This window comes from Streptomyces sp. NPDC091271 (genome assembly GCF_044757505.1).
Classification (GTDB): Bacteria; Actinomycetota; Actinomycetes; order Streptomycetales; family Streptomycetaceae; genus Streptomyces.
In genome coordinates this window covers 445,932-666,631 of the sequence record NZ_JBIVVD010000001.1, presented here as the reverse complement: position 1 = coordinate 666,631, position 220,700 = coordinate 445,932, and the positions used below count along the sequence as shown (strand labels likewise).

Genomic DNA, 220,700 nt, shown 5'->3' with positions numbered 1-220,700 from the left:
ACGAGGACTCCATGGACCGCTGGGAGGGTGTCGGCCTCGACATCTACCGCCGCATGCGGGTGCGCGTGCACACGCTGGACGGCGAGGAGCCGGCGTGGATGTACGTCCTCAACGGCTACGAGGGCGGACTGCCCTCCGCGCGCTATCTGGGCGAGGTGGCGGACGCCGCCGAGTCCGCGGGCGCGCCGCACGACTACGTGATGAACCTGCGCAAACGGCCCTGCTGAGCCGGGTCCTCCGCGCGCGTTCTGTATGAAAATACGAATGTGACCGGCCAGACTCTCCACCGTCACATCTACGCGCGTAGGGAATCAGCGGTTACCCTCATCCGCGTGAACGCATCTGTTATTCCGGACCACATCCAGGGCGACCCCCGCGCCGCCGCTGCCGACGCCGCCGCCCGCCTGCGCGAGCTGACCGGCGCCGATACCCACGACGTCGCTCTCGTGATGGGCTCCGGCTGGGCCCCCGCCGGCGATGCGCTCGGCATCCCCGAGGCCGAGTTCCCGGTCACCGCACTGCCCGGATTCCCGGCCCCGGCCGTGGAGGGCCACGGCGGCACCGTCCGCTCGTACCGCATCGGGGAGAAGCGCGCCCTGGTCTTCCTGGGCCGTACCCACTACTACGAGGGCCGGGGAGTCGCGGCGGTCGCGCACGGCGTCCGTACGGCGGTCTCCGCGGGCTGCGGGACCGTCATCCTCACGAACGGGTGCGGCGGCCTGCGCGAGGGCATGCGCCCCGGCCAGCCGGTCCTCATCAGCGACCACATCAACCTCACGGCGGCGTCGCCGATCATCGGCGCCAACTTCGTCGACCTGACGGACCTGTACTCGCCGCGGCTGCGCGCGCTGTGCAAGGAGATCGACGAGTCGCTCGAAGAGGGCGTGTACGTGCAGTTCCCCGGCCCGCACTACGAGACCCCCGCCGAGATCGGCATGGTCCGGGCCATGGGCGGAGACCTGGTCGGCATGTCCACCGTCCTGGAGGCCATCGCGGCACGTGAGGCGGGTGCGGAGGTGCTGGGCATCTCCCTGGTCACGAACCTCGCCGCGGGCCTCAGCGGCGAACCCCTCAACCACGAGGAGGTCCTCCAGGCCGGCCGCGACTCGGCGACCCGGATGGGCGCGCTGCTGGCACGGGTGCTGGACCGGATCTAGCAGGGGCTCCGCCCCCGCACCCCCGCTCCTCAAACGCCGGAGGGGCTCGATTTGCCCGGCTCGGCTTGCATCTCGCCCCCCGCACTTCCAGCCCCGGCCGGCGATTGAGGCACTGGGCGACCAATTCCAGCCCCGCCGGCGTTTGAGGCGCGGGGGCCCGGGGGCACAGCCCCCGACAGCCCCACGCCGCGGACCCACCCCCGCACCCGCACCCGCACCCGCAGAAAGGCGGACACCGTGCAGCAGGACCTCATCACGCAGGCCAGGACCTGGCTCGCCGAGGACCCGGACCCCGAGACCCGCGCGGAGCTCGCCGGACTGATCGACGCCGGTGACCTGGCCGCGCTGGCGGACCGCTTCGCGGGCACGCTCCAGTTCGGCACGGCCGGCCTGCGCGGAGAGATCGGCGCCGGCCCGATGCGGATGAACCGCTCCGTCGTGATCCGCGCCGCCGCCGGACTCGCGGCGTACCTGAAGGCCCAGGGGCAGTCAGGCGGACTCGTCGTCGTCGGCTACGACGCCCGCTACAAGTCGGCCGACTTCGCCCGCGACACCGCGGCGGTGATGACCGGCGCCGGCCTGCGCGCCGCCGTGCTCCCCCGCCCGCTGCCCACCCCCGTCCTCGCGTACGCCATACGGCACCTGGGGGCCGTCGCGGGCGTGGAGGTCACGGCCAGCCACAACCCGCCGCGCGACAACGGCTACAAGGTCTACCTCGGCGACGGCTCGCAGATCGTGCCCCCGGCCGACGCGGAGATCGCCGCCGCGATCGCGGCGGTCGGCCCGCTCGACGGCGTACCGCGCCCGGAGTCGGGCTGGGAGACCCTCGGCGACGAGGTTCTGGCCGCATATCTCGAACGTACGGACGCCGTCCTCAGCCCGGGTTCGCCCCGTACCGCCCGGACCGTCTACACCGCCATGCACGGCGTCGGCACCTCCGTCCTCACGGCCGCCTTCGCCCGGGCCGGCTTCCCCGAACCCGTGCTCGTGACCGAGCAGGCGGACCCGGACCCGGCGTTCCCCACCGTCGCCTTCCCCAACCCGGAAGAGCCCGGCGCCATGGATCTCGCCTTCGCGACCGCGCGCCGGGCGCAGCCGGACATCGTCATCGCCAACGACCCGGACGCCGACCGCTGTGCCGTCGCCGTGCCCGACCCTTCGGCCGGGGCCGGCTGGCGGATGCTGCGCGGCGACGAGGTGGGCGCGCTGCTGGCCGCCCATCTGGTGGACCGCGGGGTGACCGGAGTCTTCGCCGAGTCGATCGTGTCCTCGTCCCTGCTGGGCCGGATCGCCGAGAAGGCGGGCCTCGGCTACGAGGAGACGCTGACGGGCTTCAAGTGGATCGCCCGCGTCGAGGGCCTGCGCTACGGGTACGAGGAGGCGCTCGGCTACTGCGTGGACCCGGAGGGCGTCCGCGACAAGGACGGCATCACGGCCGCGCTGCTGATCGCCGAACTCGCCTCCGGGCTCAAGGAGAAGGGCCGCACCCTCCTCGACCTCCTCGACGACCTGGCACTCGCACACGGCCTGCACGCCACGGACCAGCTCTCGGTCCGGGTCGAGGACCTGACCGTCATCGCGAACGCCATGCGGCGCCTGCGCGAGACTCCCCCGGCCGCCCTGGCGGGCCTCCCCGTCACCTCGGCCGAGGACCTCTCGCAGGGCACGGACGCCCTGCCGCCGACCGACGGCCTGCGCTACCACCTGACGGGGGCCAGGGTCATCGTCCGCCCGAGCGGCACCGAGCCGAAGCTCAAGTGCTACCTGGAGGTCGTGGTCCCGGTCGGCGGCGCGGACGAGCTACCGGCGGCCGGGGTGAAGGCGGCGGAGCTGCTCGCCGCCATCAAGCGGGACCTGGCGGAGGCCGCGGGTATCTGACGCCCCTCCATCAGCGGCCCACACGGGGTGGCCGCGAGGGTCATTGGGAAGTCGGGGACACAAACGTGTCCGTTTCGACGGCATTTCAACGTCCCCAACTTCCCACCGAGGCAGGTCAGGCGGTCCGCGCAGTGCCGAAGGCCGTGGCGAGATCTCGGGCGTGGTCGTGGGCGGCCTTCATGGACGCCTCGTGCAGAGGGAGGAGCGAGGCGAGGGCCGGTGCGTGGGGGGCCATGGTCAGCTCGGGAGTCACGGTGGTGACGTCCAGGCCGAGGAGGTCCTCGTGGCCCAGGACGGTTTCGAGCGTGGGCACCAGGTAGTCCAGGCCCTCTCTGGGAGCGCCGGGGGCGTAGCTGCCGCCACGGGCGGATATCAGCAGGGCGGGGCGGCCCGCGGCCGGGGAGGCGCCGGCGTGGGTGAAGGTGCGGTCCGTGACGAGGATCTGGTCCAGCCACGCCTTGAACACCGACGGCATGGACAGGTTGTACATCGGCACCGTGAACAGGTACGCGCCGGCGCCGAGGAACTCCTCGATCAGCTCGTCCTGCAGTGCCTGGGCCTTGCCTTGCTCGGGGGTGTGCTGGGCCGGGGCGGTGCCGCGGGCGGTAACGCCCGCCGCCGTCAGGTGCGGCACCGGCGAGGCAGCGAGGTCGCGGTGGACGACCGGGCCCTCCCACCGGTCGCGGAAGGACTGGGCGACCTGGCGGGAGACGGAGGCCTCGCCGAGCGAGGAGGAGTCGATGTGCAGCAGGTACGACATGGGGTTGTGCCTTTCGAGAAGATGATGCGAGGAGATGACGGGGGTGGAGCGAGAGGTCAGGGGCGGGCCGGGACGGCGCACCCGTCGGGGCCGCAGCCCGGGGCGTCGCCCGCGGGGGTGAGGGTCACCGGGTGGGTCTCGTCCCAGGCGGTGCGGAGCAGGCCGAGCAGGGCGTCGCTTCTCTGGGCGCCGGGGACGCCGTAGCGGTCGTCGATGACGATGAACGGGGCGCCGGTGGCGCCCAGACGCTGTGCGCGGCGGGCGTCCTCCTGGACCTGGGCGCGGTAGCGGCGCTCGGTGAGCGCCTGGCGCGTCAGGTCACGGTCCAGGCCCAGCTCGTCGGTGAGCCGGAGCAGGTCGTCCAGGGCGAACACGGGCTCCGCCTTGCCGAAGCAGGTGTGGAAGATCGTGTTCCAGGCGTCGCGGTTCTTGCCCTGCGTGGTGGCGTGGGCCAGGAACTCGTGTGCCAGGTCGGTGTTGCCGACGACGTTGTTCAGCACCCGGTAGGGGCTCAGGAGCGGTGGGTCACCTCGACCTCCCCGCTGTGCTCGAACCGCTCCACGGCCCGGTCCACACGGTGGCTCCCGAGCCCGCACCAGGGGCAGGCGACGTCGGCCCAGATCTCTACCTTCATGGCCGCAACTCCAATTCCTACATTTTGTTCGTAGCGCCATGATGCGACAGTATTGAGGGCGTTACAAAAGGCACACGGGTGTGCGCGACGGAGAGGAATGGACGCTATGCCGGACAGCGCCGATACGGAGATGGCGGCCGCGATCGGGCCGTGCGCGAGCATCCCCGCCGAACACATGGCCTTCATCCGGCAGGTGCTGGACCGGGTCGGCGACAAGTGGAGCATGCTGATCATCGCCGTCCTGGAGAACGGCCCACTGCGCTACACCGACCTGCAGCGCCAGATCCCCGGCATCTCCCAGCGCATGCTCACCCACACGCTGCGCCAGCTTGTCGAGGACGGTCTGGTCACGCGCACCGCCTACGCCGAGGTTCCGCCGCGCGTGGAGTACGCCCTCACCCCGCTCGGCCGCGGCCTGCACGAGATCGCCATGCAGCTGATCGGTTGGGTCGCGGACCACCACGGAGAGATCCGCGCCCACCGCTCTCGGACCGGCACCGCCACCACCTCACCCCCCTCCTGAGCTGTGATCGACTTGCCCATCGGCAGCGGGTGCGAGTCGTTGGGAAGTCACGGACAGACAGCGGCGCCGTTATGCCCGATATGAATGTCCGCAACTTCCCAACGGCCAGGTCTTTCCGTCAGCCGATGGCGAGCAGCACCACGAGCAGCACGGCGCCGACCACGGCCGGGGCGATCACCTCGTAGGCCCAGCGGACCGAGGCGGTGGACGTGCCCTGTTCCTTGCGGGCGGCGGCGCGCTCGGCGAGCTCCCTCAGGTCGCCCACCGTCTGGTCGGCGGCGGCCGCGCGGGCCTGGGTGTCGCGGACGTCGGCGTGCACGGAGGTCCGGCCGTACGGATCGTCGTGCGCCTGCTGGGTGGCCTTCCTGGCCGCCCGCTTGCGCTCGCGCAGCGAGACGGGGACCGCCCACAGCTGGTACTTCTCGCCCCCGTGGGTGAAGATCTCGCTCGAGTACGCGGCGCGCACGGTGGAGACGTCCGTCCACGGCAGCACGATCGTGCGGAACGGGTTGCGGATCCGGATCCGCTCCTCGTCGGCGAACACGGCCGGGCGCAGCGTGAAGGCGACGATCAGCGGGATCACCGTCAGCAGCGCGGCCAGCGACAGCCACGGCACCCATCCCTTCCCCTGGACCACCGCGTCGCCGCCGATCCAGCCGACCAGCAGGATCAGCAGCACGCCGCTGACCAGCCCGGCGCCCGACCGGAAGGTCCGGTCGGCGTGGGCGGGCTCGGCGGGGGGTGTGGGGCTCGTCATGGCCCCGATTCTGCCTGACGGGCCCGGCGGGGCGTGGAGAGGCCTCGTACGGCCCGTGGAAGGCACGGAAGCGGGGAGCCCCCTGTACAGGTCGCTACGCGCGTAGATATGCTCAGGTGGTGACCATGCCCACCACTGCTCCGGCATTCTCCGACGCGACGGCGTCCGACAGTGCGCTGCGCCGCTTCCTGCACGGGCTGCCCGGCGTCGACACCGTCGGCCTCGAAGCGCGCGCCTCCGCCCTCGGCACCCGTTCGATCAAGACGACCGCCAAGGCGTACGCGATCGATCTCGCCATCTCGATGATCGACCTGACGACGCTGGAAGGCGCGGACACCCCGGGCAAGGTCCGGGCTCTCGCCGCCAAGGCCGTCAACCCCGACCCGACCGACCGCACGACCCCGCGCACCGCGGCCGTCTGCGTCTACCCCGACATGGCGGCGACCGCCGTCGCCGCGCTGGCCGGCTCCGGCGTGAAGGTCGCGTCCGTCGCGACGGCCTTCCCCGCCGGCCGTGCCGCGCTGGACGTCAAGCTCGCGGACGTCCGCGACGCCGTGGCGGCCGGGGCGGACGAGATCGACATGGTGATCGACCGCGGCGCCTTCCTCTCGGGCCGCTACCTCAAGGTCTACGAGGAGATCGTCGCCGTGAAGGCCGAGTGCGGCTCCGCGCGGCTGAAGGTGATCTTCGAGACCGGCGAGCTGTCCACGTACGACAACATCCGCCGGGCCTCCTGGCTCGGGATGCTGGCCGGCGCGGACTTCATCAAGACGTCGACCGGCAAGGTCGGGACGAACGCCACTCCGGCGAACACGCTGCTGATGCTGGAGGCCGTGCGCGACTTCCGGGAGCAGACGGGCGTCCAGATCGGCGTGAAGCCCGCGGGTGGCATCCGCACCTCCAAGGACGCGATCAAGTTCCTCGTCCTGGTGAACGAGACCGCGGGCGAGGACTGGCTGGACAACCACTGGTTCCGCTTCGGCGCCTCCAGCCTGCTGAACGACCTGCTGATGCAGCGCCAGAAGCTCAGCACCGGCCGTTACTCCGGCCCCGATTACGTGACGGTGGACTGATACGCCATGGCATCCGCATTCGATTACGCACCGGCTCCGGAGTCCCGCTCCGTCGTCGACATCGCCCCCTCGTACGGCCTGTTCATCGACGGCGAGTTCGCCGAGGCGGCCGACGGCAAGGTCTTCAAGACGGTCAGCCCGTCCACCGAGGAGGTGCTCTCCGAGGTCGCGCGAGCAGGCGCCGAGGACGTGGACCGCGCCGTGAAGGCGGCCCGCAGGGCGTTCGAGAAGTGGTCGGCGCTGCCCGGCTCCGAGCGTGCCAAGTACCTCTTCCGGATCGCCCGGATCATCCAGGAGCGCTCCCGCGAGCTCGCCGTCCTGGAGACCCTGGACAACGGCAAGCCGATCAAGGAGACCCGCGACGCGGACCTCCCGCTGGTCGCCGCGCACTTCTTCTACTACGCGGGCTGGGCCGACAAGCTGGACCACGCGGGCTATGGAGCGAACCCGCGCCCGCTGGGCGTGGCCGGCCAGATCATCCCGTGGAACTTCCCGCTGCTGATGCTCGCGTGGAAGATCGCCCCGGCGCTCGCCACCGGCAACACGGTGGTGCTGAAGCCGGCCGAGACGACCCCGCTCTCCGCGCTGTTCTTCGCCGACATCTGCCGCCAGGCGGGCCTCCCCAAGGGTGTCGTCAACATCCTGACCGGTTACGGCGACGCGGGCTCCGCCCTCGTCGAGCACCCCGACGTCAACAAGGTCGCCTTCACCGGGTCGACCGCGGTCGGCAAGGCCATCGCCCGGCAGATCGCGGGCACGGACAAGAAGGCCACGCTCGAACTGGGCGGCAAGGGCGCCAACATCGTCTTCGACGACGCCCCGGTCGACCAGGCCGTCGAGGGCATCGTCACCGGCATCTTCTTCAACCAGGGCCAGGTCTGCTGCGCGGGCTCACGGCTCCTCGTGCAGGAGTCGGTGCACGACGAGGTGCTGCACGCCCTCAAGCGCCGGCTGTCCACGCTCAGGCTCGGCGATCCACTGGACAAGAACACCGACATCGGCGCGATCAACTCCGCGGAGCAGCTCTCCCGGATCAGCGCGCTCGTCGAGACGGGCGAGGCGGAGGGCGCCGAGCGGTGGTCCGCTCCGTGCGAACTCCCTTCCGCCGGTTACTGGTTCGCGCCGACCCTCTTCACGGGTGTCACCCAGGCGCACACCGTCGCCCGCGACGAGATCTTCGGCCCGGTGCTGTCGGTGCTGACCTTCCGCACGCCGGACGAGGCCGTCGCGAAGGCCAACAACAGCCAGTACGGCCTCTCGGCGGGTATCTGGACGGAGAAGGGTTCCCGCATCCTCGCGGTGGCGAACAAGCTCCGGGCCGGCGTCATCTGGGCCAACACGTTCAACAAGTTCGACCCGACCTCGCCGTTCGGCGGATACAAGGAGTCGGGCTTCGGCCGCGAGGGCGGCCGCCACGGTCTGGAGGCCTACCTCGATGTCTGACGGACGACTGAGTGTCTTCAAGACCTACAAGCTGTACGTCGGGGGCAAGTTCCCCCGCTCCGAGAGCGGCCGGGTGTACGAGGTGACGGACTCGAAGGGCAAGTGGCTGGCGAACGCCCCGCAGTCCTCCCGCAAGGACGCGCGTGACGCGGTCGTGGCCGCGCGCAAGGCGTTCGGCGGCTGGTCGGGCGCGACCGCGTACAACCGCGGCCAGGTCCTCTACCGCGTCGCGGAGATGCTGGAGGGCCGCCGGGAGCAGTTCGTACGGGAGGTGGCGGACGCCGAGGGGCTGTCGAAGTCCAAGGCTGCGGCCGTCGTGGACGCGGCGGTCGACCGCTGGGTCTGGTACGCGGGCTGGACGGACAAGATCGGCCAGGTCGTGGGCGGGGCGAACCCGGTCGCGGGACCGTTCTTCAATCTGTCCACCCCTGAACCTACGGGCGTGGTCGCGGTCCTGGCCCCGCAGGAGTCGTCGTTCCTCGGCCTGGTGTCGGTCGTCGCGCCGGTGATCGCCACGGGGAACACGGCGGTCGTCATCGCTTCGGCCGAGGCCCCGCTGCCCGCGCTCTCGCTGGGCGAGGTCCTGGCGACCTCCGACCTGCCCGGCGGTGTGGTGAACATCCTGTCGGGGAAGACGGCGGAGCTCGCGGCGCCTCTGGCCTCGCACCAGGACGTCAACGCCATCGACCTCACCGGGGCCGACGCCGCCCTGGCGACGGAACTGGAGATCGCGGCGGCGGACAATCTGAAGCGGGTGTCGCGTCCACAGGCTGTGGACGGTGACGGCTGGTCGGCCGACCCCGGCACGCACCGCATGACGGCCTTCCTGGAGACCAAGACGGTCTGGCACCCCACGGGCGCTCTGGGGGCCTCAGGCTCCTCGTACTGACCTCTGCGAACGCGTGTGGGGCCGCCTCCGGGCGGCCCCACACGCGTTCGCACGTCGGATCAGCCGGTGATCAGACCGGTCACCTCTCCGATCAGGGGCAGATCGCTGAGCGCGGCGCCGCTGGTCAGCGGGTCCGTGACCACAGCCGTGGTCACGGGCTTGAAGTCGGCGATCTGGGTCCCCACCGCGTTGTCCAGCGGGTCCACGCCCGTACCGGCCAGCGGGTCGAGCTGCAGGTCGGTCACGGGCTTGACGGCGCCCACGATCCCGTAACCGAGCACGCTGTTCAGCGCGGGCTGCGCCGCGGCGTTGACCGCCCCCAGGGTGCTGTCCGCAGTGTCCGCGCCGGTCGCGGGCGGGGCGGGCAGCGGTGCGGCCTGGGCCGCCGCGCCTCCGGCGCCGAGCGCCGCGCCCAGCGCGGTGAGGGTCAGACCGGCGCGCAGCAGCGCGCGTTTCCGGGGCTTGGACAGTGCATGACGTGCCATGTTTTCCCACCTGATCAGGACGTGTCGGGTAATCATCCGTGCGCGCAGAGTAGTTGAGGTGTGATGCTCGATACCAACAGGACCTCCCGGGGATCCCCTACGCGGGTCAATGCCTCACACTTCTGTTCTGTGAGTTCCCAACCGATCCCCACGCGCGTCGTGCTGCTCGCCGGTCCGTCCGGCTCCGGCAAGTCGTCCCTCGCGGCCCGCAGCGGTCTCCCGGTGCTACGCCTGGACGACTTCTACAAGGAGGTCAACGATCCGACACTGCCGCGGGTCACCGGCAGCGCGGACATCGACTGGGACTCGGCCCTCTCCTGGGACGCGGACGGAGCGGTGGCGGCCATAGCGGAGCTGTGCAGCACCGGGCGCACGTCCGTTCCCCTGTACGACATCGCCACGAGCTCACGGACGGGTCGCGAGACGCTCGACATCGAGCGCACGCCTCTCTTCGTCGCGGAGGGCATCTTCGCGGCGGACATCGTGGAGCGCTGCCAGGAGCTGGGCCTGCTCGCGGACGCACTGTGCCTGCGCGGCCGGCCGTCGACGACGTTCCGCCGGCGCCTGGTCCGGGATCTGCGGGAGGGCCGCAAGTCGGTGCCGTTCCTGCTGCGGCGCGGCTGGCGGCTGATGCGGTCCGAACGGCGCATCGTGGCCCGCCAGACCGCGCTCGGCGCGTACCCCTGCGCCAGGCAGGAGGCCCTGGGCCGCCTGGCCGCAGCCGCGGCGGGACGCTGCCGCACCCCGCGCAGCCGCGTGCCGAACTAGCGCCTCGGCTTCCCCGGAAACGCGGCGGGGGCGGACAGGACCCCCCGGCCTGTCCGCCCCCGCTGCGCGCTACCCCCGTGCCGCCGCCTCCCCCGAAGCCGCGGCCTTTCCCCCGTATCCCCCGTAGACCTCAGGCCACCAGCTCGCCGAAGGACTCCTCCTCGTCACGGCCGAAGCTGAGGACCTCGTCCTCGCGCAGCCGGCGGAGCGACCGCCAGATGCTCGACTTCACCGTGCCGACACTGATGTCGAGGATGGACGCGATCTCCGGGTCCGTGCGGCCCTCGTAGTAGCGGAGCACCAGCATCGTGCGCTGGAGTTCCGGCAGCCGCGCGAGCGCCTGCCAGAGCACCGCCCGCAGCTCCGTGCCCCGCATCGCGTCCGTGTCGCCCACCGTCTCCGGCAGCTCCTCGGTCGGGTATTCGTTCAGCTTGCGCCTGCGCCATGCGCTGATGTGCAGGTTGGTCATCGTGCGGCGGAGATATCCGCCGACGGCCGCCTTGTCGCTGATCCTGTCCCACGCCCGGTACGTCGAGAAGAGGGCGCTCTGCAGCAGGTCCTCGGCCTCGAACCGGTCGCCGGTCAGGTGGTAGGCGGTCGCGTACAGGGAGGCGCGGCGCTCCTGGACGTAGGCGGTGAACGCCGCTTCGGCGTCCTCCGTCCGCGCCAGGGACTGCCGCTCCCCCGAGCCCTCCCCGTACGCGCTTCCCCCGTGCTCCCCCGTGGTCGCGTCAACCATCGTCAGGTACGACGAGTGCTGACGCCCGGCGCCACGTACACGCCCCCGTGCTCCGGCACCGGACTTCTCCGGGCTCCGCCCGACGTCGTGAAGGCGCGTGACAACTGCGCTTGAGGTGGTGCTGTGCAGTGCGTTCATCTGGCGCCCCCCATCGGTGGAGTCCGTTCGTTCCATCTGCCAACGAGCTTGCCGGGGCAGTTTCATGGCCCTGTCCTCCGACTGTCACAGAGCTGTCACAGGGCATGTCGGGGCTCAAGTCGGCGGATCAAGTCGGGGGGATTGTCGAAACGTGGCACAACCATGGGCCAGAATGGCCCCCGTGCCTTTCCTGTTGCTGATCGAGGACGATGACGCCATCCGCACGGCCCTCGAACTCTCACTGTCACGCCAGGGCCACCGTGTGGCCACCGCGGCGACGGGAGAGGACGGCCTGGAGCTGCTCCGGGAGCAGCGGCCGGACCTGGTTGTGCTGGATGTGATGCTGCCCGGGATCGACGGTTTCGAGGTCTGCCGGCGTATCCGGCGTACCGACCAACTGCCGATCATTCTGCTGACCGCGCGCAGCGACGACATCGACGTCGTGGTGGGACTGGAGTCCGGCGCGGACGACTATGTCGTGAAACCCGTGCAGGGCCGGGTGCTCGACGCCCGTATCCGCGCGGTCCTGCGCCGCGGGGAGAGGGAGTCCACCGACTCGGCGACCTTCGGGAGTGTCGTCATCGACCGTTCGGCGATGACCGTCACGAAGAACGGGGAGGACCTGCAGCTCACGCCGACCGAGCTGCGACTCCTGCTCGAGCTGAGCCGCCGGCCCGGACAGGCCCTGTCCCGGCAGCAGTTGCTCCGCCTGGTGTGGGAGCACGACTACCTCGGTGACTCGCGGCTCGTGGACGCCTGTGTGCAGCGGCTGCGGGCGAAGGTGGAGGACGTGCCGTCCTCGCCGACCCTGATCCGTACCGTGCGGGGTGTGGGCTACCGGCTGGACACGCCTCAGTGAGCGATTCCGCGAAGCGTTCCATACTCGCGGGTCTTCGCTGGACCAGCCTGCGGCTTCGGCTCCTGATCGTGTTCGCGCTGGTGGCCCTGACGGCGGCGGTGTCCGCGTCCGGCATCGCGTACTGGCTCAACCGTGAGGCCGTCCTGACGCGTACGCAGGACACGGCGCTCGGCGACTTCCGCCGCCAGATGCAGAACCGCGCGGCCTCGCTGCCGGTGGAGCCCACGGCGGTCGATCTGCGGGACGCCGCCGAGCAGATGGCCACCAGCGGTCCTGGCTACCACGTGCTGTTGATCGGCACCCGGGACGGCAAGCCCGTCACCGGCTCGTCCGACCTGGACTCCTTCACCAAGGCCGACGTGCCCGCCTCGCTGCAGAAGCAGGTGAACAAGAAGCAGCCGCTGACGTCGGCCAACACCTTTGAGTACCACCTGTTCTGGCAGCGCACGACCCTCGGCAACACGCCTTACCTGGTGGCCGGTACGAAGATCATCGGCGGTGGCCCCGCGGGTTACATGCTGAAGTCGCTCGACCAGGAGCGCGAGGACCTCAACTCACTGGCGTGGTCCCTCGGGATCGCCACCGCGCTGGCACTCGTCGGCTCGGCGCTCCTCGCCCAGGCCGCGGCGACGACCGTGCTGCGGCCGGTGCAGCGGCTCGGTGACGCGGCCCGCAAGCTGGGCGAGGGCAAGCTCGACACCCGTCTGGCCGTCTCCGGCACCGACGAACTCGCCGATCTCTCCCATACGTTCAACAAGGCCGCGAGCTCCCTGGAGAAGAAGGTCGCGGACATGAGCGCCCGGGAGGAGTCGAGCCGCAGGTTCGTCGCCGACATGTCGCACGAGCTGCGCACCCCGCTGACCGCGATCACGGCGGTCGCCGAGGTACTGGAGGACGAGGCGGACAGCCTCGACCCGATGATCGCTCCGGCCGTGCACCTGGTGGTGAGCGAGACCAGGCGGCTGAACGACCTGGTCGAGAACCTCATGGAGGTCACCCGCTTCGACGCCGGTACGGCCCGCCTCGTGCTGGACACGGTCGACGTGGCCGACCAGGTGACCGCCTGCATCGACGCCCGTGCCTGGCTGGACGCGGTCGACCTGGACGCGGAGCGCGGCATCATGGTGCGGCTCGATCCGCGCCGGCTGGACGTGATCCTGGCGAATCTGATCGGCAACGCCCTCAAGCACGGGGGGTCGCCGGTGCGGGTGTCCGTGCGGACCGACGAGGACGATCTGGTCATCGAGGTGCGCGACCACGGCCCCGGCATCCCCGAAGAGGTCCTGCCGCACGTGTTCGACCGCTTCTACAAGGCGAGCGCGTCCCGCCCGCGTTCCGAGGGCAGCGGTCTCGGCCTCTCCATCGCGGTGGAGAACGCGCACATCCACGGCGGTGACATCACTGCCTCGAATCTGCCGGACGGTGAGGGCGCGGTCTTCGTGCTGCGGCTCCCGAGGGACGCGGAGCGGCTGACGGAGCAGGACGACCCGGACCGTAACGAGAAGGGTGACGCCAAGTGACGCGCAGGGAGTGTGCGTACGGCGCACCACGCAGGGGCGGGCCAGGGCGCCGGGCCGTCGCCGCGCTGGCCGCCGTCGCGGCCTGTGCGGCCCTGGCCGCGGGCTGCGGCATCCGCAGCACCTCGGTGCCGGTCGACGCGGGGGCGGCACCGTCCCGGATGCCGTGCCGTACGACATCGGCGGAGGCGACCGCGCCACCGCAGGGGAATGTCTCCGTACGGGTGTACCTGGTCTGCGCCTCGCAACTGGTGACGGTCGAGCGCACGGTCGAGGTCGACGAGTCGCGCTCCGACCCCCTCCTGGTCGCTCAGGCGCTCCTGAGCGAGCTCCAGCGGGACCCGGAGGCCGATGAGCGGCGCGCCGGCTTCTCCACCGATGTCCCGGCGGGGCTGCGGGTCACCGAGGCCCACAAGGGGGACCCGGAGGGCACGCTGCGCCTCAACCAGCAGCCGGACGACCTGCCGGCGGAGGCGCTCGCGCAGGTGGTGTGTTCGTACGCGGAGAGCGAGTCGCTCGGTTCCGGGGGCTCGGTCCTGCTGGGCGGGCCGGGCAACTACGCCCCGCGCGGATACCTGTGCACGTCGGAGACGAAGAGCCTCCCCGGCGAGGTCCCCACCCTGGGCGCGCTGGAACTGTCCTGACCTCCGCGCGGCCGGCCCCGGCCGGTCGTTGGGAAGCTGGAGACAGCAGGGTGCCCGATTCGCCCCGTATGGGTGTCCACAACTTCCCGATGACCCGACGGCCCGGAGGGCGTGCCGCTCGTCACAGGGGTTGCCCGGGAGGGGGCGGAACCGATCCCGGCGGTCGCGGCGTCTTGGTGGACGTGCGTCACAGTTCGGACGGCCCGGCCGTCATCCGCTTCCGCGCGGCGGGGCTAACCCTCCTCCTCGCGCATCTTCTGTTCGTCGGCTGGCTGACGCTGCGCCCGCTGGACGTGCCCTGGATGACGGCCGCGAACTTCCAGCCGTTCGCCGGCATCAGGGCCGACCTGGCCCTCGGCACGGCCGAGGCCGTGCGCCGCATCGGTGAGGGTCTGCTGCTGCTGGCACCACTGGGCATACTCCTGCCGATGGCCGGCGGCAGGCTGCTCGTCTCCCCGTGGGCCTCGCTGGCCCGCACGGTCGCGGCCGGCGCCCTGATCTCGATGGCCATCGAGCTGGCGCAGACGGGGGTGCCCGGCCAGGTCGTCGACGTCGACTCCCTGCTGCTGAACACCGCGGGCCTCGCACTGGCCCACCTGCTGGTCGTCCCGCTCTCGCGGTCACGGCTGCGCCGGGGCAACCGGGCGGGGGCGGGTGACCTGTCCCGGATCGGGAACGGGGCCCGGCCGTCCTGGGGCGAGGCCCCTCAGGGGTCCACCCCGACGATTACCAGGGTCGGTATCGCACCGTAGAGCGATGCTTTGTCCCCCTCCGCGGAGCCACTATGGAGGTACCGGGAGCACGACGGAGCTGCTCCCCGAAACGGTTCGCGAAGGAGCTCACCATGGCCGCACTTGTCCGCCCCCGTGAGGGACGCATGATCGGTGGGGTGTGCGCGGCGCTGGCCCGGCGCTTCGGCACCTCCGCAGGAACGATGCGGGTCATCTTCCTGGTGTCCTGCCTGCTCCCCGGCCCCCAGTTCCTGCTCTACCTGGCGCTGTGGGCACTGCTGCCGTCGGAGAAGAGCCCGGCCGCGACGGCCTGGTGACCGCTGGGACCACGGGGAGAAAGCTGTGGGGCGCACACCCGGTCCGGGTGTGCGCCCCACATGCGTGTGCGGTGATCAGCCGCCGATCGGCAGGGCGCCGGTCAGGCCGCCGGCGGGCAGACCGCCGAGCAGGTTGGTGCCGGGGGCCGAGAGGGCGCCGCTGCCGCGCTGCTGCTGGTCGAGCAGACCGCCGGCCGCCTTCTGCACGGCGGGCAGCGCGTCGGTGACGGAGTCGAGCGCGACATTGGCGGGCAGGGCGCCTGCCAGGGAGTCGACGGGCACGGCGACGGCGGAGGCACTGCCCGCGCCGGCGGCGGCGAAAGCGGCACCGAGAGCGGCGACACCGAGGGTCCTGACAGCAGACTGCTTCATGTGAAATTCATCCTTGGGGAAGGGGATGTGAGCGGCTCTGCAACGTAGTCAGCTCCCGACCCGTCCCGCAAACATGCCGGAACACGGGAAACGGCCGGGATCTCGCGATCCCGGCCGTTCCGTTTCCGCTTCGCTCAGCCGGCGACGGATGAAGATGCGCTGGTCACAGCCGTCTGGCGGAAGAGCCACTCGGATTTCAGTTCCGCGTATCCGGGCTTCACGACGTCATTGATCATCGCCAGACGTTCATCGAAAGGAATGAACGCTGATTTCATCGCATTGACTGTGAACCACTGCATGTCGTCGAGCGTGTATCCGAAAGTCTCGGTCAGCCGCTCGAATTCCCGGCTCATGCTCGTCCCGCTCATCAGCCGGTTGTCCGTATTCACGGTGGCGCGGAAATGCAACTTCCGCAGCAGCCCGATGGGGTGGTCGGCGTACGAGGCCGCGGCACCGGTCTGGAGGTTGGAGGTCGGGCAGAGCTCCAGCGGGATGCGCTTGTCGCGTACGTAGGAGGCGAGACGGCCGAGCGTCACGCTGCCGTCGTCGGCGATCTCGATGTCGTCGATGATGCGGACCCCGTGGCCGAGCCGGTCGGCGCCGCACCACTGCAGGGCCTGCCAGATCGAGGGCAGGCCGAAGGCCTCGCCCGCGTGGATGGTGAAGTGGTTGTTCTCGCGCTTGAGGTACTCGAAGGCGTCCAGGTGGCGGGTGGGCGGGTAGCCCGCCTCGGCGCCCGCGATGTCGAAGCCGACGACGCCCAGGTCGCGGTAGCGGTTGGCGAGCTCGGCGATCTCCAGCGCGCGTGCGGCGTGCCGCATGGCGGTGAGGAGGGCGCCGACGCGGATGCGGTGGCCGGCCGCACGGGCCCGGCGCTCACCCTCGCGGAAACCCTCGTTGACCGCTTCGACGACCTCTTCGAGGGTCAGGCCCGCGGTGAGGTGCTGCTCGGGCGCGTACCGCACCTCGGCGTAGACGACACCGTCCTCGGCGAGGTCCTCGGCACACTCCATGGCTACCCGGAACAGCGCGTCACGGGTCTGCATGACGGCGCAGGTGTGCGCGAACGTCTCCAGGTAGCGCTCCAGCGAACCGGAGTCGGCGGCCTCGCGGAACCAGAGGCCGAGCTTGTCGGGCTCGGTCTCGGGGAGGGCGTCGTAGCCCTGCTCCCGCGCCAGCTCTACGACGGTGCCGGGGCGCAGGCCACCGTCGAGATGGTCGTGGAGGAGCACCTTGGGCGCGCGGCGGATCTGGTCGGGACCGGGAACGTTCAGGGTCTGGCTCGTCATTGGGGCACTGTAGCGCCTACGCGCGTAGAGCGCTGGCCGTCGATGCGTAACAGTGACCGCGAAGCCAGGTGGAATACACCTGCCCTTCTGACACTGTTCTGTCATGGCACAGCGCGCACTTCCCCTGCCTGCCGCCAGGTTGGGACGGGCCGTCCTCACGGCCGGAGCAGCACCCGAGGTCAGCGGCGTGGTCCTGCTGCTCCCGGACGGCGAGACCGATTCACGGCGCCGTCCGTCCACCTTCTCGTACGCGGCACAGCTGCCGTTCGCCCGGACGCTGGCCCGCGCCGGCCAGGACGACGGACTGGCGGTGCACGTGGTGCGCTACCGCACCCGGGGGTGGAACGCCGACGCGGATCCGGCGGCCGACGCCCACTGGGCGGCCGACGAGGTCGTACGCCGCTACGGCGACATCCCCGTGTGCCTCGTGGGGCACGGCATGGGAGGCCGGGCCGCGCTGCGCGGCGCCGGGCACACGGCCGTCAACTCCGTGCTGGCGATGGCCCCCTGGCTGCCGGAGCACACGGATCCGGAACCCGAACCGGTGAAACACCTGGCGGGTCGCCGGGTGCTGATCGTCCACGGCACGAACGACGCCCGGACGAATCCCGAGCTGTCCTACCGGCTGGCCGAGCGGGCCAAGAAGGCCAACCGGGACACCTGCCGCTTCGAGGTCCACTCGGACGGGCACGCCCTGCGCCAGCACCGGTCCGAAGTGATGGCGCTGGCTTCGGACTTCGTACGGGGCTCGCTCTTCGCCCGGTCGTACGCGCGCCCGGTCGCCGACGCCTTCGCCGCTCCCCCGCCGCTGGGGCTGCGGATGCCGCTCGCGGCGGGGTTCGGGCGGTCGCTCAGGCACTGACGCACCGCGGACCGCGTACCGCCCTCAGTCCGGCAGCAGGCTCCCCCGCCGTGACAGCAGGAAGCGCTTGAAGGCTGCCACCGGCGGCGTGTCGGGGTGACCGTCCAGCCAGGCGACCCCGATCTCGCGGGCCGCGCGCGGCGCCGTCACCGTCAGCTCGACCACGCCGGGCCGGGCGACGGCGGGCGGCGGCAGCAGCGCCACCCCGAGCCCGGCCGCGACCAGGCCGCGCAGGGTCTCCGCCTCCTCGCCCTCGAACGCGACGCGCGGGGTGAAGCCCGCCTCGGCGCAGAGGTCGTCCGTGATCCGCCGCAGCCCGTAGCCGGGTTCCAGGGTGACGAACGTTTCGTCGGCGGCCTCGGCGAGGCGGATGCGCCGGCGCCCCGCCAGCCGGTGGTCGTCGGGGACGACCAGGCGGAGCCGCTGCTCGTCCAGGCGCATGGCGACGAGGTCCGGGGCGTCGGGGACGGGCGAGGTGAGGCAGAGGTCCAGGCCGCCCGCCCGCAGGCGGTCGATCATCGCCTCCCCGTAGTTCTGGACGAGCTGGAAGCGGACCCGGGGGTGGTCGGCGCGGAAGGCGCGGATCAGGGCGGGCACCGTCTCGGAGCCCATGGTGTGGAGGAAGCCGAAGGCGACCTTGCCCGCCGTGGGGTCGGCGTCGGCGCGCACCGAGTCGGCGGCCTTCTCCACCTCCGCCAGCGCGCGTTCGGCGGAGCCGAGGAAGGTGCGGCCCGCGGGGGTGAGCGAGACGGTTCGGCCCTTGCGGGCGAACAGGGCGACGCCCAGGTCCTGTTCCAGCCTCACCATGGCCCGCGACAGCGTCGACTGCGGGACGCCGAGCTCGTGAGCGGCACGGGTGACGTGCTCGTGGCGGGCCACCGCCTCGAAGTACGCGAGACGTGGCGCGAGCACGGCCCGGATGTCTTCTTCGTAACTGCTCGGTGACAGCCGCGGCTGTGAGCTGTATTGATGCGCCATGGGAACGATTATGAGGGTTTCATGCATTGGACGCATGAAACCGCGCGGTCTACGTTCGATGCATGCCTCCTGCCAGTACCGGGGCGTCCACCATCGTGCTGGGCGCCGCCGTTCCGTCATCCCCCGGCGCCGTCTCCCCGACCGTCCCGGACCGCCTCGCTCCCGGTGGCCCCGGCTATCGCCGGATGAGCTTCGCGCTCTTCGCGGCGGGGATCGCGACCTTCGCCCTCCTCTACTCCACCCAGGCCCTGCTGCCCGCCGTCTCCGCGTCCTTCGGCGCGACGGCGGGCCAGGCGAGCTGGACGGTCTCCGCGGCGACGGGTGCCCTGGCCCTCTGCGTCCTGCCGCTGAGCGCGCTCTCCGAGCGCTTCGGGCGGCGCCAGATGATGACGGCCTCCCTGTCGGTCGCCGTGGTGATCGGGCTGCTCGTGCCCTTCGCCCCGTCGCTCGGCTGGCTGATCGCGCTGCGCGCGATCCAGGGCGCCGCCCTGGCGGGGCTGCCCGCCTCCGCGATGGCCTACCTGGCCGAGGAGGTGCGGCCCAAGGCACTGGTGGCCGCGATCGGACTGTTCGTGGCGGGCAACAGCATCGGCGGCATGAGCGGCCGCATCCTCGCCGGCTGGGTCGCCCAGCTGTGGGGCTGGCGGGTGGCGCTCGGCGCGATCGGGCTGCTCGCCGTGGCCTGCGCGGTGGTCTTCCACTTCTTGATCCCCAAGGCCCGGCACTTCAGCCCCGCCTCGCTCAACCCGAAGGCCCTGGCGAAGACCGTCACCGGCCACCTCTCCGACCCGCTGCTGCGCCGGCTGTACGCGATCGGCGCCCTGTTCATGACGGTGTTCGGCGCGGTGTACACCGTGATCGGCTACCGGCTCGTCGAGGAGCCCTTCAGCCTCCCGCAGGGCATCGTCGGGTCGATCTTCCTCGTCTACCTCGTCGGTACGGTCTCCTCCGCCGCCGCGGGCCGGCTGGTCGCCCGGCTGGGCCGCCGGGGCGCGCTCTACCTCGCCGTCTCCACGACGGCCGCGGGTCTGCTGGTCTCCCTGGCCGACCAGCTGGCCGCCGTCCTGGCCGGCCTCGTCCTGATCACGGCAGGCTTCTTCGCGGGGCACGCGGTCGCCTCGTCCTCGGTGAGCCGTACGGCGACCACGGGCCGCGCCCAGGCGTCGGCGCTCTACCAGTCCGCGTACTACCTGGGCTCCAGCGCGGGCGGAACGCTCGGTGCCGTCGCCTTCCACGCCGGAGGCTGGGCCGGGACGGTCCTGCTGGGCGTCCTGGCGGTCCTCGGCGTCCTGTCGATCACCCTGTTCGGGAGCCGCGCGGCCCGGACCGAGCGGCTCCGCGCCGCGACCCCGGCACCGGTGCACAACTGAGACCTTCCCGGCACAACCGCAGCTCCCCGACGCACGTCCAACAAGCGGAGTCACACACCGCGGGCGAACGCGAAGGGGAGCAGGCGTACATGACGATCATGGGGAACATACGCGGCGTACGGGTGCGGCGCGGGGCCGTCCTGTCCGTCGCCGGGCTGGTGGCCGCGCCGGCCCTGGTCCTGGGCACGGGTACGTCCGCCCAGGCGGCGTCCTGCACGGCCTCCACCGGGCCGTACCAGAAGCAGGTCGAGAAGTGGCTGGGGCGGACGGCCGACGGACGGCAGTCGACGGCCGACTGCCAGGCGATCCGCTCGTTCCAGACCGCCAAGGGCATCACCCCGAACATCGGGTACGCGGGGCCGGTCACCTGGCGCACGATGAAGACGATCACCGCCCAGAAGGCGGCGGGCAAGACCCCGAACAAGGCGAAGAAGTGCCCCACGAACAAGGGGCGCATCGCCTGCGTGGACCTGACCAGGCAGCTGAGCTGGATCCAGGACGGGGCCAAGCTGAAGTTCGGTCCGGTTCCGGTGCGCACGGGCCGCAACGGCGACGAGACCCGGACCGGTGCCAAGAAGATCTACTGGCGCAACATCGACCACTGGTCGACGCTCTACGACGTCCGTATGCCGTACGCCCAGTTCTTCGACGGCGGGCAGGCGTTCCACTCGGTCACCAAGTCCATGTACAACAACCCTGGGTCGGCGGGCTGCGTCAACATGCGCCCGGCGGACGCGAAGTCATACTGGAAGCTGCTGAAGAACGGCGACGACGTCTTCGTCTACGGACGCAAGCCCGGCACCTGAGCAGCGGTTTCCACACTTCCCACCCCGGTTGTCAGTGCCCTGCGGTAGCTTCCACAGTGCTGAGTGAGCGGTGTCACAGCGCAACAGGGGTGAAGCGATGAGTGATCAGACGGCGACAGCGGATATCGACAGCCGCCTGGAGGGACACCGGGTCGAGCTGACGGGTTACTGCTACCGGATGCTCGGCTCGGCCTTCGAGGCGGAGGACGCGGTCCAGGACACGCTGGTGCGTGCCTGGCGTAACTTCGACAAGTTCGAGGGCCGTTCCTCCCTTCGCTCCTGGCTGTACCGCATCGCGACGAACGTCTGCCTGGACATGCTGAACGCGGGCAACAAGCGGGCCAGGCCGGTGGATCTGACCGGCCCGACACCACTGGCCCAGGCCGCGCTGAACCCGCTCCCGGAGAACACCTGGCTGGAGCCGATGCCGGACGGCCGCATCCTGCCCTCGGTGGCCGACCCGGCGGAGGCGGCCGTGGCCCGTGAGTCGGTGCGCCTCGCGTTCGTCGCCGCGCTCCAGCATCTGCCGCCCAAGCAGCGTGCGGTGCTGATCCTCCGCGAGGTCCTGGCGTGGAAGGCGAGCGAGGTCGCCGAGCTGCTCGACACCTCGGTCGCCTCGGTCAACAGCGCCCTGCAGCGCGCCCGGGCCACGCTGTCGGACACGGAGACCACGGCACCGGACCCCGCGAATCCGCTGGACGACGAGCAGCGCAAGCTGCTGGACCGCTATGTGGCGGCGTTCGAGGGGTACGACATGGCGGCGCTGACGGCGCTGCTCCATGAGGACGCCGTGATGACCATGCCGCCGTTCGACCTCTGGCTCCAGGGCCACGACGACATCACCGGCTTCATGCTCAGCATCGGCGCGAGCTGCGCGGGTTCCCGGCTGGTGGCGACCGAGGCCAACGGGTCGCCGGCCTTCGCGCACTACAAGCCGAATCCGGAGGGGCCGGGGTTCGTCCCGTGGGCGGTGCAGGTCATCGACATCTCGGACGGTGCCATCACCGGGATGCACTGCTTCCTGGACACCCCGCGCTGGTTCCCGCTGTTCGGACTGCCGGACCACCTGGACGACGCCGCGTGACTGTGAGACGTCCTGTGGTGATCGTCTGGGCCCTGTTGGTGGCGGGTGGCTGGGCGGCGACGCTGTGGCTGGGCGAGCCGGCCGCCACGGCGGGCCCTGGCCCGGGCCGTGCCGCCTGGGTTCCGGCCGACACCACCGAGCCGGGTCCGCAGCCGGAGGGGGCATGCCCGACGCGGTGGCCGGCACCGACGCCGTCGGCGGTCCCGGTGCCGTCGCTGAAGGACATTCCGGAGGAGTACGCGGAAGGACGTGCGGAGCTGGTCGACTGCAGCTACAGCGTGGCCCGCGACACCGCTGTGGCCCGCTGAACACGGGTCACTCCGGGACCGCCCGGACGTTGCCCACCACGTCACCGAGCCCCACCAGGTCGAGCAGCGCCCCGAGTTCGGCCGGGACGTTACGCAGCCGCAGCTCGACGCCCCCGGCGCGACGTGCGACGAGCCCCAGCCGGGCGAGGGCCTCGACCAGGGCCAGGTCCGGGCGCACGACACCGCCCACGTCGCAGTCCACCACGGCGACCGCTGAGGGGCCGCTGAGCAGCGCCTCCAGCCGGGCGCAGAGGCCCGGCACATCGGCGCGGGTGACCCGGCCGGTGAGGACGAGGGCGTTCGGAGTCATGGCATCCACACCAGGGAGACCGGCGGGATGCCCGAAACTCATCGGCGCCCGCGCACCTGTGACTCAGCTGACAGGGAATGCCCCGGTGTCCAGGTCCAGCCCGAACGGCTTCGGCAGCGTCAGCGTCTCGCCGTACTCGACCGCTTCCAGGACCCGGTAGGTGCCGTCGCTCGGCTCCCCGTACAGGGTCGCGGTCGGGCGCCCGGTGTGCCAGGGGTCGAGCAGCAGGAACAGCTCCACGCCTGCCTTCGCGTACCCGTGCGCCTTGCCGATGCGGTCGTGGTTGGCGTTGGCCGGTGAGGTGATCTCGACGACCAGCCGGACCTCTTCCGCCGGTACGCGGTTGCCGGGCCCGGACGCGACCGCGCGGGGCAGGACGACGAGGTCGGGGATGTACAGCCCGGCCCGTCCGGGCACGGAGACGCCGAGCGTCTGGTAGATCCCCCAGTCCGCCGGGATGACGGTGTAGAGCCTGCGCTGCAGCAGCTCCGCAGTGGTGTTGTGGTCCTTGGACGGCGGTGGCGACACGGTGACGATCCCCTCGATGATCTCCACCTTGCAGCCCTCGGGTGCGTCCGTCTCCTCCCAGATCCGGACGAGGTCGTCCCAGTCCTGACCGTGGCCCGGCCCAGGATCGACGGTGAGTGCGCTCATGGCGGTCTCCTCTTATCGGTGCGTCACCGATCCCAGCATGCCGAACGGGACCGGTGGTGGTCCACCGGTCCCGTTCACCCGAAAGGGAAAGCCGCAGGTCAGGCGATACGTTCCCGCACCACCGGCGTGGCGGTGAAGGGCGTCCCGGCAGGTGCGATGTCGTACGAGCCGGGCAGGGCCTTCAGCGCGTACTCGAACTTCTCGGGGGTGTCCGTGTGCAGGGTCAGCAGCGGCTGGCCCTCGGCCACCGTGTCTCCCGGCTTGGCGTGCAGCTCGACGCCCGCGCCCGCCTGCACCGGGTCCTCCTTGCGCGCGCGGCCCGCACCGAGGCGCCAGGCGGCGACGCCGACGTCGTAGGCGTCGAGGCGGGTCAGCACGCCCGAGGACGGGGCGCTGATCACGTGCTGCTCGCGGGCGACGGGGAGTTCGGCGTCCGGGTCGCCGCCCTGGGCGGAGATCATGCGGCGCCAGACGTCCATGGCGGAGCCGTCGGCCAGGGCCTTCTCCGGGTCGGCGTCCTTGAGTCCGGCGGCGTCGAGCATCTCGCGGGCGAGGGCGAGGGTCAGGTCGATCACGTCTCGGGGGCCGCCACCGGCGAGGACCTCGACGGACTCGCGTACCTCCAGGGCGTTGCCCGCCGTCAGGCCGAGCGGCGTCGCCATGTCGGTGAGCAGCGCCACCGTGCGTACGCCGCTGTCGGTGCCCAGCGCGACCATGGTGGAGGCCAGTTCGCGGGCGTCCTCGATCGTCTTCATGAAGGCGCCGGTGCCGACCTTGACGTCCAGGACGAGCGCCCCGGTTCCCTCGGCGATCTTCTTGGACATGATCGAGCTGGCGATCAGCGGGATCGCCTCGACGGTGCCGGTGACGTCGCGCAGCGCGTACAGCTTCTTGTCGGCGGGGGCGAGCCCGTCGCCGGCCGCGCAGATCACCGCGCCGGTGGTGTCCAGGACGTCCAGCATCTCCGCGTTGGAGAGGTGGGCGCGCCAGCCGGGGATGGACTCCAGCTTGTCGAGGGTCCCGCCGGTGTGGCCGAGGCCCCGGCCGCTGAGCTGAGGCACGGCGGCGCCACAGGCCGCGACCAGCGGGGCGAGCGGCAGGGTGATCTTGTCGCCGACGCCGCCGGTGGAGTGCTTGTCCGTGGTGGGGCGGGAGAGCGCCCCGAAGTCCATCCGCTCGCCGGAGGCGATCATCGCGGCGGTCCAGCGGGCGATCTCGGTGCGGTTCATGCCGTTGAGCAGGATCGCCATGGCCAGTGCGGACATCTGCTCGTCGGCGACCTCGCCGCGGGTGTACGCGTCGATGACCCAGTCGATCTGCTCGGGGCTGAGCTCGCCTCGGTCCCGCTTGGTGCGGATGACGGAGATGGCGTCCATGGGATGGGGGTCCTTCCGGCCGGAGGGGTGGGCGAGAGCCCTGCTGACTCTACGCGCATAGAGAGGGAACGTTCCGCCGCCGCGTTCCCCCGGTGGGCCGGTCGGGCCCGCCGGGGGTGAACGGAACGGCGGCGGGGCACTACCCCAGGTGCTGCGGACCGAAGGCCTGCGGCAGCATCTCGTCGAGCGTACGGAGGCCGTCCGGCGTCTCCAGGACGAGGCCGGGCCCCCCGAACTCGTACAGCAGCTGCCGGCACCGCCCGCACGGCACGAGCGCGGCGCCCGTGCCGTCCACACAGGTGAAGTGGGTCAGCCGGCCGCCGCCCGTGGCGGCCAGCTGCGAGACCAGCCCGCACTCGGCGCACAGGCTGATGCCGTACGAGGCGTTCTCGACGTTGCATCCGGTGATCATGCGGCCGTCGTCGACGAGGGCGGCCACACCGACCGGGAAGCCCGAATACGGGGCGTACGCCCGGGACATCGCGTCCCGGGCGGCCTCGCGGAGCGCGTCCCAGTCGACGGACGAGGGAGCCGTCACTTGCCCTCGCCCTTGCGGTACGGCATGCCGTCCGCCTTGGGCATGCGCAACCGCTGCGCGGACAGGGCGAGCACCAGCAGTGTCGTGACGTACGGCGCGGCGTCCACGAACTGGCTCGGGACCTGGTCGGTGAGGCCGTACCAGGTGAACAGCACGCCGGAGATGACCGCCGAGATCACCGCGCTCACGTACTTCTTCCGGTACAGCTGCCAGAAGACGACGATCACCAGGAGGATCGCCAGGAGCAGCAGCATCGCGTGGACGTTCTCCGCGCCACCGCGGAGCTTGAGGCTGTCGGTGAAGCCGAAGAGCCCCGCGCCCAGCGCCATGCCGCCCGGCATCCAGTTACCGAAGATCATCGCGGCGAGACCGATGTAACCGCGGCCGCCCGTCTGGCCCTCCTGGTAGATGCTGGTGGCGACGATGGCCAGGAACGCACCACCGAGTCCGGCCAGACCGCCGGAGATCGTCACGGCGATGTACTTGTACTTGTAGACGTTCACGCCGAGGGTCTCGGCCGCCACCGGGCTCTCACCGCAGGAGCGGAGTCGCAGGCCGAAGGCCGTGCGCCACAGCACGTACCAGGTGGCGGGGATGAGCAGCAGGGCGACGACGGTGAGCCACGACAGTCCGGTGACCAGGCCTCCGACGATGCCGGCGAGGTCGGACACGAAGAACCAGTGGTGTTGTTGCAGGTCCTGCATCCAGTCCGAGAGCCCTGGGATGGTGATCTTGTCGATCTCCTCGAGGCGCGGGGACTGCTTGGAGGATCCGCCGGGCTCGTCGGCGAAGGTGAAGTTGGAGAGGTAGCGGGTGACGCCGACGGCGAGGATGTTGATGGCCACACCGGAGACGATGTGGTTCACGCCGAAGGTGACGGTGATGATCGCGTGGAGCAGCCCGCCGAGCGCGCCACCGATGATGCCGAAGAGGACGCCCACCCACGGGCCCCACTGGAAACCGGCCCAGGCGCCGAACCACGTGCCCAGGATCATCATGCCCTCGAGGCCGATGTTGACGACACCGGCCCGCTCGGCCCAGAGGCCGCCGAGACCCGCCAGGCCGATCGGGACCGCGAGTTCGAGGGCGCCGCTCACCTGGCCCACGGAGGTCACGTCGTCGGCGCCGCTGATGAGTCGCACCAGCGAGACGAGGGCGAGCGCACCGGCGATGATCAGGAGGACCACGGGCAGGGACAGCTTGCGCCGCCCGCCGCCCTTCGGGGCGGCGACGCGTGCGGCGGAGACTTTGCTGGTGCTCACAGGGCCGCCTCCTTCTCGGTGGTGAGGGCGTGGCCGGCGGCGAGTTCCTCGCCGACCTTCTGCTGCTGGCGGCGGGTCCCGTAGCGCCGGACGAGTTCGTAACTGACGACGACCGAGATCACGATCAGGCCTTGCATGATCGTGGCGATCTCCTTCTCGAAGCCGAACTGGTCGAGAGGGGACGACGCCTTGTCCAGGAACGCGATGAGCAGCGCGCTGAGCGCGATGCCCACCGGGTGGTTGCGGCCGAGCAGGGCGATGGTGATGCCGGTGAAGCCGAGGCCGACGGGGAAGTCGAGGCTGTAGGTGTGGGTGTCTCCCAGCAGCGTCGGCATCCCGACGAGACCCGCGATCGCACCGGAGATCAGCATCGAGGTGAGGATCATCTTCTTGGCGTCCACACCGGAGGCCTGGGCGGCGCTCTCACTGGCGCCGGTGGCACGGAGATCGAAGCCGAAGCGGGTGCGGTTCAGAACGAGCCAGTAGACGAGACCGCAGCCGACGGCGACGAAGGTGAAACCGTAGATCTCTCCGGCGTCGGGGCTCAGGGCGAGGCCCGGGAACCAGCCGGATTCCGGGATGTCGCCCGTCGTGAGGTTGTTGGATCCCGCAGCCTGCTCACCGAAGTTCTTCGGCAGGATCAGCCAGGCGATCAGGGAGGTCGAGATGGAGTTGAGCATGATCGTCGAGACGACCTCGCTCACGCCGCGCGTGGTCTTGAGGATGCCGGCGATGCCGGCCCAGAAGGCGCCCACGAGCATCGCCACGACGACGATCAGCGCGATCTGGAGCGGCCCGGGGAGGCTGACGCTGGCGCCGACGAGGGCTGCCATCATCGCCGCGAGCCGGTACTGCCCGTCGACACCGATGTTGAAGAGGTTCATGCGGAAGCCGACCGCGACGGCGAGAGCGGCGAGGTAGTACGTCCCGGCCTGGTTGATGATCAGGACCTGTACGTCGCTGTACGACACCTGCTCGAACAGCAGGCGGTACAGCTCGAAGGGGTCGCGGTCCGAGACGAGCAGCACCAGGGTGCTGAGCACGAAGGCCACGACCAGGGCGAGTACCGGGCCGGCGAAGCCCAGGATCAACCGGTCCTTGTCGAATTTCCTCATCAGGCCTCGTCCTCCGGTGCTGCTTCGAGGTGACCGGCGGCGGCACCGGTCATGGCCGAGCCCAGTTCCTCGGGTGTGATGGTGGCGGGGTCGGCGTCAGCGACCAGCTGCCCGCGGAACATGACACGCAGAGTGTCGGAGAGCCCGATGAGCTCATCCAGGTCCGCCGAGATCAGCAGCACCGCCAGCCCTTCGCGGCGCGCAGCGCGGATCTGGTCCCAGATCTGCGCCTGTGCGCCGACGTCCACCCCGCGGGTGGGGTGGGCGGCGATCAGGAGCTTCGGGTTGTGGCTCATCTCGCGGCCGACGATCAGCTTCTGCTGGTTGCCGCCGGAGAGGGAGGCCGCGGTGACCTCGATGCCCGGGGTGCGGACGTCGTACTCACGCACGATCCGCTCCGTGTCGGCGCGTGCGGCCTTCGGGTCCAGCAGCCAGCCCTTGCTGTTGGGCTTCTCGGTGACGTGGCCGAGGATGCGGTTCTCCCAGAGCGGGGAGTCCAGCAGCACCCCGTGGCGGTGGCGGTCCTCGGGGATGTAGCCGATGCCGCCCTCACGCCTCTTGCGCGTGGGGGTGCGCGAGATGTCGTCGGTGTCCAGCGTGATGACCCCGCTGTCCGGGTTCCGCATGCCGACGAGCGTCTCGATCAGTTCGGTCTGCCCGTTGCCCTCGACGCCCGCGATTCCCAGGACCTCGCCCTTGTGGATCGTGAAGCCCACATCGGACAGGACGTCACGCACGGCCCCGTCAGGGTCCGTCACGCTGAGGGTGAGCCCTTCGACGTGCAGCATCGGCACGTCCGTCACCGTCGACTCGCGGGTCTCCGGCGAGGGGAGTTCGCTGCCGACCATCAGCTCGGCGAGCTGCTTGGAGGTGGTGTTCGCGGGGTCGGCGGTGCCCACCGTCGTGCCGCGTCGGATCACTGTGATCTCGTCCGCGACGGAGAGGACCTCGCCGAGCTTGTGCGAGATGAAGATGACGGTGAGGCCCTCGGCCTTGAGTTCGCGGAGGTTCGCGAAGAGCGCGTCGACCTCCTGCGGGACCAGCACCGCGGTCGGCTCGTCCAGGATCAGGATGCGGGCGCCGCGGTAGAGGACCTTGAGGATCTCCACACGCTGACGGTCGGCGACGCCGAGGTCCTCGACGAGTGCGTCGGGCCTGACCCCCAGACCGTACGCGTCGGAGATCTCCTTGATCTTCTTGCGTGCGGCGGAGCCGATACCGTGCAGCTTCTCGCCGCCCAGGACGACGTTCTCCAGGACGGTGAAGTTGTCGGCGAGCATGAAGTGCTGGTGGACCATGCCGATTCCGCGCGCGATGGCGTCACCGGGGTTACCGAACGAGACCTGCTCGCCGTCCACGGCGATGGTGCCCTCGTCCGGCTTCTGCATGCCGTAGAGGATCTTCATCAGGGTGGACTTACCGGCGCCGTTCTCACCGACGAGGGCGTGGACCGTTCCCTTGCGTACGGTGATGCCGATGTCGTGGTTGGCCACGACGCCGGGGAAGCGCTTGGTGATGCCGTGCAGTTCTACGGCAGGGGGACTGCTGGACGCGTTGATGACGCACTCTCCTTGGCCGGACAGGAGCGGGAGCACAGGGGCAGGGGGCGGGGTGAAGTTATCGCGCCGGAGGACCGTCTACACGCGTAGCGCTGCCGAATCGTAAAGCGTAGGCGCACGGCACGGTCCGAACACCTGGTTCCGGACCTGTGCGGGCAGGACACCGCGAAGGGCACAACTTCCTCGATGAGCACCCCACGGGCCCGGAGCGGCGACGACGGTGCGCGCTCCGGGCCCACGGGAAACCAGCGTGACGACCGGGATCGTTACGGGGCGGTCTTGACGGTGATCTTGCCGTCGATGATTTCCTTCTTCGCCTTGTCCACGGCGGCGATGACATCGGTCATCTTGGTGAAGGCCGGGTTGGACATGGCCAGGCCGACGCCGTCCTTGTCGAGGCCGTAGCGGACCTCACCGGACTGCGGCTTGCCGTCCTGGACGGACTTGATCAGGTTGAAGACGGAGTCCTCGACGTCCTTGGTGACCGAGGTCAGGATCGACTCCTTGTAGTCGGCCAGACCCGCCTGCTTGTACTGGTCGGAGTCGACGCCGATGTTCCACTTGCCGGCCTTGGAGACGGCCTCGATCGCACCGGACCCGGCGAGACCGGCTGCCGAGTAGACCACGTCGGCGCCCTTGTCGAGCTGGCCCTGGGCTGCGGCCTTGCCGAGGTCCGGCTTGGAGAAGCCGTCGAAGTTCGGCGGCTGCGTCAGGTACTGCGGGACGACCTTGACCGAGGGGTCGGTCTCCTTGACGCCCTGCTCGAAGCCCGCCTGGAACTTCTTGATCAGCGGGGTCTCGACACCACCGATGAAGCCGACCGTCTTGGTCTTGGTGACCTTGGCGGCAGCGACGCCCGCGAGGTAGGAGCCCTGCTCCTCGTTGAAGACGATGTTGGCGATGTTCTCGCCGGTCACGGAGGCGTCGTCGATGATGCCGAAGGTGATCTTCGGGAACTTCGGCGCGACCTTCTTGATGGCGGGGGCGTAGGCGAAGCCGACACCGATCACCGGGTTGTTGCCGGCGCGCGCCAGTGCGGTGAGGCGCTGCACCTTGTCGGCGTCCGCTTCACCGTCCGACGGCTCGGCCTCGGTGCCCTTGACACCGAGGTCCTTCTCGGCCCGGGCCAGGCCCGCGTACGCGGCGTCGTTGAACGACTGGTCGCCGCGGCCACCGATGTCGTAGGCGATAGCCGTTTTGTCGGCCTTGGAGTCGGAACTGCTACTCGAGGAGGAAGACTCGCCACACGCCGTGACGCTTAGCGCGAGTGCCGCGGACATGACGCCCACGGTGGCAATCCTGGTGATCCGGCGCAAGGGAAGGCTCCTTCAAACCTGACCGAAGCGCCTCTTCCGGCGCTGGTTTCGCGGCGATCGTAACGCGCGTAGATGTCAGATAAGGACCCCTACGGAAGCTGTTATCGGATCGTCGCGAACAGGAGGTGTCCTGTCCGGTTACGGGCGACCACCCGAAGGTGACGCGCGGGACGCGGGAGCGGACGACCGCTCGCGGGCGTTCCGGGCTCAGGCGTCCAGCAGCGCGGCGGCGGTGAACAGCTCGACGCCGACCGTGATGGCCTCCTCGTCCACGTCGAAGTTGCCCCGGTGCAGGTCCAGGCCACGCGTGTCACCCGGCGTCCTGACGCCGAGCCTCGCCATGGCGCCGGGGATCTTCTCCAGGTACCAGGAGAAGTCCTCGCCACCCAGGCTCTGCTCGGTGTCCTCGATCGCATACGATCCGCGGCGGATGGTCATCGCGGCGTCGAGAAGCCCGATCGTCTCCGCCTCGTTCACCACGGGCGGCACACCCCGGACGTAGTCGATCACCGTCTTGGCCCGGTACATTCCGGCCACCTCGTCGATCGCCGCGTGCACCAGGTCGGGGGCCTGGCGCCAGCTCTCCAGATCGAGGCAGCGGACCGTCCCGGACAGCTCCGCGTGCTGCGGGATGACGTTGGGCGCGTGGCCGGTCTGCAGCCGGCCCCAGGTGACCGCGAGCCCGGCGCGCGCGTCGACGCGCCTGGCGAGCAGCGCGGGCACGTCGGTGGCCACCCGGGCCGCGGCGGTGACCAGGTCGGTGGTGAGGTGCGGCCGGGCGGTGTGTCCGCCGGGTCCGTCGAGGGAGATCTCCACGCGGTCGCAGGCGGAGGTGATCGGCCCGATCCGGAGCCCGATCCTGCCCACGTCCACCTTCGGGTCGCAGTGCACCCCGATGATCCGCCCCACGCCTTCCAGCACCCCGGCCGCCACCGCGTCGGCCGCGCCGCCGGGCAGCACCTCCTCGGCGGGCTGGAACAGCAGCCGCACCGGCCGGGGCAGCAGCCCCTGCCGGTCCAGGTCGCTCAGCACGAGCCCCGCGCCCAGGACACAGCTCGTGTGGACGTCGTGCCCGCAGGCGTGCGCGCGGTCGGGCACCGTGGACCGGTAGGAGACCCCCGCCTTGGTGTCCGGGATCGGCAGCGCGTCGATGTCGCCCCGGAGCGCCAGCATCGGCGTCACGCCGTCCCACTCCCCGACGTCACAGACGAGCCCCGTGCCGCCGGGCAGCACCTGCGGCTCCAGGCCGGCCTTCTCGAGCCGCGCCTTGATGGCCGCGGTGGTACGGAACTCCTGGTTGCCGAGCTCCGGGTGCATGTGCAGATCACGGCGGAAGGCGACGAGCTCGGCACGCAGGTCGTCGGGCAGGGCGCCGGGCAGGACGGCCTCGGCGTGGGGCGCACGGGACTTCAACTGGTTCACCCAGTCAAGGGTAGGCCCCCGGTACCCACAACTGGCCACTGATCGACAAAAGTTCAGCCACCCAGGGGAACAAAAAGCAGTGTTGCGGCGTGTGACGAGAGGTTGAGGTGGGTATGCTCTGCCATTCGCTACTCCGGCACGAGGCTGCGCGAGGTGCCCGCACTCATGGCAGCTTGAGCAGGCCGCGGAGGGTGCCCACATACGCCGCGACATCGCGCTCGGCGGGCAGCTCAGGGTCGGCCGTGCTGTCGGCGGCCGGGCCAGGGGTGCGGCAGGAGCGGCAGAGGCCGTCAGGGAGCGCTTCGGGGCGGCCCGGTGCGCCGCACTCCGTGCACTCGACCATCGGGCGGTGCTCGGGCACGCCTGGTGCGGCGGCCGGGGCGGCGGTGGGCAGCAGGGGCGGGAGCTTGTCGCGGAGTCGGCGCCTGACGAGGCCCACAGGTGAGTCGACGGCCGCCGGAAGCCCTGCCGTCAGAGTCCGGACCAGGTATTCGGCGTCCACGCCCCGCGCCAGCCAGGCGGCGGCGGCCTCCTCCAGTGCGGCGCAGTCGGCGGCGGAGAGGGCGAGACGGGCATCGGCCCGGCCGAGCTGGGCCAGAGCGAGGTAGGCGGTCGTGGGGGCTTTCTGCGGGGCCTCCTCCGGCGCGGGTGCCGATTCGGGCTCCTGGGTCCGCTGCTGCGGTACGGCGGGGGCGGATGGAATCGAGGGGGCGGCGCCGAGGAAGGTGGCCCACCACTCGTTGTCGCGGGCGGTACGGGACCAGTAGGTGCGGGTGATCCAGCGGATCTGACCGCCCCCGGCGTCTGCGGGGCACCGCACGTGGCGAAGGTGTCCGGCCACGCCCAGGGCACGCAACGCACTTCCGACGGCCATCTGCCCGTACAGCGGCAGGGACTTGGCCAGGGACTTGATGTCCATCGCCGCGCCGTCGGGCAGGTGGTCGACATATCCGGCGACGTACCGCTCGCGCTCCGGCAGCAGGCCGAAATCATCGGGCCGGGGCGGCCGTTGGTCCGGCGCGGAGCGCTTGCCGTAACCCGGGTTGGCCTTCGCGTACGGGCGGGAGAGGGGTGCGGGGGCACGGAGGGCGGAGTTAATGTGCTGGGTAGCCACGAGATCGCCTTCTTCGATCTTGGGGTGAGACCCCGGCATGGTGCGACCAACACCACGTCGGGGTCGTTTAGTTGTCGCACCGTAAGCACTCACGACGCTGCGCCGCAAGCTGGTCACGATTAGTCATACTTGCTGGCCGTGACGGGTCCGGGAGGGTGGGGAGGTTTTCCCAGAACCCTTTTTCCCTACCGGTTGACTACACGTCTCGGGTCCCGGCCCTCGGACCCCGACCCTCGGATCCCGAAGCTTGAGCTTCGGGCCCGTACCCGTCTGCGTACCCCCGAACGAGTGAACCGGCCGATCCCGGCGCTCGGGGCCCGAGCCCCGGGGGCCGAGCTTCGGGCCTCCGCTCCGGACCTGGCGCGCCCTCAGCCCGGCCGCTTGATGCTCTCGATGATCCGGGCGAATCCTTCGTCGCCGTGGCCCGCATCGATCTGACGCTGGATGAGCCCTTGGACCATGGCGACCACCTCCGTGCTGATGCCCTGGTCGGAACTGGCGACGAGGAGATCACCGAGGCTGGAGAACTTGAGGCTCTGCTGCCCCTCGACGGTGTAGTCCCCGCCGTCGATGACGGCCGCGAACTCCCCGAAACTCTCGGCCATCGCCTTCAGCCACGGCGTGGCACTGGCGGCGAACTCCCCCGCCGTCACACCCTCCGGCGCGACCATCGCGGCGCCGTGCATGAATCCCGCGAACATGACGTACATGCCCGCGAGCAGCGCGAGGTCGTACAGGGACGCAAGCCCGGCGTCCTCGCCGAAGTAGGTGCTGGTACCCCACTCGTCGAGCAGCGGCTTGCACTGCCCGAAGACCTCGGCCGACCCGCTGTAGAGGACCGAGGACCCGGGCCTGCCGATCATGGACGGTACGGCCATGATGCCGCCGTCCAGATACGCGATCCCGGCACGGGCGGCCCAGGCGGCGAGCTCCCGTGACCGCGCCGGTGACGTCGTGGTCACGTTGATCAGGGTTCGTCCGGCCAGCTCCCCGACGAGCGGGTCCAGCACCTCGTGGACCGACGCGTGGTCCAGCAGGCATGCGATCACCGGACCGTCCGCCCGGACCGCGTCACCGGCCGTGGGTACGGCCTCCGCGCCCTGCGCGACAAGGTCGTCCGCCTTTCCCGGCGAGCGGTTCCAGACCGTCGTCGCGTATCCGGCCTTCACCAGGGCGCCCGCGAGGGCGCTGCCCATCGCACCCAGCCCGAGAACGCTCACCTGGGGTCTGCTGTTGGCTGTCACTTCCGGTATTTCCCTTCCTGTTGCCCTTCTCCTGAATCCTCGATGCCGCCTGCGGAGTTGACCAGAACGGACTAATTAGTGGGGTACGCACCCGTGAGTAAGCGCTTCGTCCGGCCTGGAGTGCGTCCGCATCGATACTCAAGGATTTGATTAGTCATATTCTTGAGTATGATGCGCGAGGGAGAGGGAAGGGGGTGCCTCCATGGCTCTGCGACACGCGGTGCTGGCGGCGCTGCTGGACGGCGAGTACAGCGGATACCAGTTGGCGAAGGCGTTCGACATCGGCGTCGCGAACTTCTGGCACGCCCTGCCGCAGCAGCTGTACGCCGAACTGACCAAGCTGGAGAAGGAAGGGCTGATCGCGGGCCGGCAGGTGGTCCAGGAGACCCGGCCCAACAAACGCCTGTTCCAGGTCACCGACGCCGGCCGCGCCGAGCTGGAGGACTTCGCCGCATTCGCGTCGAAGCCCTCGTCCATCCGCGACGATCTGCTCGTCAAGGTTCAGGTCGCCGACCGTGTCGGCACGGCGGCGGTGATCGCCCAGCTCGATGAACGGGCGTCAGCGGCCGAGGGCAAGATCGAGCTTCTCGGCAAGCTCCTGCGGCAGCTCCGCGGTGACGTGGACGAGGAGGAGTTCCTCCGCCACGGCGAGCGGATCGGACCGTACCTGACGTGCCTGCGCGGCCTGTCCTTCGAGCAGGAACACCGGGACTGGTGCCTGCGGATCGCATCCGTCCTCAAGGAAAGGCAGTCCACCCGTGCCGAGCGGTGAATACGTGCGCTATGTCGCCCTGGGCGACAGTCAGACCGAAGGCGTCGGCGACGGGGACGACACCGTCGGGCTGCGCGGCTGGGCCGACCGGCTCGCCGAGCAACTCGCAGCCGTCAACCCCGGTCTCCAGTACGCGAACCTTGCCGTACGCGGCCGTGTCGCGGGCCAGGTCCGCGCCGAGCAGCTGGGGCCCGCCCTGGCCCTGCGGCCCGACCTGGCCACCGTCGTCGCCGGGGTCAACGACGTGCTCCGGCCCCGGTTCGACGCGGCAGAGGTGGCGGGGCACCTGGAGGAGATGTTCGCCGAGCTCACGGCCGCCGGGGCCCGGGTGGTGACGATGACCTTCCCCGACGTGGGGAAGATCGCGCCCCTTGCCCGGCCGGTCCGAGGCCGCGTGTTCGACCTCAACGCCCACATCCGCGCCGCGGCCGCCCGTCATGGGGTCGCTGTCGCCGAGATCGACCTGCATGCCGCCGCCGCTGATCCGCGTCTGTGGAGTACGGACCGGCTCCACACCAGCCCCCTCGGTCACGAGCGGATCGCCGCCGCCGTCGCTCAGGCCATCCAGCTGCCCGGAAGCGGCGACGCCTGGACCCTTCCCCTGCCGGAACAGCGGCTTCCTTCGCGTTGGCAAGCCGCGGGTGCCGAAGTGCGCTGGGCCGCCGGCTTCCTCGGCCCGTGGCTCGGGCGCCGCCTGCGCGGCCGGTCCTCCGGCGACGGCCGCACCGCGAAACGCCCCCTGCTGCAACCCCTGGGCGCCGTGCCCGAGTCCCCTGCGGACGGGGTGCGTCAACACCCCGCATAGGCTGCTGCCGTTGGCCAACGCATCACTGTGGGGGGTACAGGGCCGATGAGCCATGCGATGGATGTATTCGAGCCACTTCAGGCCGACGACCCGCCCGTGGTGGCGGGCTACAGGCTCGCCGCGCGGCTGGGGGCCGGTGGCATGGGCCGGGTGTATCTGTCGCACACCCAGGGCGGCCGTCCCGTGGCGATCAAGGTCGTGCGGCCGGAGCTCGCCGACGATCCGGACTTCCGGCGTCGGTTCGGCCGGGAGATCAAAGCAGCCCGACGGGTCCGGGGTGCGTACACCGCCGAGCTGATCGACGCCGACGCGGAGGGCGTACCGCCGTGGCTGGCCACGCTGTATGTGCCGGGCCCGTCGCTGACGGAGGCGGTGACCCGGAGCGGGCCCCTGCCGGTGCCCGCGGCGCTGTGGCTGATGGCAGGGGTGGCCGAGGCACTGCAGGCCATCCACGCCGAGGGCATCGTGCACCGCGACCTGAAGCCGTCGAACGTGCTGCTGGCCGCCGACGGGCCGCGGGTGATCGACTTCGGTATCGCGCTGGCCGCCGACGGGACCTCGTACACCGCGACCGGTGGCATGATCGGCACGCCCTCCTTCATGGCCCCGGAACAGGCCTCCGGGAGTGAGATCACGGCGGCGACCGACGTCTTCGCGCTCGCCCAGACCGCGGCGTTCGCGCTGCTCGGGAAGCCGCTCTACGGCGACGGTCCGGCCGTCAACGTGCTGTACCGGATCGTGCACTCCGAACCCGACCTGTCCTCGCTGCCCGAATCGGTACGTCCGCTGTTCACCCGGTGCCTGGCCGCCGACCCGGCCGCGCGGGCCACACCGGAGGAGGTCGTGGGCTGGTGCCGGGAGCGGCTGGGGGCGGACGCCGACGCGGGCAGCGGACCTGCCGTGTGGCGGGAGATCACCGGGCCGGAGCCCGTGGTCCCGGCGCCGGTACCGGAGCCGACCCCGGCCTACCCGCAGCCGCCGGTTCCCGCACCTGCGCCGACCGCGCCGCAGCAGCGGGTGCCGTCCGGCCCCGCCTATCCGCAGCCGCAGTTCGCGTGGCCGACGCCGACGCCGGAGCAACGTAAGGCCCGCAGGCGGAGCACAGCGCTGATCGCGACCGCCTGTGTCGTAGGTGGGGCGCTGGCTGTGGTGGCACTGGCCTGGTCGGTCATGGACGCGATGGACCGGTTCGGCGACCGGAGCACGGCCGGCCCCACGGCGTCCGCGACCGGACCTGCCGCACGCTCGTCGGAATCCGCACCGGGATCGTCGACGGGCCCCTCCACGGAACCGTCCAAGGCCTCGGATCCGTCCGGTGCCTCGGATCCGTCGGCGGCCGGGGCCGGTGACGACGCGTCCGACGACGCCGTGTTCCCGTCGGGCTCGTCCCAGGATCTGCGGCCGGAGGGGTTCCCCGGGGTGTGGCTGGACGCGAAGAACTCGCTGAGCCTCGACAACTCCGAGCCGGAGCTGAAGGGCCGAAAGGGCGACATCCGCTTCGGTTGTGAGCAGGCCGGCTGTGAACTGAAGAGCGACAACGTCGTGTTCATGCAGATCTTCGGAGGACATGGCACGACCCTCGACGAGTGCCGTCTCATGCTCGGGAGCGCCGCGAAGCACAGCTGGCCGCTGGCCGCGGCGGCGGCCGGTACCGAAATCTGTATGAAGGACGACGAGGGCAACATCGGGCTGTACGTGATCCAGACGAAGTCGACCGCCCTCCCGGACATCGCCTTCCTCACAGGAGACCTGACCGTCTGGCGGAACGCGGACCGGTAGCGCTTCGCGCGTGGGCCGTGCCGGCCGGTGAGCAGTGTTGACGCCTGAGCGCCGCGCCCGGCCCGCCCGGGGACTCCGGTCAGGATCAACTGACGTAAGGGGTGGCGGGCCGGTTCAGTCGTCTGATCGGGCCGGTCGTCTGGTGAAGCGGCGCAATCCCCTTCGGGTGGGCCTGAGCGGCTCGTCCTCGGGGGTGGCGGGTACCTGAGCTGCGGTCAGAGTCGCCACTGGTGCGGGGCTCTGCCCTTCCACGTACTGGCTGCCCCGTTCCATCCGGCTCCGGACGGCCTGGGCCATGGCCTGGTGGGACGGTTCCCGTAAGAGGCCCTCCGCGGACAACCGCTCCCACATATGCAGCAGTTCCCTCCCCCGGGTCGTTATCTGACCTTCGTCCTGCATCCGTTGCCACGCCGCGGTGGCCCGGGCCACCTCGGGCACGGACCGCTTCAGATCGGTGCGGCAGCGGATGCGCGCGACGGTCAGCGCGAGGGCGGTGGAGGTCATGTAGTCGCCCCGGAGATAGGCGATGTACGCCTCGATCGCCCGAGCCTCCAGTGACAGTTCGTCCTCCGCGCCCCGGCGCAGCGTCAGGTGCTCCCGCAGTGCGCCGGCGAGGACGAACGCGGCGTGCAGCTCCTCGCGCCGGGCGTGCTGAATGATCCGCTCGACGCGGGCTAGCGGAGGAAACGCCTCTTCCTCCGCGGTGGTTCGCTCGCGCCCGGGCGGCAGGTCCTCCTCCTCGCCTATGGTCCGGCTGGAGCCGTCGGGGTGCACCCGGAGCCGCGCCACCTGCCGCACGCTGCGGTCGATGACGGTCGCCGCCACCGGAGCCCCCAGGGTGCGGGCGAACATGGCCACGGCGTCGAGGATCGCCTCGTTGGGCGGGCGCGTGCCGCCCATCTCCAGCAGATGGCCGTTGACCACCGTCGAACCGTCCTCGGCGACGTACGCGTCGAGACGGATCAGCGGAGGTGCGCCGATCGCGGGCAGGTTCCCCGTGTCACGGGGTGTCAGCGAGTGAGGCATCCGCTCGGACTCCAGGTCGGGCCATGCCGATGACGGGCATGGAGGCAGTCGGTGCGGTCGTGATCTTCACGGAGTGCAGCGTATCGGGGCGACGCTCCCCGCCGTGCACGGAACCAGCAACCGCCCTCAGCCCTTCGCCACCGCTGTGGCCCGCCAAGGGGCGAGCCGCTGCACGTCCTTGGCCGTCTCCGTGACTCCGCTCAGGAAGCCCTGGGCGCGCGGGGACGCCGTGTCGCGGAGCCACTCCGGCGCTATGTCGCACACCGCGACCTTCACGCCCGTGCCCGCCAGGGCCAGCGGGAGGGTGTGGACCACGGTGGACGGGAAGCTCAGCACCGTGTGGCCGACCGGGCCTCTGCGGGCGATGAGTTCCAGTGGCAGGTCGGGGCGGACTATCTCCAGGCCGGTGGCGGCTTCCAGGGCGTGGAGCTTGTCCGCGGACTCTCGGCGGTGGGCGAAGTAGCGGGTCGCGCCGTGGGCGCGGGCCAGCGAGGTGACCGCCTCCTCGTACGGGGCGGGGTCGACCACGCCGGTCTCCACGAGGGAGGTGCCGACCAGGTCGGCGCCCTTGGTGATGAGGGGCGGGCCGAAACGCTCCCGGGTCCAGGCGAAGGTGTTCGCCGTGACCTCGATGCCGTCGGGGGCGTCCACCGGCATCGCGGTGAAGACCTCGACGGTGCGGGACGCCGACGGGGTGAAACTGCGGCGGGCCGCGGTGGTGACCGGGGCCAGGAGCAGCTCGCGCGGGCCCCCGCTCCCCCGGCGGTGCCAGCGCACCAGGCGTTCGCCGCGCGCCAGCTGGGCGACGAACTCCATGGTGGCCGTGCCGTCGTCGACGACCGTGATCCGGCGGGCCCGGACCAGGGTGAGGAGCAGTTGCACGTACCGGGAGAAGGGGTCCCCGATGACGATGCGGTCGGCCTTGCGGATCAGGCCGGTCAGCGCCCGCAGGGCCTTCAGAGGCGCGCCGGTCTCCCCGCGCGCCTCCTGCCAGCGGACGGTGATGCCCTCGTCGCGGGCCAGTTCCGCCATCCTGCGCAGCTGTCCGCGCGACATCGGGTCGACCGGGGGGAGGACGACGACCGTGGTGTCGGTTCCTCCCCGGGTGTGGGTCCACTCCAGGACGTTCAGGAGCTGGACCGGGCTCTCGACGAAGGCGAGGTTCACCGGCCGGCCCGTCAGACCGCGACCGGCTCGGCGGCCGGCGCGTTCTCGCCCTCGGCGACGACGCCCGCGACCCGGCGGAGCTTCTTCATCGGGCCGAGCTCGGACTCGTACACCTTCTTGACCCCGTCGCCGAGCGACGCCTCGATGGTGCGGATGTCGCGGACGAGGCGCGTGAGGCCCTGCGGCTCGACGGAGGCGGCCTGGTCGGAGCCCCACATGGCGCGGTCCAGGGTGATGTGGCGCTCGACGAAGGTGGCGCCCAGCGCGACGGCGGCGAGGGTCGTCTGCAGGCCCGTCTCGTGGCCGCTGTAGCCGATCGGGACGTTCGGGTACTCCTGCTGCAGGGTGTTGATGACCCGCAGGTTGAGCTCCTCGGCCTTCGCCGGGTACGTCGAGGTGGCGTGGCAGAGCAGGATGTTGTCGCTGCCGAGGACCTCGACCGCGTGGCGGATCTGCTTCGGCGTCGACATGCCGGTGGAGAGGATGACGGTGCGGCCGGTGGCGCGCAGGGAGCGGAGCAGCTCGTCGTCGGTGAGCGAGGCGGAGGCGACCTTGTGCGCGGGGACGTCGAACTTCTCGAGGAAGGCGACGGCCTCGGTGTCCCACGGGGAGGCGAACCAGTCGATTCCGCGCTTGGCGCAGTGCTCGGCGATGGCGGTGTACTCGGCCTCGCCGAACTCGACGCGGTGGCGGTAGTCGATGTACGTCATCCGGCCCCAGGGGGTGTCGCGCTCGATGTCCCACTGGTCGCGCGGGGTGCAGATCTCCGGGGTGCGCTTCTGGAACTTGACCGCGTCGCAGCCGGCTTCGGCGGCCACGTCGATCAGCGCGATGGCGTTGTCCAGGTCGCCGTTGTGGTTGATGCCGATCTCGCCGGTGACGTAGACGGGGTGGCCGGGTCCGGCGGTGCGGGTGCCGAACGTGCGCAGACGGGAGGTGTTGCTCATGGTGGTGCGTCCTTACGTGGTGGGGACGTTACTTGGTGGGGGTGGGGGTGGTTCCGGTGGAGAGGGTGGGGCCCAGGAGCCAGGCCGCGATCTCGCGGATGGCGCCGGAGCCGCCCGGGTTGGTGGTCACGGCGCGCGCGGCGGCGCGTACCGAGTCGTGGGCGCTCGCGACGGCGACGGGCCAGCCCGCCAGGCCGAAGCAGGCCAGGTCGTTGACGTCGTTGCCGACGTAGAGCACGCGGTCGGGAGCGATGGACTGCTCCTCGCACCACTGCTTGAGTGCCAGGTCCTTGCGGTCGATGCCGTGCAGGACGGGGACCTGGAGTTTGCGGGCGCGGGCGGCGACGACCGGGTTCTGTTCCGTGGACAGGATCAGGAGCGGTACGCCGGCCCGGCGCAGGGCGGCGATGCCGAGGCCGTCGCCGCGGTGCACGGAGACGATCTCGCGGCCGTCGGAGTCGATGAGGACGCGGTCGTCGGTCTGCGTGCCGTCGAAGTCGAGGACGACGGCGTCGATGTCCGCCCGGGTGGGGAACGGGGAGGGGTCCAGGAGCGGCGCGAGGGCGCGGGCGCGGGCCAGGTCGTGCGGGTCGTCGATCTCCAGGACCCGGGCCGGGTCGGTGGGTACGAGCGCCGTGTGGCCGAAGAAGCGGTGGCGGTGGGCGCGGAAGCCCTCGACGTCCATGGCGTACGCGGCGCCGGTCTCCAGGTAGTCCTGGGGGCGGTCCTGACGGCGGGGGCGTACGGCCTTGTCGTGGTTGACGCCGTAGGTGTCCCCCTCGACCGCGCTGCCGTCGCGCCACACGAAGCCGTGGAAGGGCGCCACGGTGACAGCGGTGTCGGCGCCGTCGCGGGCGACCGCGGTGGCGACGCCGTCGATGTCCTCGCGGGTGATGAAGGGGCTCGTGCACTGGACCAGGAGCACCACGTCGGCCTTCCGGCCGTGCGTCGTCGTCTCGTAGCTGTGCAGGGCGTGCAGGACCGCGTCCTCGCTGGTGGCCGTGTCGCCCGCGATCGCGGCGGGGCGCTGCACGCAGTGCAGCCGGGAGCCCTCCCCCAGGGTCTCCGCGGCGGCGACGGCCGCCGCGGAGATGGCCGGGTCGTCGGTGGTGACGACGACGTCCGTGACCTCGGGCGAGGCGAGGCAGGCGCGGACGGCGCGGGCGACGAGCGGTACGCCGCCGACGCGGGCGAGGTTCTTCGCGGGCACGCCCTTGGATCCGCCGCGGGCGGGGATCACGGCGAGCACGGTGGGGGGCGGGGTCATGGGTGCTCCTGAATCGGTGGTCACAGCTCGCCCATCCGCCGGATCACGGGGGCGACCCGCTGGACGCCGTGGCGGTAGGCGCCGCGCGCCGCGTTGCGTACGGTTTCGCGGACCGCGCCCCGGACCCGGCCCGTCTTCTTGGGGGTGACGGCGCCCGGAAGCGGGTGGCCGTCGGGGCCCAGGTGGTAGCGGGCGAGGATGCCGGGGAGGTATCCGGGCGCGGTGGCGGGCGTGTAGTAGGGGGCGAGACGGGGAAGCGGCCCGGCGGCGAGCAGCGCCGCCACCCGGACGCGGGCGGTGTCGTAGGCCGTCCCGTAGGTGCCGTCGGCGGCGACGCCCTGGCCGGAGAGCCACTCCTCGTCGGGCTCGGGGCGGAGACCGCCGTCGAGGTGGTCCCAGGACGTGATCAGTCCCGATCCGATGAAGTGGTGGTTGCCGAGGGCCTCGCGTACGCCGAGGTCGGAGAGGATCGCGGTCGGGATCCGCCGGTGCAGGGACTCCAGCGCGGCGGTCGAGGACACGGTGACCAGCAGGTCGGTGCGGTCCAGGACCTCGCCCATGTGCCCGTACACGAGGCGGAAGTTCGGCGGGAGGCCGCCGGGGATCCGCTCGGCGAGCCGCTGGTAGGGCAGCTCCTCGATGTGCGTGGTGTGCTCACCGGGCTTGGAGCGCAGCTTCAGCAGCACCTCGCGGGTGGGGTGCAGCCGGGCGTGTTCGACGAGCCGGCGCAACAGGTACGTGCGGTCGGCGCGGGAGGCCGGCACGGAGGGCTGGGCGGCGAACACGACGGTGTCGCGGCCTTCCTGCGCCCGGTGCGGCTCCCCGCCGAGGAACGGCAGGGCGGCCTCGGTGACGGACGACGCGTCGGCACCGACCCCTTCGTAGACCGCGCGGAACCGCTCCCCGTCGTGGCGGGAGTTGGCGAGGACGACGTCCGCGCCGTGGCGCAGCAGCAGCCCGTCGGCGAGCTTCTCGTAGACGACCCCGACGTAGCCGGTGACGACGACGGGCCTGCGGGGCAGGTCCAGTGCGGCCAGGCCGTGCAGCATCGCCTGGACCGCGCCGCCCACGAGCGCGAGGACGACGACGTCGTACGCCTCGTCCCGCACCGTGTGCAGGAACTCGACCGCCGTCACCTCGCGCACCCGGGCGGCGTCGACGCCGACCTCGCCCACCTCGGCGAGCTGGCGGGGCGTCGGGGTGGCCCGGCCACGCAGCAGCAGTCCGCTGATCTCCACGGAACGCTCCGTGGCTCCGGACTCCGGGGTGGTGGAGAGGCGGCGCGCGGTGAGCGCGCCCCACTTCCACCGGGTGTCGGAGTCGGCGAGCACGGCGATGCGGAGGGCCGGGCGGCCGGCTGCTGGTGTGGCGGCCGGAGCGGCCGCGTCATCGGTACGGGGGGGCACGTCGTAAAAGTTAGGAAGCCATTTCGATCCGCGGCCCAACGTGATGGCAACAGATGGTTAACAGCCGGTCGACGATTGGGGATTCGCCCCTTCGGGAGGCCGAATCGGGCCCGCGAGCAGGCCGGTTCACTTTCCCGATGCGCGCCGTTCACTTTCCGTACGGGCGGGAGTCAAGGTAAATGCCGGGGCCACCCCTAGCGTGACGAGGGTGGTCAAGCTCTCCGTCATCGTGCCGTTCTACAACGTCCAGGCATACGCACCCGACACACTCAGAAGTCTGCGGGCCAATACCCGTGAGGATTTCGAGTTCATCCTCGTCGACGACTGCTCGACCGACGGGACGCCGGATCTGTTGCGCCGGGCCCAGGACGAGATCGAGGGGGTGGTCGTGCACAGGCATGAGCGCAACGCCGGTCTGGCCACCGCCCGCAACACCGGCCTGGACGCCGCCCGGGGCGAGTACATCGCCTTCCTGGACGGCGACGACTGGCTCGCACCCGGCCACTACGACCGGCTGCTCGCCCGGACCGAGGCCCTGGGCTGCACGTTCGTGCGCACGGACCACGTCCAGGTCACCGGCGTGTCCCGCACGGTGCGCCGCGTCCCGCACGGCCTGCGCGGAGTGGTGAGCGACCCCAGGGAAGCGATCCTGCCGGCCGACCGGACGACCTCGGTCGACTACGCCTTCGCCTGGGCGGGGCTCTACCACCGCGGCCTGCTGGACCGGGGGCTGCTGCATTTCACCGACGGGCTGCGCACCGCCGAGGACCGGCCGTGGATCTGGCGGCTGCACCGGGAGGCGGAATCCTTCGCGGTCCTGGGAACGCTGGGCCATTTCTACCGGCGGGGGGTCGCTTCATCCCTCACCCAGATCGGGGACGAGCGCCAGCTGGATTTCATTCGGGCATACGACCAGGTGGTGGCCGATACGGCGGCGGACCGCGATGCCGACATCCTGATGCCGAAAGCCGTGCGGACATACTGCGCCGTCATTTCGCATCACGTCGGATCCATCGACAAATTCGAACCGTCCGTGGCCCGTACGCTCAAATCACTCGCCTCGGCGGCACTCGGAAACATGCCCCGGCGCGTGCTCGACGACGTACTGGACTCGATGGACACCGAACGGGCGACCGTGCTGCGCAAGCTGCGCCGCCGGTCCGCCGTCACCGAGGGAGCGACCGCCGCGTGACCGTCCAGATCTTCGTCGCCTCCAGCTTCCACGGCACGGCCGTGCTCGCCGCGGCCCTCGACTCGGGCTGCTTCGAGAGCTCCGGACGCCGCATCCTCCTGCTGAGCGACAACACGGCGATCCCCGAGGCGACACCCCCGGTCGACGCGACACCCGGGTTCGAACAGCTGCGCACCCGCTTCGACGAGGTGCTCTCGTGGAACGACGCCGTGTTCCCGCTGCACCCCGGCGCCTGGACCCCCCGGGCCGACGACGTACCCCTGTGGGAACGCCACCTGCGGCGCGCGTGGGACCTCGGGGACGAGGAGGTCGAGCTGGCCCTGGAGTCCCCGCACGCCTCCCCCTCCCAGGCCGTCGCCCAGATCTTCACCGGCGGGCCGGTGACCGTGTACGCGGACGGGCTGACCGGCTACGGCCCGACCGGAGGCAAGATCCCGCCGCTGATCGGCACCCGCGTCCGGCAGCTGCTGTACCCGGACCTGCTCCCCGGCCTGACACCGCTGCTGCTGGGCGAGTTCGACGCCGTACCCCGTCCGCTGCCCGTTCCGGCCCTGCTCAAGGTCTTCGCCGAACTCGCTGAGTCCGCACCGGAGTCCGGGGCCCCACAGGGGGCTGCGGTACTGCTTCTCTCCGGGGCGGGGGCACTCCCCGCCGCCGAGGAGACGGAGCTCCACCTGCGGATGATCCGCGGCACGGCCGCCCTCGGCCACACCCACCTCGTCCTCCAGCCCCACCCCAGCGGCCCCGCGCCCTCCGTCGCGGCCCTGCGGGCGGAGGCCGTCCGCCTAGGAGTCGAGCTGACCGTCCCGGACTCCGCCCTCCCGGCCGAGGTCCTCTACGAGAGGCTGCGCCCCGCGCTCGTCGTCGGCACGTTCTCGACGGCGCTGCTCACCGCGGCCGCGTACTACGGGCTGCCGGTGGCGAGGACCGGCACCGGCACCCTCCTGGAGCGCCTCACCCCGTACGAGAACCCGGCGAGGATCCCGGTCACGATCGTCGACGCCCTGCTGCCCGACCTGGCCGACGCCGCCGCCGTGGCGGACCGGCCGCCGCTGACGGAGGCCACGGTGGCCGAGGCCCTCGACGGCCTGCTGCCGGCCGTCGCCTTCGCCATGCAGCCACGCGTCCGCCCGGACCTCCGCCCGGCCGCCGAGCGCTATCTCTCCACCCGTCTGAACACCCGGACCTGGCGCTACTTCAAACGCCGCCGCCTCGGGTCGCTGGCCCTCCCCGGCGTCGTCCCCGCCCGCCTCGCCTTCGTCCGCCGGAACCCCACACTGCGCCGGCTCGCGCGGCGAGCGCGGTCCCTGAAGCGGGGAGTCGGAAGATGAGACGGTGCGCCGACGCGGAAGCACGGGCGTCGGGGAGTCACACCTCGTACTGTCCGACTTCGACGAAGTGGCGCAGCGCCTCCCGGGAGCCGTCCTCCAGCACGGCGATGGCCGCCGCACGCAGGGCTTCGCCGGTCCCGGGGGCGCTCAGGATCCTGAACACCGTCACTCGGTCGTCCACCTCCTGCGCGTCCCAGCGCCCGGTCTCCAGGAAGTGCCGCAGCGCCTCTGCCGTATCGGCTTCGAGCGCCTTCACGGCCGCCTCATGAACCGTCCGGCCCGTGCCGGGGGCGCTCAGGATCGTGAACACCGCCACGCGGTCGTCCGTCGCCTGAGCGATCCCGCGTCCGGTCTCCAGGAAGTAGCGCAGTGCCTCGGCCGTATCGGTCTCCAGCGCCTTCACGGCCTCCTCGCGCACGGTAGGTCCACTGTCGGGGTCACCCAGAACCGTGAAGACCTCGACACGGAGCTCGGTCAGCGACATGGAGTCGTAAGGGGAGTTGGAAGCGGCCGTGGCCTTCGCCACCGACGCGGTGACGGGCGACGGGGACGCACCTGCGGCGAACGAGGGAGTGGCGAGCAGCAGGGCCGGAGCAAGGGCTCCTGCGGTCACGGCCAGCGCCGCGCGGGTCGGTCTCATGGGAATCACACCTCGGGTCCGGGAGCGGTCGAAGAATCCTGAGGCCGGGGCGGCGCCACGGGCTTCCTGACTGGACATCAGGTCCTGCGTGGGTCGCTTCCCCGGGTGGCCGCATCGTCCCACCCGCGGGGACCCGGACTCCCTGCCCGGCCTGAGCAGTCTTCACCGTGCCCGCGTTGCCGACATGACGCACCCGCCGGCGGACGGCCGGGGCAGGCCCGCTGCGCGCAGGCCCCGGCGCCGGTACTCAGCCCAGCAGCCGCGTCAGGCCGAGCCGGGTCCACAGCATGGCCGCGCCGAAGGAGAGGGCCGTCGTGGCGGCGGTCACGGTGACGACCAGGGCCGCCGCAACCGGCAGTGAGAGGTCTGCGTCGACGAGTACGTCGGTGAGGACACCCAGCACCAGCACATGGATCATGTACGCGCCGAACGAGGCGCCCGCCAGCCGGGCCAGCGCCGGGCGCAGGCGCTCCGGGACGCGCAGCCCGTGCAGCGAGACCAGCACAACCGCGCTGAACAGGGCCACCAGGACGCTCGCGTACGGGATCGCGTAGTGCACCTCGTGCTGGTAGGCGATGATCGCGGCCAGGAACGCCCCCGCCGGGAGCAGCCACCACAGGCTCCGCCTGCCGAACGTACCGGCGGGCAGTGCGAGGACCAGGGCGCCGAGGACCGCGTAGATCAGCTGGTACGGGCCGAAGCTCCAGCCGAAGCGCGGCAGTTCCAGGTCCGTGACCTTCCCCAGGTCGCCGAAGAGGGTCGGAGCGGCGCCCAGCACGAGGAGGGCGACGCCGAGGCCCCAGGGGCGCTTGCCGGACTTCACCAGGGCGGCGAAGGCCAGGAGCAGGATCACGGGGATGTAGGCGTACAGGTACCAGAGGTGGTACGCCGGGCGCACCGAGGCGAACAGCGCGTCGAACGCCAGCTCGCCGGCCGGTGCGTCGTTGGTGCCGCGCAGCCGGCCCCATGCCACGTAGAGCACCGTCCACACGGCGAGCGGCACCAGGATCCGCACGATGCGCTGCCACAGCTGCCGGCCGTCCCGGACGGGGGCGCCGACGAGGACGACCCATCCGGCGATCGCGAAGAACAGCGGGACGGCGAAGCGGCCCGCCGAGTCCGCCGCCAGGCCCGCCCAGTAGGTGCCGGGGCCGTTGGCGGCGTCCCGGCCCGCCGTGCTCACGAAGGCGGAGCCCGTGTGGCAGAGGATCACGCCGACGGAGCAGAGCAGCCGGATCAGATCGATGTCGTACCGGTGTTCGCGGCGCGGGCGGGGTGCGGGGGCGGGCTCCGGGGACTGCGCGGGGGCAGGCGAGCCGGCCGGGGAGACAGAAGAAGACATGGTCAACGAAGGCTATGAACGGGCGGGTCCCGGAGGAACTCCGGTCAGGTGAACAGTCACTTCGTCCGGGTGTCCGGCAGGTGAAGGCCGCGTGCCGGCTCGGCGGTCCTGGGGCCGGGGAGGTGCGGGAGGGGGCGCCCGGAGAAGGGGTCCGGCAGGCCGAAGACGTCCCGGAGCTCGGCGAGGTTGGCGCGGGTGACCGACCACAGGTGCTCCTGCCGGCCGTGTACGTCGGCCACGGCTGCCCCGTGGTCGTCGAGCACGGCCGCCGCACGCTCGGCGAGGCGGGCGCCCAGCGCACGGTCGTGGACGGACACCCCCCAGTCGGGGCGGTCGATGTCGGCGAGGAAGTAGGCGAGCTTGGGGTGCGAGACCAGGCTGATGATCGGCGTGCCGCAGCCGAAGGGGATCATTCCCGCGTGCCCGCGCATGCCGATGACCAGTCGCGTGCGCCGGTAGAGCTCGCGGATGCGGTCGTTGGAGAACAGGTACAGCGGCTCCACCGGGAGGGCGATGCCGTGTTCCCGGCGCAGGTCGTGGACGAACTTCTCGTCGGCCGGCATATGGGCCGCGTAACGGACCTCGGCGCGCTCGCCGACGGCGCGTACGGCGGCGGCCGACTCGGCCAGGAAGTGGCCGTAGTCGTGGCCGAAACGCAGGCCGGCGCGGTCGTAGGCGCAGTTGACCAGCACGGTGTCGTCCCGGCTCACGCCGTCGTCCAGGGCGGGGTCGAGGTGGCGGGCGACGGTCGTGGGGCACGGCTGGTAGCGCACCCGGTCCCGTAGCTCCTCGGGCAGGAGTTCCCTGACCCGGTCCACCGAACCGTGGTTCCGCAGTCCGAAGAAGGCCGCCTTCCCGACCAGGGCGCGCAGGCTCTCCGCGAAGCGCTCCCTGCGGTAGCGCTGGCCGTCGAAGACGTTGTAGCCGACCGCGAAGACGGCGAGCGGCGCGGTGATCCGGGCCAGGACGTCATCGGGGATGTTCCACTGCCAGCCGCTGTTGCTGTTGGGCGCGGTGTCCGGGAGGAAGAGGCCGCCGCCGCCGACGACGATGCCGCGCCGGGCGTTCAGCTCCTCCAGTGCGGGCTCGTCGACCAGCCGGTGCACGGAGCGCTCGTGCCAGCGGGCGGGGCCGGTGTCGGGACCGAAGCACATGCGCACCGCTTCGGGGAGCACCTTGTCGCCCGCGTTCTCCTGACCGTCGGCGAACAGGGCGACATGGGCGAGCTGTTCGTCCGCGGAGCCCTGGACGGGGCCCTCGGCAGAGCGCGTACGGACGTACCAGGCGTGGCAGTTGCCGTCGGTGGGGTCGGCGTCGAGGCCCTCGCGTGCGTACGCCGCCGCGTCCTCGTTCCGGCCCAGCAGCCAGGCCAGGCGGGCGAGCTGGCCGTAGGCGCGGGCGGCGAAGTCCGGTGACACGGTGGCCAGGAGGAGATGGGCCTCGGCCTCCTCGTAGCGGGACAGGGCCATCAGGCTGATGCCCAGCGTCTCCTGGCAGCGCGGCAGGTCGGGCCGGTCCGCCACGGCGGCGGTCAACAGGGCGACGGCCTCGTCGTAGCGGCCCTGCTGCCGGTGCACCTCCGCGACCCGGCGGACCAGGTCCACGGGCGCACGCCCCTCCTCGGGGAACGGCAGGGCGCAGTGCAGAAGCAGTTCGGGGTGGGTGGGTCCCGGGAGGGCGCAGTAGGCGGCGCGGAATGCCGCGTCGTCCAGCTCGAAGCGTTCGCGCGCCTCGTGCGCCGGGGTGCCGGGGGCAGGGTCCTCGCCGAGGTGCAGGACGACGGTGCTCCCGGGTACGGGGACGCCGTCGTACAGCCGGTCGGCCGGGAAGTCGTAGGGGGAGCCGAGCGGTTCGAGGATGCCCGCCTCCGTCAGCGCGCGGTCCACCGCGTCCTCGCCGCCTTCGGCGAGGACGTCGAGCACGCTGTCCGTCACGTCCTGGCGCTGGATGACCAGCAGCCCGTCGTCCCGCACGGTCCGTCCGCCGCCTGGGGCGGGCTGCGGCACGGCTGCCACTCCTGTGCGGAGGGCCAGCAGCGGCCGGAGGGAGCCGAGGACGACCATGTCGGGGCCGAGCGCGACGACGGTGTCGTAACCGGTCGCCCGGAAGACGTCGAGGCGGCTCTCCGCGATACGCGGGACGAGGCGCGGGTGCAGCCGGCGGGCGGCGTCGAGCGCGGAGTCGGGCAGCCCGGGGTGCAGGAGGAGGAAGTCCTCGCAGACGGCCGGATCCGCCAGCGCGAGGCTGCGCAGCAGCACCAGGAGACCGGGCATCCGGTCCTCGTCGGCGTACGCGGCGAAGGCGATCCTGCGCTTGCCGGTGACGGCGCTCCGGTCGTCGGCGTCGGGGGCGCCCGGCCGTCCGTGAGGGGCGGCGGGCCCGGTGCGTCTGCCGTGGGTGGGCTCGGCGGGGCTGTTCATCGGAGCGCGGTCCTCATCTCGGTCTCGTCCTCGTGTGTCGCGCGGGCCGTGACCCACTCCCGCTCGCGCGGCGACAGCTGCCCCGGGAGTCCGAAGCCGATGAGGTCCAGGCGGTCGGCCGCGTCCAGGAAGTCCAGCAGCCGGAGCACGGTGAACGCGGTGCCCGTTCGCGGGCCCCAGACGTCCTCACCGAGGAGGGCCGGGTCGTCCAGGGGATGCCGCAGCGTGGCGTCGCCGATGTGGTCCTGCGCGCCGGCGACCAGTCGGGCGCGCAGCGAACGGCGCCACTGCGACAGCGAGTCACCGAAGACCAGCCGGGTGCCCGCCCGGCGGTCCCAGGCCGGGCCCGTCCACGGAGTGTCCCCCCGCAGGGTGACCGCGTGCAGGTCGGTGCGCGGGGCGGCGGCCGGAAGGGTGTCGCAGCGCACCACCAGGTCGTATCCGTGGATCAGCTTGCCGAGCGGGCTGCCGTGGGCCTTCTCCTCGTCGGCGATCCGGGCCACGCCCGCGACCAGGCAGACCGACCGGCCCGCGATCAGGCGGCGCAGGGCGCCGACCCCGGCCGGCTCCGCGCCGCCGAGCAGAGGGTCGGCCATCCTGTCCCGGTCCAGGAGCCGGCGGTAGGCGGCGTACCGCGCGGTGAGGCGGCGGACGGCCGGGTCGGCCGTGCCGCCACGCTCGGCGGTGTGCCGGCGCACGATCCCGGCGAAGACCGTACGCGCCTCTCTGGCGGGGGCGTTGTGCAGCGCCCGCAGGGCGTCGCCGTCCTCGCCGGGGAGCAGCCCGGCGGCCTCCTCCAGACAGGTACGGAGATCCCGCAGGGTGGCGACACGGCGCACGATGTCCTCGGCCGCCGCCGGGTTCTGCTGAAGCGCCAGGTGTTCTCCGTACGCCTGCTCCGCCTCGTCCCGGCGGCCCAGCGCGTCCAGCGCGCCTCCACGCAGCCGCCATGCGCCCTTGGACCTGGCGCGCAGCGCGGTGGCCTCGACGGCGATGTCCAGGGCGAGATGTGTCTCCGTCTCCCCTCCGGCCTCCAGGGCGCGCTGCCCGGTGCGGAGCAGGGCGTCGAAGAGGTCGTCCCCGTCGGTACCGCAGGCCGTGGTGAGGCCGCCGATGGCGGCGAGGAGCCGGGTCTGCGGGGCGTCGCCCGTGGGGCCGCCCGCGGTGAGGCCCGCGAGGTAGTCGCCGCACAGGCGCAGGGCGGCCGTGGGGGCCGGCCGGGCCGTGGAGCCCTGCCCGGTTCTCGCCCGCACTGCCTTGAGCAGCCCCGTGAAGGTCTGGCCCATGCTCGTTCCGCCGTTCTGTCATCAGTGGCCGGCCGGGGCGCGCGCCCCGGTTCCGGGGTCAGAGGCCCAGGCTGGTGCGGGTGCGCCGCACGGTGCGGCGCAGCCGGATCGCCGCTCCTCGCGGGCCGCCGCCGGGCAGGGTGAGCTTCTGCAGGCGACGCCGCTTGAAGTAGTGCTGCGTGTCCGTGCCGAGGTGGTCCCGCAGCCAGGCCTCGGCCTCGGCGCGCAGCGTGGGGTGGAGACCGGACTGCATGCAGTAGCCGACCGTTTTGACCAGGGGCGCGAGGGTTTCCGGTGCTGTGGAGGGGAGTTCGGGCACGGGCCGGCCGGCGGCCTGCTCGTCCAGGTCGGGCACGAGGTGGTCGACGATCGTCAGCGGGATGCGGTTGCTGTTCTCGTACGGGGTGATGCGGTCCAGCACGAGACGGGTGCCGACCCGGGCGACGGGGATGCCGTAGTACGCGGCGGCGGTGAACATCGCGGTCGAGAAGCAGCCGACGACGAGCGTGGGAGCGCACCGCTCGTAGAGGGTCTCGGCGAGCAGCGGGCTGTCCAGGGTGGTCAGCCGTATCCCCAGTGCGGCGGCCGCGTCGTCCAGGGCCCTGGAGTAGCGGGCCGGTGCGGTGGGGTGGGGTTTGAAGAGGACGGAGGTGTGGCCGGCCCGCGCCGCGCCGCGCAGCATGCGCAGGTGCAGGTCCTCCTCCTCCTCGGCCGTTAGGATGTTCAGCGCCGCGAGGTACTGCCCGAGGAGCACGGCCGTGGGCGCCTCGGCCTCGGCCTCCGCGAGCCGGCGGTCGCCGTCCGCCGCCCCGGCGATCTCGCCGAGGACCTTGCGGAAGGCGTCGTTCGGGACGAGCTCGGGCTCGACGCCGGACTCGGCGAGGAGGAGCGGACGCAGTCCCGGCACGAGATCCAGGTGGAGCACCCGCTGGATGCGGCAGGCGATGGACCGCGGCACCTTGTTGCGGGTCGGGCCGTAGCTCATCAGCCCGTCCGCGTACACGTGCACGGCGCTCTCGGAGAAGATCGCGGCCAGCGCACGGGCCGGGTTGACCTGGATGGACTCGACGGCGAGGTCGACGGGGGCCTCGGGGGCGATGCCCCACGCGAGGCGGAAGGCGCGCTGCCAGAGCTCGGTCTCCTCGGCGCGCGGCCCCCAGCCGCTCGGGTGGTGCGGGCTGATGGCGTCGTTCCAGTCGACGACGGAGTCGAAGCGGGCGGCGATGTCCCCGTAGCCCCGCATCTCCTCCAGCCGGAGGGCGGTCTCGGGGATCGCCGCGTTGTTGGTCACGAGCAGGACGCGGTGGCTGTCCTGCCCGGGCCCGAACTGGCCGGCGTCGAGGGCCGCCGCGAGTGTGGCCGCCCCGTACAGGGTCGACACCTGGAAGATCTGGGTGCGCGTGGGCATGGGTCAGGCGGCCTTCTGCTTGTCACGCAGGCGGTTGAGCAGCGTGCTGCGCCTGGTGTCCATCATCGTCAGGGTGTGGTCGAGCACCTGCTGCGGCATGCGGCGCAGCGCGGCTGCCGACTCGTGGCGCAGACGCCGGAACGTCGCGGGTTCGTAGGCGTCCGCCTTCTCGTTGTGGAAGGCGATCATCGCGCAGTAGGTGCGGACCGCCTTGGGCAGGAGGATCTCCGCGTCCGGGTCCTCGAGGATCTCGTCGATCAGCGTGTCGTAGGCGGGGAAGAAGTCCAGCTGGCGGGAGTCCTTGATCTGCGTCAGGGACGTGGTGACACCGCGCCGGTAGAAGATGCCGTACAGGTTGAGCGCGGCGTAGGTGCGGGCCCGCAGGTGCAGCTGCCAGATCCACAGCCGGTCCTCCGCGGTGCGCAGCCGGGTGGTGAAGCGGTGGCCGCCGTCCTCGAAGAGCCGCCGGTGGTAGACGCCCGCCCATACGAAGGGGTAGTCGACCATGGTCTCCCACTCGGGGGCCGCGATGCCCTCGCGTGGATCCAGCACCGTGTCACGGAGCCGGGCGGGCGCGCGCTTCACGACGCGGCTGGTCCCGGTGGCCTGGACATGATCGGTGCGGGCGAAGTCGCAGTTCAGCTCGGCGGCGGCGTGCAGCAGCCGGCCCAGGTGGCCGGGGGCGTACCAGTCGTCGCCGTCGAGGAAGGTGACGAAGTCGCCCCGGGCCGCGTCGATGCCGCTGTTGCGGGCCGCCGCGATGCCCACGTTCTTCTCGTGCCGGATGACCTCGGCGTTCGGGAGTCTGTCGGCCCAGCGGTCGACGACGTCCGGCGTCTCGTCCGTGGAGCAGTCGTCGACCAGCAGGAACTCGATGTCCGGGCCCGCGTTACGGGCAAGACTGCCCAGCGTCGTGTCGGCGTAGGCGCCGACATTGTGGAACGGAACGACAACGGACAGCTTCGGCACGCGGGCCCTCACCTTCGATCATGGTCCGCACACGCTAGTGACGCGGATGAAGGGGCGGGTGTCGCACGGCCCGACGAACGGTGAACTCTGGGCGTCGCCGAAGTGACCCGGACCGGGGCGGGCAGCGCGAGAGCCTTTCAGGGGCAGGCCCGCGAGCCCGGCCCGATCCGGACGGGAGGCCCTACGTCACGCCGTACCGCGCCTCGATGCCCGCGACGACGATCCACAGGCCGTCCTCGAAGCGTTCGTCGTAGTTGGCGAAGATCTCGGCCCCGGCCGCCGCCGCGAGCGGATAGCGCTCCAGACGTCCGGCCCGCTCCTCGATGTCGTAACCCTCCCGGCGCTCGTCAGGCATGGGCCGGACGCCCTGCTCCTCCGTGACGAAGCCCATCGTGTACGCGTTAACGGTCACGCCGGCGCGCACGGCCTGCCGCAGCTCGAAGCCGGCCTCGACCATGGTGCGGAGGTGGTCCTCCAGGCCGTCGGCGTGGTCGGTCCCGGTGAACCGGGACCCGCTGTAGACCTTGGCGCCGTCGCGGTAGCGCAGCAGCGCGCCGCGCAGCGCGCTCTGGTACGCGACCATCTGCTGCTGCCAACTGCGGGGCGTGGGCCCGGGCAACTCCTGCGCCAGCATCCGGCGGTACATCACCGTGGCCATCTCGTCGAGCAGCGCCTGCTTGTCCTTGAAGTGCCAGTAGAGCGCGGGCGCCTTGACGTCCAGCTCCCTGGCGATGGCGCGCAGGGTCAGGCCTTCGAGGCCCACCTCGTTCAGCAGTTCCAGTGCGGCGTCCGCGACGCGCGCCCGGTCGATCTTCGTCGTACCCACCTTGACAATTTAACAGCGTTAAGCACACACTCCCAACCATGGAACTTAACAGCGTTAAGGAAACCGAGGTCCTGGTCGTCGGCGCGGGACCCTGTGGCCTCGCTCTGGCATGCGACCTCGCGCGCCGGGGAGTGCGCGCCCTCGTCGTCGAACAAGCCCCCTCGCTCTTCCCCGGCTCGCGCGGCAAGGGCATCCAGCCGCGCACCCGGGAGGTCTTCGACGACCTCGGAGTGGGCGCCGCGGTGCGGGAGCACGGGGGCCCCGCACTTGTCGGGATGATCTGGAAGGACGGCGAGCGCCAGGGCGAGCACGAGATCTTCCGCCGCACCGCACCCACCGAGGCGGAGCCGTACGGGGAGCCCTGGGCGATGCCGCAGTGGCGGACCCAGGAGATCCTGATCGGGCGCCTGCGTGAACTGGGCGGCGACGTGCTCTTCTCGGCCGCCCTCACGGGTCTGTCGCAGGACGCCGACGGGGTCACCGCACGGCTCACCACCGGCGAGGTGCGCGCCTCCTACCTGGTCGCGGCGGACGGCGGACGCTCCACGGTCCGGCGTCTGCTCTCCATCCCGATGGAGGGCGAGACCGTCGACCCGTCGCCCACCCTGGTGGCCGACGTACGGATCACGGAGGCAGCTCTCGACCGGGGCAACTGGCACATCTTCCTGGGCGATGCGGGCATGCTCACGCTCTGCCCGCTGCCCGGCACCCCGGACTTCCAGCTGGTCGCCCAGTTCAAGGAAGGGGCACCCGACACCACACCGGAGGGCGTACGGGCCCTCGTCGCCGCCCGCACCCATCTGGACGCGGACGACATCACCGAGGTGCGCTGGTCGTCGGACTTCCGGCCGAGCGCCGCGCTGGCCGGACGGTTCCGTGACGGCCGGGTCCTCCTCGCGGGCGACGCCGCGCACGTCCACTCCCCGGCCGGCGGCCAGGGGCTGAACACGAGCGTCCAGGACGCGTACAACCTGGGCTGGAAGCTCGGCCAGGTGCTGCGGCACGGCGCGCCCGCCGCCCTGCTGGAGACCTACGAGCAGGAACGCCGCCCGGTCGCCGCCGAGATGCTCGGCCTCTCGACCCGCATCCACCGGGGCGAGCAGGAGCGCGGTTCAGCGGCCCAGCAGTTGGGACTCGGCTACCGCGAGGGTCCGCTGGCGTCCGGCCGGGCGGGGGCCCTGGAGGCCGGTGACCGGGCGCCGGACGGGCCCGCCGGAGAGGGCAGGCGGCTGTTCGACGTCTTCCGGGGCCCGCACTTCACCCTGCTCGCGGTCTCCACGGACACCGCACTGCCCACCCACGACGGCGAGCTGCTGCGGACCTTCCGCACGGAGGCGTACGAGGCCTACGGCAAGGGCCTGTTCCTGATCCGGCCCGACGGTTACATCGGCTGGGCGGGCGAGGACACCACAGGGCTCGCCGAGTACGCCGGACCACTGGGCCTTGACCTCAACTTTGCTTGAGGTCCTACGGTCCAGGGCATGGACTACTCACATGACGACGCGGGACTGGCACGGCAGCCCATCGGCTACTGGAGCTGGGCGGCCCACGAAGCGACCGTGACCCACATCCGGGCCGCCCTGGCCGAACACGGACTGACCCAGCCCCCCTGGTGGGTCCTCAACCAGCTCACCGAGGCGGATGAACACGGCCGCCCGCGCGCCGAGGTCGTCGCGATGCTCCGCGGCTATCTGAACGTCGGCGACTCCCTGGAGCCCGAGATCGACACCCTCATCGCCCAGGGCCTCGTCACCGAGGACCCCACCACCCGCCTGCGGCTGACCGCCGAGGGACACGCGCTGCGCGCCAAGGCGTACGAACGGGTCGGCAGGGCGAGCGCGGAGATCCACGCCGGCATCCCCGACGAGGAGTTCGTCGCCGCGCTCAAGGTCCTCCAGCGAATGATCCACAACGTGGGCGGCAAGGCCTGGCACCACTGACCCGCCGGTCTCACACGCTGCTGAACGACAGCTTCGCCGCGAACCCGAGGAACAGCACACCCGCCGCCGAAGTGGCCCCCGCCGACAGCCGCTTACGGCGGCGGAAGGCGGCGGCCAGGCGGGTGCCACCGAAGATGAGCGCCGTGAGGTAGAGGAAGCTGCCGATCTGCAGCAGCGTGCCCAGCAGCAGGAAGGAGAGCCCCGGATAGGCGTAACCCGGATCGACGAACTGCACGAAGAAGGAGATGAGGAACAGGATCAGCTTGGGATTGAACAGGCTGACCACGAGCGCCCGCCGGTAGGGATGCTCCGTCTCCTTCGCGGGCGCCGCGTCCTCCACCGTCAGCTCGGCCATGCGCTGGTGCCGCTCGCGCCACATCGACACGGCCGTCCGCATCATCCCGATCGCCATCCAGGTCAGATAACCCGCGCCGGCGAACTTGACGACCGCGAAGAGCAGGGGCGTCGTCTGCAGCAGTGAGGCGGCGCCCAGCGCGGACAACGTCATCAGGATCGTGTCCCCGGTCCACACCCCGGCGGCGGCCACATAACCGGTGCGCACCCCGCGCCTGGCGGCGACGGAGAGCACATAGAGCGAGTTCGGCCCCGGCAGCAGAATGATCAGCACAAGGCCGGCGAGATAGGTCGGAAGATCGGTGACACCCAGCATGGACGGAGTGTCGCACGCAGGTACGACACCCCGGCAGGACGGTCCAGAATGCGGCCGGTCAGCCCTCGTCGCCGTCCAGCAGTCGGTCCACCGAGAGCTCCATCTCCACCCCGACCACGTCCGGCACGGTGAACGACATGCCCCTCTTGTGGGGCGTCCGGTTCCTGTACTCACCGCCGCGCGGGTCGGTGCAGACCAGCACCTGGTCGTGCTTGCGGTCGGCCACCACATAGACCGGAATGCCGGCCTGGGCGTAGTCCTCGACCTTGGGGCCGAGATCGTCCGCCCAGTTGGTCGAGGTGACTTCCAGAACCATGCGGAAGACGTGCGGGGCGTAACAGTTCTTCATGACGTGGGCGTCGCGAATGTCTGCCTCTACGACCGACAGATCGGGAATCGCGTAGTCGTCCGGACCGGTGGGCAGCCAGATCCCGACCGCCTGGACCAGTCTCAGCCCGACCCCGCGCGCTCTCGCACCGAACTCCTCGCCGAGCCAGGAAAGTGCCAGCGCATGCGCTACGTCGGCCGGTGGTGTCCCAGTGAGCCTCCCCTGGAGAATCTCCACGCGATGCCCGGGCAGCGAGCGCGCGGCCTGTTCGGCCGCCTCGCCGATCGTCAGCTCCGACTGCATCGTCACCAGCTTTTCGTGCTGAATCACAGCCACGGCATCCTCCTTTCGGAGACCACTGTTCACGAGCCCATCCACGGGTGAGGCCGATCGGCGGGAGATCACCCGCGCGGGTGGCCTCAGAACGCGTCCGTCGGGACGTACGCGCCCCAGACCTCGCGCAGCGCGTTGCAGACCTCGCCCACGGTCGCCCGTGCCCTGAGCGCGTCCTTCATCGGGTAGAGCACGTTGTCCGTACCCTCGGCCGCCTTCTTCAGCTCCGACAGCGCCGCGTCCACCGCCCCCTGGTCGCGTTCGGCGCGGAGCTTCGCCAGGCGGGCCGCCTGCTGGGCCTCGATGGCCGGGTCGACACGGAGCGGCTCGTACGGCTCCTCCTCGTCGAGGCGGAAGCGGTTGACGCCGACGACGACGCGCTCCCCGCTGTCCGTCTCCTGGGCGATGCGGTAGGCGCTGCGCTCGATCTCGCCCTTCTGGAAGCCGCGTTCGATGGCGTCGACCGCGCCACCCATGTCCTCGACCTTGAGCATCAGCTCCAGCGCCGCCGCTTCGACGTCGTCCGTCATCTTCTCGACCACGTACGACCCGGCGAAGGGGTCGACGGTGGCCGTCACGTCCGTCTCGTACGCCAGGACCTGCTGGGTGCGCAGTGCGAGGCGGGCGGACTTGTCCGTCGGCAGGGCGATGGCCTCGTCGAAGGAGTTGGTGTGCAGCGACTGCGTGCCGCCCAGGACCGCGCCCAGCCCCTGCACGGCGACCCGGACCAGGTTGACCTCGGGCTGCTGGGCGGTGAGCTGGACCCCGGCGGTCTGGGTGTGGAAGCGCAGCATCAGGGACTTGGGGTTCTTCGCGCCGAACTCCTCCCGCATCACCTTCGCCCAGATCCGGCGCGCGGCCCGGAATTTGGCGACCTCCTCGAGGATGGTCGTCCGGGCGACGAAGAAGAAGGAGAGCCGGGGCGCGAAGTCGTCCACGTCCATGCCGGCCGAGACGGCGGTGCGGACGTACTCGATGCCGTCCGCGAGGGTGAAGGCGATCTCCTGCGCGGGTGAGGCGCCGGCCTCCGCCATGTGGTAGCCGGAGATGGAGATCGTGTTCCACCTCGGGATCTCGGCCCGGCAGTACTTGAAGATGTCGGCGATCAGCCGCAGCGAGGGCTTCGGCGGGAAGATGTACGTGCCCCGGGCGATGTACTCCTTGAGCACGTCGTTCTGGATGGTGCCCGTCAGCCGGTCCGCGGGGACGCCCTGCTCCTCCGCGACCAGTTGGTAGAGCAGCAGGAGGAGCGCGGCCGGGGCGTTGATGGTCATCGAGGTGGAGACCTCGTCCAGCGGGATCCCGCCGAACAGGACACGCATGTCGTCGAGCGAGTCGATCGCCACGCCGACCTTGCCGACCTCACCGGAGGCGATGGGGGCGTCCGAGTCGTGTCCCATCTGGGTGGGCAGGTCGAACGCGACGGAGAGTCCGGTCGTGCCGTTGGCGATCAGCTGCTTGTAGCGGGCGTTCGACTCGGTGGCGGTGCCGAAGCCCGCGTACTGCCGCATCGTCCACGGCCGGCCCGTGTACATCGACGGGTACACACCACGCGTGAACGGGAAGGCGCCCGGGTCGCCGAGCTTCTCCTCGGCCCGCCAGCCGTCGAGCGCCTCCGGCCCGTAGACCGGCTCGATGGGCAGTCCCGACTCGGACTCACGCGTCATTGCTGTGCCTCCCGCTCAAGCTACTTACCGGTAACGACCTCGCGACGGACTCTAGCCCCGGCGCCCCGGCCTTGGGACCCCTCTCCTGGGACCTTCCTCACAGCCCGTACCGGGAAAGCCTGGACGCATGTCTCCCATCATGGACAGGATTCGGCAACCGGGCAGGACGGGAATCCGTCCCATGAGACAACCGTGCCGCGCGAAAGGTCACGCGCGACCGCGCGGTGACGGGCGAGAACCAGGGGGCCGAGGATGAGACGCACACGGACGGACAGATTCACGCGCGGGGTGCGCAGGGCGGGCGCGGCAGCCGTGGGCGTACTCGCGCTCGCCATGCTGACGGCGGGCTGCAAGGTCGAGACGGTGGGAGCGGCTGAGCCCACCGCCCTCCCGGTGGAGGCCTCCTCACCCCCCTCGTCCTCGTCCGCACCGGACGACGCCAAGCCGGGCGGCGACCGGGCGAGCCCTTCCGCCATCCCCTCCCGGGCACCGAGCGCGCGCCCCTCTCCGCAGCCCAGCACCCTGATGTCCGTCGGCGACCGGAGCAAGCGCGTACGGGAGCTCCAGGCCCGGCTGCGTCAGATCGGCCACTTCACCCGCAGCCCCACCGGGTACTACGGCACCGTGACCGTCACGTCCGTGCAGTCCTTCCAGGGCAAGCGGGGCCTGTCCCGCACGGGGTGGACCGACACCGTGACCTGGGAGCGGCTGCTCGCGATGACGCGGCAGCCGACCGCGAAGGAGCTCGACCCGCCGGCCACACCGGCGGCCGCGAAGCCCGACGCCCGCTGCATGAAGGGCCGCGTCCTGTGCATCAGCAAGAACAGCCGGACGCTGTCCTGGATGATCGACGGCAGGGTCGTCTCGACGATGGACGTGCGGTTCGGCTCGCAGTACACACCCACCCGTGAAGGCACCTTCTCGGTGTACTGGAAGTCCCGCCACCACGTGTCGACGCTCTACGACTCCCCCATGCCGTACGCGATGTTCTTCAGCGGCGGCCAGGCGGTGCACTACTCGTCCGACTTCGCGGCGCGCGGTTACAACGGCGCCTCGCACGGCTGCGTGAACGTACGGGACGAAGGGAAGATCGCGTCGCTCTTCGCCCAGGTGCGGGACGGCGACAAGGTCGTCGTCCATTGGTAGACGGTTCAACCGTATTAGGGGCGCGGGCGGGACCGGGGGAACGTGTCCCGCCCGCGCCGGATGCGCTGAGCCGAAGGTACGGGGGGAACCCCGGCTCGTTGCGCGGCCGATGACCAGTCGGCACTTACTACTGCGCCGGACCGCCGAAGAGTGTTACTGCCGAGTCGTTCTCGCAGGTCAGCGCGTTGCCGACAGGAGCGCGGACGAGGAGCTCGCGGCGGGTCCCGCCGCCGGCCGCTCAGGGCCGTCCTGCGGCGCGTCGTCCTGCGTGGTCTCCCCGGACGGCGTGGTCCCCCCGGACGGCGTACGGAAGGTGATCGCGGGCAGGGAGTTCTCGCCGTCCTTGCCGTCGCCCCCCTTGCCGTTGTTCCCGTCGTCGTCCTGGCCGTCCTCACCGCTCCCGCCGTCACGGCCGCCCGAGCCGAGGAGGCGGTCGCAGAAGCGGTCCAGGTTGCGTTCGCCGTCGGCCAGTTCGAGGAGCCGGGACCTCTCCTCCTGGCTCAGGGTGTTCTCGCGGTAGGCGCGGCAGGCCTTGACCGACTTCTTGAACACCTCGGCCGGGGACCTTCCGGGTGCCTCGGGAGCGGTCGTGTTGCCCTGGGGACCGCCGGTTCCGCTGTCCCGGTCGGTCTCCTCGCGCTCCGTCGCACCGCCGTCGTCCTGCCCGGTGCCCGGATCGCCTCCGGGCACCCCGCCGTCCGGCACGTCCGTGGGCGCCGGAGAGCTGGGCGCACCGGGCGTTCCGGAGGGCAGCGGCGAAGGCGGTTCACCGGCGTCGGGCACCTCGGCGCCCAGCTCCTCGGCCGACGCGGACGCCGAGACGGACGCGGCCGGAACCGGCGAGTCCTTGCCGCCGAACGGTGCGGGAAGCATGCCCGTACCACCGGCGACCGCCACTCCGCCGAGCGCGCATCCGGCGAGCGAGACGGCGAGGCCGTAGCGCAGCGGGCGGGTCCATCGCGGGCGGCGGACCGGCGCCGTGGGCGCCGCCCCGATCCGTACGGTGTGCAGGGCGTCCGGCTGCCTCGCCATTCCGGTGGGGCTCGCCGCTCCGGCCCGCTTCCCGCCCCGGGACGCCTCACGGAAGGCGGCCAGCACCGCGGCCTCACCGGGCAGTTCCTCATCGGCCGGGCCGGGGGCACGCAGCGCGCGCAGCGCCGCCTCCACCCGGCGGGCCTCGGTTCTCGCGTGATCGTCGACGGGCTCGACGGACTCGCCACGGAGCAACATCTCCGCCGCGTCCGCGTCAAGCCACTCGTGCTGCTCGTCGGCCATCACATGTCCTTCTGCGTCCACGGACGCGAATGCGTCACACCGGCGGGCGCCACCACGCCCTGGCGGCCGGGGCGTTGTGCGGGTACGGCGCCGAGCTCCGCTCCCGCCGCCGGAATTTCTTCCTCCGGGCCGTTGCCGGCGCCGACCAGCTCCGCCAGCCGTTTCAGTCCTCGGTGGGCGGCGGTGCGCACCGCGCCGGGACGCTTGCCCAGCGTCCGAGCCGCGCTCTTCGCGTCGAGACCGATCACCACACGGAGCACGACCGCCTCGGCCTGGTCCTGGGGCAGCTGGGCGATGAGGGACATGGTGCGCCCGGTGGCCAGCGACTCCAGCGCCTCGCCCGCCGTGTCGGACTCGGCGGGCTCACCGGCAAGTTCACTCTCGTCGCCGCCGATCGCGGGGCGCCTGCCCCGCATCCGTATGTGGTCGAGCGAGCGGTTGCGCGCTATCCGGGCCGCCCAGCCGCGGAACCGGTCGGCGTCCCCGCTGAAGCGGTCGAGGTCACGCGCTATCTGCAGCCAGGACTCGGACGCCACGTCCTCGGCGTCCGGTTCACCGACCAGCGTCCGTATGTAGCCGAGCAGCCGTGGGTGCACGGCGCGGTACACAGTCCGGAAGGCGTCCTCGTCCCCGTCCTGTGCCGCGAGCACCGCGGCGGTCAGCTCCGCGTCGTCCCCCAGCACTCCCTCAACCCGCCCTGCTGATCCGAATCGTAGCTGGTCACCACTACTGCGCCACGCTGCGCGACTCAGCACGCTACGTGGTCGGACGGTACCCCGTCCATGACTTGTACAACCTGCAACTGTCTCCTGACTCAGTGCGGTGTGACAGAAAACGCACCCATGGCGCTGAGATGAGTACGGGGTCGCTCTGCGGCCCCGTGGAAGACGACCGGGGCCTCTCCTGTGGGGGGTGGCGGCCCCGGTCGTCGTCCCCTCCCCTCATGACGTCACGTCAGGGTCACGCCGCCGGGCCCGCCACGGCCGCGAGCGCGGCGGGACATCACCGCGCGCAGCACCCGCCGGCCCTCGGTCGACAGATCCAGGGCCCGGCGCAGGCCCGGCGCGCCGCCCGGTGTTCCGGCGGTCCCGGCGAGGCCCTCCAGGATCGCGACCTGTCGGCGGAGTTCTCCCGTGACGAGAGGGCCACCGCCCATGGCGCCGTCGGCCCGGCAGGCCTCGGCCGTCCGCGCGCCGTCACCGGCCGGGAAGTCCGACTCCCCGTGGATGTCCAGCGCGAGGAGCGAGCAGGCGTCCGCCCACGCGCGCAGCGGCCCCGCGGCGAAGTCCCGGGGTGCGGCGGCGAGCAGCGCCCGGACGCGGGCCGCCGTGGCGTCCCGGCCCGCTGCGCCCTCCAGCGCCGCGTGTGCGGTGTCGAGCCGGGCGGCCCATTCCGCGCCGCTCCCGCAGCCCGTCCAGAGCGGGCGCAGCGGCTCCGGGTCGTCCCCGTCCTCAGGCGGCGGAAGACAGCGGTCCAGACAGGCGACCGCGCTCGCCGCCAGACCCCGCTCGTCGGCACGAGCGATCAGCTCCAGCAGACTCATCGACGCCTCCCCCATCGGTTCACCGGTCACTCGGTCGTCGGGGAGCACTCCGCTTCCCGTTACCGCGTACAGCGCTAGATGGCCGAAAAGCGTCACTCTTCCGACACGGGAGATCACAGCGGGACTCAGTCGGACAGGCTCTCGATGCCCAGACGATCCAGGAAAGTGAAGAAAAGTTCCTCCGCGGACCACTGGGGCCGCTCGATGCGCAGCAGTTCGAGCAGAGGGCCTTCGAGGACGCCCTGGCCGGATTCGGCCGCCCATGCGACGGCCCGCGCCGCGGCGTCCTCGGGTGGCAGGAAAAGGTCCTCCAGCGTCAGGCCGTCCCGGTCGATGTGCGCGGCCATCGGCGCCCTGCCGAGGCAGGCGTACCAGGACCCGCTGTGCGGCGCCGCGGCCTCGACGGCCACGCAGACGCCGTCCATGACGAAACCGAGGAGGACCGGCGCCCGTGCGGCGTCGGCGAGTGCGGTCATGCTGCCGAGCGAGGGCTCGGTGGGGTGGGACCAGACCTGCCAGCCGTCCGCGCGGTACTCCCGCAGCGTGAGCCGTTCGCGCGCGTCGCGCAGCGCGGGGTGGCCGATGAGCGGCTCCCCGCTGCGGCCCACCAGATACAAGCCCCAGAAACCCACGTCGTGCTCCCCCCGCGGTCCGGACCATTCTTCCCGCCCGGGACCACGGGGAAGCGCGAAAACGGGTCAACTCAGACGGGCGCCGGGCCGGCCGGAGAGGGGGCGGACAGCGGGGTCGCGCCGAGGGCCGCGCGCTCGCCCTGCATCCGGGTCAGCTTCCGTACGAAGAGGATCGCGAGGACGGCCGCGGCGATGTCGAGCACGTCGCCCACCAGGACCAGGCCGACCGCGTCGGCGATCTCCGGCGCCGACGGCGCCTGCTCGTACTGCCTGCCCGCGTACTGCCTGTAGAGCATCGAGAAGACCCAGACACCCCACCAGAGGTTCAGTGGCGCCATGGAGACGGTCCGCCAACTGTCGTCGGGGTCGTTCTGCGCGCTCGCGGTCCAGATGCCGCCCGCGACCCTGCGCGGCAGCCAGAAGTTGGCGACCGGGACGAACCATGCGCCGATCGCCCAGCCCGGCCGCAGGTGCTGCAGACCCGCGTCGAACACCTCGGCGTTGAGCCGCACCCGGCGGAACCAGAGGATGAAGACGATTGCGGTGGCCAGCAGCGCGTACGCCTGCAGGGTGCCGGCCGCCCCGTAGAGGACCTCGGCACGGCCGGCCGTCCCCGCGTCGTACAGCGCCGTGTCGCCGATGCCCGCGTACTCGTCCCGGAGGTTCAGCCCCGCGGCCATCGCGAACACATCGGTCGCGATGACGGCGCCGAGCAGGGCGACGGCGGCCTTGGCGAGCCCGACAGGCGAGCGGAGCCGATGGAACGCTTCCGCGGACGGGGCCGGAGCCGCGGCCATCAGTCCGTCCGGCAATGAGGGATACATGGCCGCGCAGCGGGCGCAACGGCCCACCGTGGACGCGATTGCTCTCAGTCCGCACTTGGTGCACATCATGAAGAGGAGCCCCCCGGCTTCGTCGGTGACGCACGAGCCGCGCGCCCCTCCCCAGGGCGCGCGGCACATGGAACCCGGAGACTACGCGGCCACGGATCAGCTGGTCTCGTCGGCGAGCTGCTCGAACTGCGCCCAGCTCAGCTTCGGCTCCCGCGGGTCCCACAGCTTCTGGGAGACCGCGTTGAGCGGCATCCGGATCCCCTCCGCCACCTGCGCCTGCGTCTGCGCGTTCGGGAAATCGCCCCAGACCGCGAACCGGCCGCCCAGGATCTGCTTCGAATAGCGCTCGGCCACCGGCTCGGTTCCGCGCAGGACGAGCGGCGTCCACTGCTCGTAGATCCGCTCACCCGTCGGGTACGTGAAGTCGTTGGGCTCGCCGAGCACGTAGTAGAGGTACTCGTCGTTGAGGTTGATCACCTTGCGGCCCTCGGCGAGGTAGTCCTGGGGCGGCCGGGCACCGATCTCCTTGCCCGTCCAGTACTCGACCTCGATGCCCTTGTCGCCGGTGACCGACCCGCCGCTGAAGAAGCCGTCGTTCCACGCCTTGGGGATCTTCTTCGCCTTGGTGACGACCGCGGCGCGGTCGTTCAGCCAGCCCTCCGCCAGGTCCTGGACGGTGGCGCCGTCGCCGTACTTCTCCCGTGCGGCGGCGGCCAGCTGCGGGTAGGAGGCGGCCGGATCGCTCACGGTGAGCGCCTGGTACTCGTCGGCGCCCACGTGGAACCAGTCGCCGGGGAAGAGCTCCGCGTACTCCTTGAGCAGGTCGTCGACGATCCGTGCCGACTCGGGCTTCGAGATGTCGATGGCGCCCTCCCGCACGACTCCCTGCGTGTTCCGCAGCTGAAGGTCGGGGTGGGCCTCCAGGACCGCGCCCAGGTGTCCGGGCGAGTCGATCTCGGCGACGATCGTGATGTGGAGGCTCTGCGCGAGCTTCACGATCCGGCGGACCTCCGCCTTGGTGAGGTGCTCCTCGGAGACGACCTCGGGGTGTGAGTCGGACTCGATCCGGAAGGCCTGGTCGTCGGAGAAGTGGAGACCGAGCTGGTTGAGCTTGAGGTCGGCCATCTCGCGCAGCCGGTCCTCGATCCAGTCCGCGTCGTAGTGCTTGCGCGCGATGTCGAGGTTGAGCCCGCGCTGCGGGCGGTCGGGCATGTCACGCACCACGCCCTCGGGCACGGTGTCGTCGGCACTCAGCGACTGCTTGAGGGTGCGGGTCCCGTAGAAGACGCCCGCCTGGCCCGGACCGCTGATCGTGACCCTGTTGTCCTCGGTCCTCAGGGTGTAGGACTCCTGGCCTCCCTTGCCCCCGAGCGCCAGCTCCACATCGCCGGAGCGGGCGGACTTCTCGCCCCGGTAGCCGATCCTCAGCTCCTGGGCGAGCAGTTTCGCCTCGTCGGCCAGCTCGGGGTCGGCCGCGACGACCGTGCTGTCCTTGGCCGGTTTCCAGCCCGGCCCGCGCGCGGCGGTGTGCTCCCGGACCGCGGGTATCGTCCGCGGCGTCGTGGAGAGCGGGTAGCTCCGGGTGGGTGACGGGGATGCCGACGTGCGGGACGAGGCCGACGCGCCGTTCCCCGCTCCGGGGCCGGAGTCCTCGGGCCAGACGACGACGGTGAGGGTGACGGCGGCTGCCACCGCGACGGCGGCGCCGGCCACCAGGGGTGCGCGTGAAGGCGACATCAGTCAGAAACCTCCGGATCGGGGGAGAAACAGTTCAAAGAAGATGAGAAAGTCGGGCATTTCCCCCGCTGATTCGTCCATCAAGCGTTCCGAAACTCTCCCGTCCGGGTGAATTTCTCGCATCATTCGGCTGCGCGTCGCCCGCCCTCGATAGCGTGGCAGCACCCAGGTCCAGTCCTCACTCCCACCCTCCGCGCAACCTCGTCGCTCTCCGGCCCCTCTCCAGGGTCACAGATGTCATTCATTCGAGGAGTCCCGCTGTCCAGGTCCAGCGAGTCCCACGCCGGCCTGCCGAAACCACCGCAGCAGGCCGGGCCGACGGCCGTTCCCTTCCAGAACCAGGGCCCTGCCCCGGCCCTTCGCGAGGCCCCGGTGGAGGCCCCCGTTCCGGAACCAGTGTCCGTGAGTCGGCGCCCCAGTGCCCACTCGAGTGGCCTCGGCCGCTTCAACGCCTGGCCCCGGGACCTGGCCGAGGCCGCCCTGCTGGAGTGCTGCGGGAGCCACCGCTGGTCGCAGCGGCTGGCCGCCCACCGCCCCTATCCGGACCCGGAGACGCTGCTCGCCGCCTCGGACGAGGCGGGATACGACCTCGGGCCCGCCGATCTGGCCGAGGCGCTCGCCGCGGAGAGCGCCCCCTGCCTGCACCACGACGCGCCCCGCGCCGCCCACCTGGCGCTGCGCGCCGCGTACGCGGCGTACGAGAGCCGGTTCGGCCACGCCTTCGTGATCTGCCTCGACGGCCTGCGCCCCTCCCACCACGTCGACCAGGTGCTGGCCGCCATCCGCACCCGGCTGGCGCACGAACCGGACGAGGAGCGCTCCCTGACCGCGGAGGAGATGCGACGACTCGCCCGGGGCCGCATCATCGAGCTGCTGACGGAGGCGGGCCTGGTGCCCGACCCGTTCCCCCCGGTGGCATATGACCCGCGGTAGCCCGTCCGTGCCTGTTTGGCTGCCGCTTTGATCACACCGCAGGCCCCGCCGCAATGGAACCGACAAAGCGTCGCTACGATGGCCAGGGCCGGTGGACCGTACCCGGCCGGGTCAGACCGACAGTCAAGCCGGCCGGCCCCAATCCCCGCTCCCGGAGGGTTCTTCCGTGCCGGCTGGAACGCTGTACCGCGGCCGGGAAGGCATGTGGTCCTGGGTGGCTCATCGAGTCACCGGTGTCCTCATTTTCTTCTTCCTGTTCGTACACGTCCTGGACACCGCTCTCGTGCGTGTCTCCCCCGAGGCGTACGACGACGTCGTGGCCACCTACAAGACCCCGCTCGTCGCGCTGCTCGAGTACGGCCTGGTGGCCGCGATCCTGTTCCACGCGCTGAACGGTCTCCGCATCGTCGCCGTGGACTTCTGGTCCAAGGGCGCGCGCTATCAGAAGCAGATGCTCTGGACCGTCCTGGGTATCTGGATCGTGCTGATGGTCGGGGCCCTGTACCCCGTCCTCGGTCACGCCGTACGTGAAGTCTTCGGGAGCTGAGGCCGATGTCCACCGAGACACCTTCTTCCGCGATCGGGGACGTCGAGGGCGTAAGCCCGTACGGCGTCGACAACCCGGCCCCGGTGATCGAGCCCCCGCGCCAGCGCACGGGCAAGACCCCCAAGGGTTCGCGCACGAACTTCGAGATGTACGCCTGGCTCTTCATGCGCCTGTCGGGCATTGTGCTGGTCGTCCTCGTCATCGGCCACCTGCTGATCCAGCTGGTGCTCGACGGCGGCGTGTCCAAGATCGGCTTCGCCTTCGTCGCGGGCCGCTGGGCCTCGCCGTTCTGGCAGGTCTGGGACCTGGCGATGCTGTGGCTCGCCATGCTGCACGGCGCCAACGGCCTCCGTACGGTCATCAACGACTACGCCGAACGGGACAACACCCGCTTCTGGCTGAAGATGCTCCTGTACACCGCCACGGTGTTCACCGTCCTGCTGGGCACGCTGGTGATCTTCACCTTCGACCCGAACATCCGCTAGGCGCCGGGACAGAGGGACCAGAGGAAAACCATGCAGATCCACAAGTACGACACCGTCATCGTCGGCGCCGGCGGCGCCGGCATGCGCGCGGCCATCGAGTCGACCAAGCGCAGCCGCACCGCCGTGCTGACGAAGCTCTACCCCACCCGCTCCCACACGGGCGCCGCGCAGGGCGGCATGGCCGCCGCGCTGGCCAACGTGGAGGAGGACAACTGGGAGTGGCACACCTTCGACACGATCAAGGGCGGCGACTACCTGGTCGACCAGGACGCCGCCGAGATCCTCGCGAAGGAGGCCATCGACGCCGTCCTCGACCTGGAGAAGATGGGCCTGCCGTTCGGCCGTACGCCCGAGGGCAAGATCGACCAGCGCCGCTTCGGCGGTCACTCCCGCAACCACGGTGAGGCCCCGGTCCGTCGCGCCTGCTACTCCGGCGACCGCACCGGCCACATGATCCTCCAGACGCTGTACCAGAACTGCGTCAAGGAGGGCGTGGAGTTCTTCAACGAGTTCTACGTCCTTGACCAGCTGGTCGTCGAGGTGGACGGCGTCAAGAAGTCCGCCGGCGTCGTCGCCTACGAGCTGGCCACGGGCGAGATCCACGTCTTCCAGGCGAAGTCGGTCATCTACGCCTCGGGCGGCACCGGCAAGTTCTTCAAGGTGACGTCGAACGCGCACACCCTGACCGGTGACGGCCAGGCCGCCTGCTACCGCCGGGGTCTGCCGCTGGAGGACATGGAGTTCTTCCAGTTCCACCCGACGGGCATCTGGCGCATGGGCATCCTGCTGACGGAGGGCGCCCGTGGTGAGGGCGGCATCCTCCGCAACAAGGACGGCGAGCGCTTCATGGAGAAGTACGCGCCGGTCATGAAGGACCTCGCGTCCCGTGACGTCGTGTCCCGCTCCATCTACACGGAGATCCGTGAGGGCCGCGGCTGCGGTCCCGAGGGCGACCACGTCTACCTCGACCTCACGCACCTCCCCCCGGAGCAGCTGGACGCGAAGCTCCCGGACATCACCGAGTTCGCGCGCACGTACCTCGGTATCGAGCCCTACACGGACCCGATCCCGATCCAGCCGACCGCGCACTACGCCATGGGCGGCATCCCGACCAACGTCGAGGGTGAGGTGCTGGCCGACAACACCACCGTCGTCCCGGGCCTGTACGCCGCCGGCGAGGTCGCCTGTGTCTCTGTGCACGGCGCCAACCGCCTCGGCACCAACTCGCTGCTCGACATCAACGTCTTCGGACGCCGCTCGGGCATCGCCGCCGCCGAGTACTCCGCGAAGAACGACTTCGTCGAGCTTCCCGAGAACCCGGCCCAGCTGGTCCAGGAGCAGGTCGAGCGGCTGCGCAACTCGACGGGCACCGAGCGTGTCCACGCGCTCCGCACGGAGCTGCAGGAGTGCATGGACGCCAACGTGATGGTGTTCCGCACCGAGCAGACCATCAAGACCGCGGTCGACAAGATCGCCGAGCTGCGGGCGCGCTACCTCAACGTGTCCATCCAGGACAAGGGCAAGCGGTTCAACACCGACCTGCTGGAGGCCATCGAGCTGGGCAACCTGCTCGACCTGGCCGAGGTCATGGCGACCTCCGCGCTGGCCCGCAAGGAGTCCCGCGGCGGTCACTACCGCGAGGACTTCCCGAACCGCGACGACGTCAACTTCATGCGCCACACCATGGCGTACCGCGAGGTCGCGGACGACGGCACCGAGTCGATCCGGCTCGACTACAAGCCGGTCGTCACGACCCGCTACCAGCCGATGGAGCGTAAGTACTGATGGCTACCCCGACCCTGGACAAGACCGACAAGGCCGAGGCGGGCTTCGCCGACACCCCGTACATCACGGCCACGTTCCGGATCCGCCGCTTCAACCCCGAGGTCTCGGACGAGGCCCAGTGGCAGGACTTCCAGATCTCGATCGACCCGAAGGAGCGTGTGCTCGACGCCCTTCACAAGATCAAGTGGGAGCAGGACGGCACGCTGACGTTCCGGCGCTCCTGCGCGCACGGCATCTGCGGCTCCGACGCGATGCGGATCAACGGCAAGAACAGGCTCGCCTGCAAGACGCTGATCAAGGACATCAACCCGGAGAAGCCGATCACGGTCGAGGCCATCAAGGGCCTCACGGTCCTCAAGGACCTCGTGGTCGACATGGACCCGTTCTTCCAGGCCTACCGCGATGTCATGCCCTTCCTCGTCACCAAGGGGAACGAGCCGACCCGCGAGCGCCTGCAGTCCCCCGAGGACCGCGCGCGCTTCGACGACACCACCAAGTGCATCCTGTGCGCCGCGTGCACGTCCTCGTGCCCGGTGTTCTGGAACGACGGCCAGTACTTCGGCCCGGCGGCGATCGTCAACGCGCACCGCTTCATCTTCGACTCGCGTGACGAGGCCGGGGAGCAGCGCCTGGAGATCCTCAACGACCGTGACGGTGTGTGGCGTTGCCGCACGACGTTCAACTGCACGGACGCCTGCCCGCGTGGCATCGAGGTCACCAAGGCGATCCAGGAAGTGAAGCGCGCGCTGATCACCCGCCGCTTCTGACCCACGCGTTGCCTCGGGAGGCCCCGCTCCGCGCACCGACCGTGCGCGGAGCGGGGCCTCTTTGGTGCATCGCGCGGGCAGGGGCGGTACGGTCATGCGGAGCCACTGAACGGCTCGCTCCTCCCGGGGCGGCACAGCACGGGAGCAGATGGCTTGATGGAGAACGGGGAACGTCAATGAGCGATCCGAATCCGTACGCGGACGACTCATACAAGTGGGGCCCGCCCCAGCCGCCGGGCAACCCGCCCACGATGCCGGACGGCCAGGGTTACGGCTATCCGGCGCCGGGCGCCCCTCCGGCGTACGGCTATCCGCAGCCGCTGCCCGACTCCGCGGCCCAGCCCGGTCCCGGTTACGGCTACCCGGGTCCCGGACAGCCGACGGAGCCCGGCTTCAACCTGCCGGTGCAGCAGGGCGGCGGGGGAGTCCCGGTGCTCTCGCTCGGTGACATCACGGTGATGAACGACGGCATCGTGACCCCGTCCGGCACCCTGCCGCTCAAGGGCGCGGTGTGGACGGCGACCGACATGTCGCGCACGGAGGAGAAGATCCCGACCGTGGGCATCGTGCTCGCGATCGTCTTCGCACTGTTCTGCCTCATCGGTCTGCTGTTCCTCCTGATGAAGGAGAAGCGCACGACCGGCTTCGTGCAGATCACGGTCACCAGCGGCGGCCGGCACCACCAGACGATGATCCCGGCGACGGGCCCCGAGACCTTCCAGTGGGTCATGTCGCAGGTCAACACGGCGCGTTCGATGAGCGCCTGAGACCCGTCACGGCCCCGCAGGCCCCCAGGGCGACCGGCTGCTGAAAGGCCGTCATGTGCGCCTCGGGGGCGCGGTCCGGGACCGCCTCGGACGGCGTCGAGCCGCAACAGGCCTCCGGCCGGGCCCGGGCGGGCGCGTGTCACCGCCGCCCCGCGTCCGGCCGCCGCGCGTCCCTTCCCGCTTTCCCTCCCTCCAGCGTTCCGGCAGCCGCTCGAGCGCTGCTTGAACATGTTCAAAAACAGGCCTACTGTTATGGCATCAGCATTTTGAACGCGTTCAAGGGAGGGTGGGGCATGGACCTCACTGTGCTCGCGTACGTCATCTACCTGCTCATCAGCGTGGCGCTCACCATCTGGGTCGCCCGCACTCTCAGCCGCAACGGCAAGGTCTTCCTCGCCGACGTGCTCCAGGGCAACGAGAAGCTTGCGGACGCCGTGAACCACCTGCTGGTGGTCGGCTTCTACCTGGTCAACCTGGGCTTCGTCACGCTCTATCTGAAGAACGCCGACGGGGTCGCCGACGCCCGGCAGCTCTTCGAGGCCCTCTCGGTGAAGGTCGGCGTCGTCCTGCTGGTGCTGGGAGTGATGCACCTGGGCAACGTCTACGTACTCAACAAGATCCGCCGCCGCGGCCTGATGGAGCGCGAGCAGACCCCGCCCGTGCCGCCGCAGGGCTGGGCAGGCCCGGGGCCCCAGGGCCCCTGGGCCGCACCCGCCCCCGGGAGGTGACCGGGCCGTGGCGCACGCCCCGGTCACACCGACCCCGGACCCGCACCCTCCGGTCACCCGGCTCACAGTGCTCTACGACGCCCGGTGCCCGCTCTGCACCCATCTGCGGGACTGGCTGCTGCGGCAGCGCCAACTCGTCCCGCTCGATCTCGTCCCGGCCGGTTCCGGGGAGGCGCGGCGCCGCTTCCCCGGGCTCGACCACGCGGGAACGCTCGAGGAGATCACGGTGGTCGGGGACCTGGGGCAGGTCTACCGGGGTACCGACGCCTGGATCGTCTGCCTCTGGGCCCTGGCCGAGCACCGGCCCGCGGCCCACTGGCTGACCACTCCCCTGGGGCGTCCGCTCGCCCGTGCGACGGTGCTCGCCGCTGCGAAGTACCGGTCCGTCACGGCGGAGCGGTGCGGCTCCGCCGTGAGTGGCTGCCGCCCGCCGGGTCCGGCGGGTGGATCTCCCGGATAGCCTTGGGGCCGTGGTGAAGGACGAGAAGAACGTGGCTGACGCGAACGCAGCGAAGCCGACCGGAGCAGACCCGGCGGGCAAGGCGGCCAAAGCGCCGAAGAGCGAGCAGACCCGCACCCTGATCCTGGAGACCGCGCTCCGGCTCTTCGAGGAGCGGGGGTACGACCGGACGACGATGCGGGCCATCGCCCAGGAGGCCGGCGTCTCCGTGGGGAACGCCTACTACTACTTCTCCTCCAAGGAACACCTGGTCCAGGGCTTCTACGACCGGATCGCCGCCGATCACGAGGCGGCGGTCCGGCCGGTCCTGGCCGACGAGACGGATCTCGCCCTGCGCATCCGGGGCGTACTGCTCCGCTGGCTGGACGTGGCCGAGCCGTACCACCGCTTCGCCGCGCAGTTCTTCAAGAACGCCGCCGACCCGGAGAGCCCGCTCTCCCCCTTCTCGGAGGAGTCCGTGGGCGCCCGCGAGGCGGTGATCTCCGTGCACGAGCGGTGCCTGACCGGGTCCAGCACCAAGTACGACGCGGAACTGGGCGGGATACTGCCGCAGTTGATGTGGCTCATGCAGATGGGCCTGGTGCTGTTCTGGGTCTACGACCGGTCCGAGGGCACCGGCCGCAGCCGCCGGCTCGTCGAGCGCACCGCGCCGATCGCGGCCCGGGCGATCGCGCTCTCCCGCTTCCGGGTGCTGCGGCCGCTCGTGCGGCAGGTCCACGAGGTCCTGGTTGAGTTCATGCCCGGGGCGCGCGGCGCCCAGGACGTCAGATCCAGCTGAGTTCCCACAGCCGCCAGATCCCGGTGCCGTCGGAGAGGTACTGGGACCCGGACACGGACTGCTTGCTGACGACGTAGTCCTTCTTCTGCCACAGCGGGACCAGCGGCACGTCCTCGCCGACCAGCTTCTGCATCTCCTTGAAGTCGTCCGACGTCCGGCCGCGGTCGCTGTACTGCTGGGTGGCCGCGATCAGGGCGTCCATCTTCTCGCTGCTGTAGCCGTTGTGGAGGGAGTTCTCGCTGCCGACCAGGGGCTGGCTGAAGGTGTCGGGGTCCGGGTAGTCGGGGAGCCATCCCAGGGTGTACGCGTCGTACTCACCCGCCGCGTAGCCCTTCTGGAAGGCCTGCCACTCGACGGCCTTCTCCTTGACCTCGAAGAGCCCGTCCTTCTCCAGCTGGCGTACCAGCTCGGCGGACTCCGCCTTGTTGGCGTCGTCGTCGCGGTGGGCGAAGGTGATGTGCACCGGCAGATCCACACCGGCCTCCTCCATCAGCTTCCTGGCCCGCTCCGGGTCCGACTCCGGGTAGGAGTCGAAGAAGGGGGTGCTGTGCCCGATGTAGCCCTGGGGGATCAGCGAGTACAGCGGTTCGACGGTGCTCCGGTAGGCCTTGGTGACCAGCGGCCCGCGGTCGACGATCCAGGCGATGGCCTGGCGGACCTTCTTGTCCGCGAGGGGCGCGCCGTCCCGGACGTTGAAGACGAGGTTGCGGATCTCGGCGCTGTCCGCCTCGGTGACGCGCTGGTCATCGGCGGCCGGGTCGAGCTCGGCGAGCTGCTCGGAGGGGAGCTGGCGGTGCGTGACATCGACGTCCCCGGCCGTCCAGGCCGCCTGGAGCGCCTCGGACCCCTCGAAGTAGCGGATGTCGACCGCGACACCCGTCTTCTTCAGCGCGCCCTTGTACGCCGGGTTGGGCACCAGCTCGGCCTGGACGCCGGACTCGAACGACTTCAGGGTGTACGGGCCCGAACCGTCGACCTGGCCGCCCGTGCGGAGCTTGTCCTTCGGGTACCGGGTGGGGTCGACGATGGACCCGGCGCCCGTGGCCAGCTTCTGCGGGAACGTCGCGTCCCTGGCCGAGAGGTTGAAGGTGATCGTGCGGCCCTCGGTCACGATGGTGTCGAGGCTGGGGAACAGCACCGAGGGCCCGGCGTCCGCCTTGATCCTCAGCATGCGCTCGAAGGAGTACTTGACGTCCTCGGCCGTGATCTTGCGGCCGTTGGAGAAGGTCAGGTCGTCCCGCAGCCTGCACTGGTACGTCTGGAGCTTCTGGCCGACGAAGTCACAGCTCTCGGCGGCGTCCGGTTCCGGCACGACCGCCCCGGACCTGAAGGTCATCAGGGACTGGTAGAGGTTGCTGTAGATCGCCCAGGAGCCGGCGTCGTACGCACCGGCCGGGTCGAGCGAGGTGACCTCGTCGGACGTTCCGACCGTGATCGGCGACGCGTTCACCTCGTCCGAGGGAAGCAGCTGCCAGGCGCCGACGCCTGCGATGACCAGTACCGCCAGAATCGCGAGAATCCGTAGACGGATGAACCGCATGTGCCGTGCTCCCTTGCCGACCCCACCCCGGCTCGCGTGCACAGAGAGGCACATCATCGCCGCATGATCGCCTTACCCAATCACACGATATTCACATATGGAAGGCCAGGAGGGGCACTCACAGGTTTGGGGCTCAGGCCTGCGGGGAAGCGAGTTCCACCACGGTGATGTCGGAGGGGGCGCCGACGCGCACGGGCGGGCCCCAGGCGCCCGCACCTCGCGAGACGTACAACTGCGTGTCGCCGTAGCGTTCGTATCCGGCGACGGTGGGGTTGGCGAGCTCCGCCAGGAGGTTCCCCGGCCAGAGCTGGCCCCCGTGCGTGTGGCCGGAGAGCTGGAGTCCGACGCCGTACTCGACGGCCTCGTCGATGACGACGGGCTGGTGCGCGAGGAGGACGGAGGCCCGGCTGCGGTCACGGTCGCCGAGCGCGCGGGCGAAGTCGGGGCCCTGGCCCTCGCTCTCGCCCGCCACGTCGTTGACTCCGGCGAGGTCGAAGCCGGCGATCTCGACGCGGGCGTTCTCCAGCGGGTGCAGACCCAGCTCGCGTACGTGGTCGACCCATTCGGCGGCGCCGGAGAAGTACTCGTGGTTGCCGGTCACGAAGTAGCTGCCGTGGCGGGCTTCGAGCCCGGCGAGCGGCTCGGCCGCGGGACCGAGATCGGCGACGGATCCGTCGACGAGGTCTCCGACGACGGCGACCAGGTCGGAGCCGGTGGCGTTGATCGCGTCGACGATCCGCCGGGTGTGGGCGCGGCCCAGGATGGGGCCGAGGTGGATGTCGCTGACCACGGCGATGCGGAAGCCGTGAGCGCTCCGCGGGAGCCCGGCGAGGGGGACGGTGATCCGCTTGGTGCGGGGGCCGCGCAGCACCCCGTAGGTGCCGTGGCCGACGGTGCCGAGCCCGGCGACGGCGGCCGCTCCGCCGACGGCGCGGGCGACGAAGAGCCTGCGCGAGGGGTCGGCGACGGACGGGGCGGGGGTCTCGGCGCGCGGCGCGAGGTCCGTACGGGTGCTGCCGCCGCCCGAGCCGGGCGCGGTGGCGGACGCCTGGTGAGGGCTCTCGGAGGCCGGAGCGGCGGCCTGGTCCGCGGGCCGGTCGGCGGTCACGGTGGCCTGGTCCGTGGTCCCGTCGCCGGCCGTCGCGGCCCGGCGGGCGAGCAGCCGGCGCAGCAGGGGCCGGACGGCCTCGCCCACCAGCAGGGCCAGCGTCAGATAGAGCAGTGCGGCCAGCCAGAGGTAGCCCGGCCAGGCGAGCACCTGCTGCACCGGGAAGGGGACCCCGGCGCGGCTGGAGACCAGGGCCCCGACGCTCAGCAGCGGCAGCACGAAGGCCGCGACGGTGCCCGCGCGGCGCGCGAGGCTGCCCTTCGCCGTCGTGTCACCGATCAGCCGGCGCCACACATACCGGTGTACGGCCGCGAGCAGCGCGAGAACCGCGACCGCCACCAGTACGAAGACCACAACCACGTACGCTCCCCCGCTGAAACGATCCTGTACTGACGGCGGCGGCCCACGCCCGGGCCGTCATCTGCCTTCGCGACGCAAAGCCCTGACGCCACGGAACCCGATGACCCCCACAGCCGTCCCCAGAAGAAACGAGGTGATGGCGAGCAGGAGATGGACCCAGAAGTACGCGGTCGGATCGCCCGCGTCGTCGAACGCGAGCCCGCTGCCGTCCTTCCAGAGATTCTTGACAAAGGTGACCCAGATGACCCAGCTCCACCCTCCGAAGACGAGCAGGAACCAGGAGACGGGGCGGCTGAGCTTCATGGAATCAGTATCGCCGCCGCGCTCCCGTCCGATCGCCCGGGGTGGGCTGTCCCGGCGGTATGCGCGGCGGGTCAGGCCATCCGGGTCCCGATCCTCAGCAACGCCATGTACGTTTCCGACCGTGCCTGCTCTGAAAAAGACCGTAATGACGGTCCTCTCTGCCGCGTTGCTGTCCGTATGTGTCGTCAGTCCCGCCGGGGCGGCCGACAAGGACAAGACCGACGACAAACAGCCGAAGCCGACCGGTCCGATGTCGACCGTGGGCGGCAAGCGGCTGGGCGAGGTGGGCACCCAGGTCGATCTGGGCCCAGGCGCCCCGGTCCTGCCGAAGGGCCTCACCGCACGCTCGTGGATCGTCGCGGACGCGGAGAGCGGGGAGGTGCTCGCGTCGCACAATTCGCACTGGCGGCTGCCGCCCGCCTCCACCCTGAAGATGCTCTTCGCCGACACGGTCCTGCCCGCCCTGCAGCCGAAGTCCCTCACCCATCTGGTGACCGAGGACGAACTCGCCGGCATCGGTGAGGGAAGCAGCCTGGTGGGCGTCAAGGAGGACCAGTCCTACACGGTCCACGACCTGTGGCTCGGCGTCTTCCTGCGCTCCGGCAACGACGCGGTGCACGTGCTCTCCGAGATGTACGGCGGCGTGCCGGCGACGGTCGCCGCGATGCAGCGGCACGCCGAGGAGCTCCAGGCCCTGGACACCACGGTCGTCTCGCCCGACGGATACGACGCCCCGCACCAGGTCTCCAGTGCGTACGACCTGACGCTGTTCGCCCGGAGCGGCATGCAGAAGGCGGACTTCCGCGAGTACGCCGCGACGGCGACGGCGGAGTTCCCCGGCGGGCAGAAGAAGGGCAAGAAGCGGGAGAGCTTCGAGATCCAGAACACCAACCGGCTGATCACCGGTGACATCGGGGTGGAGCCGTACAAGGGCATCGCGGGTGTCAAGAACGGCTACACCACCCACGCGGGCAACACCTTCACAGGGATCGCCGAGCGCGACGGGAAGGTGCTGCTGGTGACGGTGATGAACCCGTCGTCCGAGGAGAGCCACGCCGTCTACAAGGAGGCCGCCGGGCTGCTCGACTGGGGCTTCTCCGCCGACGGCAAGGTGACCCCGGTCGGCGAGCTGGTGCCGCCGAAGTCCGCCGTGGTCTCGAAGGGCTCGGAACCCGCGGGCACGGGCAAGGGCGCCGCGAAGGAGAAGCAGCCGTCCACGACGGCCCACGCGGCCGCCGCCGGCTCCAACGGGGTCTGGACCGCACTGTCGGTCGCCGGCGGAGTCCTGGTGGCCCTGGCGGCCGCGGTGTTCCTGGTCAACCGGCGCTGGCCGCTGCCCGACCTGGTGCGTCGCCTCCCCCGTCGCTGACCTCCGCGCCCTCCCCCTCCGCCGTGCCGTCCTTGCTCGGCGTCGCCGTCCAGGCGGCACAGACCAGCAGCAGCTTCGCACTGAAGTTGATCCACAGGAGGAGGGCGATCGGCACGCCGAAGGCGCCGTACATGCTCTTCGAGGCGACATCCCTCATGTAGCTGCCGAGCAGCAGCTTGAGGAGTTCGAAGCCGACCGCGCCGACCAGCCCCGCCACGATCAGCCGCCGGCGCGGCGGCTCCACCCCGGGCAGCAGGGTCAGCAGGTAGAGCAGGATCAGGAAGTCGGCGAGGACGGCCACGACCACGGCGGCCGCCTGGAGCAGCACCCCGCCCACGCCGTCCTCGGGGATGCCCAGGCGGTCGGCGGTCCAGCCGATGGCCGTGGACGCGACGGTGGAGACCGCGAGGGTCGCCAGGGCCGCTCCACCGAGACCGAGCAGCAGACCGGCGTCCTTGAGCTTGCGGACGACCGGGTTCCCCTCGTCCACGTCGTCCTTCTCCCACACGGCGCGCAGGCAGTCCCGCATCGAGCCGACCCAGCCGATGCCGGTGAAGAGCAGCAGCACACCGGCGACGACCCCGACCGTGCCCGCATGGGCCACGAGGTTGTCGATGCCGAGCTGGTCGGAGATGCCGGGCACCTGCTCGGCGAGCTTGTCCTCGATCTTGTCGAGCTGCTGGGGGGAGAGCAGCGCGGCGCCGACGGCGGCACCGACGGCGATCAGCGGGAAGAGCGCCAGGAAGCTGAGGAAGGTGATCGCCGCGGCGAGCCTGGCCCAGTGGACCCGTTCCAGCGTCTCGTAGGAGCGCCAGGCGTGCGTCTCCATCAGCCGCGCGATGAACGGCCCGATGACGGGGAGTTTTCTCAGCCAGTCCATGCACTACGCGTACCCTCCCGGGCACGGAAAACCGGCGCCCCGGGCCGCCCAGATCACCAATCACCCATTTCGGTGAGCGCTGTAACAAATCCCTCAAACGGGTTTTCTTGGGCGATACGGTCACGATCACGTCCGTCGTCACCCCGCTAGGAGTTACCCCGTGAAGGACGCCTTCGGTGCCCCACGTTCCCTGCTCGTCCTCGGCGGCACCTCGGAGATCGGGCTGGCCACCGCGCGGCGGCTGATCGCCCGCCGCACCCGGACCGTCCAGCTGGCCGGACGGCCCTCCCCCGCCCTGGAACGTGCTGCGGCCGAGCTGCGCCAGCTGGGAGCCGACGTCCGTACCGTCGCGTTCGACGCGCTCGACTCCGCCTCCCACGAGGAGGTGCTCGGGAAGCTCTTCACCGACGGGGACATCGACATGGTGCTGCTGGCCTTCGGGGTCCTGGGCGACCAGGCGCGCGACGAGGAGGAGCCCCTGGCCGCGGTCCGGGTGGCGCAGACCAACTACACGGGAGCGGTCTCCGCGGGTCTGGTGTGCGCCGGCGCACTCCAGGCGCAGGGTCATGGGTCGCTGGTGGTGCTCTCCTCGGTGGCCGGCGAGCGCGCCAGGCGGGCGGACTTCATCTACGGCTCCAGCAAGGCGGGCCTGGACGCCTTCGCACAGGGGCTCGGCGACGCGCTGCACGGGACGGGGGTGCACGTGATGGTCGTACGCCCCGGCTTCGTACGGTCGCGGATGACCGCCGGGCGCGAGGAGGCACCGCTCGCCACGACCCCGGGCGCGGTCGCGGACGCGATCGTGACAGGGCTGCGGCGGCGCTCGGAGACGGTGTGGGTCCCCGGGGCGCTCCGGGTGGTGATGTCGGCCCTGCGGCATGTGCCGCGTCCGCTGTTCCGGCGGCTTCCGGTGCGGTAGGGCGGCACCGCGGGTCAGGCCGGGCTCAGGGGTGCAGGGACGGCTGGTCCATGGAGCTGCCGCCCTGGGCCGGCACGGCGGGTGCGGCGCCGCCGCCTCCGAAGGGGAACTCGTTGATCTTGCGCCACACGCCGTCCGCGCCCTGCTCGTAGAGCGCGAAGGAACCACAGGTCCAGGCCGCCTCGTAAGAGGAGAGCTCCTCGTACGCCCGGTCCATGGCCTCCTCCGCGATACCGTGCGCCACGGTCACATGCGGGTGGTACGGGAACTGCAGCTCGCGCACCAGGGGCCCGGACGCCTCCCGGACCCGCTTCTGGAGCCAGGAGCAGGCCGAGGCGCCCTCGACCACCTGGACGAAGACGACGGGCGAGAGCGGGCGGAAGGTGCCGGTGCCCGACAGGCGCATCGGGAAGGGGCGGCCGGCCGTGGCGATCTGGGAGAGGTGGGTCTCGATCGCCGGCAGGTCGGCCGCCTCGGCCTCGGTCGGCGGAAGAAGGGTGACGTGGGTGGGGATGCCGTACGCGGCAGGGTCCCCGAAGCTCGCGCGCCGCTCCTGGAGCAGGCTGCCGTAAGGCTCCGGGACCGCGATCGAAACGCCAAGCGTTACGGTCCCCACATCGTTCTCCTCAATCCTCGAAGGTCGTTCTTCGGTCGTGCCGACGCCAGTGTGGCCCCTTCGGCCGTGGTCCCGCCAGGGCCCTTGGACTCAGTGCTTCGCAGGCAGAAGGCCCATCCGGTCATAGGTCTGCGCCAGCGTCTCGGCGGCGACGGTCCTGGCCTTCTCGGCCCCCTTTGCCAGCAGGGCGTCCAGGGTCTCCGGGTCGTCCAGGTACTCCTGGGTCCGGGTCCGGAACGGGGTGACGAACTCCACCATGACCTCGGCGAGGTCGGTCTTGAGCGCGCCGTACCCCTTGCCCTCGTACTTCTGTTCCAGGTCCGTGACGGCGGTGCCGGTGAGGGTGGAGTAGATGCTCAGGAGGTTGCTGATCCCGGGCTTCTTCTCCGTGTCGTACCGGATCACCGTGTCCGTGTCGGTCACCGCGCTCTTGACCTTCTTGGCGGTGACCTTCGGGTCGTCGAGGAGGTTGATCAGGCCCTTCGGCGTGGACGCCGACTTGCTCATCTTGATCGACGGGTCCTGGAGATCGAAGATCTTCGCCGTCTCCTTCAGGATGTACGGCGCCGGGATCGTGAACGTCTCGCCGAAGCGGCCGTTGAACCGCTCGGCGAGGTCCCGGGTGAGCTCGATGTGCTGGCGCTGGTCCTCGCCGACCGGGACCTGGTTCGCCTGGTAGAGCAGGATGTCGGCGACCTGGAGGACCGGGTAGGTGAAGAGGCCCACGGTCGCCCGGTCGGCACCCTGCTTGGCGGACTTGTCCTTGAACTGCGTCATGCGGGACGCCTCGCCGAAGCCGGTGAGGCAGTTCATGATCCAGCCGAGCTGGGCGTGTTCGGGGACATGGCTCTGGACGAAGAGCGTGCACCGCTCCGGATCGAGCCCGGCCGCCAGCAACTGGGCGGCGGCGAGCCGGGTGTTGGCCCGGAGCTCCTTCGGGTCCTGCGGCACGGTGATCGCGTGCAGGTCCACCACCATGTAGAAGGCGTCGTAGGACTCCTGCAGCGCCACCCACTGGCGGACCGCACCGAGATAGTTGCCGAGGTGGAACGAGCCTGCGGTGGGCTGGATTCCGGAAAGCACGCGGGGTCGATCAGAGGCCATGGAGCCATTGTCTCAGGTGTCGAACCGATCTCCGGCAACCGGTGTAGGAAAGATGTGAGGACGCGGGAAGCGGCTCGGCCGGGGGGCCACCGCGGCGGCGGGGCCTCGGCGATCACCCGTGCGCGGGCCGGGGCGCCGCGGTGAATGAGACGAGAAACACGGTCCGCCCGGCAGGGTGGGAGCGGTCCCCGCGAGGCGCGCCGCACGCGGAAGGTTTCCAGGTCCTGAATCCGACCGACGATACAAAGTGGGCACCACCCCCGCCCCCGCCGCACGACGAACGGAGATCCCGTGTCGACCACGGAAACCGCCATCGCCTCCGCCGAGGCGCACAGCGCGCACAACTATCACCCGTTGCCCGTCGTCGTCGCCTCGGCGGACGGCGCCTGGATGACCGATGTCGAGGGGCGCCGTTACCTGGACATGCTCGCCGGCTACTCGGCGCTCAACTTCGGACACGGCAACAGGCGCCTGATCGACGCGGCCAAGGCGCAGCTCGAACGCGTGACACTGACCTCCCGCGCCTTCTACCACGACCGGTTCGCCGAGTTCTGCACGCAGCTCGCCGAGCTCTGCGGCATGGAGATGGTCCTCCCCATGAACACCGGGGCCGAGGCTGTGGAGACGGCCGTGAAGACGGCCCGCAAGTGGGGCTACCGCGTCAAGGGCGTCCCGGACGGCATGGCGAAGATCATCGTCGCCGCCGACAACTTCCACGGCAGGACGACCACGATCGTCAGCTTCTCCACGGACCACGAGGCGCGGGCCGACTTCGGGCCGTACACCCCGGGGTTCGAGATCGTGCCGTACGGGGATCTCACCGCGCTCTCCGGAGCGATGACGGAGAACACCGTCGCGGTGCTGATGGAGCCGATCCAGGGCGAGGCCGGGGTGCTGGTCCCGCCGCCGGGCTATCTGGCCGGGGTGCGGGAGATGACCCGGGAGCGGAACGTGCTGTTCATCGCGGACGAGATCCAGTCGGGTCTGGGCCGCACGGGCCGGACCTTCGCGTGTGAGCACGAGGGCGTCGTCCCCGACATGTACGTGCTGGGCAAGGCGCTGGGCGGTGGCGTCGTGCCCGTCTCGGCCGTCGTGTCGTCCTCCGCGGTCCTCGGCGTGTACAGGCCGGGCGAGCACGGATCCACCTTCGGCGGGAATCCGCTGGCCTGCGCGGTGGCCCTGGAGGTGGTCGCGATGCTGCGCACCGGTGAGTTCCAGCAGCGGGCGGCGGAGCTGGGTGACCATCTCCACCACGAGCTGGGGCTGCTGGCCGGCGGCGGCGCTGTGGAGGCCGTGCGGGGCCGGGGCCTGTGGGCGGGGGTCGACGTCTCCCCGGCTCTCGGGACGGGCCGGGAGATCTCGGAGAAGCTGATGGACCGCGGGGTGCTGGTCAAGGACACCCACGGCTCCACGATCCGGATCGCCCCGCCCCTGGTGATCAGCAAGGAGGACCTGGACTGGGGCCTGGAACAGCTCCGCGGCGTACTGGCCGGCTGAGAACCCGGCCCGGCGGGGCCCCGGGGCCCCGGGTCTGCGGGGCGCCCGGGGCTGCGGGGCGCCCGCGCCCGGTCAGAGGATGACGTGGGGCAGGAAACGCGCGTACTCGTCCGTGACCAGCCCCGCCGATTCCCTGATGCCGAGCCCGGCGGCCTCGTCCTCGACCACCCAGGCGCCGAGCACCACCCGGTTGCCCGCGAAGTCGGGCAGGGGGGCCAGCTCCTGGTAGCAGCAGGGCTCGTCGCGCAGGACCGGGGCGCTGCCCGGTTCGTGGACGGTGACCCCGGCGCCCTCACGGCCGAGCAGCGGCTTGGCGACGTAACCCGCCCCGTCCGGCCCGGCCAGCTCACGGGGCCCGTCGAGGTAGGCGGGGAGGAGGTTGGAGTGGCCCGGGTACAGCTCCCAGAGGATGGGCAGCAGCGCCTTGTTGGAGAGGAGCATCTTCCAGGCGGGTTCGATCCAGCAGGTGGTGCCGGTGCCTCCGCCGTTGTCCAGGGTCTCCAGCACATGCGGTCCGAAGCGGTCGGTCGCCAGCCATTCCCACGGGTACAGCTTGAAGCAGCTGCGGATGAAGCGGAGCCGCTCGTCGACGAAGCGGCGGGACAGCCGGTCCCAGCCGATCCGCTCGACGGAGAGCGCCCGGGTCTCGATCCCGGCCTGCTCGGCGGTCTCCCGGAGATACGCCACCGTCATCAGGTCCTCGCCCAGCTCGTCGCCGTCGGAGTGGGCGAAGTGCAGGGGGCCGGGCGGCAGCAGCGGGGCCTGCCGCTTCCAGGCGTCGACGAGGCGCTCGTGCAGGGAGTTCCACTGGTCGGCGCCGGGGAAGCGGTCCTCCATCCAGAACCACTGGGGGCTGGCGGCCTCCACCAGCGAGGTGGGGGTGTCGGCGTTGTACTCCAGCATCTTGGCCGGGCCGGTCCCGTCGTACCGCAGGTCGAACCTGCCGTATAGGGAGGGAAGTTCGGCGCGGCGCCGCCAGGACTCGGCGATCAGGCCCGCCAGCCGGGCGTCCGTGATGCCGAGATCGGCGAAGCGGTCGTGCTCGACGATGTGCGCGGCGGCGGCCAGACACATCGTGTGGAGCTCCTCCACGACCTCCTCCAGCGCCTCGACCTCGGGCAGGGAGAAGACGTAATAGGCGCTCTCGTCCCAGTAGGGGCGCAGGGAGCCGTCCGGGTAGCGGGTCAGGGGGTAGATCAACCCCTGCTCCTCGACGGTCTCCTGCCAGCCGGGGCGCGGTTCCGTGGTGCGGCGTTCCATGAGGGTCTCAGCCGCCGCTGGAGCCGGAGGAGCCGAATCCGTCGCGCTCGACCGCGGACTTGTCGAAACTGCCGCCGGAGACCCGGTTGTTGTGGCTGCTGCCGCCGTAGTAGTACTTCCCGCTGCCGTTGCCGTCCTCGCACTCGTATTCCGGCAGGATCTCCTGGGTGACCCGGTCGACGCACCGCTCGTCCGGTTCCGAGCCGCACGCGGTGAGCGTCGCCGCGAGTACTCCCATGCCGCCGAGCACGACGGTGCTCGACCTCAGCTTGCGCCTGTCCATGTTCTGTTCTCCCCCGTCGTACCCACGGGCCGGTGTACGCCCACCCGCCAACTCCCAGTCAGATTAGATGCAGGACTGCCCCGACTGAAACCCGGTGCCGCCCACTGCCCGGCGTCCTGCCTACGGCAGCACCCGGCAGAGCGCGTCCAGCGCACCCGCCCAGCCGCTCTCCGACGGCGTGCCGTAACCGATGACCAGCCCGTCGCGGCCGGGGGCCGCGTCCTGGTGCCGGAAGCGCGAGAGCCGCTCCAGCGCGAGCCCCTGCCAGGCGGCCGCCTGGACGACCGACTGCTCGGTCCCCTCGGGGAGTTCGAGCACGGCGTGCAGCCCTGCCGCGATGCCGCTCACCTCGAAGTCCGGCGCCCGCTCGGCGAGGGCCTCGACGAGCTGGTCGCGCCGGCGCCGGTAGCGCAGCCTCATCGCCCGCACGTGCCGGTCGTACGCTCCCGAGGCGATGAGCTCCGCGAGGGTCAGCTGGTCCGGCGCCGCGGACATCCAGTCGAAGCCGCCCTTCGCGTCGCACACCTCGTCCACCAGCCCCTCCGGCAGCACCATCCAGGCCAGCCGCAGCCCGGGCGCCAGGGACTTGCTGGCCGTCCCCATGTAGACCACCCGTTCCGGGTCGAGCCCCTGGAGGGCGCCCACCGGCTGGCGGTCGTAGCGGAACTCGCCGTCGTAGTCGTCCTCCAGGATCAGACCACCCGAGGACCGCGCCCAGTCGACCGCCGCGGCCCGGCGGTCGGGGTGGAGCGGGACACCCGTGGGGAACTGGTGGGCCGGGGTCAGCAGCACCGCGCCCACGCCCGTTGTCCCTCCCAGCTCCCCTGTCCTGGCCCCGAGCGCGTCCACCGGGAGGCAGGGGGTGCGCAGTCCGGCGTCGGCCAGGAGGTTCCAGTGGATGTCCAGCCCGTACGACTCGACGGCCGTCGCCCGTACCTTGTGGCGTCGCAGCACCTTCCCCATCAGCGTGAGCCCGTGGACGAATCCGGAGCAGATCACGATGCGCTCCGGGTCCGCGTACACCCCGCGGGCCCGTGCCAGATAGTCCGCCAGCACGCTCCGCAGCTCGAATCGGCCCTGCGGGTCGTCGTACCCGAAGGCCGCGTCGGGGGCGGCGGTGAGGGCCCGCCTGGCGGCCTTGAGCCACTCGGCGCGGGGGAACGCCGAGAGGTCGGGCGACCCCGGCATCAGGTTGTGGACGGGGCGTCGGCGCACCCGCCGGCCGGCGGCCCCCCGGGCGGCAGGCCCGGGCGCGTCGGCCCGCTGCGCGACCCTGGTACCCGAACCCTGCCGCGCGGTGAGCCAGCCCTCGGCCACGAGCTCGGCGTAGGCGTCGGCGACGGTGTTGCGGGCGATCCCGAGGTCCGCGGCAAGCGTCCGGGACGAGGGCAGCCGCGTGCCAGGCGCCAGCCGTCCGGTGCGCACGGCCTCACGCAGCGCGTTCATCAGCCCGCTGCGCAGGCCCGTGCCGACCGGTTCGATATGCAGGTCGGCGCCGAAAGCGGCCCAGGAATCTGTCATGGAAATGGACCATACCGGTGCGCCATCCGACCGTTAGCTTCGAATCATGACGACGCACACGCAGCACCACACGCCCACCGACAACGCCCCCGAGCACCCCGCCCGTATGCAGTGGGCCCAGCTCGCCCCGGACGTCTACAAGGCCATGGTCCGGCTGGACGCCGCGTCCCGTCAGGGACTGGACCCGACACTGCTCGAACTGGTGAAGGTCCGCGCCTCGCAGCTCAACCACTGCGCCCTCTGCCTGGACATGCACTCGAAGGACGCCCTCGCGGCGGGCGAGTCCGTCGAGCGGCTCATCCAGCTCAGCGCCTGGGAGGAGTCGCAGCACTTCTACACGGAGAAGGAGCTTGCGGCGATCCAGCTGACGGAGGCGGTGACGGTCCTGACCGACGGTTTCGTGCCGGACGAGGTCTACGCGAAGGCCGCGAAGCAGTTCGAGGAGGCCGAGCTCGCCCAGCTGATCGCCGCGATCACGGTGATCAACGCCTGGAACCGGTTCGGTGTGACCTGCCGGATGGCCCCGGGGCACTACACGCCCGGCGACATCAAGCACTGAGCCGAAGCCGCCGAGCCCCCGTACGCACCTCCCGCCCCGGAGCCCTGATGAACGAGCCCGTGTCCGTCTTCCGCGCCCTGCACCACGGCCGCCCTCCCGGCGACCCGCTGGTCCTGCCCGGCCCGTGGGACGCCGCGAGCGCCCGTGTGTTCGAGGAGGCCGGTTTTCCCGCCCTGGCCACCCCGAGCGCGGGTGTCGCCGCCTCCCTCGGTCACGCCGACGGGGAGACGCCCGCGGACGAGATGTTCGCGGCGGTGGCGCGGATCGCCCGAGCGGTGTCCGTTCCCGTCTCGGCGGACGTCGAGGCCGGTTACGGTCTGGCCCCGGACGAGCTCGTCGACCGCCTCCTGGAGGCCGGGGTGGTCGGCTGCAACCTGGAGGACTCGGTGGACGGCGTCCTCGTCGACCCGCGACGGCAGGCCGACCGGCTCGCCGAGGTGCGGGCGGCGGCGGGCGGGCGCCTCTTCGTCAACGCCCGCATCGATACGTACGTCCACGGGGACCCGGCCGCCACGGACGTGGCGGCGGACACGGTGGCCCGCGCGCGGCTCTACGCCGACGCCGGTGCCGACTGCGTCTACCCGATCATGGCCCCGCCGGACACCCTGCCCGCTCTGGCCGCGGCGGTTCCGGTCCCGCTCAACGCGCTCGGCGCACCCGACGGCCCGGCCGCCACCCGCCGGCTCGGCGAGCTCGGCGCGGCACGGATCACCTTCGGGCCGCAGCTGCAGCGCAGGGCAGCGGAGGCCGTGCGGGACCTGGCCGGGCGGCTGCTCGGCGACTGAGCAGACGTACGAGGGCGCCCCCGCAGCAGCTGCTGCGGGGGCGCCCTCGTACGACCTCGGGGCCGGCCGGTGGCCGGGCTCCGGTCAGATCAGGCCGAGCTCGCGGACCGCGTCGCGCTCCTCGGAGAGCTCCTGCACCGACGCGTCGATGCGCGCACGGGAGAACTCGTTGATGTCCAGGCCCTGGACGATCTCGTACTTCCCGTCCTTCGTGGTGACCGGGAAGGAGGAGATGATGCCCTCCGGAACGCCGTAGGAGCCGTCCGACGGGATACCCATCGAGGTCCAGTCGCCCTCGGCGGTGCCGTTGACCCAGGTGTGCACGTGGTCGATGGCGGCGTTGGCGGCCGAGGCGGCCGAGGACGCGCCACGGGCCTCGATGATCGCGGCGCCGCGCTTGGCGACGGTCGGGATGAAGGTGTCGGCCAGCCAGGCCTCGTCGTTGACGACCTCGGCGGCGTTCTTGCCGGCGATCTCCGCGTGGAAGATGTCCGGGTACTGGGTCGCCGAGTGGTTGCCCCAGATCGTCAGCCGCTTGATGTCGGAGACGGCGGCACCGGTCTTGGCGGCCAGCTGCGAGATCGCGCGGTTGTGGTCCAGGCGGGTCATCGCGGTGAAGCGCTCGGCCGGTACGTCCGGGGCCGCGGCCTGCGCGATGAGGGCGTTGGTGTTGGCCGGGTTGCCGACGACGAGGACCTTGATGTCGTCCGCGGCGTTGTCGTTGATGGCCTTGCCCTGCGGCTTGAAGATGCCGCCGTTGGCGGCCAGCAGGTCGCCGCGCTCCATGCCCTTCGTGCGCGGGCGGGCGCCGACCAGGAGGGCGACGTTGGCACCGGCGAAGCCGACGTTGGCGTCGTCCGTGATCTCGATGCCGCGCAGCAGCGGGAAGGCGCAGTCGTCGAGCTCCATGGCGGTGCCCTCGGCGGCCTTCAGGCCCTGCGGGATCTCGAGGAGGCGCAGGTTGACCGGCACATCCGGGCCGAGCAGGTGGCCGGAGGCGATGCGGAAGAGCAGCGCGTAGCCGATCTGGCCGGCTGCGCCGGTCACGGTGACATTCACGGGAGTGCGGGTCATGGCGGTCTCCGTTAGACAGCTGGCGGTAGGGGTCCCTGCCCCTGGTGCTGGATACCCCTGAATCTTGACGTGAAGAGATATCCAGCGGTCAGGCTATCCGACCCTCGCCGCAGGAGCCGCCCGGCCCCCTGTGGGACCGCGCACAGTCGGTCACACAGCGCAGCGGCTCCCCCGCCTCACTCCGGCGTGGTGCAGCCGGTCATCCCGGAGGCGAGGGTCGCGCAGGCCTTGGCGTCGGAGGCCTTCTTCACGGCGACCATCGGGGTGTACGCCTCGGCATCGGCGTCCACCGTGCCGTCCCGCTCCGACGGACCGGCGGTGATCTTCACGGTGTCCCCCGGGGACGCCTGTGTGATGCGGGCCCACGCGGCGCCGCAGGTCTCGCTGTAGCGGACCTCGACGAGGCCGCCGCCGACGGTCTTTCTGGCCACCGTGGAGGCGAACCGGCCGCCGCAGCCCATGGCTTCCGGGTCCTGGCCGGTGCAGTCGGCACCGCTGCACCCGACCCCGGCGGGCAGCTGGGGCGCGCTGGTGCCCGGTTCGGCGGACGGTGCCGCGGCGGCCGCCCCGGCGTCGTCGTCGCCCCCCAGATCGGTGAGCAGCACGGCCCCGGCTATCAGCAGGAGCGCGCCCACGAGCCCCGCCAGGAAGAGCGGCAGCCTGCGCCGGCCGCTCCCCTGCCGCTCTCCGGGAGCGCCCACCGGGCGGTGTCCGCCGCCGGTGGAGTCCGGCACCGCCCCCGGCCGGGGCTGCCGCGGGTTCCGCGGAACCGTGCCGCGCCGGACGGACCCGGACGGCGGACGGCCGCTGTCGTGCCCTCCTTCTCCCGGCCCCGCGGTGGTGGAGACTCCCGCACCGCCGCCGGCCGCACGCCCGCCCGCCACGGGAGCCGCGGCAACACCCGCTTCGCCGAGCGCCGCACGCGCCTGGGAGACCCTGATGGCCTCCATCGTCATGTCGTGGCGCATCTCGGAGCGGCTCCAGGCCCGCTCGGCCGGCTCCCACATGGTCGTCAGATGGTGCTGCTGAACACCCGTCACCTCGGCGAGCGCGACGACCGCCCCCTTGGGTGCGAGCAGTCTGCCGTTGAGATAGCGCTCCCACGACGTCCTGCTGTAGCCCGTGCGGTCGGCGACCGCGGCCAGGCTCAGACCGCTGCGGTCCACCAAGCCGCGCAGCCGGCCCGCGAACTTCCGTACCTGCGGATCGAGTTCTTCCGGTAACGCCTTCCAACGAGGCATTGCTTCCCCCAGCCGATTCCCCCGGACGTTCCCCGGCGCCCCCGATACCTTCCCCCTGCCGCCGGAAGGTATGGCCCTGCGCTCCGGGCCACCCACGAGAATGCACGGATCCAGGATGCGGTTCCGGACAAAGGGGCGCACGGGGGCATTCGGTATGAGCGCGGGCTCCGTTGTGCGCCGTAGCGCCCCCCGCGCATGGTTCCCGTCGTTGCGTGACGATCACACGATGGCGGAATGGTCACTTCCGTGCCACAGGCGCCGGGCATCCCTTGAACCCGGCACCTCATGTCCATGACGCTTGACCCAGGACAGGGCAAGGCCGCTCAAGTCACCGCATTCCGGTGCTTCTTGCACCGGAACCCTGTCCGGTGTCCGTCCCTTCTCGGGGGAGGGGACGGACACCCCTCAGCGAATCGTGAAGTGGACGACGTCCTGCAGGAACGGGACCCGCAGCCACGGGCCGGGCTGCTCCATCAGCGCGAGCAGCACGATCAGCGCGCCCATCAGGCCGTACGTGACCAGGTCGGTGAACCGGGAACGTACGGCGAGCATGCCGACCGAGGGGACGGTCCAGCGGAGCACCGCTCCCGCGAGCAGGGCGACGCCCATCACCATGGCGCCGACCCTGAACGCCTCGGCGAAGGGGTCGATCGCCACGATCAGCAGCCCGATCCCCGCGGTGCAGAGCACCGTGAGCAGCGGCCACTGCCGGGCGGGAGCGGGGGCGTCCCCCGGTGCTGCCCGGCCGCCGCCCTCGGGAAGCGCGGTGTCCCGGGTCAGCGAGAAGCGAGGCGAGGGCTCCCAGGTCGAACCGCTCTCCCCGGCTGCCACTTCCCCGGAGGCCCCGTCCGCGTCAGCGGTGCCGGGTGCGGTGCCGGGCGCCCCCTCTTTCCCGGGGGCACCGGCCTCGCCCTGTGCTGCCTCTCCCGGGGCCCCGGTCTCCCCGGGCACCTGGACCTTCTCGGACACCCGGGCCTCCTCGGCCGTGTCTGCCTCCTCGGCCGGCCCGTCCGCGTGCGTACCGCCCGCCGGACTCGTACCAGCGCCCATGACGTTCCTTCCGGTCCGGGTCAGCCGGCGGATGCGGCGGAGGCGTCGGCGGCGCCGCGCTCGGCCGCCTCGACCACGTTGACGAGCAGCTGGGCCCTGGTCATGGGGCCGACACCGCCCGGGTTCGGGGCGACCCAGGCGGCCACCTCCGCCACTCCGGGGTGGACGTCGCCGACGATCTTGCCGTTCTCGTCCCGGCTGACGCCGACGTCCAGCACGGCCGCGCCGGGCTTCACGTCCTCGGGCTTGATCAGGTGGGGCACACCGGCGGCCGCGACGATGATGTCGGCCTTCCTGAGGTGCGCCGAGAGGTCACGGGTGCCGGTGTGGCACTGGGTGACGGTCGCGTTCTCGGACTTGCGCGTCAGCAGCAGCGGGAGGGGGCGGCCGATGGTGACACCCCGGCCGACGACGACCACATGGGCGCCGTTGATCTCCACGCCGTGGCGGCGGAGCAGGGTGACGACGCCCTGCGGGGTGCAGGGCAGCGGGCCGCTCTCGTTCAGCACGAGCTTGCCCAGGCTCATCGGGTGGAGGCCGTCCGCGTCCTTGGCCGGGTCCATCAGCTCCAGGATGCGGTTGGTGTCGATCCCCTTGGGGAGGGGAAGCTGCACGATGTAGCCCGTGCAGTCCGGGTCGGCGTTGAGCTCCCGTACGACCTCCTCGATCTCCTCCTGGGTGGCGGTGTCGGGGAGTTCGCGCTGGATGGAGCCCATGCCGACCTGGGCGCAGTCACGGTGTTTGCCGTTCACGTACCAACGGCTGCCCGGGTCGTCGCCGACGAGCAGGGTTCCCAGGCCGGGTGTGATGCCCTGTGCCTTGAGGGCCGCCACGCGGACGGTCAGATCGGACTTGATCGCAGCTGCGGTGGCCTTGCCATCGAGAATCTGGGCAGTCATGGCACCCATCCTCGCGGATGACCCCGCCCCCGTACCAATCCTGGCTTGCCACGTGGACGCAAGATTGCACTTGCACAACACATTCGGCGATCAGCTGGACAAAAGGTGGATGTCACGACGACGATAAGGCCCGCATCATCGCGGGCAGTGTCGGGGGGACTCACCGTTAAGATCGCGCAGCTTTCCTCCGTCAGGACCGCGTCGTCCCCACGTCACAACGGAGGAAACTCGCCATGAGCTTCGGCGACCCCAACAACCCCTACGGCCAGCAGCAGGGTGGCCAGCAGCCAGGCGGGCAGCAGCCGGGCTACGGCTACCCGCAGCAGGCCCCGCAGGGCGTCCCGCAGCAGGGTTACGGCTACCCGCAGGCGCCGCCCGTCCAGGGCGGCTACGGCTCCCCCGGCGGGCCCACCGAGATGCCCGGCGGGGTGAAGGCCGCGCGCGTCATGCTCTACGTGATCGCCGGCCTCCAGGTCATCGGGACGATCTTCGTCGCCCTCGCCGCCGTGGCCGTGAACGCCGCCAAGGACGACCCGACGCTGCAGGAGGACGTCCAGTTCCAGGAGCTGGCCGACTACTCGGGCAGCGCGCTGTGGGGCATCGCCGTCTTCGCCGTGCTGTGGGGAGTCCTCGCGGTCGTCTTCGCCGCCAAGTTCGGCAAGGGGGGCAACGGGATCCGCATCGCGACCATCGTCTTCGGTGTGATCACCGCGATCCTCGGCATCTACCCGTTCATCGTGATGGGCCTCGTCCACACGATCCTCGCGATCCTGGTCGTCGTCTTCGTGGCGAAGTCCGACGGCGGCGCCTGGTTCAACCGCCAGCGGCAGCAGCAGTACTGACGCCGCCGGGCACAGGTCCGCGTGAAGGCCGCAGCACCCGCTCACCGGCGGGTATGCGGCCTTCAGCCGTTCCGGGGCGCCGGCGTGGTCCGCTCCATGACGACGAAGGAGCCCGCCTCGCGGGTGACCCGGTAGCGCGCCTCGGGGTGCAGTTGCTGGGCGTACTCCACCGGGTCGTCGATCGGCCGCGACCAGCCGAAGTCCAGATTGATCGCGACGACGTCGGGTGCGGTGCCGGGGGCCCCGCCGACCCAGTAGACCGTGCGGTCCCCGGTCAGGTGCGCCATCAGCGTGATGTCCGTCTCCACCCGTGCGCCCACGGGTATCGCCTCCAGCGCCTCCTCGGCGGCGTGGGTGCGGGCATCGGCGCGGTACGTCTCCGGGCGCAGCAGGTCGCGGAGCGGAAGGTGCTGGGTGAGGGCGACGGCGATCGCCACCGCGACGGGGACGGCGACGTTCGCGTAGGAGACGAGCCAGGGCCGCTCCGAGCCCCGGCTGCGCCGGATGCCGTCGGCCATGGCGAGGAAGACCACCGGCATCAGGATCGCGCTGTAGTGCCAGACCATGCCCCAGTGGTTCGAGTCCTGGGAGAGCAGACGCCAGCCGAGCGTGGGCAGGACGAGCAGGACCAGCGGTGAGCGGAGCGCCATGAAGGCGGTGATGCCGACGAGGAAGACCAGCATCTCCAGCTTGACGGAGGAGTCGAGCGCACCGAGTACGGAGTCGAGCAGGGAGACCTCCTGCCCGCCGTTCTCCTCGATCTTCTTCCAGTAGTCGTACGTCCCCGCACTGCTGGCTGCCGGGATGAGCACCAGCACGGTCAGCGCGAACGCCAACACGCCGAAGGCCGCCAGCAGGAACCCCTGGAGCCGCCGCCCGTACAGGGCCAGGAGCAGGCCGACGACGGCGACGGTGATCCCGAGGTCCTCCTTGACCAGGACCAGCGGCAGCGACCACAGCACGACGGCCCGCCGGCGCTCCATGAGCAGGGCGCGGCAGACCAGGGCCAGCAGCGGGACGGCGAACGCGATCTCGTGGAAGTCGGCCTTCACCGCTTCCTGGAGCCCCCAGGACAGCCCGTAGGCGACGGTGACGCAGAGGCCCGAGCGGCCGCCGAGGATCTGCTGGACGGTGCGCCCGACGATGACCGCGGAGCCGGCGAAGAGCGCGGCCTGGGCGAACAGCAGGGCGACGGCGGACGGCCAGATCCAGTAGAGCGGGACGAGAAGCGCCACCACGGGGCTGAAGTGGTCGCCGAGTATCAGATAGCCCGGGCCCTTGATGTCGACGACCGGCGCGTCGAGACCGGCGTACGCGCGCACCTCCTGCTCGAAGATGCCCAGGTCCCAGGAGGGCGACTGGAAGTGGCTGTATCGCAGGTACGCGTAGAGGAAGTAGAGCGCGCAGAGGACCACGGCGGCGACGAGGTACGGGCGCAGCGGCGCCGGGTGCGTACCGACGGCCGGCTCCGGGGTCTGCTCTCCGGGCGTCTCGGTCTCGCTCTGGTTCAGGTCAAGCACGGTGCCCCCGCAACGGAATCCCTTACTGGTCACTGCTTGTCGCGCCGGTCCCGCCCCGACAAGGCCATTCATTAGAACAGAGGGACGACTGGTCTCCGCACGCCAGGACGCACCGCAGGCCGCACCCGGAACGGGTACGGCCTGCGGGATGCCACTGCGGGCGCCGTCAGTGGAAGAAGTGGCGCGTGCCCGTGAAGTACATGGTCACACCCGCCTTCTGCGCGGCCTCGACGACGAGCTCGTCGCGGACCGATCCGCCCGGCTGGGCGACGGCCTTGATGCCGGCGGCGGTCAGGATCTCCAGACCGTCGGGGAAGGGGAAGAAGGCGTCGGACGCGGCGTACGAACCCTGGGCCCGCTCCTCGCCCGCCCGCTCGACCGCGAGCTTCGCGGAGTCGACACGGTTGACCTGTCCCATGCCGACGCCGACCGAGGCGCCGTCCTTGGCGAGCAGGATCGCGTTGGACTTGACCGCGCGGCAGGCCTTCCACGCGAAGGAGAGCTCCTGCAGCTCCTCGGCGGACAGGGCCTCACCGGCGGCGAGGGTCCAGTCGGCCGGGTCGTCGCCGTCGGCCTGGAGCCGGTCGGTGACCTGAAGGAGCGCGCCGCCGTCGATCGGCTTGACCTCGAACGCGGAGGTCGGGGCCTCGGGGCAGCGCAGCACGCGGATGTTCTTCTTGCGGGCAAGGATCTCGACCGCGCCGTCCTCGTACGCCGGGGCGACGATGACCTCGGTGAAGATCTCCGCGACCTGCTCGGCCATCGCGACGGTCACCGGCCGGTTGACGGCGATGACGCCGCCGTAGGCGGACAGCGGGTCGCAGGCGTGCGCGTTGCGGTGCGCCGTCGCGACGTCGTCGGCGATCGCGATGCCGCACGGGTTGGCGTGCTTGATGATCGCGACGCACGGCTCGGCGTGGTCGTAGGCGGCACGGCGGGCGGCGTCGGTGTCCGTGTAGTTGTTGTAGGACATCTCCTTGCCGTGCAGCTGCTCGGCCTCCGCGAGGCCGCCCTCGCCCTCGGTGTAGAGCGCGGCAGGCTGGTGCGGGTTCTCGCCGTAGCGCAGGACGTTCTTGCGCGTGAAGGTGTCACCGAGGAACTCGGGGAGGCCCGAGTCGCCGGCGGCTGCGTAGTCGTCCGCGAACCAGGAGGCGACGGCCACGTCGTAGGCGGCGGTGTGCTGGAACGCCTCGGCGGCGAGCCGCTTGCGGGCGGTCAGGTCGAAGCCGCCCGCGTTGACCGCCGCGAGGACGTCGGCGTAACGCCCGGGGCTCGTCACGACGGCCACGGACGGGTGATTCTTGGCGGCGGCCCGGACCATCGAGGGGCCGCCGATGTCGATCTGCTCCACGCACTCGTCGTCGGACGCGCCGGAGGCGACGGTGGCCTTGAACGGGTAGAGGTTGACGACCACCAGGTCGAAGGGCTCCACGCCGAGCTCGGCGAGCTGCTCGCGGTGGGCGTCCAGGCGCAGGTCCGCGAGGATTCCGGCGTGCACGCGGGGGTGCAGCGTCTTGACGCGGCCGTCGAGGCACTCGGGGAAGCCGGTGAGCTCCTCGACCTTGGTGACCGGCACCCCGGCGGCTGCGATCTTCCCGGCGGTGGAGCCGGTGGACACCAGCTCGACACCCGCCTCGTGCAGACCGCGGGCGAGGTCTTCGAGCCCCGTCTTGTCGTAGACGCTGACCAGGGCGCGGCGGATGGGCTTATTCACCGACATGACCGAGATGAACCTTTCGTCCCTCAATGCGATAGCCGTCGCGGGCGAGCCGCCCCACGGCCTCGACGAGCAGCTTGCGCTCGACTTCCTTGATGCGTTCGTGGAGGGCGGCTTCGCCCTCCGCCGTTTCCTCTTCGGTCACCTCGACCACGCCCTGCGCGATGATCGGACCGGTGTCGACGCCGTCGTCGACGAAGTGGACGGTGCACCCGGTGACCTTCACGCCGTACGCGAGCGCGTCGCGGACGCCGTGAGCACCGGGAAAGCTGGGGAGCAGGGCGGGGTGGGTGTTGACGATCCGGCCACCGAACCCGGCGAGGAACTCCTTGCCCACGATCTTCATGAATCCCGCGGACACGACGAGGTCCGGACGGTGTTCCGCCACGGCCGCAGCCAGGGCCGCATCCCACTCCTGGCGGCTCGCGTACTCGCCGAGCTTGCACACGAAGGTGGGAAGCCCGGCACGCTCGGCACGCTCGATGCCGAGGGTGCCGTAGCGGTCCGCACCGACCGCGACGATCCGGGCGCCGTAGCCATCGGGGTCGTCACCGATCGCGTCGAGGAGTGCCTGGAGGTTCGTGCCTGAGCCGGAGACGAGCACGACCACACGGGCCGGAGCGGCGGAGGGGGGCGGGGAGGCCACGGCGGGGCCCTTTCTCGCGTGGTGCAGCAGGTACGCGATGTACAGGAGGTGCGTTTGTATGGTCGTACGAAAGAAGCTCGTCCCGGGATACGGGGAACTCTACGAACGGTCCGACCGTCAGCAACGATACCGGCACACCCGGCGGCCCCCACGGGACGGGGGCGTAGCCGGGAGGTAGCGTCAGGGGACAGGGAACCGCCCCCGGGCGGAAATGACGAGATGGGGAAGACGTTCACCACATGCCGGACCGCCTCCGCACCGCCCTTGGCCACCCGCTGCCCGAGCGGGCATCCACGCTGATGCGGGAACGCCAGTCCTCATCGCCGGACTCCTCTTCGGGCTCGGGTTCCTCGTCCGGGTCGTCCGGTTCTTCCGGGTCGTCCGACGACAATCCGTTCGCGGCACCGCCCGAGGACCGGCCCGATCAGCCCTGGCAGCCACGCCACCCTCCCCACACGCCGAACCGCGGCAACGGCGGGAGCGACGGCGACGGCGACGGTGACGGCGAGGGACAGTCCGACGACCGCCCCGTCTGGGGCAGCCAGTGGAGCGACCGGCAGCCGGGCCGGCAGGGCGGCGGCTTCGGCGGCCGTCCCGGCGGTACCGGCGGACCGAGCGGCCAGGGCGGTGGCCCGGAGGGCAGCCCCGGCGGGCTGCGCTGGGACCCGACCGACCCCGCCCAGCGGCGGGCGCGTTACGCGGTGCTCGGCGGCATGTGGGCGTTCTTCTTCGCCCTCTTCGACTTCCCCGAGATCGCGATGCTTCTCGGCGCCCTCGCCGTGTACTGGTCGATCAGCGCCCTCCGTGGCGGGCCGCGGAAGAACCAGGCGGCCGGGGCGGGACAGACGGCGGTGTCCGGCGCGAGCGGTCCGGACCGGGCCGCCACACCCCCGCAGCCGGGGGCCGCGCCCGTCGTGGCGCAGAGCAGCAGCCGCCAGCAGACGACGGCGGCCGTCAGCGGTCTGGTGACGGCGGTCCTGGCCCTGGCAATCGTGGCCACCGGCTATACGGTCCAGTTGGTCTACCGCGACTACTACACCTGCGTGAACGACGCGCTCACCAAGACCGGCGCCATCGCCTGCAACGACAAGCTGCCCGACCCGCTGGAGCCCTTCTTCGGCGTGAAGAAGTAGCTCGGCCCCGCACCGGAACGCTCGTCACGGAGCAGCTTCCCGGCCGGGTTCCGGGTGCCCCTCGGCATCCGGGACCCGGCCGTTCGGCGTATCCGGACCGGTAACGGGCTCGGGCTCGGGTCCCGTCTCCGACGCCGGCTCGGGATCGGGCTCGGGATCGGTATCGGGCTCCGGCTCCGGCTCGGGAGCGGTGGCCGGGGCTGAAGCAGGTGCGGGTGCGGGTGTCGTGGGGCCCGGTGCGGTCGCGGGGGCCGGGGCTGGAGCAGCCGCAGGTGCGGCGACCGGTGCGGGCGGCGGCACGAGTGCCGGCGCGGCGACCGGTACCGGGCCGGGTGCGGGCTCCGCGTCCGCCGGGAAGTCCGCCATCAGCCCGCCCGACTTCTTCTTCAGCACGGCCCAGCGCGCCTCCCTCGCCCCGTCCTCGTGCCACGGGCCGGCCGACAGGAAGTCGTACGGCTCCCCGTCCTCGCCCGCTCCCCCGGCCCCCTCCTCCGTACCCGGCTCCGGCTTCTGCCCCGGTTCCGGCTTCGCCTGCTCCCCCTTCACCGCGTCCCACCGCCATCCCCACCGGCGCTCCCTCAGCCGCCACGCCCTGAGCAGCAGCGCGGCCGGTACGCCGATCACGGCCGTCCACGCGAGAGCGGCCGGGCCCACCAGCCACCACACGGGGCCGAACTCCGCGAGCGCCCCGGTGCCCAGCGGGCCCCCCGAGACCGCCGCCAGTGCCGCCGCGCCGGCCCCGCAGCCCAGGGCCGCCAGCCCCGCCACCAGAGCGGTACGCACCTGACCCCACGCCTCCGCGCTTGGCCCGCGCTCCGGAACCGCCCCCCGGGCGACGAACCGGGCGACGGCCAGGGCTGCGACGGACGGCACCGCGACCGCGGCCCAGTTCGCCACCGTCCCCGGGCCGTGGGACGGCACCGCGGCGAGCAGGGGGAAGTCCGGCAGTGCGGGGGGTCCGGTGAACGCGAGCGGAGTGACCACGGATTCCGTACCGAGGGCGAATCCCGGCCCGAGGCCATAGGCGGCGCCCCACATCGCCGCGTTCGGCACGAGCGCCGCCGCCAGCAGAAGGACGGAGATCCGGCCCGCCCAGTCGCCCGAGAGCCCCACGAACGACTCCCGTGCCGCCCCCGTGTGCCACACCATTGCCACCGCGACCAGCAGCGCCCCGCCGCCGAGCAGCATGAGCACGCCCACGGCGGCCGACCGCAGGGCCACCCCGGCCCCGGACCGGAAACGGGAGCGGGCGGCGGCCTCCTGCAGGCTCAGCGGCGCCCAGACCAGCAACGGGGTCAGCGGCCGCCCGCAGGCCGTCCACACCCCCGCGGCGGCTGCGGCGGCCACCACGAAGGTCACGGGGAAGGCGAGCGAGGCCCGGTCGGCGGGCAGCGCCCCGTCCCGCGCGTAGGCCGCCGCGGCCAGTACCACCAGCAGATATCCGGCGCTCACCGCGCAGAACGCCCCGACCGCCGAGTGCCCGCCCGAAGCCTTCTCCTCCGTCTCGGCCGACTCCCTGGCGGCCCGGTGCAGCAGCCACACCGGCCCCACGACGAGCAGCAGCGGGACCGTCGCCACGGGCGCGGGGTGGCCTCCCACCGTGTCGGCCCTGACGAGTTCGGCACCGTGGGCGAGCAACCAGACGCCGGCCGCCACATGGAGGGCCCCGCCGGGCCCGCTGTCGGGGTACGGCGAGCTGATCCACAGCACCATGACCAGGACGGCCAGCGCGCCCAGCCCGAGCCCGGCGGCCAGTGCCCCGTGCACGAAGGCGGAGGCCAGCGCGGCGGACCTGCTCCGCTCGGCCGGCAACATCGGGCTGCGTTCGGTCACTTGGGTCACGCGGCCATGCTGCCAACGACACGCGCTTATTCCGTGTAACGGGCGAATGGCCGTTGTGTCGCTCAATATACGTTTATGTACTTTTTCACCCAGTGCAGTGCCATCGGGGACGGAGGCCGGGCATGACGCGGAGCGCCACCGGTCCGGCCCCCGCCGCCCCCCTGCCCTCCCCGAAGGAGCGCCGCAGACTGCGCGAGGCCAGAGCACTGAGTGAGGCACAGGTCGCGGCGGCCGTGGGAGTCACGCCCGCCACCGTCCGCGCCTGGGAGACAGGGCGCACGAGCCCGCGGGGCCGGCGGCGCACGGCCTACGCCAGGCTCATCGGCTGCGACGAACACCGCCCTGCGCCGCCCCCCTCCGTCGAAGCCACCGGGAGCAGCACGATGTCCCCGACCGAGCCCGGCACCGGCACCACCCCGGACGCACCCACGCCCGAAGAGCCCTCCCTGGACGCCCCGACGCCGGAGGCGCCCGCCGCGGCCGCGCCGCCCGCCCTGGACCTCCCCGCCCAGGAGGGGAGCGCGCACGGGACCACGGCGCCGGACGCGCACGCCCCCGCCCCGCGGCCCTCCGCGGGCCTCACCGCCGAGGAGGCGTACGACGCTCTGTACGGCCGCGCGGCACCGGGTCTCACCCGTCAGATGTACCTGCTGACCGGCCGCCGGAAGCTCGCCCGGGAAGCCGTCGAGCACGCCTTCCGGATCGCCTGGCAGCGCTGGCCCGAGGTGGCCAGGGACCGCGATCCGGCGGGCTGGGTGCGGGCGGCGTCGTACGAGTACGCGATGTCGCCCTGGCACCGGCTGCGCCGCGCCCACCGCCGGCCCGACGCACTGCCCGAGGACCCGGCGCGGCATGCGCTGCTCGACGCGCTGCTCGGCCTGCCGCCCGCGTACCGGCGCACCCTGCTGCTCCACGACGGCGTGGGTCTCGGGCTGCCCGAGACGGCGGCGGAGACGGAGGCGAGCACTCCCGCCACGGCGAGCAGGCTGCTCAACGCCCGGGCCGCAGTCGCCGAGCGGCTGCCCGGGACGGTGGAACCGACGGAGCCCGGGGGCAGGCCGGCACTCCACGACCGGCTCGGCGCACTCGCCCTCGCGGAGGAGGTACCCGAACCGCCACCGGCCCCCGCCGTCCGCGCGGGCAGTGAGCGCATCGCCGAGCTCTGGACCCGGGCCGCGCTCTGCTTCGGGGTGCTGCTCATCGGCACGACCGCCTTCACCCTGCACACGGCCCCCACCCAGTACGAGCAGCCGCTGGCACCCGCCGAACGTGTCGCCGGCGTCCCCCCGCGGGGCGGGCCGGAGAAGCTGACGCCGCAGGACCTGAAGCTGCAGAAATCGCTGCGGGGCGAGCTGACGCACGGCCCGGAGCGGCTGGTGCCACGGATCCCCTGAGCGGGACCCGGAAGGAACTCTCCGGTGGGACTCCCTCCGGCGGGCTTCCGGCACGGAAACGGCGCGGGCCCGCACCCCTTCGGTGAGGGGTGCGGGCCCGCGCCGTTCGCGCCGTACGACGGTGCGACGGGTGACGCGGTGGGCGTCAGCCGCCGAGGATCTCGCGCGCCAGCTTGGCGGTCTCGGTCGGCGTCTTGCCGACCTTCACGCCTGCGGCCTCGAGGGCCTCCTTCTTCGCCGCGGCGGTGCCGGAGGAGCCGGAGACGATGGCGCCGGCGTGGCCCATGGTCTTGCCCTCCGGGGCGGTGAAGCCCGCGACGTAGCCGACGACCGGCTTCGTGACGTTCTTCGCGATGTAGTCGGCGGCACGCTCCTCGGCGTCGCCACCGATCTCGCCGATCATCACGATGAGGTCCGTGTCGGGGTCGGCCTCGAACGCGGCGAGCGCGTCGATGTGCGTCGTACCGATGACCGGGTCGCCACCGATGCCGACGGCCGACGAGAAGCCGATGTCACGGAGCTCGTACATCATCTGGTAGGTCAGCGTGCCGGACTTGGACACGAGACCGATGCGGCCGGGCTTGGTGATGTCGCCCGGGATGATGCCGGCGTTGGACTGGCCGGGGGTGATCAGGCCGGGGCAGTTCGGGCCGATGATCCGGGTCTTGTTGCCCTTCGAGCCGGCGTACGCCCAGAAGGCGGCCGAGTCGTGGACGGCGATGCCCTCGGTGATCACGACGGCCAGCGGGATCTCGGCGTCGATCGCCTCGACGACGGCGGCCTTCGCGAAGGCCGGCGGCACGAAGAGGACGGACACGTCGGCGCCGGTCTTCTCGATCGCCTCGGCGACGGACCCGAATACGGGTACCTCGGTGCCGTCGAAGTCGACGGAGGTGCCCGCCTTACGCGGGTTCACGCCACCGACGATGTTGGTGCCGTCGGCCAGCATGAGCTTGGTGTGCTTCATGCCCGTGGCGCCGGTCATCCCCTGGACGATGACCTTGCTGTCCTTGGTGAGGAAGATAGCCATGGTGTTGGAGTCCCTTAGTCCCTTGTCGTGTCGGAGACGCGCAACGTCACAGCGCAGCCGCGGCGAGCTCGGCGGCCTTGTCGGCCGCGCCGTCCATGGTGTCCACACGCTGCACGAGCGGGTGGTTGGCGTCGGAGAGGATCTTGCGACCCAGCTCCGCGTTGTTGCCGTCGAGGCGCACGACCAGCGGCTTGGCGACGTCCTCGCCCTTGGACTTGAGGAGCTCCAGGGCCTGGACGATGCCGTTGGCGACCTCGTCGCAGGCGGTGATGCCACCGAAGACGTTGACGAAGACGGACTTGACGTCCGGGTCGCCGAGGATGATCTCCAGGCCGTTCGCCATGACCTCCGCGGAGGCGCCGCCACCGATGTCGAGGAAGTTGGCGGGCTTCACGTTGCCGTGGTTCTCACCGGCGTACGCGACGACGTCCAGGGTCGACATGACCAGACCGGCACCGTTACCGATGATGCCGACCTCGCCCTCGAGCTTGACGTAGTTGAGGTTCTTGGCCTTGGCGGCCGCCTCGAGGGGGTTGGCCGCGGCCTTGTCCTCGAGCGCCTCGTGGTCGGCCTGACGGAAGTCGGCGTTCTCGTCGAGAGACACCTTGCCGTCCAGCGCCAGGATGCGGCCGTCCTTGGTCTTCACCAGCGGGTTGACCTCGACGAGGAGCGCGTCCTCGGCGACGAAGGTGTCCCACAGGGTCACCATGGCCTCGGCGACACCCTCGGCCACCTCGGCCGGGAACTTCGCCTGGGCCACGATCTCGCGGGCCTTCTCGATGTCGACGCCGTCGACGGCGTTGACCGGGACCTTCGCGAGGGCCTCGGGGGTCTTCTCCGCGACCTCCTCGATGTCCATGCCGCCCTGCACCGACGCCATGGCGAGGAAGGTGCGGTTGGTGCGGTCGAGGAGGTACGAGACGTAGTACTCCGCCTCGATCTCCGGGGACAGCTCGGCGATCATCACCTTGTGGACCGTGTGGCCCTTGATGTCCATGCCGAGGATGTCGGTCGCGCGAGCGACCGCCTCGTCCGGGTCTGCCGCCAGCTTCACGCCGCCGGCCTTGCCTCGGCCACCGACCTTCACCTGCGCCTTGACGACGGACTTGCCGCCCAGCCGCTCGGTCGCCTCGCGGGCTGCCTCAGGCGTGTCGATGACTTCACCGGCCAGCACCGGTACACCGTGCTTGGCGAAGAGGTCCCTCGCCTGGTACTCGAACAGGTCCACGCGCGTCCGTCCCTTTTAGTGGTCTCGCGGTTGGTTTTCTGCGTGGGCGTGCCGCGAGGGCAACGTGACTGCGCGGTCACAAGGGAGGCGCACACGGTGACCGGGTACGCGGCATGTCCATCCGGCAGGTTATCCCCCGCACCGGACCGGACCCTAAATTGCAGATCACACCTGAGCGGTGATACCGGTCACAGACCGCGCTGGTGGCCGGGTTACGAGGGACAAAACGCCACCTCCGGGGGCCCGCCGGACGGTCCGCGGCCGGGGCGCGGGGCCGGGACAGCGGCCGGTCAGCGCCCGGTGTCCGGTACCGGCAGCGGCCGTTTCTCGAACGCCGCCGCCATGACCTCGGGAAAGAGGTCCGGAGTGCAGGCGAACGCGGGGGCACCGAGGGCGCCCAGCGCGGCGGCGTGCTCGCGGTCGTAGGAGGGCGTGCCCTCGTCGGAGAGGGCCAGCAGGGTCACGAACTGCACTCCGGACGCCTTCATCGCCGCGGCCCGTCCGACCATCTCGTCGCGGATCCCTCCCTCGTGGAGATCGCTGATGAGGACGACGACGGTGTCCGCCGGACGGGTGATTCTCGACTGGCAGTAGGCGAGCGCGCGGTTGATGTCCGTACCGCCGCCGAGCCGCGTGCCGAAGAGGACGTCGACCGGGTCGTCGAGCTGGTCGGTGAGATCGACGACCGCCGTGTCGAACACGACGAGCCGGGTCGCCAGGGTCCGCATCGAGGCGAGCACCGCGCCGAAGACCGAGGCGTGGACGACGGAGGCGGCCATGGACCCCGACTGGTCGACGCAGAGGATGACGTCCTTCTTCACGGACCGGTCCGTGCGCCCGTAACCGATGAGACGTTCGGGTATGACCGTGCCGGCCCCCTCACGGCCGGGGAGGGGCACGTAGTTCTTCAGGTTGGCCCGGATCGTGCGGTCCCAGTCGATGTCCAGGTGGCGCGGCCTGGAGGCCCTGGCCGAGCGGTCCAGGGCGCCGGTGAGCGCAGCCCTGGTGCGGGTGGCCAGCCGGCGCTCCAGGTCCTCGACGACCTTGCGTACGACGGCGCGGGCCGTCTCCCTCGTCGTCTCCGGCATGGCCTTCCCGAGCGAGAGCAGGGTGCCGACCAGGTGGACGTCGGGCTCCACGGCCTCCAGCATCTCCGGCTCCAGCAGCAGGGCGGAGAGCCCGAGGCGCTCGATCGCGTCCCGCTGCATGACCTGGACGACGGAGGCCGGGAAGTACGTACGGATGTCGCCGAGCCAGCGGGCCGCCGAGGGGGCGGACGCCCCGAGCCCCGCCGAACGCTCCGCCCCGCCCCGGCCGCCGGGCTTCCTCCCGCCGTCGTACAGCGCGGTCAGCGCTCCGTCCATCGCCGCGTCGCGCCCGGTGAGCGCGGCTCCGGTGCTCTCGGCGCCGTCCGCGCCGAGCACCATGCGCCAGCGCCGCAGCCGCTCGTCCTCGGCAGGAGTCGCGCCCATCGTCCTCTCCCCCTTCTCCGTGTCCGCCTTCTCCGTGTCCGCCTCGCTCGTGGTCATCCGGCCGCCTCCTTGCCCGGGGTGTCCAGACCGAGCAGCATCCGGAGCACGGGCATCACCGCGTCCGCCCGCTCCTCGTCGAGTCCTCCACCGAAGCCCGGTGCGGCGGGTCCGCCCTCGTCGCGCGCCCCGGCGGAACCCGGTCCGCGGCGCACGAGCTCACCGAGCGTGCGGCGCACACCCGGTTCATAGGCCGAGAAGGTCCGGCGCAGCAGGGGCAGCACGTCGGTGAACGTGTCGGCCGGTATGCCCGTCAGCCAGGTGTCGACGAGCCCGAGGAGCCGATCGTCGTGGACGAGCAGCAGGCCGCCGCCCGCGGCTCCGCCGACGAAGCCCTCGATCCAGCCGGCCGCGTCGGGTGGTGCGGCGCCGCGCGAGAGGGCGAGTCCCATCAGGCGCGCGGCCTCGCTCTCGGCGAGCCGGCCGTCGTCCAGGAGCAGGCGCGTGGCACGGCCCCGGACGGCCCCGGCGACCGCGTCCCTGGCGGAGAGCTTGCGCAGGACTCCGGCCCACCGCTCGGGCAGCCCGTCCGCCCCTACGGCGTCGGCGAGCAGCCCGACCGCGGTGTGCACGCCCTCCATGCGGCGCCGGGCCTCCGCGGCCGCGTCCGCGTCGAGGCCCGTGCAGGCGGGCGGGAGGCCCACGCAGACACGCTCGGCGAGGCCGACGGCCACCTCCCCCAGGGCCGCGGTGCCGGTGGAGCGTACGTCCCCGTACCGCAGGGAGCGGGCCAGGGCGGGCAGCGCGTCCGCGAGGTGGCCGACGTCGGCGTCGAGGGCGGCGCGGTCGGTAAGGGCCCTCATCACGACGGGCAGGGCCTCCGGCAGTCCGGCCAGGAGGCAGTGCTCGGCGAGCGCGGTGACCCCGGCGAGCGACGACCCGGAAACGGCCTCCGACTCGGCCCTGGCGGTCGCGGCTCCGAGCACGGTGGTGCCCCACACCCCGGCCTCGGCGATCCGGACGAAGAGCTCGGGCTCCCAGCGCAGCCGCCAGCTCTCCCGGAACGTCCCCGTGCTCCCCCGGCCCGCGACGGTCTCGCCCCAGTCCACTCCGAGGAGCCGCAGCCGGTGCAGCAGTCTGCTGCGGGCCGCGTCGGTGTCCTTGCGCAGGTCGAGGTCGAGCTCGCGTCTCTCCGCCTCGGGCCTGAGCCTCAGCGTGCGCTGATGCCGGTCCAGGTCGCGCTGGAGGGGGACGGCGGGGGCCGTCTCCGGGACCTCGCCGAGGATCTCACCGACGACTAGCCGGTCCCGCACGAGGGCCATCGGCACATCGGATCCCTCGCACATGACGGCCCTGACCGCGTCGGTGGCCTCGGCCAGGCCGACGGCCGGGCGGTCGCGCAGGGCGGCCAGCGTCCCGGCGAGCCGGACGGCCTCGATGACATGCGCGGGGGACACGGCCCTGTCCGCGTCGCGCAGCAGACCGGCCACCTTCGTCATCCAGCGCTCCACGGGCCGGTCCTGGGCGCCGAAGAGGTGCCCGTACCAGCCGGGGGACTCGATCCCCGCGCCGTACCCGCTGTGCCGGGCGAGCCTGCGATGGGTCCAGGGCACCCAGGTCAGCTCCGCCTTGACCTTGGGCATCCCCTTGAGGAGCGCCCGGTCGGCGGCGACCGTCGTCCGCGCGCCGAGGGCGGGCACGTGCCACGCACCGCAGACCACGGCGATGTCGTCGCCGAACTCCTTGCGGGCGGTGCGCAGCTGAAGGCGCATGGCGGCCTCCCTGACGGCGTCCTGCGGGTGGCCCCCGTCGCCGTACGCCTCACGCAGCGCGGTCATCGCCTCGGCGAGCGCGGCGAACGGCGCGCACGGATCAGCCGGGCCGCCGCCGGCCGCGCGATGCTCGACGACGTCCTCCCACCAGCGCTCGGGGTCGTCGTAACCCGCCGCACCGGCGAGGATCCCGATCGGATCGATGCCCCTGCCTGCCTCCGGGCCGTCCTCACGCTGCTCCGTCAACGCAAGGGAGTGCGCGACGGGCAGGTCCACGAACCGCACGGGGACCCCGTGCGCCGATGCCCAGCGGATCGCCACCCACTCGGGGGAGAAGTCGGCCATCGGCCAGAAGGCGGCACGTCCCGGATCGTCCACGGCGTGGGCGAGCAGCGCGACCGGCGGACGCATCCGGGTGTGCGCGGCGAGCGGCAGCAACACGTCGGCCTCGGGCGGCCCTTCGACGAGCACGGCCGCCGGCCGTACGGATTCGAGGACGGCCAGGACCGCGCGGGCGGAGCCCGGGCCGTGGTGGCGCACCCCCAGCAGCAGCGGTCCGCCGGGGGCTGTGGGCCCCCCGGCGCGGGCTGTCATTCGGCGGCCTCACGGCAGGCGCGGTAGAAGTCCTTCCAGCCGTCCCGCTCCCGGACGACGGTCTCCACGTACTCCTGCCAGACCACGCGGTCGGTCGTGGGATCGCGGACGACGGCCCCGATGATGCCGGCCGCCACGTCCCCGGGGCGCAGGACGCCGTCGCCGAAGTGGGCGGCGAGCGCGAGGCCTCCGGTGACGACCGAGATGGCCTCGGCCGTGGAAAGCGTCCCGGACGGCGACTTGAGCCTGGTGCGGCCGTCCGTGGTGACGCCGTCGCGCAGTTCGCGGAAGACCGTGACGACGCGCCGGATCTCGGCCATGCCGTCGGGCGTCGGTGGCAGGTCCAGCGAGCGTCCCGTCTGGGCCACGCGCCGGGACACGATGTCCACTTCGGCCTCGGGTGTCGCGGGGAGCGGCAGCACGACGGTGTTGAACCGGCGGCGCAGGGCGCTGGAGAGCTCGTTGACCCCGCGGTCGCGGTCGTTCGCCGTGGCGACGAGGTTGAACCCCTTCACCGCCTGGACCTCTTGGCCCAGCTCGGGGACGGGGAGCGTCTTCTCCGACAGGATCGTGATGAGCGCGTCCTGCACATCGGCGGGGATACGCGTGAGCTCCTCGACGCGCGCCGTCATCCCTTCGGCCATGGCCCGCATGACGGGGCTCGGCACCAGAGCCTCCCGGCTGGGCCCGTCCGCCAGCAGCCGCGCGTAGTTCCACCCGTAGCGGACGGCCTCCTCGGGGGTGCCCGCGGTGCCCTGGACCAGCAGGGTCGAGTCTCCGCTGACGGCTGCGGCGAGGTGCTCGGACACCCAGGTCTTGGCGGTCCCCGGAACACCGAGGAGCAGCAGCGCCCGGTCGGTGGCGAGCGTGCTGACGGCTACTTCGACAAGACGGCGCGGACCCACGTACTTCGGTGTGATCAGCGTGCCGTCCGGGAGTGTCCCGCCGAGCAGGTAGGTGGAGACGGCCCAGGGTGAGAGCTTCCAACGGGCGGGCCTGGGGCGGTCGTCGGCGGCGGCAAGCGCCCTGAGCTCGTCGGCGAAAGCATGCTCGGCGTGCGGCCTCAGGGCCTCGCCACCGGCTGCGTCGGTCTGTACGGACACGGTCATGGATCCCCCTCCGGATCGGTCGATCCGATGCGGTTTCCACGGTGCACCATGCCACTGACAATCGGTCCCGGCGCACGGACGCGAAGCGGTCAAGACGCCTCGGAACGGGCGGAGTCGCAGGTCGGAGCCGGTTGTCAGTGGTGGGCTCTACCGTCGGTTCCATGGTGCTGTCTCAAGGGGGAGAACCCTGGCGCTCCGCCGGTCCGGTGGAGGCACGTCAGGCGATGGATCGGGTGCTGCGCCTCGCTCCTGACGTGCGGTCACGCGAGGCGGGACGCGCGTTCGCTTCTGAACGCGCGTGGTCGGGAGCGGGGTGCGGCCAGGGCGTGGTGTGGGGGATCCGCGAGGCCGGCGACGGACCACCGCACCGCACGGCGGTGGACACGAACGACGCGGCGTACACGTGCGGATGCACCGGCGCGGAGACTCCCTGCGGACACGCCGTGGGGCTGCTGCTGCTCCATGCCTCCGACGCCCCGATGCTGGACCGGACGGAGGAGACGCCCGCCTGGGTCGCGCGGTGGCTGGCGGACCGACGCGCGCGGGCGGCGCCCGGGGACCCCGCGGCGCGCGCGGCTGCCCGGCGCGCCGACCGTAGGGCCGAGCGCGTCACCGGAGGCGCGCAGGAGCTGGACCAGCGGCTCATCGACCTGCTGCGCGGCGGACTTGCCGCGGCGGACCGGCCGGGATACGGGCTGTGGGAGGAGACGGCAGCCCGCATGGTCGACGCGCAGGCCCCAGGGCTGGCTTCCCGTGTGCGGGAGTTGGGGTCGGTCCCGGCTTCGGGGCCCGGCTGGCCGGCGCGACTGCTCGAGGAGTGCGCGCTCCTGCGTCTGCTGGACTCGGCCTGGCTCGGACGCGACCGGCTGCCCGGCCCGCTGGCGGCGACGGTCCGTACGAGGGTGGGGCTGACGGCCTCGGCCGAGGGGCCGGCCGTCCGAGACCACTGGCTGGTCCTCGCGCAGTACGACACACCGGACGGCAGGATCGTCACCCGCCGCACCTGGCTGTACGGCCGGGATTCGGGGCACACCACGCTGCTGCTGTCCTACGGGGCGCCGGGACGCGCCCCCGCCCCGCCGCTGCCGGTGGGCACCGTGATGGACGCCGAGGTGACGCCGTATCCGGGCGGCGGAGGGCTGCGGGGCGAGCTGGGACCGCAGTTCGGCGAGCCTCTCGTCACAACGACGCCGCCGCCCGGCGGCACCACCGCCGATGCCGTCGCCGCGTACGGGAACGCGCTGCGCGACGACCCCTGGCTCGACGCCTGGCCGGTCACGTTGCGCGGAGTCATACCCGCGCCGTCCGGGGACGGCTGGCAACTGGTCGGCGCGGCGGACGGCTCCGCCCTGCCGGTCGCACCCGCGGCGCTCTCCCGGCCCGGTCTGTGGAAGCTCGTGGCGCTCTCCGGCGGCCGCCCGCTGACGGTGTTCGGCGAGTGCGGGCACCGGGGCTTCGACCCGCTCGCGGCGTGGTGCGCCGAGACCTCCGACGGCGAGGACGCGCCGAGCGCGGCGGTGACGCTCGCCTGACCACAGCGCGTTCACCAGGCACCAGGCATCCGCCCGGCCCCACCGCGTTCCCTCGCCCTCGACCGACCACCCCACCACCGGACCACCGGAAGGGACCCGATGCCCACCACCGTCACGACGAACGACGTAACCGTGAGCGCCCCGTGGGAAGACCTCGTCACCTCGGCGCTGCTCGGCACCGACCGGCGCCCTCTCCGGGCGGATGACGGCGCCGCGGTCGGTCCGGCGGCGCTGCTCGATGCGGCGGCGGTGCACACCGTGCGCCGCAGGGCTGCCCTGCGGCCGGCCACGGGGGCCGCCCTGCCCGTGGCCGCGCCCGCCGATCCCCGGCCGCCGCTGCCCGCCCCCGCCCGCCGCCGGCTCGCCCAGTTGCTCGCCGACCGCTCCGCGCCGCCCACCGGTGGGCGGCGCGGAGCGGCTCCCGATCTCACCGAGCTCATCCCCCAGTGGCTGGCCTCCGCCGGTGCGCACGGTTACCGGGCGCCGGCGGAGCTTCTGCCCGCGCTGCTGGACGCGGCGCGAGCGCGTACGGATCTGCGTCCGCACGTGCTGGCGTTCGCCGGTCCGCGCGGGCTCTGGCTGGCCGGGCTGAACCCCGAGTGGAAGTTCGCGCTGCGCTCCTCCTCACGCGGCGCGCAGCGGCCGGACACCACGGATCCGGAGGCGGTGCACAGGCTCTGGGAGGAGGGGCTCTTCGCCGAAAGGGTCGCGCTGCTCGGTGCCGTACGGGAACGGGAACCCGGTGCCGCCCGGTCTCTGCTCGCCACCACCTGGTCCACGGAGCGGGCCGAGGACCGGCTGATGTTCCTCGATTCGCTGCGTTCCGGCCTCTCGGCGGCCGACGAGACGTTCCTGGAGGAGGCCCTGGCCGACCGCAGCCGCAACGTGCGCTCCACAGCCGCCGAGCTGCTGTCCGCCCTGCCCGATTCGGCGCTCGCCCGGCGGATGGCCGCCCGTGCCACATCCTGCGTGAACCCCGACCGTACGGGCGGAGCCGTATCCGTCGCCGTGGAGGCTCCGCACGAGTGCGACGCCGCGATGCAGCGCGACGGCGTGGTGCCGGTGCCACCCTCGGGGCGAGGTGAACGCTCCTGGTGGCTGGGCCAGTTGCTGGAGGCGGCACCGCTCGGTGTCTGGCGGGAGAGGTTCGGCGGCCGGACGGCGCAGGAGCTCGTGGCGCTGCCGGTGGCCGACGGCTGGGCGGGTGAGCTGCACGCCGCCTGGTGCCGGGCCGCCGTGCGGCAGCGGGACCCCGAGTGGGCTCGGGCGCTCCTCGGCGCCCCCGCGACGCCCCTGGCGAACGGCCCCGGGACGGCGTCGCTGGCGGAGCGGTCGAAGCTCCTCGCCACCCTGCCCGCTGCCGAGCGGGCGCTCTGGGTCGCCGGTTTCATAGCCGCGCACGGCCTGTCCGAGGCGTTCCAGCTGCTCGGCGTCTGCTCCGTGCCCTGGGACGGGCCGCTCGGCCGGTCGGTGGTCGACGCACTGGACATCGCCCGGGACGCGGGGAGCTATCCCTGGAGCTTCAGCGGGGTGATGGGCCTCGCCGAGCGCTGCCTGAACCCTGCCGAGGCGGACCGGCTCGCGGTGCTCACCACCACGCCCGACGAGCCGGAAGGCGCGTCACCGGGTGCGGGTGGCTACTGGTCGGAGGCGTTCCAGCGCCTGGTCTCCACCCTGCGCCTGCGCGCCGCCATGGACGCGGAGCTGGTCCAGGACGGCACGGGATGACGACGGACGGAGGGCGGGCTCCCGGCGGGCGCAGGCTTCCAAGGGGGCCGGGCAGGCTCAGGCCCACGGGCCGGTGGGCTCGGGCCCATGCGGGCCGGCGGGCTCAGGCCTCCGCGGGCTGGCGGACGTGCGCGTTCACCCAGTCCACGATCGAGGCCGTCGTCGCACCCGGGGTGAAGATCTCCGCGACCCCCTGCTCCTTCAGCGGCGCGATGTCCGCCTCCGGGATGATGCCGCCGCCGAAGACCTTGATGTCCTCCGCGTCGCGCTCCTTCAGCAGCTCGATGACCTTGGCGAAGAGCGTGTTGTGCGCACCCGAGAGGATCGAGAGACCGATGGCGTCGGCGTCCTCCTGGATCGCGGTGTCGACGATCTGCTCGGGGGTCTGGTGGAGCCCCGTGTAGATGACCTCCATGCCCGCGTCTCGCAGCGCCCGCGCGATCACCTTGGCCCCGCGGTCATGGCCGTCGAGGCCCGGCTTGGCGACCACCACACGGATCGGACCGGTCACACCCATCAATGCCTCCACATGCGTCTCCCGTGCCCGGAGGGCCGGTGATGTGAACGAACGTTATCCACAGCATCCCGCACGGTGTCGTTTCGCGGTGGGCCGGGAGGGGGAAATCACACATGGGACATGTTCGCCGGCGTCGTTCCCAGCACCGGGCGGCCCATCGGCCGCGCGGGGAGCGCCGCCAGGGGAGCCGCAACGAGGTCGTCGTACCACCGCGCCGTCAGCCGCACGGCACGGTGGTACGGCCCCCGGCCGCATCAGGGCCGCCGGTCACCTCCGCAGCACCCCCGTGAGGGCGTACGGGGCAGGGAGCCGCCTCCCCCGCATGCCGGTGCAGGAGGTCGGCCATGAAGGTCCTGTCCTTCCTACCCCTACTGCTGCGCAGGCCGTGCCTGCGCCCCGCCTGGCTGTCGTCGACGCTGATCAGAGCCACCGCGCTGGAGCTGGTGATCCTCGCCGGGCATGTACTCATCTACCCCTCCGGCCTCGCCCCTGAGCGCCGGCAACCCACGAGCCCGCCCGGCACCGGCGCCGGAGCCGACGCGGATCCCGAGCGCCTCACCCGTTCGGCGGACACAGGTGGCACAACTGACACGTCCGGCCCGGCTGACACGGCTGACACGGCTGACACGGCTGACAGAGCGGGCACGACCGCACTGCCCTCCGCGGCCGACACCCGTCCGCCCGTCGTGCTCCTGCACGGCTTCATCGACAACCGCTCCGTGTTCGTCCTGCTCCGCCGCTCCCTGGCCAGGCACGGCTGGCACCATCTGGAGTCGCTCAACTACTCACCGCTGACCTGCGACATCCGCACGGCGGCCGAGCTGCTCGACCGCCACGTGGAGGAGATCTGCGCCCGCACAGGGCACCGCGAGATCGACATCGTCGGCCACAGCCTCGGCGGCCTCATCGCGCGGTACTACGTGCAACGGCTCGGCGGGGACCGGCGGGTCCGCACACTCGTCACCCTCGGTACACCGCACAGCGGCACCGCCGCCGCCCCGCTGGCAGGCGCGCACCCCATCGTCCGCCAGATGCGCAGCGGATCGGATCTGATCGAGGAGCTGCGTCGCCCCGCCCCGGGCTGCCGGACACGGTTCATCAGCTTCTGGAGCGAGCTGGACCGGGTGATGCTCCCCGTCGAGACGGCCTGCGTCGACCACCCCGACCTCGACGCGGTGAATGTGCGCGTCACGGGAATCGGCCATCTCGCACTGCCGGTCCACCCCGCGGTCGCGTCCGCGATCCGTCAGGCACTCGAGTCGGACGGCGCGTCCCTCGGAGCGCCGGAAACCGCTCCGGGGGCCACCTCCGTCGCCTGATCTCCCGCCTCAGACCCCCCACACGCCCCCGTCGAATAGAACAACTGTCGAACATAGAGCCAAGGCTGCCTCTCCGGTCCACCGAAAGGCGGCCGATTGCCCGTTTCCTGAGGGGATGAAAGCCGCCGAAGATTGTCGTCCTCACCTACCGCCGGGTACAGTCGCGGCCACTGCTCACCCTGGGATCCCCCCACCGGACCCCGGAACAGGTCCTGCTGCCGAGGCGAGAGAGAAGTTGGTGAACGACCAGCACCCCCACGCCGGGTATGCCGGATACGACAGCCAGTCCAGCGGCAGCTTCGACACCGACCCGCTCTTCGGGACCCTGCCGGGTCAGCACGACAGCAGCCACGGGACGACGTACGGCGGCGGTTACGCCCCGGCGTACGACGGCGGCTACAGCGGCGGCGGTTACGACAGCGGCCAGTGGGACACCGGAGCACATCAGCAGGCCTCGTACGACGCCTACGACGCCCAGGCCCACCCCCCGCAGGCGCCCCAGGGCTACGACACGACGGCCACCTGGATGCCCGAGGCCGGAATCCCGGCCCAGGCCCCCGCCCCCGACGCGACGGGCCAGTGGGACACCACGGGCTGGGACCACACCGGCCAGGCCGGCCAGTGGGCGACGGGCGACACAGGCGCCTTCCCCACCACCACGTTCGACACCACGGCTTACGCGACCGGCACGTACAGCGTGCCCGCCTTCGAGACCACGGGTTACGAGAGCTACGCCGCCCCCGAAACCGGCACCTTCGACGCCACCGCCTGGAACACCGGCGCCACGCCCGAGGACACCGCGTACGCGCCCGAACAGACGTCGTATACCTCGTACGAACACCGGTCGGCGTCCTACGAGCCGTACGAGACCGCCGAGTTCGCCTCCCACGACGGCGTCGGCGCCCACGGCCTCCACACCTCCCCGGAGACGCACGACTCCCCCGGCTCCCACGACCACGCCGGAACCGCCGAGGGCGGGATCGCGCAGACCGACCCGTACGCCGAGGACGGGATCGCGCAGTCGGACCCGTACACCGAGGTACTCGAAGCCCACGGCGAACCCGAGCCGTTGTCGGACGTCCCCGACGTGACCGCGGAGTCCGCCTCCGTGGCCGAATCCGCCCGCCCCGTGGGCCGTTCCGCCGCCCCGCGCGGCGGCCGGGGCCGGCGCCGTACTCCCGCGAAGCGCTCCGCGCTCCTCACCGTCGCCGTCCCCTCCGCCTGCGTCATGAGCGTCGCGGGCATCGCCGCGGCCTCGGTGAGCGGCGTCGGCGGAGGCGAGGAGACGAAGGACGAGACCACGTCCATGGCGGCCGCCGACACGGTCAAGCCGGCCGTGGCCAACAACAAGCTGGACACCCAGCTCGCCAACCTCAGCGCCGACGCCGAGAACTTCGCCGACCGCGCCAGCCGCACCCAGGAGCGCATCGACCTGAAGGAGCGTCAGGCCGCCGAGAAGAAGAGGCGCGCGGCGGAGGCCGCGCGCATCGAGGCCGCGCGTCCCAAGTTCGTGCTGCCCGTGAAGCAGCACGGCCTCAGCGCCACCTACGGCCAGGCCGGTGTGAACTGGATGTCCGTCCACACGGGCATCGACTTCCCCGTCTCCTACGGCACGCCCGTCATGGCGGCGACCGACGGCACGGTCCGCACCCAGTGGAACAGCGCCTACGGGAACATGGCCATCGTCACCGCGGCCGACGGCACCGAGACGTGGTACTGCCACCTCAGCACCACCAAGATCCGCTCCGGCTCGGTCAAGGCCGGCGACGTCATCGCCTACTCGGGGAACTCCGGCAACTCCACCGGCCCGCACCTGCACTTCGAGGTGCGGCCCGGCGGCGGCTCGGCGATCGACCCCATGCCCTGGCTCCGCAGCCACGGCATCAACCCGAACTGAGTCCGGCCGTCACATGGGGGGGGCGCCCCCGTGTGACGGCCGGACCGGGTCAGAGCTTCTCGACCGGCGCGTAGCGCAGCAGCAGCTTCTTGGGCCGCTCGCCGCCGAAGTCGACCGTCGCCTTCGCCTGGTCGCCGAACCCCTCGACCGCCGTCACCGTGCCCAGGCCGAACTGGTCGTGCGTGACCCGGTCCCCGACCACCAACGTGACCACCGGCTTCTCGGAGGTGCGCCGGGTCGCGAACCCCGACGGCCCGGACTTCGAGCGCGACGAGGACAGCGACGAGGTGATGCCGGACGTCGGCCCCGCCGGAGCCGCCATCGGCCCCTTGCGCTTCCATTCCAGGTGCTGGTCCGGGATCTCCTCCAGGAACCGCGACGGCGGGTTGTACGAGGGCTGTCCCCACGCACTCCGCATCGACGCCCGGGTCAGATACAGGCGCTCGCGGGCGCGCGTGATGCCCACGTAGGCGAGCCGGCGCTCCTCCTCCAGCTCCTTCACCTGCCCCAGCGCGCGCATGTGCGGGAAGACGCCGTCCTCCATGCCCGTCAGGAACACCACCGGGAACTCGAGGCCCTTCGCGGTGTGCAGCGTCATCAGGGTGACGACACCGGAGCCGTCCTCGTCCTCGTCGGGGATCTGGTCGGCGTCGGCGACGAGCGCGACCTTCTCCAGGAACTCGGCGAGCGTGCCCGCACCCTCCTCCTCCGCCCGCTCCTGCTCGAACTCGAGGGCGACGGCGGCGAGCTCCTGGAGGTTCTCGATACGGGTCTCGTCCTGCGGGTCGGTGGACGCCTGGAGTTCGGCGAGATAGCCGGTCCGCTCCATGACCGCCTCCAGCACGACGGCCGGTCCCGCACCGGACTCCACGATCGTGCGGAGCTCCTCCATGAGCGTGTTGAAGCGCTTCACGGCGTTGGCCGAGCGGGCCGCCATGCCGTACGCCTCGTCGACGCGGCGCAGTGCCTGCGGGAAGGAGATCTTCTCGCGCATCGAGAGGGCGTCGATCATCGCCTCCGCCCGGTCGCCGATGCCCCGCTTGGGCACGTTGAGGATCCGGCGCAGCGGGACGGTGTCCTCGGGATTGGAGAGGACCCGGAGGTAGGCCAGGACGTCCCTGACCTCCTTGCGCTCGTAGAAGCGCACTCCGCCGACGACCTTGTAGGGCAGTCCGACCCGGATGAAGATCTCTTCGAAGACACGGGACTGGGCGTTCGTGCGGTAGAAGACGGCGACGTCGCCCGCCTTCGCGTCCCCGGAGTCGGTCAGCCGGTCGATCTCGTCGGCGACGAACTGCGCCTCGTCGTGCTCGGTGTCCGCGACGTAGCCCGCGATACGGGTGCCGGCGCCCGCGTTCGTCCAGAGGTTCTTGGGACGGCGGCTCTCGTTGCGCTCGATGACGGCGTTGGCCGCGGAGAGGATCGTCTGCGTGGAGCGGTAGTTCTGCTCCAGCATGATCGTGGTCGCGTCCGGATAGTCCTCCTCGAACTGGAGGATGTTGCGGATGGTCGCGCCGCGGAAGGCGTAGATCGACTGGTCCGCGTCACCGACGACGCACAGCTCGCCGGGGGCGTCGTCCTCGCCCGCCGGGCCCACCAGCTCGCGCACGAGGGTGTACTGCGCGTGGTTGGTGTCCTGGTACTCGTCGACCATGACGTGCCGGAAGCGGCGGCGGTAGTGCTCGGCGACGTCGGGGAACGCCTGGAGCAGGTGGACCGTCGTCATGATGATGTCGTCGAAGTCCAGCGCGTTGGCCTCACGCAGCCGCGCCTGGTAGAGCGCGTAGGCCTGCGCCAGCGTCTTCTCGAAGCCGTCGGCGGCCTGGCCCGCGAACGTCTCCTCGTCGATGAGCTCGTTCTTCAGGTTCGACACCTTCGACGTGAACGACTTCGGCGGGTAACGCTTCGGGTCGAGGTCCAGATCGCGGCAGACCAGCGCCATCAGCCGCTTGGAGTCGGCGGCGTCGTAGATCGAGAACGACGAGGTGAAGCCCAGGCGCTTCGACTCGCGGCGCAGGATCCGCACGCAGGCGCTGTGGAACGTCATGACCCACATGGCGTTGGCGCGAGGGCCGACGAGGTCCTCGACGCGCTCCTTCATCTCGCCTGCGGCCTTGTTGGTGAAGGTGATCGCGAGGATCTGCCCCGGGTGCACCCCGCGCTCGGCCAGCAGATGGGCGATCCGGTGGGTGAGCACCCTGGTCTTGCCCGAGCCGGCCCCGGCGACGATGAGCAGCGGGGACCCGGCGTGCACGACGGCGGCGCGCTGCTCGGTGTTCAGCCCGTCGAGCAGCGCGGCGGAGTCGATGACGGGGCGCGGGGCGCCGTCGCGGTAGTAGGCGTCGCGCGGCGGCGGAGGCGCGTCGAAGACGTCCTCGAAGAGGCCCTCCGGCACCGCTTCGGGCGCGTGCTCCTCGGGGGGCGGCGGGGGGCCCTCCTGCGCTTGCTGGAGGCCGGTCAGGAAACTGTCGTCAAAGAGGCTGCTCATCGCCTCACGAGTCTAGGCGGCCGCACCGACAGCCCGGGCCGCATCGGCGACAAGGGCCTCGGACCGTGCGCGTAACGAGACCGTTCATCCACGGAACGTGAGATTCCAGGGTGGTCCCCCGGCCCGTGGACCGACGCCAGGAAAAGGTCACGAAAATGTATCGGGCATATCGAACATCAACCTTCACAGGGACACCACGGGTTGGCTAGCGTGCTTCGACGGGTGCCCCGTACCCCCTTGAGGCGAACCGCGCCGCACGGGTGCCCCCGCCGAATCCGTACTCCCACGAAGGGTGTCCGGAACCGGGGACCCACACGCAGCACCGGGGTGAATCGGTCCGTCTCCACAGGACCGTAGGGCAGCCTTCCGTTCCGCCCGAACCCTCTCCCGGTGCCTGAACGGCCTGGGGGGACCCCCATCGCTAACCCGGTAGGCGATCCACGGAAGGAGATGCCGGCCTTGGCGTCGCATCGCAAGCCGCGCACCCGGCTGCGCACCACCACCCCCGCCGTCGGTCTCACGACCGCGGCGCTCGCCTCCGTCACCCTGCTCTCCACGCAGAGCGCGACGGCCGCCCCCGCCGAGCCCAGGCCCAGCATCGAGGAAGTGCAGAAGAAGGTCGACGCCCTCTACCGGCAGGCCGGCACAGCGACGCAGCAGTACAACAAGGCGAAGGGCGCGTCGGCCGAGCAGCGCTCCAAGGTCGACGCGCTGCTGGAGGCCGCGGCGAAGCGGGCCGACAAGCTCAACGAGACGCGCCGGGAGCTGGGCAACTACGCCGCCGCGCAGTACCGCAGCGGCTCGATCGCGCCGACGGCGACGTTCTTCCTCGCGGACGACCCGCAGTCGTACTTCGACCAGGACCAGCTGATGGCCCGGATGACCAGCCGGCAGCAGAAGGCGGTCGCCGACTTCCGTACGCAGCAGAAGGAGGCGGCGGCGAAGCGCGTCGAGGCGACGAAGAGCCTGGAGACGCTCACCGAGTCGCAGGCCACCCTGCGCACCAGCAAGCAGCAGGTGCAGACGAAGCTCACCGAGGCCCGCTCGCTGCTGTCGAAGCTGACCGCCGAGGAGAAGGCGCGGCTCGCGGAGCTGGAGCGCAAGAAGGAGGCCGAGGCCAAGCGCAAGGCCGAGGAGCTGGCCCGGCAGCAGGCCGCGAAGGAGAAGGCCGAGCAGGCCGCCGAGGAGGAGGCCCCGAAGGAGGAGGCCGGCACGGAGACCGGGGGCACGGGCTCCGACAGCGGCTACGCCTCGAAGGCCGAGAAGGTCCTGGCCTTCGCACGCGCCCAGATCGGCAAGCCGTACGTCTGGGGGGCGACGGGCCCCTCCTCGTACGACTGCTCCGGGCTCACCCAGGCGGCCTGGAAGGAGGCGGGAGTCGATCTGCCCCGCACCACCTGGGACCAGGTCGAGGTCGGCACCCGGGTGGCCACGGCGGATCTGCGGCCGGGGGACCTGGTCTTCTTCTACGACGACATCAGCCACGTCGGCATCTACAAGGGCGACGGCATGATGATCCACGCGCCGAAGCCGGGTGCGAACGTCCGCGAGGAGTCGATCTACTACATGCCGATCTACGGCAGCGTGCGCCCCGCGTGACGCGCTGGAGCACCACCGGCGGGCGGGCCCGGGGCACAGCCCCGGGCCCGCCCGTCCTCGCTCAGGTCCAGAGCGTGGCGATGAAGATGTTGGCGACCGTCAGCCCGCCGACGGCGGCGAACGCGCCCTTGCCGACCTTCTCCTCATCCCGCTTCACGTAGACCAGCGCCAGGACCACGATCAGGACCAGCAGCTTGACGCCGATCTTGACGTTGTTCACGCTCTGGTCGTCGGCCTGGTTGAGCCCGACCAGGGCGACACCCGTGACGAGCATGGTGAGCGCGCCGTGCAGCATGGCCGGGACGAAGCGCGCCGTGCCTGCCCCCATGGCCTTCATCTGGGTCAGGAAGCCGCCCAGCAGGGAGGCGATGCCGATGATGTGCAGGGCCACGAAGACATTGATGAGTACGTCCATGGCCGCAGCCTAACCGCGGCTATATCACCACTCTTCGGCCAGGTACGACTTACTGATGAGTTCCCCCGGACCCTGCGCGGATTGCCGGACTCCGGTTGATTTTTCCGGTCAACCGACGGAAACGAAACAGCATATGAGGGCAATAGCTGTCATTACACCTCTTCCCTGTGCGCCGGGTTTAGCGTCCCTCCCAGGTGACCGGCTCTGCACCACCGCCCCCGTACCGGGCGGCTCCCGGTCGCCCCGCCAGGAATCCGGCGGCGGGCCACTCCCCCCTGTGGTGACCCGCCGCCGGACCCCGGCGGGCCCGCGGCACCCACCGACGGGCAGTCGAACGGAAGGACGCACCACCCCCGTGGCCGCCCATCGAGAAGCCGCTCACCGCAAGCCCAAGCAGCGTCTGTTCACCGGGCCTGCTGCCCGCACGGCAGCCACCCTCGCCCTCGCCGGGGCCGCGACCGCGACCGCCCTCGAAGGCGCCGCCCAGGCCGACCCCCAGCTCACCCCGGCCCAGGTCGAGGCCAAGGTCGACCGGCTCTACCACGACGCCGAGGTGGCCACGGAGAAGTACAACGGCGCGAAGGAGGAGGCGGCGGCCTCCGAGAAGTCCCTCGAGGTCCTCCGGGACGAGGCCGCCCGCAAAACCGAGCGTCTCAACGCCGCGCGCGACGCCCTCGGCTCGTTCGCCACCGCGCAGTACCGCAGCGCGGGCATCGACCCCGCCGTCCGGCTGGCACTCTCCTCCGACCCGGACCAGTATCTGGAGCGCGCCTCCTACGAGGACCGGGCGGGCGACCGCCAGGCCGGTGCGCTCCAGGGCGTACGCCGGCAGGTCAGCGACATCGCCCAGCTGCGCGCCCGGGCCCAGGACGAGCTGGAGGTCCTCGCCGTACGCCGCGCCGACCTGGAGAAGCACAAGGACGCGGTCCGCACCAAGCTCGCCGACGCCCGGAAACTCCTGGCCACCCTCACCGCCGAGCAGCGCGCCGACTACGAGCGCTCGGCCGACGCCGCGCACGGCGGCAGCGCCGCCCGGGCCGACCGGGGTGCCCCACGCGGCTCCGTGGCCGCCCCCAACGCCCGCGCGGCACAGGCCGTCGACTTCGCGTACGGGGCGCTCGGCAAGCCGTACGTCTGGGGCGCCACCGGCCCCTCCTCCTTCGACTGCTCCGGCCTCACGCAGGCCGCCTGGCGCGCGGCGGGAGTCTCCCTGCCCCGTACGACCTACACCCAGATCAACGCGGGCCCACGCGTCTCCCGGTCCGAACTCGTACCGGGGGACCTGGTGTTCTTCTACTCCGGGGTCACCCACGTCGGGCTCTACATCGGCGGCGGCCAGATGATCCACGCCCCGCGCCCCGGGGCCCCGGTCCGTATCGCGCCGATCAGCGAAATGCCTTTCGCGGGAGCGACCCGGGTCGCATAGGCTCCCGGGCCCATGGACACCGCCATCCAGAACTACGCCCGCACGCTCGCCCTCCGCTCGCCGGACCACTACCGAATCGGTCCGTTCACCGTGCGCCACAATCCGGGCTGGGAGCTCAAGTTCGCCAATTACGCCATCCCCGACCAGGACGCCGAACCCAGCGCACAGGACGTCGCCGACCTGGTCGCCGCGTTCCGTGAGCACGACCGGCTGCCCCGGCTGGAGTTCCTGCCCGCCTGGGCGCCCGCAGTCGAACCGGCCCTGCTGGCGGCCGGTTTCACCGTCGAGAACCGCGCACCCGTCATGGCCTGCACCGCCGACGACCTGCTCACGCCCAAGCCGGTGGACGGCCTCCGTATCGCCGAGCCCCTCACCGACGCGGAGTTCACCTCCGCCGCCGCCGTCCAGCACACCGGTTTCGGCGGGGAGGGCGGCCCCGAGGACGGCGAGATCGCCTGGCTGCGCCGGGCGACGGAGAGCGGCGGCGTCTCGGGACTGGCCACCGTGGACGGCCGGCCCGCCGGCGCGGGCGGCTGCTCGACCCCGGCCGACGGCATCGGCGAACTGGCCGGACTGGCCGTCGCCGACGCCTTCCGCCGCCGGGGCGTCGGCGCGGCGCTCTCCGCCTGGCTGACCCGCACCGCCCTCGAGCGCGGCTTCCACACCGTGTGGCTGGAGCCGGGCGGCCCCGACGTCGAGCGGATCTACGCGGGCGTCGGCTACCGCAGGACCGGCGAGAAGCTCAACATCTCGCTCGGCCCCGCCTGACCACGGGCAGGGCTCAGACCAGCCGCCGTGCCGTGGCCCACCGGGTCAGCTCGTGCCGGTTGGAGAGCTGGAGCTTGCGCAGCACCGCCGAGACGTGGGACTCGACCGTCTTCACCGAGATGAACAGCTGCTTGGCGATCTCCTTGTACGCGTACCCCCGGGCGATCAGCCGCAGCACCTCGCGCTCCCGCTGCGTCAGCCGGTCCAGGTCCTCGTCGACCGGCGGGGCGTCCGTCGAGGCGAACGCGTCCAGGACGAACCCGGCCAGCCGCGGCGAGAACACCGCGTCGCCCTCCTGGACCCGGAAGACCGAGTCGACGAGGTCGGTGCCGGTGATGGTCTTGGTGACGTAGCCGCGTGCGCCGCCACGGATGACACCGATGACGTCCTCGGCGGCGTCCGACACGGACAGCGCGAGGAAGCGCACCGGATTCTCGACGGCGCCCATCATCGGGGCGCAGCGCCGCAGCACCTCGACACCGCCGCCTCCCGGGAGGTGGACGTCGAGGAGGACGACCTCGGGGCGGGTCGCGGTGATCACGGTGACCGCCTGGTCGACGTCGGCGGCCTCGCCGACGACCTCGACCCCGGTCTCCTCGGTGCGGCCGATCTCGGCCTGGACGCCGGTACGGAACATCCGGTGGTCGTCGACGAGCACGACCCGTACCCGTCGCTCCGGGCCCCCGGTCGCTTCGGTGTTCTCGGTCATTCGCTCGCCCTCTCCATCTCCAGCTCGACTTCCGTGCCCCCGTCGGGCACCGAACGCAGCCGCGCCGTGCCGCCGTTGCGCTGCATCCGGCCGATGATTGATTCTCGTACGCCCATCCTGTCGCCCGGCACGGAGTCAAGGTCGAATCCCGGCCCCCGGTCCCGTACGGAGACGAAGACCGTGCGGCCCTCGACCTCCGCGAAGACCTGGACGGCACCGCCCTCGCCACCGTACTTGGCGGCGTTGACCATCGCCTCGCGTGCGGCCTGCATCTGTGCCGCCAGCTTCTCGTCGAGCGGGCAGTCGCCGACGACGACGACCTCCAGCGGGACCCCGTGCTTGTCCTCGACCTCGGCGGCGGCCCGCTTGACCGCCTCGGCGAGGGTCGTCGGTTCCTCGGCCTCCTCCTTGCCGGTGCCCTCCGGGTTGTACAGCCAGTTGCGCAGCTCGCGCTCCTGGGCACGGGCGAGCCTGCGGACCTCGCCGCCGTCGTCCGCGTTGCGCTGGATCAGCGTGAGCGTGTGCAGGACGGAGTCGTGGACATGGGCGGCGACCTCGGCACGCTCCTGGGCCCGGATGCGCATCAGGCGTTCCTCGGAGAGGTCCTGGGTCATCCGCACGAGATAGGGGCCCGCGAGCAGCGCGATGCCCGTGAGTACGGCGATGGCGGCGGTCAGCGCGGTGCCGAGCTGGGCCGCCGAGCCCCGCACCACCATGAAGGCGGCGAGGCCGAGGCCGACGAGCGCGACGCCGGCCAGTCCCCGGGCCAGTTGCAGCACACGGCGGCGGCGGCCGACCTCCATCCAGCGCGCGCGGCGCGCGTTGTCGGCCTGGCGCCACACCAGGACGGAGCCCGCGCCTATCAGCAGCGCGGGCCAGACGTAACGGTCCGCCTTGCTCCCCATGTCGACGTTGCCGACGAAGATCATGGCGCCGACGAGCAGCGCGACCAGGGCGAACACCTGGCCCTTGTCCGGCTTGCGGAGCCTGCGCCGGCCGTCCGGGGCGGTCTCGAAGAGGGACCGCTCCACCCCGCCGATCCCGCCGCCCCCGCCCACCCCGAGCGGTACGACGATCCAGAACACGGCGTAGAGCAGGGCGCCGAGGCCGTCCGCGAAGAACAGTCCGAGGAAGACGAACCGCACCCAGGCGACGGGCAGACCCAGATGCCCGGCGAGCCCGCGCGCGACACCGCCGAGCATCCGCCCGTCGGCGCTGCGGTAGAGCTTGCGCGGCGCCTGCTCCTCCGGGTCCGGGGCGTGGGAGCTCGGGGCTCGGGTCGTGGCTGCTGGCATGTACCGATCGTCACACGTTCCGGCGGGCCGTGGCATCAGGGTCTGCCCGGACTCGACCCTGAGGAGGCCGGGGGGTGGCCGGGCGGGCCCCCACCGGCCTCCGGGACGCAATATCAGGGATCGGCCAGGGTCGTCGCAGGTCCCACAAGGGCGTACGGGCCGTCACCATGGAGCCATGACCGTTCCCCAGGACGCCTCCCCCGGCGTCGCACCGCCCCCCGGGCCGGCACCGCGGCTGCAGCGCAGCCCGCGGCAGAAAGTCGTGGCCGGAGTGTGCGGCGGGCTCGGCCGGTACTGCGACGTGGACCCGGTGATCTTCCGGATCGTGCTCGGTGTCCTCGCTGCGACGGGCGGCATCGGACTGATCTTCTACGGCTTCGCGTGGCTGCTGATCCCGGTGGAGGGCGAGGACGAGAACGAGGCGCGCAGGCTGCTGTCGGGCCGGGTCGAGGGTGCCTCGCTGATCGCGCTGGTGCTGGCCCTGGCGGGGTGCGGGCTGCTGCTGTCGATGCTGCACAACGGCGGGATGCTCGCCTTCGCCGCGATGCTGTCGCTGACGGTGATCGGCTTCTCGGTCTGGAGCCAGCACCGCCGCACGGCCCCGCCCGAGGACGCGCCGGGCACGGCGGCGCACACCCCGGGAAGCACGGCGCACGCCTCCGGGCACGGGGCGCCGCCCGAGGTGAAGGCGCCGCCCACGCCGGGCAGCCCGTCCTGGTGGCGGGACCCGATCGTCAAGGACGGCACGACCGGCCCGGCCGGCACCGGCTATCTGTGGGGCCCCGCGAACGCGGTGTCCGAGGCGGCGGAGGTCGGCAGGAACAGGCCGACGGCGGACGCCCCGTACCGCCCGCCCTACCGCCCGACGGGCACCCGGGGCCCACGGTCGATCGGCGGCCTCGTCCTCCTGCTCGCCCTCATCGCGGGCGGCCTCGGCACGGGGCTGAGCTGGGAGACCCATCCGCTGGGTACGAGCCTGCAGATCGGCCTCGCGGCGGCGCTCGGGGTGTTCGGTCTCGGTCTGGTCGTCGCCTCCGTCCTCGGCAGGACCGGCTTCGGCACGGTCCTGCTGGCCATGATCACGGCGGGGCTGCTGGCGGGGGCCTCCCTCGTCCCGGACGACGTCGGCACCGACTGGGTCCGCAAGGAGTGGCGTCCGGCCTCGGTGGCCGCGGTCGAACCGCAGTACAAGCTGAGCACCGGGGTCGCGAAGCTCGACCTCTCCGGGGTCACCGTCCCGAAGGGCGAGACCCTGCGCACCCGTATCGAGGTCGCGGCGGGCCGTGCGCTCGTCGTCGTACCGGCCGGGGTGACGCTGCTGGTGGACGCGGAGGCGGGCCTCGGCGACATCCAGTTCCCGTCCGACCGCCGCAAGGACGTGGACATCGCCCCCGACCGGCGCACACGGGCGACCATCGAACCCGCCGAGAACAGCAAGCCCGCCGGCACGGTCGAGCTGAGCATGGGAGTCGGCATCGGACAACTGGAGGTCACCCGTGCTGCGTCATGAGATCCGGCCGGGCCGCGCGGTGGCGGGCCTCGTCATGCTGACCCTGGCGACCGGCTACGCGGCTGACGCGGCGGGCGTGTGGGACGCCCCTTGGACGTTCTTCGCCCCCGTGTTCGTCGGCGGCCTCTGGCTGGCGGCGACGGTGACCTGGGTGAGCTACCGGCTGCGGCGACGGCGCGAGGCCCGGAGGGCATCGGCGGAGGCGTCGGCACCTGGTTCCACCGGAGTGGCCTGACCGCTGCCGGGCCCTCAGATACGCCCCCGGCGCCGGCCGCCTCGCAGCGCGTCCACCGACCAGTAGGGCGCTCCGGCCAGCAGCAGCGGCAGCCACGCCATGAGGTAGACCAGGTCGTTGCCGTAGTAGTACGGCGTGCTCTGCCAGCTCACCGTCAGCCACAGGCTCAGCGAGATCAGCGCCCCGCCGAGCGCCGCGAGGCGGGCCCACAGGCCGGCCAGGGTGCCGAGGCCGACGAGGAGTTCGCCGATCGCGATGGCGTACCCGAAGCCTTCGGGGCTCTTCAGAGCCAGGTCGACGAGGCCCGGGATCGCCGCGCTGTCACGTACGGCATGCATCATCTCGCCGATGGAGCCGGTCCCGCTCGCGGACAGGAACGCGCTGTCGGTCAGCTTGTCGAGCCCCGCGTAGACGAAGGTGACACCGAGAAAGATCCGCAGGGGAAGGAGCGCGTACTGCCCCGCCCGGTCCCGCAGACTTCTCGGCTCGTCGAGCCCGTAGGAACCGCCCCTGTACCCGTGCATCACTGCCCCGCTTTCCGTTGGCCTTCCGACAGACCATACGTACGCCGGTTCGGTGCGGCTCACCCGGTGTTCGGGTCAGTCCGTGACATCGATGCGGCAGGAGTTGGTCTCTACGCCCGCGGCCGTCACGACCTGTACCTCCACCTCGCCGGGTTCGACCTCGACGGGCACGGGCACGGTGAGCACCGTGTCCGCCGGGTTGGCGAAGCCTCCGGTGACCGGGATCAGGGGGACGTGCACGTGTACCCGGCCGATCCTGACGACCACCCGTGCCAGCCGGTCGGGGCTCCCGGCGCCCGGCGGCACGAATCCGGCGCCCCGGATCTCGATGTCGTCGCCGGTACGGATCGGGGCGTCCAGGTCCCCGGCCTCCCTGGCCCGGACGACCGACAGGATGACCGGCCGGCCGCCCTCCGCGTACTTCCCCGCGAAGTACGTCGCCGCCGAGACTGCCACCAGGACCGCCAGGCCCCACGGCAGATCCGGCAACTGCTCGGGGCGGCGGGCCAGGCGGACCGCGGCGAACAGCACGGCGACCGTACTGACCAGGACGTACTGCACGTCGGTGAAACTGCCGCGCCCGGAGTCGTCGGTCAGCAGATCGGCGGCCCGTGGCCGGTCGGCCCGCAGCTTCTGCAGCCGCTGCCCCAGGACGCGTACGGTCACCACCCGGCGTACGACGACGGCGACGGCGCACACCAGCGCGAGCACGGACAGCACGCCGGCCGAGCGGACCAGGTCCAGGCCCTCGATCAGGGCGTCCCGGTCGGCGTGGGCCGACGCCCCGGCCAGCTGGAGCGCGAGGACCAGGACGGCGAAGACGGCGAGCAGCACCCAGGAGGCGGCGACCGTGCGTGAGGTGGAGAGCCGGTTGTCCTCGCCGATCAACGGGGCGAGGAGACCGCCACGGGCCCGGTGGACGCGGGCGGCGCCGGTCAGCAGGCCCGCGGTGACCAGTGCGGCGAGCAGGCCCGCGGTGCGTGCGGTGGACCAGCCGGCGCCGATGGCGGTGGCGGCCTCTCCGATGACGAGCAGGGCGACGCCGCCCCAGACCACGGTCAGGGTGCGCCGCCAGAGGGCGTGGAGCCAGGCGTCACCGGCCTCCCTGCTGCGGTCGGCGACGGTGCGGGCCGACTCGGTCAGCTCGTCCGACACCCACTGCCGGGACGCGGACACCGACTGGGCGACACCGCCGGGCAGACCCTGGCCGGCGGCGAGTTCGTCCCGCTTGGCGAGAAACGCCGCAACGGCCCGCCGGTGCCCTTCGCGTGCCCCGTGCGGGCAGTCGCCGCACGTACAGCCACCGCCGTGCGTGCTTTTCGCCCTCGCCTCGTCCAACGCCACGGAGAACGCCGCCCTTTCCCGCCCCGGTACAACCAACTCGCCTCTTATTTCTGCGAATTGTGCCGTACGGGGTCGCTCCGTCCCGCATCGGGGCGACTCGGGGGCGCTCGCTGTACTGATGTGCGATTGTCAGGCGCTGAGTACGAGGTAGGCGAGGCCCAGTGTCCCCCGGTATCCCCCGTAGTAGCCGGTGCGGCGGGCGTCGACGGCCTCGGTCACCGCGGCGTGCAGCCGGTGCCCGGGATTGGCCAGCGCCCAGCGCTCGCCGCGCCCGATGTTGGCGGCGGACTCGAAGAGGTCCCACTCGCGCCGGTCGGCGACGGTCACCTGGAGCGGCCTGAGCCCGGCCGCCTCCGCCTGCCGGATCAGCCCCAGGAGCGGGCCGAAGTCGTCCGGTTCCGCGCCGAGGCCCTCCAGTGCGGCGGGCGAGGGCTCACGCTCCCAGAACCCGTCCCCGAACAGCACCCGGCCACCGGGACGTACGGCGGCCCGCAGGGCCTTCAGCGCCTCCGGGGTGCCGCCCGGCCAGGCATGGGAGGAGCCGATGGAGACGGCGAGGTCGTAGTCGGTCGCCGGATGTCCGGCGGCCGGGACGTCGTGGAACCGCACCCGGCCGGCGAGCCCTCGCTCCTCTGCCATGCGGCGTCCCCGGGCCACGGCTTCCGGGTCGGTCTCGATGCCGTCCCCCGTGGAGCCCGGCACCGCCTCGACCAGGCGCATCAGCAGCTCGCCCCAGCCGCTCCCGAAGTCGGCGATCCGGGCGCCGGGACCGGGGGCGCAGGCTGAGATCAGCTGGGCGGCGTGCTCCTCGGACAGCGGGGTGTTCCAGGTGAGGCGGTCGTTGCCGGGGGCGGACATGAGGGCGCGGACTTCTTCGGCGGACATGCGCCGCAGCTTGGCACGGCGACTCCGCGGCGGGCCACGTGTTTTGCCGTCCTCCGTCACCGGCCCCGGTTGTAGATCTCCGTGAGGTCCGCCTCGACCAGGAACGGCACATTCAGCTTGAGCTTGTTGTGGTGGATCCCCGTGGGCGTGTAGGCCTTGAGCGCGGGGTCGAGCTCGTAGACGTACACGATCGGCAAACCGTCATCGTTGGCCTCGACCCGCCAGAAGTGACTGATCCCAGCAGCCGCGTACTTGCGGGGCTTGACGTCACGGTCCCGGTCGACGGAGTCCGGCGACACCACTTCGACGGCCAGGACGACATCCTCCGGGGCGTACCACGTCTGGTCGGCGCCCGTGTCCGCCTCCGCGCGGTAGACCAGCAGGTCCGGCTCCGGCCTGTTGCTGCTGTCGAGTCTGATGCTCATCTCCCGGTCGACGTCCAGACCGGCCGGAAGGTGCGCCAGCAGGGCTCTCTCCAACAACCACATCACGCGCGTGTGGAACTTCCGCTGCGGACTCACAAAGACGAGACTCCCGTCGATCAGCTCTGTGTGCCGCGGCAGGTCCGGAAGCCGATCGAGGTCCTCCGCCACCCAGCCCTGGGGCGGGGGCACGGGGTAGTGGTAGTGGTAGTGCTCGGTCACTTCGTCGTCGGGTGCGGCACTCATAATTGCTCCCATGGGGCAGAGTCTCGTCTCCTCAGCCAGCGTACCCAGCGGATACGACGATGCCGCCGCCCAAACGAATGAGCGACGGCATCGGCATTGACCTCAGAGAGTGGGGATCACTCCCACTCGATCGTCCCCGGCGGCTTGCTCGTCACGTCGAGCACCACGCGGTTGACGTCCGCGACCTCGTTGGTGATGCGGGTGGAGATCTTCGCCAGCGTCTCGTACGGCAGGCGCGACCAGTCGGCCGTCATGGCGTCCTCGGAGGAGACCGGGCGCAGCACGATCGGGTGGCCGTAGGTGCGGCCGTCGCCCTGGACGCCGACGCTGCGGACGTCCGCGAGCAGGACCACGGGGCACTGCCAGATGTCGCGGTCCAGGCCGGCCGCCGTGAGCTCCTCGCGGGCGATGGCGTCGGCCTCGCGCAGCAGGTCGAGGCGCTCCTTGGTGACGTCGCCGACGATACGGATCCCGAGGCCGGGGCCCGGGAACGGCTGGCGCTGGACGATCTCCTCCGGCAGGCCGAGCTCCTGGCCGACCATCCGGACCTCGTCCTTGAACAGCTGGCGCAGCGGCTCGACGAGCTGGAACTCGATGTCGTCGGGGAGCCCGCCCACGTTGTGGTGGGACTTGATGTTGGCGGTGCCGGTGCCGCCGCCGGACTCGACGACGTCCGGGTAGAGGGTGCCCTGGACGAGGAAGGCGACCTCGGGGCCGTCCTCCTGGAGGATCTCCAGCTGGGCCTGCTCGAAGACACGGATGAACTCGCGGCCGATGATCTTCCGCTTCTGCTCCGGGTCGGACACACCGGCCAGGGCGTCGAGGAAGCGCTTCTCGGCGTCGACGACCTTCAGCTTCGCGCCGGTCGCGGCGACGAAGTCCTTCTCGACCTGCTCGGTCTCGCCCTTGCGCATCAGACCGTGGTCGACGTACACGCAGGTGAGCTGGGAGCCGATGGCCTTCTGCACGAGGGCCGCGGCGACCGCGGAGTCGACGCCGCCGGAGAGGCCGCAGATGGCGCGCTTGGTGCCGACCTGCTCGCGGATCAGTGCGACCTGCTCCTCGACGACGTTGGTGGTCGTCCAGGTCGGCTCGATGCCCGCGCCCCGGTAGAGGAAGTGCTCCAGGACCTGCTGGCCGTAGGTCGAGTGCATGACCTCCGGGTGGTACTGGACGCCGTAGAGCTTCTTCTCGTCGTTCTCGAAGGCGGCGACCGGGACGACGTCGGTGGACGCGGTCACGGTGAAGCCCTCGGGGGCGGCGGAGCAGGCGTCGCCGTGCGACATCCAGACCGACTGCTCGGTGGGCGTGCCCTCGAAGAGGGTGGAGCCGGCCTTGGAGACGGTGAGCGGGGTGCGGCCGTACTCGCGGGCGCCGTTGTCGTCGACCGTGCCGCCGAGGGTGGTGGCCATGATCTGGAAGCCGTAGCACATGCCGAAGACCGGGACCCCGGCCTCGAAGAGCGAACGGTCGAGGCTGGGCGCGCCCTCCGCGTACACCGAGGACGGTCCGCCGGACAGGATGATCGCCCGGGGGTTCCTGGCCAGCATCTCGGCCACCGGCATCGTGGACGGGACGATCTCGCTGTAGACCCGGGCCTCACGGACGCGTCGGGCGATGAGCTGGGCGTACTGCGCGCCGAAGTCGACAACCAGGACGACGTCGGTCGTGGTGTCGGGGGCGGCGGGGGGTGCTGCTGGCACGGGGCGGCCTTCCGGCGGTGGAGAGGGGGTCGGTCCTCCCAATTCTACCGGCCGTGGGACATTGCCCCGCCGGGCTCCCGTCTCACCATCCGGGCCCGGCGTGGACCCCGGCCCGGGGCGGGGGCCATACTGGCTCCATGCGTCAGCACACGATCTTCGTCTTTACCTATGGCACCCGGCCCGCCGGCTGCCATGGTCGTGCTGCTTGAGCAACTGACAAGCAACGTTCCAGGCGCCCCGGGCCGACAGGCCCGGGGCGTTCTGGCGTTCGGGACCTGTCGCTCCGGGCCCTCAGCCCACCGGGAGTCACAGATGACCAGCACCGCACCCACGAAGACGGCCGCCGAGCGGACCGGCGCGCACACCGACGAGGCCGCGTCCCTGATCGGGGGCGCCCGGACCCGCATCGACGCGCTGGACGACCGGATCATCGGACTCGTCCAGGAACGGATGGCCGTCTCGGCGGTCATCCAGGAGGCGAGGATCACGTCCGGGGGCCGCCGGGTGAACCTCTCGCGGGAGATGGACGTCCTCAGCCACTACAGCGATGCCCTGGGCAAGCCGGGCACGGCACTCGCCATGACGCTGCTGGAGCTGTGCCGCGGCCGGGTGTGACGTACGGGAAGGCTGTACGGCCGCACCCGCGTTCGGTCCCGGTCTCACCCGTACGGCGCGTGACCGGGCCCGGGACGGCTTCGTTGGTCCTTGTGTCCGTGCCAGCCAGGGGCGGCATCGGCAGGAATCCACGCGTGGCTCCGCCGGGACGTGTGGCGTACCGCAGGTACGCCGTGGGACCACGTCCCGGCGTGTGTGACCGGTCGGCAGGGGACAGCAGCCCGGTCACCCATGTGCGGCCGGTTCCGGGGACGCCCGGGACCGGCCGCCTACGGACCGCCGTGGGCGGCGGCCTCAGGCCTGCCGGACCCGGCGCCGGTTCGTCGCGTACAGCACGCCGCCCGCGGCCAGGGCGATCACCGCTCCGCCGGAGGCCATCAGAGCGACCGAGCCGGTGGAGGCGAGGCCACCGTCCGTGCTCGCCGACGCGGTGCCGGACGAGCCCGTGCTCCCGCTCGGACCCGAGCCGGAGGACGCACCCGAGGTGCCGGACGTATCGGAGCCCTGGCCCGCTGTGTCACCGCCGGCGGAGCCCTCGGTGGCCCCGCCCGTTCCGGTGGTGCCTTCCGACGTCCCGCCGGTGTCCTCGGAGCCGGAGCCGTCGTCGTTGAGCACCAGACGCGCGGTGTTGTCGGCCGGCTTCGGGTCGAAGGGCAGTTCGGGGTCGCTCAGCCAGGTGTTGCGGATCCGGACGGCGCCGTCGGCGTTCGGGACCAGTTCGGTGATCTTCAGGTCGAAGGGCAGCGAGACGTCGGCCCCGTCGCGCACGGTCATCGAGGTGTCGCAGACGTAGCGGGGTGCGCGGTTCTGGTCCTCGCGGTACTTGCCGTCCGCCGTCACGCCCCGGCAGGACTCCGGCTTGCGGGTGACCTCGGCGCCCTCGGGGACGGTGAAGTCGAAGGTGGCGACGGGCTCGCCGGACCGGATGTAGCCGATCCAGGCCGGCCCGTCGTTACGGAAGCCGAGGTCCGCGGTGACGGTCTCCCCCACGGCGCCGTCGGCCTTGCCGCCCACGGCGACGAAGTTCGCGGTGTTCTCCGTACGGAAGTCGATCTCCTGCTGGTTGTCCCAGGGGTCCAGGTCCGCGCCCCGGGCGGAGGAGGTGACCTTCTTCAGGGACAGTTCGGGGCCGGTGCCCCGGGTGAAGGCCGCGCCCGCGCGCTGCGCGGAGCGCTGTGCGGCGCTGTCCTCGTTGATGCGGTAGATGAACGTGTCGTAGAAGGCGCGCTCGGTGGCCTTGACGGACAGCGGCTCGGCCAGTGTGTACGTGGCGCCCGGTTCGTAGGAGCCCGCGACCGAGCACAGCGCGGTGGCCCAGGCGAAGCCTTCGAACGGATCGTCCCCGGCCTCGCCGTTGTACTCGCAGTTGGCGTAGCGCTCGGGGATCTCCATCCCACGTGAGTACCTGAGGGTCAGCAGGACGCCGTCGGCGGCCGTGGTGCCCTTGTTGGTGAACGTGATCGGGGCGGGCTGCACGTCGCCCGGCTTGAGCTCCTGCTTGAAGGGGAGCTGCTTCATGACCAGGTCGGGGCCGCCGACGGTCACCTTCGTCGAGAAGGGCGTGAAGGTGACCCCGTCCGCCGATCCGGTCACCTCGATGGTGCCGGAGGCGCCGTCCTCGCTGCCCTTCGCCGCGGAGAGGTCGAAGTCGGCGATGGAGCTGAGGCCCGCGTAGACGCCCCAGTCGTGGCAGACGGCCGTGGCCCCGGTGATCTCGCAGTCCGATCCTGTGTCCTCGGCCGGGGAGAGCTCGGCGACGCCCGCGATGCCGCTGAGGTCGAGGGTGTAGGTCACCTCGCCCTCGTAACCCATGCTCTCCTCGTCGGGGTCCGGGTTGTGGACGGTGAGCCCGAGTGCGGACTTCTGGGGGCTCCCGGTCTCCGGATAGGGGTGCAGGGCCGTCTCGGCGGGGCCACCGAGCGTGAAGACCGGGCCGTCCGCCTGCGCGGGGGCGGCCACGGCGAGCGAACCGGCGGCGAGCAGCCCGGCGGCGGCGAGGCCGCCTGCCGTCCGGCGCAGGGCTGTTCTCGGGGAAAGGCGTGTCATCGCGAACCTCTGGGGATCGGCGGAGCTGTGTGACTGCTGTGACTGCTGTGACTGCTGTGACGCAGTACGGGTTCGACCACGCAGTGGTGCGAACAGTTGCTCCGGCCGAGATCACGGATTGAGCACGGTGCGCGGATGTGGCGGGCGACACATAAAGATTCTGTGAAACCCAGGACAACCGTTGTCGCACTTCGCAGGTCATGCATGGCGAACACACGGGCGGCGCGGCCGTGGTGCTGGGTGCCGGCGCGATGTGGGTCGTGCGGCGCCGCAGGAACGGTGACGCCGCCGCGTAGGGCGCGTCGCCCGTAGGACCGCGAAGGGGCTGCACTCGGAGGGGGGTGCAGCCCCTTGGCGTTCCCTGGGTCAGGCGTCCAACGCGGCCTTCTTCGGCGGCACCGCCGGAATCCCCAGGAACGGCAGCTTCAGCGCGCCGAACGCCTCCTTCGGCACGGCGGGCGCCTTCGGCTCGACGGCGGCGAGCCGTGCGTACGCCGTGTCCTGCGCCGGGCGCGGGTCCTTCTCGCCCTTGTTGGGCCAGAAGGACATCGCGCGCTCCGCCTGTGCCGTGATGGTCAGCGAGGGGTTGACGCCCAGGTTGGCGGAGACCGCGGAGCCGTCGACCACGGAGATGCCGGGGTGACCGTACAGCCGGTGGTACGGGTCGATGACGCCCTTCTCCGGGCTCGCCCCGATCGGGCAGCCGCCGAGGAAGTGCGCGGTGAGCGGGGTGCCCATCAGCTCCCCGATGTTCGATCCCGCGAAGCCGTTGATCTCCTGGGCGAGCAGCGTCGCGCCCTGCGTGGCCTCGGCTATCTGGGTCGGGTTGGGCGAACCGTGGCCCTGGCGGGCGGTGAGCAGGCCCTTGCCGACGCCGCCCGGCTTGCGGTACGCGGTCAGCGAGTTGTCCACCGACTGCATGACGAGCCCGATGATGGTCCGCTCCGACCAGCGCCGGTTGGACAGCGAGCGCATCAGGAGCCACGGGTGCCGGGCCGCGCTGCCGAACCAGCTCAGCACCCGGTGGGTGCTGTAGGGCACCTGGAGGATGGTCAGCGCGCCCATGGCGTTGGAGCCCTTGCCGTAGCGCACCGGCTCGATGTGGGTGTTCTCGTCCGGGTGGATGGACGAGGTGATGGCGACGCCCTGGGTGAAGTCTGCCTTGGCGGTGCCGTGCTTCTTGCGGTAGCGGCGGTCGCTGGTCTGTGCCCCCACCAGACCCTCGGAGTTGGTGCGGGTCAGCTCACCGAGCCGGGACGACAGCCGGGGCAGCAGCCCTTCGTCCTTCATGGTGTGCAGCAGGGTCTGGGTGCCGTACGTGCCCGCCGCGATGACCACCTTCCGGGCCCGCAGCACGGACGGTGCCTTGCGGCGCCGGTGCGTGGGGACGGTCGAGACGCGGTAGCCGCCGTCCGGGTCGTCGGTGACCCCGACGACGGAGGTCATCGGGCGGATGACGGCACCGGCCTTCTCCGCCAGGTAGAGATAGTTCTCGTTGAGGGTGTTCTTCGCCCCGTGCCGGCAGCCCGTCATGCACTCGCCGCACTGGGAGCACGCCTTGCGGTCGGGGCCCGCGCCCCCGAAGTAGGGGTCGGCCGTCTCCCCGCCGGGCTTCGTGCGCGCCGTGCCGTCGGCGTCCTGGCCGTCGCCGAAGAAGACGCCGACGGGGGCGAGGTGGAAGGTGTCGCCGACGCCCATGGACTCGGCCACGGACTTGAGGTGGACGTCCGCCGGGGTCACGGTCGGGTTGAGCCGCACCCCGAGCATCCGCTTCGCCTGGTCGTAGTACGGCGCCAGCTCGTCCTTCCAGTCGGTGATGTCCGCCCACTGGCGGTCCTCGAAGAACGGCGTGGGCGGCACGTACAGGGTGTTGGCGTAGTTGAGGGAGCCGCCGCCGACGCCCGCCCCGGCCAACACCATCACCTTGCCCAGCAGATGCACCCGCTGGATGCCGAACAGGCCTAGCGCGGGTGCCCACAGGTAGTTCTTGATGTCCCAGGAGTTCTTGGGCAGTGTCGCGCGCGTGAAGCGGCGGCCGGCTTCCAGGACACCGACCCGGTATCCCTTCTCGCTCAGCCGCAGGGCCGAGACCGCGCCGCCGAAGCCCGAGCCGACGACGAGGACGTCGTAGTCGTACGCGTCGTCGTCCGCCGCCGGAACGGCCGGTGCGGCCTGATTCTGGGCAGGGCTGTCCTGGGACATGGCTCTCCTCGGTACGAAAAGGGCAGATAAAAGGTGCTGAGGGCGTCAGCGCAGCCGGAAGGCCTTCATCGCCTTGAGGCTGCGGCTCATGAAGGCGGCGTACTTCTCGTCGTCCATCCCGAAGGCCGGAGCGAGGGGGATCAGCCGCTGCTGGGCGACCGTCTGGGCCTCGGTGTACTTCAGGATGCCCTCGGAGCCGTGCCGCCGGCCGAGGCCGGAGTCCTTCATGCCGCCCATGGGCGACTGGACGCTGCCGTACGCGGGTGCGTACCCCTCGTTGATGTTGACCGTGCCGGTCCGCAGCCGTGCGGCGACGCGGTGGCCGCGTCCGGCGTTCTTCGTCCAGACACTGGAGTTGAGGCCGTACGGGGTGGCGTTGGCGAGGGCCACGGCTTCGTCGTCGTCGCTGAAGCGGTAGATGGAGACGACCGGGCCGAAGGTCTCCTCGCCGCAGACGGCCATGGGCGCCTCGACGCCGTCGAGGATCGTCGGCTCGTAGAACAGCGGGCCGATGTCGGGGCGGGCGACGCCGCCCGCGACGAGTGTGGCGCCCTTCTCGACGGCCTCGGCCACGTGACGGCTGACGGTCTCCAGCTGCCGCTCACCGACGAGGGAGCCCATGTCGGCGCCGTACGCGAGGGAGTTGCCGAGCCGCATGGCCTTCGTGCGCGCGGCGAAGCGCTCCACGAAGTCGTCGGCGACCGACTCGTGGACGTAGAGCCGCTCGATGGAGATGCAGAGCTGCCCCGCGGAGGAGAAGCAGGCGCGGACGGCGCCCGCGGCGGCCTTCTCCACGTCGGCGTCCGCCAGGACGAGCATGGCGTTCTTGCCGCCGAGTTCGAGGGACACGCCGACGAGCCTGGCCGCGGCGCCCTGGGCGACCTCACGGCCGGTGCGGGTGGAGCCGGTGAAGGAGACGTAGTCGGCCCGGCTGACGACCTCGGGACCGACGACCGGGCCCTCGCCGATCACGACCTGGAACACCTCGGCGGGGAGTCCGGCCTCGATCAGCAGGTCACGGGCCCACAGGGCGGTCAGCGCGGTCTCCGTGTCAGGCTTCATCACGACGGCGTTGCCGGAGACGAAGGCGGGGAGCGCGTCGCCGACGGAGAGTTCGAGCGGATAGTTCCAGGGGGCGATCTGGCCGACGACCCCGCGAGGCTGGCGCAGTTCGGTGACCTTGGTGAGGGTCGGGACGACTCCGGTGTGCCGCCTCGGCTTGAGGTACGAGGCGGCCTTGCGCCCGTAGTGCCGGGCCGCGACGGCGACGGCCTGCACCTCCTCGTGGGCGTGCAGCCTGGCCTTGCCCGTCTCCAGCTGGATGAGGTCGAGGACTTCGGACTGGCGCTGCAGGACCAGGTCGTGGAAGCGGAGCAGCACGGCTGCCCTGGCCCGGACCGGCGTCGCGGCCCAGGCGGGCTGGGCGGCCCGGGCGCGGTCGAAGGCGGCCGCGACGTCCTCGGGGGTGGACTCGGGCAGGTCGGCCAGCTTCTCCCCGGTGAAGGGACTGTGGTTGGCCGTACGGCCGGAACCGATGACGTCACGGGTCAGCTGGGCGATCACCTCGGGTGTGACCACGTCGGCGGCGGTGCGCGCGCCGGCCGGGGCGGCGGCCACCGGATTGGTGCCGACGCGGGTGCCGGGGGCGGCGGTGGTCGTGGAGGCCTGCGAGTCCGTCATGAGGGCGAGAGTATGTCCACCCGCCCACTTTGGGTACCCGTGGGTAACAGGTTTTCACAGACCCCGCCAGAGACCCCTGCCCCGACCAGCCATACGGCCAGTGATCACTGGCGGTATAACCGCTGATCAGGGGCGATCCGCCGTCCTTCGCGGGAACGGGCGTCAGGAATCGTGAATCCTCGGCCGCTCAGCCACCTCGGCGTGACCCGCACGGGGCACCCGGGGCGGGCGAGCCCCCTCAGCCCGTCCCCTCCGGCGGCTCCCAGCCTCGCAGCATCGTGTCGAAGAGCTTCCGGGTCTCGGCCCAGTCCCCCTCGGGCCCCGTCATGTAGAACGCGTACTCCGGCCCGCCCTCCTCGGCGAAGTACATCTGGTCGATGCCGTGACGCGGGCCGGGGAAGTCCTTGGACTCGACCCAGGTGAACTCCCAGAGGGAGCCGGGGCGGTCGCGGAAGACGTTCTCCTCCAGCGACAGGCGTTCGTACGCCGGCAGGCGCACGGCCAGGTCCTTCTCGATGCTCTGCATGTGCGCGTACGAGTTGTTGAAGTCGGGCTGCGGATCGAGGCTGATCCGGATGCGGTGCGCGCCGTTGTCCGGGGTGTAGTCGATCTGACCGTCGTTCAGCTGCCGCTCCCAGTCCACGGGCACGACGAGGCTGAAGCCCTCGGGATCGGTGACCTTCTTCCAGCCGTCGGGTATCCCCGGCCGGGCGGACCCGCTCTCCTCGCCGGACACCTCGTCGGCGGAGCCGGACACGTCGTCGGCGGAGCCGGAGGGGGTGGGAGCCGGGCCGGCGGTGGTCAGGTCCGACGTGCCTCCGGTCCTTCCGCCGCCGTTGTCCGCCTTCATCGCGACCAGCCCCGCGGCCCCGCCGATCAGGACGGCCACCGCGATGACGAGCAGGACCGTGCGCCAGCGGCCCCGGCCACGCGGGGCAGCGGTCGGCGCGGTGTGCGGGGGCGCGGGCGGCGGGGGCGGGGAGAGCTGGGCGGTGGAACCGTCCGGGCTGAAGAAGTCGCGCAGGTCGTCCTCGGACACCCGCTGCGTCGGCACGTGCGCCTGCGCGGCGCGGGGCTTCCGCCCCTCCATCGCGTCCAGCAGCATGCGCTCGGTCTCCTCGGCCGTGGGACGGTCCGCTGGGTCCTTGCGCAGCAGCGCGGTGATCACGGGCGCCAGCGCGCCCCCGCGCAGCGGCGGGGGCGGTTCCTCGGTGACGACGGCCTGCATGGTGGAGATGGGGGACGTACGGCGGAAGGGCGAGCTCCCCTCGACGGCCGTGTAGAGCGTGGCGCCCAGCGACCAGAGATCGGACGCGGGGCCCGGGTCGCCGCCGCGCACCCGCTCGGGTGCCAGATAGTCGATGGAGCCCACCAGTTCACCGGTCCTGGTGATGGTGGAGTCGCCCTCGATCGCGGCTATCCCGAAGTCCGTCAGCAGCACCTGGCCGTCCCTGGCGAGCAGGACGTTGGCCGGTTTCACATCACGGTGCAGGACACCCGCGCCGTGGGCTGCCCGCAGGGCACTCAGCACATGGAGCCCGATCCTGGCCGCCTCGCGGGGCTCGACCTCACCCGACTCCTTCGTCGCGTCGGCGAGCGAGGGCCCGTCGACGTACTGCATGACGATCCAGGGGCGGTTGTCGTACTCCAGGACGTCGTGCACGGTGACGACACCTGGGTGCGTGATCCGGGCCGCCGCGCGCGCCTCCTTCTGCGTGCGGGCGTGCAGCACGGCCCGGTCCGCCTCGGCGACGTACAGCCCGGCGGTCAACTCCTTGACGGCGACCGTCCGGTGGAGCACTTCGTCCTGGGCGCGCCACACCTTGCCCATGCCGCCTCGGCCCAGGACCTCACCCAGTCGGTACCTTCCGGCCAGTACGAGCCCAGCGTTCGTGCCCTGCGCGTGTTCCACGTCTGTTCGCCCCGTTCCTTGGGACGACAGGGTACGGACGGGAGGTGGTACCGGGAAACCTCGCATCGCTCACGAGACCGCACTGTGATGCTTGCCGCGCCGCGCCGACGCGCTGTCAGGAGCCCACGCGATAGGTGGAGATGGCCTGCTGGTAGATCTCGGAGACCTTGTCGCGCTCGTTCTCCGGGCCGATGACCTGGACGATGTGATACCTGCCGTCCACGATCATGACCAGGTTACGGACGTACACCTGACGGCCGTCACCCTCCTGCCAGGTGAACTGCCCCTCCGCCATGGCCTGTCGCCCGATGTCGACACGGCGCAGGCCGGTGGACGTGGCCCAGCTGGACTCCCGGAAGGGCTTCAGCTCGGGCTCCGCGGTCCGCTGGTAGTCCAGCGGGTCGCTCCCGTTGGCCTTGACGGTGTCCCGGCCGGGCACGACGAGCACCGTGAACCCGTCGCTGCCGTAACGGATCTGACGGTCGGAGCCGGTCGCACCGCGCTGCCAGCCCTTCGGCACGCCGATCTCGAAGCCCTCGGCGTCCTTGCGAAGCTCGTAGCCCTCCGCGAGAGCCGCGGCGGAGCGGCTGGTCTGCGGCTTCTCCGAACCCGATGAGCCCGACGAGGCCGATTCCGACGGCCCGCCGGACGGCGCCGCGCCGCCGGAGGGGCTGTTGCCGGGGTCCGGTGCGGCGGAGCCCGAGGGCGACGCGCCCGTTCCCGTCCCCGGTTCCGACTCGGGCATGAACAGCATGGCGTAGGCGATGGCGGCCGCCATCAGCAGCAGGATCAGCACCAGCAGCAGCCGTCCCAGCCGTCGCGGTGCCCGGCCGCCCGGCTGCGGCTGGCGCAGCACCTTGGGCCCCTTGGGCTCGCGGGGCGCACGCGGCGGCTTCTCGTGCACCTCCTGCCGCTCGTACGTCTGCGGCTGCTCGCGGCGCTGCGGCCTCCCCTGGCGGTGCCGGCCGTGTGCCGCGCCGCCGCGGCCCCGGCGGCGGCGCACCAGCTCGCCCCGGCGGCGTACGACCGGAAGGCGGGTGGCGTCGGCGGGCGGCAGCGTGACGATGTCGGCGCCGGCCTCGGGCTCCGGGGCCGAGCGCACGAGGGAGCGCAGCCAGCCGCGCAGCTCCTCGAAGTCGGGCCGCTCCGTGGGGTCCTGACGCAGCAGCGACTCGACGACCGGCCGCAGCGGGCCGCATTCCTCCGCGAAGGCGGGCGGCTCGCCGCACACCATCTGGACGAGCTCGGCGGCGTTCTCCTCCGGATACGGCGCGTGGCCCTGCACGGCGCGGTAGAGCAGCGCGCCGAGCGCCCACAGGTCGGTGGAGGGGCCGATGGGCGGGGCGAGCTGCCAGTTGTCGTGGACCGGCCCCGCCTGCTCGGGCGCCCACCGCTCGGTGACCGCGCCGACCACGGCGATGCGGGCCTGCCGGGCGCGTTCTGCGGCGAGGGGGGTGGCCGGGCCCCGGTAGGCGGGGGTGGTACCGCTTCCGGCGACGACCTCGTCCCACCCTCCGGCGGGCGTACGGGCGGCCACCGGCTGCGGCAGCAGCCTGTCCTGGCGTTCCACGGGCCCGCTGCCGAGACGCCGGGCGTCGGCGCGCAGCGCGTCCTCACCGGAGCCACCCGATCCCCCGGAGCCGCCCGCGGGCACGGGCCGGCCGGAGCCGGGGCCGTCGCCCCATGTGCCGGCGAGGTGGACACGCCGGCCGGGGGGCGTGGGCCCCGGGCCCTCGTCGTCGTCCTCGTCGTCCTCGTCCTCGTCGTACGCGTAGGTGTACGGGTCGTCCGCCGCCCGGCTCCAGGTGGCGGGCAGCTGCGGCAGTCCAGGGGCGGGAGGCGCGACGGTCTGCTCCTGCTCATCCGCGTCGGGGCCCTCGCCGGGGCCGCCGTCGCGGTCGTGTTCCGCGCGCTTCCGGTCCTCGCCCGCGCGGGCCGCGGCTCGGGCCCCCGCGCGGTAGGCGGCGATGGCTCCGGCACGGGCGGCGCGCAGCTGCGCGGCGCTCCCCGCCCCGGGCTCCGCCGGGGGCAGGGGCAGCCCGGCGGGCGGCGCCACCTCGATCTCTCCACGGGGTCCGGGGGCCGGCACTCCGTCGGTGGACGCCCGGGGGGCCGGCAGGGCCTCCGGAGCGGACAGCACGTCGGGGCCGGGCAGGGCGGCGCCCGGCTCGAACGACGCCGGGGTCTCGTACGGACCCGCCTCGCCGGCCGGGGGCTCGTACGGCTCGGACTCGACGGCCGGGGGCTCGTACGGCTCGGACTCGACGGCCGGGGGCTCGTACGGCTCGGACTCGACGGCCTGGACGTCGTACGGCTCCGCCTCGGCGGCCGGGGGTTCGTACGGGCCGGTGGGGCCCGATTCGACCGCCGGCGGCCCGTAGGTGTCCTCCTCGTCCGGATCCGTACGAGGCGCCGGAACGTATCCGCACAGCGCCTCCTCGGCCGCGCCCGCCGCGAGTCCGGTCAGCACGACTCGGCCGTCGTCGCAGACCAGCACCGTGCGGACCGTGATGTTGCGGTGCGTCCAGCCGTGCGCGTGCAGCACCCGCAGGGCCGTGAGCACGTCGGAGCCGATCTCTGCGGCCCGGTAGGGGTTGAGGGGCCGCTCCGCGAGGAGCGCGGCGAGCGGCCGGGCGGCCACCAGCTCGCTCACTATCCAGAGCGATCCCGCCTCGGCGAACACGTCGAAGACCTGGTCCAGACGCGGATGGTCGGGCACCTGGGCCGCCGCCTGCGCGGCCTCGATCGCCCGCCGGACCGCGGGGTCCGTGGACCGTCGCACCGTACGCCCGGTGGCGCGTCCGGCAGAGGGCAGACCGTCGGCGTCGAGCACCTCCGCGTCCACGACCTCCGGCAACGGCACCTGCCGCACCAGGACTTCCTGTCCGCTGTACGTGTCGAAGGCCCGCGTCTCGACCAGCTCGTAGGCGTCGGACGGGGGCAGCGGAAGGCGGTAGCGGTCGGCAAGCACCCGACCCGCGTAGTCGTCCACGACGCCTCCCCAGAGCGCGCTGTCCCCCGGTCACCGAGACCGCATGAATCCGTCAATTGCGGTCACTTGCTGTGCAATTGGCCCTTCATTCCGGCTGCGTACGGTCTTCGGCCTCTCACAATACGTGGCAAGTCGAGGGCGCGCGGCCGTGTCACGGCAACCGGGCCGCCCGGGCGGTCAGCCGGGCGGTCGCCCGGGCGGTCAGTCGGTCGGCTCGAACGTGGCGAACGCCGTCTCGCGCAGCGTCCGGCACTCGTCGTCGTCCCAGGTGTCCGCCTTGCAGCTGATCATGATCGAGTAGCCGTGGGTGGCGTCGACCTTGAAGCCCCGGTTGAGGACCCGGATCCGCATGCCCTGCTGGTCGCGTGTGAACTCCCAGTCGGCGACGGTCGGGTAGCCGTTGTACTCGACCTTCTTTATCCCGATGTGCTTGTAGCCGTCGCTGAGGCTCTTGGTCGCCGCGACCGCCCCGGCCCAGGCGGCCGCCGCGTCGTCCTTCGGGGAGGAGTTGTAGTCGATCTGGACGCGGGGGAAACCACCGTCGGCGTTGTAGATGGCGCCGGAGTTCTGTCCCGCTATTTTGTCGAACTTGAAGTTCCCCGGCATCGCCATGGAGAAGTGGAACTGCTGGTTGGCGACCGTCTTGAACCCGGCCGGCAGCGCGTCCGGGTCCGGGGTCTTTTCGCCGGTCTCCGGCGAGGGGGAGGTGTCGCCTGTCGCCTCGCCCTGCCCCTGGCCGTCCTTGCCGCCGTCCTGCTCGCTGTCGTCATTCTTGCCCGAGCCTCCGCCGGAGGCGGCCTCGGTGTCGCCGCCGCCCGCCGCACCGGCGGACGCGGCGGTGTCGCCCTTGGAGCCACCGCCTTCGTTGCCCGTGTCGTCACCGCCGAGGGTGAGCGCCAGGACCGTACCGAGGACGGCGAGCACGACGACGCCGGCGATGACCGCCAGCGTGCGGCGCGGCACGACATCGGTGATCGACGCCCGCGGCACGGCCGGACGCCCGGAGCCCGCGGGCCCGGAGGCCGACGCCGTGGCGGCCGTGCCCGGAGCATGCGGGGGGACCGGGGGAACGGCAGCGCCCGCGGCTGCCGGGGACTTCGCGTTGCGTACGGACCGCAGGGCGCCGCGCAGCCGGTCCCGCGTGCTCTCGGCGATCCCGGAGACGCCGACCGGAGTGGTCGCGGAGGAGGAAGCGGAGCCGGTGGCCTGGCCCGCGGGGACCGATCCGCCGGTGTCCGGTCTTCCGGAGCCCGTGACTGCCTCGGGCCCGCCGTCCTCGGCTCCCGAAGTGGACACGGCAGCGGCGGCAGCGGCAGCGGCCTTCTTGCCACCGCCCTTGGAGTCGCTCCTGCCGCCCTTGTCGCTCTTGGCGTCACCGATCGTGGGCAGCGCCATGACCTGGGTGGAGTCGGCCGGCGGGACGACGGGCTGTTCCGGAGCGTTGATCACCGCGTTGAGCAGGACACGCGCCCCGGCGTCGTCCAGCCGCTCGTCGGGGTCCCTGGCGAGCAGGCCGTAGATGACCTCCTCCAGCTTGCCCGCGTGCGCCGGCGGCTCGACCGGTTCCGTCATCACCGCGGTGAGCGTGGCGATCGCCGAGCCCTTGTCGTACGGCGGGCGGCCCTCGACGCTCGCGTACAGCAGCCCGCCCAGCGACCACAGGTCGGCGGGCGGCCCCGGCTTGTGACCGCGGGCCCGCTCGGGCGAGATGTAGGAGGGGGCGCCGACGAGCATGCCCGTCGAGGTGACCGAGGGGTCGCCCTCGACCTGCGCGATCCCGAAGTCCGTCAGGACGACCCGCCCGTCCTCCGAGATCAGCACGTTGGACGGCTTCACGTCGCGGTGCAGGATGCCCTCGCGGTGCGCCGAGCGCAGCACGTCGAGGACGGCGAGACCGACCTCCGCCGCACGCCTCGGCGTCAGCGTCCCGTCCTCACGGATCACCTCGGCGAGGGACTTGCCCTCGATGAGTTCCATGACGATCCACGGGCGGTCGTCCTCGTCGACCACGTCGTAGACCGTCACCGCGCTGGTGTTGCGGATCCTCGCGATCGCCTTCGCCTCACGCAGGGTTCGCGTGATGAGACGCCGCTTCTCGTCCTCGTCGATCGACGACGGGAACCGCAGTTCCTTGACCGCGACCGTACGCCCCAACGTCTCGTCGGCAGCACGCCAGACCGTGCCCATGCCGCCCCGGCCGAGCACCTCCCCGAGCCGGTACCGCCCCGCGAGGAGACGTCCGTCCTTGTCCCCTTGGGGCTCCCGCGCCTGCTCCGCCTCCGACATGCGTCCCCTCTGCGATCAACCCGCCCTGGCAGAGCGTTCATTGTCCCTTACCCCGGGACCGGTCGTGGCCCCGGGTCGGGGCGGCCCTGGTGCGGCCGGCGGAAGAAATCCCCTGCCATGCCGACATACAGGGCGCTGCCCACCGCCCCGCTGGTGCTGACTCCGCCCGCCCTGGGAACGGCGAGCCTGCCAAGCGAACCACACCTCACGACCGCATCGTCCTACCTCCCCCGGTCCGCCGTCGAGGGCCGCGCCCCCGCGGCCGCACTTCCGGCACCCCCGCATCACCCCCGGAGCGAGGAGAAGTACGGCTCCGCGCGCCGCGGAATCCCGGCGGGGGACCACGTCGACGCGGCGTCACCACGTGCGCGGGCAGGGGAAGGCCGGCTCCGCACCTCACGGAACCGGTCTGCCCGCGCCGGGGCCCCCGGACAGGGCTCCCGGCGCGGCTTCCTGAAACGACCTCAGCGAGGCACGATGTCCGGCGCCCCCAGCCGTGCCGCGTCCGCCGTCAGGTCGTCGGGCTGCCGCTGGGACTCCCGCTCCGCCTCCACGCGCTTGCGGTAGTGCTCCACCTCGCGCTCGACCTGGCCCGTGTCCCAGCCGAGCACCGGCGCCATCAGGTCCGCGCACTCGCGGGCACAGCGGGTGCCCCGGTCGAAGGTCTCGATGGAGATCCGGGTGCGCCGTGTCAGGACGTCGTCGAGGTGCCGGGCGCCCTCGTGCGAGGCGGCGTAGACGACCTCCGCCCGCAGGTAGTCCTCGGCGCCGGCCAGCGGCTCGCCCAGTGAGGAGTCGCCCTTCACGAGCTCCAGGAGCTCCTCGGTCATCGAGCCGTACCGGTTGAGCAGGTGCTCGACCCGGACGACGTGCAGACCTGTACGGGCGGCCGTCCTGGCCCGGGCGTTCCACAGGGCGCGGTACCCCTCGGCACCCAGCAGCGGGATGTCCTCCGTGACGCATTCCGCCACCCGCTGGTCCAGCGCGTGCACCGCCTCGTCGACGGCGTCCTTCGCCATCACCCGGTACGTCGTGTACTTGCCGCCCGCCACGACGACGAGACCGGGCGCCGGGTGCGCCACCGTGTGTTCGCGCGAGAGCTTGCTCGTGGCGTCCGACTCGCCGGCCAGCAGGGGGCGGAGCCCGGCGTAGACGCCCTCGACGTCGTCCCTGCCCAGCGGGGTGTTCAGCACCGAGTTCACGTGTTCGAGGAGATAGTCGATGTCGGCGCTGGAGGCGGCCGGATGCGCCTTGTCCAGGTCCCAGTCGGTGTCGGTCGTGCCGATGATCCAGTGCCGTCCCCACGGGATCACGAAGAGCACCGACTTCTCGGTCCGCAGGATGAGCCCGGTCGAGGAGTGGATCCGGTCCTTGGGCACCACGAGATGGATGCCCTTGGACGCCCGGACGTGGAACTGGCCGCGCTCGCCGATCAGCGCCTGGGTGTCGTCCGTCCACACCCCGGTGGCGTTGACCACCTGCTTGGCCCTGATCTCGTACTCCTCGCCGCCTTCGACGTCCTGCACCCGCGCGCCGACGACCCGCTCACCCTCGCGGAGGAAGCCGGTCACCCGCGCCCTGTTGGCCACATGCGCGCCGTAACCCGCGGCCGTGCGCACCAGGGTCGCCACATAGCGCGCGTCGTCCATCTGGGCGTCGTAGTACTGAAGGGCTCCGACCAGGGCGTCCTTCTTGAGCGCGGGGGCGACCCGGAGGGCGTGGCGCCGGGACAGATGCCGGTGCACGGGCAGCCCGCGGCCGTGTCCGGAGGAGACCGACATCGCGTCGTACAGCGCGACGCCCGAGCCCGCGTAGAGCCGCTCCCAGCCCTTGTGCTGCAACGGGTAGAGGAAGGGGACGGGCTTCACCAGGTGTGGCGCCAGCCGCTCCAGCAGCAGCCCGCGCTCCTTCAGCGCCTCCCGTACGAGAGCGAAGTCCAGCATCTCCAGATAGCGCAGCCCGCCGTGGATCAGCTTGCTCGACCTGCTCGATGTGCCGGACGCCCAGTCGCGCGCCTCGACCAGTCCGGTCGAAAGGCCTCTGGTGGCCGCGTCCAGCACGGTCCCGGCGCCGACCACGCCCGCTCCCACGACCAGCACGTCCAGTTCGCGCTCGGCCATCGCGGTCAGCGCCTCGGCGCGCTCCGCGGGTCCCAGTGTCGCTGTCCTCACTGCTGCCTCCCGGTAATCCCGGTGCATCGGGGGTCGTACGGCACGTGAGCGGAGACCGGCCGGAGGGCCGGGCGCCCGTGCCCACCCCTCGATTCTGTCCGCGGTCCACGACTTCAGCCACCGCCTGTGGACAACACCCGCCCCACAAGAGTCACAGAATGCGACATATAGGTCATATTTACGCCTAGTCTGACATAGCGCTGTCCCCAGCAGTTGCACTTTCTGTCTCTTGGCCTTAGGGAAGGACGGCCCACATGCCCGCAGACCTCGCCGTCATCGGACTCGGTCACATCGGCCTGCCCCTCGCCCAAGCAGCCGTAGGCGTGGGAATCCACACCGTCGGCTACGACACCGACCCACGCCCCTTCGCCGAACTCTCCGCGGGCCGTACTCCGGTCGAGGGATCCCTCAGCGCGTCCGACATCCGGCGGATGATCTCGGGCGGCTTCCGGCCCACCGCCGACCCCGCCGAGCTGGGCCGGGTGCGCACCGCCGCGATCTGCGCCCCCACCCCCCTCGGGCCGGACCGCGCCCTCGACCTCCGCGCCGTCACCGACGCGGCCCGCGCGCTCGCCGCCCGGCTGCGGCCGCACACCACCGTCCTGGTGGAGTCGGCCGTGCCGCCCGGCACCACCGAGAACGTCGTACGCCCCCTGCTGGAGGAGGGTTCCGGGCTGCGCGCCGGCCGGGACTTCCACCTCGCCCACTCCCCCGGACGCCTCGACCCCGGCAACCGCACCCATGTGTACGGCAACACCCCGAAGGTCATCGGCGGTCTCACCCCCGCCTGCACCGAATCGGCCGCCGCCTTCTACGGACGGCTCACCGACAAGGTCGTCCGGGCCCGCGGGCCGCGCGAGGCGGAGATGACGAAGGTCCTCGAAACCAACTTCCGGCACGTCAACATCGCGCTCGTCAACGAGATGGCGGTGCTCTGCCACGACCTCGGTGTCGACCTCTGGGACGTCATCAGGTGCTCCGAGACCAAGCCGTTCGGCTTCGAGCCGTTCCGCCCGGGCCCGGGTGTCGGCGGCCACGGCGTCCCCGTGGACCCGGGCTACTTCCCGTACAACAGCCGTACCCCCGGACACCCGTTGCGCATGGTCTCGCTGGCCAAGGAGATCAACGACCGGATGCCGAGCTACGTGATCCAGCGCTGCGCCACCCTGCTGAACGAACACGGGAAGTCCGTCCGGGGGGCCCGGGTCCTGCTTCTCGGTGTCACCTACAAGCCGGACCTCGCCGACCAGGAGGCCTCGCCCGCCCGGGAGATCGCGACCCGGCTGATGGACATGGGCGCCCAGATCGGTTACCACGACCCGCACGTCCTGGACTGGCGGGTGCGCGACCAGCCCGTCCCCCGCGCCGACTCGCTCTACGAGGCCGCCGCCGGGGCCGACCTGACGGTGCTTCTCCAGCACCATCGCACGTACGACCTCCAGGGCCTCGCCGTGAAGGCCCAACTCCTCCTGGACACCCGGGGAGCGACCCCGGCGGGAGCCGCGCACCGGCTCTGAGAACACCCCGAGGCCGCCCGAGGCCAGTGCCCGCAAGGATCGCGGTGGGCTGTGTCGGCACGGGCTGCTAGCCTGCGGCGTCACTCGCACACTCGTGCGCGTATCCGTCCCAGGGGGAAGATCCACCATGAGCCAGCCCGTGCAGCCGCCGAATTCGCCACAGCAGCCCTACGGCGGACAGCCGGCCGACGGCAACCCGTACGCGGCGCAGCAGCCCGTCCAGACCGGCAACCCGTACGGCCAGCAGCCTCCGGCGCCGACGGGCAACCCGTTCGCCGGCCAGCAGCCGGGCCAGTTCGCCGGTGGACCGTTCCCGCCCGCCCCGCAGGCGGCCGGCAACAAGGTCGGCCTCGGTGTGCTGGCAGCCCTGGGCGCCGCGATAGTGGCCGCCATCCTCTACGGCGTCCTGGCCGGGTCCATCGAGCGTGAGGTCGGCTACGCGGCCATCGGCGTCGGCTTCCTGGTCGGCTTCGCCGCGAGCAAGATCGGCGGCGCCAACCCCGCCGTCCTCGGCGCGAGTGCCGTCTTCTCCCTGGTCGCCGTCTTCCTCGGCCAGCTCATCGGCATGTCGATGATCCTCGCGGACGGTCTGGGCGTCGGCTTCTCCGAGGTGTTCTTCGACCACTTCAGCGATGTCCTCGACATCTGGAAGGAGGAGGCCGACTTCATGACGTACCTCTTCCTCCTCCTGGGTCCGGTCGCCTCCTTCGGTGGCGCCAAGCGGGCCGGCTGACACCTCGCGCACGCACGACGGCCCGGACCAGAGGAATGGTCCGGGCCGTCGTGCGTGCGCGAGCGGGAGATCAGCGGCGGTGCTGCGAGTCCGCCACCGTCACCTCGACGCGCTGGAACTCCTTGAGGTCGCTGTAGCCCGTGGTGGCCATCGCCCGGCGCAGCGCGCCGAAGATGTTCATCGAGCCGTCGGGGTTGTGCGAGGGGCCGGTGAGGACCTCCTCCGTCGTGCCGACGGAGCCGAGGTCGACCAGCTTGCCGCGCGGCACGTCCTCGTGGACGGCCTCCATGCCCCAGTGCCGGCCGCGGCCGGGCGCGTCCGTGGCGCGGGCCAGCGGGGAGCCCATCATCACGGCGTCCGCGCCACAGGCGATGGCCTTGGGCAGGTCGCCGGACCAGCCGACGCCACCGTCCGCGATGACGTGGACGTACCGGCCGCCGGACTCGTCCATGTAGTCACGGCGGGCCCCGGCCACATCGGCGACCGCGGTCGCCATCGGGACCTGGATGCCGAAGACGTTGCGCGTGGTGTGCGCCGCGCCGCCGCCGAAGCCGACGAGGACACCGGCCGCGCCGGTGCGCATCAGGTGCAGGGCGGCGGTGTACGTGGCGCAGCCGCCGACGATGACCGGGACGTCCAGCTCGTAGATGAACTGCTTCAGGTTGAGCGGCTCGGCGGCACCGGAGACGTGTTCGGCGGAGACCGTCGTACCGCGGATGACGAAGATGTCCACGCCCGCGTCGACCACGGCCTTGGAGAACTGCGCGGTGCGCTGCGGCGAGAGCGCGGCGGCGGTGACGACACCGGAGTCGCGCACCTCCTTGATGCGCTGCCCGATCAGCTCCTCCTGGATGGGGGCGGAGTAGATCTCCTGGAGCCGTGGGGTGGCGGTCTCGACGGGCATCTCGGCGATCTCGTCGAGGAGCGCCTGCGGGTCGGCGTGCCGGGTCCACAGCCCCTCGAGGTTGAGGACGCCGAGGCCGCCCAGCTCACCGATGCGGATGGCGGTCTGCGGGGAGACCACCGAGTCCATGGGGGCGGCCAGGAAGGGCAGCTCGAAGCGGTAGGCATCGATCTGCCAGGCGATCGAGACCTCCTTCGGGTCGCGGGTGCGGCGGCTCGGCACGACAGCGATGTCGTCGAACGCGTATGCCCGGCGACCGCGCTTGCCGCGCCCGATCTCGATCTCAGTCACGATGGTGTGCCTTTCCTCTACGTCTGCGCTGACCAGTATCCCCGACACGCGGGTGAGCCCGCCCGTCGCATGGGGGGTGGGTCAAGGAGCGGGGCTGGGTGCGTGCAGCTGCAAGGCGGAGGATTGAGGCAACGCGGAGCGTTGTTGATTGACGACAACGCCGCAGATGCGCGTGCCCGGCCCCGCGACGCCACTCCCCGTGCGACGGGCGGGCCAAGGGCGGTCCCGGGAACCCCGGTCCGCCCCTCACCTGCGTTGGTGTCTTACTTCCTGCTGTAGTTCGGTGCTTCGACCGTCATCTGGATGTCGTGCGGGTGGCTCTCCTTGAGACCCGCCGAGGTGATCCGGACGAAGCGTCCCTTGCTCTCCATCTCGTCGACCGAGGCCGCGCCCACGTAGCCCATCGTCTGGCGGAGACCGCCGACGAGCTGGTGCAGCACGTTGGCCAGCGGGCCGCGATAGGGCACCTGGCCCTCGATGCCCTCGGGGACGAGCTTGTCGTCCGAGGACACCTCGGCCTGGAAGTAGCGGTCCTTCGAGTACGAGCGGCCCTGCCCACGGGACTGCATCGCGCCCAGCGAACCCATGCCGCGGTACGACTTGAACTGCTTGCCGTTGATGAACATCAGCTCACCCGGGGACTCCTCGCAACCGGCGAGCAGCGAGCCGAGCATCACCGTGTCCGCGCCGGCCACCAGGGCCTTGCCGATGTCGCCGGAGTACTGCAGGCCGCCGTCGCCGATGACCGGGACGCCCGCCGCGCGGGCGGCCAGCGCGGCCTCGTAGATCGCGGTGACCTGCGGGACGCCGATGCCGGCGACCACACGGGTGGTACAGATCGAACCGGGTCCGACGCCGACCTTGACGCCGTCCACGCCGGCGTCGATCAGGGCCTGGGCGCCGTCGCGGGTCGCGACGTTGCCGCCGATCACGTCCACGTCCACGGCCGACTTGATCTTCGCCATCCAGTTGAGGGCGTTGCTGTTGTGGCCGTGCGAGGTGTCGACGATCAGGAAGTCGACCCCGGCGGACGCGAGCGCCTGGGCGCGGTCCAGCGCCTCGGGGCTGGCGCCGACGGCCGCGCCGACCAGCAGACGGCCTTCGGCGTCCTTGGCGGCGTTCGGGTACTGCTCGGCCTTCTTGAAGTCCTTGACCGTGATGAGGCCCTTGAGGATGCCGGCCTCGTCGACCAGCGGCAGCTTCTCGATCTTGTGGCGGCGCAGCAGCTCCATGGCCTCCACGCCGGAGATCCCGACCTTGCCCGTGACCAGCGGCATCGGCGTCATGACCTCGCGCACCTGGCGCGACCGGTCCGACTCGAAGGCCATGTCACGGTTGGTCACGATGCCGAGGAGCTTGCCCGCGGCGTCGGTGACCGGCACTCCGCTGATGCGGAACTTCGCGCAGAGCGCGTCGGCCTCGCCGAGGGTGGCGTCGGGGTGCACCGTGATCGGGTCGGTGACCATGCCGGACTCGGACCGCTTCACGAGGTCGACCTGGTTGACCTGGTCCTCGATCGAGAGGTTGCGGTGCAGCACACCGACACCGCCCTGCCGGGCCATGGCGATCGCCATCCGGGCCTCGGTCACCTTGTCCATCGCGGCGGAGAGCAGCGGGATGTTCACGCGTACGTTCCGCGAGATGAGCGACGAGGTGTCGACCGCGTTGGGCAGCACGTCAGATGCGCCCGGCAGCAGCAGCACGTCGTCGTATGTCAGCCCGAGCGTCGCGAATTTCTCGGGCACTCCGTCGACGTTTGCAGTCATGACACCTTCCCCAAATGGCCTTGATCGGTGCGGATGTCCATGCTAACGGCCCAACGGGGTGTCTCATTCCACGAGCAAGATCACCTGGCGGTTCTGTGGCTTCCTCCACATCGCGGAAGCCCGCGGGAACCGGCCCCTACTGGCCCGCGAGGGCCCGCAGTCTGCTCAGCGCGCGGTGCTGGGCGACGCGCACGGCGCCCGGGGACATCCCGAGCATCTGCCCGGTCTCCTCCGCGGTCAGTCCGACCGCGACCCGGAGGACCAGCAGCTCACGCTGGTTCTCCGGCAGATTGGCGAGAAGTTTCTTGGCCCAGGCCGCGTCGCTGCTGAGGAGCGCCCGCTCCTCGGGGCCGAGCGAGTCGTCGGGCCGCTCCGGCATCTCGTCGGAGGGCACGGCCGTCGAACCGGGGTGCCGCATCGCGGCGCGCTGGAGGTCGGCGACCTTGTGGCCCGCGATGGCGAAGACGAACGCCTCGAAGGGCCTGCCGGTGTCCTTGTACCGCGGCAGCGCCATCAGGACCGCGACGCAGACCTCCTGCGCGAGGTCCTCCACGAAGTGACGGGCATCACCGGGCAGCCGGTTCAGTCGTGACCTGCAGTAGCGCAGAGCGAGGGGGTGGACATGGGCCAGCAGGTCATGGGTGGCCTGCGCGTCACCGTCGACGGCGCGGTGCACCAGAGCACCGATCACCGTCGTCCCGTCCTCGCGCATCGGACCATGGTGCCTTGGCGCCGTCCGATCCGATGCATCGCGTCCCGAGTTGTGCACCGAAGCGTTATCAGCGGGTGCGCCGGTATGTGCGTCGTCCGCGTCGTGAGCGAGTGCTCCAGCGTTCTGAGCGGGTGCGCCGGATGTCATGTCCTGCGCCCTCCCCTTCCGCTCGACCGAATGTTCCCCGAGGAACTCCACAACCCCAAGGATGCGGCATCGGCCGGGAAGCGTCACATAGCGCTGGTGGGGAGGGCCCGGCCGCGGGTCCGCACGCCACCGTCGCCCCGTCCGCCGGCGTGCGGACGGGATCGCACGGCTACCGGCCGCGCGGCGGCATCAGCGGACCAGACCCCAGCGGAATCCGAGCGCGACGGCGTGCGCACGGTCCGAGGCCCCGAGCTTCTTGAACAGACGTCGCGCGTGCGTCTTCACCGTGTCCTCGGAGAGGAACAGCTCACGCCCGATCTCCGCGTTGGAACGCCCGTGGCTCATACCTTCGAGCACCTGGATCTCCCGCGCGGTGAGGGTCGGCGCCGCCCCCATCTCGGCGGACCGCAGCCGGCGCGGGGCGAGCCGCCACGTCGGATCCGCGAGCGCCTGGGTCACCGTCGCGCGCAGCTCGGCACGCGAGGCGTCCTTGTGCAGATAACCGCGGGCCCCGGCGGCGACCGCGAGCGCGACACCGTCCAGGTCCTCGGCGACGGTCAGCATGATGATCCTGGCCCCGGGGTCCGCCGAGAGCAGCCGCCGGACCGTCTCCACACCCCCCAGACCGGGCATGCGTACGTCCATCAGAATCAAATCCGAACGGTCGGCCCCCCAGCGGCGGAGGACTTCCTCGCCGTTGGCCGCCGTCGTCACACGCTCGACGCCGGGCACGGTCGCAACCGCGCGGCGGAGCGCTTCTCGGGCAAGCGGGGAGTCGTCGCAGACGAGGACGGATGTCATGACCGTCCTCCGCAGCTGATGCGCGTCACCTTGAGCCTCCAGGCTGATACAAGTCGTCACCTGTGCGGTTGACCCCCTCGGACATCTGCCCGAGCTCGTTCTCCGTCAACCGCCTCTCCCCCATCAACGACGGTCACTCGAAAGAGTTACGGGTCAAAGCATCCGGTTCGGCACTCTAAGTGAGGGCTCGCACACGGAGGAGAGCGACACGGGGTCATTCATCCCTCAACCGATCTCTCACCCTGCGACCTGCCCCATTTAGCGGGTTTTCTTCACTTTTGCTGGCGTCTGCGGCTAGATTCCCAATCAGTCATATTTACATCTACTAACACCGTAGATGTACGGTCGGGACTCAGGTCACCGACGAGCAACAACGGTCGAGGAAGCCGTTTCCGAACCAGCAAGGTTTCGAGGGGACACGCAATGGCAGATTTCTCCCGCCTTCCCGGACCCAACGCGGACCTGTGGGACTGGCAGCTGCTGGCCGCCTGCCGCGGGGTCGACAGTTCGCTCTTCTTCCACCCCGAAGGGGAACGCGGAGCAGCCCGGAGTGCCCGTGAGACCTCGGCCAAGGAGGTCTGCATGCGCTGCCCGGTGCGCGCCGAGTGCGCGGCGCACGCGCTCGCGGTACGAGAGCCCTACGGCGTATGGGGCGGCCTGACCGAGGACGAGCGCGAAGAGCTCATGGGCCGCGCCCGCAACCGTCTGATCTCCGCCCACTCAGGACCGGCCCCGGAGGCCGGTCACACCTGACACTCCGCACGACCCGCCGAACGCAGAAACGTTTCCTCACGCCTGCCGCAGGACCTGGTGAGATGGGTGCCGCGGGCCGGGCCGGTCAGCGTGCGGCCGCCAGGGACAGCTGGTCCAGGGTCGCCGCCACCGCCGGCACCCGGGAGAGGTCGGGCAGGGTGAGGGCGACGATCTCCCGCTCCACGGCAGGCTCCACCGTCACGGTGCGCGCGCCTTTGGAACGCACGGACTCGATGGCCAGCCGGGGCAGGACGGCGACTCCGAGACCCGCTCCGACGAGGCCGATCACCGCCGGGTAGTCATCCGTGGCGAAGTCGATCCGCGGGGTGAAGCCCGACTCCTCGCAGACCTCGACCAGCTGGCGCCGGCAGCGCGGGCAGCCGGCGATCCACGACTCGTCGGCCAGCTCCCCGATGCCCACCGCGTCCGCGTCCGCCAGCCGGTGCCCCTCGGGGACCAGACCGATCAGCCGGTCCCTGAGCAGCGGGCGCACGACCAGGTCGTCCCACTCGCCGCCGGCCGTCCCGTAGCGGAACGCCAGCGCGATGTCGCAGTCCCCGTCGCGCAGCATCTCCACCGAGCGCGGCGGCTCCGCCTCGACGAGCGAGACCTGGGTCCCGGGGTGCGCGGCGCGCAGCGCGGCGAGGGCGCCGGGGACCAGGGTGGAGCTCCCGCTCGGGAACGACACGAGCCGGACCCGGCCGGCCCGCAGCCCGGCGATCGCGGCGATCTCCTCCTCGGCGGCGGTCAGCCCGGCGAGGATGCCGGAGGCATGCCGCACCAGCGCCTCACCCGCCTGGGTGAGGCGCATCTCGCGCCCCGTACGGATCAGCAGCGGCGTCCCCGCCGAGCCCTCCAGGGCCTTCATCTGCTGGCTGACGGCGGGCTGGGTGCAGCCCAGCTCCCGCGCGGCGGCGGAGAAGGAACCGGTGGTGGCCACGGCGCGCAGGACACGGAGATGACGGGCTTCGATCACCCTTCAACCATAAGGGACTCTTGCAGCTTCGGGCGATTAATCACGAGCGGCTTTGAGTGCGGCCCCATTAGCCTGTTCGGTTATGAAGGTGCTCTCCGTGAATCTCGGCCGTCCCACGCCCTCTCCCCACAGCGACGGAGCCGACGGGCTCACCGGGATCGGCAAACAGCCGTCCGACGGTCCCGTGCGGGTCGCCGATCCCGGCCCCAAGGGCACCGGCGGCAGTGGCCTGGCCGGTGACGCGGTGTGCGACCTCAGGCACCACGGCGGATCGGACCAGGCCGTGTACGCGTACGCACGCGAGGAGCTCGACGCCTGGGAGAAGCAGCTCGGCCGCCCCCTGCCCAACGGTGCGTTCGGCGAGAACCTGACGACCCTCGGGCTCGTGGTGAGCCACGCGCGGATCGGGGAGCGCTGGCGCATCGGCGACGACGTGATCCTCGAGGTGACCTCGGGCCGCATCCCGTGCCGTACGTTCGCGGGCCACCTGGGCGAGCGGGGCTGGGTGAAGCGGTTCACCCGCGAGGGGGCCACGGGCGCGTATCTCCGGGTGATCGAGCCGGGGACGATCCGAAGCGGTGACCCGGTCGAGGTGGTGCACGTCCCCGGCCACGGGATCACCACGGCCCTGGAGTTCCGGGCGACAACCACGGAGCGGGAGCTGCTGCCGCGCCTGCTCGAAGCCGGCGACGCGCTGCACACGGAGACCCTGCGCGCGGCACGGGCGTACGTGGCGAAGCGGAGCGCCGGTCAGGCGTCATGATCCCGCCTCCCGGTCGCGCAGTGCCGCGCGGCCCGGGAGGGTCACGGCGAGGAGGCCGAGGGACACCGCGGCCGCGGCGAACGTGGCGTACAGCAGCGGGGGCACGTGCGGGGACTCGCCTGTCACGCCGCGCATCATCGGCGTCAGCGTGATCATGGCGATGACTGTCCCCAGGGCCACGCCCGCCGCCGAGACCAGCAGGCTCTCCCAGCGCAGCATGCGCAGCACCTGGCGGCGGGTGGAGCCGACGAGGCGGAGCGTGGACAGTTCGCGGCGGCGGTCCAGGACCGTCATCACCAGGGTGTTGGCGGCGGCGACGGCGGCGAAGCCGCCCAGGACGGCGGCCATCATGTAGTTGGACCAGGCGCCGTAGGCGTGGTCCAGGTCCTGCTCGACGGCGTAGCCCGAGGCGTCGGTGACCTTGCCGAGTGCGGCGAGCGACCCGGCGTCCCCGCCGCGTACCAGCAGCGTGCTGTCGAAGCTCGACGTGACGTGGCCGGCCAGGGACGCGCGGTCCATGGTCACCGCCGCCAGGCCCAGGCCGCGGCTGTAGATCGCGACGACTTCGGGGCGGTCCTCGGTGCCGTCGGGGAGGTGGAGCGGCAGTGGGTCGCCGACCCCGACTCCCGCCGCGGCGGCGAGGGTCCTGTCGATGGCGATCCGGCCCGCCCCGACCCGGTCCAGGCTGCCGCTGCGCACATCCAGGTCCTGCACCCGGGCGAGCTGGGCGGCGGAGCCCGAGACCCCCTGGGCCGATGCCCCCTGCAACGAGGTCTCGCCGACGGCGCGTACGGGCACCAGCACCTGCGTGTCGAGCAGACTCACGGCCGCGTCGACGCCGGGAACGCGTGCGGCCCGGTCGGCGGCGTCGGCGGGCAGGCCCGCCGGGTCGGTGACGACGTGGTCCGCGGTGATGCCGGCGCGGAGCTGGTCCGAGGCGACCTTGCTCTCGCTCGTGTGCATGAAGACGAGCGTCGAGGCGAAGGCCATGGCCAGCACGATCGGGGTGATCGCGGAGGCCAGCCGGCGGGAGTTGGTACGGGAGTTGACGGCGGCCAGCGTCGCCGCGGCCCCGCCGCCGCGCAGCAGCAGGCCGAAGAGCGCCGCGCACAGCCGGGCCACCAGCGGGCCGAGCAGGGCGAAGGCGAGCATGAAGAGCATGATGACGCCGAGGGAGGCGCCTGCCGCGTCGTCACCGGCGGAGGAGGCCGCGACACCGGCGAGGACCGCGCCGCCGCCGAGGGCGGCCAGCCCGAGGACGGTACGGACGACGCCCGGCCGCAGCCGCTCCACCGAGGCTTCGGCGAGTGCCTGCCCCGGTTTGATCCTGGCGGGCCTGCGCCCGGCCGCCCAGCCGGCGCCGAGTGCCGTGAGCAGCCCGGCCCCGACGGCGGTGACCAGCGGGACCCACGAGACGTGGAGTTCCACCGCCTCCGGGATGACCCCGCGGTCCTTCAGCTGCCCGAACCACCAGTGCGCGAGCCCGATCCCCGGCAGGCAGCCGGCCAGACCGGCGAGCGGCGCGACGAGGAGCGCCTCGGCGGCGACCGCGCGGCGGATCTGCCGCGGGGTGGCGCCGACCGCGCGCAGGAGGGCGAACTCTCGGGTGCGCTGGCCGACGGAGAGGGCCACCGTGCCGGCTGCGGTGAAGACGGCGACCAGGGTGGCGATCCCGCCGAAGGAGCCGCCGAGTCCGGTGAGCGTCTCCTTGGCGTACGCCAGGCCCCGGTCCTCGACCCCTCCCCGGCCGTCTCCGGTGAGCACCTGCGCGCCGGAGCCGGCGAGGGACTCTCCGACGGCGGTGGCGAGGGCCGCTTCGTCGGTGGGGGAGGCGCCGCCCTCGGCCAGTACGGCGATGGCGTCGACCTTGCCGGGGTGCCCGGCCAGCACGGGCGCCTCGGCATCGGTGAACCAGGCCGTGGCCGTGGCGCCCGCCGTCATGTCGCCCGCCCCGGGCTCGGCCAGCCCGGACACCCGGAAGCCGGCGCGGCCTGCGGCTGTCTCGAGCGTGACGGTGCCACCGACACCGGCCTTCGCACTACGGGCGGCGGTGTCGTCGAGCACGACCTCGCCCGCGCGCGGCGCGGTGCCCGCGGACAGCGCGGTACCGGTGAAGGCGTGCGATCCCCAGCCGTGACCGGTGATCGCCGCGTCGCCCTGCCGCACCGGGAAGGTGGAGTCCGGCACCGCGGCCCCGGCACCCGGTGTCCGGGCGGCCTTCGCCACGAGCCCCGCGTCGACACGGGCCTTGTCCGGCAGCGGGTACGCGGATTCCTCGGGGCCGTCGACGGTGTCGGAGACGACCCGCGCGGACTGGTCGGCTGCCGCGACGACCGGCGCCTTCGCGTACCGCTGCGCCGGCACCGAGGCGCGGATGCCTGTCTCCAGCAGGGTGCCGCAGGCCGAGACGATCAGCGCCGCCATCATCAGGGCGACGAACGTGCCCGCGAACGAGGCGGGTTTGAAGCGGACGGCCGCGCGGGCGAGTCCGGTGGGCCGCATCATGCCGCGGCCCCCGCCATCACGTCCGTACGGGCGGTGAGCGCCGCCATCCGCGCCGCGATCTGCTCCGCCGAACCGCGCTCCAGACCGCCGGCGAAGGTTCCCTCCGCGAGGAACAGCACCTGGTCGGCCCAGGCCGCCGCGGCCGGGTCGTGGGTGACCATGACGACAGTGGCGCCGTGGGGATGCCTCCCACCCGCTCGGAGCCCGGAGGGAGTGTCCACCGCGTGCCGGAGCAGGCCGAGCACCTCGGCGGCGGTTCCGGTGTCGAGGGCCCCGGTCGGCTCGTCGGCGAAGATCACGTCGGGGTCGGTGACCAGGGCGCGGGCGACGGCCACGCGCTGCTGCTGGCCGCCGGAGAGCTCGCCGGGCCGGCGCCGCGCCTTGTCGGCGAGCCCGACCTGCGCGAGCGCCTCGGCCGCCCGGCGGCGGTCCTGGCGCTGCCCGGCGAGGCGCAGGGGCAGCAGGACGTTCTGCTCCACGGTCAGCGACGGCAGCAGGTTGAACGCCTGGAAGACGAAGCCGAGGCGGCTGCGGCGGAGCTCGGTGAGCTGGTTCTCGCTCATACCGGTGATCTCGGTGCCACCGAGGTGCACGGATCCCTCCGACGGCTGGTCGAGCCCGGCGGCACACTGCAGGAAGGTGGACTTCCCGGACCCGGAGGGGCCCATGACCGCGGTGAACGTGCCGCGTGGGAGGGCGAGGTCGACGCCCGCGAGCGCGTGCACGGCACCGGGGCCGCGCCCGTACCGCCTCCGGACACCGCGCAGTTCGACGGCGGAACCCGGTGTGGCGGCCGGGGCCTCCGGCCGGTCGTCCGTCTGCTCCCGTTTGCCGCTGCGTAGCCTCATGTCCCGCCCTTTCGCGATGTTCTCGTACCGACGGGGTGGAAAGTACGGGGACGGCCTCGCGCCGGGCGTCATACCCGGGAGCCAACATGGAGGTGCTACCGCGGTAGGGGGCGGACGAGTCCCCACCGGCCCCACCTGGACGAAGGACGGCCCCACCTGGAAGAAGGGTGGCCCCACCTGGAAGAAGCCGGGTCCACCGCCCGTGCGCGAGGCGGCTAACGTGCCGCCTATGACGACTGCACTGATTACGGGCGCGACGGCGGGGATCGGGGCCGCCTTCGCGCGGCGGCTCGCGAGTGACGGGCACAATCTGGTGCTGGTGGCCCGTGACACGGAGCGGCTGCGGGCCCAGGCCACCGAGCTGCACGACGGACACGGCATCGAGGCCGAGGTGCTGACGGCCGATCTGTCCACGGACAGCGGGATCGAGGCGGTCGCGGCACGGCTGACGGACCGGGTGAGCCCCGTCGACCTGCTGGTCAACAACGCGGGCTTCGGCAACAAGGGCCGCTACCTGGATGTCCCGGTGGCCGACGAGCTGATGATGCTGAAGGTCCACTGCGAGGCGGTGCTGCGTCTGACCTCGGCAGCCGCCGGCTCGATGCGGGAGCGCGGTCGCGGCGGCGTGGTCAACGTGGCCTCCGTCGCGGCGTTCCTGCCGCGGGGGACGTACGGGGCGTCGAAGGCCTGGGTCGTCCAGTTCACCCAGGGCGCCGCGAAGGACCTCGCGGGTTCGGGGGTGCGGCTGATGGCGCTGTGCCCGGGCTTCGTACGGACCGAGTTCCACGAGCGGGCCGGGATGGGGACGGGCAACATCCCGGACTGGATGTGGCTCGACGCGGACAAGCTGGTGGCCGCGGCCCTGGAGGACCTCGCCCGGGGCAGGTCGGTGTCGATCCCGGACCCGCGTTACAAGGCACTCATGGGCCTGGTGAAGCTGACGCCCCGCAGTCTCCTCGGCGGGGTCACCTCCCGCGCGGGCCGGAGTTACGGACCTCAGTAGGCGAGCACGGAGAACGCACCGAGGCCCGGTGCCCCCGCGACGGGGGTACCGGGCCTCGCTGTCCTGCGGAGCCGTACTAGTGGCTGTGGCCGTGGCCGCCGTGACCGGCGTCGGCCTCTTCCTCGGCCGGCTTCTCGACGACCAGGGTCTCGGTCGTGAGCAGCAGCGACGCGATGGACGCGGCGTTCTCCAGGGCGGAGCGGGTGACCTTGACCGGGTCGATGACGCCGGCCTTCACCAGGTCGCCGTACTCGCCGGTCGCGGCGTTGAAGCCCTGACCCTTGTCGAGCTCGGAGACCTTCGAGGTGATGACGTAGCCCTCGAGGCCCGCGTTCTCCGCGATCCAGCGGAGCGGCTCGACGGCGGCGCGGCGCACGACCGCGACACCCGTGGCCTCGTCGCCGGTCTTGCCGAGGTTGCCCTCGAGGACCTTGACGGCGTGGACCAGAGCGGAGCCACCACCGGAGACGATGCCCTCCTCGACCGCGGCGCGGGTCGCGGAGATGGCGTCCTCCAGACGGTGCTTCTTCTCCTTGAGCTCCACCTCGGTGGCCGCACCGACGCGGATCACGCACACGCCGCCGGCCAGCTTCGCGAGGCGCTCCTGGAGCTTCTCGCGGTCCCAGTCGGAGTCCGTGGACTCGATCTCGGCCTTGATCTGGTTGACGCGGCCCTTGACGTCGGCGGAGTCGCCGCCGCCGTCGACGATGGTCGTGTCGTCCTTGGAGACGGTGACGCGGCGGGCGGTGCCCAGCACGTCCAGACCGGCCTGGTCGAGCTTGAGGCCGACCTCCTCGGCGATGACGGTCGCACCGGTGAGGGTGGCGATGTCGCCGAGCATGGCCTTGCGGCGGTCACCGAAGCCCGGGGCCTTCACCGCGACGGCGTTGAAGGTGCCACGGATCTTGTTGACGACGAGGGTGGAGAGCGCCTCGCCCTCGACGTCCTCGGCGATGATCAGGAGCGGCTTGGAGGCGCCGGCCTGGATGACCTTCTCCAGCAGCGGGAGCAGCTCCTGGATGGAGCCGATCTTGCCCTGGTGGATCAGGATGTACGGGTCGTCGAGGACGGCCTCCATACGCTCCTGGTCGGTCACCATGTACGGGGACAGGTAGCCCTTGTCGAAGGCCATGCCCTCGGTGAACTCGAGGTCCAGACCGAAGGTGTTGGACTCCTCGACGGTGATGACACCGTCCTTGCCGACCTTGTCCATCGCGTCCGCGATGAGCTCGCCGACCTGCGGGTCCTGCGCGGAGAGCGCGGCCACGGCGGCGATGTCGGCCTTGTCGTCGATCGGGCGGGCGGTCGCGAGGAGGTCCTCGGACACAGCCTTCACGGCGGCGTCGATGCCCTTCTTCAGGGCGGCCGGGGACGCGCCCGCGGCGACGTTGCGGAGGCCTTCGCGGACGAGGGCCTGGGCGAGCACGGTGGCGGTGGTGGTGCCGTCACCCGCTACGTCGTTGGTCTTGGTCGCCACCTCCTTCACCAGCTGGGCACCGAGGTTCTCGTACGGGTCGTCGAGCTCGACCTCGCGCGCGATGGTGACACCGTCGTTGGTGATGGTGGGGGCGCCGAACTTCTTGTCGATGACGACGTTGCGGCCCTTCGGGCCGATCGTCACCTTCACCGTGTCGGCAAGCTTGTTGACGCCGCGCTCAAGGGCGCGACGGGCGTCCTCGTCGAACTTCAGAATCTTCGCCATGGGCTGAGCTGTCCTCTCAAACGAACTGCGCCCCTCGCCGCCCGGCTAGTTTTCGCAGGGGGCCAGGGGCGCAGAACGGAAGCAAACGTTAAGTGAATTACTTCTCGACGATCGCGAGAACGTCGCGCGCCGAGAGGACGAGGTACTCCTCGCCGTTGTACTTCACCTCGGTGCCGCCGTACTTGCTGTACAGAACGACATCGCCGGTCTTGACGTCGAGCGGAAGGCGCTCGCCGTTCTCGAAGCGGCCCGGGCCCACGGCCAGGACGACGCCCTCCTGGGGCTTCTCCTTGGCGGTGTCCGGAATGACCAGGCCGGAAGCCGTGGTCTGCTCGGCGTCGAGCGGCTGGACCACAATGCGGTCCTCGAGCGGCTTGATCGCAACCTTGGAGCTGGTGGTCGACACGATCCGGTCTCCCCCTTCGGAGATCTCACGGGGTTTAACAGTCTGTGGGGTGGCGACCAGGTCGATCCGTCGTCGCGGGTGCCGGACCTGCCCTGTCGCGCGGTTGTGCTGGCACTCTCCATCGGGGAGTGCCAGCACTGACACTATGACCGCGATTAGCACTCGGTCAAGCGGAGTGCCAATTCACCACCCTCGCGTGGCGCCGTGGGACCGGCGCACGCCCGGACAACGCGGGAGATCTCCACAGGGTTCCGCGCGGCGGATGACCGCCCGTCAGACGTAGTCCTCCAGCCTGGCCACGGCGTATCCCTTGTCGGTGACCGTCTTCATGACGTTGCGGATCATGTCGGCCATGGAGCCGTCCCAGTCCTCACGCCCCCGGAAGTGGGTGAGGATGATGTCGCCGGGATGCAGGTCCTGGTCCCACTCGCGCCACTCCATGTGGTCGGGGAACGCCTCGGCGGCCCACAGGGGCACGGCCTTGATGCCGCAGGACTTGGCGACGCGCAGGGTGTCGCCGTTGTAGTTGCCGTACGGCGGGCGGAAGAGGGTGGGCCGCTTCCCCAGGAACCTCTCGATCTTGTCCTGCGAGCCACAGATCTCCCGGTGCTGCTCCTCCCGGGAGAGCCCGGGGAGATAGCGGTGGTTGAGCGTGTGGTTGCTGAGGGTGACCCCCCGGGCCTGCATGTCCTTGAAGTAGCCGTAGTCGTCGCTGACTTCGTAGTCGCTGAGGAAGGCGCTGTACGGGATGTTCAGCTCCGACATCATCCGCAGCAGTTCAGGGTCCTTCTCCGCGCCGTCGTCCATCGTCAGGAAGACGATCCGCTCCTTGGTCGGCACGGTGGTGAAGACCGGCGGCAGATCCTCCCCGCCCTCGACCTCGAAGCCCTTACGGGTGGTGATGTGCGGCTTCCCGGCCGGCGGCGCGGGTGCGACGAGCGGGACCTTGACCAGGCCCCACTTCCTCGCGACGGCGGTACGGGCGGCGACCGCCCGCTTCAGCCGCTCGGCCTCGGCCCTCGCCTTCGCCTCGGCCGCGGCGGGGCCCGCCTGCGCGGCGGCGGCTCCCGGCTGCCCGGCCACCGGCTTCTGCCGCCCGGCGGCCCCTTCGTCCGCACCGCCGCCACACCCGGAGGCGGCGGCACCGACCAGCAGGGCGACCAGGACCGCGCAGACCGGTCTGTGGCGCTTGGGGGCTGTTTTGTCGTTTTGTCGTACTAGCTGCATGGCGCCGCATCCTGCCACCGGGTCCCCGGCCGTCTCCGGCGACACCTCCGGGGGACCCCCCGGGTCCCCCGGCTGGCTCACAATGGACTGGTGAACGCCCTTCCCCCTGCCGATCAGGCCGACCCGGCCGACCCGCTCACCGCCTTCGCCGCCCTCCGCACCCCCGAGGGTGCGGCGCTCCTGGACGAGCTGCGCGACCACGATCCCGCCCGGGAGCTGGCGACCGCGACCCGGCTGCGCCGCACGCACCCCGCCGCCCTCGTGTCGGCGGCGCTCGGCCAGGCGCGGCTGCGTCAGCGCGCGGTGGCGAAGTTCGGGGCGGCGGACGCGTACCGCATGTTCTTCACCCCCGACGGCGTGGAGCAGGCGACCCGCACCTCGGTCGCCGGCTACCGGGCCGGGCGGTTCGCGGAGCTCGGCGTACGGAGCGTCGCCGACCTGTGCTGCGGCATCGGCGGGGACGCGATCGCCCTGGCCAGGGCGGGCATCTCGGTCCTGGCGGTGGACCGCGATCCGCTCACCGCCCAGGTCGCCCGCGCCAACGCCGAGGCGCTCGGCCTCCAGGACCTCGTCGAGGTGCGGTGCGCCGATGTCACGGAGGTCGACACCTCCCCGTACGACGCGGTCTTCGTCGACCCGGCGAGGCGCGGCGGGCGGGGCAGGATCTTCGACCCCGAGGCCTACTCACCGCCGCTCTCCTGGGCGACCGGGGCCGCACTGAAGGCCCCCCGCGCCGCGCTGAAGATCGCCCCCGGCGTCCCGCACGAGGCGATCGAACCGGGAGCCGAGGCCGAGTGGATCTCGGACGGCGGCGATGTGAAGGAGGCCGTGCTCTGGTTCGGCGAGGGCTTCGCCCCCGGCACCTTCCGGGCCACGCTGCTCCCGTCCCGCACCACCCTCGTCTCCGCCGGCCCGCTCCCCGCCCCGCCGGTAGGCCCCGTCGGCCGCTATCTGTACGAGCCGGACGGCGCCGTCATCCGCGCCCATCTGGTGGCCGACATCGTGGAGCGGTGCGAGGGCAGGCTGATCGACGAGACGATCGCGTACGTCACGAGCGACCGGCCGTACGAGTCCGACGCCACGGCCGCGTACGAGATCACCGATCAGCTGCCCTTCAACATGAAGAAGCTGAAAGCCCTGCTGAGGGAGCGTCAGGTGGGCGTGCTGACCGTCAAGAAGCGCGGCTCGGCCGTCGAACCGGAGGAGCTGCGCCGGAAGATGAAGCTCCAGGGGCCGCACACGGCCACCGTCTTCCTGACCCGGGTGGCCGGGGCGCCGACGATGCTGATCGGGCAGCCCGTGAAGCGGACCTGATCAGCGGTCCGCCGCGACCAGCGGTTCCGCCGGGGCCCCGGCCGGCGTCCGCAGCACCCAGCGGCGGTGGGCGAACGCCTTCAGCAGGCCGGTCAGCCCCGTGAGCCAGGCGAGGAATCCCAGTCCCACCAGCCAGGCCACCAGGCCGTACGTCTCCTCGCCCGCCCTGGCGGTCGCCGGGACGGCCACACAGCCGAAGAGCCCCGCCGCGCAGAGCGTGAACGACATCAGCAGCCACGCGAGGCTCGCCCGCGGCCTGCGCAGGAGCTTGTCCCCCTCCGGGTCGCGGTCCAGCGCGCCCCACTGCACCAGCAGCCGGTGGACCCGCAGGTCCCTGGCCACGCCCACGGCCATGAGGACGGCCGCGGGAACCAGCACCGCGGCACCGACGGCGAGGCAGATGACCGCCGGGATCGCACCGAGGGCGTCGTAGGCGTCCTCGAACATGAGGAACGCCGTACCCATCAGGGACCAGCCGAGCGCGGCGATCCCCGCCCACATCCACAGGATTCCGAGCCGCCCGGGTCCGATGAACATCGTCACCAGCTCACCGAGGACGAGCGCCCGGTCCCTCAGCAGGGCGCCTCGGTCGGGCCACGAACGTATCTCCACGGGCGGAGGAGGCGGCGGAAGCGGTGAACGACTGGGCATGGCCCAGAGATTACCGAGTGCGCACCCCGCCCGGGGACGTGGGACAGGCCCGGGTCAGGTCAGCGGGTACGACGTGCGGCCGGACGCCTCGTCGATCTCGTCATGTGCCTTGGTGAGAAGCTTCATCGCCAGCTCGTTGAGCGCGCGGGCACCGGCGATCTCCTCGCCGACCCTCGGCTGCTCCGCGTCGGAGGGGTGGCGGCTGGCGTACCCGTGGGCCCGCACCTCGGTCCCGTCGCTCAGCCGCACCATCGCGGCCGCACGGGTCCGATGGGTGTCCTCCTCGAATTCCAGCTCGATGTGCCAGCCGACCGTGGTCTCCATCATGTCGGTCACCTCCCGGGATTCCTGCTTCCAGGGTGCGCCCGATCCCCCGCCCGCGCACGGCGTGCGGCGCTGCGCGCCTCAGGCGTCCCGCAGGGCCTGCACGTCCAGCTTCCGCATCCCCATCATCGCCTTCATCACGCGGTCGGCCTTGGCCCTGTCAGGATCGCCGAGCAGCTCGGGCAGCGCGCGCGGGACGATCTGCCAGGACAGGCCGTACCTGTCCTTCAGCCACCCGCACATGCTCTCCTCACCGCCGTCGGTGAGCTTCGCCCACAGGGTGTCGACCTCTTCCTGGTCCGCGCAGTCCACGCTGAGCGAGATGGCCTCGCTGAAGTGGAAGTGCGGGCCGCCGTTGAGACCGAGGTACTCCTGGCCGGCGAGCACGAAGTCCACCGTCAGGACCGAACCGGTCTCCCCCGGCGCCCCGTCGGAACTACGGCTGATGTCGACGACGCGGGAGTCCCCGCCGAAGACCGAGACGTAGAACTCCGCGGCTTCCTGGGCCTGGCCGTCGAACCACAGACAGGGCCTGATCTTCTGCATGGTCTCTCTCCTCGCACAAGGAACGTCGTCGTTCGCCGTGCAAGGTAGACCGGGCCCGCGCCCGGAACTCATCGGAACACGCGCGGCCCGTACGCCCGTCAGCCGACCGCCGGACCCAGGGATTCGAACCGCCACCGGTGCACCGGGCGGCTGATCAGCCCGGCCTCCGGCTCGGGCAGCTCCGGCAGCTCGTCGTCGTAGCCCGCGACCCACCAGGTCAGCACGAGCACCCGGTCCTGCGGGGCCCGCAGCAGCTCGGCGCGGAGTGGCTCCCGGGCCAGCTCGGCCGCCCGGGCCCGGGCCCACTCCAGCAGCTCCGCGCCGCGGCCCTCGGCTGCGCGGGCCTCCCACATGAGGGCGACGGTCATGAGTAGAGGTTGTCCTTGCTGACCTCGTGCACATGGTCGTGGCTGTGGCTGTGCCCGTGGCCGTGGCCGTGGACGCCCGGCACATGGGTCTCCGTGACCGGCAGCGAGGAGTCCGCCGAGAGGTCCAGGTCCGACACCGGGCGGTTGCGCGCGACCATCTCCGCGCCCAGCGCGGCGACCATGGCGCCGTTGTCCGTGCAGAGCCCCGGCCTGGGGACCCGCAGCCGGATGCCCGCCTTCTCGCACCGCTCCTCGGCGAGCGCCCGCAGCCGCGAGTTGGCCGCCACGCCGCCGCCGATCATCAGGTGGTCGACGCCCTCGTCCTTGCACGCCCGGACGGCCTTGCGGGTGAGGACGTCCACGACGGCCTCCTGGAAGGACGCCGCCACGTCCCGTACGGGCACGTCCTCGCCGGCCGCGCGCTTCGCCTCGATCCAGCGCGCCACGGACGTCTTGAGGCCGGAGAAGGAGAAGTCGTACGCGGGATCGCGCGAGCCGCTCAGTCCGCGCGGGAACGCGATCGCCTTCGGGTCGCCCTCCCTGGCCAGCCGGTCGATGACCGGGCCGCCGGGGAAGCCGAGGTCCAGCACCCGGGCGATCTTGTCGAACGCCTCGCCCGCCGCGTCGTCGATGGTCGCGCCCAGCGGCCGTACGTCACTCGTGATGTCCGGGGCGAGCAGCAGCGAGGAGTGCCCGCCGCTCACCAGCAGCGCCATCGTCGGCTCGGGCAGCGGGCCGTGTTCCAGCTGGTCGACGCAGATGTGCGAGGCCAGGTGGTTCACCCCGTACAGCGGCTTGTTCAGCGCGTACGCGTACGCCTTGGCGGCCGATACGCCGACGAGCAGCGCCCCGGCGAGCCCGGGGCCGGCCGTGACGGCGATGCCGTCGAGGTCACGGGCGCTGATCCCGGCGTCCTTCAGGGCGCGTTCGATGGTGGGGACCATCGATTCCAGGTGGGCGCGGGAGGCGATCTCCGGGACGACACCGCCGAAGCGGGCGTGCGTCTCGACGCTGGACGCCACGGCGTCGGCGAGGAGCGTCGTGCCGCGCACGATACCGACGCCGGTCTCGTCGCAGGAGGTCTCGATACCGAGAACGAGCGGTTCGTCAGCCATCAGTCTGTCTCTGTTCCTTGTACGGTCAGGCGCATGACGAGTGCGTCGATGTTCCCCGGCTGGTAGTAGCCACGGCGGAAGCCGATGGGTTCGAAGCCGAAGCGTTCGTAGAGTTTCTGCGCGCGGGTGTTGTCGACACGGACCTCCAGGAGCACGGCGGTGCACTCGAAGGCCGTGGCGTGCCGGAGCAGGTCGGTAAGGAGTTCGGATCCGAGGCCGCCGCCCCACTGGCCGCGGCTGACCGCGATCGTCTGGACGTCGGCGAGGTCACCGGCCGAGGCGAGGCCCGCGTAGCCGACGATCCGGCCGTCGACGGGGTCCTCGGCGACGACGTAGCGGTGGGTGGCCCGGGGGCCGCGCGCGCGGGCCAGCTCGGACCAGAACATGCCGGCGGACCAGGCGTCGTCGGGGAACAGCTCGTGTTCCAGCTCCAGCACCGGCTCGATGTCCCACCAGCGCATCTCGCGGAGCACAGCGGTCGCGGTGGTCACTTGGGGGTGACCACCTTGTAGTTCTTCGGGACCTGGGCGTCGGGCCTGCGCAGATAGAGCGGCTGCGGCGGCAGCAGTGCGGCACCGGAGGCCAGCCGCTCGGCGGCCAGGGCGGCGAGCGCGGCGGCGGAGACGTGTTCCGGGCCGCGGGCGTCGGGGAAGGCCTCGGGGTAGAGCAGCGCGCCCGCGCCGACGACGGGCAGTCCGGCGAGCCGGTCCGCGATGTCGGCGGGCCGGTCGACGGCGGGCTCGCCGTCCCGGGTGCGGAAGTCCTCGTACCGCGCCCAGTAGACCTCCTTGCGGCGCGCGTCGGTCGCCACGGCGAACGGGCCTTCGAGGCCGTCCAGTCCGGCGGCGTAGGCGAGGGCGTCCAGCGTGCAGAGTCCGTGCACCGGCACGGAGAGGGCGGAGCCGAAGGTCGCGGCGGTGACGAGGCCGACGCGCAGCCCGGTGTAGGGGCCGGGGCCGACGCCGACGGCCACGTCGGTCACGGCGTCGAGCTTCACCCCGGCCTCGGCGAGGACCCGGTCGACGGCGGGCAGCAGCAGCTCCCCGTGCCTCCGGGCATCGACCTGACCTGTCCCGGCCACGACGGAGGACCCGTCGTGGAGTGCGACGGTGACGGCGGGGGTGGCGGTATCCATGGCGAGCAGCAGCACACAAACAGCCTACGGCTCCGCCGACCCGGTCACGGCAGCCCGTACAACGTCCCGGTCTGCCCTGCCGCTGCTGGTACCGTCGCCGGGTATACGCGTGTACGACGTAAATGCTTGTACGACATGCGACGGACGCATGTGAAAGGGGACCTCACGGTGGCAAGGGGCAGCTCGGGAATCGTGGCCGGGCTCACTGCCGCGGCGTTGGCCGCGGTCTGTTTCCTCGCCTACCAGGCGTCGGCCAACGTGCCCGACTCGGTCGCCGCGCCCTCGGACAAGGCCTCCGGGGCGACGGCCTCCCCCTCCGCGAAGCCCAAGGCCACGAGGGAGCCGCTCGCGGTCCCCGAGGACTCCGACACGGGGACCCGCGTCGTGTACGCGCTGAAGGACCGCCGGGTGTGGATCGTGGACGACAAGGAGAAGGCTCTCCGGACGTTCACCGTCATGCCCAGCTCCGTGAACCCGCTGCCCGGCGTCTACGCGGTGACCTCGCGCTCCGGCAGCATCAAGGGCTCGGACGGCGTCCCGATCGAACACGTGGTGCGTTTCGCGAACGTCGGCGACGTCTCCGTGGGCTTCAGCGCCGCGCAGGACAACTCGATGGAGAGCCCCGACCCCACGATGAAGACCGGCGGCGTGCGGATGAAGCGCGCCGACGGCAACGCGATGTGGACCTTCGCCACGGTCGGCGTGAAGGTCGTCGTCGTCCCCTGAGTGCCCTGAGGGGCTCCTGAGGGCCTTACGCGGCGTCGCGCCCCAAGTCCTCGGCGTCGCCCTCGTCGGTGTGCTCGTCGCGGGGCGGCGTCGACACCGCCGTCGCGGCGGCGCAGGAGGCCAGCAGGTCCTTCATCGACACCGCGGACGCCGACGGTGGCTCCGCCTGCGACGGCTGCGGCTGCACTTCACGCTCGGGTCCCGGCATGGATGCCTCCTCGGGCTTCGGTGAGAGGCGTGGTTAGGTAGACCTAACCAGTCCCTGTATCCCATGTGACCACGACGGGCCGCCCCGGCGCAACATTTTACCGACGTCCTGTCGGAAAGCGTCGGGAAGCAGGGGTACGGATGCCGCCCCTCAGAGCTCCCGGAGCGCCGCCAGCTCCGCGCCCAGCCCCGCCCAGCGCGCGCCGATCCCGATCAGGGTCACCGCGCGGCGCTCGTCGTCCGTGTCGCCGACCGCGCGGTCGATCACCACACGCAGCCGGTCCTCCGACAGCTCCTCGACCTTGCCGTCGCCCCACTCCACGACGATCACCGAGTCCGGCAGCGACACGTCGAGGTCCAGGTCCTCCATCTCGTCGAGACCGCCGCCCAGGCGGTACGCGTCGACGTGGACCAGGGCGGGGCCCTCGCCCAGCGGCGGATGGACCCGGGCGATCACGAAGGTCGGCGAGGTGACGGCACCGCGTACCCCGAGGCCCTCACCGAGGCCGCGGGTCAGGGTGGTCTTGCCCGCGCCGAGCTCGCCGCTGAGCATCACCAGGTCGCCGGGGGCCAGCACACCGGCGATCCGGCGGCCCAGCTCCTTCATCTCTTCGGGGGACTCGACGGCGACGTCCAGGGTGACGGTGCCCGGTTCGACGGTGTCGGCCACGGGGCCGTTGTGCGCTGCTTCCATGCCGACCAACGGTAGAGGATCAGCACCCCTCGGCCGGAACGGCTCCGATCCGCACCAGCAGGTCCGCGAGCCGGTCGGTCACCGTCTCGGGGTGCTCCAGCATCACCAGATGACCGGCGTCCGGCACGATGACCAGCTCCGCGTCCGGAAGCTCGTCCGCGATGGCCTCGCTGTGCGAGCTCGGCGTCACGAGGTCCTTGTCACCGGCCAGGATCAGCACCGGAAGCCCGAGGAAGGCGGGCAGGGCCCCGCTCTTGTCGTGCTCCGTGAAGGCCGGGTAGAACTCGGCGACCACGTCGATCGGGGTGGACTCGATGAGCCGCTCCGCGAACCGCGCGACCGCCGGGTCCACGTCCCGCGACCCGAACGAATACCGCTTGATCAGCCCCGCGAACAGGTCGGCCGTCGCCCGCCGCCCGCGCTCCACCAGCTCCGCCTGCGAGCCCAGCGCCTTCAGGACCCCGGGCAGCACCCGGCGCACCGCGTTCACACCCGCCACCGGCAGCCCGAAGTTCACCTCGCCGAGCTTGCCGCTCGACGTCCCCACGAACGCTACCGCCGCCACCCGGTCGCGGATCAGCTCCGGATACCGGTCGGCGAGCGCCATCATCGTCATGCCGCCCATGGAGTGCCCGACCAGCACCAGCGGGCCCTCGGGAGCCGCCGCGTCCAGGACCGCCTTCAGATCGCGGCCGAGCTGGTCGATGCCGACCGGTACGCCCTCGGCCTGCGCCCTGCCCCGCTCGGACCGCCCGTGGCTGCGCTGGTCCCAGTAGACCGCGCGGACCAGGCCGCGCAGCGCCGCCCGCTGGAAGTGCCAGGAGTCCTGGCCGAGGCAGTAGCCGTGGCTGAAGACGACGGTCAGGGGCGCGGGGTCCTTGCTGCCGAAGAGCCTGCGCCGGCGCGGACCGGAGCCCGCGGGGGCACTCGCCCCGGCGCCCACGCCCGCACGGCCCGTCCCGCCGTCCGGCTCGGTCTCGTCGACCTCGTAGTACAGCTCGGTGCCGTCGTCCGCGACCGCCCGGCCGGGCTGCCCGCGCAGCGAGCCGTACGGACCGGAGGCGTCCAGGGCGAGGCGGGCCTTCTTGCGCATGCCCCGGCCGACGGTGAGCCGCTCGACGGCGACACCCGCGGCCGCGCCCGCGGCGATGACGCCTATCGCCGCCCCGGCGACGCCCGCCCGGCGCCAGCCGGCCGCTGCGACGGCCGCCGTCGCCACCACGTCCTCGGCGCTGGTCTCGCTCACCGTGCCGTGCTCCTTCGTCGTCGATGTGGTCGGGTCCGCCGGGCCGGGGTGTCAGTCCCGGCCTTGAGGGCCTTTCGTCTGGATCAGGCCCTCGTGGAGATGGACGCGGGGGACGCGTGAGCCGATGCGTGTGACGATCTCGTACGCGATCGTGTCCGCCGCCTGCGCCCAGTCCTCGGCGCTCGGCTCGCCCCGGTCGCCCGGCCCGAAGAGCACCGCTTCCGCGCCCGCGTCGAGGACGTCGCCCCCGAGGTCGACCACGAACTGGTCCATCGCCACCCGGCCCGCGATCCTGCGTACGGCGCCTCCGACGAGGACGGGCCCCCGGCCGGAGGCATGGCGGGGGATGCCGTCCGCGTAGCCGACCGGCACCAGGGCGAGCGTCGTCTCGGCGGAGGTCGTGTAGTGGTGCCCGTAGCTGATGCCGTGGCCCGGGGGAACCTGCTTGACCAGCGCGACGGAGGCGGCGAGCGTCATGACGGGCCGCAGCCCGAAGTCGGCCGGGGTGCCCAGCTCGGGGCTGGGCGAGATGCCGTACATCGCGATACCGGTGCGCACGAGATCGAAGTGGGACTCGGGCACCGTCAGCGTCGCCGGGGAGTTGGCGATGTGCCGCACCTCGGGCCGGACGCCCTCCTTCTCGGCGTACGCCACCATGTCGCGGAAGACGTTCAGCTGGGCGGCGATCGAGGGGTGGCCGGGCTCGTCGGCGCAGGCGAAGTGCGACCAGAGGCCGGTGACGCGCAGGATGCCCGCGTCCTCGGCTGCGCGGGCGGCCGAGACGAGCGCGGGCCAGTCGGCGGGCTGGCAGCCGTTGCGTCCCAGGCCCGTGTCGGCCTTGAGCTGGACCCGGGCCGGGACCCCTGCCTCAGTGGCGGCGGCGACGACCTCGTCGAGCGCCCACATACCGCTCACCGAGACATCGATGTCGGCCTCGACCGCCTCGCGCCAGGGGCCCCCCGGCGTCCACAGCCAGCACAACAGCCGGCCGCCGATGCCGGCCGCGCGCAGCGCGAGCGCCTCCTGCGGGGTGGCGGTGCCCAGCCAGGCCGCCCCGGCCTCCTGCGCCGCCCTGGCGCAGGGCAGCGCCCCGTGCCCGTACGCGTCGGACTTCACCACGGCCATGAGCTGCGCCCCGGACGCCCGCGCACGCAGATTCCGCACATTGGCGCGCAACGCGGCGAGGTCGATCTCGGCACGGGCTCTCAGGGTCGCTGTCTCGTTCATCGCGCCCAGTGTCTCAGAGCCGTACGCCTGTGCCCTCGACCCTCTGTGCCCGGTGAGGCGGTCAGCGGTGGTCCAGGGCGTGCTCCAGATGCTCGACGAGGACCGGGACATGGCTGACCGGGACCTCCTTCACCGCCGTGACGAGGGTGACGGCGCCGCCCCGGCGCAGCAGCGCGAGCAGCTGCTCGACGGCCTCGGTGTGCGCGCTGTCGCCGAGCTCGGTCCGGTAGCGGTCCACGAAGTCGTCGAACCGGGCGTCGCGGTCCTCGTGGTACCAGGTGCGGAGTTCCTTCGAAGGCGTCACGTCCTTGGCCCACAGGTCCACCGCCGCGTGCTCCTTGGAGATCCCCCGTGGCCAGAGCCGGTCGACGAGCACGCGGGTGCCGTCGTCCTCCTCCGGAGGGTCGTAGACCCTGCGTACGCGGATGCCGCTGCCGCTGCCCACGACCGACCACCTCCCGTTTCCGTGCTTCCAGCCTGGATCAGGCCCGCACGTCCCGCCAGGCAGCCGGTACCGCGTCCGCGACGTCCTGGGCCGTGACCGGCGCCCCGTCGGAGGTCCGGCGGGCCGCGAGCCCGTGCAGATAGGCGCCCACCGACGCGGCGTCGCGCGGTGCGAGGCCCGCGGCCAGCAGCGAGCCGGTCAGCCCGGAGAGCACATCGCCGCTGCCTGCCGTGGCCAGCCAGGACGTCCCGGTCGGATTGACCCGCACGGGCGTGTCCCCGGCCTCCGCGACGAGGGTCGTCGAGCCCTTCAGCAGCACCGTGGCGCGGTAGCGCGCCGCCAGCTCCCGTACGGCGGCGAGCCGGCCCGCCTCGACCTCCTCACGCTCCACGCCCAGCAGCGCGGCGGCCTCACCGGCGTGCGGGGTCAGGACGGTGGCGGCGGTCCGCTCCCGTACGGCCCCGGCGTCCATCAGCCGCAGCCCGTCCGCGTCGACCAGGACGGGGACGTCCGCGGCCAGCACGTCGGACACCGCGGTCGCGGCCTGCGCGCCGTCGCCCAGCCCGGGCCCGACCACCCACGCCTGGACGCGCCCGGCCTTCGACGGCGGCCCGGGGTGCACCAGCGTCTCCGGGAAGCGGGCGATCACCGCGTCGGCCCCGGGGCCCGCGTACCGCACGGCTCCGGCGCCGCCCCGCAGCGCCCCGGCGACGGCGAGCACGGCCGCGCCCGGGTACCGCTCCGAGCCCGCGGCCACCCCGACGACCCCGCGCCGGTACTTGTCGCTCTCGGCGTCGGGTACGGGCAGCAGGGCGGCCACATCGGCGTACTGGAGGGCCTCCAGGTCGGGGCGGACGGGCAGTTCGGTTGCCAGGCCGATGTCGACGAGCCGGAGGGCGCCCGCGTGTTCGGCGGCCGGGTCGATGAGCAGCCCCGGCTTGTACGTACCGAAGGTGACCGTCGCGTCCGCCCGTACGGCCGCGCCGAGCACCTGGCCGGTGTCCGCCTCGACCCCGCTCGGCAGGTCCACCGCGAGCACGGGCGCATGGCCCCCGGTGACCGCGCGGACCAGCTCGGCGGCCTCGGGGCGCAGGCCGCCGCGGCCGCCGATCCCGGTGATGCCGTCGACGACGAGGTCGACGGGGCTCAGCCCGTCGGGGGTGTCCAGGACCTGCCCGCCGGCGGCCAGCAGGGCGGCGAGTGCGGCCCGGTGGACCTTGTCCGGCGAGGTCAGCACGGCCCGTACGCCGGCTCCGCGCCGGGCCAGCCGGGCCCCGGCGTACAGCGTGTCGCCGCCGTTGTCGCCGCTGCCGACGAGGAGCAGCACCCGGGACCCGTACACCCGCCCGTTGCGCCGGAGCAGGTCACCGCAGGCCACCGCGAGCCCGGCGGCGGCGCGCTGCATCAGCGCGCCCTCCGGCAGGCGTGCCATGAGCGCCTTCTCGGCGGTCCGTACGGTCTCGACGCTGTAGGCATGTCGCATACCTCAACCCTCCGCGATCACCACGGCGGACGCCACCCCCGCGTCGTGGCTGAGCGAGACGTGCCAGCTGCGCACGCCGAGCTCGGCCGCCCGGGCCGCGACGGTGCCGCGGACCTCCAGGCGCGGCTTCCCGCTGTCCTCGACGCACACCTCGGCGTCGGTCCAGAGCAGGCCGCCCGGTGCGCCGAGCGCCTTGGCCAGGGCCTCCTTCGCGGCGAACCTGGCCGCCAGCGAGGCGATCCCCCGCCGTTCCCCGCCGGGCAGCAGCAACTCCCGCTCCAGGAAGAGCCGCTCGGCCAGCTGCGGCGTGCGCCCCAGCGCGGCGCCGAAGCGCTCGATCTCCGCCACATCGATCCCGACCCCAATGATCACGCGCTCACTCACTCATTCGACTGTCACGGACTTCGCCAGGTTGCGCGGCTGGTCCACCTCGTTGCCCCGGGCGGTCGCCAGCTCGCAGGCGAAGACCTGCAACGGCACCGTGGCGACCAGCGGCTGAAGCAGCGTAGGCGTAGCCGGGATCCTGATGAGGTGATCGGCGTACGGGACGACCTCCTCGTCGCCCTCCTCCGCGATGACGACGGTAAGGGCGCCACGGGCCCGGATCTCCTGGATGTTCGACACGATCTTGTCGTGCAGCACCGAACGGCCGCGCGGGGACGGCACGATCACGACGACCGGCAGCCCCTCCTCGATCAGGGCGATCGGACCGTGCTTGAGCTCCCCCGCGGCGAAGCCCTCGGCGTGCATGTACGCGAGCTCCTTGAGCTTGAGCGCGCCTTCCATGGCCACCGGGTAGCCCACGTGCCGGCCCACGAAGAGCACGGTGTCGTTGGCGGCAAGGGAGCGGGCCAGTTCGCGCACCGGCTCCATGGTCCCCAGCACGCGTTCGACGGCGCCGGACATCTCGGAGAGCTGGCGCACGACCGTGCGGATCTCGTCGCCCCACTTGGTGCCGCGCACCTGTCCGAGGTAGAGCGCGACGAGGTAGCAGGCGACCAGCTGGGTCAGGAACGCCTTTGTGGAGGCGACGGCGACCTCCGGCCCCGCGTGCGTGTAGAGGACCGCGTCCGACTCCCTGGGGATGGTCGACCCGTTCGTGTTGCAGATGGCGAGGACCCTCGCCCCCTGCTCACGGGCGTGCCGGACCGCCATCAGCGTGTCCATCGTCTCGCCGGACTGCGAGATGGCGACGACGAGGGTGCGCTGGTCCAGGATCGGGTCGCGGTAGCGGAACTCGCTGGCGAGCTCCGTCTCGCAGGGCAGCCTGGTCCAGTGCTCGATGGCGTACTTGGCGATCATTCCGGCGTGGAAGGCGGTACCGCAGGCGACGACGACGACCTTGTCGACCTCGCGGAGCACACCCGGCGGGATGCGCACCTCGTCGAGGTGGAGCGCGCCCGAGCCGTCGATCCGGCCGAGCAGCGTGTCGGCGACGGCCTTGGGCTGGTCGGCGATCTCCTTGAGCATGAAGGAGTCGTAGCCGCCCTTCTCGGCGGCCGACGCGTCCCAGTCCACGTGGTACTCGCGTACGTCGGCGGGCAGGCCGTCGAAACCGGTGACCGTCACCCCGTCCCGGCCCAGCTCGACCACCTGGTCCTGGCCCAGCTCGATCGCGTCCCGGGTGTGCGCGATGAAGGCGGCCACGTCGGAGGCCAGGAACATCTCCCCGTCCCCCACTCCGACGACCAGCGGCGAGTTCCGCCGGGCCCCGAGGACCACGCCGGGCTCGTCCGCGTGCACGGCGACCAGCGTGAACGCCCCCTCCAGCTGCCGGCACACCTGCCGCATGGCTTCCGCCAGGTCACCGCCGGAGGAGTACGCCTCGGCGAGCAGATGGGCGACCACCTCGGTGTCGGTCTCGGAGGTCAGGTCATGGCCCCGCCCGGCCAACTCCTCGCGCAGGGCGGCGAAGTTCTCGATGATCCCGTTGTGCACGACGGCGACCCGGCCCGCGTTGTCCAGGTGCGGGTGGGCGTTGGCATCGGTGGGCCCGCCGTGCGTGGCCCAACGGGTGTGCCCGAGGCCGGTGTTCCCGGCCGGCAGCGGCCGGTCCTTGAGCTCCTTCTCCAGGTTGAGGAGCTTCCCCGCCTTCTTCGCGGAGGCCAGCCCCCCGTCCGCGAGGACGGCGACCCCGGCGGAGTCGTACCCCCGGTACTCCAGCCGCTTCAGCCCCGCGACAACGACATCCTGCGCCGACTGCGCCCCGACATAACCCACGATTCCGCACATAACGACACCATAAGGCTGGTCCCCTGGCGGGGGGCGGCGCCGAAGGGTCCGGCGCTGCGCCAAAAGTGTCCGTTCGGACCATGAACCTGTCCGGCCCGTGCGGGCAACAGGGGCGCCGGATGTCCCTCGACGAGCCGGAGCTCTTCGCCGGGCTGTACGACCGCCACGCGGCGGACAGCCACCGGTACACCGCCCGCCGCCTCGGGGAGGGCGCGGCGGACGACACGGCTCAGCCGACGTCGTGGATACGGTGCTCCCGCAGGTCGGGGGCGTGCCTGGCGACGGTGCGGTAGTCGGCATCGTCATGCAGGACGGTCAGCCCGTGGTGGGCAGCGGTAGCGGCAACGATCAGATCCACGGCCGAGGCACTCCGATGCTGCCCGGCCCGGGCCATTCGCTGCTGTACCGCCCCGATCCAGCCTCCCGCGCTCTTCGGCACCGGGACATCGGGATACAGGTCGGTGAACATCTCGACGATCTCGTCGTACTCGCCCCCGGTCCGGGCGCTGAACAAGAACTCGGCGCGTTGCGGATAGCAGGAGCCAACCGCATCGGCGCAGATGGTGTCGTACCAGGCGGACTGCAACTCGGCGTCACCGAGCAACCGGACAAGCCCGGACGTGTCGAGCAGGTAGATCACCGATGGTCCTTCTCCGCACGGTGGCGGCGCTCGGCATCCTCCACAGCTCCCCAGCGCTGGGCCCGCTCGAAATGCCGGCTGATGCGCGCCGCACGGTCCTGCTGGTCCGCGTAGTACCGGAGCGCCAGATTGACGGCTTCCTTCTTGGTCCTGGCCTTGGACAGCGCCATGGTGCGTTCCAGCGCGTCGTCGTCTATGTCGATCTGGGTGACGGACATCCGGCGCCTCCCTTCAAGCGATGTGGGTCATGTACAAAAAATCGTAGGCCATCCACATACAGGGCGCCGCCCGCGAGCTCACGTGACCGACCCCACCCCCCGCTCCGTTGGAACTCCCGCAACAATGAGTAGGTGATCACCTCACCCGCACGGAGCCCCCGCCGCACCGAGCACGCGCCGACGCCCTACGTCGACCTGACCCGGGCCGAGTGGAGCGCCCTGCGTGACAAGACTCCGCTGCCGCTGACCGCCGAGGAGGTCGAGAAGCTGAGAGGGCTCGGCGACGTCATCGACCTCGACGAGGTCCGGGACGTCTACCTCCCGCTCTCCCGGCTGCTCAACCTGTACGTCCAGGCCACCTCGGGCCTGCGCGGCGCCCTGAACACCTTCCTGGGCGACGCGGGCAACGGGCACGGCGAGCAGCGGGGCACCCCGTTCGTCATAGGGGTCGCCGGGAGCGTCGCGGTCGGCAAGTCCACCACCGCCCGCATCCTGCAGGCGCTGCTGGCGCGCTGGCCGGAGCACCCCCGGGTGGAGCTGGTGACGACCGACGGCTTCCTGCTGCCGATGAAGGAGCTCGAGTCACGGGGCCTGATGTCGCGCAAGGGGTTCCCCGAGTCCTACGACCGGCGTGCGCTGACCCGGTTCGTCGCCGACATCAAGGCGGGCAAGGACGAGGTGACCGCTCCCGTCTACTCGCACCTGATCTACGACATCGTGCCGGGTGAGCGGCTGACCGTGCGCCGCCCCGACATCCTGATCGTCGAAGGGCTGAACGTCCTTCAGCCCGCCCTGCCCGGCAAGGACGGGCGGACCAGGGTCGGACTCGCGGACTACTTCGACTTCAGCGTGTACGTCGACGCGAGGGCCGAGGACATCGAGACCTGGTACCTCCACCGCTTCCGCAGGCTGCGCGAGACGGCGTTCCAGAACCCGTTCTCGTACTTCCGCAAGTACACCCAGGTCTCCGAGGAGGAGGCGCTGGACTACGCGCGCACGATGTGGCGGACCATCAACAAGCCCAACCTGCTGGAGAACGTGGCGCCGACGCGCGGCCGTGCCACCCTTGTGCTCCGCAAGGGACCGGACCACAAGGTCCAGCGTCTGTCACTGCGCAAGCTCTGACCCCGGAAAGGGTGCACCGTGCTGCATCTGCGCCTCATCGTGCCCGCCGACCGCACCGACGAGGTGGTCGGACTGCTCGAACGGACCGTGGGCACCGCCCATCTCGCGGTGATCGCGGGTGCCGCGCGCAGCCCGGTGGGCGATGTGGTCCTGTGCGACGTGGCGCGGGAGGCCGGTGACGAACTCATCGGCTCCCTGCGGAGGATGGGCATCGACGACTGCGGTTCCATCACCGTCGAGAACATGGACCTCACCCTCTCCAAGCGCGCCGACGAGGCCGAACGCGCGGCTCCGGGCGAAGGCGCGGACGCGGTGCTCTGGGAAGAGCTGAGCGAGGTGACGCACGAGGAGTCGACCTTCAGCGCCACCTATGTGGCCTTCCTCGCCCTCGCGACGATGCTCGCCGCGTGCGGCGTGATGCTGGACAACGCCGTCCTGATCGTGGGCGCGATGGCGGTGGGCCCGGAGTTCGGCCCGCTGGCCGGCATCTCGACGGCGCTGGTGCAGCGCGCGCCCCGGCTGGTGGCGCGCTCGCTGTGGGCGCTGATCGGCGGCTTCGCGGTGGCGATGGTCCTGACGGCCGGCTTCGCCTGGCTGATGGACGCGCTCGGGCTGTTCACCCAGGACATGGTCGAGGCGGAGAGGCCCAACACCGGCTTCATCTGGCACCCGGACTGGATGTCGTTCGTGGTGGCGCTCCTGGCGGGCATCGCGGGGACGCTCTCGCTGACCTCTGCGAAGTCCGGGGCCCTGATCGGCGTGGCGATCTCGGTGACGACCGTGCCGGCCGCCGCCAACGCGGCGGTCGCCTTCAGCTACCAGGATCTCGACCAGACCTGGGGATCGTCGGCACAGCTGCTGGCCAACCTCGGCGGCATCGTGGTGGCGGGGACCCTGACGCTGCTGATCCAGAGGGCGCTGTGGGCCTGGCAACGCAGGACGGGCCCGTCCGTGAGGCCGGGCCCGTCCGGGAGTTGATCAGCCGTCAGCCGAGCGCGGACTTCACCACGTCGGCCAGCTGCCCGGCCACGGCGCGGGCCTGTTCGAGGTCGGCCGCCTCGACCATGACCCGTACGAGCGGCTCGGTGCCCGACTTGCGCAGGAGCACGCGACCGGTGTCACCGAGCTCGCGCTCGGCCTGGGACACCGCGGCGGCCACCTCGGGCGAGGTGTCCACGCGGGACTTGTCGACGTCCGGCACGTTGATGAGGATCTGCGGGAGGCGCTGCATCACACCCGCCAGGTCGGCGAGCGTACGTCCGGTGGCGGCGACCCGGGCCGCGAGCATCAGCCCGGTCAGCGTGCCGTCACCCGTCGTCGCGTGGTCCAGGACGATGACGTGGCCGGACTGCTCGCCGCCCAGCGCGAAGCCCTCGGCCTTCATCGACTCCAGGACGTAGCGGTCGCCGACGGCGGTCTGGACGAGCTGGATGCCCTCCCGCTCCATCGCCATCTTGAAGCCGAGGTTGGACATGACCGTCCCGACGACGGTGTCCTTGCGCAGCTGGCCGGCGTCGCGCATGGCGAGGGCGAGCACGGCCAGGATCTGGTCGCCGTCGACCTCCGCGCCGGTCGCGTCCACCGCCAGGCAGCGGTCCGCGTCCCCGTCGTGCGCGATGCCCAGGTCCGCGCCGTGCTCGACGACGGCGGCCCGGAGCAGCTCCAGGTGCGTGGAGCCGCAGCCGTCGTTGATGTTCAGGCCGTCCGGCTCGGCGCCGATGGTGACGATCTCGGCCCCGGCCCGGGTGAAGGCCTCGGGCGAGACGCGGGCGGCGGCGCCGTGCGCCTCGTCGAGGACGACCTTCAGTCCGTCGAGCCGGTTCGGGAGGACACCGATGAGGTGGGCGACGTACCGGTCGAAGCCCTCGGTGTAGTCGGTGACGCGGCCCACGCCCGCGCCGGTCGGCCGGCTCCACGGCTCACCGGTGCGGTGCTGCTCGTAGACCGTCTCGATGCGGTCCTCCAGCTCGTCGGCGAGCTTGTGCCCGCCGCGCGCGAAGAACTTGATGCCGTTGTCCGGCATCGCGTTGTGGCTGGCCGAGAGCATGACGCCGATGTCCGCGCCCAGCGCGCCGGTGAGGTACGCCACGGCAGGGGTGGGCAGCACCCCGACACGCAGCACGTCCACGCCGGCGCTGGCCAGGCCCGCCACGACGGCGGCCTCCAGGAACTCTCCGGACGCACGGGGGTCGCGGCCCACCAGCGCGGTGGCCCGATGCCCCTCGAAGGTGCCCGCTTCGGCCAGTACGTGCGCCGCCGCGACCGAGAGGCCGAGCGCGAGCTCGGCTGTCAGGTCCGCGTTGGCGACGCCGCGCACGCCGTCCGTGCCGAAGAGTCGTCCCACTGGTGTCCTCCGAAGGTGCTCCGAAACCGCAAAACCAAAGTAATCAAAACAGGGCGAAGCGAGGCAAGGCACAACAAAGAAGGGTGCGCCTGGGGCTGCCGACCCTATGAACGTGCAAACGTCTTATGCCGTTATACGCCCGCACGGGTTGATAAACGAACGCCCCAGCAGCACGAGAAGTGCCGCCGGGGCGAGCGTGTGAAGCAGACGAGCAGGCGATTTAGCGCTTGCTGTACTGCGGGGCCTTACGGGCCTTCTTGAGACCGGCCTTCTTGCGCTCGACCGCACGGTCGTCGCGGGAGAGGAAGCCGGCCTTCTTCAGCGTGGCGCGGTTGTTGTCCGCGTCCGCCTCGTTCAGCGCGCGGGCCACGCCGAGGCGCAGGGCGCCGGCCTGACCGGAGACGCCGCCACCCGAGATGCGGGCGATGACGTCGTAGCGGCCGTCGAGCTCGAGCACCTTGAAGGGCTCGTTGACTTCCTGCTGGTGCACCTTGTTGGGGAAGTAGTCCTCAAGGGTGCGACCGTTGATCTTCCACTTGCCGGTGCCCGGAACGATCCGGACGCGGGCGATGGCGTTCTTGCGGCGGCCCAGGCCGGCCGCGGGCTGCGGGTCGCCGAAGCGGCCCGCGAGCGACTCGGAGGTGTACTCACCCTCGACGGGGACCTCCGACTCGAAGGTGGTCACCTCGGCGAAGGTCTCTTCGCCCTCGGTGCCCTCGACGGGCGTCTCAACAGTGGTCTCGGCCACGATGCTCCTCAGATCTTTCTTTACGTCTTAGGGGGGAGGCCGGAACTACTGCGCGACCTGGGTGATCTCGAACGGGACCGGCTGCTGCGCAGCGTGCGGGTGCTGGTCGCCCGCGTAGACCTTGAGCTTCGAGAGCATCTGACGGCCCAGGGTGTTCTTGGGGATCATGCCCTTGATGGCCTTCTCGACAGCCTTCTCGGGGTTCTTCGAGAGGAGCTCGTCGTAACGCACGGAACGGAGACCGCCCGGGAAGCCCGAGTGGCGGTACGCCATCTTCTGGGTCTTCTTGTTACCGGAGAGGTGAACCTTCTCGGCGTTGATGATGATGACGAAGTCGCCCATGTCCATGTGGGGGGCGTAGATCGCCTTGTGCTTGCCTCGGAGGAGGTTCGCAGCCGTGGTGGCCAGACGGCCGAGGACGATGTCCTCAGCGTCGATGATGTGCCACTGGCGAGTGACATCGCCGGGCTTGGGGCTGTACGTACGCACTTCGTAGCCTTCGCTTCTTCAGTGGATGAGGTCCAGACAACACATGGCACCCCTGAAGCGATCATGCAGCTGGGGCACACAATGCCGGGAACGAGCCCGTATGCGAGCCACTGGTAACTGCTCCAGAGAACCTACGTAAGAGCTGTGCGCGTGAGAACGACAGAGCCGATACGTATAACAACCACCGACAGTACCCGCCCCGCCCGGGACGGGTCAAAACGCGCCGGTCCTACCGCTCCCGCACGACCCTGCGCTCGTCCCAGACGGGCTCCGTGGACTCCCGCACCACCCCGTCCGAGCCGAAGACCAGATAGCGGTCGAAGGACTTCGCGAACCAGCGGTCGTGCGTGACGGCCATGACCGTCCCGTCGTACACCTCGAGCCCGTCCTGCAGGGCCTCGGCCGACTCCAGGTCGAGGTTGTCCGTCGGCTCGTCCAGCAGCAGCGCGGTCGTGCCGGCCAGCTCCAGGAGCAGGATCTGGAACCGCGCCTGCTGCCCGCCGGACAGCCTCTCGAAGGCCTGGTCGCCCTGGCGCTCCAGCTCGTAGCGCCGCAGCACCGACATCGCGCCGCCGCGGTCCTTGGCGTGCTCCGTCCACAGGATCTCGACGAGCGTCTTGCCCAGCAGCTCCGGGTGGGCGTGCGTCTGCGCGAAGTGGCCGGGCACGACCCGTGCCCCGAGCTTCCACTCACCGGTGTGCGCGACCGGCTCCCCGGCCAGCAGCCGCAGGAAGTGCGACTTCCCCGACCCGTTGGAGCCGAGGACCGCCACCCGCTCGCCGTAGTAGATCTCCAGGTCGAACGGCTTCATCAGGCCGGTCAGCTCCAGGTTGACGCACGTCACCGCCCGCACCCCGGTCCGCCCGCCGCGCAGCCGCATCCTGATGTCCTGCTCGCGGGGCGGCTCCGGCGGCGGGCCCGCCTCCTCGAACTTCTTGAAGCGGGTCTGCATCGCGTGGTAGCGGTTCGCCATGTCGGGGCTGTTCGCCGCCTGCTGCCGCATCCGCAGGACGAGGGCCTTCAGCCGGGCGTGCTCCTCCTCCCAGCGCCGCAGGAGCTCCTCGAAGCGCGCGAACCGCTCCTTGCGGGCCTGGTGGTACGTCCCGAATCCGCCGCCGTGCACCCAGACGTCCGAGCCGGCGGGGCTGGGCTCCACGCTCACGATCTTCTCGGCGGCCCGCGAGAGCAGCTCCCGGTCGTGGGAGACGAAGAGGACCGTCTTACGGGTCTCCTTGAGCCTCTCCTCCAGCCACCGCTTGCCGGGTACGTCCAGATAGTTGTCCGGCTCGTCCAGCAGCAGCACCTCGTCCGGGCCCCTCAGCAGCGCCTCCAGCACCAGCCGCTTCTGCTCACCCCCGCTGAGCGTGCGCACCTCACGCCACTGCGCCTTCTCGTACGGGACGCCGAGCGCGGCCGTGGTGCACATGTCCCACAGCGTCTCGGCCTCGTACCCCCGCGCCTCCGCCCAGTCGCTGAGCGCCTGCGCGTACGCCATCTGCGCGGCCTCGTCGTCCACGGTGAGGATGCGCTCCTCGGCCGCGTCGACCGCCTTCGCCGCCTCCCTGATGCGGGGCTGGGCCACGGACACCAGCAGGTCGCGGACGGTCCGCTCGTCCCGTACGGAGCCCACGAACTGGGCCATCACGCCCAGCCCGCCGCTCACCGAGACCGAGCCGCCGTGCGGCTGGAGTTCCCCGGCGAGCAGCTTCAGCAGCGTCGTCTTGCCCGCCCCGTTCGCGCCGACGAGGGCGACGACGGCGCCGTCGGCCACCCGGAACGAAGCGTCGCCGAGCAGCACCCGTCCGTCCGGTAGGTAGTACTCCAGATGGCCCGCTTCAAGATGTCCCATGCACAGCATTGTCACGGCATGCGAACCGTTGACCCAACCGGATTACGGTCGGTCTAGGATTCGCCGCATGAGCTTTGGGCAAGGGGGGCCCTCCTGGGGGCCGGGAGAGAGCCGGACTCCGGACTGGGCGGCGCTGGCGGACGCGTCCGCCGCACGCGGCAGGCGCAAGAAGTGGCTGATGATCGGCGGCGGCGCGCTGGCCACCGCCGCGGTGGCCGCGATCGTGGCCACGGCCGTCATCACGACCAGCGGAGGCGGCGCCTCCGGGTCGGACAAGAACGCGAGCGAGCTGCCGGCCCCCACCGAGCTGCCCTCGGAGACCTCCGCGCCGGAGCCCTCCTTCTCCTCGGTGGCACCGCCGCCCCCGCCGGACCCGAAGGACTACATAGCCGACGAGAAGAAGGACAAGGCCCCGGTCGACGTCAACGCCTTCTTCCCCGGCAAGAAGCTGACCATGGGCGACCGCGTCTACGCCAAGGGCGCCACCGCCCGTACGGCGAACTGCGCCGCGACGACCCAGGGCGCGCTCGGCTCGATCCTCGAGAACAACGGCTGCGACCAGGTCATCCGCGCGACGTACAGCAAGGGCGGCGTGGCGGTCACCGTCGGACTCGCCGTCTTCGGCACCGAGGCGGAGGCCAGGAAGGCCGCCCAGCAGGCGTCCGGCGGAGTCGCCTCGCTCAGCGGTTCGGGAGTCCCCACCTTCTGCCGCGGCGGATCCGTCTGCCGGCGCACCTCCAACTCATACGGCCGTTACGCCTACTTCACGATCGGCGGCTACACCAGCGGGAAGAACGTCACCACGTCCTCCAAGGACGCGTACAAGGTGGGTGACGACCTGACCGACTTCACCTTCCGGCAGATCCGTCGCCGCGGCGAGGTCCAGGCCTCGGCGGCCGCAGGTGCCCCCGTCGTCTGACCGCCCGTGCTGTGCTCCCTCCCCCACGCACCAGTCCCCGTCCCTCCCCTCGACCGAGGACCCGCAGCCGTGCGTCTGACCACCCTCTTCACCCTCCCGCGCGTCCTGCGCCACAGCGACGCGACAGGCGCCGGTCTGCCCCCGGACGAGGCCGTGGTCCTCGACGCCCCGGACCCCTCGCTGCGGGTGGCCCTCGCCGCCGCCGCGGCGGGTGACCACGCCCCGGCCGCCGAACTGCTCGCCCTCACCCGCGAGCACGCCCAGTGGGAGCGCAGGGACACCTGCGTCACCCGCCTCGCGCGGGCCTCGCTCCACCACCCGGGCTGGCTGGACAGCTGGCTGGAGGCGTCCCCGGAGGACCCCGACGCCGTACTGGTCAAGGCCGACCAGTACATCTGCCAGGCCTGGCAGATACGGACGGGGGCCCGGGCCAAGCACGTCGAGGCCGACCAGTTCCGGGCGTTCCACGCGGTGCTGCGGGACTCGGTGCCGGTGATATCCGCCGCCGCCGAGCTCAACCCCGACGACCCCGTCCCGTGGCGCGTCGCGCTGACCCAGGCCCGGGGTATCCAGGCCCCCCGGGACGTCTTCGACACCTATCTGGCCGAGGCGAACGCACGCGACCCGCACCACGAGGGCTGCCACATACAGGCGCTCCAGTACCTCTGCGACAAGTGGTGCGGCTCGCACGAGGAGATGTTCGCCTTCGCCGAGCAGGCGGCCGACCAGGCCCCTCCCGGCTCCCGGCTCCACGCGCTGCCACTCCAGGCCGTCGTCGAATACCTGATCGCCGACGAGGAGACGCCCGGCCCCGACCACACCGCCCGCGCCGAGGCTGCGGTGACCCGCGCCCAGGCCCTCTCCGACAGCTACGCCCCGGGAGACCGGGAGGCCGCCGGCTTCCGGAACCACCTGGCCCTGGTCCTGTGGTCGATGAACCGCTACGAGGAGGCCCTCACGGCCTTCCGCAGCATCGGGGTGCACGCCACGACCTTCCCCTGGACCTATTTCGGCGAGCCCCGGGCCGAATTCCTGGAGGCCCGCTCCGACACCCGCGTCGAGCTGGCGATGAAGATCCCCTTCTTCCGCCCCTCCCCCGAGCCCCCGGCCACCGCCGCACCCGAATGGGAGCGTGAGCTGGCACCGCGCTCGGTCGCCATCGCCTCCACAGGCCCCACCGAGGTGGCCCAGGCCGCCCTGATCTGCGGCCACAGCCTGCGGACGGCCCCGGCCGGCAGCCATCACACGTACGTCGAGATCGTCCCGGACCCCGTACGCGGCAAACGCGCGGCCCTGCTCCCGGAGGACCCGCTCACCTCGGCGGCCGACAACTTCACCACGGCCGAGGAGTGGCCCGCCCTGGTCCTGCACCGCACCCCGGAACGCAGCAGCTTCACCCTGCTGCACCGGGGCAGGAAGGTGACGGACCACACCTGGGAGACCGCCGCACCCGCCACCGACCACGCCGAGGCGGGCGCGACGGCCGCCGCGCTGGCCCGGGTGTACAAGCTGACCGACCCCCGCCCCCTGGCCCACATCCTGCGGGCCACCGGCGATCCCGCCCGCCACCAGGGAGAGCTCGTCGCCGCCCTGGGCCTCCCGCCGCTGCCCGCGGGATACGGCGGCGAGCAGGAGATCCTCACGGCGCTCCCCGGGGCCCGGGTGCTGACCCGGCGCGGCTTCCTCGCGGGCATGCGGGACACCATGACCACCAAGGACGGCGTCCACCCGGAGACCCCCGACCCGGACGAACCGCACCCGGCCCGCTGGTGGGTCCTGCGCACGGCCGGGCTGCTCTTCTTCAGCGCGGCGGCGGTCTACGCCTGGTGGACGCCCGACATCGGCTGGTTCCGCTCCACCGCGTCCACCGCCGTCGCCCTGTACTTCGCGGCCAAGCTGCTCCGCGCCCGGCGCCGCAGACCGGTCAGCAGCAGCCCGCCTCCGGAAGCGTCCTGACGTTCCGGGCCTCCAGCGCCCTGGCCGCCAGCAACCCGTCGGCCGGATAGGCCACTTCCTCCAGCGTCAGCCCGTGCGGCCGCACCACGTGCACCGCCGGATCCCGCACCTTGGCCGCCAGCACCTCGGCAGGCCACCCGGCCGGCCTGCGCCCGTCCCCGACGAACAGCGCCGCCCCGATCAGCGCCCGCACCATGTTGTGGCAGAACGCGTCGGCCTGCACGGTCGCCGTCAGCACACCCGACTCCGCGTCCCGCACCCAGTGCAGCTTCTGGAGCGTACGGATGGTCGTCGCGCCCTCACGCTTCTTGCAGTACGCGGCGAAGTCGTGCTCGCCCACCATCAGGGCGGCCGCCTCGTTCATCGCGGCCAGGTCCAGCGGCCGGTCGTGCCAGAGCACATGGCCACGGGTCAGCGGGTCCACACCGCCCGGCCGGTCCCCCACGCGGTACGCGTAACGCCGCCACAGCGCGGAGAAACGCGCGTTGAACCCCGCGGGTGCCTCCGCCGCCCGCCAGATGCGTACGTCCAGCGGCAGGCGCCCCGCCATCCGCCGCAGCAGCTTCTCCTCGTGCTCGGCCCACACCTCGGCCGGCAGGTCGACGTGCGCCACCTGCCCGCGCGCGTGCACCCCGGCGTCGGTGCGCCCGGCGACCGTCAGGTCGTACGTCACCGACGACCGCGTCACGGTGCGCAGCGCGTCCTCGATCTCGCCCTGCACCGTGCGCCTGCTGGTCTGCTTCGCCCAGCCGGAGAAGTCCTTGCCGTCGTAGGAAAGGTCCAGCCGTACCCGTACAAAGCCGGGCTCTGCCTCGTCACTCACCCGCAGATCCTCTCAAAACCGAACGGGCCCGCACCGCCCCGAAGGGTGATGCGGGCCCGTACCTGGGTCTCAGAACGCTCAGGCGTCCTTGGACTCCTCAGCGGCGTCGGCCGGCTTGGCGTCCTCGACGGTCTCGGCCGGAGCCTCGTCCTTCTTGAGGTCGTCTTCCTTCACGGCACGCTTCGTCGCGGCCTCGGCCTCACCGGTGGCCTGCTGGGCCACGGTCAGCGCCTCGACCAGCTCGATGACGGCCATCGGGGCGTTGTCGCCACGACGGTTGCCGATCTTGGTGATGCGGGTGTAACCACCGGGGCGGTTCTCGTACCGCGGGGCGATCTCGGTGAAGAGCGTGTGCACGATGCCCTTGTCCGTGATCGACTGCAGCACCAGGCGACGGTTGTGGATGTCGCCCTTCTTCGCCTTGGTGATGAAACGCTCGGCGACCGGACGCAGGCGGCGGGCCTTGGCCTCGGTCGTGGTGATGCGGCCGTGCTCGAACAGCGACTTCGCGAGGTTGATGAGAAGAAGCTTCTCGTGCGCAGCGCTGCCGCCCAGACGGGCACCCTTGGCGGGCTGAGGCATGGTTTTTCTCCTTGTGTGCTGCACCGGCCGTATCAGGTACCGGTGTCAGTTCCCGCGAGGCGGCCGCCCCGCGGAAGTCTTTACTCCGCAGCGGCTGATACCGGCTTCCACCAGCCATCAGCCACATCAAGCCCGTCCGACTCACACCGGACAGCAGCCAAAATCAAGCCCTTGGGAGTCCCCCCGGACGAAGTCTGGGGGAGTTTGAGGACAAGGCCTGAGCCCCGGCGCGGGGCACCCTGAAAACCGGGCACCCCCGCCGGAAGGCGATCAGTACTGCTCGGTCTCCACGAAACCGGCGTCCGCGTCGTCGTCCGCGCCGAACGCGTCCGCGGCGGCGGTCGGGTCGAAGCCGGGAGGCGAGTCCTTGAGCGCGAGGCCCATACCGGCCAGCTTCGCCTTGACCTCGTCGATCGACTTCGCACCGAAGTTGCGGATGTCGAGCAGGTCCGCCTCGGAGCGGGCCACGAGCTCACCCACGGAGTGGATGCCCTCGCGCTTGAGGCAGTTGTACGAACGGACCGTGAGCTCGAGCTCCTCGATCGGCAGCGCCAGATCGGCGGCGAGCGCGGCGTCCGTCGGGGACGGGCCCATGTCGATGCCCTCGGCGTCGATGTTGAGCTCGCGCGCCAGACCGAACAGCTCGACCAGGGTCTTACCGGCCGACGCCATGGCGTCACGGGGACGCATGGCCTGCTTGGTCTCGACGTCGACGATCAGCTTGTCGAAGTCGGTGCGCTGCTCGACACGGGTCGCCTCGACCTTGTACGTGACCTTGAGCACCGGCGAGTAGATGGAGTCGACCGGAATCCGGCCGATCTCCTGGCCCACCTGCTTGTTCTGGACGGCGGAGACGTAGCCGCGACCGCGCTCGACGGTCAGCTCCATCTCCAGCTTGCCCTTGCCGTTGAGCGTGGCCAGGACCAGGTCCGGGTTGTGGACCTCGACACCGGCCGGCGGGGCGATGTCAGCAGCGGTGACCAGGCCGGGACCCTGCTTGCGCAGGTACATCACGACCGGCTCGTCGTGCTCCGAGGAGACGACCAGCTGCTTGATGTTGAGGATGAGGTCGGTCACGTCCTCCTTGACGCCCGGCACGGTGGTGAACTCGTGCAGGACACCGTCGATCCGGATGCTGGTGACAGCGGCACCGGGGATCGAGGAGAGGAGGGTACGACGCAGGGAGTTGCCGAGGGTGTAACCGAAGCCCGGCTCCAGCGGCTCGATCACGAACCGGGAGCGGAACTCGTCGACGACCTCTTCGGTCAGCGACGGACGCTGAGCGATAAGCATGAAGGAATCCTTCAGTCGTGGGCACCCACTATTTGATGCCCGACAGATGAAACAAGGATACGGGCGGCACGCCCTGGGAAGGACATACCGCCCGGATCCGACGCTACTGACGCACGGCCGTCACCGGCCGTGGCGAATCAGACGCGGCGACGCTTCGGCGGACGGCAGCCGTTGTGCGGCGTCGGGGTGACGTCCTGGATCGAACCGACCTCGAGGCCCGTGGCCTGGAGGGAGCGGATCGCGGTCTCGCGGCCGGAGCCCGGACCCTTCACGAAGACGTCGACCTTGCGCATGCCGTGCTCCTGCGCGCGGCGGGCGGCCGACTCGGCGGCCATCTGCGCGGCGAAGGGGGTGGACTTGCGCGAGCCCTTGAAGCCGACGTGGCCGGCGGAGGCCCAGGAGATCACGTTGCCCGAGGGGTCCGTGATCGAGACGATGGTGTTGTTGAACGTGCTCTTGATGTGGGCGTGCCCGTGAGCGACGTTCTTCTTTTCCTTGCGACGCACCTTCTTGGCTGCGCCCTGACGACCCTTGGGGGGCATGTCTTGACTCCAGATGGAGAGGGGAGGTGATCGGTCCTACAGCGAAGACCGCTGGTTGCTGCGGGCCCCGGACGTCCGGAGATCCGCAGTGCGTCCGCTGAGGACTACTTCTTGCCCGGCTTCTTCTTACCGGCGATGGCGCGACGCGGGCCCTTGCGGGTACGCGCGTTCGTGCTGGTGCGCTGACCGTGGACCGGCAGACCGCGACGGTGCCGGATGCCCTGGTAGCAGCCGATCTCGATCTTGCGGCGGATGTCGCCCTGGATCTCGCGGCGAAGGTCACCCTCGGTGCGGAGGTTGGCGTCGACGTACTCGCGGATCTTGACCAGGTCCTCTTCGGCCAGGTCACGAACGCGGGTGTTCGGGTTCACGCCGGCGCTGGCGAGGATCTCCTTGGACCGGGTACGCCCGATGCCGAAGACGTAGGTGAGGGCAACCTCCACGCGCTTTTCGCGCGGGATGTCAACACCTGAAACGCGTGCCATTCAATGGCTCCAGTTGTTATTTCGGGGGTCTTCCACAGGACCACTCCCGACCGCCGACCTCACCCGTGTGGGAGAGGTGGTACGCCCGGGTCCCCGGCCCCCGCCGGAGGTGTCGTCAGCCGAAGCTTGGACGGGCTCTGCGTATGTACGTTTACGTGCGTCGCGCGAAGAGCTGCGAGATGCAGGTGGTCGTGCGTCAGCCCTGGCGCTGCTTGTGGCGCAGGTTGTCGCAGATGACCATGACCCGGCCGTGACGGCGGATCACCTTGCACTTGTCGCAGATCTTCTTGACGCTCGGCTTGACCTTCATGGGATGTCAGGTTCTCCGGGTCAGTGCCCTCACCACGCCGAAGCGGGATGGCGGCAAGATCTACTTGTACCGGTAGACGATCCGGCCACGCGTCAGGTCGTACGGAGACAGCTCCACGACGACCCGGTCATCGGGAAGAATACGGATGTAGTGCATCCGCATCTTGCCGCTGATGTGCGCGAGGACCTTGTGACCGTTCTGGAGCTCCACCCTGAACATGGCGTTCGGGAGAGACTCGATCACGGTGCCCTCAATTTCGATGGCACCTTGCTTCTTGGCCACGCTTCGCCTTTCGAATCGGCTACCTTGATCGACTCACGCCGCCGCATGAAGACACACGGATGCACGAGAGCCGACGAGTCAGTCTACGTCAGCGGACTCCAAAAGACGAATCCGTCAAGTTTGCCCACTTCCTCTGATCCTTAGACACGGATCAGCCGGACAGTCCTGGTGAGCGTCAGGGCGGGGCGTCGGGCCGGACCGTCAGGCGAGCGGGTCCGGCGCCGCCTCGACGCCGTACTGGGCGAGCTTCGCCCGGCCGCAGTCCGGTGAGGTCAGGACCAGCGGGCCCTGTTCCGTGAGGGCGATCGAGTGCTCCCAGTGCGAGGACCAGGTGCCGTCGGTCGTGAGGACCGTCCACTCGTCGGCGAGGACCTTCGTCTGCGCGGTGCCCAGCGAGACCATCGGCTCGATGGCCAGGCAGACACCGGGGACCAGCTTGATGCCCTTGCCGCGCTTGCGCGAGACGTAGTTCAGGAGGTGCGGGTCCATGTGCATCTCGGTGCCGATGCCGTGGCCGCCGTAGTCCTCGATGATCCCGTACTTGCCGGTCGCCGGGCGGGGCTGGCGGCGGATGTAGGACTCGATGGCCTTCGAGATGTCGACGAGCCGGTTGTTCACCTTCATCGCGGCGATCCCGGCCCACATCGACTCCTCGGTCACCCGGGAGAGCTCGACGAGCTCCGGAGCGTGGCCGGTGCCCACGAAGGCGGTGTACGCCGCGTCGCCGTGCCAGCCGTCGATGATGGCGCCGGCGTCGATCGAGATGATGTCGCCGTCCTTCAGGACGGTCTTCTCGTCCGGGATGCCGTGGACGACGACCTCGTTCACCGAGGTGCAGATCGTCGCGGGGAATCCGCCGTAACCCAGGAAGTTGGACTTCGCGCCGTGGTCGGCGATCACCTTGCGGGCGACCTCGTCCAGGTCCTTCGTCGTGGCGCCGGGGACGGCCGCCTCGCGGGTGGCGGCGTGAATGGCAGCGACCACGAGGCCCGCCTCGCGCATCTTCGCGATCTGCTCGGGGGTCTTGATCTGCACCATTGCGCGGCGCCTCTCTGCTTACGAAGGGAAACGGTTGAAGCCGTACTCCACGATACGGCGCCAAAACAGTCGGCCGCGACGCCCGAGGGCGCCGCGGCCGGCTGCGTGGTTCTAAGGGGCGGTCAGCCCTCGTCGGACTTCTTGAGGGCCTCCATGGCCCGCTCGGTCACCTCGGTGACCTTGCCGAGCGCCGAGATCGTCACGACCAGGCCCTGGGACCGGTAGTAGTCGATGATCGGCTCGGTCTGCGTGTGGTAGACCTCGAGACGGGTACGGACCGTCTCCTCGGTGTCGTCGTCCCGCTGGTACAGCTCGCCGCCGCAGGCGTCGCAGACGCCCTCGGTCTTCGGCTGGTTGTACGACACGTGGAAGACGTGCGCGCTGTCGTTACGGCAGATACGGCGGCCGGCGATGCGCTTGACCACCTCGTCCTCGGGGACCTCGAGGTCAAGAACCGCGTCGAGCTTGACGCCCTCGCTGTGCAGCATCTCGTCGAGTGCCGCGGCCTGCCCCACGTTGCGGGGGAAGCCGTCCAGGAGGAAGCCGTTCTCGGCGTCCGACTGGGACATGCGGTCCTTGGCCATCGCGATGGTGACTTCGTCCGGCACCAGCTGTCCCGCGTCCATGAAGGCGCGGGCCTGCTTGCCAAGGTCGGTGCCCTGGCTGATGTTGGCGCGGAAGAGGTCGCCCGTGGAGATGTGCGGAATCGACAGATTCTTGGCAAGGAACGCAGCCTGCGTTCCCTTGCCGGCACCGGGCGGCCCGACGAGGACGATTCGCATCAGCGGAGGAACCCTTCGTAATTGCGCTGCTGGAGCTGACTCTCGATCTGCTTCACGGTCTCCAGACCCACACCCACGATGATCAGGATGCTCGTCCCGCCGAACGGGAAGTTCTGGTTAGCGCCACCGAAGCCTGCCAACGCCATCGTCGGCACCAGAGCGATCAGACCCAGATACAGCGAGCCCGGCCAAGTGATCCGGTTGAGCACGTAGCTCAGATACTCGGCAGTAGGTCGACCTGCCCGGATACCCGGGATGAAGCCACCATACTTCTTCATGTTGTCCGCGACTTCCTCGGGGTTGAACGAGATCGCCACATAGAAGAATGCGAAGAACACGATCAACAGGAAGTACGTCGCGATGTAGTACGGGTGGTCGCCCTTGACGAAGTGATCCTGAATCCAGGTCGCCCAGCCCGCGGTGGAGTTGGAGAACTGAACGATTAGAGCAGGAATGTAGAGCAGCGAAGAAGCGAAGATGACGGGAATCACACCCGCCTGGTTCACCTTCAGCGGGATGTAAGTGGACGTACCACCGTAGGACCGGCGCCCGATCATCCGCTTCGCGTACTGCACCGGAACCCGGCGCTGGGCCTGTTCGACGAAGACGACGAGGCCGACCATCACGAAGCCGATGAGGATGACGGTGATGAACTCGATCCAGCCGTCGGCCAGCTTGCCGCTCTGCTTGATGGCCCAGAGAGCGCCGGGGAAGCTGGCGGCGATCGAGATGAACATCAGGATCGACATGCCGTTGCCGATGCCGCGGTCGGTGATGAGCTCACCGAGCCACATGACGGCGGCGGTACCGGCGGTCATGGTGATCACCATGACGATGGTCGTGAAGATCGACTGGTTCGGGACAACCTGGTCGGCGACGGAGCAGCCGCTGAAGAGCGCGCCGCTGCGAGCGGTCGCCACCAGGCCGGTGCCCTGGAGGATCGCCAGCGCGACGGTCAGATAACGCGTGTACTGCGTGATCTTGGCCGTGCCCGACTGCCCCTCCTTCTTGAGGGCTTCGAGCCTGGGGATGACGACGGTCAGCAGCTGGAGAATGATGCTGGCCGTGATGTACGGCATGATGCCGAGCGCGAAGATCGTGATCTGCAGCAGTGCACCACCGCTGAACATGTTCACCAGACCGAACAGGCTGTTGTTGCCCTGACTGGCCTGGTCAACACAGGTCTGGACGTTCTCGTAGCTCACCCCCGGTACGGGAATGTGCGCACCGAGACGGTAGAGCACGATGATGCCGAGCGTGAAGAGCAGCTTCTTGCGCAGGTCGGGCGTCTTGAACGCCCGGGCGAACGCGGTGAGCACGGTGCCTCCTGCGACCCCCGCGCAAAAGCGTGAGGTGACGGTCTTGAGGATCGACGATTACGTAACAGCCAACGGACCCCGGGCTCTTGCCCAGGACTTACCACAGCAACAGTGCACGCCACCTTACCGGCGTACATGCCCCCCTAGGAACGACCAACCGGGGATGCCCCAAATGAGAGGCATCCCCGGTCGGGTGTTCAGGCCACAGACCTGTCCGAGTTGTCTCAGACGAGTTCGGTGACGGTGCCGCCGGCAGCGGCGATCTTCTCCTTGGCGGAGCCGGAGACGGCGTCAACCGAAACCTGCAGCGCCACGGAGATCTCGCCCTGTCCGAGGACCTTGACGAGGTGGTTGTTGCGCACAGCGCCCTTGGCGACCAGGTCGGCCACCGTGACCTCTCCACCCTCGGGGTAGAGCGTCGCGAGCTTGTCCAGGTTCACGACCTGGTACTCCGTGCGGAACGGGTTCTTGAAGCCCTTGAGCTTCGGGAGACGCATGTGGAGGGGCATCTGGCCACCCTCGAAGCGCTCCGGAACCTGGTAACGAGCCTTCGTACCCTTGGTACCACGGCCTGCGGTCTTACCCTTGGACGCCTCACCACGACCCACACGGGTCTTGGCGGTCTTGGCGCCCGGGGCAGGCCGGAGGTTGTGGGCCTTCAGCGGGCTGTTCTCCGCCATGTCAGTCAACCTCCTCAACCGTCACGAGGTGGCGGACGGTCTGAACCATTCCGCGGAACTCGGGGCGGTCCTCCTTGACAACCGAGTCGTTCAGGCGCTTGAGCCCGAGCGAACGCAGGGTGTCGCGGTGGTTCTGCTTGCTGCCGATGTACGACTTCGTCTGCGTGATCTTGAGGCGAGCCATTACGCACCCGCTCCCGCACGCGCACGGAGCAGAGCCGCGGGGGCGACGTCCTCGAGGGGCAGACCGCGGCGGGCCGCGATCTCCTCGGGACGCTGCAGGCCCTGGAGGGCCGCCACGGTCGCGTGCACGATGTTGATCGGGTTCGAAGAACCGAGCGACTTCGACAGGATGTCGTGAACGCCGGCGCACTCCAGAACGGCGCGCACCGGGCCACCGGCGATAACACCGGTACCGGGGGAAGCAGGCTTCAGCAGGACGACGCCCGCAGCCTTCTCGCCCTGGATCGGGTGAGGGATGGTGCCCTGGATACGCGGGACCTTGAAGAAGCTCTTCTTGGCCTCTTCGACGCCCTTGGCGATGGCCGCGGGAACTTCCTTGGCCTTGCCGTATCCGACACCGACGGTGCCGTCACCATCGCCCACCACGACCAGCGCGGTGAAGCTGAAGCGACGACCACCCTTCACTACCTTGGCGACGCGGTTGATCGCGACGACACGCTCGACGTACGCGGTCTTCTCGGCGGCAGCGCCACCGTCACGGCCCTTCCGGTCCCGCCGCTCGCCGCCACCGGCACCGCTTCCGCGGCGCTGGGGTCCAGCCATTGGAATTACCTCTCTCTGTTACGTCCGCTGTGCGTTGGAACCGGGGCTTAGAACTTCAGCCCGGCTTCACGGGCGGCGTCAGCCAGAGCGGCAATCCGCCCGGCGTACTGGTTACCACCGCGGTCAAACACGACGGCCTCGACGCCTGCGGCCTTGGCACGCTCGGCGACAAGCGCGCCGACCTGCTTGGCCTGGGCGCTCTTGTCACCCTCCGCACCACGGATCGACGTGTCCAGGGTCGACGCCGACGCGAGCGTGTGGCCCGCGATGTCGTCGATGACCTGGGCGACGATGTGGCGGTTGGAACGCGTCACGACCAAGCGGGGACGCTCCGGCGAACCGGAGATGTGCTTGCGGACGCGGATATGGCGCCGCTTGAGAGCGGCACGCTTGTACGCGTCGCCCTTGGCGATCTTCACACCGTATGCCATGGCTACTTACCAGCCTTTCCGACCTTGCGCCGGATGACCTCGCCGGCGTACTTGACGCCCTTGGCCTTGTACGGGTCGGGCTTCCGCAGCTTGCGGATGTTGGCGGCTACCTCGCCGACCTTCTGCTTGTCGATGCCCTCGACGCTGAGCTTCGTGGGCGACTCGACCTTGAAGGTGATGCCTTCCGGAGCCTCGATGAGGATCGGGTGGCTGTAGCCCAGGGCGAACTCCAGGTTGGAGCCCTTCGCCTGGACGCGGTAACCGACACCACTGATCTCGAGCGCCTTGCTGTATCCCTGGGTCACACCGGTGATCATGTTCGCCACCAGCGTGCGGGACAGGCCGTGAAGGGCCTTGTTCTGACGCTCGTCGTTCGGGCGGACGACGCTGAGCACGCCGTCCTCACCCTTGGTGACCTCGATCGGCGCGGCGACGGTGTGCGAGAGGGAACCCTTCGGGCCCTTCACCGCGACCGTGCGGCCATCGATGGTGACGTCCACACCGGCGGGAACCTGGATGGGGAGCTTGCCGATTCGCGACATGAGCTTTCCTTCCTTTCCCGACTACCAGACGTAGGCGAGGACTTCCCCACCTACGCCCTTCTTGCCTGCCTGCTGGCCGGTCAGGAGGCCGTGGGACGTGGAGATGATCGCCACGCCCAGGCCGCCGAGAACCTTCGGCAGGTTGGTGGACTTTGCGTACACACGCAGACCCGGCTTCGAGATGCGCTTGATGCCGGCGATCGAACGCTCGCGGTTCGGCCCGAACTTCAGCTCGAGAACGAGGCTCTTACCGACCTCGGCGTCCTCGACCTTCCAGCCGGTGATGAAGCCCTCCTGCTGGAGGATCTCCGCGATGTGCGACTTGATCTTGCTGTGCGGCATCGAAACATCGTCGTGATACGCCGAGTTCGCGTTACGCAGACGCGTGAGCATGTCTGCGATGGGATCAGTCATGGTCATGAGTTGGCCTTCGGCCTCTCTCGCCGGGGTTTCCTGTATGCGCCATCCCTCTCCCCACTCAGTGGCGGGACGGGTGCGGTGCGGGGACCTACGGCGTAGTAAGTCGGTCAGGGCGGCAGGCGCCCAACCCTTCAAGCCTACGGCATGAAGAGCGGGGCTCCTGCCGACCGGATACTTACCGAGAGCTTTCCGGTCCTACGACGCCCGAGGGCGAAGCAGGATTACCAGGAGCTCTTGGTCACGCCCGGCAGCTCGCCACGGTGAGCCATCTCACGAAGGCACACGCGGCAGAGGCCGAACTTGCGGTAGACGGAGTGGGGCCGGCCGCAGCGCTGGCAGCGGGTGTAACCGCGCACGCCGAACTTCGGCTTACGGGCGGCCTTAGCGATCAGAGCCTTCTTCGCCACGGTCAGTTCTCCTTGAACGGGAAGCCGAGGTGACGAAGCAGGGCACGACCCTCGTCGTCGTTGGTCGCCGTGGTGACCACGGTGATGTCCATGCCCCGGACCCGGTCGATCTTGTCCTGGTCGATCTCGTGGAACATGACCTGCTCCGTGAGACCGAAGGTGTAGTTGCCACGGCCGTCGAACTGCTTCGGCGACAGACCACGGAAGTCACGGATACGCGGAAGCGCGAGCGACAGCGTACGGTCCAGGAACTCCCACATGCGGTCACCACGGAGGGTGACGTGGCAGCCGATCGGCTGCCCCTCGCGCAGCTTGAACTGCGCGATCGACTTGCGGGCCTTCGTGACGGCGGGCTTCTGGCCGGTGATCGTGGTGAGGTCCTTGACGGCACCGTCGATCAGCTTGGAGTCGCGGGCGGCGTCGCCCACACCCATGTTGACCACGATCTTGACCAGACCGGGGACCTGCATGACGTTCTCGTAGGAGAACTCCTCACGCAGCTTGCCGGCGATCTCTTCGCGGTAGCGCGTCTTGAGACGCGGCGCAGTGGTGGTCGTCATCAGATGTCCTCACCGGTCCGCTTGGCAACGCGGATCTTCTTGCCCTCGTCGTCAAAGCGGTAGCCGACGCGGGTGACGACCTTGTTGCCGTCCTTCTCCACGACCAGCTGAACGTTGCTGACGTGAATCGGGGCCTCGGTGGTGACAATGCCACCCGTCTGCGAACCGCGAGCCGTCTGACCGGCCTTGGTGTGCTTCTTGACCCGGTTGACACCCTCGACGAGGACGCGGTCCTGAGCGGGGAAGGCAACGATGACCTTGCCCTGCTTGCCCTTGTCCTTACCGGTGATGACCTGAACCAGGTCGCCCTTCTTGATCTTCATGCTTACAGCACCTCCGGCGCGAGCGAGATGATCTTCATGAACTTCTTCTCGCGCAGCTCACGGCCCACCGGGCCGAAGATACGGGTGCCGCGGGGGTCGCCGTCGTTCTTGAGAATGACAGCGGCGTTCTCGTCGAAGCGGATGTACGAGCCATCCGGGCGACGACGCTCCTTGACGGTGCGAACGATGACGGCCTTGACGACGTCACCCTTCTTCACGTTGCCACCGGGGATCGCGTCCTTGACGGTGGCGACGATGACGTCACCGATGCCCGCGTAGCGGCGACCCGAGCCACCGAGAACACGGATGGTGAGAATTTCCTTCGCACCCGTGTTGTCGGCGACGCGCAGTCGCGACTCCTGCTGGATCACGTCTATCTCCTGATCGTCTGCCGGTTCCCGGCGGGGGCTCCGGTGAAGGTGCCCCCGCCGAGCCTGGCGGAACTTGCCTGAGGGGAATGCCCTTCAGGAATTACTTGGCCTTCTCGAGGATCTCGACGATGCGCCAGCGCTTCGTGGCGGACAGCGGACGCGTCTCCATGATGACAACGCGGTCGCCGACGCCTGCAGCGTTCTGCTCGTCGTGGGCCTTGAGCTTGTTCGTACGGCGGATGACCTTGCCGTACAGCGCGTGCTTGACGCGGTCCTCGACAGCGACGACGACGGTCTTGTCCATCTTGTCGCTGACGACCAGACCCTCACGGGTCTTACGGAAACCGCGGTCGGTGTTGGTCTCAGTCACAGTCTTCTCGCTCATCAGACGCTCTCCACCGTCTCGATGCCCAGCTCGCGCTCGCGCATCAGGGTGTAGATCCGGGCGATGTCCTTACGGACGGACTTGAGCCGACCGTGGTTCTCGAGCTGCCCCGTCGCCGCCTGGAAGCGGAGGTTGAACAGCTCTTCCTTGGCCTCGCGGAGCTTGTTGAGAAGCTCCTCGCCGCCCAGCTCGCGCAGCTCGGACGCCTTGGTACCGGCCGACATCACGACTCACCTGCCTCGCGCCGAACGATCCGGCACTTCATCGGAAGCTTGTGAGCAGCGCGGGTGAGCGCCTCACGAGCAATCTTCTCGTTCGGGTAGGACAGCTCGAACATCACCCGACCGGGCTTGACGTTCGCGATCCACCACTCGGGAGAACCCTTACCGGAACCCATGCGGGTCTCGGCAGGCTTCTTCGTCAGGGGGCGGTCCGGGTAGATGTTGATCCAGACCTTGCCGCCACGCTTGATGTGGCGGGTCATCGCGATACGAGCTGCCTCGATCTGGCGGTTCGTCACGTACGCCGGGGACAGCGCCTGGATGCCGTACTCGCCGAACGCAACCTGCGTGCCACCCTTGGACATACCGCTGCGCTTCGGGTGGTGCTGCTTGCGGTGCTTGACCCTACGGGGGATCAGCATTTCGGTCAGGCCTCCGTTCCGGTGCTCTCAGCCGGAGCAGCGGCGGCGGGAGCGTCGGCCTTGGGGGCCTCTGCTGCCGGCGCGGACTGCTGCGGCTTGCGGCCGCCGCGACCGCCACGCTCGCCACCACGGCCACCACGGCCGGCCGGGCGGTCAGCGCCGCCACGGGCCGGACGGTTGCCGGCACGAGCCGCTGCGTTCTCGGCGCGGACCTCGGCGATGTTCTTGACGTCGCCCTTGTAGATCCAGACCTTCACGCCGATGCGGCCGAAGGTCGTCTTGGCCTCGAAGAAGCCGTAGTCGACGTTCGCACGGAGCGTGTGCAGGGGCACGCGGCCCTCGCGGTAGAACTCCGAGCGGGACATCTCGGCGCCGCCGAGGCGGCCACCGCACTGGATCTTGATGCCCTTTGCGCCCGCCTTCATCGTGCTCTGCATGCTCTTACGCATGGCACGACGGAAGGAGACACGGGAGGAGAGCTGCTCGGCGACGGCCTGGGCCACCAGCTGAGCGTCCACCTCGGGGTTCTTGACCTCGAGGATGTTCAGCTGGACCTGCTTGCCGGTCAGCTTCTCCAGCTCGCCACGGATGCGGTCGGCCTCGGCGCCACGGCGGCCGATGACGATGCCCGGGCGGGCGGTGTGGATGTCAACGCGGACGCGGTCGCGGGTGCGCTCGATCTCAACCTTCGAGATGCCGGCCCGCTCCATGCCCTTCGTCATCATTCGACGAATGGCGACGTCTTCCTTGACGTAGTCCTTGTACAGCTTGTCGGCGTACCAACGGGACTTGAAGTCCGTGGTAATGCCGAGCCGGAACCCGTGCGGGTTTACCTTCTGGCCCATTACCGGGTTCCTTCCTTGCTGCTGACGACCACGGTGATGTGGCTGGTCCGCTTACGGATCCGGTAGGCACGGCCCTGAGCACGCGGACGGAACCGCTTCAGGGTCGGGCCCTCGTCCACGAACGCCTCGCTGATGACCAGCGAAGAGGCGTCAGGGTGGTCGTAGTTGTGTGCAGCGTTGGCGATGGCGCTGTCAAGCACCTTGCCAACCGGCACGCTCGCGGCCTGCGGGGCGAAACGCAGGACCGCCTGAGCCTCCGTGGCATCCATGCCACGGATGAGGTCCACCACGCGGCGGGCCTTCATGGGCGTGACGCGGATGTACCGCGCCTGGGCCCTGGCTTCCATGGTTGTCCCTTCGGTGTGAGTCATAGTCGTTTCCACCCCGCGCTAGCGGCGCTTCGACTTCCGGTCGTCCTTGACGTGGCCGCGGAAGGTGCGAGTCGGCGAGAACTCGCCGAGCTTGTGGCCGACCATCGACTCGGTGACGAACACCGGGACGTGGATCTTGCCGTTGTGCACCGCGATGGTGTGACCCAGCATGGCCGGGATGATCATCGAGCGACGGGACCAGGTCTTGATGACGTTCTTGGTGCCTGCTTCGTTCTGTACGTCCACCTTCTTGACGAGGTGGCCGTCGACGAAGGGCCCCTTCTTGAGACTGCGCGGCATCTAAACCCGCTCCTAGCGCTTCTTGTTCGTCTTGCGGCGGCGGACGATGTACTTGCTCGATGCCTTCTTCGGCGAGCGAGTACGACCCTCCTTCTGACCCCACGGCGAGACCGGGTGACGTCCACCGGAGGTCTTGCCTTCACCACCACCGTGCGGGTGGTCAACCGGGTTCATCGCGACACCGCGGACGGTCGGGCGAACGCCCTTCCAGCGCATGCGGCCGGCCTTGCCCCAGTTGATGTTCGACTGCTCGGCGTTGCCGACCTCACCGATCGTGGCGCGGCAGCGGGCGTCGACCAGCCGGATCTCGCCGGAAGGCATACGAAGGTGGGCCATCGTGCCCTCCTTCGCCAGCAGCTGCACGGAGGCACCCGCGGAACGGGCGAACTTCGCGCCGCCGCCGGGCCGCAGCTCGATGGCGTGGATGGTCGTACCGACCGGGATGTTGCGCAGCGCCAGGTTGTTGCCCGGCTTGATGTCGGCGCCCGGACCGTTCTCGACGCGGTCACCCTGCGACAGACCACGGGGGGCGACGATGTAACGCTTCTCGCCGTCCGCGTAGTGCAGCAGCGCGATGCGCGCGGTGCGGTTCGGGTCGTACTCGATGTGCGCGACCTTGGCCGGCACGCCGTCCTTGTCGTGACGACGGAAGTCGATCACGCGGTAGGCGCGCTTGTGGCCACCACCCTGGTGGCGAACGGTCACACGACCGGCGTTGTTACGGCCGCCCTTGCTGTGCAGGGGGCGGACCAGCGACTTCTCCGGCGTGGACCGCGTGATCTCGACAAAGTCGGCGACGCTGGAGCCACGACGGCCCGGGGTCGTCGGCTTGTACTTGCGGATACCCATTTCTCAGTCCTCGTCCGATTCCGGACGACTCGACCTCCGTCAGGAGGTCGGGCCGCCGAAGATGTCGATACGGTCGCCCTCGGCGAGGGTCACGATGGCGCGCTTCGTGTCGGCGCGCTTGCCGAAACCGGTCTTGGTGCGCTTGCGCTTACCCTGCCGGTTGATCGTGTTGACCCCGGTGACCTTGACCGAGAAGACCGCTTCCACGGCCTGCTTGATCTGGGTCTTGTTGGAGCCGGGCGCGACGATGAACGTGTACTTGTTCTCGTCGAGCAGTGCGTAGCTCTTCTCGGAGACAACCGGCTTGACGAGAACGTCACGCGGGTCCGAGTAGGTCTTGCTGGTAACGGTCGCCTCACTCATCAGGCGGCGCTCCCTTCGGTCTCAGCGGTCTGGGGGCCAGACACGAAGGACTCGAAAGCGGCCTGGGTGAAGACCACGTCGTCAGAGACGATCACGTCGTACGTGTTCAGCTGGCCCGGCTCCAGGATGTGCACCTGGGGCAGGTTGCGCGCGGACAGCCACGCGGCCTCGTCGGCGCGGTCGACGACCAGGAGCAGGTTGCTGCGCTCCGAGATCTTGCCGAACAGCGTCTTGGCGGCCTTGGTGGAGATCCCACCCTCGACCACGCCGGTGACGACGTGGATGCGGGAGTGACGCGCCCGGTCCGAGAGGGCACCGCGCAGGGCGGCGGCCTTCATCTTCTTCGGGGTGCGCTGCGAGTAGTCACGCGGCTGCGGGCCGTGGACGACGCCACCACCGGCGAACTGCGGCGCACGGGTCGAACCCTGGCGCGCGCGGCCGGTGCCCTTCTGGCGGTACGGCTTGCGGCCACCACCACGGACTTCGCCGCGACGCTTGGTCTTGTGCGTGCCCTGACGGGCAGCTGCCAGCTGTGCGACAACGACCTGGTGGATCAGCGGAACGCTGGTCTTCGCGTCGAAGATCTCCGCGGGGAGCTCGACGGTACCGGCCTTGTCGCCTGCCGGCGAAAGGATGTCAATGGTGCTCATTACCTCAAGCCCCCTTGGCCGCGGTACGGACCAGGACGAGGCCGCCGTTCGGACCGGGGACCGCGCCCTTGATGAGCAGCAGACCCTTCTCCGCGTCAACCGCGTGGATGGTCAGGTTCTGGGTGGTGACGCGCTCGTTACCCATACGACCGGCCATGCGCATGCCCTTGAAGACACGCCCAGGGGTGGCGCAGCCACCGATCGAACCGGGGGAACGGTGCTTGCGCTGGACGCCGTGGCCGGCGCCGAGGCCCTTGAAGTTGTGACGCTTCATGACACCGGCGAAGCCCTTGCCCTTGCTCTTGCCCGTGACGTCAACCTTGACGCCGGACTCGAACACCTCGGCAGTGACCTCCTGGCCCAGCGTGTACTCGCTGGCGTCAGGGGTGCGGAGCTCCACCAGGTGGCGGCGCGGGGTCACGTCGGCCTTGGCGAAGTGGCCCTTGAGGGGCTTGTTCACCTTGCGCGGGTCGATCTCGCCGAAGGCGATCTGGACCGACTCGTAGCCGTCGCTGTCGTTCGTACGAACCTGCGTCACGACGCACGGCCCGGCCTTGACGACGGTCACCGGGACAACCCGGTTGTTCTCGTCCCAGACCTGGGTCATGCCGAGCTTCTCGCCCAGGACGCCCTTGATGTTCTTGCTCATCTCGGCCCGTCCCCTCAGAGCTTGATCTCGATGTCGACGCCCGCCGGCAGGTCGAGGCGCATCAGCGAGTCAACCGTCTTCGGCGTGGGGTCGAGAATGTCGATGAGGCGCTTGTGCGTGCGCATCTCGAAGTGCTCGCGAGAGTCCTTGTACTTGTGCGGCGACTTGATGACGCAGTACACGTTCTTCTCAGTGGGCAGCGGCACCGGGCCCGCGACCGACGCACCAGTGCGCGTCACCGTCTCGACGATCTTCTTCGCCGAGGAGTCGATGACCTCGTGGTCGTAGGCCTTGAGCCGGATGCGGATCTTCTGTCCCGCCATGGCTACTAGTAGTCCTGTCTCTCATAACGCTCTGGAACCCGGGAGTTCTCTTAACTCCGCCTCCGACCCACGCGGTCGGGCGTGTCGCATCCCCTCTACGAAGATCTCCCGAAGGATTTCCCAACCAAGGGGGTGCGGGCCGAAACCGCGCTGCCGGGGGCGAAACCCCACCGGGTGCCTGGTCAGCGCCCCACTGACGCTTCCCGAAAGATTCCCGTACGTCCGACCCTGGGGTCGACGAGTACTGTGGGACTCGCTTCCGGTCCTCCCGGCGGGAGGCGCGCAGCATTGACACTCAACCGAGCAACCTGGCTAGTGTGCCACACGGCTCGGGGGCCTGGCCAATCGGGCCGGGGATCTTACCCCCTGCGGGGGACCGGTCAAACGCGGGCACGACCGGCCCGTGCACCGTGCCGCGATATTCGGTCGAGGGCCGCACGCCACCGCCCCTAGTGTGACCGGCCGGAACGGCGACTCACCGGGGGCACGGAACATGCGTACGCACTATCCACGGACCTCGCATCTTCCCTGGTCACCCGGGGCCACCTCGGACGACGTGCGCCTCGCCGACCTCGCCGGACTGACCGGCTCCCAGGTCGTGGTCACCGAGAAGCTGGACGGCGAGAACACCACGCTGTACGCCGACGGGCTGCACGCCCGCTCCCTCGACTCGGCGCACCACCCCTCCCGGGCCTGGGTCAAGGCGCTCCAGAGCCGCATCGGCCCGCGCATCCCGGCGGGGTGGCGGATCTGCGGCGAGAACATGTTCGCCCGCCACTCGATCCCGTACGAGGACCTCGCGAGCCACTTCTACGGCTTCTCCGTCTGGGACGGAGACTTCTGCCTGGACTGGGACCGGACCGTGGACTTCCTGCGGGACCTGGGGATCCCGACGCCGACGGTGCTGTGGCGCGGTGTGTTCGACGCCCGGGCCGAGAACGCGCTGCGCGCGCTGAGGCCGGACACGGAACGCCAGGAGGGGTACGTCGTCCGGCCTGCCGAGGGCTTTCCCGCCGCGGGGTTCGCGCGGCGGGTGGCGAAGTGGGTGCGGCCGGGGCATGTGAGGACGGACACGCACTGGATGCACGCGGAGGTGGTGGAGAACGGGCTGGGCCCCGCCGCCGCCCTGTGGGCGGTGCGCTCGGGCGCCCCCGTGGACCCTGCGGCACTCGCCGTCGCCGCGGGAGCCGGCCCCGGTGACGCGCCGGCCGCCCTCATGACCGCCGACGCCCTGGACGCACGGGACCGTACCGGCGACGACCGGCTGGCCGGGGTGCTCGCCGCCCTGCTGCACCGCACCCGCCGGGCCTCACTCGCACCCGCGCTCGCCGGACCGCTCGGGATGCGGCTCGCCCGGCGGACCGCGGACCTGGTCGGCCTTCACCCCCTCCTGCACCGTCCCCACCCGGACGACGACCGGCACAGCGGCCTGGCGAGGATGGCGCTCGCCGCGGACCTGACGGTGCTGCACGCGCTGGCCGGCGTGCTGGCCGACGGGCCCGAGGCCCGCGAGCAGGTGGAGTGGTCGGAGCTGCACGGCCAGGACGTGGCCGAACCGGACGGGCTGCCCGCCGCCTTCGCCGGCCTGGAGCCGGACTCCGCCGACCGTTGTCTGGCGCAGGCCCGCGAGGCCTACGCGCTGGGCCGCCTCACCACCGCGGAGGAGGCGGTCGCCGCGACCTGGCGGTGGCGGTCCGGGGACTTCCCGCGCCTGATCCACCTGGTCGGTCCCTCGGGCAGCGGGAAGAGCACCTTCGGCCGCGGGCTGCCGGGCACCGCCACGTACATCTCGCTCGACGACCTGCGCGAGTCCCGCGGATCGCGCGCCGACCAGAGCGCCAACGCGGACGTCCTGCGCGAGGCGCTGCGCCGCCTGGACGCCGCGCTCGTCCCGGGCGCGACCGTGGTCTGGGACGCCACCTCGCTCAACCCGCGCCAGCGCTCCCTCGTGCACGCGGCCGCCCACCGCAGGGACGCTCTGCTCACCCACGCCGTGGCATGGGTCGGCACGGACGAGCTCACCGCGCGCAACGGCCGGCGCGGCCATCCGGTGCCCCCGGACGTCCTGGCCTCCCAGGTGCGCCGCTTCGTACCCCCGTACCCCGGCCAGGCCCACCGCACCTGGTACATCGGGACGAGCGGAACCGTGGAGGACCGGACCTGATGCGTACGAGCGAGGAGATCTACCACCGGGTCCGCTGGGACGCCCGGTTCGACCCGGCGCGCTTCTTCCTGGGCGTCGCCCAGCGCGGCCGTGACCCCAAGCGGGTGCCGCTGGAGCGGTTCACGCCCGGCGGCGACATCCCCTGGCACCGGGTGCTGTTCTTCGAGGCGGACGACGAGGTGGTGTGGGACCGCTCCACGGGACTCGACCGGATCGACGCGTCGGAGGCGGGGCGCGTCCGGACCCCGCGCCGCCTGCCGTCCCCGTACTTCACCTCACGCGTCCCGCACGCGTTCTCCCCGGCGACGGGCGCCTGGGAGCCGGCCTCCCCCGGACCGCCGGGCTCGTCCGCCTCCGCCTCCCTGACCGTGCTCACCTGGAACACGCTCTGGGACCGGTACGACAGCGACCGCATCGACACGGCCCGGCGCCGCCCCCTCCTGCTCGACGCCCTGTGTGCGGCGGACGCGGACGTCATCGCACTCCAGGAGGCGGAGCCCGCGCTGCTGCGCCTGCTGCTGGACCGCGCGTGGGTACGGGACGGATACGTCATCGCCACCGAACCGGCCGGCCGTGACGTGGCGGACAACGGGCTGCTGCTGCTCAGCCGGCTTCCCGTGAGCGAGGCGGGGGTGCACGCCCTCGGCCCGCACAAGGCGGTGACCGCGGCCGTCGTCGAGACGGCCGACGGCCCCGTCACGGTGGCCGTGACCCACCTGAGCAGCGACCACTCCCCCGAGGGCGCCACCCGCCGCGACACCGAACTGGCCGACCTGGCCACGGGGTTGGCGGGCATCGAGGGCGAACTGCTGCTCGTCGGAGACTTCAACGACGGCAGCGACCGCCCACAGACCCGCCTGGCGATGACGGACGCCTGGAGCCAGGTGCACGGCCCCGCCGACCGGACCGCCACCTTCGACCCGTCAGCGAACCCCCTCGCCGCGGTCTCCTCCCTGTCCGGCCGTATCTCCCGGCTGGACAGGGTCCTGCTGCGTACGGAACGGCTGCGCGCCCGGTCGGCGGCCCTGACCGGCGAAACACCCGGCCCGGAGGGGCTGTACATCTCCGACCACTACGGAGTACGGGTGGAGCTGGGCCCTCCCCTTCTGGTGGCCGAAGGGAGTGAAGGGGTCACGGAACGCGTCACCGCGGCCCTGCCCGGCGCCCGGGTCCACGTCGTCGGCTCCCGGCGCATGAGCTGCGCGCTGCCCGGCGCGGACCTGGACCTGGTCGCCGCGCTGCCCGGCGCCTCCGATCCGGCAGGGGTAGGCCAACGACTGGCCGCCGCGTTCCCGGAGGCGCGGGACCTGCGGGAGGTGACGGGCGCCCGGGTGCCCGGCCTGCGCTGGCACTTGGACGGCCTCCGGGTCGACCTGGTCACCGTGGCGACCGGCGGCCTCTCCCCCGCCGAGGCGGTCGCCCGCCGGGCGGAACTGGGCGAGGCGGCGGCGATCGCGCTCAGCGCGGTGAGCGACGCCGATGCGGTGCTCGCGCTGGCGGACCCGCACCGGGGCGTCTTCGCCGCCCTCGCCCGGGACGTCAAGGCATGGGCGGCGGCGAGGGGCCTGGACTCCGCACCCTGCGGCGGACTGCCGGGCCTCGCCTGGGCCGTACTCGCGGCCCGTACCGCCCACGAGGCGGGCGACCTGCCGCCGCTCGCGCTGCTCCGGCACTTCTTCGCGATCTGGGCGGCGTGGGACTGGGGCGAGGCGGTGGGCGGGGCGGCGGCAACCGCGTCCCCGGTCACCGTGCTGACCCCGACCGCCCCCGTACGTTCCTGCACCACGCAGGTCTCCGCCGCAGGCCGCGATCTCCTCTCCGCAGAGCTGTACCGCGCCTGGGAGCTCCTGGAGTCGGCCGGGGACGGGAACGACCCGCGCCCCCTGCTGTGCGCGCCGCCGAGCCTTCCCGAACTGCACCCGTCCTGGGCCCTCGCCTCCGTACCCACGGGCGGACCGGCCGAGGGGCGCCTGCGCGGCCGCCTCCTCGTCCTGGCCACCGCCCTCACCGAGGCGGGCGCCGCCGACTGCCGAGTCTGGCCGCGCCCTCTCACGGCCGACGGCCGCACGGGGTACGCGATCGGGTTCGGCGCGACCCCGCCACCGGCCCACCGGCTGGCGGAGATCGGGGCGGAGGTGCTGCGGGGGATCCGGGAGGCGTCGTTGGTCCCGGTACGTATATAGGGAGGGTCAGCGCCCGGCGGCGTACGGGACGAAGCCCGCCCATGCGTCGTCCCCGAAGGTGAGCTGCGGGCCGGGCAGGTTCTTCGAGTCGCGGACGTGCATCGCGCCGTGGGCTGCCGCGACCTCGACGCAAGAGTCACCTTCGCTGCTGCTGCTGTAACTGCTCTTGAACCACTCCAGCCCGGAAGCGTCCCCGGCAGAGGTCTCGCGCATCATGTCTCTCCCAGCAGTTGCTCGATAAAGGCCAGCGACTCCCGTGGCGCGAGAGCCTGGGCCCGGATCATCCCATAGCGCAGTTCGAGGATCCTGAGCTGTTTCAGATCGGACACCGGCCGGCCTGCGAACGCTCCGTCCGACCGCCCAACCGCAGTGCCGTCCTCGAACTTCAATACCTCGACTCCTCCGTCCATTCCTGCGTGATCCTCGCGGCTGGTCGGCATCACCTGAATTTCAACGTTCCGCAACTGCCCTACCTGCAACAGGTGTTCGAGCTGCCGACGCAATACCGATGCACCCCCGATGGGGCGGCGCAGGGTTACTTCCTCCTGCACGAAGCTGAGCGCGGGAGCTGGTGACCTCTCGAAGACGCACCGCCTGGCCATGCGCGCGGCCAACACCCTTTCCACCTCGTCTTCCGAGTACGCGGGCCTCCGCATCTCGAACAGAGCCCGCGCATACTCCGGCGTCTGCAGCAGGCCGTGGATGTTGTGGTTGCTGTACAAACCCATCTCGACCGCTCGCTCTTCCATCTTCGCCAGCTCCCGGATCTTCTTCGGGTACCGGACCGCCGCCAGATCCTGCTTCATCGCGGCGATCTTGCCGCCCGCCCCCAGGACCTCGTCCACCCTGTCCAGGAACTCCGGCCGAGGGATCCGCCGCCCGCCCTCCACCTTGCGGACCAGGTCCTCCCCGTACCCGATCGCGGCCCCGAGCTCGCCGGCCCGCATCCCGGCCGCCTCCCGCCAGGCCTTGACCTGGCGCCCCACGGCGGCGACCACCGCAACGCCCGACTCGTCATCGGGATCGACATCCCAGCCGGGCTCGTCCGCCCCGCCGCCACCCTGCTCCGTACCGACCCCGTCCACACTCATCCGTGCCCCACTTCCGACGTGCGTGCCGTTCTTCCTCAACCGCCCCTGTTCCCCGCACGTCACTCCGGACAGCCGGGACAGCACTGGACAAGCCCGGGACAATCACCGTACGCAAGGGCTCGGTCACTGGGCACGGTACGCAGACCCGGCCACGCTGAGTGACGTGAACCAACAGACCGCCACCCCTCAAGGGCCCACCGACGAACGCACGTTCACCGTGCTCCTCTCCCCCACTCGCCGAGGCGCCCGGCTCGCCCGCCTCCTCGCCGTGGCCCATCTCGACCTCTGGGGGCTTCCCTCCGACTCGGCCGCGCACATCGTCGCGGAGCTCGCCGCCAACGCCTCGGTCCACGGGCGGGTAACCGGCCGGGACTTCCAACTGCGCCTCGCCGTGCACGCGGACAGCCGACTGCGGATCGAGGTCATCGACACCCGGGGTGACCGCCTGCCCGTCACAACGCCCCCCGACCACCACAGGGAGGGCGGGCGCGGCCTGCTCATCGTCGCGGCCCTCGCCGACCGCTGGGGCGTCTCCCCGGGCCCGGTCCCGCGCAAAACGGTCTGGGCGGAGCTCGACCTCGCGCCGTGACCGGCTCCACCGGGTCGCGGGCACCCACGACCCGGTCGACCACGCCTCGGTGACCCGCGACGCGGCCACCCACGACGTCTAAAGGCTTTTAAAGAACTCGGGAAAGAAACCCGACCAGACCCCACCCCACCCCCGTCCTGACCTGCATCACTCGCACGGGTGACATATCGCAACAGGGCTGGATTTGGGGCAGGTTGGCTGGCATATGCTCGCCGCGACAACCACAGACACGAGACGGCCCCGGCCGGGACTGCGAATCCCGGTCGAGGCCTGACCACGAGGAAGTGACACCTTCCCGATGGATACCCCGCAGGTTATCGCGCCCCCGTGCGCCCAGCCCGGCTCCCCTGGCACCCGGCTCGACGTCACGCCGACTTCCGGCGTCCTCCACGTCAACGTCCGCCACATCTCCGGCTTCACGGTCATCGGCAACCACCTCGCCCAGCACCGTGGCCTCTCCCTCACCGCGATCGGGCTCGCCGCACACATCCAGTCGCTGCCCGCCGGGTCCAAGGTCGGCATTAAGGTCCTCACCGCCCGCTTCCCGGAGAGCGAAGCCCGCATCGCCGCCGCCCTGCACGAGCTGGAAGCCACCGGCTACCTCCACCGCAGCCGCGTACGCCTCCCCGACGGCCGCATGGTCACACGCACGGTGTCGTACAACCAGCCCGGCGCCACGGCCACCGCGTCGCGCCCTCAGCCCCGCCACAGCGAGCCACCAGCCACGCTCGCCGCTCCGCCGCCACCCCCGGCGCCCGTCGAGGCACCACCTCCGCCGCCTACCGCCGCACCCGCAGCCCCTGCACCCCTGCCGTCAGCCGCCCCCGTCTACGTACCGGCTCCCACGGCCCCGAGGAAACAGCCCCCGCCGCTCCCCCACCCCCACGCGCCCACCGTGGAACTCCACCGAGCCGCCACAGCGCTCCTGGCAGACCTCCGGCGCAGCTCGCCCCAACTCACCCTCTCTGAGGCGGACATCGAGGCACTCGCCCCCGGTGTCGCTACCTGGCTCGAACGCGACGCCCACCCCGACACCATCCGCCACGCCCTCACCAGCGACCTCCCGACCCCGGTGAAACACCCGGCGAAGTTCGTCCGCAGCCGCATCACCACGCTCCTGCCACCCCCGCTCCCCGGCACAGCAGACCTCACCCCGCCCCGCCGCAAGGTGATCGTGATCCCGCTCCAGAACTGCGACACCTGCGACCGCGCCTTCCGCGCCGCCCACCCCGGTCACTGCCGGGACTGCCGAACCGAACAGCCAGACGTCCTGCACAGAGCCGCGTGAAATACACGCCCTCATCCCGAACGGACCCGCATGGTCAGCTCACCCCACGAGGCAATGCACCGCATCTTCCAGGAGTACCCCGGCCTCTTCTCCCGCGTATCCGAAGTCCTCGGCGTCAGCGTCCCGACGCCCACCTCAGCCACCGTCCTGCCCACCGACCTCACCGAGAACAGCCCCGTCGAACGCCGTGTCGACACCCTGCTGCGCATCGAAACGCAGGACGAAGGCCCCTTCCTCCTCGCCGTCGAAGCCCAGGGCAAGAAAGACCCACGCAAAGCCACCAGTTGGCCCTACTACGTCAGCTACCTCCACAACCGATACGGCGGCCTGCCCGTCCTGCTCCTGGTCGTCTGTCAGGACCATGCCACCGCCCAATGGGCCGCCCGCCCCCTCACCATCGGCCTCCGCCAATGGCCGACCCTCACCCTCACCCCACTCGTCGCGGGCCCGCACAACATGCCCGTCATCACAAACGTGGCCGAAGCCCGCAAGGACCTCGCACTCGCCACCCTCGCGGCCATCACACACGCCGACAATCCCGACGTCGGTGCCATACTGAAAACGCTCTCCGCCGCACTGCGCGAGGCACCGGAAGACATCGCCGACCCCATCGTCGAGCTCACCGCACAGGGCCTGGGCGACCGCCCGGCCGCACAACAGTGGAGGAACCTGGTGGCCGTGGATACCTCTTTCTACACGTCCTTCATGTCCGAAGAGATCCGGGACGAAGGCCGGGACGAAGGCCGAGCAGAAGGCCGAGCAGAAGGCCGAGCTCAGGGCCGAGCAGATGGCCTCCTGCTGATCCTCGAAGCCCGTGGCATCACCCTCACCGACGAGCTCCGGCAGAAGATCACCACCTGCACCGACCCTGAGCTCCTGCACCGGTGGCTGCACCGCGCCGCCACTGCCACCACCACCGAAGAAGTGTTCGCCGAGCGTCACTGACCGGCCGGGCCCGGACGGCAGCGGGGAGCCCTGCTCCGCTGCCGTCCGGAGTCTCTGGGAGACTCCCGCCATGTCTGTACGTACCACTCAGGCGTGGTCCCTGCGCCCTGCCACACCCGATGACATCGAGGCCATGGCCGAGCTCCGGGCCCTGGTGATGCGCCCCGACCTGGAGCGCCTCGGCCGCTACGACGGGCACCGGGTCCGGCAGCGGCTGCGTGACGCCTACGCTCCCGAGCACACCTCCGTCGTGGAGGTCGACGGGGCCGTGGCGGGGTGCGTCGCCCTGCGGCCCTCCGAGGACGGCTGGTGCCTGGAGCACTTCTACCTCGCCCCGGAGCTCCAGGGCAGAGGCATCGGCACCGCTGTCCTGGCCGGCCTCCTGGCCCGTACGGACGCCGAGGGTGCGCCGGTCCGCCTCAACGTCCTCCAGGGCAGCGCGGCCCGCAGGCTGTACGAGCGCCACGGGTTCGTCCTGGAGCACGAGGACCCGGTCGACGTGTTCATGGTGCGGGCCCCGTAGATCCCTGCGGAGCTACGTACGCGTGACCGTCCCGCAGGACCCGTCCGGCTGCCACTCACTGCGGTCGTACGGATCCACGTCGTCCCCGCGCGGAGGGTTCGCGCTGTCGCTCGGGAAGGACGGGTGGAGGAAGCCGTCGTTCACCTCGCAGGAGGTGTTGCCGAAGTTCTGCTCGGAACTGACGACGGAGAGCTTGCCGCGCGTCGCCACGAACCGCTTCGGGTCGTGCAGCGCCGTCGTCAGCTTCCGCCGCACGATCGTGCGCGCCACCTCGTCGCCGCCCGGCTCCACCAGCGGGTAGACGAACGTGTAGTCGGCGTGCACCTCGACCGAGCCGGCGGCGCCCGCCTCGAAGGTCATCCGTCCGCGGGTCTTCACGACGTCCCCGACCAGCCGTGCCTCGTCCGGGTCGAACCGGCTGAACAGCATCAGCGGGTCCTGTTCCCCGCCGGGCTCCGCCAGTGACCGCTCCAGGCGTTCCCGCTCGCCCTTCTGCAGCGGGTCGAGCAGGTTCAGCGCCTCGTCGGGCTTCTCCCCCCGCAGGGTGGCGGCATCGAGGTTGGCGGCGACGAGTAGCTGCCGGGTCGCCCGCAGGGCCTGCTCGACCTCCCCCTTGCTCATCCCTCCGGCCGCCTCGGCTGCCGGGATCTCGATCCCCTTCGCCCCGTCCGCCCAGCGGACGGCGGGCGAGCCGCGGAACGGCTCTGCCAGGGTCGGCCGGTCACCCACGGGCCCGTCGGCGGGCGCGGCGGTCGGCGGCGCGGTCTCGGCGGGCAGCGGGTCGGCACTCGCGGATTCGCCCCCGCCGGGCAGGTGGTCGGTCAGCAGGCTCGGCCGCATGGTGACCACCAGGATCCCCACGACCACGGCGAACCCCAGGACCGCGGCGACGCGCCGGCTCTTCCGGGGGCGGCCGCTCCCGATCGGCGGGCCCGTGCGCCAGCCCTCCGGCTGCCACTGTCCGGCCGGCCTGCCCCTACGGCCCCGGCCCCGCCCGCGCGCCGCCTCCTCGTCCAGCGCGCGCAGCCGCGCGGTAACCATCCGGGCGCGGGCCGAGGGCTCCTTCGGCGCGTCGGCCCCGCCCTCCTCCGCCCGCCGGACCAGCTCCGCCCACTGCTCGTCGGAGACGCGATCCGTGCCGTCGCCGTGGTCAGGAGATCCCCCTGACGTGCTCGTGCTCATCGTTCTGCCCCACTCCCCCATGAAGTTGTCAGGTCAACTTCATCCGGGGCGTGCGAACACGAACAAGGGAACACGGCATTCCGTGACGTTCTTGTGACCGTGACGCGGAGGCCTCGCGCACCCCCCGGGCAACCCGGCCGTCCGGATCCCCGTCTATCCCCCCGCAGGAACAGGCGCACAGCCCTGACCTGCGCTGACCAACAGCACGCAGCCCTGGGCTCCCGCCCGTCCGCTGCGGGGGGACGCGGACGGAGTGCGTGGCGTGACGGATGGACCTGCCCTGCCCGGAAACGGTGTGCCACGACGCACCGTCATGACGATCGCCGCCACGGGGGCTGCGCTCAGCGCCTGCTCGGTCCCCCCGCCCCGGCGTGCGGACCCCGCCCCGGATCCCGCGCCCGGCCGGCCCATCAGCACCGCGCGGCGTGCGCTGCTCATGCAGATACTCGCCCACCCGGACGACGACCTGTACTTCATGAACCCGGACACCCGGCGCGCCCTCGACGCGGGGACACCACTGGTCTGCGTGTACCTCACGGCGGGCGAGGCGGACGGCGTCAACAAGATCCCCGGCCGGCCCCGCCCGGCGCCGGACAAGGCCGCGTACTCCTCGGCGCGCCACCAGGGCCTGCGACAGGCGTACGCGACCCTGCTCGGGCTGGAGAGGTTCGCCCCCTGGGAGATCTCCGTCGCCGAGCTCGACGGCGGGCACCGGGCCGAGGTCAACACCCTGACCGCCGGGGCGCGCCGGGTCGAGCTGATCTTCCTCGACACCGCCATGCACACCGGCCGCTACCGGCTCGGGCTGCCCAGCCTCTGGCAGGACCGCCGGCTGGTCCTGCGCACCGTCGTCGCCGAGGGTTCACCGCTGCGGCGCGCCGGCTCGTACACATACGACGGGCTGATCGACGTCATCGCCGGGCTGCTGGTGCGCTACGAGCCGACCGTCGTGCACACCCTGGACCCGGATCCGGACATCCAGCACAGCACCGAGGCGGTGCGGCGGGCGGACAGTGAGCAGCACGGGTACTCCGACCACGCCGATCACACCGCGGCGGCCTGCTTCGCGTGGGCGGCGATGATCCGCCGGGTCGCCAGGAGTACACGGAAGGGCGAGGGGATACCGGGGTTCGTCGTCACCTCGTTCCGCGGGTACTACAACCGGCACTGGCCGAAGAACCTGCCGCCCGGCGTGCTCGACGGGAAGGCCGCCGCTCTCGTCCCCTACGGCGGCTCGCCCGACTGGGACTGCGGCAACCCGTCGGGGTGCGGCGACTACAACGTGGGCGGCGACCGGCCGCTGACCAACAGGAAGGGCTGGGTCCGCTCCACCCACCACCGCTATCCGGGCCCCCGCACCGTCGTCGCGGCCGAACCCGGCGGGGGGCTCGCGGCGTACGCGGTGGTGGGGCTCCGCCTGGTCCGGTGGCGCGAGGCCGACGCCGCCGGGGTGTGGGGCCCGCCCCGTGACCTCGGCGGCGGCCCGCTCGCCCCGGCGCTGGGATCGGCCGCCACGGGCGACGGCGGTCTCCTCCTGTTCGGGCTGCGGTTCGCGGCGCTCGGCGGGCACGGGGCCGACAACGAGCGCGAGATCGTCCTGCTGGAGCGGCTCACCCCGGGCGGCGGATTCCTCGCCTGGCGCGGTCTCGGCACCCCCTCGCCCGGCCGGGACGAGGGGCGACGCATCGGCGTTCCCGTCGCCGTGGCGGCGCCGGACGGCCGCGTCCACCTCTTCGTGCGCAACGCGGAGAAGGGACTCAGCACCCGGGTGCGGGAGGCGGACCGGAGCTGGGGCGAGTGGCGGGACCTGGGCGGCGGAGAGGTCCAGGACGGTCTGAGCGCGGTGGTGGACGGCAGCGGGCGGGTCCATGTGTACGCCGCGGGCCATCACGCGGTCCACCACTGGACCCAGGACACTCCGGGCGCCGGGCTCACCGCCCGTACGCAGATCGACGCCGGCCCCGTACCGGGCGACGCGCCCGCTGCGCTGCCGGCGGCGGACGGCTCCGTCGACCTGTTCTACCGGGGCCAGGCGCGGGCCGTGACGACGGCCGTCCGGGGCGGGAAGGCCACGGACCTCACCGGCTTCGACGGGTACGGAGAGCTGACCGCCGCGGGTCCCGCGCTGCTCGGCCGCACGGCCCGCGGCCTGCTCCAGCTCCGCACGGGCACGCGGCTCTCCGTGCGGTCGCACGGGCCCGTCGCGCTGGACGGAGCCGCGCTCCGGGTCGGTGAGGACGGCCGCCCTGTGGTGGTGGGGCTGGGGACGGACGCGCTTCCCTGGACGTGGCGCCCGTAACCCCTACGCTCCTGTGCGCACAGAGAAGAGGGCCCCGTCCCACCGCTCGCGCGGCGGGCCGGGGCCCTCTCGGTGCTCTGTGCGGAGCAACCAGGTCAGACAGTCAGGTAATTACTTGACGATCTTGGTGACCTGGCCGGCGCCCACGGTCCGGCCACCCTCACGGATGGCGAACTTCAGGCCCTCTTCCATGGCGACCGGCTGGATCAGCGCGACGTCCATGAGGGTGTTGTCACCCGGCATGACCATCTCGGTGCCCTCGGGAAGGGTCACAACGCCCGTCACGTCCGTGGTACGGAAGTAGAACTGCGGGCGGTAGTTGTTGAAGAAGGGGGTGTGACGGCCACCCTCGTCCTTCGACAGGATGTAGGCCTGGGCCTGGAACTCGGTGTGCGGCGTGACCGAACCCGGCTTGATGATGACCTGGCCGCGCTCGACGTCCTCGCGCTTGATGCCACGAAGCAGCAGACCGACGTTCTCACCGGCCTGGCCCTCGTCGAGCAGCTTGCGGAACATCTCGATGCCGGTGACCGTGGTGGTGGTCTTCTCCTGCTTGATGCCCACGATGTCAACGGTCTCGTTGACCTTGAGGACACCACGCTCGATGCGGCCGGTGACGACCGTACCGCGACCGGTGATCGTGAAGACGTCCTCGATCGGCATGAGGAACGGCTTCTCGACGTCACGCTCGGGCTGCGGGATGGACTCGTCGACGGCCTTCATCAGGTCGAGAACGGTCTTGCCCCACTCGGCGTCGCCCTCGAGGGCCTTGAGCGCCGAGACCTTGACGACCGGAAGGTCGTCGCCCGGGAACTCGTACTCGGAGAGGAGCTCACGAACCTCGAGCTCGACGAGCTCCAGGATCTCCTCGTCGTCCACCATGTCGGCCTTGTTCAGCGCGACGACGATGTACGGCACGCCTACCTGGCGGGCCAGGAGCACGTGCTCCTTGGTCTGCGGCATCGGGCCGTCGGTGGCCGCGACCACGAGGATGGCGCCGTCCATCTGCGCCGCACCCGTGATCATGTTCTTGATGTAGTCCGCGTGACCCGGGCAGTCGACGTGCGCGTAGTGACGCGACTCCGTCTGGTACTCGACGTGCGCGATCGAGATCGTGATACCGCGCTGACGCTCCTCAGGAGCCTTGTCGATCTGGTCGAAGGCCGAGGCCTCGTTCAGGTCCGGGTACGCGTCGTGCAGCACCTTGGTAATGGCGGCCGTGAGGGTCGTCTTACCGTGGTCGATGTGACCGATGGTGCCGATGTTGACGTGCGGCTTAGTCCGCTCGAACTTTGCCTTCGCCACTGGGGTCCTCCTGAGTGGTTCTGTACGCCTTGCTTCATCGGCGCCAGGTGATCTTTGCTGGAATGCCGGTGCCGGGGGCATTCGCCACGCTGCTTACGCGCCGCGACGAATGCCCGACCGGGCTCCGGTGACAAGCCTAAAGCGTGAGCTCGGAAGAGTTACTCGCCCTTGGCCTTCGCGATGATCTCCTCGGCGACGTTCCGCGGAACCTCGGCGTAGGAGTCGAACTGCATCGAGTAGCTTGCGCGACCCGAGGTCTTGCTGCGGAGGTCTCCGACGTAGCCGAACATCTCCGAGAGGGGCACGAGGCCCTTCACGACGCGAGCGCCGCTGCGCTCCTCCATGGCCTGGATCTGGCCACGGCGGGAGTTGAGGTCGCCGATGACATCGCCCATGTAGTCCTCGGGCGTGGTGACCTCGACGGCCATCATCGGCTCGAGGAGCACGGGGGACGCCTTGCGGGCACCCTCCTTGAACGCCTGCGAACCGGCGATCTTGAAGGCGAGCTCCGAGGAGTCGACCTCGTGGTAACCACCGTCGAGAAGGGTGACGCGGACGCCGACCATCTCGTAACCGGCCAGGATGCCGAACTGCATGGCTTCCTGGGCACCCGCGTCCACCGAGGGAATGTACTCACGGGGGATGCGGCCACCGGTGACCTTGTTGACGAACTCGTAGGAGGCGTCGCCACCCTCGATGGGCTCGAGGGCGATCTGCACCTTCGCGAACTGGCCGGTACCACCAGTCTGCTTCTTGTGCGTGTAGTCGATGCGCTCGACGGTCTTGCGGATCGTCTCGCGGTACGCGACCTGGGGCTTGCCGACGTTCGCCTCGACGCGGAACTCGCGCTTCATGCGGTCGACGAGCACCTCGAGGTGAAGCTCGCCCATACCACCGATGATGGTCTGGCCGGTCTCCTCGTCGGAGTGCACCTGGAAGGAGGGGTCCTCCTCCGAGAGCCGCTGGATGGCGACACCCAGCTTCTCCTGGTCACCCTTGGACTTGGGCTCGATGGCGACCTGGATGACCGGCGCCGGGAAGTCCATGGACTCCAGGATCACCGGGTTCTTGTCGTCGGACAGCGTCTCACCCGTGGTGGTCTGCTTCAGGCCCATGACGGCGACGATGTCACCGGCGCCCACCGACGCGATCTCCTCACGCTTGTTCGCGTGCATGCGGTAGATCTTGCCGATGCGCTCCTTCTTGCCCTTGACCGAGTTCAGCACCGCGGTGCCGGCCTCGAGGCGACCGGAGTAGATCCGGACGAAGGTGAGCTTACCGAGGTGCGGGTCGCTCGCGATCTTGAACGCCAGGCCGGAGAACGGCTCGTCGTCCGAAGGCTTGCGCTTGACGACCAGCTCCGG

219 protein-coding genes and 1 pseudogene (2 of these 220 cut by a window edge) are annotated in these 220,700 nt (G+C 71.2%); 73 read left to right on the top strand and 147 right to left on the bottom strand.

Annotated features, from left to right (window positions below):
* The 3 genes from ACIQM3_RS03315 to ACIQM3_RS03305 all read left to right on the top strand — a co-directional run.
* A protein-coding gene (locus ACIQM3_RS03315; RefSeq protein WP_033297850.1) for a gamma-glutamylcyclotransferase crosses the window boundary here: on the top strand, window positions 1-227 show its 3' portion. It extends 211 nt beyond the left edge of the window; the window shows 227 of its 438 coding nt (coding positions 212-438); its start codon lies beyond the left edge, outside the window; its stop codon occupies window positions 225-227.
* Between the two features lie 105 nt (window positions 228-332).
* Window positions 333-1,157, top strand: a complete 825-nt coding sequence (locus ACIQM3_RS03310) for a purine-nucleoside phosphorylase (RefSeq protein ID WP_362940621.1) — start codon at window positions 333-335, stop codon at window positions 1,155-1,157.
* Between the two features lie 237 nt (window positions 1,158-1,394).
* Window positions 1,395-3,035, top strand: a complete 1,641-nt coding sequence (locus ACIQM3_RS03305) for a phospho-sugar mutase (RefSeq protein ID WP_401618069.1) — start codon at window positions 1,395-1,397, stop codon at window positions 3,033-3,035.
* Between the two features lie 115 nt (window positions 3,036-3,150).
* On the opposite strand, the gene ACIQM3_RS03300 is transcribed toward ACIQM3_RS03305, so the two are convergent.
* Genes ACIQM3_RS03300 through ACIQM3_RS03290 form a run of 3 tightly spaced genes read right to left on the bottom strand, consistent with a single transcriptional unit; the run spans window position 3,151 to window position 4,429 of the window.
* Window positions 3,151-3,795, bottom strand: a complete 645-nt coding sequence (locus ACIQM3_RS03300; RefSeq protein WP_401618066.1) for an FMN-dependent NADH-azoreductase — start codon at window positions 3,793-3,795, stop codon at window positions 3,151-3,153.
* A gap of 56 nt (window positions 3,796-3,851) precedes the next feature.
* Window positions 3,852-4,295 (bottom strand): DsbA family protein, encoded by a 444-nt coding sequence (locus ACIQM3_RS03295; RefSeq protein ID WP_401618063.1) that lies wholly within the window; start codon window positions 4,293-4,295, stop codon window positions 3,852-3,854.
* A gap of 11 nt (window positions 4,296-4,306) precedes the next feature.
* Complete coding sequence (locus ACIQM3_RS03290; protein WP_401618060.1) at window positions 4,307-4,429, bottom strand: DsbA family protein; 123 nt, start codon at window positions 4,427-4,429, stop codon at window positions 4,307-4,309.
* Window positions 4,430-4,526: 97 nt separating this feature from the next.
* On the opposite strand from ACIQM3_RS03290, the gene ACIQM3_RS03285 reads away from it, so the two are divergent.
* Entirely contained in the window at window positions 4,527-4,952 is a 426-nt protein-coding gene (locus ACIQM3_RS03285; RefSeq protein WP_401618057.1) for a winged helix-turn-helix transcriptional regulator, read from the top strand.
* Window positions 4,953-5,070: 118 nt separating this feature from the next.
* Here the strand turns inward: ACIQM3_RS03285 and ACIQM3_RS03280 are convergent, their stop codons facing one another.
* Window positions 5,071-5,709 carry a PH domain-containing protein gene (locus ACIQM3_RS03280; protein WP_401618054.1) on the bottom strand — a complete coding sequence of 213 codons (639 nt, stop codon included), beginning with the start codon at window positions 5,707-5,709 and terminating at the stop codon, window positions 5,071-5,073.
* Window positions 5,710-5,834: 125 nt separating this feature from the next.
* Between ACIQM3_RS03280 and deoC the strand changes: the two genes are divergently transcribed.
* Genes deoC through ACIQM3_RS03265 form a run of 3 tightly spaced genes read left to right on the top strand, consistent with a single transcriptional unit; the run spans window position 5,835 to window position 9,114 of the window.
* The gene (gene deoC / locus ACIQM3_RS03275; RefSeq protein ID WP_393764879.1) at window positions 5,835-6,782 is read left to right on the top strand and encodes a deoxyribose-phosphate aldolase; all 948 of its coding nucleotides are present in this window, start codon (window positions 5,835-5,837) and stop codon (window positions 6,780-6,782) included.
* Window positions 6,783-6,788: 6 nt separating this feature from the next.
* The gene (locus ACIQM3_RS03270) at window positions 6,789-8,225 is read left to right on the top strand and encodes an aldehyde dehydrogenase family protein (protein WP_401618050.1); all 1,437 of its coding nucleotides are present in this window, start codon (window positions 6,789-6,791) and stop codon (window positions 8,223-8,225) included.
* Complete coding sequence (locus ACIQM3_RS03265; protein WP_401618048.1) at window positions 8,218-9,114, top strand: aldehyde dehydrogenase family protein; 897 nt, start codon at window positions 8,218-8,220, stop codon at window positions 9,112-9,114. Before ACIQM3_RS03270 ends, ACIQM3_RS03265 begins: the two co-directional genes overlap by 8 nt.
* 59 nt (window positions 9,115-9,173) lie before the next feature.
* Here ACIQM3_RS03265 and ACIQM3_RS03260 read toward each other — a convergent pair whose 3' ends face one another.
* The gene (locus tag ACIQM3_RS03260; RefSeq protein ID WP_401618045.1) at window positions 9,174-9,599 is read right to left on the bottom strand and encodes a hypothetical protein; all 426 of its coding nucleotides are present in this window, start codon (window positions 9,597-9,599) and stop codon (window positions 9,174-9,176) included.
* Between the two features lie 63 nt (window positions 9,600-9,662).
* On the opposite strand from ACIQM3_RS03260, the gene ACIQM3_RS03255 reads away from it, so the two are divergent.
* Window positions 9,663-10,367 carry a uridine kinase gene (locus ACIQM3_RS03255; RefSeq protein ID WP_401618042.1) on the top strand — a complete coding sequence of 235 codons (705 nt, stop codon included), beginning with the start codon at window positions 9,663-9,665 and terminating at the stop codon, window positions 10,365-10,367.
* Window positions 10,368-10,497: 130 nt separating this feature from the next.
* Here ACIQM3_RS03255 and ACIQM3_RS03250 read toward each other — a convergent pair whose 3' ends face one another.
* Window positions 10,498-11,244 carry a SigE family RNA polymerase sigma factor gene (locus ACIQM3_RS03250; protein ID WP_401618040.1) on the bottom strand — a complete coding sequence of 249 codons (747 nt, stop codon included), beginning with the start codon at window positions 11,242-11,244 and terminating at the stop codon, window positions 10,498-10,500.
* 181 nt (window positions 11,245-11,425) lie between these two features.
* Here ACIQM3_RS03250 and afsQ1 point away from each other — a divergent pair, with 181 nt between their 5' ends.
* From afsQ1 to ACIQM3_RS03225, 5 genes are all read left to right on the top strand, one after another.
* Window positions 11,426-12,103: a two-component system response regulator AfsQ1 gene (afsQ1, locus tag ACIQM3_RS03245; protein ID WP_176724363.1), complete on the top strand. Its 678-nt coding sequence runs from the start codon at window positions 11,426-11,428 to the stop codon at window positions 12,101-12,103.
* Entirely contained in the window at window positions 12,100-13,623 is a 1,524-nt protein-coding gene (locus ACIQM3_RS03240) for an ATP-binding protein (protein ID WP_401618037.1), read from the top strand. The genes afsQ1 and ACIQM3_RS03240 overlap by 4 nt, the downstream gene beginning before the upstream one ends.
* Window positions 13,620-14,264 (top strand): hypothetical protein, encoded by a 645-nt coding sequence (locus ACIQM3_RS03235; protein WP_401618034.1) that lies wholly within the window; start codon window positions 13,620-13,622, stop codon window positions 14,262-14,264. The genes ACIQM3_RS03240 and ACIQM3_RS03235 overlap by 4 nt, the downstream gene beginning before the upstream one ends.
* A gap of 176 nt (window positions 14,265-14,440) precedes the next feature.
* Window positions 14,441-15,016, top strand: a complete 576-nt coding sequence (locus ACIQM3_RS03230) for a VanZ family protein (protein WP_401619964.1) — start codon at window positions 14,441-14,443, stop codon at window positions 15,014-15,016.
* 92 nt (window positions 15,017-15,108) lie between these two features.
* Entirely contained in the window at window positions 15,109-15,312 is a 204-nt protein-coding gene (locus ACIQM3_RS03225) for a PspC domain-containing protein (RefSeq protein WP_104788518.1), read from the top strand.
* Between the two features lie 75 nt (window positions 15,313-15,387).
* On the opposite strand, the gene ACIQM3_RS03220 is transcribed toward ACIQM3_RS03225, so the two are convergent.
* Together ACIQM3_RS03220 and ACIQM3_RS03215 are read right to left on the bottom strand one after the other, a co-directional pair.
* Window positions 15,388-15,684: a hypothetical protein gene (locus ACIQM3_RS03220; protein ID WP_401618031.1), complete on the bottom strand. Its 297-nt coding sequence runs from the start codon at window positions 15,682-15,684 to the stop codon at window positions 15,388-15,390.
* A gap of 134 nt (window positions 15,685-15,818) precedes the next feature.
* The gene (locus ACIQM3_RS03215) at window positions 15,819-16,973 is read right to left on the bottom strand and encodes an adenosine deaminase (RefSeq protein WP_401618028.1); all 1,155 of its coding nucleotides are present in this window, start codon (window positions 16,971-16,973) and stop codon (window positions 15,819-15,821) included.
* Window positions 16,974-17,076: 103 nt separating this feature from the next.
* Between ACIQM3_RS03215 and ACIQM3_RS03210 the strand changes: the two genes are divergently transcribed.
* Window positions 17,077-17,835, top strand: a complete 759-nt coding sequence (locus tag ACIQM3_RS03210; RefSeq protein WP_401618025.1) for an alpha/beta hydrolase — start codon at window positions 17,077-17,079, stop codon at window positions 17,833-17,835.
* Between the two features lie 24 nt (window positions 17,836-17,859).
* On the opposite strand, the gene ACIQM3_RS03205 is transcribed toward ACIQM3_RS03210, so the two are convergent.
* A complete protein-coding gene (locus ACIQM3_RS03205; protein WP_401618022.1) occupies window positions 17,860-18,813 on the bottom strand; it encodes a LysR family transcriptional regulator in 954 nt (317 codons plus the stop codon).
* A 62-nt stretch (window positions 18,814-18,875) separates the two neighbouring features.
* Here ACIQM3_RS03205 and ACIQM3_RS03200 point away from each other — a divergent pair, with 62 nt between their 5' ends.
* From ACIQM3_RS03200 to ACIQM3_RS03185, 4 genes are all read left to right on the top strand, one after another.
* Window positions 18,876-20,183: an MFS transporter gene (locus ACIQM3_RS03200; RefSeq protein WP_401618019.1), complete on the top strand. Its 1,308-nt coding sequence runs from the start codon at window positions 18,876-18,878 to the stop codon at window positions 20,181-20,183.
* Window positions 20,184-20,281: 98 nt separating this feature from the next.
* Window positions 20,282-20,989 (top strand): L,D-transpeptidase family protein, encoded by a 708-nt coding sequence (locus tag ACIQM3_RS03195; RefSeq protein WP_401619961.1) that lies wholly within the window; start codon window positions 20,282-20,284, stop codon window positions 20,987-20,989.
* A 70-nt stretch (window positions 20,990-21,059) separates the two neighbouring features.
* Window positions 21,060-22,073: a sigma-70 family RNA polymerase sigma factor gene (locus ACIQM3_RS03190; protein WP_401513364.1), complete on the top strand. Its 1,014-nt coding sequence runs from the start codon at window positions 21,060-21,062 to the stop codon at window positions 22,071-22,073.
* Window positions 22,070-22,381 carry a hypothetical protein gene (locus ACIQM3_RS03185; protein ID WP_401618016.1) on the top strand — a complete coding sequence of 104 codons (312 nt, stop codon included), beginning with the start codon at window positions 22,070-22,072 and terminating at the stop codon, window positions 22,379-22,381. The genes ACIQM3_RS03190 and ACIQM3_RS03185 overlap by 4 nt, the downstream gene beginning before the upstream one ends.
* A gap of 7 nt (window positions 22,382-22,388) precedes the next feature.
* Here the strand turns inward: ACIQM3_RS03185 and ACIQM3_RS03180 are convergent, their stop codons facing one another.
* The 11 genes from ACIQM3_RS03180 to ACIQM3_RS03130 form a co-directional block, all read right to left on the bottom strand.
* Window positions 22,389-22,733, bottom strand: coding sequence for an STAS domain-containing protein (locus ACIQM3_RS03180; protein ID WP_401618014.1), 345 nt, complete (start codon window positions 22,731-22,733; stop codon window positions 22,389-22,391).
* Between the two features lie 21 nt (window positions 22,734-22,754).
* Window positions 22,755-23,345, bottom strand: a complete 591-nt coding sequence (locus ACIQM3_RS03175; protein WP_401618011.1) for a Uma2 family endonuclease — start codon at window positions 23,343-23,345, stop codon at window positions 22,755-22,757.
* 98 nt (window positions 23,346-23,443) lie between these two features.
* Entirely contained in the window at window positions 23,444-24,721 is a 1,278-nt protein-coding gene (locus tag ACIQM3_RS03170) for a thymidine phosphorylase (protein WP_401618008.1), read from the bottom strand.
* A 139-nt stretch (window positions 24,722-24,860) separates the two neighbouring features.
* Window positions 24,861-25,259, bottom strand: a complete 399-nt coding sequence (locus tag ACIQM3_RS03165; RefSeq protein WP_401618005.1) for a cytidine deaminase — start codon at window positions 25,257-25,259, stop codon at window positions 24,861-24,863.
* Window positions 25,256-26,521: an ABC transporter permease gene (locus ACIQM3_RS03160; RefSeq protein ID WP_401513355.1), complete on the bottom strand. Its 1,266-nt coding sequence runs from the start codon at window positions 26,519-26,521 to the stop codon at window positions 25,256-25,258. The genes ACIQM3_RS03165 and ACIQM3_RS03160 overlap by 4 nt, the downstream gene beginning before the upstream one ends.
* Window positions 26,518-27,636 carry an ABC transporter permease gene (locus ACIQM3_RS03155; protein WP_401513353.1) on the bottom strand — a complete coding sequence of 373 codons (1,119 nt, stop codon included), beginning with the start codon at window positions 27,634-27,636 and terminating at the stop codon, window positions 26,518-26,520. Before ACIQM3_RS03155 ends, ACIQM3_RS03160 begins: the two co-directional genes overlap by 4 nt.
* Window positions 27,636-29,219 (bottom strand): ABC transporter ATP-binding protein, encoded by a 1,584-nt coding sequence (locus ACIQM3_RS03150; RefSeq protein ID WP_401515052.1) that lies wholly within the window; start codon window positions 29,217-29,219, stop codon window positions 27,636-27,638. Before ACIQM3_RS03150 ends, ACIQM3_RS03155 begins: the two co-directional genes overlap by 1 nt.
* A gap of 242 nt (window positions 29,220-29,461) precedes the next feature.
* On the bottom strand, window positions 29,462-30,511 hold the full coding sequence (locus ACIQM3_RS03145; protein WP_393767233.1) for a BMP family protein: 1,050 nt from the start codon (window positions 30,509-30,511) through the stop codon (window positions 29,462-29,464).
* 207 nt (window positions 30,512-30,718) lie between these two features.
* Window positions 30,719-31,933, bottom strand: a complete 1,215-nt coding sequence (locus ACIQM3_RS03140) for an amidohydrolase (RefSeq protein ID WP_401618000.1) — start codon at window positions 31,931-31,933, stop codon at window positions 30,719-30,721.
* Between the two features lie 163 nt (window positions 31,934-32,096).
* Entirely contained in the window at window positions 32,097-33,047 is a 951-nt protein-coding gene (locus ACIQM3_RS03135) for a MarR family transcriptional regulator (RefSeq protein ID WP_401617997.1), read from the bottom strand.
* Between the two features lie 368 nt (window positions 33,048-33,415).
* Window positions 33,416-34,291 (bottom strand): NAD(P)-dependent oxidoreductase, encoded by an 876-nt coding sequence (locus ACIQM3_RS03130; protein WP_401617995.1) that lies wholly within the window; start codon window positions 34,289-34,291, stop codon window positions 33,416-33,418.
* 202 nt (window positions 34,292-34,493) lie between these two features.
* Here ACIQM3_RS03130 and ACIQM3_RS03125 point away from each other — a divergent pair, with 202 nt between their 5' ends.
* The 3 genes from ACIQM3_RS03125 to ACIQM3_RS03115 are packed head-to-tail and all read left to right on the top strand — an operon-like array spanning window position 34,494 to window position 37,647.
* Entirely contained in the window at window positions 34,494-35,063 is a 570-nt protein-coding gene (locus ACIQM3_RS03125) for a PadR family transcriptional regulator (RefSeq protein WP_401617992.1), read from the top strand.
* A complete protein-coding gene (locus ACIQM3_RS03120; RefSeq protein WP_401617989.1) occupies window positions 35,050-35,868 on the top strand; it encodes an SGNH/GDSL hydrolase family protein in 819 nt (272 codons plus the stop codon). Before ACIQM3_RS03125 ends, ACIQM3_RS03120 begins: the two co-directional genes overlap by 14 nt.
* 57 nt (window positions 35,869-35,925) lie before the next feature.
* On the top strand, window positions 35,926-37,647 hold the full coding sequence (locus tag ACIQM3_RS03115) for a serine/threonine-protein kinase (RefSeq protein ID WP_401617986.1): 1,722 nt from the start codon (window positions 35,926-35,928) through the stop codon (window positions 37,645-37,647).
* 114 nt (window positions 37,648-37,761) lie between these two features.
* Here ACIQM3_RS03115 and ACIQM3_RS03110 read toward each other — a convergent pair whose 3' ends face one another.
* From ACIQM3_RS03110 to ACIQM3_RS03090, 5 genes are all read right to left on the bottom strand, one after another.
* Window positions 37,762-38,673, bottom strand: coding sequence for a hypothetical protein (locus tag ACIQM3_RS03110; RefSeq protein WP_401617983.1), 912 nt, complete (start codon window positions 38,671-38,673; stop codon window positions 37,762-37,764).
* 126 nt (window positions 38,674-38,799) lie between these two features.
* A complete protein-coding gene (locus ACIQM3_RS03105; protein WP_401617980.1) occupies window positions 38,800-39,840 on the bottom strand; it encodes a hypothetical protein in 1,041 nt (346 codons plus the stop codon).
* A gap of 11 nt (window positions 39,841-39,851) precedes the next feature.
* Window positions 39,852-40,787, bottom strand: a complete 936-nt coding sequence (locus ACIQM3_RS03100; protein ID WP_401617977.1) for an N-acetylneuraminate synthase family protein — start codon at window positions 40,785-40,787, stop codon at window positions 39,852-39,854.
* A gap of 28 nt (window positions 40,788-40,815) precedes the next feature.
* Window positions 40,816-42,054 carry a cytidylyltransferase domain-containing protein gene (locus ACIQM3_RS03095; RefSeq protein ID WP_401617974.1) on the bottom strand — a complete coding sequence of 413 codons (1,239 nt, stop codon included), beginning with the start codon at window positions 42,052-42,054 and terminating at the stop codon, window positions 40,816-40,818.
* Between the two features lie 20 nt (window positions 42,055-42,074).
* Complete coding sequence (locus ACIQM3_RS03090) at window positions 42,075-43,460, bottom strand: DUF6716 putative glycosyltransferase (RefSeq protein ID WP_401617971.1); 1,386 nt, start codon at window positions 43,458-43,460, stop codon at window positions 42,075-42,077.
* Window positions 43,461-43,668: 208 nt separating this feature from the next.
* Here ACIQM3_RS03090 and ACIQM3_RS03085 point away from each other — a divergent pair, with 208 nt between their 5' ends.
* Together ACIQM3_RS03085 and ACIQM3_RS03080 are read left to right on the top strand one after the other, a co-directional pair.
* Window positions 43,669-44,652 (top strand): glycosyltransferase family 2 protein, encoded by a 984-nt coding sequence (locus ACIQM3_RS03085; protein ID WP_401617969.1) that lies wholly within the window; start codon window positions 43,669-43,671, stop codon window positions 44,650-44,652.
* Window positions 44,649-45,983, top strand: a complete 1,335-nt coding sequence (locus ACIQM3_RS03080; protein WP_401617966.1) for a polysialyltransferase family glycosyltransferase — start codon at window positions 44,649-44,651, stop codon at window positions 45,981-45,983. The genes ACIQM3_RS03085 and ACIQM3_RS03080 overlap by 4 nt, the downstream gene beginning before the upstream one ends.
* A gap of 37 nt (window positions 45,984-46,020) precedes the next feature.
* Here the strand turns inward: ACIQM3_RS03080 and ACIQM3_RS03075 are convergent, their stop codons facing one another.
* The 7 genes from ACIQM3_RS03075 to ACIQM3_RS03045 form a co-directional block, all read right to left on the bottom strand.
* Window positions 46,021-46,623: an ALF repeat-containing protein gene (locus ACIQM3_RS03075; protein WP_401617963.1), complete on the bottom strand. Its 603-nt coding sequence runs from the start codon at window positions 46,621-46,623 to the stop codon at window positions 46,021-46,023.
* 247 nt (window positions 46,624-46,870) lie between these two features.
* Window positions 46,871-47,965, bottom strand: coding sequence for an acyltransferase (locus ACIQM3_RS03070; RefSeq protein WP_401617961.1), 1,095 nt, complete (start codon window positions 47,963-47,965; stop codon window positions 46,871-46,873).
* A gap of 56 nt (window positions 47,966-48,021) precedes the next feature.
* The gene (locus ACIQM3_RS03065) at window positions 48,022-50,385 is read right to left on the bottom strand and encodes a polysaccharide pyruvyl transferase family protein (protein ID WP_401617959.1); all 2,364 of its coding nucleotides are present in this window, start codon (window positions 50,383-50,385) and stop codon (window positions 48,022-48,024) included.
* The gene (locus ACIQM3_RS03060; RefSeq protein WP_401617956.1) at window positions 50,382-51,671 is read right to left on the bottom strand and encodes a hypothetical protein; all 1,290 of its coding nucleotides are present in this window, start codon (window positions 51,669-51,671) and stop codon (window positions 50,382-50,384) included. Before ACIQM3_RS03060 ends, ACIQM3_RS03065 begins: the two co-directional genes overlap by 4 nt.
* A 58-nt stretch (window positions 51,672-51,729) precedes the next feature.
* Window positions 51,730-53,079 carry a polysialyltransferase family glycosyltransferase gene (locus ACIQM3_RS03055; RefSeq protein ID WP_401617953.1) on the bottom strand — a complete coding sequence of 450 codons (1,350 nt, stop codon included), beginning with the start codon at window positions 53,077-53,079 and terminating at the stop codon, window positions 51,730-51,732.
* 3 nt (window positions 53,080-53,082) lie between these two features.
* Window positions 53,083-54,048 carry a glycosyltransferase family 2 protein gene (locus ACIQM3_RS03050; protein WP_401617950.1) on the bottom strand — a complete coding sequence of 322 codons (966 nt, stop codon included), beginning with the start codon at window positions 54,046-54,048 and terminating at the stop codon, window positions 53,083-53,085.
* Between the two features lie 181 nt (window positions 54,049-54,229).
* Window positions 54,230-54,874, bottom strand: coding sequence for a TetR/AcrR family transcriptional regulator C-terminal domain-containing protein (locus tag ACIQM3_RS03045; RefSeq protein ID WP_401617948.1), 645 nt, complete (start codon window positions 54,872-54,874; stop codon window positions 54,230-54,232).
* A gap of 38 nt (window positions 54,875-54,912) precedes the next feature.
* Between ACIQM3_RS03045 and ACIQM3_RS03040 the strand changes: the two genes are divergently transcribed.
* A complete protein-coding gene (locus tag ACIQM3_RS03040) occupies window positions 54,913-56,337 on the top strand; it encodes an FAD-dependent monooxygenase (protein WP_401617945.1) in 1,425 nt (474 codons plus the stop codon).
* A gap of 18 nt (window positions 56,338-56,355) precedes the next feature.
* The gene (locus ACIQM3_RS03035) at window positions 56,356-56,814 is read left to right on the top strand and encodes a MarR family winged helix-turn-helix transcriptional regulator (protein WP_401617942.1); all 459 of its coding nucleotides are present in this window, start codon (window positions 56,356-56,358) and stop codon (window positions 56,812-56,814) included.
* Between the two features lie 10 nt (window positions 56,815-56,824).
* Here the strand turns inward: ACIQM3_RS03035 and leuE are convergent, their stop codons facing one another.
* The 3 genes from leuE to ACIQM3_RS03020 form a co-directional block, all read right to left on the bottom strand.
* Entirely contained in the window at window positions 56,825-57,484 is a 660-nt protein-coding gene (gene leuE, locus ACIQM3_RS03030; RefSeq protein WP_401617939.1) for a leucine efflux protein LeuE, read from the bottom strand.
* 58 nt (window positions 57,485-57,542) lie between these two features.
* Window positions 57,543-58,148 (bottom strand): Uma2 family endonuclease, encoded by a 606-nt coding sequence (locus ACIQM3_RS03025; RefSeq protein ID WP_401617937.1) that lies wholly within the window; start codon window positions 58,146-58,148, stop codon window positions 57,543-57,545.
* Window positions 58,149-58,231: 83 nt separating this feature from the next.
* Window positions 58,232-59,812, bottom strand: coding sequence for a methylmalonyl-CoA mutase (locus ACIQM3_RS03020; protein WP_401617935.1), 1,581 nt, complete (start codon window positions 59,810-59,812; stop codon window positions 58,232-58,234).
* A gap of 252 nt (window positions 59,813-60,064) precedes the next feature.
* Between ACIQM3_RS03020 and ACIQM3_RS03015 the strand changes: the two genes are divergently transcribed.
* Complete coding sequence (locus tag ACIQM3_RS03015) at window positions 60,065-60,958, top strand: L,D-transpeptidase family protein (RefSeq protein ID WP_401617932.1); 894 nt, start codon at window positions 60,065-60,067, stop codon at window positions 60,956-60,958.
* A gap of 177 nt (window positions 60,959-61,135) precedes the next feature.
* Here the strand turns inward: ACIQM3_RS03015 and ACIQM3_RS03010 are convergent, their stop codons facing one another.
* The 6 genes from ACIQM3_RS03010 to ACIQM3_RS02985 form a co-directional block, all read right to left on the bottom strand.
* Window positions 61,136-62,233 (bottom strand): hypothetical protein, encoded by a 1,098-nt coding sequence (locus ACIQM3_RS03010; protein WP_401617929.1) that lies wholly within the window; start codon window positions 62,231-62,233, stop codon window positions 61,136-61,138.
* Window positions 62,233-62,916 (bottom strand): RNA polymerase sigma factor, encoded by a 684-nt coding sequence (locus ACIQM3_RS03005; RefSeq protein ID WP_401617926.1) that lies wholly within the window; start codon window positions 62,914-62,916, stop codon window positions 62,233-62,235. Before ACIQM3_RS03005 ends, ACIQM3_RS03010 begins: the two co-directional genes overlap by 1 nt.
* Before the next feature lie 266 nt (window positions 62,917-63,182).
* On the bottom strand, window positions 63,183-63,776 hold the full coding sequence (locus ACIQM3_RS03000; RefSeq protein WP_401617923.1) for a hypothetical protein: 594 nt from the start codon (window positions 63,774-63,776) through the stop codon (window positions 63,183-63,185).
* A gap of 125 nt (window positions 63,777-63,901) precedes the next feature.
* Complete coding sequence (locus ACIQM3_RS02995) at window positions 63,902-64,408, bottom strand: hypothetical protein (protein ID WP_401617920.1); 507 nt, start codon at window positions 64,406-64,408, stop codon at window positions 63,902-63,904.
* Window positions 64,409-64,479: 71 nt separating this feature from the next.
* Window positions 64,480-65,205 (bottom strand): DUF4328 domain-containing protein, encoded by a 726-nt coding sequence (locus ACIQM3_RS02990; RefSeq protein ID WP_401617917.1) that lies wholly within the window; start codon window positions 65,203-65,205, stop codon window positions 64,480-64,482.
* Between the two features lie 192 nt (window positions 65,206-65,397).
* A complete protein-coding gene (locus ACIQM3_RS02985) occupies window positions 65,398-66,978 on the bottom strand; it encodes a glycoside hydrolase family 20 protein (protein ID WP_401617914.1) in 1,581 nt (526 codons plus the stop codon).
* Window positions 66,979-67,350: 372 nt separating this feature from the next.
* Here ACIQM3_RS02985 and ACIQM3_RS02980 point away from each other — a divergent pair, with 372 nt between their 5' ends.
* The 9 genes from ACIQM3_RS02980 to ACIQM3_RS02940 all read left to right on the top strand — a co-directional run bounded on the left by ACIQM3_RS02980 (window position 67,351) and on the right by ACIQM3_RS02940 (window position 74,228).
* Window positions 67,351-67,911, top strand: coding sequence for a 2-oxo-4-hydroxy-4-carboxy-5-ureidoimidazoline decarboxylase (locus ACIQM3_RS02980; protein WP_401619957.1), 561 nt, complete (start codon window positions 67,351-67,353; stop codon window positions 67,909-67,911).
* Between the two features lie 166 nt (window positions 67,912-68,077).
* Complete coding sequence (gene sdhC / locus ACIQM3_RS02975; RefSeq protein ID WP_104788456.1) at window positions 68,078-68,458, top strand: succinate dehydrogenase, cytochrome b556 subunit; 381 nt, start codon at window positions 68,078-68,080, stop codon at window positions 68,456-68,458.
* Window positions 68,459-68,463: 5 nt separating this feature from the next.
* On the top strand, window positions 68,464-68,943 hold the full coding sequence (locus tag ACIQM3_RS02970) for a succinate dehydrogenase hydrophobic membrane anchor subunit (protein ID WP_401617911.1): 480 nt from the start codon (window positions 68,464-68,466) through the stop codon (window positions 68,941-68,943).
* Between the two features lie 30 nt (window positions 68,944-68,973).
* Window positions 68,974-70,728, top strand: a complete 1,755-nt coding sequence (gene sdhA / locus ACIQM3_RS02965; protein WP_356712795.1) for a succinate dehydrogenase flavoprotein subunit — start codon at window positions 68,974-68,976, stop codon at window positions 70,726-70,728.
* Window positions 70,728-71,495 carry a succinate dehydrogenase iron-sulfur subunit gene (locus tag ACIQM3_RS02960; protein ID WP_362888331.1) on the top strand — a complete coding sequence of 256 codons (768 nt, stop codon included), beginning with the start codon at window positions 70,728-70,730 and terminating at the stop codon, window positions 71,493-71,495. The genes sdhA and ACIQM3_RS02960 overlap by 1 nt, the downstream gene beginning before the upstream one ends.
* Before the next feature lie 176 nt (window positions 71,496-71,671).
* Window positions 71,672-72,262: a hypothetical protein gene (locus ACIQM3_RS02955; protein WP_401617907.1), complete on the top strand. Its 591-nt coding sequence runs from the start codon at window positions 71,672-71,674 to the stop codon at window positions 72,260-72,262.
* 293 nt (window positions 72,263-72,555) lie between these two features.
* Window positions 72,556-72,990, top strand: a complete 435-nt coding sequence (locus ACIQM3_RS02950; RefSeq protein ID WP_401617904.1) for a hypothetical protein — start codon at window positions 72,556-72,558, stop codon at window positions 72,988-72,990.
* A 7-nt stretch (window positions 72,991-72,997) separates the two neighbouring features.
* A complete protein-coding gene (locus ACIQM3_RS02945; protein ID WP_401617901.1) occupies window positions 72,998-73,450 on the top strand; it encodes a thiol-disulfide oxidoreductase DCC family protein in 453 nt (150 codons plus the stop codon).
* 10 nt (window positions 73,451-73,460) lie between these two features.
* Window positions 73,461-74,228 (top strand): TetR/AcrR family transcriptional regulator, encoded by a 768-nt coding sequence (locus ACIQM3_RS02940; RefSeq protein WP_401617898.1) that lies wholly within the window; start codon window positions 73,461-73,463, stop codon window positions 74,226-74,228.
* Here ACIQM3_RS02940 and ACIQM3_RS02935 read toward each other — a convergent pair.
* The 3 genes from ACIQM3_RS02935 to ACIQM3_RS02925 form a co-directional block, all read right to left on the bottom strand.
* Entirely contained in the window at window positions 74,215-75,768 is a 1,554-nt protein-coding gene (locus ACIQM3_RS02935) for an ABC transporter substrate-binding protein (RefSeq protein WP_401617896.1), read from the bottom strand. The two genes, ACIQM3_RS02940 and ACIQM3_RS02935, sit on opposite strands and share 14 nt — an antisense overlap.
* A 133-nt stretch (window positions 75,769-75,901) precedes the next feature.
* The gene (locus tag ACIQM3_RS02930) at window positions 75,902-77,230 is read right to left on the bottom strand and encodes a metallophosphoesterase (protein WP_401619954.1); all 1,329 of its coding nucleotides are present in this window, start codon (window positions 77,228-77,230) and stop codon (window positions 75,902-75,904) included.
* Between the two features lie 63 nt (window positions 77,231-77,293).
* On the bottom strand, window positions 77,294-77,539 hold the full coding sequence (locus ACIQM3_RS02925) for an SCO4848 family membrane protein (RefSeq protein WP_401617893.1): 246 nt from the start codon (window positions 77,537-77,539) through the stop codon (window positions 77,294-77,296).
* Between the two features lie 121 nt (window positions 77,540-77,660).
* Between ACIQM3_RS02925 and ACIQM3_RS02920 the strand changes: the two genes are divergently transcribed.
* On the top strand, window positions 77,661-78,908 hold the full coding sequence (locus ACIQM3_RS02920; protein ID WP_401617890.1) for a D-alanyl-D-alanine carboxypeptidase family protein: 1,248 nt from the start codon (window positions 77,661-77,663) through the stop codon (window positions 78,906-78,908).
* Here the strand turns inward: ACIQM3_RS02920 and ACIQM3_RS02915 are convergent.
* Window positions 78,856-79,788, bottom strand: a complete 933-nt coding sequence (locus ACIQM3_RS02915) for a YihY/virulence factor BrkB family protein (protein WP_401617887.1) — start codon at window positions 79,786-79,788, stop codon at window positions 78,856-78,858. The two genes, ACIQM3_RS02920 and ACIQM3_RS02915, sit on opposite strands and share 53 nt — an antisense overlap.
* Before the next feature lie 160 nt (window positions 79,789-79,948).
* Between ACIQM3_RS02915 and ACIQM3_RS02910 the strand changes: the two genes are divergently transcribed.
* On the top strand, window positions 79,949-80,707 hold the full coding sequence (locus ACIQM3_RS02910; protein ID WP_401617884.1) for a decaprenylphospho-beta-D-erythro-pentofuranosid-2-ulose 2-reductase: 759 nt from the start codon (window positions 79,949-79,951) through the stop codon (window positions 80,705-80,707).
* Window positions 80,708-80,732: 25 nt separating this feature from the next.
* Here ACIQM3_RS02910 and ACIQM3_RS02905 read toward each other — a convergent pair whose 3' ends face one another.
* Together ACIQM3_RS02905 and trpS are read right to left on the bottom strand one after the other, a co-directional pair.
* Complete coding sequence (locus ACIQM3_RS02905) at window positions 80,733-81,323, bottom strand: 2'-5' RNA ligase family protein (RefSeq protein WP_393762283.1); 591 nt, start codon at window positions 81,321-81,323, stop codon at window positions 80,733-80,735.
* Window positions 81,324-81,413: 90 nt separating this feature from the next.
* Window positions 81,414-82,427: a tryptophan--tRNA ligase gene (trpS, locus tag ACIQM3_RS02900; protein WP_401617882.1), complete on the bottom strand. Its 1,014-nt coding sequence runs from the start codon at window positions 82,425-82,427 to the stop codon at window positions 81,414-81,416.
* 291 nt (window positions 82,428-82,718) lie between these two features.
* On the opposite strand from trpS, the gene rocD reads away from it, so the two are divergent.
* Window positions 82,719-83,924, top strand: coding sequence for an ornithine--oxo-acid transaminase (rocD, locus tag ACIQM3_RS02895; protein WP_401617879.1), 1,206 nt, complete (start codon window positions 82,719-82,721; stop codon window positions 83,922-83,924).
* Window positions 83,925-83,996: 72 nt separating this feature from the next.
* Here the strand turns inward: rocD and ACIQM3_RS02890 are convergent, their stop codons facing one another.
* From ACIQM3_RS02890 to ACIQM3_RS02880, 3 genes are all read right to left on the bottom strand, one after another.
* Window positions 83,997-85,184 carry a glutathionylspermidine synthase family protein gene (locus tag ACIQM3_RS02890; RefSeq protein WP_401617876.1) on the bottom strand — a complete coding sequence of 396 codons (1,188 nt, stop codon included), beginning with the start codon at window positions 85,182-85,184 and terminating at the stop codon, window positions 83,997-83,999.
* A gap of 7 nt (window positions 85,185-85,191) precedes the next feature.
* Entirely contained in the window at window positions 85,192-85,467 is a 276-nt protein-coding gene (locus tag ACIQM3_RS02885) for a hypothetical protein (RefSeq protein ID WP_401617873.1), read from the bottom strand.
* A 120-nt stretch (window positions 85,468-85,587) separates the two neighbouring features.
* Window positions 85,588-86,988: a PLP-dependent aminotransferase family protein gene (locus ACIQM3_RS02880; RefSeq protein WP_401617871.1), complete on the bottom strand. Its 1,401-nt coding sequence runs from the start codon at window positions 86,986-86,988 to the stop codon at window positions 85,588-85,590.
* 46 nt (window positions 86,989-87,034) lie between these two features.
* Here ACIQM3_RS02880 and ACIQM3_RS02875 point away from each other — a divergent pair, with 46 nt between their 5' ends.
* Together ACIQM3_RS02875 and ACIQM3_RS02870 are read left to right on the top strand one after the other, a co-directional pair.
* On the top strand, window positions 87,035-87,547 hold the full coding sequence (locus tag ACIQM3_RS02875; protein WP_401617868.1) for a carboxymuconolactone decarboxylase family protein: 513 nt from the start codon (window positions 87,035-87,037) through the stop codon (window positions 87,545-87,547).
* A 47-nt stretch (window positions 87,548-87,594) separates the two neighbouring features.
* On the top strand, window positions 87,595-88,332 hold the full coding sequence (locus ACIQM3_RS02870) for an isocitrate lyase/phosphoenolpyruvate mutase family protein (protein WP_401617865.1): 738 nt from the start codon (window positions 87,595-87,597) through the stop codon (window positions 88,330-88,332).
* Between the two features lie 84 nt (window positions 88,333-88,416).
* On the opposite strand, the gene ACIQM3_RS02865 is transcribed toward ACIQM3_RS02870, so the two are convergent.
* The 4 genes from ACIQM3_RS02865 to ACIQM3_RS02850 form a co-directional block, all read right to left on the bottom strand.
* Window positions 88,417-89,406 carry a malate dehydrogenase gene (locus tag ACIQM3_RS02865; RefSeq protein WP_401617862.1) on the bottom strand — a complete coding sequence of 330 codons (990 nt, stop codon included), beginning with the start codon at window positions 89,404-89,406 and terminating at the stop codon, window positions 88,417-88,419.
* A gap of 176 nt (window positions 89,407-89,582) precedes the next feature.
* Window positions 89,583-90,647 carry an XRE family transcriptional regulator gene (locus tag ACIQM3_RS02860; RefSeq protein WP_401617859.1) on the bottom strand — a complete coding sequence of 355 codons (1,065 nt, stop codon included), beginning with the start codon at window positions 90,645-90,647 and terminating at the stop codon, window positions 89,583-89,585.
* A 405-nt stretch (window positions 90,648-91,052) separates the two neighbouring features.
* On the bottom strand, window positions 91,053-91,697 hold the full coding sequence (locus tag ACIQM3_RS02855; RefSeq protein ID WP_401617857.1) for a DUF3017 domain-containing protein: 645 nt from the start codon (window positions 91,695-91,697) through the stop codon (window positions 91,053-91,055).
* A gap of 20 nt (window positions 91,698-91,717) precedes the next feature.
* Complete coding sequence (locus tag ACIQM3_RS02850) at window positions 91,718-92,596, bottom strand: bifunctional methylenetetrahydrofolate dehydrogenase/methenyltetrahydrofolate cyclohydrolase (protein WP_401617855.1); 879 nt, start codon at window positions 92,594-92,596, stop codon at window positions 91,718-91,720.
* A 233-nt stretch (window positions 92,597-92,829) separates the two neighbouring features.
* On the opposite strand from ACIQM3_RS02850, the gene ACIQM3_RS02845 reads away from it, so the two are divergent.
* A complete protein-coding gene (locus ACIQM3_RS02845; protein ID WP_401617852.1) occupies window positions 92,830-93,438 on the top strand; it encodes a hypothetical protein in 609 nt (202 codons plus the stop codon).
* A gap of 62 nt (window positions 93,439-93,500) precedes the next feature.
* Here the strand turns inward: ACIQM3_RS02845 and ACIQM3_RS02840 are convergent, their stop codons facing one another.
* The 3 genes from ACIQM3_RS02840 to purN all read right to left on the bottom strand — a co-directional run bounded on the left by ACIQM3_RS02840 (window position 93,501) and on the right by purN (window position 97,321).
* Complete coding sequence (locus ACIQM3_RS02840; protein WP_401617849.1) at window positions 93,501-94,958, bottom strand: DUF2079 domain-containing protein; 1,458 nt, start codon at window positions 94,956-94,958, stop codon at window positions 93,501-93,503.
* 166 nt (window positions 94,959-95,124) lie between these two features.
* Window positions 95,125-96,678 (bottom strand): bifunctional phosphoribosylaminoimidazolecarboxamide formyltransferase/IMP cyclohydrolase, encoded by a 1,554-nt coding sequence (gene purH, locus ACIQM3_RS02835; RefSeq protein ID WP_401617846.1) that lies wholly within the window; start codon window positions 96,676-96,678, stop codon window positions 95,125-95,127.
* Window positions 96,665-97,321: a phosphoribosylglycinamide formyltransferase gene (gene purN, locus ACIQM3_RS02830; RefSeq protein ID WP_401617843.1), complete on the bottom strand. Its 657-nt coding sequence runs from the start codon at window positions 97,319-97,321 to the stop codon at window positions 96,665-96,667. The genes purH and purN overlap by 14 nt, the downstream gene beginning before the upstream one ends.
* Before the next feature lie 239 nt (window positions 97,322-97,560).
* On the opposite strand from purN, the gene ACIQM3_RS02825 reads away from it, so the two are divergent.
* Entirely contained in the window at window positions 97,561-98,454 is an 894-nt protein-coding gene (locus tag ACIQM3_RS02825; RefSeq protein WP_401617840.1) for a hypothetical protein, read from the top strand.
* A 24-nt stretch (window positions 98,455-98,478) separates the two neighbouring features.
* On the opposite strand, the gene ACIQM3_RS02820 is transcribed toward ACIQM3_RS02825, so the two are convergent.
* A complete protein-coding gene (locus ACIQM3_RS02820; RefSeq protein ID WP_401619951.1) occupies window positions 98,479-100,269 on the bottom strand; it encodes a DUF6350 family protein in 1,791 nt (596 codons plus the stop codon).
* 149 nt (window positions 100,270-100,418) lie between these two features.
* Here ACIQM3_RS02820 and ACIQM3_RS02815 point away from each other — a divergent pair, with 149 nt between their 5' ends.
* Window positions 100,419-101,690 carry a helix-turn-helix domain-containing protein gene (locus tag ACIQM3_RS02815; protein WP_401617837.1) on the top strand — a complete coding sequence of 424 codons (1,272 nt, stop codon included), beginning with the start codon at window positions 100,419-100,421 and terminating at the stop codon, window positions 101,688-101,690.
* A gap of 145 nt (window positions 101,691-101,835) precedes the next feature.
* On the opposite strand, the gene sucD is transcribed toward ACIQM3_RS02815, so the two are convergent.
* From sucD to ACIQM3_RS02790, 5 genes are all read right to left on the bottom strand, one after another.
* Entirely contained in the window at window positions 101,836-102,720 is an 885-nt protein-coding gene (sucD, locus tag ACIQM3_RS02810; protein WP_099173770.1) for a succinate--CoA ligase subunit alpha, read from the bottom strand.
* 46 nt (window positions 102,721-102,766) lie between these two features.
* Window positions 102,767-103,948, bottom strand: coding sequence for an ADP-forming succinate--CoA ligase subunit beta (sucC, locus tag ACIQM3_RS02805; RefSeq protein WP_401617834.1), 1,182 nt, complete (start codon window positions 103,946-103,948; stop codon window positions 102,767-102,769).
* A gap of 290 nt (window positions 103,949-104,238) precedes the next feature.
* The gene (locus ACIQM3_RS02800) at window positions 104,239-105,420 is read right to left on the bottom strand and encodes a VWA domain-containing protein (protein WP_401619948.1); all 1,182 of its coding nucleotides are present in this window, start codon (window positions 105,418-105,420) and stop codon (window positions 104,239-104,241) included.
* Window positions 105,421-105,473: 53 nt separating this feature from the next.
* Entirely contained in the window at window positions 105,474-107,783 is a 2,310-nt protein-coding gene (locus ACIQM3_RS02795) for a DUF5682 family protein (RefSeq protein ID WP_401617831.1), read from the bottom strand.
* Window positions 107,780-108,892 (bottom strand): AAA family ATPase, encoded by a 1,113-nt coding sequence (locus ACIQM3_RS02790; RefSeq protein ID WP_401617828.1) that lies wholly within the window; start codon window positions 108,890-108,892, stop codon window positions 107,780-107,782. Before ACIQM3_RS02790 ends, ACIQM3_RS02795 begins: the two co-directional genes overlap by 4 nt.
* A 161-nt stretch (window positions 108,893-109,053) precedes the next feature.
* Between ACIQM3_RS02790 and ACIQM3_RS02785 the strand changes: the two genes are divergently transcribed.
* Complete coding sequence (locus ACIQM3_RS02785; RefSeq protein WP_401617825.1) at window positions 109,054-110,424, top strand: SWIM zinc finger family protein; 1,371 nt, start codon at window positions 109,054-109,056, stop codon at window positions 110,422-110,424.
* Between the two features lie 99 nt (window positions 110,425-110,523).
* Window positions 110,524-112,152: a DUF5691 domain-containing protein gene (locus tag ACIQM3_RS02780; RefSeq protein ID WP_401617822.1), complete on the top strand. Its 1,629-nt coding sequence runs from the start codon at window positions 110,524-110,526 to the stop codon at window positions 112,150-112,152.
* 103 nt (window positions 112,153-112,255) lie between these two features.
* On the opposite strand, the gene ACIQM3_RS02775 is transcribed toward ACIQM3_RS02780, so the two are convergent.
* Window positions 112,256-112,669: a cobalamin B12-binding domain-containing protein gene (locus ACIQM3_RS02775; RefSeq protein ID WP_277332360.1), complete on the bottom strand. Its 414-nt coding sequence runs from the start codon at window positions 112,667-112,669 to the stop codon at window positions 112,256-112,258.
* Window positions 112,670-113,013: 344 nt separating this feature from the next.
* On the opposite strand from ACIQM3_RS02775, the gene ACIQM3_RS02770 reads away from it, so the two are divergent.
* Window positions 113,014-113,988, top strand: coding sequence for an esterase/lipase family protein (locus ACIQM3_RS02770; protein WP_401617819.1), 975 nt, complete (start codon window positions 113,014-113,016; stop codon window positions 113,986-113,988).
* A gap of 238 nt (window positions 113,989-114,226) precedes the next feature.
* Window positions 114,227-115,885: a M23 family metallopeptidase gene (locus ACIQM3_RS02765; protein WP_401617816.1), complete on the top strand. Its 1,659-nt coding sequence runs from the start codon at window positions 114,227-114,229 to the stop codon at window positions 115,883-115,885.
* 49 nt (window positions 115,886-115,934) lie between these two features.
* On the opposite strand, the gene pcrA is transcribed toward ACIQM3_RS02765, so the two are convergent.
* Window positions 115,935-118,373: a DNA helicase PcrA gene (pcrA, locus tag ACIQM3_RS02760; RefSeq protein ID WP_401617813.1), complete on the bottom strand. Its 2,439-nt coding sequence runs from the start codon at window positions 118,371-118,373 to the stop codon at window positions 115,935-115,937.
* 450 nt (window positions 118,374-118,823) lie between these two features.
* Between pcrA and ACIQM3_RS02755 the strand changes: the two genes are divergently transcribed.
* Window positions 118,824-119,972, top strand: a complete 1,149-nt coding sequence (locus tag ACIQM3_RS02755; RefSeq protein WP_401617810.1) for an NlpC/P60 family protein — start codon at window positions 118,824-118,826, stop codon at window positions 119,970-119,972.
* Between the two features lie 61 nt (window positions 119,973-120,033).
* Here the strand turns inward: ACIQM3_RS02755 and ACIQM3_RS02750 are convergent, their stop codons facing one another.
* On the bottom strand, window positions 120,034-120,387 hold the full coding sequence (locus ACIQM3_RS02750) for a hypothetical protein (RefSeq protein ID WP_401617807.1): 354 nt from the start codon (window positions 120,385-120,387) through the stop codon (window positions 120,034-120,036).
* 355 nt (window positions 120,388-120,742) lie between these two features.
* Here ACIQM3_RS02750 and ACIQM3_RS02745 point away from each other — a divergent pair, with 355 nt between their 5' ends.
* Both ACIQM3_RS02745 and ACIQM3_RS02740 read left to right on the top strand, forming a co-directional pair.
* Entirely contained in the window at window positions 120,743-121,813 is a 1,071-nt protein-coding gene (locus ACIQM3_RS02745; protein ID WP_401617804.1) for an NlpC/P60 family protein, read from the top strand.
* Between the two features lie 12 nt (window positions 121,814-121,825).
* Complete coding sequence (locus tag ACIQM3_RS02740; protein WP_401617801.1) at window positions 121,826-122,581, top strand: GNAT family N-acetyltransferase; 756 nt, start codon at window positions 121,826-121,828, stop codon at window positions 122,579-122,581.
* Between the two features lie 13 nt (window positions 122,582-122,594).
* Here the strand turns inward: ACIQM3_RS02740 and ACIQM3_RS02735 are convergent, their stop codons facing one another.
* Window positions 122,595-123,290, bottom strand: a complete 696-nt coding sequence (locus ACIQM3_RS02735; protein WP_099173788.1) for a response regulator transcription factor — start codon at window positions 123,288-123,290, stop codon at window positions 122,595-122,597.
* Entirely contained in the window at window positions 123,287-124,585 is a 1,299-nt protein-coding gene (locus ACIQM3_RS02730) for a PspC domain-containing protein (RefSeq protein WP_401617797.1), read from the bottom strand. The genes ACIQM3_RS02735 and ACIQM3_RS02730 overlap by 4 nt, the downstream gene beginning before the upstream one ends.
* Window positions 124,586-124,760: 175 nt before the next feature.
* Between ACIQM3_RS02730 and ACIQM3_RS02725 the strand changes: the two genes are divergently transcribed.
* Window positions 124,761-126,095, top strand: a complete 1,335-nt coding sequence (locus tag ACIQM3_RS02725; protein ID WP_401617794.1) for a PspC domain-containing protein — start codon at window positions 124,761-124,763, stop codon at window positions 126,093-126,095.
* The gene (locus ACIQM3_RS02720) at window positions 126,082-126,330 is read left to right on the top strand and encodes a hypothetical protein (protein WP_401617791.1); all 249 of its coding nucleotides are present in this window, start codon (window positions 126,082-126,084) and stop codon (window positions 126,328-126,330) included. The genes ACIQM3_RS02725 and ACIQM3_RS02720 overlap by 14 nt, the downstream gene beginning before the upstream one ends.
* Before the next feature lie 14 nt (window positions 126,331-126,344).
* On the opposite strand, the gene ACIQM3_RS02715 is transcribed toward ACIQM3_RS02720, so the two are convergent.
* From ACIQM3_RS02715 to guaA, 5 genes are all read right to left on the bottom strand, one after another.
* Entirely contained in the window at window positions 126,345-126,854 is a 510-nt protein-coding gene (locus tag ACIQM3_RS02715) for a DoxX family protein (RefSeq protein ID WP_401617788.1), read from the bottom strand.
* 75 nt (window positions 126,855-126,929) lie between these two features.
* Window positions 126,930-128,198: a hypothetical protein gene (locus tag ACIQM3_RS02710; protein ID WP_401617785.1), complete on the bottom strand. Its 1,269-nt coding sequence runs from the start codon at window positions 128,196-128,198 to the stop codon at window positions 126,930-126,932.
* A 129-nt stretch (window positions 128,199-128,327) separates the two neighbouring features.
* On the bottom strand, window positions 128,328-129,083 hold the full coding sequence (locus tag ACIQM3_RS02705) for an SAM-dependent methyltransferase (RefSeq protein ID WP_401617782.1): 756 nt from the start codon (window positions 129,081-129,083) through the stop codon (window positions 128,328-128,330).
* 56 nt (window positions 129,084-129,139) lie between these two features.
* Entirely contained in the window at window positions 129,140-129,751 is a 612-nt protein-coding gene (locus tag ACIQM3_RS02700) for a Uma2 family endonuclease (protein WP_401617779.1), read from the bottom strand.
* 116 nt (window positions 129,752-129,867) lie between these two features.
* Window positions 129,868-131,454: a glutamine-hydrolyzing GMP synthase gene (gene guaA / locus ACIQM3_RS02695; RefSeq protein WP_401617776.1), complete on the bottom strand. Its 1,587-nt coding sequence runs from the start codon at window positions 131,452-131,454 to the stop codon at window positions 129,868-129,870.
* 312 nt (window positions 131,455-131,766) lie between these two features.
* Here guaA and ACIQM3_RS02690 point away from each other — a divergent pair, with 312 nt between their 5' ends.
* Window positions 131,767-132,069, top strand: a complete 303-nt coding sequence (locus ACIQM3_RS02690; RefSeq protein WP_104788373.1) for a chorismate mutase — start codon at window positions 131,767-131,769, stop codon at window positions 132,067-132,069.
* 294 nt (window positions 132,070-132,363) lie between these two features.
* Here the strand turns inward: ACIQM3_RS02690 and ACIQM3_RS02685 are convergent, their stop codons facing one another.
* Complete coding sequence (locus tag ACIQM3_RS02685; RefSeq protein ID WP_401617773.1) at window positions 132,364-134,115, bottom strand: peptidase; 1,752 nt, start codon at window positions 134,113-134,115, stop codon at window positions 132,364-132,366.
* 200 nt (window positions 134,116-134,315) lie between these two features.
* Here ACIQM3_RS02685 and ACIQM3_RS02680 point away from each other — a divergent pair, with 200 nt between their 5' ends.
* A complete protein-coding gene (locus tag ACIQM3_RS02680) occupies window positions 134,316-134,411 on the top strand; it encodes an MYXO-CTERM sorting domain-containing protein (RefSeq protein WP_401617770.1) in 96 nt (31 codons plus the stop codon).
* A 70-nt stretch (window positions 134,412-134,481) separates the two neighbouring features.
* Here the strand turns inward: ACIQM3_RS02680 and ACIQM3_RS02675 are convergent, their stop codons facing one another.
* From ACIQM3_RS02675 to ACIQM3_RS02650, 6 genes are all read right to left on the bottom strand, one after another.
* Window positions 134,482-136,317, bottom strand: a complete 1,836-nt coding sequence (locus ACIQM3_RS02675) for a GMC oxidoreductase (protein WP_401617767.1) — start codon at window positions 136,315-136,317, stop codon at window positions 134,482-134,484.
* Window positions 136,318-136,362: 45 nt separating this feature from the next.
* Window positions 136,363-137,997, bottom strand: a complete 1,635-nt coding sequence (locus tag ACIQM3_RS02670; protein WP_401617764.1) for a succinic semialdehyde dehydrogenase — start codon at window positions 137,995-137,997, stop codon at window positions 136,363-136,365.
* A gap of 238 nt (window positions 137,998-138,235) precedes the next feature.
* Window positions 138,236-139,909: a serine/threonine-protein kinase gene (locus tag ACIQM3_RS02665; RefSeq protein WP_401617761.1), complete on the bottom strand. Its 1,674-nt coding sequence runs from the start codon at window positions 139,907-139,909 to the stop codon at window positions 138,236-138,238.
* 115 nt (window positions 139,910-140,024) lie between these two features.
* A complete protein-coding gene (locus ACIQM3_RS02660; protein ID WP_401617759.1) occupies window positions 140,025-142,901 on the bottom strand; it encodes a protein kinase in 2,877 nt (958 codons plus the stop codon).
* Window positions 142,902-143,102: 201 nt separating this feature from the next.
* Window positions 143,103-145,187, bottom strand: a complete 2,085-nt coding sequence (locus ACIQM3_RS02655) for a serine/threonine-protein kinase (RefSeq protein ID WP_401617756.1) — start codon at window positions 145,185-145,187, stop codon at window positions 143,103-143,105.
* A gap of 464 nt (window positions 145,188-145,651) precedes the next feature.
* Window positions 145,652-147,358 carry a glycerol-3-phosphate dehydrogenase/oxidase gene (locus ACIQM3_RS02650; RefSeq protein WP_401617753.1) on the bottom strand — a complete coding sequence of 569 codons (1,707 nt, stop codon included), beginning with the start codon at window positions 147,356-147,358 and terminating at the stop codon, window positions 145,652-145,654.
* Between the two features lie 254 nt (window positions 147,359-147,612).
* Between ACIQM3_RS02650 and ACIQM3_RS02645 the strand changes: the two genes are divergently transcribed.
* Together ACIQM3_RS02645 and ACIQM3_RS02640 are read left to right on the top strand one after the other, a co-directional pair.
* Window positions 147,613-148,875 carry a nucleotide sugar dehydrogenase gene (locus ACIQM3_RS02645; RefSeq protein WP_401617750.1) on the top strand — a complete coding sequence of 421 codons (1,263 nt, stop codon included), beginning with the start codon at window positions 147,613-147,615 and terminating at the stop codon, window positions 148,873-148,875.
* 127 nt (window positions 148,876-149,002) lie between these two features.
* On the top strand, window positions 149,003-149,608 hold the full coding sequence (locus ACIQM3_RS02640; protein WP_401617747.1) for a hypothetical protein: 606 nt from the start codon (window positions 149,003-149,005) through the stop codon (window positions 149,606-149,608).
* A gap of 70 nt (window positions 149,609-149,678) precedes the next feature.
* Here the strand turns inward: ACIQM3_RS02640 and ACIQM3_RS02635 are convergent, their stop codons facing one another.
* The 4 genes from ACIQM3_RS02635 to ACIQM3_RS02620 form a co-directional block, all read right to left on the bottom strand.
* Window positions 149,679-150,803, bottom strand: a complete 1,125-nt coding sequence (locus ACIQM3_RS02635; protein ID WP_104788355.1) for a GuaB3 family IMP dehydrogenase-related protein — start codon at window positions 150,801-150,803, stop codon at window positions 149,679-149,681.
* 263 nt (window positions 150,804-151,066) lie between these two features.
* A complete protein-coding gene (gene guaB / locus ACIQM3_RS02630; RefSeq protein ID WP_104788354.1) occupies window positions 151,067-152,569 on the bottom strand; it encodes an IMP dehydrogenase in 1,503 nt (500 codons plus the stop codon).
* A gap of 136 nt (window positions 152,570-152,705) precedes the next feature.
* Window positions 152,706-153,281 (bottom strand): sigma-70 family RNA polymerase sigma factor, encoded by a 576-nt coding sequence (locus tag ACIQM3_RS02625; RefSeq protein ID WP_030123887.1) that lies wholly within the window; start codon window positions 153,279-153,281, stop codon window positions 152,706-152,708.
* Between the two features lie 336 nt (window positions 153,282-153,617).
* A complete protein-coding gene (locus tag ACIQM3_RS02620) occupies window positions 153,618-154,229 on the bottom strand; it encodes a response regulator transcription factor (RefSeq protein ID WP_003948568.1) in 612 nt (203 codons plus the stop codon).
* 423 nt (window positions 154,230-154,652) lie between these two features.
* Between ACIQM3_RS02620 and ACIQM3_RS02615 the strand changes: the two genes are divergently transcribed.
* The gene (locus tag ACIQM3_RS02615; RefSeq protein ID WP_099173812.1) at window positions 154,653-154,982 is read left to right on the top strand and encodes a WhiB family transcriptional regulator; all 330 of its coding nucleotides are present in this window, start codon (window positions 154,653-154,655) and stop codon (window positions 154,980-154,982) included.
* 85 nt (window positions 154,983-155,067) lie between these two features.
* Here ACIQM3_RS02615 and ACIQM3_RS02610 read toward each other — a convergent pair whose 3' ends face one another.
* A complete protein-coding gene (locus tag ACIQM3_RS02610; protein WP_401513126.1) occupies window positions 155,068-155,958 on the bottom strand; it encodes a LysR family transcriptional regulator in 891 nt (296 codons plus the stop codon).
* An 82-nt stretch (window positions 155,959-156,040) separates the two neighbouring features.
* On the opposite strand from ACIQM3_RS02610, the gene ACIQM3_RS02605 reads away from it, so the two are divergent.
* Window positions 156,041-156,721: an MOSC domain-containing protein gene (locus ACIQM3_RS02605; protein WP_401617742.1), complete on the top strand. Its 681-nt coding sequence runs from the start codon at window positions 156,041-156,043 to the stop codon at window positions 156,719-156,721.
* Here the strand turns inward: ACIQM3_RS02605 and ACIQM3_RS02600 are convergent.
* Together ACIQM3_RS02600 and ACIQM3_RS02595 are read right to left on the bottom strand one after the other, a co-directional pair.
* On the bottom strand, window positions 156,716-159,223 hold the full coding sequence (locus ACIQM3_RS02600; protein WP_401619946.1) for an ABC transporter permease: 2,508 nt from the start codon (window positions 159,221-159,223) through the stop codon (window positions 156,716-156,718). The two genes, ACIQM3_RS02605 and ACIQM3_RS02600, sit on opposite strands and share 6 nt — an antisense overlap.
* Entirely contained in the window at window positions 159,223-160,074 is an 852-nt protein-coding gene (locus tag ACIQM3_RS02595; RefSeq protein WP_401617739.1) for an ABC transporter ATP-binding protein, read from the bottom strand. The genes ACIQM3_RS02600 and ACIQM3_RS02595 overlap by 1 nt, the downstream gene beginning before the upstream one ends.
* A 229-nt stretch (window positions 160,075-160,303) precedes the next feature.
* On the opposite strand from ACIQM3_RS02595, the gene ACIQM3_RS02590 reads away from it, so the two are divergent.
* Window positions 160,304-161,077 (top strand): SDR family NAD(P)-dependent oxidoreductase, encoded by a 774-nt coding sequence (locus tag ACIQM3_RS02590; RefSeq protein ID WP_401617736.1) that lies wholly within the window; start codon window positions 160,304-160,306, stop codon window positions 161,075-161,077.
* Window positions 161,078-161,153: 76 nt separating this feature from the next.
* Here ACIQM3_RS02590 and groL read toward each other — a convergent pair whose 3' ends face one another.
* The 3 genes from groL to ACIQM3_RS02575 all read right to left on the bottom strand — a co-directional run bounded on the left by groL (window position 161,154) and on the right by ACIQM3_RS02575 (window position 164,412).
* Window positions 161,154-162,779, bottom strand: coding sequence for a chaperonin GroEL (groL, locus tag ACIQM3_RS02585; protein ID WP_358973399.1), 1,626 nt, complete (start codon window positions 162,777-162,779; stop codon window positions 161,154-161,156).
* A gap of 97 nt (window positions 162,780-162,876) precedes the next feature.
* The gene (gene groES / locus ACIQM3_RS02580; RefSeq protein WP_003966899.1) at window positions 162,877-163,185 is read right to left on the bottom strand and encodes a co-chaperone GroES; all 309 of its coding nucleotides are present in this window, start codon (window positions 163,183-163,185) and stop codon (window positions 162,877-162,879) included.
* Window positions 163,186-163,458: 273 nt separating this feature from the next.
* Window positions 163,459-164,412, bottom strand: coding sequence for a polysaccharide deacetylase family protein (locus ACIQM3_RS02575; protein ID WP_401617733.1), 954 nt, complete (start codon window positions 164,410-164,412; stop codon window positions 163,459-163,461).
* Between the two features lie 90 nt (window positions 164,413-164,502).
* Here ACIQM3_RS02575 and ACIQM3_RS02570 point away from each other — a divergent pair, with 90 nt between their 5' ends.
* Window positions 164,503-165,726 carry a methyltransferase domain-containing protein gene (locus tag ACIQM3_RS02570; protein WP_401617730.1) on the top strand — a complete coding sequence of 408 codons (1,224 nt, stop codon included), beginning with the start codon at window positions 164,503-164,505 and terminating at the stop codon, window positions 165,724-165,726.
* Here the strand turns inward: ACIQM3_RS02570 and ACIQM3_RS02565 are convergent, their stop codons facing one another.
* From ACIQM3_RS02565 to tsaB, 7 genes are all read right to left on the bottom strand, one after another.
* On the bottom strand, window positions 165,727-166,377 hold the full coding sequence (locus tag ACIQM3_RS02565; RefSeq protein ID WP_401617728.1) for a hypothetical protein: 651 nt from the start codon (window positions 166,375-166,377) through the stop codon (window positions 165,727-165,729).
* A 54-nt stretch (window positions 166,378-166,431) separates the two neighbouring features.
* A complete protein-coding gene (locus tag ACIQM3_RS02560) occupies window positions 166,432-166,704 on the bottom strand; it encodes a DUF1876 domain-containing protein (protein WP_104791830.1) in 273 nt (90 codons plus the stop codon).
* A 78-nt stretch (window positions 166,705-166,782) separates the two neighbouring features.
* Window positions 166,783-167,247: a VOC family protein gene (locus ACIQM3_RS02555; RefSeq protein WP_401617725.1), complete on the bottom strand. Its 465-nt coding sequence runs from the start codon at window positions 167,245-167,247 to the stop codon at window positions 166,783-166,785.
* A gap of 98 nt (window positions 167,248-167,345) precedes the next feature.
* Window positions 167,346-167,615, bottom strand: coding sequence for a hypothetical protein (locus tag ACIQM3_RS02550; RefSeq protein WP_401617722.1), 270 nt, complete (start codon window positions 167,613-167,615; stop codon window positions 167,346-167,348).
* Entirely contained in the window at window positions 167,612-168,730 is a 1,119-nt protein-coding gene (tsaD, locus tag ACIQM3_RS02545; RefSeq protein WP_401617719.1) for a tRNA (adenosine(37)-N6)-threonylcarbamoyltransferase complex transferase subunit TsaD, read from the bottom strand. The genes ACIQM3_RS02550 and tsaD overlap by 4 nt, the downstream gene beginning before the upstream one ends.
* On the bottom strand, window positions 168,730-169,221 hold the full coding sequence (gene rimI, locus ACIQM3_RS02540) for a ribosomal protein S18-alanine N-acetyltransferase (RefSeq protein ID WP_099173822.1): 492 nt from the start codon (window positions 169,219-169,221) through the stop codon (window positions 168,730-168,732). The genes tsaD and rimI overlap by 1 nt, the downstream gene beginning before the upstream one ends.
* Window positions 169,218-169,865, bottom strand: coding sequence for a tRNA (adenosine(37)-N6)-threonylcarbamoyltransferase complex dimerization subunit type 1 TsaB (tsaB, locus tag ACIQM3_RS02535; protein ID WP_401619944.1), 648 nt, complete (start codon window positions 169,863-169,865; stop codon window positions 169,218-169,220). The genes rimI and tsaB overlap by 4 nt, the downstream gene beginning before the upstream one ends.
* 135 nt (window positions 169,866-170,000) lie before the next feature.
* On the opposite strand from tsaB, the gene ACIQM3_RS02530 reads away from it, so the two are divergent.
* On the top strand, window positions 170,001-170,591 hold the full coding sequence (locus tag ACIQM3_RS02530; protein WP_401617717.1) for a hypothetical protein: 591 nt from the start codon (window positions 170,001-170,003) through the stop codon (window positions 170,589-170,591).
* A gap of 25 nt (window positions 170,592-170,616) precedes the next feature.
* On the opposite strand, the gene ACIQM3_RS02525 is transcribed toward ACIQM3_RS02530, so the two are convergent.
* The 8 genes from ACIQM3_RS02525 to glmS all read right to left on the bottom strand — a co-directional run bounded on the left by ACIQM3_RS02525 (window position 170,617) and on the right by glmS (window position 178,125).
* Complete coding sequence (locus ACIQM3_RS02525) at window positions 170,617-170,799, bottom strand: hypothetical protein (protein WP_401617714.1); 183 nt, start codon at window positions 170,797-170,799, stop codon at window positions 170,617-170,619.
* A gap of 150 nt (window positions 170,800-170,949) precedes the next feature.
* Window positions 170,950-171,492: a tRNA (adenosine(37)-N6)-threonylcarbamoyltransferase complex ATPase subunit type 1 TsaE gene (gene tsaE, locus ACIQM3_RS02520; RefSeq protein ID WP_401617711.1), complete on the bottom strand. Its 543-nt coding sequence runs from the start codon at window positions 171,490-171,492 to the stop codon at window positions 170,950-170,952.
* A 19-nt stretch (window positions 171,493-171,511) separates the two neighbouring features.
* Window positions 171,512-172,738: an alpha/beta fold hydrolase gene (locus tag ACIQM3_RS02515; protein WP_401617708.1), complete on the bottom strand. Its 1,227-nt coding sequence runs from the start codon at window positions 172,736-172,738 to the stop codon at window positions 171,512-171,514.
* A 51-nt stretch (window positions 172,739-172,789) separates the two neighbouring features.
* Window positions 172,790-173,965, bottom strand: coding sequence for an alanine racemase (gene alr / locus ACIQM3_RS02510; protein WP_401617705.1), 1,176 nt, complete (start codon window positions 173,963-173,965; stop codon window positions 172,790-172,792).
* Between the two features lie 61 nt (window positions 173,966-174,026).
* A complete protein-coding gene (locus ACIQM3_RS02505; RefSeq protein ID WP_401617703.1) occupies window positions 174,027-174,410 on the bottom strand; it encodes a DUF488 domain-containing protein in 384 nt (127 codons plus the stop codon).
* 37 nt (window positions 174,411-174,447) lie between these two features.
* Window positions 174,448-175,893 carry an NAD(P)H-hydrate dehydratase gene (locus ACIQM3_RS02500; protein ID WP_401617700.1) on the bottom strand — a complete coding sequence of 482 codons (1,446 nt, stop codon included), beginning with the start codon at window positions 175,891-175,893 and terminating at the stop codon, window positions 174,448-174,450.
* Between the two features lie 3 nt (window positions 175,894-175,896).
* Entirely contained in the window at window positions 175,897-176,265 is a 369-nt protein-coding gene (locus ACIQM3_RS02495; protein ID WP_362934985.1) for a holo-ACP synthase, read from the bottom strand.
* Window positions 176,266-176,277: 12 nt separating this feature from the next.
* The gene (gene glmS, locus ACIQM3_RS02490; RefSeq protein WP_401617697.1) at window positions 176,278-178,125 is read right to left on the bottom strand and encodes a glutamine--fructose-6-phosphate transaminase (isomerizing); all 1,848 of its coding nucleotides are present in this window, start codon (window positions 178,123-178,125) and stop codon (window positions 176,278-176,280) included.
* Between the two features lie 80 nt (window positions 178,126-178,205).
* Between glmS and ACIQM3_RS02485 the strand changes: the two are divergent.
* A pseudogene (locus ACIQM3_RS02485) lies at window positions 178,206-178,364 on the top strand (RNA polymerase subunit sigma-70); the annotation flags it as partial.
* Here ACIQM3_RS02485 and ACIQM3_RS02480 read toward each other — a convergent pair.
* Window positions 178,355-178,765 (bottom strand): PIN domain-containing protein, encoded by a 411-nt coding sequence (locus ACIQM3_RS02480; RefSeq protein ID WP_401617694.1) that lies wholly within the window; start codon window positions 178,763-178,765, stop codon window positions 178,355-178,357. The pseudogene ACIQM3_RS02485 and the gene ACIQM3_RS02480 overlap by 10 nt on opposite strands.
* The gene (locus ACIQM3_RS02475; protein ID WP_401617691.1) at window positions 178,762-178,983 is read right to left on the bottom strand and encodes a type II toxin-antitoxin system VapB family antitoxin; all 222 of its coding nucleotides are present in this window, start codon (window positions 178,981-178,983) and stop codon (window positions 178,762-178,764) included. The genes ACIQM3_RS02480 and ACIQM3_RS02475 overlap by 4 nt, the downstream gene beginning before the upstream one ends.
* Window positions 178,984-179,115: 132 nt before the next feature.
* On the opposite strand from ACIQM3_RS02475, the gene coaA reads away from it, so the two are divergent.
* Both coaA and ACIQM3_RS02465 read left to right on the top strand, forming a co-directional pair.
* A complete protein-coding gene (gene coaA, locus ACIQM3_RS02470) occupies window positions 179,116-180,108 on the top strand; it encodes a type I pantothenate kinase (RefSeq protein ID WP_401617688.1) in 993 nt (330 codons plus the stop codon).
* A gap of 18 nt (window positions 180,109-180,126) precedes the next feature.
* Window positions 180,127-181,086, top strand: coding sequence for a DUF389 domain-containing protein (locus ACIQM3_RS02465; RefSeq protein ID WP_401617685.1), 960 nt, complete (start codon window positions 180,127-180,129; stop codon window positions 181,084-181,086).
* Window positions 181,087-181,093: 7 nt separating this feature from the next.
* Here ACIQM3_RS02465 and glmM read toward each other — a convergent pair whose 3' ends face one another.
* From glmM to ACIQM3_RS02445, 4 genes are all read right to left on the bottom strand, one after another.
* Window positions 181,094-182,452 (bottom strand): phosphoglucosamine mutase, encoded by a 1,359-nt coding sequence (glmM, locus tag ACIQM3_RS02460; protein ID WP_401617683.1) that lies wholly within the window; start codon window positions 182,450-182,452, stop codon window positions 181,094-181,096.
* Between the two features lie 220 nt (window positions 182,453-182,672).
* On the bottom strand, window positions 182,673-183,200 hold the full coding sequence (gene rpsI, locus ACIQM3_RS02455) for a 30S ribosomal protein S9 (RefSeq protein WP_362888532.1): 528 nt from the start codon (window positions 183,198-183,200) through the stop codon (window positions 182,673-182,675).
* A 45-nt stretch (window positions 183,201-183,245) separates the two neighbouring features.
* On the bottom strand, window positions 183,246-183,689 hold the full coding sequence (rplM, locus tag ACIQM3_RS02450) for a 50S ribosomal protein L13 (protein WP_030914195.1): 444 nt from the start codon (window positions 183,687-183,689) through the stop codon (window positions 183,246-183,248).
* Between the two features lie 229 nt (window positions 183,690-183,918).
* Window positions 183,919-185,538: an ABC-F family ATP-binding cassette domain-containing protein gene (locus ACIQM3_RS02445; protein WP_401617679.1), complete on the bottom strand. Its 1,620-nt coding sequence runs from the start codon at window positions 185,536-185,538 to the stop codon at window positions 183,919-183,921.
* A 67-nt stretch (window positions 185,539-185,605) separates the two neighbouring features.
* On the opposite strand from ACIQM3_RS02445, the gene ACIQM3_RS02440 reads away from it, so the two are divergent.
* Window positions 185,606-186,457: a hypothetical protein gene (locus tag ACIQM3_RS02440; protein WP_401617676.1), complete on the top strand. Its 852-nt coding sequence runs from the start codon at window positions 185,606-185,608 to the stop codon at window positions 186,455-186,457.
* Window positions 186,458-186,526: 69 nt separating this feature from the next.
* Window positions 186,527-188,413, top strand: coding sequence for a hypothetical protein (locus tag ACIQM3_RS02435; protein ID WP_401617674.1), 1,887 nt, complete (start codon window positions 186,527-186,529; stop codon window positions 188,411-188,413).
* On the opposite strand, the gene truA is transcribed toward ACIQM3_RS02435, so the two are convergent.
* The 31 genes from truA to rpsJ all read right to left on the bottom strand — a co-directional run bounded on the left by truA (window position 188,382) and on the right by rpsJ (window position 205,767).
* Complete coding sequence (gene truA / locus ACIQM3_RS02430; RefSeq protein WP_401617671.1) at window positions 188,382-189,236, bottom strand: tRNA pseudouridine(38-40) synthase TruA; 855 nt, start codon at window positions 189,234-189,236, stop codon at window positions 188,382-188,384. The two genes, ACIQM3_RS02435 and truA, sit on opposite strands and share 32 nt — an antisense overlap.
* Window positions 189,237-189,314: 78 nt before the next feature.
* Complete coding sequence (rplQ, locus tag ACIQM3_RS02425) at window positions 189,315-189,818, bottom strand: 50S ribosomal protein L17 (protein ID WP_358682830.1); 504 nt, start codon at window positions 189,816-189,818, stop codon at window positions 189,315-189,317.
* Window positions 189,819-190,088: 270 nt separating this feature from the next.
* Window positions 190,089-191,111 (bottom strand): DNA-directed RNA polymerase subunit alpha, encoded by a 1,023-nt coding sequence (locus ACIQM3_RS02420; RefSeq protein WP_003966937.1) that lies wholly within the window; start codon window positions 191,109-191,111, stop codon window positions 190,089-190,091.
* A gap of 137 nt (window positions 191,112-191,248) precedes the next feature.
* Complete coding sequence (rpsK, locus tag ACIQM3_RS02415) at window positions 191,249-191,653, bottom strand: 30S ribosomal protein S11 (protein ID WP_003956432.1); 405 nt, start codon at window positions 191,651-191,653, stop codon at window positions 191,249-191,251.
* Between the two features lie 104 nt (window positions 191,654-191,757).
* A complete protein-coding gene (gene rpsM, locus ACIQM3_RS02410; protein ID WP_185299079.1) occupies window positions 191,758-192,138 on the bottom strand; it encodes a 30S ribosomal protein S13 in 381 nt (126 codons plus the stop codon).
* A gap of 196 nt (window positions 192,139-192,334) precedes the next feature.
* Window positions 192,335-192,448 carry a 50S ribosomal protein L36 gene (gene rpmJ, locus ACIQM3_RS02405; RefSeq protein WP_003956441.1) on the bottom strand — a complete coding sequence of 38 codons (114 nt, stop codon included), beginning with the start codon at window positions 192,446-192,448 and terminating at the stop codon, window positions 192,335-192,337.
* A gap of 60 nt (window positions 192,449-192,508) precedes the next feature.
* Complete coding sequence (infA, locus tag ACIQM3_RS02400; RefSeq protein ID WP_014047798.1) at window positions 192,509-192,730, bottom strand: translation initiation factor IF-1; 222 nt, start codon at window positions 192,728-192,730, stop codon at window positions 192,509-192,511.
* 201 nt (window positions 192,731-192,931) lie between these two features.
* Window positions 192,932-193,768: a type I methionyl aminopeptidase gene (gene map, locus ACIQM3_RS02395; protein WP_104788307.1), complete on the bottom strand. Its 837-nt coding sequence runs from the start codon at window positions 193,766-193,768 to the stop codon at window positions 192,932-192,934.
* A gap of 122 nt (window positions 193,769-193,890) precedes the next feature.
* Complete coding sequence (locus tag ACIQM3_RS02390; RefSeq protein WP_401617666.1) at window positions 193,891-194,550, bottom strand: adenylate kinase; 660 nt, start codon at window positions 194,548-194,550, stop codon at window positions 193,891-193,893.
* On the bottom strand, window positions 194,550-195,869 hold the full coding sequence (gene secY / locus ACIQM3_RS02385; RefSeq protein ID WP_104788304.1) for a preprotein translocase subunit SecY: 1,320 nt from the start codon (window positions 195,867-195,869) through the stop codon (window positions 194,550-194,552). Before secY ends, ACIQM3_RS02390 begins: the two co-directional genes overlap by 1 nt.
* Before the next feature lie 224 nt (window positions 195,870-196,093).
* Window positions 196,094-196,549: a 50S ribosomal protein L15 gene (gene rplO / locus ACIQM3_RS02380; protein ID WP_014047794.1), complete on the bottom strand. Its 456-nt coding sequence runs from the start codon at window positions 196,547-196,549 to the stop codon at window positions 196,094-196,096.
* Between the two features lies 1 nt (window position 196,550).
* Entirely contained in the window at window positions 196,551-196,733 is a 183-nt protein-coding gene (rpmD, locus tag ACIQM3_RS02375; RefSeq protein ID WP_006126892.1) for a 50S ribosomal protein L30, read from the bottom strand.
* Window positions 196,733-197,335, bottom strand: a complete 603-nt coding sequence (gene rpsE, locus ACIQM3_RS02370; protein WP_014047793.1) for a 30S ribosomal protein S5 — start codon at window positions 197,333-197,335, stop codon at window positions 196,733-196,735. The genes rpmD and rpsE overlap by 1 nt, the downstream gene beginning before the upstream one ends.
* 47 nt (window positions 197,336-197,382) lie before the next feature.
* Complete coding sequence (gene rplR / locus ACIQM3_RS02365) at window positions 197,383-197,766, bottom strand: 50S ribosomal protein L18 (RefSeq protein ID WP_033297607.1); 384 nt, start codon at window positions 197,764-197,766, stop codon at window positions 197,383-197,385.
* Between the two features lie 2 nt (window positions 197,767-197,768).
* A complete protein-coding gene (gene rplF / locus ACIQM3_RS02360) occupies window positions 197,769-198,308 on the bottom strand; it encodes a 50S ribosomal protein L6 (protein ID WP_103514100.1) in 540 nt (179 codons plus the stop codon).
* A 21-nt stretch (window positions 198,309-198,329) separates the two neighbouring features.
* Entirely contained in the window at window positions 198,330-198,728 is a 399-nt protein-coding gene (rpsH, locus tag ACIQM3_RS02355) for a 30S ribosomal protein S8 (protein WP_356714189.1), read from the bottom strand.
* 221 nt (window positions 198,729-198,949) lie between these two features.
* Window positions 198,950-199,135: a type Z 30S ribosomal protein S14 gene (locus tag ACIQM3_RS02350; protein WP_003948630.1), complete on the bottom strand. Its 186-nt coding sequence runs from the start codon at window positions 199,133-199,135 to the stop codon at window positions 198,950-198,952.
* A gap of 2 nt (window positions 199,136-199,137) precedes the next feature.
* The gene (rplE, locus tag ACIQM3_RS02345; RefSeq protein ID WP_073718383.1) at window positions 199,138-199,695 is read right to left on the bottom strand and encodes a 50S ribosomal protein L5; all 558 of its coding nucleotides are present in this window, start codon (window positions 199,693-199,695) and stop codon (window positions 199,138-199,140) included.
* Window positions 199,695-200,018 carry a 50S ribosomal protein L24 gene (rplX, locus tag ACIQM3_RS02340; protein ID WP_014047788.1) on the bottom strand — a complete coding sequence of 108 codons (324 nt, stop codon included), beginning with the start codon at window positions 200,016-200,018 and terminating at the stop codon, window positions 199,695-199,697. Before rplX ends, rplE begins: the two co-directional genes overlap by 1 nt.
* A 2-nt stretch (window positions 200,019-200,020) precedes the next feature.
* Complete coding sequence (rplN, locus tag ACIQM3_RS02335; RefSeq protein ID WP_003974257.1) at window positions 200,021-200,389, bottom strand: 50S ribosomal protein L14; 369 nt, start codon at window positions 200,387-200,389, stop codon at window positions 200,021-200,023.
* Window positions 200,390-200,489: 100 nt separating this feature from the next.
* Window positions 200,490-200,774, bottom strand: a complete 285-nt coding sequence (gene rpsQ, locus ACIQM3_RS02330) for a 30S ribosomal protein S17 (protein ID WP_069171155.1) — start codon at window positions 200,772-200,774, stop codon at window positions 200,490-200,492.
* A complete protein-coding gene (gene rpmC / locus ACIQM3_RS02325) occupies window positions 200,774-200,998 on the bottom strand; it encodes a 50S ribosomal protein L29 (protein WP_033297602.1) in 225 nt (74 codons plus the stop codon). The genes rpsQ and rpmC overlap by 1 nt, the downstream gene beginning before the upstream one ends.
* Window positions 200,998-201,417 carry a 50S ribosomal protein L16 gene (gene rplP, locus ACIQM3_RS02320; protein ID WP_014154587.1) on the bottom strand — a complete coding sequence of 140 codons (420 nt, stop codon included), beginning with the start codon at window positions 201,415-201,417 and terminating at the stop codon, window positions 200,998-201,000. Before rplP ends, rpmC begins: the two co-directional genes overlap by 1 nt.
* Before the next feature lie 5 nt (window positions 201,418-201,422).
* Complete coding sequence (gene rpsC, locus ACIQM3_RS02315) at window positions 201,423-202,262, bottom strand: 30S ribosomal protein S3 (RefSeq protein WP_358973519.1); 840 nt, start codon at window positions 202,260-202,262, stop codon at window positions 201,423-201,425.
* Complete coding sequence (gene rplV / locus ACIQM3_RS02310) at window positions 202,262-202,609, bottom strand: 50S ribosomal protein L22 (RefSeq protein WP_073733141.1); 348 nt, start codon at window positions 202,607-202,609, stop codon at window positions 202,262-202,264. The genes rpsC and rplV overlap by 1 nt, the downstream gene beginning before the upstream one ends.
* Window positions 202,610-202,651: 42 nt before the next feature.
* Window positions 202,652-202,933, bottom strand: a complete 282-nt coding sequence (gene rpsS / locus ACIQM3_RS02305) for a 30S ribosomal protein S19 (protein ID WP_015610726.1) — start codon at window positions 202,931-202,933, stop codon at window positions 202,652-202,654.
* A 12-nt stretch (window positions 202,934-202,945) separates the two neighbouring features.
* The gene (gene rplB, locus ACIQM3_RS02300; RefSeq protein ID WP_099173848.1) at window positions 202,946-203,782 is read right to left on the bottom strand and encodes a 50S ribosomal protein L2; all 837 of its coding nucleotides are present in this window, start codon (window positions 203,780-203,782) and stop codon (window positions 202,946-202,948) included.
* Between the two features lie 39 nt (window positions 203,783-203,821).
* Window positions 203,822-204,145 (bottom strand): 50S ribosomal protein L23, encoded by a 324-nt coding sequence (rplW, locus tag ACIQM3_RS02295; RefSeq protein ID WP_014154589.1) that lies wholly within the window; start codon window positions 204,143-204,145, stop codon window positions 203,822-203,824.
* Window positions 204,145-204,795 carry a 50S ribosomal protein L4 gene (rplD, locus tag ACIQM3_RS02290; RefSeq protein WP_103514097.1) on the bottom strand — a complete coding sequence of 217 codons (651 nt, stop codon included), beginning with the start codon at window positions 204,793-204,795 and terminating at the stop codon, window positions 204,145-204,147. Before rplD ends, rplW begins: the two co-directional genes overlap by 1 nt.
* Window positions 204,796-204,799: 4 nt before the next feature.
* Complete coding sequence (gene rplC / locus ACIQM3_RS02285) at window positions 204,800-205,444, bottom strand: 50S ribosomal protein L3 (protein ID WP_014154591.1); 645 nt, start codon at window positions 205,442-205,444, stop codon at window positions 204,800-204,802.
* 14 nt (window positions 205,445-205,458) lie between these two features.
* On the bottom strand, window positions 205,459-205,767 hold the full coding sequence (rpsJ, locus tag ACIQM3_RS02280; protein WP_003948644.1) for a 30S ribosomal protein S10: 309 nt from the start codon (window positions 205,765-205,767) through the stop codon (window positions 205,459-205,461).
* A gap of 493 nt (window positions 205,768-206,260) precedes the next feature.
* Between rpsJ and ACIQM3_RS02275 the strand changes: the two genes are divergently transcribed.
* Window positions 206,261-207,931, top strand: a complete 1,671-nt coding sequence (locus tag ACIQM3_RS02275) for an RNA ligase family protein (RefSeq protein WP_401617654.1) — start codon at window positions 206,261-206,263, stop codon at window positions 207,929-207,931.
* Complete coding sequence (locus ACIQM3_RS02270; protein WP_401617651.1) at window positions 207,931-210,114, top strand: poly(A) polymerase; 2,184 nt, start codon at window positions 207,931-207,933, stop codon at window positions 210,112-210,114. The genes ACIQM3_RS02275 and ACIQM3_RS02270 overlap by 1 nt, the downstream gene beginning before the upstream one ends.
* A gap of 6 nt (window positions 210,115-210,120) precedes the next feature.
* On the opposite strand, the gene ACIQM3_RS02265 is transcribed toward ACIQM3_RS02270, so the two are convergent.
* Both ACIQM3_RS02265 and ACIQM3_RS02260 read right to left on the bottom strand, forming a co-directional pair.
* Window positions 210,121-210,330 carry a DUF397 domain-containing protein gene (locus ACIQM3_RS02265; RefSeq protein WP_401617648.1) on the bottom strand — a complete coding sequence of 70 codons (210 nt, stop codon included), beginning with the start codon at window positions 210,328-210,330 and terminating at the stop codon, window positions 210,121-210,123.
* Window positions 210,327-211,205 carry a helix-turn-helix domain-containing protein gene (locus tag ACIQM3_RS02260; protein WP_401617645.1) on the bottom strand — a complete coding sequence of 293 codons (879 nt, stop codon included), beginning with the start codon at window positions 211,203-211,205 and terminating at the stop codon, window positions 210,327-210,329. Before ACIQM3_RS02260 ends, ACIQM3_RS02265 begins: the two co-directional genes overlap by 4 nt.
* 163 nt (window positions 211,206-211,368) lie before the next feature.
* Between ACIQM3_RS02260 and ACIQM3_RS02255 the strand changes: the two genes are divergently transcribed.
* The 4 genes from ACIQM3_RS02255 (at window position 211,369) to ACIQM3_RS02240 (ending at window position 214,550) form a co-directional block, all read left to right on the top strand.
* Complete coding sequence (locus tag ACIQM3_RS02255; RefSeq protein ID WP_401617642.1) at window positions 211,369-211,794, top strand: ATP-binding protein; 426 nt, start codon at window positions 211,369-211,371, stop codon at window positions 211,792-211,794.
* 298 nt (window positions 211,795-212,092) lie between these two features.
* Window positions 212,093-213,082 carry a helix-turn-helix domain-containing protein gene (locus ACIQM3_RS02250; protein WP_401617639.1) on the top strand — a complete coding sequence of 330 codons (990 nt, stop codon included), beginning with the start codon at window positions 212,093-212,095 and terminating at the stop codon, window positions 213,080-213,082.
* A gap of 30 nt (window positions 213,083-213,112) precedes the next feature.
* A complete protein-coding gene (locus tag ACIQM3_RS02245) occupies window positions 213,113-214,027 on the top strand; it encodes a hypothetical protein (RefSeq protein ID WP_401617637.1) in 915 nt (304 codons plus the stop codon).
* Window positions 214,028-214,097: 70 nt separating this feature from the next.
* On the top strand, window positions 214,098-214,550 hold the full coding sequence (locus ACIQM3_RS02240) for a GNAT family N-acetyltransferase (protein ID WP_401513023.1): 453 nt from the start codon (window positions 214,098-214,100) through the stop codon (window positions 214,548-214,550).
* Between the two features lie 12 nt (window positions 214,551-214,562).
* Here the strand turns inward: ACIQM3_RS02240 and ACIQM3_RS02235 are convergent, their stop codons facing one another.
* Window positions 214,563-215,732, bottom strand: a complete 1,170-nt coding sequence (locus tag ACIQM3_RS02235; RefSeq protein WP_401617634.1) for a hypothetical protein — start codon at window positions 215,730-215,732, stop codon at window positions 214,563-214,565.
* 313 nt (window positions 215,733-216,045) lie between these two features.
* Here ACIQM3_RS02235 and ACIQM3_RS02230 point away from each other — a divergent pair, with 313 nt between their 5' ends.
* The gene (locus ACIQM3_RS02230; RefSeq protein ID WP_401619941.1) at window positions 216,046-218,031 is read left to right on the top strand and encodes a PIG-L family deacetylase; all 1,986 of its coding nucleotides are present in this window, start codon (window positions 216,046-216,048) and stop codon (window positions 218,029-218,031) included.
* Between the two features lie 111 nt (window positions 218,032-218,142).
* Here ACIQM3_RS02230 and tuf read toward each other — a convergent pair whose 3' ends face one another.
* A complete protein-coding gene (gene tuf, locus ACIQM3_RS02225) occupies window positions 218,143-219,336 on the bottom strand; it encodes an elongation factor Tu (protein ID WP_329231830.1) in 1,194 nt (397 codons plus the stop codon).
* A 158-nt stretch (window positions 219,337-219,494) separates the two neighbouring features.
* A protein-coding gene (gene fusA / locus ACIQM3_RS02220; protein ID WP_401617631.1) for an elongation factor G crosses the window boundary here: on the bottom strand, window positions 219,495-220,700 show its 3' portion. It continues 924 nt past the right edge of the window; the window shows 1,206 of its 2,130 coding nt (coding positions 925-2,130); its start codon lies beyond the right edge, outside the window; its stop codon occupies window positions 219,495-219,497.

What these genes read in the sequence shown, in the direction of transcription:
- ACIQM3_RS03300 (WP_401618066.1), bottom strand. Translation starts at nt 3,795, where the DNA reads ATGTCGTACCTGCTGCACATCGACTCCTCCTCGCTCGGCGAGGCCTCC.
- ACIQM3_RS03290 (WP_401618060.1), bottom strand. Translation starts at nt 4,429, where the DNA reads ATGAAGGTAGAGATCTGGGCCGACGTCGCCTGCCCCTGGTGCGGGCTC.
- ACIQM3_RS03285 (WP_401618057.1), top strand. Translation starts at nt 4,527, where the DNA reads ATGGACGCTATGCCGGACAGCGCCGATACGGAGATGGCGGCCGCGATC.
- ACIQM3_RS03280 (WP_401618054.1), bottom strand. Translation starts at nt 5,709, where the DNA reads ATGACGAGCCCCACACCCCCCGCCGAGCCCGCCCACGCCGACCGGACC.
- deoC (WP_393764879.1), top strand. Translation starts at nt 5,835, where the DNA reads ATGCCCACCACTGCTCCGGCATTCTCCGACGCGACGGCGTCCGACAGT.
- ACIQM3_RS03270 (WP_401618050.1), top strand. Translation starts at nt 6,789, where the DNA reads ATGGCATCCGCATTCGATTACGCACCGGCTCCGGAGTCCCGCTCCGTC.
- ACIQM3_RS03265 (WP_401618048.1), top strand. Translation starts at nt 8,218, where the DNA reads ATGTCTGACGGACGACTGAGTGTCTTCAAGACCTACAAGCTGTACGTC.
- ACIQM3_RS03260 (WP_401618045.1), bottom strand. Translation starts at nt 9,599, where the DNA reads ATGGCACGTCATGCACTGTCCAAGCCCCGGAAACGCGCGCTGCTGCGC.
- ACIQM3_RS03255 (WP_401618042.1), top strand. Translation starts at nt 9,663, where the DNA reads ATGCTCGATACCAACAGGACCTCCCGGGGATCCCCTACGCGGGTCAAT.
- ACIQM3_RS03250 (WP_401618040.1), bottom strand. Translation starts at nt 11,244, where the DNA reads ATGAACGCACTGCACAGCACCACCTCAAGCGCAGTTGTCACGCGCCTT.
- ACIQM3_RS03225 (WP_104788518.1), top strand. Translation starts at nt 15,109, where the DNA reads ATGGCCGCACTTGTCCGCCCCCGTGAGGGACGCATGATCGGTGGGGTG.
- ACIQM3_RS03220 (WP_401618031.1), bottom strand. Translation starts at nt 15,684, where the DNA reads ATGAAGCAGTCTGCTGTCAGGACCCTCGGTGTCGCCGCTCTCGGTGCC.
- ACIQM3_RS03215 (WP_401618028.1), bottom strand. Translation starts at nt 16,973, where the DNA reads ATGACGAGCCAGACCCTGAACGTTCCCGGTCCCGACCAGATCCGCCGC.
- ACIQM3_RS03210 (WP_401618025.1), top strand. Translation starts at nt 17,077, where the DNA reads ATGGCACAGCGCGCACTTCCCCTGCCTGCCGCCAGGTTGGGACGGGCC.
- ACIQM3_RS03205 (WP_401618022.1), bottom strand. Translation starts at nt 18,813, where the DNA reads ATGGCGCATCAATACAGCTCACAGCCGCGGCTGTCACCGAGCAGTTAC.
- ACIQM3_RS03200 (WP_401618019.1), top strand. Translation starts at nt 18,876, where the DNA reads ATGCCTCCTGCCAGTACCGGGGCGTCCACCATCGTGCTGGGCGCCGCC.
- ACIQM3_RS03195 (WP_401619961.1), top strand. Translation starts at nt 20,282, where the DNA reads ATGGGGAACATACGCGGCGTACGGGTGCGGCGCGGGGCCGTCCTGTCC.
- ACIQM3_RS03180 (WP_401618014.1), bottom strand. Translation starts at nt 22,733, where the DNA reads ATGAGTTTCGGGCATCCCGCCGGTCTCCCTGGTGTGGATGCCATGACT.
- ACIQM3_RS03175 (WP_401618011.1), bottom strand. Translation starts at nt 23,345, where the DNA reads ATGAGCGCACTCACCGTCGATCCTGGGCCGGGCCACGGTCAGGACTGG.
- ACIQM3_RS03170 (WP_401618008.1), bottom strand. Translation starts at nt 24,721, where the DNA reads ATGGACGCCATCTCCGTCATCCGCACCAAGCGGGACCGAGGCGAGCTC.
- ACIQM3_RS03155 (WP_401513353.1), bottom strand. Translation starts at nt 27,636, where the DNA reads ATGAGGAAATTCGACAAGGACCGGTTGATCCTGGGCTTCGCCGGCCCG.
- ACIQM3_RS03125 (WP_401617992.1), top strand. Translation starts at nt 34,494, where the DNA reads ATGGCTCTGCGACACGCGGTGCTGGCGGCGCTGCTGGACGGCGAGTAC.
- ACIQM3_RS03115 (WP_401617986.1), top strand. Translation starts at nt 35,926, where the DNA reads ATGGATGTATTCGAGCCACTTCAGGCCGACGACCCGCCCGTGGTGGCG.
- ACIQM3_RS03110 (WP_401617983.1), bottom strand. Translation starts at nt 38,673, where the DNA reads ATGCCTCACTCGCTGACACCCCGTGACACGGGGAACCTGCCCGCGATC.
- ACIQM3_RS03100 (WP_401617977.1), bottom strand. Translation starts at nt 40,787, where the DNA reads ATGAGCAACACCTCCCGTCTGCGCACGTTCGGCACCCGCACCGCCGGA.
- ACIQM3_RS03095 (WP_401617974.1), bottom strand. Translation starts at nt 42,054, where the DNA reads ATGACCCCGCCCCCCACCGTGCTCGCCGTGATCCCCGCCCGCGGCGGA.
- ACIQM3_RS03075 (WP_401617963.1), bottom strand. Translation starts at nt 46,623, where the DNA reads ATGAGACCGACCCGCGCGGCGCTGGCCGTGACCGCAGGAGCCCTTGCT.
- ACIQM3_RS03070 (WP_401617961.1), bottom strand. Translation starts at nt 47,965, where the DNA reads ATGTCTTCTTCTGTCTCCCCGGCCGGCTCGCCTGCCCCCGCGCAGTCC.
- ACIQM3_RS03065 (WP_401617959.1), bottom strand. Translation starts at nt 50,385, where the DNA reads ATGAACAGCCCCGCCGAGCCCACCCACGGCAGACGCACCGGGCCCGCC.
- ACIQM3_RS03060 (WP_401617956.1), bottom strand. Translation starts at nt 51,671, where the DNA reads ATGGGCCAGACCTTCACGGGGCTGCTCAAGGCAGTGCGGGCGAGAACC.
- ACIQM3_RS03055 (WP_401617953.1), bottom strand. Translation starts at nt 53,079, where the DNA reads ATGCCCACGCGCACCCAGATCTTCCAGGTGTCGACCCTGTACGGGGCG.
- ACIQM3_RS03040 (WP_401617945.1), top strand. Translation starts at nt 54,913, where the DNA reads ATGGAACTTAACAGCGTTAAGGAAACCGAGGTCCTGGTCGTCGGCGCG.
- ACIQM3_RS03035 (WP_401617942.1), top strand. Translation starts at nt 56,356, where the DNA reads ATGGACTACTCACATGACGACGCGGGACTGGCACGGCAGCCCATCGGC.
- leuE (WP_401617939.1), bottom strand. Translation starts at nt 57,484, where the DNA reads ATGCTGGGTGTCACCGATCTTCCGACCTATCTCGCCGGCCTTGTGCTG.
- ACIQM3_RS03020 (WP_401617935.1), bottom strand. Translation starts at nt 59,812, where the DNA reads ATGACGCGTGAGTCCGAGTCGGGACTGCCCATCGAGCCGGTCTACGGG.
- ACIQM3_RS03015 (WP_401617932.1), top strand. Translation starts at nt 60,065, where the DNA reads ATGAGACGCACACGGACGGACAGATTCACGCGCGGGGTGCGCAGGGCG.
- ACIQM3_RS03010 (WP_401617929.1), bottom strand. Translation starts at nt 62,233, where the DNA reads ATGGCCGACGAGCAGCACGAGTGGCTTGACGCGGACGCGGCGGAGATG.
- ACIQM3_RS03000 (WP_401617923.1), bottom strand. Translation starts at nt 63,776, where the DNA reads ATGAGTCTGCTGGAGCTGATCGCTCGTGCCGACGAGCGGGGTCTGGCG.
- ACIQM3_RS02990 (WP_401617917.1), bottom strand. Translation starts at nt 65,205, where the DNA reads ATGGCCGCGGCTCCGGCCCCGTCCGCGGAAGCGTTCCATCGGCTCCGC.
- ACIQM3_RS02985 (WP_401617914.1), bottom strand. Translation starts at nt 66,978, where the DNA reads ATGTCGCCTTCACGCGCACCCCTGGTGGCCGGCGCCGCCGTCGCGGTG.
- ACIQM3_RS02970 (WP_401617911.1), top strand. Translation starts at nt 68,464, where the DNA reads ATGTCCACCGAGACACCTTCTTCCGCGATCGGGGACGTCGAGGGCGTA.
- sdhA (WP_356712795.1), top strand. Translation starts at nt 68,974, where the DNA reads ATGCAGATCCACAAGTACGACACCGTCATCGTCGGCGCCGGCGGCGCC.
- ACIQM3_RS02960 (WP_362888331.1), top strand. Translation starts at nt 70,728, where the DNA reads ATGGCTACCCCGACCCTGGACAAGACCGACAAGGCCGAGGCGGGCTTC.
- ACIQM3_RS02955 (WP_401617907.1), top strand. Translation starts at nt 71,672, where the DNA reads ATGAGCGATCCGAATCCGTACGCGGACGACTCATACAAGTGGGGCCCG.
- ACIQM3_RS02950 (WP_401617904.1), top strand. Translation starts at nt 72,556, where the DNA reads ATGGACCTCACTGTGCTCGCGTACGTCATCTACCTGCTCATCAGCGTG.
- ACIQM3_RS02935 (WP_401617896.1), bottom strand. Translation starts at nt 75,768, where the DNA reads ATGCGGTTCATCCGTCTACGGATTCTCGCGATTCTGGCGGTACTGGTC.
- ACIQM3_RS02925 (WP_401617893.1), bottom strand. Translation starts at nt 77,539, where the DNA reads ATGAAGCTCAGCCGCCCCGTCTCCTGGTTCCTGCTCGTCTTCGGAGGG.
- ACIQM3_RS02915 (WP_401617887.1), bottom strand. Translation starts at nt 79,788, where the DNA reads ATGGACTGGCTGAGAAAACTCCCCGTCATCGGGCCGTTCATCGCGCGG.
- trpS (WP_401617882.1), bottom strand. Translation starts at nt 82,427, where the DNA reads ATGGCCTCTGATCGACCCCGCGTGCTTTCCGGAATCCAGCCCACCGCA.
- ACIQM3_RS02890 (WP_401617876.1), bottom strand. Translation starts at nt 85,184, where the DNA reads ATGGAACGCCGCACCACGGAACCGCGCCCCGGCTGGCAGGAGACCGTC.
- ACIQM3_RS02885 (WP_401617873.1), bottom strand. Translation starts at nt 85,467, where the DNA reads ATGGACAGGCGCAAGCTGAGGTCGAGCACCGTCGTGCTCGGCGGCATG.
- ACIQM3_RS02880 (WP_401617871.1), bottom strand. Translation starts at nt 86,988, where the DNA reads ATGACAGATTCCTGGGCCGCTTTCGGCGCCGACCTGCATATCGAACCG.
- ACIQM3_RS02875 (WP_401617868.1), top strand. Translation starts at nt 87,035, where the DNA reads ATGACGACGCACACGCAGCACCACACGCCCACCGACAACGCCCCCGAG.
- ACIQM3_RS02870 (WP_401617865.1), top strand. Translation starts at nt 87,595, where the DNA reads ATGAACGAGCCCGTGTCCGTCTTCCGCGCCCTGCACCACGGCCGCCCT.
- ACIQM3_RS02865 (WP_401617862.1), bottom strand. Translation starts at nt 89,406, where the DNA reads ATGACCCGCACTCCCGTGAATGTCACCGTGACCGGCGCAGCCGGCCAG.
- ACIQM3_RS02860 (WP_401617859.1), bottom strand. Translation starts at nt 90,647, where the DNA reads ATGCCTCGTTGGAAGGCGTTACCGGAAGAACTCGATCCGCAGGTACGG.
- ACIQM3_RS02855 (WP_401617857.1), bottom strand. Translation starts at nt 91,697, where the DNA reads ATGGGCGCTGGTACGAGTCCGGCGGGCGGTACGCACGCGGACGGGCCG.
- ACIQM3_RS02850 (WP_401617855.1), bottom strand. Translation starts at nt 92,596, where the DNA reads ATGACTGCCCAGATTCTCGATGGCAAGGCCACCGCAGCTGCGATCAAG.
- ACIQM3_RS02845 (WP_401617852.1), top strand. Translation starts at nt 92,830, where the DNA reads ATGAGCTTCGGCGACCCCAACAACCCCTACGGCCAGCAGCAGGGTGGC.
- purH (WP_401617846.1), bottom strand. Translation starts at nt 96,678, where the DNA reads ATGTCGGTGAATAAGCCCATCCGCCGCGCCCTGGTCAGCGTCTACGAC.
- ACIQM3_RS02825 (WP_401617840.1), top strand. Translation starts at nt 97,561, where the DNA reads ATGCCGGACCGCCTCCGCACCGCCCTTGGCCACCCGCTGCCCGAGCGG.
- ACIQM3_RS02820 (WP_401619951.1), bottom strand. Translation starts at nt 100,269, where the DNA reads ATGTTGCCGGCCGAGCGGAGCAGGTCCGCCGCGCTGGCCTCCGCCTTC.
- ACIQM3_RS02815 (WP_401617837.1), top strand. Translation starts at nt 100,419, where the DNA reads ATGACGCGGAGCGCCACCGGTCCGGCCCCCGCCGCCCCCCTGCCCTCC.
- sucD (WP_099173770.1), bottom strand. Translation starts at nt 102,720, where the DNA reads ATGGCTATCTTCCTCACCAAGGACAGCAAGGTCATCGTCCAGGGGATG.
- ACIQM3_RS02800 (WP_401619948.1), bottom strand. Translation starts at nt 105,420, where the DNA reads ATGGGCGCGACTCCTGCCGAGGACGAGCGGCTGCGGCGCTGGCGCATG.
- ACIQM3_RS02795 (WP_401617831.1), bottom strand. Translation starts at nt 107,783, where the DNA reads ATGACAGCCCGCGCCGGGGGGCCCACAGCCCCCGGCGGACCGCTGCTG.
- ACIQM3_RS02790 (WP_401617828.1), bottom strand. Translation starts at nt 108,892, where the DNA reads ATGACCGTGTCCGTACAGACCGACGCAGCCGGTGGCGAGGCCCTGAGG.
- ACIQM3_RS02785 (WP_401617825.1), top strand. Translation starts at nt 109,054, where the DNA reads ATGGTGCTGTCTCAAGGGGGAGAACCCTGGCGCTCCGCCGGTCCGGTG.
- ACIQM3_RS02780 (WP_401617822.1), top strand. Translation starts at nt 110,524, where the DNA reads ATGCCCACCACCGTCACGACGAACGACGTAACCGTGAGCGCCCCGTGG.
- ACIQM3_RS02775 (WP_277332360.1), bottom strand. Translation starts at nt 112,669, where the DNA reads ATGGGTGTGACCGGTCCGATCCGTGTGGTGGTCGCCAAGCCGGGCCTC.
- ACIQM3_RS02770 (WP_401617819.1), top strand. Translation starts at nt 113,014, where the DNA reads ATGAAGGTCCTGTCCTTCCTACCCCTACTGCTGCGCAGGCCGTGCCTG.
- pcrA (WP_401617813.1), bottom strand. Translation starts at nt 118,373, where the DNA reads ATGAGCAGCCTCTTTGACGACAGTTTCCTGACCGGCCTCCAGCAAGCG.
- ACIQM3_RS02755 (WP_401617810.1), top strand. Translation starts at nt 118,824, where the DNA reads ATGCCGGCCTTGGCGTCGCATCGCAAGCCGCGCACCCGGCTGCGCACC.
- ACIQM3_RS02750 (WP_401617807.1), bottom strand. Translation starts at nt 120,387, where the DNA reads ATGGACGTACTCATCAATGTCTTCGTGGCCCTGCACATCATCGGCATC.
- ACIQM3_RS02740 (WP_401617801.1), top strand. Translation starts at nt 121,826, where the DNA reads ATGGACACCGCCATCCAGAACTACGCCCGCACGCTCGCCCTCCGCTCG.
- ACIQM3_RS02735 (WP_099173788.1), bottom strand. Translation starts at nt 123,290, where the DNA reads ATGACCGAGAACACCGAAGCGACCGGGGGCCCGGAGCGACGGGTACGG.
- ACIQM3_RS02730 (WP_401617797.1), bottom strand. Translation starts at nt 124,585, where the DNA reads ATGCCAGCAGCCACGACCCGAGCCCCGAGCTCCCACGCCCCGGACCCG.
- ACIQM3_RS02725 (WP_401617794.1), top strand. Translation starts at nt 124,761, where the DNA reads ATGACCGTTCCCCAGGACGCCTCCCCCGGCGTCGCACCGCCCCCCGGG.
- ACIQM3_RS02715 (WP_401617788.1), bottom strand. Translation starts at nt 126,854, where the DNA reads ATGCACGGGTACAGGGGCGGTTCCTACGGGCTCGACGAGCCGAGAAGT.
- ACIQM3_RS02705 (WP_401617782.1), bottom strand. Translation starts at nt 129,083, where the DNA reads ATGTCCGCCGAAGAAGTCCGCGCCCTCATGTCCGCCCCCGGCAACGAC.
- ACIQM3_RS02700 (WP_401617779.1), bottom strand. Translation starts at nt 129,751, where the DNA reads ATGAGTGCCGCACCCGACGACGAAGTGACCGAGCACTACCACTACCAC.
- ACIQM3_RS02690 (WP_104788373.1), top strand. Translation starts at nt 131,767, where the DNA reads ATGACCAGCACCGCACCCACGAAGACGGCCGCCGAGCGGACCGGCGCG.
- ACIQM3_RS02685 (WP_401617773.1), bottom strand. Translation starts at nt 134,115, where the DNA reads ATGACACGCCTTTCCCCGAGAACAGCCCTGCGCCGGACGGCAGGCGGC.
- ACIQM3_RS02680 (WP_401617770.1), top strand. Translation starts at nt 134,316, where the DNA reads ATGCATGGCGAACACACGGGCGGCGCGGCCGTGGTGCTGGGTGCCGGC.
- ACIQM3_RS02675 (WP_401617767.1), bottom strand. Translation starts at nt 136,317, where the DNA reads ATGTCCCAGGACAGCCCTGCCCAGAATCAGGCCGCACCGGCCGTTCCG.
- ACIQM3_RS02670 (WP_401617764.1), bottom strand. Translation starts at nt 137,997, where the DNA reads ATGACGGACTCGCAGGCCTCCACGACCACCGCCGCCCCCGGCACCCGC.
- ACIQM3_RS02655 (WP_401617756.1), bottom strand. Translation starts at nt 145,187, where the DNA reads ATGTCGGAGGCGGAGCAGGCGCGGGAGCCCCAAGGGGACAAGGACGGA.
- ACIQM3_RS02645 (WP_401617750.1), top strand. Translation starts at nt 147,613, where the DNA reads ATGCCCGCAGACCTCGCCGTCATCGGACTCGGTCACATCGGCCTGCCC.
- ACIQM3_RS02640 (WP_401617747.1), top strand. Translation starts at nt 149,003, where the DNA reads ATGAGCCAGCCCGTGCAGCCGCCGAATTCGCCACAGCAGCCCTACGGC.
- guaB (WP_104788354.1), bottom strand. Translation starts at nt 152,569, where the DNA reads ATGACTGCAAACGTCGACGGAGTGCCCGAGAAATTCGCGACGCTCGGG.
- ACIQM3_RS02625 (WP_030123887.1), bottom strand. Translation starts at nt 153,281, where the DNA reads ATGCGCGAGGACGGGACGACGGTGATCGGTGCTCTGGTGCACCGCGCC.
- ACIQM3_RS02620 (WP_003948568.1), bottom strand. Translation starts at nt 154,229, where the DNA reads ATGACATCCGTCCTCGTCTGCGACGACTCCCCGCTTGCCCGAGAAGCG.
- ACIQM3_RS02615 (WP_099173812.1), top strand. Translation starts at nt 154,653, where the DNA reads ATGGCAGATTTCTCCCGCCTTCCCGGACCCAACGCGGACCTGTGGGAC.
- ACIQM3_RS02605 (WP_401617742.1), top strand. Translation starts at nt 156,041, where the DNA reads ATGAAGGTGCTCTCCGTGAATCTCGGCCGTCCCACGCCCTCTCCCCAC.
- ACIQM3_RS02600 (WP_401619946.1), bottom strand. Translation starts at nt 159,223, where the DNA reads ATGCGGCCCACCGGACTCGCCCGCGCGGCCGTCCGCTTCAAACCCGCC.
- ACIQM3_RS02595 (WP_401617739.1), bottom strand. Translation starts at nt 160,074, where the DNA reads ATGAGGCTACGCAGCGGCAAACGGGAGCAGACGGACGACCGGCCGGAG.
- ACIQM3_RS02590 (WP_401617736.1), top strand. Translation starts at nt 160,304, where the DNA reads ATGACGACTGCACTGATTACGGGCGCGACGGCGGGGATCGGGGCCGCC.
- groL (WP_358973399.1), bottom strand. Translation starts at nt 162,779, where the DNA reads ATGGCGAAGATTCTGAAGTTCGACGAGGACGCCCGTCGCGCCCTTGAG.
- ACIQM3_RS02575 (WP_401617733.1), bottom strand. Translation starts at nt 164,412, where the DNA reads ATGCAGCTAGTACGACAAAACGACAAAACAGCCCCCAAGCGCCACAGA.
- ACIQM3_RS02565 (WP_401617728.1), bottom strand. Translation starts at nt 166,377, where the DNA reads ATGCCCAGTCGTTCACCGCTTCCGCCGCCTCCTCCGCCCGTGGAGATA.
- ACIQM3_RS02560 (WP_104791830.1), bottom strand. Translation starts at nt 166,704, where the DNA reads ATGATGGAGACCACGGTCGGCTGGCACATCGAGCTGGAATTCGAGGAG.
- ACIQM3_RS02555 (WP_401617725.1), bottom strand. Translation starts at nt 167,247, where the DNA reads ATGCAGAAGATCAGGCCCTGTCTGTGGTTCGACGGCCAGGCCCAGGAA.
- ACIQM3_RS02550 (WP_401617722.1), bottom strand. Translation starts at nt 167,615, where the DNA reads ATGACCGTCGCCCTCATGTGGGAGGCCCGCGCAGCCGAGGGCCGCGGC.
- tsaD (WP_401617719.1), bottom strand. Translation starts at nt 168,730, where the DNA reads ATGGCTGACGAACCGCTCGTTCTCGGTATCGAGACCTCCTGCGACGAG.
- tsaB (WP_401619944.1), bottom strand. Translation starts at nt 169,865, where the DNA reads ATGGATACCGCCACCCCCGCCGTCACCGTCGCACTCCACGACGGGTCC.
- ACIQM3_RS02530 (WP_401617717.1), top strand. Translation starts at nt 170,001, where the DNA reads ATGCGACGGACGCATGTGAAAGGGGACCTCACGGTGGCAAGGGGCAGC.
- ACIQM3_RS02525 (WP_401617714.1), bottom strand. Translation starts at nt 170,799, where the DNA reads ATGCCGGGACCCGAGCGTGAAGTGCAGCCGCAGCCGTCGCAGGCGGAG.
- tsaE (WP_401617711.1), bottom strand. Translation starts at nt 171,492, where the DNA reads ATGGAAGCAGCGCACAACGGCCCCGTGGCCGACACCGTCGAACCGGGC.
- alr (WP_401617705.1), bottom strand. Translation starts at nt 173,965, where the DNA reads ATGAACGAGACAGCGACCCTGAGAGCCCGTGCCGAGATCGACCTCGCC.
- ACIQM3_RS02500 (WP_401617700.1), bottom strand. Translation starts at nt 175,893, where the DNA reads ATGCGACATGCCTACAGCGTCGAGACCGTACGGACCGCCGAGAAGGCG.
- glmS (WP_401617697.1), bottom strand. Translation starts at nt 178,125, where the DNA reads ATGTGCGGAATCGTGGGTTATGTCGGGGCGCAGTCGGCGCAGGATGTC.
- ACIQM3_RS02475 (WP_401617691.1), bottom strand. Translation starts at nt 178,983, where the DNA reads ATGTCCGTCACCCAGATCGACATAGACGACGACGCGCTGGAACGCACC.
- ACIQM3_RS02445 (WP_401617679.1), bottom strand. Translation starts at nt 185,538, where the DNA reads ATGGGACATCTTGAAGCGGGCCATCTGGAGTACTACCTACCGGACGGA.
- ACIQM3_RS02440 (WP_401617676.1), top strand. Translation starts at nt 185,606, where the DNA reads ATGAGCTTTGGGCAAGGGGGGCCCTCCTGGGGGCCGGGAGAGAGCCGG.
- rplQ (WP_358682830.1), bottom strand. Translation starts at nt 189,818, where the DNA reads ATGCCTCAGCCCGCCAAGGGTGCCCGTCTGGGCGGCAGCGCTGCGCAC.
- ACIQM3_RS02420 (WP_003966937.1), bottom strand. Translation starts at nt 191,111, where the DNA reads ATGCTTATCGCTCAGCGTCCGTCGCTGACCGAAGAGGTCGTCGACGAG.
- rpsK (WP_003956432.1), bottom strand. Translation starts at nt 191,653, where the DNA reads ATGCCCCCCAAGGGTCGTCAGGGCGCAGCCAAGAAGGTGCGTCGCAAG.
- rpsM (WP_185299079.1), bottom strand. Translation starts at nt 192,138, where the DNA reads ATGGCACGCGTTTCAGGTGTTGACATCCCGCGCGAAAAGCGCGTGGAG.
- rpmJ (WP_003956441.1), bottom strand. Translation starts at nt 192,448, where the DNA reads ATGAAGGTCAAGCCGAGCGTCAAGAAGATCTGCGACAAGTGCAAGGTG.
- map (WP_104788307.1), bottom strand. Translation starts at nt 193,768, where the DNA reads ATGGTGCAGATCAAGACCCCCGAGCAGATCGCGAAGATGCGCGAGGCG.
- ACIQM3_RS02390 (WP_401617666.1), bottom strand. Translation starts at nt 194,550, where the DNA reads ATGCGAATCGTCCTCGTCGGGCCGCCCGGTGCCGGCAAGGGAACGCAG.
- rplO (WP_014047794.1), bottom strand. Translation starts at nt 196,549, where the DNA reads ATGGCGGAGAACAGCCCGCTGAAGGCCCACAACCTCCGGCCTGCCCCG.
- rpmD (WP_006126892.1), bottom strand. Translation starts at nt 196,733, where the DNA reads ATGGCTCGCCTCAAGATCACGCAGACGAAGTCGTACATCGGCAGCAAG.
- rpsE (WP_014047793.1), bottom strand. Translation starts at nt 197,335, where the DNA reads ATGGCTGGACCCCAGCGCCGCGGAAGCGGTGCCGGTGGCGGCGAGCGG.
- rplR (WP_033297607.1), bottom strand. Translation starts at nt 197,766, where the DNA reads ATGGCATACGGTGTGAAGATCGCCAAGGGCGACGCGTACAAGCGTGCC.
- rplF (WP_103514100.1), bottom strand. Translation starts at nt 198,308, where the DNA reads ATGTCGCGAATCGGCAAGCTCCCCATCCAGGTTCCCGCCGGTGTGGAC.
- rpsH (WP_356714189.1), bottom strand. Translation starts at nt 198,728, where the DNA reads ATGACCATGACTGATCCCATCGCAGACATGCTCACGCGTCTGCGTAAC.
- rplE (WP_073718383.1), bottom strand. Translation starts at nt 199,695, where the DNA reads ATGACGACCACCACTGCGCCGCGTCTCAAGACGCGCTACCGCGAAGAG.
- rplX (WP_014047788.1), bottom strand. Translation starts at nt 200,018, where the DNA reads ATGAAGATCAAGAAGGGCGACCTGGTTCAGGTCATCACCGGTAAGGAC.
- rpsQ (WP_069171155.1), bottom strand. Translation starts at nt 200,774, where the DNA reads ATGAGCGAGAAGACTGTGACTGAGACCAACACCGACCGCGGTTTCCGT.
- rpmC (WP_033297602.1), bottom strand. Translation starts at nt 200,998, where the DNA reads ATGTCGGCCGGTACCAAGGCGTCCGAGCTGCGCGAGCTGGGCGGCGAG.
- rplP (WP_014154587.1), bottom strand. Translation starts at nt 201,417, where the DNA reads ATGCTGATCCCCCGTAGGGTCAAGCACCGCAAGCAGCACCACCCGAAG.
- rpsC (WP_358973519.1), bottom strand. Translation starts at nt 202,262, where the DNA reads ATGGGCCAGAAGGTAAACCCGCACGGGTTCCGGCTCGGCATTACCACG.
- rplV (WP_073733141.1), bottom strand. Translation starts at nt 202,609, where the DNA reads ATGGAAGCCAGGGCCCAGGCGCGGTACATCCGCGTCACGCCCATGAAG.
- rpsS (WP_015610726.1), bottom strand. Translation starts at nt 202,933, where the DNA reads ATGCCGCGCAGTCTCAAGAAGGGGCCCTTCGTCGACGGCCACCTCGTC.
- rplB (WP_099173848.1), bottom strand. Translation starts at nt 203,782, where the DNA reads ATGGGTATCCGCAAGTACAAGCCGACGACCCCGGGCCGTCGTGGCTCC.
- rplW (WP_014154589.1), bottom strand. Translation starts at nt 204,145, where the DNA reads ATGAGTGAGGCGACCGTTACCAGCAAGACCTACTCGGACCCGCGTGAC.
- rplD (WP_103514097.1), bottom strand. Translation starts at nt 204,795, where the DNA reads ATGAGCACCATTGACATCCTTTCGCCGGCAGGCGACAAGGCCGGTACC.
- rplC (WP_014154591.1), bottom strand. Translation starts at nt 205,444, where the DNA reads ATGAGCAAGAACATCAAGGGCGTCCTGGGCGAGAAGCTCGGCATGACC.
- rpsJ (WP_003948644.1), bottom strand. Translation starts at nt 205,767, where the DNA reads ATGGCGGGACAGAAGATCCGCATCCGGCTCAAGGCCTACGACCACGAG.
- ACIQM3_RS02275 (WP_401617654.1), top strand. Translation starts at nt 206,261, where the DNA reads ATGCGTACGCACTATCCACGGACCTCGCATCTTCCCTGGTCACCCGGG.
- ACIQM3_RS02270 (WP_401617651.1), top strand. Translation starts at nt 207,931, where the DNA reads ATGCGTACGAGCGAGGAGATCTACCACCGGGTCCGCTGGGACGCCCGG.
- ACIQM3_RS02265 (WP_401617648.1), bottom strand. Translation starts at nt 210,330, where the DNA reads ATGATGCGCGAGACCTCTGCCGGGGACGCTTCCGGGCTGGAGTGGTTC.
- ACIQM3_RS02260 (WP_401617645.1), bottom strand. Translation starts at nt 211,205, where the DNA reads ATGAGTGTGGACGGGGTCGGTACGGAGCAGGGTGGCGGCGGGGCGGAC.
- ACIQM3_RS02250 (WP_401617639.1), top strand. Translation starts at nt 212,093, where the DNA reads ATGGATACCCCGCAGGTTATCGCGCCCCCGTGCGCCCAGCCCGGCTCC.
- ACIQM3_RS02245 (WP_401617637.1), top strand. Translation starts at nt 213,113, where the DNA reads ATGGTCAGCTCACCCCACGAGGCAATGCACCGCATCTTCCAGGAGTAC.
- ACIQM3_RS02240 (WP_401513023.1), top strand. Translation starts at nt 214,098, where the DNA reads ATGTCTGTACGTACCACTCAGGCGTGGTCCCTGCGCCCTGCCACACCC.
- ACIQM3_RS02235 (WP_401617634.1), bottom strand. Translation starts at nt 215,732, where the DNA reads ATGAGCACGAGCACGTCAGGGGGATCTCCTGACCACGGCGACGGCACG.
- ACIQM3_RS02230 (WP_401619941.1), top strand. Translation starts at nt 216,046, where the DNA reads ATGACGATCGCCGCCACGGGGGCTGCGCTCAGCGCCTGCTCGGTCCCC.